The sequence below is a fragment of the Streptomyces sp. NPDC057854 genome (assembly GCF_042797055.1).
GTDB lineage: Bacteria > Actinomycetota > Actinomycetes > Streptomycetales > Streptomycetaceae > Streptomyces.
Genome location: NZ_JBHVMF010000009.1, coordinates 1 through 219,646 on the forward strand (window position 1 = coordinate 1; position 219,646 = coordinate 219,646).

Here is a 219,646-nt window from a genome sequence, read left to right on the forward strand (position 1 = left end):
TTACGGCAGGCCAGCGGCGCCGGGCGGGGTTCGGCAGGATGGGTCTCCCGCCCGCCGGATGCCGCCGACGACGTTCGGCCGGAGGTCTGCTCGCCTGGCGACGACCCGGTGAGAGGAGTCCGTCAGCACGCAGGAGGGCGGCACCCTCTGCGGGGTACCGCCCTCCGGACGGGTCACGAGGAGGCCGTGGCGGCCTGACTCTGAGCGGAGGCGGAGGCGCCGCCGGGGCAGGCGCCTGGGCCGGGGGCATGAGGTACGCCACGATGTACATGCCGAGGCCGGCGCCCCGATCCCCGGCGACACCACCGGCCCCCAGCTGCGCGAGTACGCCGACGAAGTCGAACGCGTCCGCATTGCTGTACTGGGTCACGGCACTTCGCACCGTGGGCGTGGCCGCCTACCTCGAAACCTGCCCCCGACGACACGGGGCAGGCGCGGCCGGCCTCCGCGCAACAGCCACCGCCGGGCGCCGGACTGCATCGGCCGCCTCCCGCCTCCAGGACGGCCTGAAGCCCCGGACCACCCCCGGCCGCTACCTAGTGACCCTTCCCCGTGCCGTCGGCTCGGGCTTCTGCCGCCCGATGCGCCGCGCGCGCCCCGGAACGGCAGCGCCGGCCGTCCGCCGCGGCGAAGCCGAAGGGGGTTCAGGGCGCCGTGCCGCCCCTCTGGCGGCCCATCAGGAACTGCGCACCGGACACCGGGCTCGTACGGTCACGGTGGGGCGGCGTACAGGACCGCCGGCCCCCGCTGGGCGGCCGCCGGTCTCTTCTCCGCCCCTCCCGAAGGGACCGGCGCCCCCGGCCTACGGTCACAGGGTGCGCAGGACCGCGAGGACCTTGCCGAGGATGACGGCGTCGTCGCCCGGGATGGGCTCGTAGGCGGGTTGTGGGGCATGAGCCAACGTGGCCGTTCTCGGGGCGCAGGCGCTTGGCGGTGGCTTCGGCGTCGAGCATCGCGGCGGCGATGTCGCCGTGGTCGGCGCTGTCGGCCTGCCTGACGACGACGGTGTCCCCGCTGTGGATGGCGGCGTCGGTCATGCTGTCGCCGACGACCTGAAACCGACGGGTTCGCCGAATCTCGCAGGGCTTCGCACGGGAATTGGCGGTAGTTGTGCCCTTATTGCACCCAGCCCGGCTCGGGTTCAGGCGTTTCGTTCCCTTCGCCAACGGCCCCCGCGTTACCCGAGACGGCTACAACGCGACGGGCGGCGAGATGACCAGCGAACCTACCGTCGGTCGCTTTGGCCCCTTGATCCACCAAAGAAGCCTTCAGACGCGTGCGTGCCAGCCGTTCAGCGGAGCACGCTGCTTTGGCTCGCCGCCAGGACAGGGGGCTCCGGGGATGGCGTAGGGGCGGGGGGGTCGCGGTAGGGTGCCGTCACGGTACAGCGGGCTTATTGTCCCTGTATGGGTGATGTGCGGTGTGGCTGGTGCGGTGCCTGGCTGCCGGGGCCGGCGGGCCATGGGCGCCGTTACTGCAGGCCGGCGCACCGGCAGGCGGCCTGGCGGGCCCGGCGCCGGTGGCGGGAGGCTGCTCCTGAGCGGAGCAGGGTGGCCGCGGCGGGTGAAATTCTGCTGTCGCAGGTGAAGGGCCTCGCCCAGGTCCCGGGATCACCGCCCTCACCGGGATGGCACTGCGCCGCGGTCGCCCGCATCCCCGACCTGGCCGGGGAGCTGGTCCGGGCGGCGGTCGTCGCGGATCGGCGGGCTGGGGCCAGCTGGGCTGAGATCGGTGCGGGGCTGGGTATCAGTGCCGAGGCGGCCCGCGCCCGCTTCGGGCGCACGCGCGGTGCGGCCGGGTCCGGCCGGAGCGGGCGGTAGGCCATGCGTCGGCCCACAGCTGCCAGCCCCCGCGTTGGCTCCGGCACGGCACTGCCGGATTCCGTGCTCGCCGACGTGATGCGCGACACCGGCGCCTCGGTGGGGCTGCTCTACCTGCTGCCGCCGGCCGAGCGGGTCCTGCGGCTGGTCCTGGCGGGCGGGGTGTCGGGGCAGATCGCTGCCCCGTGGGCCCGCATCCCGCTGGACGCCGCCATCCCGGTGGCGGACGCCGTGCGGGAGCGCTCCTTGGTCTGGCTGGGCAGTCAGGAGGACGTCGCCCGCCGCTACCCGCGGCTCGGCATCGTCCTGCCGTATGACTTCATGCTCGCTGCGGCCCCGATCATCGGCGACGGCACGGTGTGGGGCGGCGTCGTGTTGCTGTAGCCCGTCTGGCATCCGCCGCAGCTCAGCACGGGCGAAGAGGAATCGATCAGCACCTGTTGCCGGCGTGCGGCAGCGATCCTGCACCGGGCCGCCGACAGCGGCCGGCCGCTGCAGCCTCCTGGCGAGCCGCGCCTGCTCCCGGCGCGACCTCCTCGTGAAGCCGACCCCGTGCAGGCCGCCGCGGCCCTGGGCTTCACCGCGCGCCTGCCCGTGGGCTGCTGTGCCCTGGATCTGGACGGTCGGCTCACCTTCATCAACCCGGCCGGGACCGATCTGGTCGGCGCCCCCGCGGGCTCCCTGCTCGGCAACCGTCCCTGGGAAGTCCTGCCGTGGCTGCGCGATCCGGTGTTCGAGGACCGCTACCGGGCGGCGGTGGTCAGCCGTCAGCCCACCTCCTTCACCGCCCGCCGGCGTCCCGACACCTGGCTGCTCTTCCAACTCTACCCGGACGACAGCGGCATCAGTGTCCACATCACCCCGGCCGACACACGCCCGGCGTCCACCGCGCCGCGGCTGCCGCCGACGCCGTCGGCCGAGCCCATCGGGGCGACGGCGCTGTACCACCTGACGCATCTGGCCACCGCGCTGGCCGAGGCCGCCGGCGTGCACGAGGTGGTGGACCTGGCCGCCGACCAGATCGTGCCCGCCTTCGGCCCCAAGGCCCTGGCCCTGCTGACCGTGAAGGAAGGACGCCTGCACATCACCGGCTACCGCGGCTACAGCCCCGAGCTGATGGCCCGCTTCGACGCCGCCCCCCTGACCTCCGACACCCCGGCCGTCCGTGCCATCACCACCGGCACGCCCGCCTTCTTCCCCACGTTCGCCGACCTCAAGAAGGCGTACCCGCCGGCCGTGCACCAGGACGACATGGCCTCCTGGGCCTTCCTCCCGCTGATCGTCTCCGGCCGCCCGGTCGGCTCCCTCGTCCTCGCCTACGACGAGCCGCGTATCTTCCCGCCTGCCGAGCGCGCCCTGCTGACATCCCTGGCCGGATTGATCGCCCAGGCGCTCGACCGCGCTCGTCTCTACGACGCCAAGCACGCGCTCGCCCATGGTCTGCAGACCGGCCTGCTGCCCCGCTCCCTGCCGCAGATCCCCGGCCTGGAAGCGGCCGCACGTTACCGGCCCGCCGGGCACGGCATCGACATCGGCGGCGACTTCTACGACCTGATCCCCTGCACCAACGCCACCGCCGCCGTGGCTATCGGCGATGTCCAGGGGCACGATCCCAGCGCAGCGGCCCTCATGGGCCAGGTCCGCACCGCCGTACGCGCCCACGCCACCACCGGCTCCTCACCCGGCGACGTCCTCGCCCGCACCAACCGCCTCCTGTGCGACCTCGACACCGGCCTGTTCGCCAGCTGCCTCATCGCCCACCTCGACCTGCCCCATCACCGTGTGCGCCTGGCCACCGCCGGACACCCGCCGGCCCTGCTCCGCCACCCTCCGCCTGCCGCCCGGCCTGCTGCTGGGCATCGAGCCCGACGCCGACTACCCCACCACCGAGATCCCGCTCCCGCCCGGATCCGTCCTCGCCCTGTACACCGACGGGCTCGTCGAAGCCCCCGGTAACGACATCGACGAGGCGACCGCCGCCCTCGCCACCCACCTGGCAGCGGCACAGGCCGACAGCGTGGAGGCCCTCGCCGACACCCTCCTCGACCACGCCGAACGCACCGCACCCCGCCACGACGACATCGCCCTGCTCCTCCTCCGGTCACGGGAGTGAAGCAACCCGGCGAAGCCATGCGGGGGCGAGGAAGGGCCCAGGTGTGCCACCCGTGGGGCTGTTCGGCGGCTGGCTGACGGCAGCGAGGCCGACAACCAGCGGCTACGGCACCCTCACGCTCGTGGCGAGCTGCCTGCGCATCTCGTAGAGGACGTCGGGGCTGCCGATAAGGACCACCTGCTCCAGCAGCCGGTCGAGCCGGGCATCGTCCCCCGCGCCCACCGCGTCCACGATGCCCGCTATGACCTCGCGCGCCCCGGGCGGCAGCGCCTGTTCGCTCACCGCGTCGCAGCCTCCGCCTCGGCGGGCTGGGTCTCCGGGGTGTCTTCGCGGTGCAGGAAGGCGCCCAGGAGGTCACCGACCGGGTGGTCGGCCTCGGACGGGTGACGCAGGGCCACGGTGGGGTCGATGGTGTAGCGGTTGCGTCGTCCCACTCGGGTGCGGCTCAGATAGCCGGCCGCTTCCAGGTCGGCGACGATGATCTGCACCGCGCGTTCGGTGATCCCGATGCCGGTAGCGATGTCGCGCAACCGTACCTCGGGGTCGCGGGCGATCCGCAGCAGCACCCGTGCGTGGTTGGTGAGGAAGGTCCACTGGTCGCCGCGTGCCGATGAGCTGCTCATGGCCTCCATCCTACGAACTCCACTTCGCATATCCACCCCATCAGCGAACAATTTTTAGCGAAAAAGTTTTCGCGTAACTGTTGACGGGTCTCGGTGCCGCAGGTGACGCTTGAGGGGATTCCTCCCGTTAAGGAAGGCGGGCCGTAGCCATGACCCGACTGCTCTCCCACCCCGTACGCGGCCACGGCCACCGCCCTGCTCAAACGGGTCTGGTCCAGCCGGTGGCGGCGGTGCTGACCGATCGCATCGACGATGTCGCGGTGGCCGAGGCGGCCGCGCGGATGGCGCTGGTCCGCCGGGTGCCGCTGCTGCTGATTGCCGTGGTGCCCCCGCACGTCGGCCGTTCCCCTCTCGGCCCGGCGGCCTGCCCGTCGGTGCGGGCGGTTCTGGCCCGGGTCATGCCCAAAGTCGGCCCCCACGCCACCGGCTGCATCCCCGAGGTGTTCCACCTGCCGGCGGGCAACGGATCACGGCTCGCGGCGGCCAAGCAGCTGCTGGCCCTGGCCGGCCGCCACCCGGGCTCCGGACGTGGTGGCCTCGCGTCGCGGCCCGCACGGGCTGGACGCGCACGCCCTGATCGAGGCCGCAGCCCTGCGCGGCGGCCCGTTCGTCCATGCGATCGCCCCTGCGGCCTGGGTGCCGCTGCGATCGCCCTCGACGTGATCGCCTCCTCAGCGTGACCTGCCGTCCGGCCCCTTGAGAGGAAACGTTTAGCGATGAATGACCTGTCGTTCGCCGTCCCGCTGTGGGTGTGGGCCGCGGTCACCGTCGGCATCTGCGTGATGCTCGCCGTCGACCTGATCGCCCACCGCGACAACCACGTCATCGGCTTCAAGGAAGCCGCGATCTGGAGTGGCATCTGGATCGCCATCGGCCTGGGCTTCGGCTTGATCCTGCTGGCGTGGCAGGGCGGGGAGGTGTCCTCCACCTACTACGCCGGCTACCTGATCGAAAAGGCCCTGTCGATCGACAACGTCTTCGTCTTCGCGCTGGTCTTCTCGTTCTTCGCCGTCCCCGACGCCTACCAGCACAAGGTCCTGTTCTGGGGCGTGCTGGGCGCCCTCGCGGCCCGGCTGGTGTTCATCTTCGTCGGCGCCGAACTGCTCCAGGTGTTCTTCTGGACCGCCTACCTCTTCGGCGCGTTCCTGATCTGGACCGGCTGGAAGATGGCCGTCTCCAAAGACGAAGAGGTCCACCCCGACCGCAACCCCATCGTCCGCCTCGTCAAGAAGCTCATCCCCACCGATCCGAAGTTCCACGGCGACAAGTTCTTCATCCGCCGCAACGGCAAGCGGATCGCGACGCTGCTGTTCGTGGTCCTGGTCGCCGTCGAAGCCACCGACCTGATCTTCGCGATCGACTCCGTCGCCGCCGTCCTGGCGATCACCACCAACACCTTCCTGGTGTGGACCGCCAACGCCTTCGCCGTCCTCGGCCTCAGGAGCCTGTACTTCTGCCTCGCCGGACTCCTGCGCCGCTTCCAGTACCTGCACTACGGGCTGGCGGTCCTGCTCGTCTTCGCCGGCGTCAAGCTCATCCTGTCCGAGACCCCCGTCGGCAAGCTCCCCATCCCCCTCACCCTCGGCGTCATCGTCGCAACGATCACCGTCTCCATCGGCTGGTCCCTGATCGCCACCCGAGGCCAGACCGCGCACAGCGAGGAGCAGCCAGCCGGGACCAACGAGGGCGACTCCCGCGGAAGCGGCCAGCCGACCGTCGAACCCACTCGCCAGCAGCCCGCTGCCTATAGCATCCCGCGTGCCAAGGACTCACCTTGACCACGCCCCAGACACTCCAGCCGACAGTCCCCTTCCCTGCCCCGCCGGAGGCGCCGTCTACCACTCCTCCCTGCACGCCGGAGGCCCCGTTTCGGCGCGGTTTACCGGCTCCCGCGCCATACCAGGCCGTGGCCTGCTCATGCCGCCGACCTCGCCGCACGCACTGGGCACCGGGCTCTCGCCGCAGCGGTCCTGCGTAGCACCGGCTTCAGCATCAAAGCCCTGCTGCGCCACGTCCGCTCCCGCCAGAGCCAGGTCTAGACCAACGCCATCGTCAGCCCGCATTCAGGGCACCGCGCGCGCCAGCCCTGCTCAGGCCGCTACTCTCCGGTCGTGGCCGCCCGGATCGCCCCCTAACGGATCGCGCCCGCCGACGGCATCCAGCACCGAGGTCGCCGTCGGCCCGGTCCTGGACCGGATACGCCTCACCCTTTGCACGATACCTGCGGTGATCAGCCCCCGCCCCGCTCGCCACCCCCGCGCCGGGTCCGTTCCTGCGCGGCACCCGGCCCGGTGACTCCGAGGAGGTCGGTGAGGGCTGCTCGACTCCTTCGGCATTGGCGGCACGGCTCCGAAGCCTCGCCGCCGTTCGAAGCCGCGGCGCGAGAAGGCCGATGGCACGGCACCGACCTGCACCTGCTCCGTGTCTTCATCTGGGCGGCGCTGCGCGTGCAGACCTGCCACCGGCTGACACGATCACTCACCGGTACGCCGTCGACCAGCGCCGAGACGGCTGGATAGCGCCGTACTGCCGTGCTTTCCGCATGTCCCGGTCGCGAGCCTGTCCTGCTGGGAAGAGTCACCGGGCTTACCTGCGTCGTCGTGCGGCCCAGCGGGCGGTGGCGGGCAGGGAGAGTGCCGCCATGGCGAAGAGAGCGGCCAGGGTGCTCCAGCCGGCGGTGCCGTGGGGAAGGACGAACGCGGTCAGCAGGCCGGGGCCGAGGGCCTGGCTGACGGAGATCCCGGTCTGGTAGATGCCCTGATAGGTGCCTTGTGCGCGTTCGGGGGCCAGGTCGTAGGACAGGGCCCAGCTGCCCGCTTGCGAGGTGACCTCGCCGAGGGTCAGCACGACGACGGCGCCCACGAGGACCGCGGCGGCCGTGCCTGGAGCGCGGTCGGCCGCACTCGCGATCGCGATGCAGGCGGCCCCGACGAGCAATCCGCCGCGGCGGAAGGCCCGCGCGGCCTGGACCGTTCCCGTGATGCCGCGGGCGGCCCAGACCTGCAGGGCGATGACCAGGGCGGTGTTGACGACGAGAAGCCAGCCGACCATGGCCTGCGGTGCGCTGGTGCGGGTGAGGAGCCACAGAGGCAGGGCTACTTCGAGGACGACGTAGAGAGTGTTGACGATTGCGTTGAGTGCGGTGACGGCGAGGTAGGGCACGTCGCGAAGCGGGTGGGGCGTGTGCCGCTCGGCTACGGGTGCGGAGGTGTCCTGCCGGGAGGCCGCCGTCCCGGCTGTCCGGGGTGTCTGACCCGGCGCCTGGGGCTGGGGGGCGGGAATCGTGTGCAGGGGGACCAGCGCGAGGAGGAACGCGACGGAGCTCAGGAAGATCGCTCCCCGGTATGCCACGTCGGTGTCGAAGGCGAGGACGGCCGAGCCGAGGGCGGCGCCCGCTCCGATGCCCACGTTGTTGACCGCCCGCAGCAGTGCCAGAGCACGGGTGCGCCGGCCGGGCGGAAGAACATGGGCGTGCAGGGCGCCGCGTGCGGCGGCGTTGGCGCGGTTGCCGGCCGTGGCCAGGCAGGCCAGGACGAGGAAGAGAAGGAGGGACCCCGCGACGGCGTACAGGGCGATCGCAGCTGCTTGCAGGAGGTGCAGGAAGACCAGGACCTTCCTCGCGTTCCAGCGGTCGCAGGCGCGCCCGGCGGGCAGGGCGGCGGGGATCGCGCACAGTCCCGCCACCGTCAGCACCATTCCGACCTGCTCGACGGAGTAGCCCAGTCCCCGGGTGAACCACAGGGTGCTGACGGTCAGGAAGAGCCCGTTGCCGACGGCGTTGACGAGAAGCAGCGCGGCGAGCCCCCGGACGGCCGGGTCGCTGCCCAGTCGGAGAGGCGGGGCGGGAGGAGCCGGTTTCGGCGCCGGGGTGGTGCTGGTGTTCATGACCCCAAGCACACCGTCGGCCCGGCTCACGCGGAATGGATTTACCCTGAGGCTTAATGATTCGTTTTCGTCTGGACCTGTCTGACCTGGCAGCGACCTCCTTCGCCTACTCCCCCCTGCAGGAGGCCGTCCTCAGCCTTCGGATGTGGACCGGTCACGCGCGGCGCTTCCCCGCCCTGCGCGACACCTTCGCGGGCCTGCGGCCCGTCTTCGACCGCCTCGACCACACCCTGCTGACCTCGCTGGTGGCGCGCCGCCGCTACTGGGTGCCCGATTTCCTCACCCCCCGGCCGCACACCTCGGCGCCGGACATCCGTCGCGAGCTCGACGTGCTGCGGGCCACCGACCCGGCTGTGGTGCGGCCCGGGCTGGAGCAGACGTTCCTGCCGCTGGGCGAGCCGGTCCCGGCCCGACTGGCCGACGCGTGGGACGACCCGTCCCGCTTGCTCGCCGACATCGCCGACGCCCTGGAGGAGTACTGGGAGCAGTGTCTGCGCCCCCTCTGGTGGCCCCGCGCCAGGGCGGTGCTGGAAGCCGACATCGCCTACCGCGCCCGCGTCCTGGTCGAAGGCGGCGCAGACGCCCTGTTCACCGGAATCAGCTCACAGTTGTCCTGGGCAGAGGGCATGGTCACCGTCGAACCCAACGGCCCCCGGTCCTCTGCGCCCACCGACATCCCGATCGACGGCCGCCGGCTGCTGTTCACCCCCAGCTGCTTCGCGGACGGCGTCTCCACCATGCTCAGCTCCCAGGCCTTGCCGCACATCGTCTACGGCACACGCGGCCTGGCCACCCTCGCCGAACACCCCGAAGCACCTGCTGCCTCCCAGGCGCTGGAACGGCTTCTGGGCGCCCCCCGCGCCCGCCTGCTGACCCTCCTGGCCGAACCCGCCTCCACCACCGAACTCGCCCACCGCCTCGGCGTCACCCCAGCCGCCGTCAGCCAGCACCTGTCCATCCTCACAGCAGCCCACCTCCTGGAACGAACCCGTCACGGGCGCCACGTCCGCTACCGGCACAGCGCGCTCGGTGCCGCCCTGTGCGCAACCCACCTCGCCCGAGAACGATTTACGCGACGACATGCCCACTATTGGCAGTAATGAATTATTTAAGGGTGGTACTTATACATTAAGGCTTCTGATCTCTTCTGCTTCGGGAGCTCGTGTTGAGACCGCAACCACGCCCGTTCGTCCTGGGCGCCACCGCTGTACTGACCCTTGCAGGCATCTGCCCTTCTGCTGCAACAGCCGAGGTGCCGGACGCGGCACCGGGCACGTCCGTGGTGACGGTCCGGACTGGCGGGGACCGCAGCGGTGACGCGTCCGTCGCGCCATTGGCCGGGGTGCGGCTGGCCCTGTACGCGGGGGAGAACGACCCCGACCCAATCGCGGAGGACTGGGCGCGGTGCACCTCGGATGCCGACGGTGACTGCAGCTTCACCGTGCCCTCCACCGCAAGCGGCCAGATCAACGAGGGCGAACGCTTCTGGGTGGGGCAGGAGCCCGACGGAGTACCGCCGGGGTGGTTCGTGAATCCCTCGCTGCGCACGGGCAAGGGCAGTGGAAGCGGATCGGTCGAGTCGGACTACCGCTTCCGCACCCCGGCTCTGGAGGAGGGCAACACCTACTCCTCGCTGTCGGACTTCATGCGCAGCACCGCTTGGTCGGCCGTGCCGTATGTCGCTTCGACCGGCGTGTGGCAGCAGTCTCGGGTGAACCCCGGACTGCCGGCGGCCTGTGGTCTGGACGTCGCTGTGGTGCTGGACCTGTCAGCCTCGGTGGGCAGTGCACTGCCTCAGCTGAAGGCGGCCACCGACCAGCTGACGGACACGCTGACCGGAACGCCCTCGCGGCTCGCCCTGTTCTCCTTCGACCGCAACTCGCCCAGCACCGGAACCGCCAACCATCCCGACCTCGTTCCGGTCTCGACCAGGGACGGCGCGGACGCCTTCAAGGACCTCTACGCGGACTGGGGGCTGGGGTCCGGCACGAACTGGGACCAGGGCCTGAACGCCGTGGCGCAGGCCGGACCGGTCTACGACCTGGTGATCGTTCTCACTGACGGCAACCCGACCCGCTTCAGCAAGCCGTACTCGGGCGACGGCACCAACACCCACTTCGCCGATGTGGAGGGCGGGATCTTCGCCGCGAACGCGGTCAAGGCCAAGGGCTCCAGAGTCGTTGCCGTCGGCGTCGGCAACGGTGTGGAGGGCATCTCCGGGATCAACCTCAAGGCGATCTCGGGCCAGGAAGCGTTCGACCCCGCCGACCCCGCCCCCGAAACGGCCGACTACTACCAGACGACCGACTTCGCCGCGGCGGGCGAGGCTCTGCGCGACATGGCGCTCACCCAGTGCGAAGGAACGTTGTCGGTCATCAAGCAGCTCGTTCCCGGGGAAACCGAGGGCGAGGACGTCACCGGCGCCGCGCCGGCGGGGGCGGGCTGGCAGTTCGGCGCCACAACCACCACACCCGGCGTCGGAGGACTGCCCGACACGCAGACCACGGTGGACGACGGCACCGGCGGCGTCGTGTTCACACCCACCTTCCCCACCGGGGCGGCAGACGCGGACATCACTGTCACCGAGACACAGCAGCCCGGCTACGAACTGGTCACCCAGAGCGCCAAGAACGCCGTCTGCACCAACCTCGACAACGGCCAGCCCGTCGAGGTCACCAACACCGGCACAGCCTCCGCACCCGCCTTCACCGTGGACGTACCACGCCTAGCGGCGGTCAGCTGCGTCGTCCACAACCGACCTACGCCTGACCCGACGCCGACACCCACAGACCCCACCCCCACACCGACCGATCCCACCCCGACACCCACAGACCCCACCCCCACACCGACCGATCCCACCCCCACACCCACAGACCCCACCCCGACCGACCCGCCAGGGGGCTATGGAGACGACGGGGGCCCTGGGGATGAAGGTGGGTACGGCGAAGAGCTCGCGCATGCCGGGAACAGCAGCGGGCCCTTGATGCTGGCCACTGCGGCGATGACAGCCGCAGGGACGGGCCTGATCGGGTGGCGGCTTCGCCGGCGCGACAGCTCGATGCTCCGCTCTCACCAGAACACCGAACCTTCTCCGAGCTGATCAAGCAGGAAGGCAGTGGGGTCGACGGCACGGTGAAGCCTCCGGTAGGTGGGTTCTCGACCAAGGGAACCGTCTCCACCAGAGGCTTCACGCGCTTGTCCACCCATCGGGTATCGACGTTTCGAGTTCCCCGCCTTCCTGCCTTACGCAGCGCCTGCGGCGGCACCGCCGCCCGATCGGCTCCCGATGGCGGCGTCTGAGCATCGGCCGTCGGTCCCTGACCACCTTCGTCCATCCGCACATGGGACACACCTGTGCCCGACTCGCGGCCGGATCCGACATCAGTATCACTAGCGCCTGCTGACAGGTCTCCGAGACGGCCGAGTTCGAGGTTGCTCTCGCCCCCGGCCTTCGCCAACGCGGTGCGGATCGCGCCCCCGAAGGCGTACCTGATCCTGGACGGCATGCTCCTGCCGATCGACCACATCGCCGCGGACCGGCCGTCCTACTCCGGCGCGCCACGGAACGGCAGCACGGGCGGTCCGCCGCGACGAAGCCGGACAGGGTTTCAGGGGGCGTTTGCCGTCCTTCTGGCGGCCCAGCAGGAACTGCGTCCCGGACACCTTCTCGTACGGTCGCGGTGGGGCGGCGCACAGGACCGCCGACCCCCCGCTGGGCGGCCGCCAGCCCCTCTTCGCCTCTCCCGAAGGGACCGGCGCCCCCGGCCTACGGTCACAGGGTGCGCAGGACGGCGACGACCTTGCCGAGGATAACAGCGTCGTCGCCAGGGATCGGCTCGTGGGCGGGGTTGTGGGGCATGGGCCAGACGTGGCCGTTGGCGCGGCGCAGGCGCTTGACGGTGGCTTCCCTGTCGAGCATCGCGGCGACGATGTCGTCGTGGTCGGCGCTGTCGGCCTGCCTGACGACGACGGTGTCCCCGCGGTGGATGGCGGCGTCGGTCATGCTGCCGCCGGCGACCTACACTGCGAGCAGCCTTTCCCCGCACGTCAGTCGGCGCGGAACGGGCAGGTTGTTGAGTATCGCCTCTAGTCCGGAGCCATTCGCGATGCGGGGTCCCAGGTCGTCTGCGGCCCCATGATCCGGACCAGCAGGTCGTCCAGGCTGACCAGGCCGGTGAGTTCGCCGTCGGCGTCGCGGACGAGGGCGAGGGAGACGCGGCGCCGGCGCAGGTGCTCGATGGCGTCGGAGACCGTGTCGGTGCCGGCCAGTTCCGGTACGGGGCGGGCGAGGGCCGCGGCGGTCAGGTCCCGGCCGCGGGTGCGGGCAACGAGGGCGTCGCGGGCGTGGACCGAGCCGAGGATCCGGTCGCCGTCGCGGACGAGGAGCCGGGAGCGGTCGGCCTCGGACGCCTGGGCGAGGACGGCGTCGAGCCCTGCGCCCGCCTCGACGGCGACGATGTCGGCGGCCGGGGTCTGGAGTTCGGCGACCGGGGTCTGGGGCTCGGTGAGGGAGCGGGTGATGAGCTGGGAGTCGGTCCTGTTGATCAGGCCGAGGCGTTCGGACTCCTCCACGAGGTGGGTCAGCTGCTCGCGGTTGTGGACGGCGGCCAGCTCGTCCCGGGGCTGGACGCGGCACATGCGTACGAGCGCGTTGCTGACCTTGTTGAGGACCCAGATCAGCGGGCGTACGGCCTTGACCAGGGCCCGGAACGGCGGGGTGAGCAGCATGGCGGAGCGTTCGGGGCGGGCGATGGCCCAGGACTTGGGGCCCATCTCGCCGAGGACCATGTGGAGGAAGACGACGACGATCATGGCGACGGCGAAGGCGATGCCGTAGCTGAGCGCCTCCGGCAGGCCGAGCTTGACGAGCAGGGGGGCGAGTTCGTGTGAGATGGCGGGTTTGGAGATGGCGCCGAGGCCGAGGGTGCACAGGGTGATACCGAGCTGGGCACCGGCGAGCATGAGAGACAGCTCCCGCATGCCGGCGAGGGCGGCCTTGGCGCCGCGCTGCCCGTCGGCGACCGCCTTCTCGATGCGGTGGCGCTTGGCGGCGACGAGCGCGAACTCGGCGGCGACGAAGAATCCGCTGCCGACGAGGAGCAGGACGGTGATGAACAGGGCCATGGGGAAGCTCATGCCTGGGCCTCCTCGGCCGGGGCGGTCTGCGGAAGGCGTTCGATCCGGACGCGTCCGGGGACGTGACGGTCAAGGCTGAGGACGTCGATGCGGACGGCGTCGACGGTGAGGTGGTCCCCGATGGTCGGGAAGCGGCCGAGGCGGTCGATGATCAGGCCCGCGACGGTGTCGTAGTCATCGTCCTCGGGCAGGGCGATGCCGGTGGCGTCCTCGATCTCGTCGAGGCGGCGGCCCGCGTCGACGCGCCAGCCGTTCCCGTCCGGGACGGCGAGCGCGACGACCGTGTCGCTCTCGTCGGCGATGTCGCCGACCAGTTCCTCGGCGATGTCCTCGTACGTGACGACGCCGGCGACGCCGCCGTGCTCGTCAAGGACGACGGCGAACTCGTCGTCTGCCTCCCGCATCCGGGCCACCGCCTGCGGCAGCGGCAGGGTGTCGGGCAGCAGCAGCGGCGCCCGGTCGGCCTCGCCTGCGGTGAGGGTGTCGAACCGTTCGGCGGGCAGCCGGGCGAGGTCGCGGACGCCGAGGACGCCGGCGACGTCGTCGGGGTGGTCGCCTAGGACGGGGTAGTTGGAGTGCCTGTGCCGCGCGATGAGTTCGACGGCCTCGGTGAGGGTGGCGTTCTTGCGGACGAAGACGGCGTCGGCGCGCGGCACCATCACCTCGTCCAGGGTCCGCTCGGAGAACTCCAGGGCGTGGTCCAGGAGCTCGGCGGTGTCGGCGGGGAGCTGTCCCTGCTCGTGGGACTCGCCGATGAGGTGGCTAAGTTCCTCCAGGGTGGCACCGTGGTGCAGCTCCTCGACGGGCTCGATGCCGGCCTTGCGCAGCAGTCTGTTCGCCGTTCCGTCGAAGACCCGGACGACCGGCCCGACGACCTTCAGGTAGAGGAGGGTGGAGGAGGCGAGGGACTTGGCGAGCCGTTCGGGGACGGCGAGTGCCAGGTTCTTCGGTGCGAGTTCGCCCAGGACCATCTGGAGCACGGTCGCGATCACGAAGGCGAGGACGACGGAGATCGCCGACACCGCGCCGTCCGACAGGCCCGTCCCGTCCAGCGCGGGCTTGAGCAGGGCGGAGACGGACGGCTCGGCGAGGAAGCCGACGACCAGGCCGGTGACGGTGATGCCGAGCTGGGCGCCGGACAGCATGAAGGAGAGGCGTTCGAGGACCTTCAGCGCGCGGGCCGCCCGCTTGTCGCCAGCCTCGGCCTCGCGGGCGAGGGCGATCCGGTCGGCGGCGACGTAGCAGAACTCCTGGGCCACGAAGTAGCCCGTACCGGCGGTCAGCACGAGGACGGCGAGCAGGCCGAGAGCGGCGTTCATCGGCGGCCGCACCCCTTCGAGCAGGTGGGGTGCGTCGTTCTGGCGGACAAGCGGGGGCTCCTTCGTGGGCTGTGATCACGGGCGATCGGTTCGAGTATCGGCGGGTACGCCACGGGCGGCGCGGCCTCACCACGCCAGGGCCGGAAGGGCCGGGGGCCCGGGGAGGTCACACGGTGGCGGGTCCCACCAGTTCCTCCAGGACGTCTTCCATCGTCACGTAGCCGAGGACGGTGCCGGATTCGCCGGTGACGGCGGCGAGGTGGCTGCCGGCGGCGCGCAGGGCGGTGAGGGCGTCGTCCAGCGGGGTGTCGATCCGTACCCGCGTGACGGCATGGAGGGCGGAACGCGGGAAGGGCTTGTCGCGGTCGGCGACGCCGAGGGTGTCCTTGATGTGGAGGTAGCCAAGGACGGCGCCGGCGGGGCCGGTGACCGGGAAGCGGGAGTAGCCGGCGCGGGCCGCGGTCCGCTCCAGTTCCGCCGGGGTGATCCGGTGGTGCACGGTGACCATCCGCGTGGCGGGGACGAGGATCTCGCCGACCGGGCGGGTGCCGAGTTCCAGGGCGTCGCGCGGCCGCTCGCCGTCGGCGGGCGAGAGCAGTCCGGCGGCGCTGGTGTCCTGGACCATGCGGGCGAGCTGGTCGTCGGTGTAGACGGCCGAGACCTCGTCCTTCGGTTCGACCCGCAGCAGGCGCAGGAGCGCGTTGGCGAAGGAGTTGATGCCGAAGACGACCGGCTTGAGGGCGCGGGTGAGGGCGACCAGCGGCGGTCCGAGGAGCAGGGCGGTCTTCACCGGGGCGGCCAGGGCGATGTTCTTGGGGACCATCTCGCCGATCAGCATGTGCGCGTACGTCGCCAGGGTCAGGGCGATGACGAAGGCGATCGGGTGCACGAGGCCGTGCGGCACGTGGGACGCCTCGAAGGCGGGCTCCAGGAGGTGGGCGATGGCGGGCTCGGCGACCGCGCCCAGGACCAGCGAGGACACGGTGATGCCGAGCTGGGCGGTGGCCAGGAGCGCGGAGATGTGCTCCAGGCCCCACAGGGTCATACGGGCGCGCCGGTCCCCCTCGCGGGCGAGCGGCTCGATCTGGCTGCGGCGGACGGAGATCATCGAGAACTCGCCGCCGCGAAGAAGGCGTTCGTCATGAGGGTGAGGAAGCCGATGGTGAGCTGGAGCGCGGTCATCGGGCCGCTCCGGCGTGCTCGGGCGCCGCGGCGGGGGCGGGCTCGGTGAGGTGGACGCGGTCCGCGCGGTGGTGCTCGACGTCGAGGACGTCGAGCCGCCAGCCGTCGAGCAGGACGGCGTCGCCCTGGGCGGGGATGCGGCCGAGGCTGGTGGCGATGAGGCCGGCGACCGTCTCGTACGGGCCTTCCGGCGCGCGCAGCCCTATCCGGGCCAGCTGGTCGATGCGTACCCCGCCGTCCGCCTCCCAGGTGGCCCGGCCGTCGTCGGTGGGCGGGGCGGGCAGCAGGTCGGGGACCTCGACGGGGTCGTGCTCGTCCCGCACCTCGCCCACGACCTCTTCCACGATGTCCTCGACGGTCGCGACGCCGGCCGTGCCGCCGTACTCGTCGATGACGACGGCCATGCCCCGGTGGGCCCTCAGGCGCTCCAGGAGCCGGTCGGCGGGCAGCGTCTCGGGGACGAGCAGCGGCGGGGTGGTCAGGGCGGTGACGGGGGTGGCGGCCCGCTCCTCGGGCGGCAGGGCGAGGACGTCGCGGATGTGGACGGTGCCGATGACGTCGTCGTGGTTCAGCCGGTAGACCGGGAAGCAGGACAGTCCGGTGGCGTAGGTGAGGTTGGCGGCGTCGGCGGCCGTCGCCCGCGCGTCCAGGGCGCGGACGTCCACGCGCGGGGTCATGACGTTCTCGGCCGTCAGCTCGCTCAGGTGGAGCGTCCGCACGAACAGCTCGGCGGAGTCCGCCTCGATGGCGCCCTCCGCCGCGCTGTGCCGGGCGAGAGAGGCCAGCTCGGCGGGGGTCCGTACGGTGTGCAGTTCGTCGGCCGGCTCCAGGCCGGAGCGGCGCACGAACCGGTTCGCGGTGCCGTTCAGGTGCCGGATGAAGGGGCCGAAGGCGGCGGTGAAGCCGCGCTGCGGGTTGGCGACGACCTTGGCGACGGCCAGCGGCCGGGAGATCGCCCAGTTCTTGGGCACAAGCTCACCGATGACCATGAGGACGACGGTGGAGAGCGCCACCCCGAGGACGGTGGCGACGGAAGGGGCCGCGGCGCCGAGGCCGATCGCCTCCAGCGGGTCGCGCAGCAGCGCGGCCAGGGACGGCTCGGCGAGCATGCCGATCACCAGGGAGGTGACAGTGATGCCGAGCTGGGCGCCGGACAGCTGCACGGTCAGCCCGCGCACGGCACGCAGCGCGCCCTCGGCACCGCGTTCACCGGCCTCGGCGGCCCGCTCCAGCTCACCGCGCTCGACGGTGGTCAGTGAGAACTCGGCCGCGACGAAGACGGCACACGCAAGGGTGAGCGCGAGCGCGAGCAGGAGAAGGAGCACCTCGGTCACCGTGCCACCCCCGCTCCCCGGCTCGACACGTCAGGGCAGGCAGTGGCACGGCTCGTACTGGGAGGCTCACCCATTGCGGGTCGCTCACTCCTTCTCGTCCTGGGCGGGATCAGGGCTGCTGAGAGACGGTCTTCTACATCACTGTAAAGCCGAGGCAATCTCCGATCGACAGCCTCCCCCGTGGGACGCTGGTCTGTCAGCTGTGGGGAAGACGGCGATGGCTGGAGCTGTTCACACGGCCACCAGGCCGACTGGATAGCTGTCGTACCGGATGCTGCTCACGGGGCGTAGGCGTCCCGCTTCGTGTCGCAGGATCCCGCGCAGCAAGAAGCATGCGTAGGCGCGCGGTGCCTGTGAAGGAGGGCCTCCCTGTGGGGAGGCCCTCCTTGTTGCCCGTGCGGGCAGCTGTCAGGCCATCAGTTCTTGTTCTTCTTGTCCCACAGGACAGGGAGGACAGCGGGTGATGCCAGGCAGTACACCGTCACCGCGGCCATGATCAGCCAGGTGGCGGGTGCGGTGGCGCAGCGGGACAGGGTGTCCGTTGCGCCGGCCGCGGTGGTGGCTCCGGTCAGCGCGATCAGGCCCCACAGGAGCACCCAGTAGAACAGTGCGGCTTTGGTCCTGTCTTTCATGGTGGGTGGCCGGGTGGTGTCCCGGTGTGCGACCAGTTCGGGCAGGACGACGGGGGACAGTGCGCAGTAGACCAGGGTCACCGCGGTCCATGCCCAGGCAGTCGGCTGGCTGTAGACCGTGCCGAGGGCCTGGAACAGGCTGTCACCCGTATGGGCCGCGCCTCGTCCCGCGCCGAAGACCGGGATGCCCGTGAGCAGGAGCGCCACAGCGATCCGGTTGGCGGGGCGGGTGCCCCGCTTGGGGGCGGGCCTGTCCGGGGCGACTGTCATCGGGCGCACCGGGCGGTGCGGTGGCGGAAGAAGCCGTAGGCGGTGCCTGCGTAGGCGCCGTAGATGCCGCCGGTGGTTCCCCAGATGTCTGCTCGGTCCGATCCTCGGAATCCGTAGGGCCACACGCCCCAGCTGCCCGCCATCATGGAGCCGAACATACCGGCGCCGGCTCCGTACATGCCACATCGGAACGAAGCGCGGACGCGGGGCTTGGTCCAGCGGTAGGCGCTGCGGGCCTTGCCCCAGGACCAGCGGCCGAATCGCGAGCCGTTGGTGCGCGTCCAGCTCCAGGCGCTGCGGCCCCATCCCCAGGCGGTGCGGCCCCAGGAGGCGCAGCGGCTCCAGCAGGCGCGGCCGGCGGTCCACAGGCCTCGGGCGGCGACGCCGATCCATTCGCCGTCGAGGTCGAACTTGTTGATGGGGTCGCCGCCTGCGTACTCGTAGGCGTTGTGGCTGCCGCCGTAGACGGGGTCGCGGGACAGGAAGCGGCCGGTGTCGGGGTTGTAGAGGCGGACGCCCATGAGGATGAGACCGGTGGGGGTCTCGGCCGAGCGGAGCTTGCCGCCGAGCCAGCCGTAGCGGGCCGGGGTCATGCTGGGCCGGGGCTTGCCGTACTCGTCGGTGTCGAGTGCGGTGGGCGCCTTGCTGGTGTCCAACGGCAGGTTGAGGCTGACGTCGCCGTGGATGTTGGTCAGTTGCAGTGCCGTCTCGCCGGTGGCGGAGGTGAAGGCGCCCAGGTCGCCTTCGGGAGAGCTGACGTTGCGGGTGATCTCGTTGGTGGTGGTGTTCTCGACGGTCCAGCGGGGGCTGTCACCGTCGTTGTCGTAGTGGTTGATCTTGTTGTCGGTCGTGGTCCAGGTGGTGCCGCTGCCCGTCTCGACCTTGACCTGGCGCAGCCGGTGGGCGGCGTCGAGCTGCCAGGTCTGCCGGTTGGTGCCGGCGGTCTGCTGGTAGACGAGGTCGTTGGCGTAGTAGCCGATCGTGGTGCCGGGCAGGGCGGTGGTGCGGCCGAAGGCGTCGTAGACGTAGCCGGTGTCGACGAGGCGGTCGGCGCTGTCGTAGGTGTGGGTGGTGGTGGTGCCTCCGGTGGTGGGGCAGTCGGCGCCGGGAGTGCCGGTGGCGGTGGTCAGGGTCTTGCGGTTGGAGCGGGCGTCGAAGGTGTAGGCGCGCCGGGTGCAGATGGTGTCGGCGGTGTCCTCGACGGTGACCAGGCGGCCGGTGGCGTCGTAGCGGTTGTTCTGGGAGGCCCAGCCGGCGTGGGTGGTGACCTGTCCGTGGATGGACTTGGTCACGGAGTCCGAGTAGACGATCGCGCTGTCGCTGTCACGGGTGTAGATGCGGTCGGTCGGAGAGCCGGTGGCGTCTTCGGTGATCTTGAGGGTGTAGCCGCCGGGCAGCTTCTGGCTGGCCACGCCGCCGTTCGCGTCGTAGGTGGCGGTGAAGGCACCGGCGACGGAGTCGGTCAGGGTGGTGGTCAGGCCGCGGGGTTCGGCGGTGTGGTCGTAGGTGTAGGTGGTGGTGGAGGGGACGGTGTCGGCGACCGTCAGCGGCCGGTTGAGGATGTCGTAGGTGGTGGTGGTCGTGCCGCCGTCGGCGTCGGTGTAGCTGATCTGCCGGCCGAGCTTGTCGAACGCCTTGGTGATGGTGCCGGCGGTCGGCGAGACGGTCTTGACGGCGTTGCCGGTGGCGGGGTCGTACTCGGTGGTGGTCTCGGGGACCGCCTGGCCGATGCCGCCGGTGGTCTTGACGTTCACGATCCGGCCCGCGGCGTCGTGGGTGGTCGTGGTGGTGCGGGTGCTGCCGTTGGCGGTCTCGATGACCTTGGCTTCGGCGCCCCACCAGTTGTACTCGGTGGTGGTGGTGGGCACCTGGGCGGGGTTGGTGCCGCCGCCGGTGATGGCTCCGGCGGGACCGGTGGAGCAGAGCTGGTCGGCCCATTCGGGGCGGCCCTGGCAGGTGCCGGTGCCGGTGGCGGACCAGTAGGTCGTCACGCGGGTCGCGGCGTCGGTGCCGGTGGCGCCGGGCATGAGCTGCTTGGTGACGCGGCCCTGGTCGTCGTACTGGGTCTCGGTGGTCAGAGCCAGGCCGGCGGGGTCCTGGATCGTCTTGGACGGCAGGCCCTTGGCCCAGTCGTAGACGGTCTGGGTGATGCGGGTCTCGCCGTGGATGCCGGGGTACTCGCGTACTTCGGCGCCCGTGGTGACCTTGGTGATCTGGTCCTTGACCTTGGCGGTGCCGTCGGTGGGGCGGCCGGCGTCGTACTCGTTGACCGTCCGGGTGCGGGCGGTCACCGAGGTTCCGGCCGCGACCAGGGTGGTGGTGCCGGACTTGAGGTCGGCGGTGAGGTCGATCCGGCGCAGCGGGCCGAACTCCTCCTGCTTGCGGGTGCCGGTGTCGTTGTAGAGGTGGCGGGTGGTGAGCAGGTCGGCTCGGCCGGCGCTCGTGAGCTGGGCGATGCCGAGGTCGGCCTGGGCGGCGCGGTCGTCCGCGGTCAGGCCGAGGGCGATGGCTCGGTTGCCGGGCGTCAGTTCACGCACGGTGTTGCCGAAGCGGTCGTACTCGGTGGTGGAGATGTGCCCGCCGGGCATGGCGGTGTTGACCTGGCGGCCGGAGACACCGAGGTACTTGACCTCGGCGCGCTTGTAGTCGGCCGCGGTCAGCGAGCCGCCGGTGTGCGAGGCTGGGACGGCGTCGGCGGGGAAGACGGCGGTGGCGTCGGTCGGTACCTCGGTCTGGCCCCATGCCTTGACGTCGTTGGCGCCGAGCTTGTGGGGCGCGGTGGTGCCGGTGAGCGGTACATCGTAGACGATGCTGGTGGCGGCTTCACCCTCGATGGTGTCGACGGTGCCCTGCTTGAGCCCCGGCCGGGTGGCCTTGAGGAGCATGCCCGCACCGGCGGTGGCGGCGTTGCCGGCCTGGCCGTAGGTGAAGGTCCACGGCAGGTTGCCGGGAGGGGTGAGCTTGGTGACGCGACCGGCGGTGTCGTACTCGTACTCGGTCTTCAGTGCGGGGGTGATCTGCGGGTTCCAGGTCTGGCGCAGACGGCCGGCGGTGTCGTAGGCGTACGTCTGGACGGTCTTGGCCGTGGCCGCGGCGGCGCCGGGCTCGGTGGACCACAGACGGACTTCCTTGACCTGGCCGGCGAAGTCACCGAAGACGGTGGCCGTGGCGGTGGTCGCGGAGGCGTAGACGAACTCCAGGGCGCGGCAGCCCTTGGTGGACGGGGTCGCGGTGCACGTGGCGGTGGTGGCCGCCGAGGTGGGCGCGATGACGCGCTTGGGTCGTGCCAGGGCCTTGCCGTCGACGGTGACCGTCTCGGAGACGACGGTGGTGGCGGAGTTGTTCAGGCCGTTGAGCAGCGTGCTGGAGACCTGCCACGTCGTGGCGCCGCCGGCGGGCTTGGTGAACTCGGTGACGGTTCCCTCGGTGTCGGACAGGGTGAAGGAGCCGGTGACGCTGCCGGTGAGGGTCAGGCCCTCGGCGCCGGGCTCGGCGATCCAGCCGTTCTTCGCCGCGTTCGCGGTGAAGGACAGCTCCTCGCCCTCGCTGCCGACGACCACGACGGCCGTGTCGGAGATCTTGCGCAGGTGGGAGAAGTCGGACTCGGTCAGCTCGGCGATCGTGCCGGAGACCCACTCCTTGCCGAAGATCGCGGCCTGGCCCTCCTGCTTGGCGCCCTTGTCCGGGGTGCGGGAGGAGGCGGTACGCGACACGGACAGGCCGAAGGCCGAGGCCTCGGTCGCCGAGAGCGTGTAGTCACCGGTCAGCAGGTTGACCGTGCCGGGGCCGACCTCCGTGGTCGCGGCGCCGTTGGCGTTGCGGTCGACGATGACCGACAGCGGCGCGGTCGAGCCGGAGGCGGCGTTCGGGCCGGTGAAGTCGGCTTTGATCTGGACGGTGCCGTCGGGGTTGACGGTGTCGGTGGTGTTCCACACCAGCGGGGCGTTCTTCCCGCCGAGCATCGGGACGGGCCACGCGGTCAGCGGCGCACCGCCGGAGGTGACGTCGCCGGCCGGGATCTGCACCCACGCGTCGGCTTCGGAACGCCGCCAGGAGAAGGTGACGCTGTTGTACTTCGCGCCGTCCGCGTCCGCCACCAGCGACAGGCGGCGGGCGGTGCGCTCGCCCTCGTTCGGCTGGACGAAGCCGCCGGGGCCGGCGTGGAAGGTGTAGTCGACCGCCTCGGACTTGTTGTCCGCCTTGTCGACCGTGCGGACCTGCAGCGTGTGCGTGCCGTCCTTCGGCGGGGTCACCGAGATCGGCTTGGCACCGGCGGTGCCGCCGGTGGGCACCTTGGTCCAGGTCACGCCGTCGAGGGACCACTCCAGCCAGTTGTGGTCGCCGGCGGGCGGGGTGACGTTGAACGTACCCGCCTGGCCGGCGCCCTTGACCCACGTGTTCAGCGGGTAGTCGGTGGAGGTGATGCCGGTGGGGGCGGAGGGGGCGGTGATGTCGACCGTGAAGGTCTTCTCCGCGGACCAGCCGAGGTTGTAGTGCGTGCCGTCGTACGGCGAGGTGCGGAAGCGGTAGGTCTTGCCGTTGGCCAGCACCCCGGCCGGGACCGTCACCGAGGCCGGCTGCCCGGAGGGCACGAACGCCGACCGCAGCACGTCACCGACCTGCGTATTGGTGGCGTTGTCGAAGATCTGGAACGCGCCTTGGACCTTGTCGCCGTTCACGTCGACGAAGGTGTCGCGCAGGGTCGGGGTGAGGGTGTTGACGACGTAGGCGCCGCCGTAGGAGAAGTAGGGGGCGCCGGCCTCCTGCTTCGTGCCGGTGCGGGGACGGTAGTTGTACGTGACCGTCAGCTTGGGCGGGTTGGAGGCGGCGTTGGCGGAGTTGACCCGCTTCCACTGCTTGATGTTCGTCTCGTCGGTGGCCCGCAGGCCCATGCCCGCGTGGCTCCACTTGTTGTTCGCCCAGTGCTGCACCAGGTTGGTGACGTCGGCGGTGATCCAGCCGTCCGCGGTGCAGGACGTGTTGCCCTTGGTCTGGGTGGAGGTGGCCATCTTGGTGACCATCGCGGGCTGGTTCGTCCAGCGGGATGAGGTGGAGGCGTTGTTGGCCGTCCACACCTCCCAGGGCTGGGCGGTGCACTCGGGCGCGTTTCCCGAGTGGAAGTTCCACAGCGACAGCGAGGCGCTGGAGATCATCGCGTCCGAGACCGGGGCGGTGTTCCACGTGATGAAGGAACGCGCGATACGGAAGGTGCCGTCGGTGTTCTTGGTGCCGGGGTTGCCGAGGTCGAGCTCGGTGTCCGCGGACCAGTCGACCGTCTCGCCCTGCTGGACGTAGGTGTCGAAGATGCTGCTCAGGCTGGATGTCGAGGGGTCGACCGTCACGGGGTACTTCGTGGCCGGGTCCGCCAGGAACTCCGCGTCCGGGGTGATAACCAGGTCGACGCCACCCTTGGTCTTGACGACCTTCATGGCGACCTTGGCCCGGCGGGTGTGCTCCCCGGAGGACTTGTCGACGGTGGCGTCCCACATGACGGGCGCCGGCATCGTGGCCGTCTTCTTCGACTTCTTGTCCGTGAACAGAACGCTGCCGTCGGCCTGCGGGGTGACCTTCAGCCCCTTGGTCTTCAGCGGCAGGGTGTAGGAGAAGCCAGCTGCCGGCTTCTCCTTGACCTCGACGAACTGCTCGAAACCGGTACGGGTGGCCTCCACGACGACATCGGCGCCGGGAACCGCATTCACGTACGTGGCGCGGGTGCCGTCGATCTCGGGGGTCGGCAGACCGCCGCGCCACTGGAGGGTGATCTGCTCGTCACCCTGGCCCAAGGTCACCAGGTCGGTGGCGGGCGCGGCCTGAGCCGCCTTCAGGGAAGCGGCCCTGGTGCCGGACTTGCCCGCGAGCCGCAGGCCCTGCGGGTGCGCCTTGGAGGCGATCGAGCCGTCGGGCTGGGCGGCCAGCGCGACGTCGACGTCACGCCACTCACCGGAGACGGCGTCGAGGAAGCGGATGGGGCCGCCCGCGATCTCGGTCTTAAGGGAGCCGTCCTTGTTCACCCACGTGGTGGACGTCTCGGTCCTCTCCGACAGCACCTCGACGGGCTTGCCCGACAGGCGGGCGGCCACGCGAGCTGAGGCCACGTCCATCGCCTGGGTGGCGAAGACCTTCTCCGGCACTACGGGGGTCGGCGGGGGTGGCGGCGCGGCGGTAGCGGCCGCGCTGGCGCCGTCGAGCAGGGTCACTGCCATGACCAGGGCCAGCGAGCTCGCCAGGTAGGCCTGGGTCCGTCTCGCCTGGCCGGGCCGGCTCCACCGGCTCAGTGGTCGTATGTGAACCGTCATGGTTCCTCGGTCTCCTGAGAATTCCGTTTCACATCACAGCTGTGATGCAGCGGTCAAGATATCCATCTTGAAAACACCCATAGAGACCACATCGGACCAAGATCGACAAGAACCGCCCCCATGATTGCGTGACGTCTATCACACCCTTCTATTCGTCCACACGAAGCCACGAAGGACCCTTCTGAGCGAATGCCTCAAACAGGGCTACACCCTCGCCCACCTGCATAGATGCCATCACAGGCCATGCCCTACGCCCCCGTGGACTCAGCCGCGACCACCAGGTCGGAGGTCGCTCTCCCGTCAGAAGGGAAAATTACCATCAGTAAAGCAACCGCAAAGCGTTCGCAAAGCAGCTATGCGCAATGTTCATGAGCAATACATCAGAATGAACTGGCTCACGGCTCCGGGGTGTTGATCGCTCCTCCGCCGGCGCTGGACCGGGCAGACCGGCCTCCGCGCGGCAGGTGCCGGGTAGCGAACGGGATCCTGCGAAAGCTCCCGGCCGGGCTGCCCAACGGCGCCCGGAGCCGACTATTCCGCGTCGGTCTTGGATGTCGTTGTGCAGAGCTCCCGCTCAGGCGCTCTCGCGGCGGCGGCTTCGCCTCCTCGGCGCCGTACCTGGCCAGGTGGGCGCCACCGAGTGGCCGCAGCCTCGACGAAGGAGGCGTCCGGGAAGCCAAGGGCCTTTTACCAGCCGGTGGCGGCCGTCATCTCGCCGCCGGGCCGCTGGTAGTACCTCCAGGCGGTATAAACCTTCCGCTCGCCGACTCGCTCCGTGGAGGCGTACGCCCGGCGACACCGCGGGCTCTCGCGCCCTTGCGTTTCCAGGTCCTGACCACGATGCCCGGCGAGCGCCCCTCCTTGGTCCCCGGTGTCGGGCAGCACGCGTTCAACCGGTCGTACTGGTACGACGCGGCCGGGGGCGGCGCGGCGCCTGCGGTCATCAGGAGTAAGGCGGCGAGGGCGGTTGCTGCGGGATTCAGGATCCGTTTCGCGATCGGCCAGCCGTCCGGTTGCTGTGCCGAAGACGCCCTGCGGCGTGCATCACACGCGCGGGTGAGGCGGCGGTCGGACGGGGCCGTAGGCGGAGCGGCAGACGTCGGCGGCGCCCATGGGGGCCTGGATTCCCCGGGCGGCGGCGCACAGCTCGCGCGGCGGCGGACGGCTGCTGGCGGCGCGCCACCGGTTAGGGCGTCTTCGATGTCGTCTCTCTGACCCGGGCCGCACTCCGGGGCCGCGGGTCGGGCTTCGGCCTGCTCTTCGATGCCTTCCGCGGCGAGGCCTTCCTCGGCGCGGGCTTGACGGCGGCGCGGGGCTCCGGGGCGGCGGACGGCGGTGCTGGGGCGGTGCGGGCCGGCCAGCGGGGTGCCGGCGGGGGCGGGGAGGTTCCCGCATCGGCTGCGACAAGTTCCTCCCGGGCGGAGGCTCGAGTGGGCGTGGGCATGGTGGGGAGGGAGACGGTGGCCGGTCGTCGGCGGGGGCGACGGCGACAGGCTGGGCCGCGGGTGAGGGTGGCGCAGAGGCAGGGGACGGCGACGCAGCCAGTGGTGACGCGGCGGTCAGCACGAGGACGACAGTGGTGGTGCGGCGGTTCATGGCGGCACCCCCCCTCAGGCGGAGTCGGCGGGTTGACGACGCGGGCCGGGGCCACGCGGACGAGCGACCGCGCGGGCGACGGGGAGACGACCCCGCACGGGGGAATCCGGGGGGATCGGAGCCAGGGAACAGCTGCGAGGGTGCTTTCCTGAGCAGACGACAGTTCCGCCGTCCCACGGGCAGCCTACTTACACAGCGGCCCCGGCGAACGGGTCCCGGGGCGACGGGCGGGGCTAGAAAGTAAAGACCCGGCCGGTGGCGAGGATCAGATCGCACTCGGATTCGTACGTCTGCTGCCAGTGGACTTCGCGGCCCTCGTAGGTGCCGTGCGCGGTGGCGTGGACCTTGGTGAACTTGGCGGCGAGGTTGTCAAGGACCTCGTCAAGGCCGCAGGAGGGGGAGGACATCGGCGGCGCCAAGGAACGATGGGCGGCATACGGCCGCTCCACCTTCCGGAAGAGACCTCATCACCGCACTCACCACCACGGGCCGGATGCCGATACGAGCGGACAACGCTTTCTGGTGAGGACCGTGGTGAAGCGCCCACGGCCCTCAAGCCGCCCCGGCCGGTTCCCGCCCGTCCTGCGGAAACCGGCCGGCAGCCGGGGCCCACCGGCTGGTGGGCACCTGCGCGCTCGGCGAGTTGTCGGCTGACTACGGCTGCTGGGCGTTCTGGGCGTCGGCGGCCGCGCGCTGGGTGCGGAAGTTCTCCCGGTAGGCCTCGAACACCGAGGGGGTGTGCGTGGTGGTGCCGACAGTGGAGTCGTCCCACTTCAGCAGGGCCTCGTCGTTTCCGATGAGGGCGGACTTGGTGTAGGTGTGGCTGCCGGTGAAGACGATCTTCTGGTCGGGGACGCCCTTGTAGGCCCCTTCGATGATCATGTACTTGGTGTGGCTGGTCGTCCCCACCGCCTTGTCCTTGTCCTTGTACAGCTGGTGCAGGGCGACGCCGTTGTAGGTTCCCTCGGTGTTCTTCAGCCAGGCCAGGGACTCGGTGTCGGCCGCGCCGTAGACGAGGTCGACGTAGCAGCCGGCCCTGTCCAGCTCGTACAGCTTCTTGGCGATCGCGGGCCGGTTCATGCCGCCCTGGGCGATGCGGATGACGGTGCGCCCGTTGAGGCCGATGCCGGGGCTGTTGCCGTGGCAGACGGGGTGGCCGGGGACGGGGTTGTCCACGGTGTTGAGAATGTTGAGGATGACGTCGTCGGGGGTCCCGTTGGTGCCGGAGGTCTGGCGCGGGAAGAAGTAGGCCTTGGCCCGGCCCGCCTGCTTGTCCATCAGGACATCGGGGACGCGCTTGGTCGAATCGCCCTCTGCTTCGACCTGCTTGGCGAAGTACGCGCTGTAGCCGTCATAGAGCTCCGCGTTGCCGGCCACCGTCAGGGCGTCGTTCCAGAGGGTCATGCTGTCGGCCGCGCCCAGGTTGCCGGAGGACTGCACGACCACGTTGTCCACCGGCACACTGCCGCGGCCCTTGGTCTTGGAGAACAGGAAGAACTTGTTGTGGTTAACCCCGTGCCAACCGAGGTACGGGTCGACGTTCCAGGCGGCAGGCCGGGCCGCCAGGCACGCCTGCTCCTTGTCGCAGACGCGAACCCACGAGTGGCCCTCGTCGCCTTCGGGCCTGGCCGCGAGCTTCTGGAGCTCGACGTAGGACGTGTTCCACGTCCCCGTCCCGACATACTCCTCGTCGAGGAGGACTTGGACGTTCACGCCACGGTTGTGCGCTGCCACTAGGCGCTCGGCCACAGGCTTCGAGGAGTTGGCCGGAGGCGTCTTCTCCGGATCGGCCGTCGCCATGAAGATGTACAGCGAGATCTTGATGTCCGAGCCGGGCACAGCACCGTCGATAAGTCCGATGAGATGATTGAAGATAGCGTTCTGCTGCGCCGGATCGGTAGGGTTGTTGAACACCGCACCAGTCGTCACGGTCGGCGCCGGAACGGTCTCGGCAGAGGCCAGCGGCCCCGGCACCCCGGCGATCAGTGCAGCCGCCGCGACGGCCATAGACATAGAAGTACGTATACGCATATGAAGATCCTTACGGGCAACGCTGACTGCGGCACGACGCGGTCAAGACACGGCTGAGGGCAGCCCAACCACCACGTCCAGGGACGAAGATCGGCGGGGGCCGGAGGAAGGGTAACTGCTCAGATGCTCAGCGTGTGCACCCAGCCGTTCCACGGAGCCGATGAGCAAGCACCACCGCTCACGCCCGTAATCGACAACCCCCACGGCCGCGTTGCCGCCGCCCACCACGACGCCGAGGACTCGGGGCCGGCCCTGGTGCACGGGGTGGAGCCGGCTGGGATCAGGCCCAGGTGACGCCGAGGCCGGTGAGCGCGGTGCGCTGGGCTTCGTTGAGTGTGTCGCGGCGCTGTTTGGTGTTGGCGTACCAGATGCCGAGCTTGTGCTCGTGGGGTTCGCCGTCGATGAGGAGGGTTTCGGTGTGGCTCCGGGCGGGGGTGGCGCCGGTGCCTTCGCGGGCGGTGAACTGGGCGAGTGCGGCCAGGCCGCGGCGGAAGCCCGCCGGCATCTTCCCTGCCCCCTTCCCTGCCGTGGCGGGGGCTGGTGCGGGGGGCGGGGTGATGCCGAGGGTGGTCAGGCGGGTGCGCTGTTCGTCGGTGAGGTCGGGCCAGGCGCGGTGCTGGCGGGTGATCCAGGTGCCGAGGTCGTCGCCGTCGTAGACGACGCCGGGGGCGATGTCGGGCAGGCGGCCGTCGGGGTCGTCGGCGGCGAGGCGGGCGAGGACGCGGTGGTGGCGCTGCCAGTCCAGCGGCCAGGGGCAGTTCCAGTCCGGGTCGATCTCCGCGAGCTGCGCGGCGCGGGTCGTGGCGCGGTCGGGGTCTTTGCCGAGGGCGCCGGGGCGGCGGAGGTTGGCGATCAGTTGGCCGATCGCGAGCGTGTCCTGGTCGGTCTCGCCCCACTGTGCGTCCTGGCGGGGGGCGAGGTGGCCGTGGGCGCGGTGGTAGGAGCGCAGGGCGGCCAGCTTGGTCTCCCATGCCTCGTCGCCGGGTTCCCAGACCATGCCTTCGGCGTCGAGCTGTTCCTTGCGGTGGGGTTCCAGGGTGCCGGCGCGGAGGTTCTTGCGCTGCTGGTGGACCCAGCGGCCCAGCGGGAAGTCCTTCGGCCCGGATGCGGTGGCGATCGTGGTGACGGTGTCGTAGGGGACCGTGTGCAGGCCCTCGATGTTCTGGGCGCGCCAGCGGCGCAGGGCCTGGTAGCCCTCCAGCCAGACCAGGGACTCGGGGCGGTACACGCGGGTGCGCAGGAACGCCGCGATCGTCGCCGGGTCGCGGGGGGTGGCGAAGTGCAGCAAAGGGGACTCGGGCGCGGTCTGCGCGGCGCCGTCGAGGTCGTCCTGCTCCTGGCCGTCGCGAGCGCCGTCTTCGCCTGCTGGGGCGGTGGTGGGGATGATGCGGCCGTCCTCGTCGCGGTGGACGTGGGTGGTGCGGTGGTGTTCGCGGCGGGTGAGGGCGCGGGAGGCGATGTCGGCGACGAGGTGCTCGGAGTGGGAGCGCAGCCCGTTGAGGACGGCGACAAGGGGGGCGTAGGAGGCGGAGGCGATCATGTCCGTGGGGTCTTCGCCGGGCTGGAGGAAGACGGGGACGATGATCCGGGCGGTCTTCGTGGTGCCGTCGGGATTGGGGCGCAGGGCGCGGCCGATGTTCTGGACGATCTCGACCTGGGAGCCGCGGGTGTCGGCGAAGCAGACCGCCTGGACGCCGCGCTCGCCCGTGATGTCGACGCCCTCCCCGAGGACGCGGACACTCGCGAGGAAGGCGCGGTGGACGCGGCGGGAGTGCTTGTCGATGCCGTTGGCGAACTGCTCGATCGTCCGGCGGCGCTCGGTGACCGTGTGGTCGCCGCACAGCCACGCCGACCACACGCGGTCCGGGGGGACGTGGCGGCCGGGGTCGAGGTCGTAGAGACGCGCGTTGATCGACGAGACCGGCATCTGCTCCGCCGCGGCGAGAGCGTCGAGGGTCGGCTCGTTGGCGTACAGCTCGGCGGCGGTCTTGGGGAGTTTCGCGGCGAACGCCGCGGCTTCCTCCACCCGGTGGTGGAACGTCATGACCGTCTTGAGGTTGTGGCGGGCGGCGTGCTCCAGCAGCGCGGTCTGGAGCAGGGCGAGGCGGCGGCCGCGCGGCGCTTCCGCAAAGGGGGCGGGACGCGGGTCGGGGTCGGGGTCGCGGATCTCCAGCACGTCGATCTCGAAGCCAGCGAGGATCTCCCGGGTGATCGCCTCCGACAGCCCGAGTTCGTGGATCCACTCGCCGTAGACGCCGTCCGGGTCATCGGTCATGGAGACGATCGGCGTCTCTTCGCCGTCGGCGCCGGGGCGGGGGGCGGCGAGGATCCGGGGGGTGGCGGTCATGTAGAGGCGGAAGGCGGCGGGGATGCGGGTGTTGTCGTGGATCGCGGCCCAGGGACGGGCGGCGTCACCGACGGTGCTGTGGGCCTCGTCGACGATGGCCAGGTCGAAGCCGTCCAGGCGCTGCCCGTACATCCGCTCCCCGCCCGCCAGCGCCATCTCCAGCGGGCCGCGGATCTTCGCCCGGCCGGTAATGTCCCACGGGTCCTCGCGGTCGACGAGGGAGGCGTACGTCGCGAACACCACCACCGGACCGCTGCCGGCCCACAGCGCCAGCTGGATCGGGTTCGTCGTGACCCGCACCCCAAGGGCTTCGAGGACCTCGTCGCCGTGCAGAGAGCAGACCGCGACCATGGGAGCGGTGTGGCCCACGCGGCGCCACGCCTGCACGGTCTGGGCGAGGAGGTCGAGGGTGGGGACCATGACCAGGATCCGGCCGTTCGGGAAGAAGGTGCGGGCTGCGGCAGCGGCGGTGATGGTCTTTCCGGAGCCTGTCGCCGACACGTACGTCGCCCGCTCACCAGCCGGGCCGGGGGTCCTGGTGTCAGGCCAGCCGAGCCACGCCTGGATCGCGTCCAGACCGGCCTTCTGATGCTCCCGCAGCTGGATCGTCGTGCTCACAAGACCTCTTCCTCCCTTGATGACGGCTGACGTGCCTGGACACCTGGCTGGCCAAGTCTGGTCAGCCAGGTACTCGGCGGCCGGTCAGTAGAACCAGACGACCAGGCGTACATTCTCGGCTCCGTGGACTTCGCTGAGGACGCGCATGACGTTCCAGACCCGGCCCCAGTCCGTGTCGGTCCCCGCGGCTGATGCGCGGGTTCGCGCGCCTGTGGCGTCGGTCTCCTGCCAGTCCGTGGTCTCCAGCTCGGCCCAGGTCAGCCAGGTGGTCCCGTAGATGTCGTGAGGGCCGCCGCAGCCGGTGAACATGCGTCGCAGCCCGGCCGACGCATCGTCCGGGAAGCCACGGTCCTGGGCCAGGGGGCGGAAGCCGAAGGTGTTTCGGATTCCGAAGAGACAGGCCAGGCCGTCGTAGGCGTTGCCCCTGTTGAGGAGGAAGAGATCGATACCGGCCTCCCATACGGAGTCCTCGTCGTCAGGGCCCCACAGGCGCGCCCCGGGCCGGCATTCGATCATTCCGCTGACATCGGTCGACATGAGGAGATCCTGCCTGCGCTGGCCGGGAGCAGGCACTCCCCTTTCCACGGCTCACGCCCGCTCCAGCCGCGCGGACGAATCAAGCGTCGCTGTCCTTGCATTGCACCGGCTGACCGAAACTCAAGGGCGGCCGACGCTGCCGTTGTGTACCCCCTGATGACGCTCTTTGAAATCGGCCACCCTCTGCTCAGGGGTGACCCCACACCTGCTCGCGATTCCCCAGTCTGGAGTGACATGACCTCCGTGGGGCAGGGGGCCGGTTTGTTCCTCGGCCGATGGTCAGGGCTGGTTCGCGATCTGTCGGCCGAGCTGTTCGAGGAAGTCCTGCAAGCTGGTCGCGGCGACCTCGAAGTCGTCAGCCCAGGAGGCCGTGGTGGACTTCCAGACTTGTCCGCTGTCTCCGATCGCGAACAGATGGCCCCCGCCGTCGCTGGCGAAGACCAGTGCGATCGATTCGCCGTCGATCGGAGCGGGGCCGTACTCGCGGAAGTGTTCCGCCACCGTTGCTGGTGAGTGGATGAAGTACCCGTTGTCGACGTCGGGCAGGGAAGCCTCGCTGATCACCCAGTAGAGCGTGGTCAGGTCGGATGGGATCGGCGTCAGGTCCACGAGCGCGTCCGTCGCCTGGTGGCTGTCGTCGGTTGCGAGCATCACGGCGTTGTGGCCGGGCGGGAAGCCGTGCGTCGGGAGGAAGGACCGCATCAGCTTCGTCAGCGCCGCGTCGACCTGTTCCCGCCAGGACCGGACCCACTCCGCGTCAAGCCGCTCACCAGGCACGTTTCCCCCTCGAATACGCGTGGGACCCGCCGGCGCGAGCCCGGAAGAACATATCGGAGGGGTCAGCATGGAGTGCGATGGGAACCGCGCTTTCCGATCCGCGGCTCCTGGACCGGCCAAACCTGCTCAGGCGATCTCCCCACTCATCGTGTGATCTTGCCCGGCGTGTCGAACTGGGATCGGAGTGTCGTGGAGAGCCTGCGTGCGCAAGTTCGGCCTGGTCGGGGGCCTGGATGCTCACGCGGGAGGAAGACGTGGATGCTCACGCACTGCGTCGTCAGGGTTGGACGATCTCAGCGATCGCACGTCATCTGGGACGTGACCGCAAGACGATCCGCGCCTATCTGAACGGCGATCAGGCCCCTGGCCGACGACGGCAGAGCCCGGACGCCTTCGTGCCCTTCCTGCAGTACTGCCGGCAGCGGCTCGCCGATGATCCGCATCTGTGGGCCTCGACCCTGTTCGACGAGGTCAGGGACTTGGGCTATGAAGGCGGCTACTCGACCTTCACCCGTGCGCTTCGCCGCTACCAGGTCCGGCCGCACTGCGAGCCGTGTCACGCCGCGACGGGCCGGAACGTCGCGGTGATCGCGCATCCGCCGGGCGAGGAGATCCAGTTCGACTGGCTGGAGCTTCCGGACGCGCCCGAGTCGTGGGGAGTGGGCGAGCACGCTCACCTGCTGGTCGGGGCGCTCGCGCATTCGGGCCGGTGGCGGGCGGTGCTGGCGGAGTCCGAGGACTTCCCGCACCTGGTCCAGGCCCTCGATCAGGTGGTCCGCAAGCTGGGCGGGACCGCGAGGCGGTGGCGCTTCGACCGGATGGCCACTGTCTGTTACCCCTCCAGTGGGCAGGTCACCGCGTCTTTCGCTGCTGTCGCGAAGTACTACGGCGTCGGAGTCGACATTTGCCCGCCTCGTCGCGGCAACCGCAAGGGTGTCGTCGAGAAGGCCAACCACGCGGCAGCCCAACGCTGGTGGCGCACGGTTCCCGACGCGCTGACCGTCGTCCAAGCCCAGTCCGGCATCGACAAGCTCGCCGTCCGCATGGATGAACGCCGCCGGTCGGTGGACGGGATCAAGGTCACCGTCGGTGAACTCGCTGCCGCTGAAATGCTGCTCGACGTCCCGGTCCGGCCGTTCCCGGCCGAGCTGCAGGTCGAGCGGACCGTGAGCCCGCAGTGCCTCGTTTCCTTCGACGGGAATCTGTATTCCGTCCCGCCGGGACTCGCCGGCGCTCAGGTCAGGGTCATGCACCGGCTCGGTGAGAGCCACTTCGACATCGCCACCGCCGGGCGGGCCGTGGTTGCCCGCCACCGCCGGGCGCCGCGCGGCGCCGGCCAGACAGTGCGGGACGCCGGACACGTCGTCGCACTCGAACGCGAGGTCCTCGCCTCCTTCTCGGACCGGGCTCCCTGCAAGAACAAGGTCCGCCGGCCTCCTTCCGAGGCCGCGCGGGCGGAAGCCGAGCGGCTGCGAGGCCAGCAGGCCGCCGCTGGTGATCCAGCCGAACGGGTCGTGATCGACCTGTCCCACTATGCCGCCGTGGCCGACCGGCTGCGGACCGTTCCCTCACCGAAGGAGGAGAACACGGAGTGAGTACGTCCCCGATGCAGATGAGCGAAGCACGCCGCTTCCAGCAGCTGCGAGGCCACCTGTCCTACCTCAAGCTCAACGACGCCGCCGAAGCACTCAACCGGGTGCTCGACCAGGCCCGCGCCGAACGGATGTCGCTGACCGCCGCACTGGAACGACTTCTGGAGATCGAGGTCGAGGCCACCGAAGCCCGTCGGCTCGCCGCCCGCCTCCGGTTCGCCTGCCTGCCCGAACCCTGGACGCTGAACGACTTCGACTTCGCCGCCCAGCCCGGTGTCGACGAGAAACTCATCCGCGACCTGGCCACCCTGCGCTTCCTCGACGACGCCTCCAACGTCCTGTTCGTGGGGCCTCCCGGCGTCGGCAAGACCATGCTGTCCGTCGCCCTCGGCCGGGCCGCGGTCGACGCCGGACACCGCGTCTACTTCACCACCGCCGCCGAGCTCGCGGCCAAGTGCCACAAGGCCGCCCTCGAAGGACGCTGGAAGACCTGCATGCGCTTCTTCGCAGGTCCGAAGCTTTTGATCATCGACGAGCTCGGCTATCTGCCGCTTCCCGAGGACGGTGCCTCCGCACTGTTCCAGGTGATCAACCAGAGGTATCTGAAGTCGAGCACGATCCTGACGACCAACGTCGGCATCGCCGACTGGGCCGGAGCCTTCGGTGACGCCACCGTCGCCGCTGCCATGCTCGACCGGCTCCTGCACCGGGCGGCCGTCGCCGGCATCGACGGCCCTTCCTACCGGCTCCGCAATCACCAGACCCAGGCCGACACCATCCGCAAGGGAGTGAACGCCCGTGTCTCCTGACAGTGCTACCTCCCTCGGCCCCCGATCCACCAACTGCCCTATCTGCGAGGGAGAGTTCGTGCCGCACCCTCGGCAGATCTATTGCTCTCCCCGCTGCAAATCCGCAGCCCACCGACTCCCGCCCGCACCCCCGGCAGCCCACACCTGCCCCGTCTGCCAGGGCATCTTCACCGCCCACCCCCGCCTGCGGCAGATCTACTGCTCGCCCAACTGCCGCCGCGATGCGGAGAAGCAGCGCAACCAGGAACGCGACGAACTGCGGGCCATCCGGCTCGGCGAACAGCAGCCCCGGCAGACTGCGACAACCACAGCCGGTTCCGCTCGGCAGGAGCAGGCCCTGACCCCCACCGCCGTCCGGAACTGCCCGCACTGCGATCAGCCCGTCACCATCGTCGCCCTGCTGGCCACCCCGGAAGCGGCCCGTCCCACCATCGCCAGCAGGGTTCCCGAGATCACCTCCCTGCGGCGGACTCCGTGAGCACCGCGGGCAACGACTTCGCCTGACCGTCACCGATCAACAGGGCCCGGCGACCTTCGGTCGCCGGGCCCTCACACGCGCTCTTCGCTCCCCAGATTCCCCACTCACTTCAAACTGCACCGAAGTGGAGGGAAGAGCGGCCCTGGCCGATTTCAGAGATCCTCATCACCCCGGTCACAGGTCGAACTCGATGTGCTCCACGCCCAGCATGCGGACTTCCTCCAGGCTCGCCGCCCGGGTGCCGTGCTGCTGGAAGTACACGTCCTTCAGTGCGTCCGCGACGGCCTGCCGCATCTGCCGCTCGCCACCGCGTTCCTGGGCGTCGAAGAGACGGCCGGCGTGGTGCGGGGGCAGGGCGAGGGTGAGATGGCGTTCCCGGGCCTCGTCGGTGGTGCCGGCGGGGGCGGCGTAGCCGAGTTGGGCTCGGACGTCGATCATCACGCCCTGGCTCGTCGCGGCTGCCTGCTTCGCTTTCTGTCGTACCTTCGGCTGCCACCGTTTGCGGACTTCGCCTGCCATGCGGCCGGCGAGGTCGGGGCGGGGCTTTTTGATCTGGTCCTTCACGTACCGCTCGACGGTGCGCTGGGAGATGCCGAGGAGCTGGGCGACGGCCTTGGTGCTCTTGAGCTGCTTGACGAGGAACCGCATCTGGGCGCCCGCGGACTTGGGGGGCTGGCGGGTGAACGCCTTCTGGAGCATCTGGTCCAGGGCCTGGCCGACCGATCTGGTGACCATGGGTCTACTCCCCCGTGTCCGGGCCGGCGGTGGTGCCGGACTTGATGTAGCGGGCCAGGTTCAGCAGCGGGTTGTGGGTCTGTTCGCGCAGGTGCTCGGCCCACATTGGTGTTTGGGTGCCCTCGTGTTTCACCATGCCCGGTGACACGCCGATGCGGAAGCTGCCCGGGATCGTCTTGCCCTCGGTCGTGTAGGGGAGGACGTCGAGGGGGGACGGGCCGGTGGCGGCGTAGACGGCGCAGTCGGACAGGACGGCGATGGGGTAGGCGCCGGTCGCGGCGGCGAGAGCGAGCATCTTGCGGTGCATGCCGGTGCGGGCGCGGGAAATGACGGCGGCGCGGATGTCGGGGCGCCAGGTCGGGCGGGCGAGCGCGGGCCAGGGCTGGCCCGGACGCCAGCCGCCGCCGCGGGCCTTCTCCTGGAGCTTGCCGATCCCTCCCTTGACCGTGTTCTTGATGGCGCCGAGGACGATCGCGGCCTCCGGGTCGCGGGTCTTGCAGCCGTCCATCGCGGTCAGGAACTCGGCCGGCGTCGTCTTCTCCGGGACTCCGAGGTCGGCCATGGTGGCGATGTAGGCGTCGCGCAGGCGCTGGTACCAGCCGTCGAGGTAGCGGCCGGCGTCCGGGCGCAGCCACGCCTCCAGCGGCTGGACCTGGTATCCGAGCTCGACGGCGTAGGCGACGGTCGGGGTCGCGTACCAGGCGGGGCCAGCAGGCCTCTCGCCGGTGGGGGTGAACGGGCTCGGGAGGAGGTCGCCGCGCAGGTCGACCCACTGCTTGCCGACCATGACGCGGGAGAGGTCGATGTGGGAGAGGTCGACCAGCCACGAACCGGGCACCGCCGGGTCGAAGGCGGGGTTGACGGTGTGGACGGGCGGCGTGGCCAGGCCGACGGGCAGGCCGTTGGCGGCGGCGGCGAAGGCCATGTTGACGTCGATGCCGACCAGGTGCGGCAGCAGGCACTCCTCGTCAGTGAGCTCGCGTGCCCAGTCGTATGCCTCTTCGAAGAGGCGCTCGTCGGGGCCGCGGACGTGGAAGCGGGGCAGGTTCGCGAGGACGGGGTGGCCGTCGACCGCCTCGCACGGTGCCGGGTCGAGCGGCTCCTTGCCGAGTGAGCCGGGATTGTGGGTACTGTGCCGGCGGCCGGCGGCGTCCGGTGCGGAGGCGCGGGTCGGCGGGTGCAGCGCGGTCATGAGCTCCAGGCCGGTGACAGCCGTCGAGCCGCGCGGGGTCAGGACGCGGGAGGCGTACAGGCCCAGCGTCCGGGCCAGTTCCGCCGGAGGGAGGTCGGCGGCGTGGCCCCAGGAGCGGGCGTCGAGCGCCTCCCAGGACGGGATGCACAGCTGGATACAGGCCCGACGGCCGCCCTGCGCGGGACGGTAGATCCTCGCCCACGGGCCGAAACCCCGGCGGGTCAGCTGCCACTCGGCCGCGGCCAGTTCCTTCAGGACCGGGTGCCCGGCAGGAAGCCGGCCCGCCACGCGCTCGTCGTCGGACAGCCGGGCCGGCAGGCCGAAGGACTCCAGCGCCGCCGGAGTCAGAGCGAGCAGCGGGTCGGCGTCGCGGCCCCAGGGATCCAGCCGCGGGGCACCCAGACGCGCCTCGGTCAGCGTCCACTCCACCAGAGCCGGCAGAGACCGGGCGGGGACATCGAGGACCAGACCGCCGGTGCAGTACGCCGACACCCCGCCGTCGGTGTCGGTGTCGATGACGGCGAGCGGTCCGTTCGCGAACCTCGCGTCCACCGCCGCGGAGCGCGGGGCGGCAGCCGCCGCAAGGCGTCCTGTCGCGCGCGCAGTGGGACGCTTCGGCGCCGACACCGGACGCGCCTTACTCGGCCGGGGGCGGCTCGCGGGCGCAGCGGAAACCTGAGGGTCCGCGGTCGGCGGCTCCTCGACGGCCGGGGCGGGGGCGGGGTACTTCTTCGCCCAGCCCTCCAACAGCGCCAGATAAGGCCCGCGCCGGGGCGGGCGAGGCTCACTGCGGCCGGCCTCCCAGTTCTTCACCGTCTGCGGAGTCGTCTCCAGAGCACGCGCGAGCGCCGCCTGCGTGACACCGGCCGCCTCACGCAGCCGCGCCCGTTCAGCAGGCTCCGGGAACGCCGGCCCCCCGGCCAGCAACTCCTCCACCGCCCTGAACAGGGCGTCTTCCTGCAGGTCCTTCTTCACGCTCCACCTCCATGGCCACCCTATCAGTTTTTACTTTGAATTTGGGGTCAAATTTGACAACTGAGGAAGAAAAATGCAGGTCATAACATTGGATTGGCGAATCCGTTCGCCTGACCCGCCAGCAGGGACAAACTGTGGAGACTGCGGTGGGCGCCTGCCCATATCCATCTTTGGGGGCGGTGTGATCTTGCGGACTGTGGTTACGGTCGCTCCACCGGCGCAGTACCGGGCACCGCGCACCATGGGAGGGGATCGTCATGAGCCAGGGCACCGGCTGGGGATACGACATCGGCTGGGGCGTCGGCGGAGCTTGGGCGGCAGGCCGCCGCGGTGACGTCGGCTGGGGCTTCGGCCTGGAGGCCGGCGTCCGCTGACCTCCGGCGCCCTCAGGACCCGCCCCCGAGGACGTTCTCCCGGGTGGGCCTTTGTGCTGCATACGGGCGGGGGCGACGGTGCCGGTCTCCCGGTGCCCGCCAGGGCCGGGGGCACTCCCCTGTCACCTGCACAAGTCGATGCCGGGGTGGGAGTCCCCGAGAAACGGGCGTCGGCAGGGATCTCTGCGCGGCATAGTGCCGAGGGGACCACCACACCGGACCGCTTGGACCTGCCCGCTCGCCGTCGCGCCACGCAAGGCTGATCGCCGCCCTGACCACGCTGATCGGCCTCGCGGAAGCTGCCGGAGCGGTGTACCGGCCCATCGCCGCTGCCGCGCCCGGCCAGGAGACCGTCAAGGTGGTTGCCGTGCGTCCAGGTGAGCCTCACCGCCGTCGGCCTGCTGAACCTGGCCCGCGCCGAGGACGACGCCCGGTGGCCGGCCGCAGCGGCCCGGGAGCGGGTACAGGCCCAGCGGACGTACGCGGCACGATGCGCCGTGGCCGAGGCCCAGGAACGCGCGGAAGAGGCTGACCTGCTCGGCAAGAGGGGCGTGCCGATGCCGTCGGCAGCACAGTTCGCCCCGATGGAACTGGTGAGCGCCGGCGCCGACGTCGCCGCCCGCTGGCGGGAGGATCCGCAGGAGGCGGTCGTCCTGGTTCACGAGCCCGCGGCCGACGGCGAGTTCGCGGCGGACCAGCTCCTGGAAGAGGCCCTCGACGCCGCGGTGCTGACCGGTCTGCTGGTGCTGGGGCAGGCGCGCAGCGCCCCGGATCCGAGCACGGCGGCCGAACTCCTGCTGGGCGCCGTGCCCCACTTCGCGCTCGCGGTCGCCCATTGCATCTGCCGACTTGGACTGACGGACCTCCCGGCCCGACAGCCGGGCCGAGGCAAGATCACGGGGGCCGTCACACTTCCGCCTGGCCCCCGCGCGTACGGGCCAAGAGCCTGCGGCAACGGCCCGGTGTACACCTTTGGCGCCAGGCACTGCGAGCTCACGGATCGTGCCGGCGGACTGCGACCGCAGCGACGACTGCTGCGGCGAGGGGCCAGGCCCCGTACACGATCCACGACCCGCTGATGGTCGCCGGGTAGGGGGCCGATCCGAAGGGATCGCCCATCTGCACCAGTCGTTCCCACGCGCTGCGGGGCAGTGCGTGAAGGATGGCGGATGACCAGCGGTGGCGGTCGTTGAGGAGGAACGGCAGCAGCAGAAGGATTCCGGTGAACGTCACGAGGGTGGTTGCGGTGTGCCGGATGAGGGCGCCGAGTCCCATGCCGACGAGCGCGCACACCGGAGCGAGCAGGGCGGACGCGGCGACGGCGCGGAGCGTGCCTGGGTAGCCGAGGGACAGTCCGATGCCCCGACCGGACAGGATGGCTTGTGTCACGCTGAACGAGGTTCCCGCGACGACCATGCCGTAGACGAGCATGGCCGCCGTCACGACGGCCATCTTGGCCGCTGCGACCGATCGGCGGGCCGGTACTGCTGCGAAGGTCGTGCGGATCTGCCCGGTGCTGTATTCGCCGACGACCGTAAGGGCGCCGATGCTGCCGGTGGCGAGTATCTGGACCATGCAGGCGCCGATGGTGAAGGCGTCCCGCATGGCCCAGATGGGAACGAAGAGGGCTCGGATCCCTGCGTTGTAGGTCGGCCAGTTGTTGTAGTCCGCGACGGCCGCACTCATGTTGATGGCGATGATGACCAGCGCGCTGACCCCGAACGCCCAGGAAATGGACCGCAGCGACCAGAGCTTGATCCACTCGGCGGCGAGGAGGTCCCGGAAGCGGGCGCCGGGCTCGGCGGCGCGCACGGCGGTCGAGACCGTCTGCTGCGTGGTGGCAGAGGTCATCGGGATTCTCCTGCGAGGTATTCGACGCTGTCGGCGGTGAGTTCCATGAACGCCTCCTCCAGCGAGGAGGTGCGGGTGGCCAGCTCAAGGAGCACGATGCGGTGGTGGGAGGCGAGTTCCCCGATGCGGGCCGCGCTCAGGCCGGTCACGGTGAGCCACTCCTCCGCGCCGGCGACCGAGTCGTCCGGCTGTACCGAAGCGCCTTCGGCTTCGAGCACAGCTGCCAGCCCGGTGGTGTCGGCTGTCCGCACGGTGACGCTCTGGCGGGTGCCGCGGGCCGCGAACTCCGTCACGCTCTCGTCGGCGATCAGCTTGCCCCGGCCGATGACGATCAGGTGCTCGGCGGTGTTCTGTATCTCGCTCATCAGGTGGCTGGAGACGAACACGGTGCGCCCCTCGGCGGCCAGCCGCCGGAACAGGCCGCGTACCCATCGCACGCCCTCCGGGTCCAGGCCGTTGACCGGCTCGTCGAACAGCAGCACTGGAGGGTCGCCGAGCAGAGCCGTGGCGATGCCGAGCCGCTGTTTCATGCCCAGGGAGAATCCGCCGATGCGGCGTCGGGCCGCAGGAGCTAGTCCTACCTCCTCAAGGACATGGCCCACCCGGCGCCGCGGGATGCCGTTGCTGCGGGCCAGGGCGGACAGATAGGCCACTGCGCTGCGACCGCCGTGGACGTCATGGGCGTCGAGCAGGGCACCGGCGTGGCGCAGGCCGCGCGGATGGTCCCGGAACAGGTGACCGTCGATGGTGGCGGTGCCGCTGGTGGGTTCAGTCAGGCCGAGAAGCATCCGCAGTGTGGTGCTCTTGCCGGCACCGTTGGGACCGAGGAACCCGGTGACGTGGCCGGGCCTCACGGTGAAGGTCAGGCCGTTGACGGCAGTGGCCTTGCCATATCGCTTGGTCAGTTCGTTGACTTCGATCACCCGGCCAACGGTGCCGGGGAGAGTGCCCGTCCGGCATCGGCCCGTCGGCTGCACACGCGAGATGCCCGGTATCCCGTGGGCGTACGCCCACGGGCCAATGTTCCGCCGCTGGTCAGGCGATTACGATCGCCCCATGTCCGCCAAGCCGCGTCCCCTGCTGTCCTGGCGCCTGCGGCCGGCCGCGCGGGCGGCTCTGGCCTGGTGTGGGGCGATCGCCTACCCGTTCGCGCTGTTCTTCGCGGCACGTGGCACACCTTTCGACTCCCCTGGCTTGCCCTTCGTGTCGGCCGCCGCGGTCACGGTCCTGCCTCTCGGACTGCTGCGCCGTCGTCCGCTGCCGGCCCTGACACTGATGCTTCTGGGTACGTACGTCACGGCGACGACAACTCCGTTCTTGCAGGTCGTGTATCTGCTGATTCTGGCGAACGACCTCGCCGCCGGATACGTCGTGGCCACCCGGCCTCGCCTCATCGCGGTCACCGCTGCCGTCACGACGCTCGGCGTACAGGTCGCCTTCGCCGCCCGTCTTGGGACCGGGACAGACGGCTTCGCCCGCACGGTCGCGGTCCTCGTCCTGGCCCTTGCCGCCGCCTGGATGACCGGCCATTCGCGAGCCGTGAGTCCGCCAGGCGGGGCGGGCGGGTCTGATGTCGGAGTGACGAGAGGACGGTCCCGGGGCCCGGCCCTTCGGGCGGAGCCCCGGGAATTCACTCAGGTACGACCACCGTTGTCGACGCAGCCGCCCCGGGTGATCTGCCAGGGAACGACCGCGATCTGCACCCTGTGACCTTCGGCCACGGAGAGGTTAGCGGTGTAGTGGCGCCCGCCGGGCTCCAGGAACCAGTACCACGTCATCGGCCCCTTGGCGCCCTCGAAATAGGCCATGTATTCCATTCCCATGTTGCTGTTGTTCCAGACCGATATCTTTTCTCCGTCGGCCCAGAACTTCATTCCGGCGCGCTGCTTCTTGTTCGGCGACTCGTGCAGGATCCACGAGTCCCGGCCGCCCCGGTCAGTGGCGCTCTTCCAGCTCCGATGCTGACACTTCCAGTAGAAGCCGCCCCCGCCGCGCTGTACGGCGGAGGGCTGTGCGGCCGGGTGCGCGTCCGCATGCGAATCGGCGTGCGCCGCCCCCGTCAGCAGGCCGGCGGACAGGGCGGTGGTCGCCGCCAGGACGGACATTCCCCGTGTGACTCTGATCTTTTTGAACACCTCTTGCCTTTCATCCCCGTAGAGAATGGAGCCGAGGAGGCCGCATTCCCTGATGTGGTTGCTGCGCTTCTCATCCTGAGGCCTTTCCCTGACGTTCTGGAAGGGCCAACTGATGCGGCGGAAAGGGCGATTGATACGCTGACAGCATGGACGCAGGTGATCGACCGTCCCGGCGGGGGAGACGATGACGACGGATCCGAGCACGCATCAGTTACGTCTTCTGCTCGCCCTCGCGGAGGAGCTGCACTTCGGACGGGCGGCCCGACGGATGTACATCAGCCAGCCCGCGCTCAGCCGGCAGATCCGCGCCCTGGAGGAGGCGCTGGGTGTCACTCTCGTGGAGCGGTCCACACGGCACGTCGAGCTGACCGCGGCCGGCCAGGCCCTCCTGCCCCGGATACGGGCCGTGGTGGACGCCGTCGAGGATCTGTGCGACAGCGCGTCGGCCACCGCCCACGCGGGTTCCCGCCAGGTGGCGCTGGCGTCCTACATGTCAGCCCTCCCCGCCCTGCGGATCCTCTTCGACGGGCTTCGCGAGCGGAACGGCGGTCCCGAGGTGACCTGGCAGGACGTCGACAACGTCGAGCAGTTCACGGCTCTGCGCGAGGGCCGGGTCGATGCGGTGGTGTGCTACGGCCCCGTGCCGACGGGGATCCGTACGCTCGCGCTGGGAACGGAACCACGCTTCGTGTGCCTGCCGGACAGTCACCCGCTGGCCACACGGGAGTCCGTGTCCCTCTCCGAGCTGGCCGGACTGCCCGTGATCGGCTTCTCGCCGCACGTCGACCGGGAGTGGCGCCAGTTCTGGGCCGCCGACCCGCGCCCCGACGGAACGCCCGTGCGGTACACCCACCACGCGGCGACCACCCTGGAGTCCTGCGTATCCCACGCGGGCCTCGGACACGGCATCCGCTTCATCTCCGAAAGCTGCCGGGCCCTGATGCCCAGGCCAGGTGTCCGCTACGTCGCCGTCACCGACCTTCCCCCGTGCACCGCGGTCCTCGCCTGGCCGGCGTCCCGACGGCCCACCGCCGCTCTCCGGTCCCTGCTGTCCCTGCTGCACGGCCACGCCCACGGCGGCACCTCCGGCCGCTGGTGGGAAGCCGCCTAGGTCAATTCCCGGATCATCACCCTGCCCGAGCGAAGGCCGTCGGCGCCGTGGGCGGGGTCGGCCGGGTCCCGGGAAGACCTCGGACGCGCAAAGCCGTCTCACGGATGGTGGGCAGTCTCCCCCATGACGCCAAGCCCCCGGCGCCGGGGCCCGGCGCGGAGCAGGACCCGGCCTTGAGCACGGGCGTCCCTCGCGTCGGTGCCGTCGTTCTGACGATGAACGACCGCCGCGAGGAGCTGCGCGGCGGCCAGGGCCGCCGCGCGCCCATGAGCTGACGTACCGTCGCTCGCCTCATCCGGGCTGGACGACCACCGGTCGTCTGACCCGCGGTGGCGTCAGCGCAGGCGGACGCATGCCTTCTTGCCGGTCTCCTTGATCTGCACGCAGATCTTCGTGTTGACCGGGTACTGGGGGCCGGTCCGGCCGTCCTTCCCCCACGACGTTTCCACGAACGTTGCGTCGTCCGAGAAGCGCTTGGCGCGCTTCCATCCGGTGGCGGCGGCGAGCTTGCCTCCGGGCCGCTGGTACAGCCACCGGGCGTGATACTTCCGCTTGCCGGCGGTCTCATTGGTGGAGGCGTACACCCATCCGACGCCGCGCGCCTTGGCCCCTGCCTTGTGCCAGTGCTTGACCACGATGCCCGGGTTGCACCCCAGTCCCTTGCCGCCGCTACCGCAGGCGTTCTCCCGGCCGTACTTGTACGACGCGGCCGGGGCGGGCGCGGCGCCGGCGGTCACCAGGAGCAGCGCGAGGGCGGTGGCGGCGGCGGTGTTCAGGATCCGTTTCATGATCAGGCAACCGAGTGAGACCCCTGCGGGGAGACGCCTTGCCCGCACACACCACCCGCCCGAGTGAGCCGGCACCGGCCACCGGGGGGCGCACAGGGTTCCCGGTGGCCGGTGCTGTCCCCTTGCCTGTGCGGCCTGCGGCAGCCGGGGTGTCAGGCGAGGGCGGTGGCGGGGCGGGTGAGGCGGGCGCGCAGACGATGCCGCCGGCTGGGTGCCATTCCATGGCGGTTTCGGCGGCGCGGCCGTAGTCGGGGCAGTAGGGGGCGGGGGTGATGCCGCCGCAGGTCCGCTGTGCGCATCCGCAGGTGGCGCCGTGGACGGTGTACGGGCGGGCGTGGCGGATGAGTCCGTCGGCGTGGGTGCGGGCGGCGTGGCCGCGCAGGTGGCTCGGCCACGCGAGGGTGACGCGCAGTCCGCCCGCTCCGGGGGCTGAATCGGTCGATGGCGCGGACGTGGCCAGGGATGGCGAGCGGGGGTACGCCGCTGGCGGTCAACCGGCTGACGGAGGCGTCGGCGGCGGCGAGCACGGCGAGGCTGTCGGCGTCGACGTCGCTCGTCCACCCAGTGAGCCGGTCCTCGCCTTCCGGGTCGCCGCTGAGGGTGAGCCAGGGGTCCGCGAGACGGAACCGGTGGGGCGCCTGGCCGGCGGGGCGCAGGTGCAGGGTGGCGTTCGGGACGGTGGACGGTACGGCGATCTTGTCGTGTGCGAGGAGCCAGGCGACCACGGCGGAGCGGGCGAAGGTGGGGTGGACGGTGGTGCCGCCGGCGGGGTCGAGAAAGTCGGCGTGGCGGCGGCGCCAGTGCACGACGGCGGCGCGGCCCACGCCGGCGATCCGGGCGACTTCCGCCGACAGCACCACGTCTTCGGCGGGGTCGGTGGGGGGGAAGGGCGGCGAGCGGTGAGCGGTGGCCGGCGGGGACGGTGCGCAGGGCGTGCCAGTCGACGGCGGGGCGGGTGACGGGCAGAAGCGCGACGTCCTCGGCGGAGTACAGCGGGACGGCGGTCACACCCCCCGTGCCGCTTGCAGTCGACGTCCACCGTGCCGGTGGACGTGATCCAGCCGAGCCGCACCACTTGGTCCAGGTCGGTGCAGCGGACACCGAGCCGTACGGCGGCCTGGCCGGGGCCGAGGGGAAGTGACGGTCGAGGAGCGCGGGCAGATCGCGGCGGCGGCCGAGGGCGGCGACCTGATCGGGGTGCACGTCCGTGTAGGCCGGCTCGCCGCCGAGGTGGACGAGGAGACCGGCGCGGACGAGGAGACCGGCGCGGACGAGGTGGCCGATCGCGGCCGGAGTCACGCGCGGCCGGCACCGCGGCAGCGGATTACCCGGCGCGGCGGTCAGCTCCTCCGTCGCCGCCCAGGCGCCGACCGGTCCGCGCAGCGCCGCGCGGACCGCCTCCGCGTCCACGGTGGCCACCACGGCCCGGGACCACAGGCCGGGCCCGGCATCGGCGGCCGGGGCGACACTGGGTCCCCTGCCGTCGGATCCCTCCGGCTCGCCGCACTACGCTCTGCGACATGACTCGTGCGTCGCAGCGCCGCGGCGGGCGGAAGGGCGAGAGCCACGTCGCCACGCCCGACCTGCCCTCCTAGGGAACGTGGTGCGGCGCGGGGCAAGCCGGTGCACCGCCGGTGCGACCCCAAGGCCCGTCCGCAGCGCCCCGACCGCAACCGCGCCGCGAAGAGCAAGGCCGCTATCCCGCCGCCGAAGGCGCCCCGTCGTCGTACGCCGGTCGGTACGTGCGCAAAGTACGGTGCCGGCCCCGGTCAGCGCTGCACCGTCCCGTACGCCGACGGAACGACCGCCGAGGTCGAGATCGGGCACGCCCAGCGCCGCGCCACCGTGTCCTGGACCGTGTCTGACCAATCCCGCTTGGTGCGCCCCAACCTCCCATCGGCCACGCGCGTTCATGAGGCCTCCCTACGATGGCACCATGACGATCTCCAGGCCCGAACAGCCGCTGGTACGTGTCCTGTACGACGCCTCCCGAGCCGATCTGCGGGATCCGAGCCGGCCGCGTCCGGTCCGTCTGTACGTGTGGCAGCCGGACGGGGGGCGGGCCGTGCCCACCCCGCTGGTCGCCGTGTCCCACGGCACCGGGGGGTCGGGGAGCGAGATGGGGCGCGGGGCGGTCGGGGACGACCTTGCCGCCTTCCACCCCGTCCGGCCCGCGCGCACCGACGTCCCACGTGCTGGGGCCCTGGTCGTGGCTGGGACGCCTCGACGGCCCCGGCCTTGGCCGCCAAGCCGGGGCGGTCAGTCGCCGCTCCGTGCCTTCTGACAGTATCGGCCGTCCGGCCTGGTACGACGGGCGCCAGGCGACAACGCCACGCAAGGAGACCTCGTGGGCACGTGGGGCAGCGGGAACTTCGATAACGACACCGCAGCGGACTACCTGTCGGATGTCATCGGCCGTCTCGTCACCGAAGTCGCCGAGTGGACAGCCGGCGATCCTGTCGCCATCGAGCCCGACGAGTACGGGGGCGTCGTCGTGCCGTGCAACGTGGAGCTCCTGCATCTGTTCGCTCGGTCCGGCTATGGTGCCGGCAACCTTCCACAGCCCCAGGTGGTCGAGGAGTGGAAGAACGTCTACATGGCTGTCTGGGAGAGCACCATCGACGGTCTGGAGCCCGCTCCCGGTCATAAAGAAGAACGGCGGGCCGTGCTGAACCGCACGTTCGACCAGTTGGCCGAGGCCGTCGGCGTGGTGGGGTGACCGACCGGGGGGGTGCATGCAGGGGGGGCTGGCGGTGGTGCGGGCCGTGACGCCCCGCGGTGGGGATCGCAGGTGCTCTCGGCGACGTGGTGCCACCGGTCGACGCGGGTGCTGCCCGTCGCGTCGACGGACGTTCGCCAGTCCGGCGGGACCCGGTCGAAGTCTGCTCCGCGGCATGCCGCGCCGGCGATGATCTCGTCCGGCTCCGTGGTTCGAGCGCCGGCTCGCGGCTACGGCAGTCCCAGGAGGACGGGGCGGGCGGAAGGGCTGCGCCTGTCTCAGGAAGTCGCGGGCCCGGTCCGAGCCCGTCCGTTGTCGATACTGGGGCCGCGTCGTCCGCCCCGGCACTGACGACAGGCGACCGTGAACCCGCCGATCTCCATGGGCGGCCGGACTCACACTGCTCTCCAGGGAGTTGCCGGGCTGGACGGCGTCCAGTGCCCACGCGGCGAAAAGGGTTCGCACGCCTCTCGAACGCGGCTCGTCGGCGGCTGCGTCCCTGGAAGGATCCGGGCATGCGTACCCACCAGAACCCGGCAGCCGCCTTCGATGACGACGCCCCTTTCGGCGTCCTGTACGAGCAGGCTGCCGACGAATACGGCGACCTCGTCGAGGAGACGCGCTCCCTGATCGAGTACGGGGTGCGTGATCCCCGGGACTCCGTGGAGATGGCGTGCGCCGCCGCCGAGACCGCAGGGGCCGCCGTGACCGCGCTGTCGCATCCGTGGTCCCTCTACACCCCGCGCGACGCCGCGACGGTCGCCTCCGCCCTCTTCGTCCAGATCCAGCACACCGCCGACGCCCTGGCCGAGCTCGGCCGGGCGGTCGGCCGGATCGCCGAGCGCGGCGAGGCCGAGGTGCCCGCCCCGGCCGCTCCGGGCGAGCGGGCGAACCTTGCCGACGCCCTGGCCGCACTGCGGACGGTCTCCGAGCAGCTGCACGCCCTGGCAGACCAGCACGCCTCCCCCACCGTACGCGCCCTGCACGCCGCGCCCGGGTCCGCTCCGGTGCCGGCCGACGCCCACGAGACCGTGGCGGCCGTGGCGGGGCTGCTCACCGAGCAGTACGGGCAGGCGGTGACGCTGAAGCGGGCCCACGAGGACGGTGACTTCGAGGAGCGCGGCGACGGGTTCGGGTGTGGCTGCGGCATCACGATCCGGGTCGGGGACGAACGGTACGACGTTCAGCGCGGCGACTCGGAGTGGTGGCTGATCAGGGGATCGGACTGCCGAGAGCTGTCCGACGGCACCGTGGTCTGCGACAGCCACGACACGCTGAGCAGCACCTGGGAGACCGCCCACCCCCGTCAGCTCGCCGACGACGTGCTGCAGGTCATCGCCGCCGATCTCGGCCCGCGCGAGCACGTCGGCCCGCTGCGGGCGGTCGGCTCCGCCGGGTGAGGGCGGGCACGGACAGGGGCGCCACGGTTCCCCTCCCCCGGGGCGGGAAGCGACCGGTGCGGACGGACCGCTCCCCGTCGCCCTGTGCCACCACCTCCGGGCCACGTGTCGGACGACCTCGCGAGGCTAGGCAGGCGGCGGGACGGGCGCACGGGGTGGTCACCGTGCGCCCGCGGCGTTCGTTCGTCAGTCGCTCGTTCCGGCGACCTCGCCGAGGTCGACGGACCGCGATCCACATGCCGCACGTGTCGGCCGGGCGCGCTTCCGGCTCGATCGCGAGCAGCGGCCGAAGCCGCTGGACAACCCTGAGCACCGACGTCGGCCAAACCCTGAACAGCGGCGCGAGCCGCGTGGTGCCGTTCGTGCGGGCGTGAACCGCCACCGGCAACGCCTCAGTGGGCGGCGAGGCGTTCCAGGAGGGCGGCGCCGCGGGCCAGGAGCGCCTGCTCCTCGTCGGTGAGTTCGGCCTCGATGGCCCGCGCGAGCCAGCCGGCCCGGCGGCCGCGCTCCGCTTCGAGCGCGACCCGGCCCGCCTCCGACAGTTCGATCAGCGACTTGCGGCCGTCCGTCGGGTGGGCCCGGCGCGTGACCAGGTTCTGCTCCATGAGGAGCCCGACCGCCCGGGCCATCGACTGGGGGCGGACGCGCTGGTCGGCGGCGAGGTCGCTGGTGGTCATGGCGCCGTTGCGGTCGAGCGCGCCGAGCACGGCGGCCTGGCCCAGCGGGATGCGGTCCTCGTGCTTGACGCGTCGGGTGAGCTTGCCCATCGCGGTGCGCAGTTCGACGGCGATGGCGGCGGCTTCCGGGGTGGGCATAGGGCACTTTAACCCGCCGCCGGAACGGGCCAGGACCGGCGGGCACCGTGCTGCGCAGCCGTACTGCACAGCAAAACTGCGCAGCATTGCTGTAAGGTTTCGGTGCCGGGCGGGCGCCGCCGTCGTCGCAGCATGGCCCCGGCACACGACCACGGGAAGGACCTCGCATGTCCGTACAGGAAGCAGGCACCACCGGCACCAACCCCGGCACCGCCGCCGGGACCACCATCGAGACCGTCACCGCCCGCCGGATCATCGACAGCCGCGGCAACCCCACCGTCGAGGTCGACGTCGTCCTCGCGGACGGTTCGCTGGGGCGGGCGGCCGTCCCCTCCGGCGCCTCCACCGGCGTCCGGGAGGCCGTGGAGCTGCGCGACGGAGACCCCGGGCGCTGGCACGGCAAGGGTGTCGACCGTGCGGTGGCCCACGTCAGCGGGGAGATCGCGGCGGCGGTACGTGGCCGCGACGCCGCGGACCAGGCCGGGCTCGACGCGGCGCTGATCGCCCTCGACGGCACCCCCACGAAGTCGCGGCTCGGCGCCAACGCCGTCCTCGGTGTCTCCCTCGCCGCCGCCAAGGCCGCCGCGGCGGCCCACCGGCTGCCCCTCTACCGCTACCTCGGCGGGGACGGCGCGCACCTGCTGCCGCTGCCGATGATGAACATCGTCAACGGCGGCGCCCACGCCGACAACCCGCTGGACTTCCAGGAGTTCATGATCGCGCCGGTGGGCGCGGAGACCTTCGCCGAAGCCGTCCGCATGGGCAGCGAGGTCTTCCACACCCTGCGCCGCGACCTGCTGGCCGCCGGGCACTCCACCGGCGTCGGTGACGAGGGCGGCTTCGCGCCCGCGCTGCGTACCGCTGAAGAAGCACTCGACTTCGTGATGGCCGCCATCGAGCGCACCGGCTACCGGCCCGGCGCCGACATCGGCTTGATCATGGACCCGGCGTCCTCCGAGTTCTTCCGCGACGGGGTGTACGACTACGCCGGCGAGGGAGTGCGCCGTACGCCCTCCGAGAACGCCGACTACCTGGCCAAGCTGATCGACGCCTACCCCATCCTCTCCATCGAGGACCCGATGGCGGAGGACGACCTGGACGGCTGGCGCGAACTGACCGCCCGCGTCGGCGACCGCTGCCAGCTCACCGGGGACGACGTCTTCTGCACCAACACCGCCCTGCTGCGCGAAGGCATCCGCACCGGCGTCGGCAACTCCATCCTGGTCAAGGTCAACCAGATCGGCACCCTGACGGAGGCGCTCGCCTCCGTGACCACCGCGCACGAGGCCGGCTGGACGGCCGTCATGTCGCACCGCTCGGGCGAGACGGAGGACACCACGATCGCGGACCTCGCGGTGGCGACCGGCTGCGGGCAGATCAAGACCGGCTCCCTCTCCCGCTCCGACCGCACCGCCAAGTACAACCAGCTGATCCGCATCGAGGAGGAACTCGGCGACGCGGCACGCTACGCGGGCCGCACCGCACTGCGCCGCGCCTGACGACGGACCCGGACGTTCACGAAGGGGCCCCGGCAACGGCTGCGGGCCCCTTCGCCCTGTCCACCCCCGGCGGCCCTGACGTACCGACCCGCAATCTTGCTGACCGGGGCATAGGACGGACCTCTCCTGCCCTCTCGTACGCCACCTCCAGGAACCCTGAACCACTTCCCGGGCTGCCTGTTCCGCGCAATCGCCACGTCCTCCGTCAGGCCGCACTCGTAGCAGCCGCATATCGTCGCGGTCAGGTACAGGTAACGGCCCGGACGGGCCAGAAACCACTGGTAACCCCGCAACGCCGTCTGCGTGTCACCAGGCAACAGGCCCTTGTCCAGGCAGCGGATCTCGGCATGGTGAATCGCGGTCACCGTGCGGCTGGAGAGCCCGTCGATACGGGCCGGGGCAGGAACGGCAAGGGGTGCGTGCCTGGAACTCCGCAGGTCAGGCGGCGAGGACCCGGTGGTATCGGGTGTAGGTCTCGAAGACCTCGGCGACCTCGAAACCGAGCCGGGTCAGTACGGCGCTGCTCTTGCCGTTTCCGTGGGTGACGCCCGCGAACACATCGGTGGCGCCCAGTACGGCGGCTCCGTACTCGATCAGCGCACGGCAGGCCGCGGTGGCGTACCCGTGTCCTGTCGCCTCGTGGTCGAGCCAGTATCCGAAGCCGTACTTGGGCGGGTTGACGGCCACAAGGTCGACACGGCCGATCAGGGCGCCGCGAAGAAGCACGCCGCAGCGGAGGGACGGGCCCGGGTCGCTGAGCAGCTCGGCATGTGCCGTCGCGTAGTCCGATGCGGCCAGCGCCTCGTAATCGCCGTACTGGGTGAGGTGTTCACGATTTCGGACGATGAGCGCGTGGTATTCATCGGCGCGCCCGGCAGTGAGCGCACACAACGTCAATTCGGGCACAGCTGTCGCAAGTTCGGTGAAGACACGTGTGTGGTGACGGCTGTCCGCGGCCATACCAGCTGACACTACGACGATGGGCCGGGGCCCCGCCACGGCATTGACGCTGCTGGCGAATCGGGGACGAGCGTGACGTCGGCTTCATGACCCGTTGTGGTCGTGAAGGCCGACGTTGCGTTTGGGGAGGGTGTCGGTGTCGCTGCACGCGAGGAAAATCGGCGGGGTGCCTGAGGAGACGGCCCGGGTGGCACGGGCCGCGTTCCCGAAGGACAGCCTGGCCATGCGGAACCGGGATGAGCTGGGCGAGCTGTTCACTGACGAGGACTTCGCCGACCTCTATCCACGCAGAGGGAAGCCGGCGTGGTCGCCGGGCCGACTGGCGCTGGTGTCGGCCATGCAGTTCGCCGAGGGTCTGTCGGACGGACCGGCAGGCCGCAGACGCGGTGTGCGGGCGGCTGGACTGGAAGTACGTGCTGGGGCCGGAGCTGGCCGATGCAGGTTTCGACCACTCGGTGCTCACCGAGTTCAGGGACCGACTGATCGCGGGAGGCGTCGGGATCGAGCTCCTGGACCGGGTCCTTGGTGCCGCCGCGGAGCGCGGCCTGCTCAAGGCGGGCGGGCGTGTTCGCGCGGACTCAACGATCGTGCTGTCCACGGCCCGGCAGATCAATGGACTGGTGCGGCTCGGTGAGACCCTGCGGGCCGCGTTGAACAGCGTGGCTGCCCGCGAGCCGGAGTGGCTGGCCGGCCGGGTTCCGTCCGACTGGTTCAGCCGGTATGCAATCCGGTTCGAGGACACCCGCCTGCCCAAGGGGAAGGCGAAGCAGACGGAGCTGATCGAGCAGATCGGGGCCGACGGGCTGAGGCTGCGTGCGGCCCTGCACGCCCCCGATGCCCCTGCGTCCCTGAGGCTGCTCGACCGGGTCCAGACGCTGCGGCAGATGTGGATCCAGCAGTACTTCGTCGACGACGGGCAGGTCCGCCGCCGCGAGCTCAAGGACGCCCGCCGGGCGTGGAGCGACTGGTGACGCTACGACACCGACGTCCAGGGGAGCGTGAAAAGCGCGGCATCTTCTGGGACGACTACAAGGTCCATCTCACCGAGACCTGCGAGCCGGACAGCCCGAACCTGATCACGCACGTTGCCACCACTGACTCCTCCGTCCAGGACGTGCGTCTGATCGCCCCGATCCACGCTCACCTTGCCGAGCGGCGCCTCCTGCCCGAGCGGCACCTGGTTGACGCCGGCTGCGCGACCGCTCGCGAGGTGGTCACCGCCCGCCGGGATCACAGGGTCGATCTGGTGGGCCCAATCCTCGCTTCCACCAGCTGGCAGACCAAGGACGGCGGCGGCTTCTCCCAGGCCGACTTCACCGTCGACTGGGAGACCCGCCGGGTGACCTGCCCCAACGGCACTACCACCAGCCACTGGCGGGAAGACCGCTCTCAGCAAGGGGCGGCCGTGGTCCGGGCACGGTTCCCATCGGCGGCCTGCCGTCCCTGCGAGGCCCGAGAGCAGTGCACTCGCTCCAACAGCAAGTCGGACACGGGGCGCCGGATCACCCTCCGCCCGCAGGCGGAGCAGGAGGTGATTCAGCAGGCGCGGGCTCAGGAAGACACCCCGGAGTGGAAGGAGCTGTACGCGCACCGGGCCGGTGTCGCAGTCACGATCTCCCAGGGAGTGCGCGCCTTCGGCCCTGCGGCGATGCCCGTGTCACGGCCTGGCGAAGGCCCGGCTGCAGCACCAGCTCACCGCCACCGCGATGAACTTCCACCGCCTCAACGCCTGGTGGACCGACACCCCACGCGCTCGCACGCGCACATCACACCTGGCAGCCCTCCGGCCTACCGAGTAAGCGCCACATACCGCGCAAGTCATTCGGCACGATCGACTGGACTGGCTGCCTGTCGGCCGGACATGGTCACTTCCTCGTCGCGCAATGCCCACATGGGTACGGCCCGGGCGGGCCCGTCGGTCACCCGCAGTTGGTGAGGGCGGTACTCGTCATTCGCGTCCTGGACAGCGAATCCGGCAGACGCCAGGATCGCGGCCATCGCGTGCATCATCGCGGCCGCGATCTCGCTGGAGTGGCGCAGCAGCGGATCGTCCAGCAGCCGAAGGCGGAAGGCACGATTCGTGCACTCCCGCAGGCGTGGGCTGATCACCCAGCCCACATACACGCCGCCGGCCGCGTCGGCCCCCTCGTCGACTTCCACCTCCGCGCCACTGGCCAGAACGCGATCCAGCCCGGGTGTGAGCACAGGAAGACCAGCAGCGGCCAGCTCATTGCGCACCCGCGACGCGAGCGCCTCCAGGCGCTCCGACTCTTCAGCACTCACCCTCTCGAACATCCGCTCAACTTACCTATCCCCCGGGGCTGGGCGAAGACGCCTGCCCCGGGACGGAGGGGAGTCTGCGGACAGGATCAACCAACGGTGTCCGGCATTCGCGGGGGGGCCGGGGGCGGGAAGCGACTGAACGGCGCCGGCGCTCCCCACCTCCCTCGCAGAGCGCCTCATGAGAGGACCGTGTGTCTCTACTCGTTGTGCAGGACCCTGGCGATGGTCAGCCGTGCCGCCGAGCGGGCCGGCAGCAGCGCGCCGAGGACGGCTATCGCCACGCCCGCGAGGGCCAGCGCCGCCAGCTGGGGCAGGTGGTAGACGTCCTTCATGGACTCCGGGAAGACGATGAAGCCCACGTGGTCCAGCAGCAGCCGGTGGGCGGCGATGCCGAGCGGGATGCCGGCGAGGCCGGCGACCAGGCCGGGGCCGGCCACCGAGGTCACCGTCATGAGGACGACCTGGCGGGGTGTCATGCCGATCGACTTGAGCATGCCGAGGTCGCGTCGGCGCTCGCGGGTGTTCAGCAGCACGGTGTTGAAGACGCCGAGTGCGGCGACGGCGGAGATCAGCACGGTGAAGACCGTGGAGAAGCCGACGACGGTGGTGGTGGCCGCGTTGCCCGGGCTCTTCAGCTCGGGGTGCAGGCCGGGGTCGATGGCGGCGACGGCCGTCCGGGCCGCTTGCGCGTCGGCGGCGGGGGCGAGGCGGACGACGTACTCGATCGCCTCGGCCTGGGGGGCGAGTGCGTCCCGCGCCTGCCAGGTGGCCTCCATCGCCTGGGCGTTGCCCTGGGCCAGCATGCCGACGAAGGTGACGTGCAGCTGTCGCCCCTCCAGGTGGAGCGTGGTCCGGTCACCGACCGCGAAGCCGTGCTGGGCCAGGAAGACCGGGCCGGCCGCCACCTCCCCCGGTGCGTTCGGCCGGCGTCCCCGGACGATCGGTTCGGCCGAGTCGCCCCGGTCCCCGCGGTAGAAGTCGACGAAGACGGTGCCGCCCGCACCGGCCAGGCCCGCTTTGGTGAACGTACGCGCGGTCACCGTCGCCACCCCGGGCACCACCCGCAGGCGCCGCTCGATCTCGGCGTCCCCGAGCACCGGTGGCGTCCGGCCGCCGGCCTCGGAGCCCACCTGCACGTGGAGGGTGCCGCCCTCCCCCTTGCCGCTCTCGCCGTACGCGAGCATGGTGCCGGTCAGACCGGTGGTGAGGGTGACCGTGGTGACGCCGAGGGCGATGGCCGCCATGGTCAGCAGAGCGCGGCCGGGGCGGGCGAACGGCTGGCCCATGCCCAGGCTGAGCGCGCGCGGCAGCCGGGAGCCGCTGAGGCGGCGCTGCACCCGCAGGTCGCGCCGGGTGCTGGGGGCGCTGCCGGCGGAGATCGCCCGGGCGGCGGGCAGCCGGTGCGCGCGCAGGGCGGGGACGAGCGCGGTGAGGAGGACGAGTGCGGGGAGGCCGAGCAGGCAGACCACGGGGAGCCAGGGGCTGGTGTCGAGCGACGCGGTGCCGGTCTCGATGCCGGAGAAGGCGATGCGGAGGACCGGCTGGGTGATCAGGGTGCCTGCGAGGGTGCCGAGCACCGTGCCGCCTGCGGTCGGCACGGACAGCATCGTCAGGTAGACGGCGACCACCTGGTTCGGGGTGTAGCCGAGGGCCTTGAGGATGCCGATGTGCCGGTGGCCCGAGACGACCGCGCCGCTGACCACGTTGCCGACGATGAGTACCGACACCAGCAGGCCGAGCACGCCGAACAGCGTCATGAAGGGCAGATAGCCTTCGGCCTGTGCGGAGAAGGCCCGCTCGAGCGTGAAGTGGGTCTGTGTGCCGGTCACCGCGTCGGCGGGCAGGCCGGCCGTGACGCGGTCCACGTCGTCCCGCAGCTGCGCCTCGGAGCCGGTGGCCGTGAACCGGTAGAGCATCTGGGCGGAGGCCGGGTGCAGGGCCTTGGCCTGCTCGGGGGTGACCCACGCGTTCGCGGACTTGCTCATGGAGGCGGCGAAGCCGACCACGGTGAGCGCCGGCGCACCGGGCGACCGCAGCTCCTGGCCCAGCCACGCGGGGTTGGGTCCCCCGCCGGCCGGCCAGTTCAGGACGAGTTCACCGGGGGCGGTGGCCCATCGGCCCGCCAGCAGGTGCAGCCGGTCCACCGGGCCCGCGGGGTCGGCCCGGCCCACCACGGTGAGGGCCCCCGGGCCCATCCAGAGCCAGTCCTCGGTGACCGTCACGACCGCCTGGGCGAACGGCCCGGCGGCGGCCTCGACACCGGGCCGGCGGGCGGTCGCGCCCAGCCGGTCGTGCGCAACCTTGGCTGCGTCGAAGGCGACCACCGCGTGCGCGCCGCGCTGCTGGGCGAAGGCCCGCTCGAAGGGGCCGGAGGCGGCGCTCAGCAGGGACAGGGCGAGCAGGACCGTCACCGAGGAGCAGAGGACGACGAGGCCGATCACGAAGGTCTGCACCCGCCGGCGCTTCACCGCGGCGCGCGAGGCGCTCCACACGGCGCTCATCCGAGCCGCTCCAGGGTGCTCTCGCGGGCGACGCGGCCGTCGGCGACCTCGACCAGGCGGCTCGCGCAGCGGGTGGCGAGCTGCGGGTCGTGGGTGACGATCAGCAGGGTCTGGCCGATCTGGTTGAGGTCGATCAGCAGGTCCATCACCTGTTCGCCCGACCGGCTGTCCAGCGCGCCGGTCGGCTCGTCGGCCAGCAGGAGCGCCGGCCGGTTCATCAAGGCCCGCGCCACGGCTACCCGTTGGCGCTCGCCGCCGCTCAGTGCGGCCGGGTAGGTGTTCCTGCGGTCCGCGACGCCGAGCTCGTCCAGGAGTTCCAGGGCGCGGCGGCGGGCCTGCCGGGCGGAGGTGCCGGTGAGCTGGGCGGCCAGGGCGACGTTGTCGAGGGCGGGCAGGTCGTCGATCAGGTTGAAGAACTGGAAGATCATGCCGACCTGGCGGCGCCGGAACAGCGCGAGCCCGGTTTCGTTCAGCCGCCCGAGGTCCTCGCCGTTGACCCGCACGGTGCCCGCGGTCGGGCGGTCGAGGCCGGCCACCATGTTGAGCAGGGTGGACTTGCCGCAGCCGGACGGGCCCATCACCGCGACCGCCTCACCGGCGCGGATCTCCAGGTCCAGCCCGTCCAGCGCCTTGGTGTCGCCGTACTCCTTGTGCACGTCGTCCAGTTGGACGACGACCTGCCCCGCTCGATCGTGATCTGTGGTCATGGCCCGAATGTAGGAGCGGCCGGGCGACCGGATCGTCCCTCACGGGATGTAACTGTCCGGCGAGACCGTCGGGCAGGTCATTCCACGGATGTACGGCGACCGTCCCGCAGGACGAGGCAGCCGCCCGGGCCGGCTGCGATGCTTGCGGCATGGGGGATTCCGACTCTTCGGCGGCGGGCTGGCTGGTCATCGCGCTGTCCGCGGCGCTTGCCGCGGTCGTCGTGCTCGCCGGCGCACTCGTCCGGACGCGGCGCCGCCACCGGGCGGCCCTGGAGGAACGCGGCTGGCTGCTGGAGCGGGAGCGGGAGGGCGCCGCCACCGCGGCGGTCGACGCCGAACGGGCCAGGATCGCGGCCGAACTGCATGACATCGTCAGCCACAACGTCAGCCTGATGGTCGTCCAGGCGAGCGCGGCCCGCGAGGTGCTGTCCACGATGCCCGACGAGGCGGCGGCCGCGATGGGCGCCGTCGAAGCGGCCGGCCGGGACGCGATGACGGAGCTGCGCCATCTGCTCGGCCTGCTCGCCCCCGCCCAGAACGGCGAGGACGGACCGTACGCCGGGGATGCCGGGCCCGCCCTCGCCCCGCAGCCGAGCCTCAGCCGGCTCAGCGCGCTGATCGACCGGATCTCCTTCGCCGGCCTGCCGGTCGAGGTGCGGATCTCCGGGGAACCGCGTCCGTTGCCGGTCGGGATCGACGTCACGGCGTACCGGATCATCCAGGAGGCACTGACCAATGCGCTCAAACACGGCGACGGAGCGAAGGCGGAGGTGACCGTGAGGTACGCGGAACGCTGGTTGCGGGTCGAGGTCCTGAACAGCGGGCGGAGCGTGCTGCTGGAGGACGGGTACGCGGCAGGGGGCGCAGACGGCCCGTCCGCGGCAGGTGACTGGCCCACGGCAGACGGCCGGTCCACGGCAGGTGGCGGCCGGCCGGGGCGGGCGAGTGGTGCGGGCCGCGGCCTGGTCGGTCTGCGCGAGCGCGTGGCGGTGTACGGCGGTGATCTGGACGCCCGGCGCCGGCTCGGCGGCGGGTACCGTGTCCGTGCCCGGATCCCGCTGGACCGGCCGTGACGGCCTCCACCGTGCCGGCTTCCGGCGAACCGGACCTGCGGGTGGTCATCGCCGACGACCAGGAGCTGGTCCGCACGGGATTCCGGCTGATCCTCACCGCCCGTGGCATCGACGTGGTCGGCGAGGCGTCGGACGGCGCCGAGGCGGTCGAGCTGGTCGGCAGGCTGCGGCCGGACGTCGCTCTGCTGGACATCCGGATGCCCGGCATGGACGGCCTGGAGGCCGCCCGCCGCATCCTCGACCAGGCCCCGGAATGCCGGGTGATCATGCTGACGACCTTCGACCTCGACAAGTACGTCTACGCCGCGCTCACCGCCGGCGCCAGCGGCTTCCTGCTCAAGGACGTGACGGCGGCGCACCTGGCCGCCGCGGTACGCCTGGTGAACACCGGCGACGCCCTGCTCGCCCCGTCGATCACCCGCAGACTGGTCGAGCGTTTCGCCCCGGGTGCAGACCCCGTCCCTGCGGGATCCGGCAGCCGGGCGTCCGTACCACCGGCCGCCCCTCGTGATCTCGCTCCTCTCACACCGCGCGAGCTGGAGGTGCTGACCCTGATGGGCCGCGGTCTCTCCAACGCCGAGCTCGCCGCGGAACTGGTCCTGAGCGAAGCCACCGTGAAGACCCACGTCGCCCGGATCTTCGCCAAGCTCTCCCTGCGCGACCGGGCCCAGGCGGTCGTACTCGCCTACGAGACAGGACTGGTCCTGCCAGGGGACCCCAACGGCTGAAGCACACGCCACGGGGAGCCTCGACGCCCGGTCCATCGCCCCGACGCTACTCCGCACCGCTCCCCGATGGCAGGACTGTCGCAGAGGTACTCGATCCTCTGGTGGCGGTGGGGCCGCAGCGGCTCGGAATGCAGCAAGAGGGGGTGAAGGCGCCCATCGACTTCTCCCGACACGGCGAGGCGGCGGGGAGGTGTCTCCCCGCCGCCGTGGTCGGCGCGGTGGCGGGTCAGCAGCGGTTGGGGACGCCGCCGGTGCTGTCGCCGCTGAGCGCGATCGCCGTGACGTAGCCGTTCTGCTTGGGCCAGGTCCGGTCGATGAGCACCCACTTGCTGCTCGTGTACCCGGCGAGGGTCACGGTCTGGCCGTAGGTCCAGCAGATCGCGCTGTAGGTGTTGCCGGGGGACACGTAGCTGAGGATCTCGCTGCTGGTGTTCGGCTCGGCGCGGACGTTGGCCTGCAGCCAGGCGTGGACCTGGGTGTTCAGGACCTGCGGCGGTGCCGCAGGGGCCGCCGCCCTCTCCGGCTCGGCAGCGTGGGCGGTGGTCCCGGTCAGGGCGAGCAGGGCGGCCGCTCCGGCGACGGCGGCCGTCGCTGTCCATCGGGTGCGCATGGCTTTCCTTTCCGTTGTCGTGGAACGGGAACGCGCACCGGCATCCTCATCGCCACGGCCGGTCCCCGGAAGCCGATTCCTGGTCACTCCCCCACGTACGGGGCGGCCTTGACGCGCGACGGCAGGTCTGCACGGGTACGGCTCCGGGCGGCGCGCCTGACCGCGCCGTGGCGACACACCTGACGGGCCGTCACCCTCGATGCCCCGCGCACACCCTTTCCGCACCGCGCGGGCGCCGATCCGGCCGATCGGGCACGACTACGCGTCATGCTGCGCCCCTGTCGGTCGCCGCGCGGTGGCCGGACTTCGGCCCTGTCGCGCGTCCGGTCGGCCGTGCGGCCCTTCACGGTCGCCGAGTACTCGCGTACGTCGTCCCGGTGACCGGCGGCTGCCGGCCGGCAGGAGCCTGGACCTGGCCCGGTACGGCACGCGGCGCGCCGCGACCATCCCGGCGGGGGCCGCGTCAGGGCCCGCTGTGTCGGCGTCCTTGGCTCGCGGCGTGGTGGCGGGCCGGACCAGACGTGAGCAGCGCGATCGGTGACCGCTCGCTCCCGCCCGCTCGGCCAGGCAGCTCGGGGAGAAGCCTGTCAGCGGGCGGGCAGACGGTGCAGGACGAGCTCGCCGAGCGTGCCGTCGACCACTGCGCAGGTCATGAACGTGCGGTGGGGCTGTCGTCTGCGGTCCGTCGGCGATCCCGGGTTCAGAAGGCGGAGGCCACCGGGTGCCTCCGAGTCCCAGGGGATGTGGCTGTGGCCGAAGACCAGGACGTCGACATCCGGGTAGAGCGCGGCGCAGCGCGCCTCACGGCCCCGCGCCGGCCCCGTCTCATGGACGACGCCAAACCGCAGACCGCCCAGCTCGACGCGGGCCACCTCCGGCAGCCGCGCGCGCAGTTCCGCGCCGTCGTTGTTGCCGTACACGCCGATCAGGCGTGGCGCGCGGCGCTCCAGGAGGTCGAGGGTGGCCGTATCGACCCAGTCCCCGGCGTGGATGACGACATCGGCACGGTCCACCTCACGCAGCAGTTCGTCGGGGAGCCGTATGGCACGGAGGGGTACGTGGGTGTCCGAGACCAGCAGGAGCCGGACGGGGCGGTGGACCGGCGTCCCGTCCACGCCTCAGTCCTCGTTCGCTTCCTCGGAGCCGGCCTCCTCGTCCGTCCTCTCGCCCTCCGCCTGTGACGGTGTCGTACGGGGCGCCTCGGCGGCTTCGGACGAGGGCGGTACGTCCGTCGTCCCGGGCTCGCGTTCGCCCTCGGCCTGGGACGGTGTCTGCTCGCTCATGGGTGGTCCTTCGTGTCGGTCGGGGCGGTGGCGGCGGGTCCTGGTGACCGGGCCTGGCGGCTCGCCGTCCCGCGACCGCGACTACCCGGGTCACCTCGCCCCATTCCTCGGGCAGGCGGCGAGCCGCGTGCCCCTGGGGCGTGAGGCCTGTCAGCGGACGGGGGTGCGGGCGGCCTGGTCTGCGGTCGTCCGTCGTCCGCGCCGTCGCAGCATGAGGATGCCGAGGCCGGCGCCCACGCCCATGAGCACCAGCCCGCGCACCCAGACTCCCGCCTCGATCTGTGTCGCCAGGACGACGCACGACAGGGCGCCGAGCACGGGTACGGCCGTGGGGGCGCGGAAGTGGTCGGCGGGGGCGGAGCGGTCACGCCGCAGGACCAGGGCCGCGGTGTTCACGAGGAAGAAGACGACCAGCAGGAGCAGCACCAGGGTGCCCGCCAGGACGTCGACCTCGCCGGTCGCGGCGAGGAACGCGGAGACGATGGTCGTCGCCGCGATGGCGGCCCAGGGAGTGCGCCGGTTCGGGAGGACGCGGGTGAGGAACGCGGGCAGGAGGCCCTCCCTGGCCATCCCGTACGCCAGCCGGGACGTCATGATGCCGGTGAGGAGGGCACCGTTCGCCACCGCGACCAGCGCGATGAACGCGAACAGCCGCGGCGGTACCGCTCCGGCCGCCCGCACCACTTCCAGGAGGGGGCCGTCGGACGTGGCCAGGGTGGCGGTGGGCACGGCGGCGGCGGCCGCCGCGCCGACGGCGGCGTACACGAGGCCCGCGGTGGCGAGGGCTCCGAAGAGGGCCCGCGGGTAGGAGCGTGCCGGGTCGAGGGTCTCCTCGGCGACGTTCACGGACGTCTCGAAGCCGACGAACGAGTAGTAGGCGAGTACGGCTCCCGCCAGCACGGCCGCCGTGGGCGAGGCGGACTCCGTCCCGAGCTGCGTCAGCCTGCCCACGTCGCCGTCGCCCCGCAGGACGATCCACACGCCGAGTCCCACGATGAGCAGCAGGCCGCTGGTCTCGATCAGGGTGGCGAGCGTGTTCAGCCGGGTGGACTCGCGGATGCCGCGGGCGTTCAGCAGCGCCAGCAGGACGAGGAAGAGGACCGCGACCAGGACCACCGGCACGGTCACGAGGGCGGCGAGGTAGTCGCCGGCGAAACCCCGGGCGAGCGCCGCGACCGACACGATGCCCGCGGCCAGCATGCAGTATCCGGCGAAGAACCCCACGGCGGGGCCGTACGCGCGCGTGGCGTAGTGGGAGGCGCCGCCGGCTCTCGGGTACTTCGTCGCCAGCTCGGCGTACGACGCGGCGGTCAGGAGCGCCAGGAGCAGCGCGCATGTGAGCGGTACCCACACGGCGCCGCCCGACTTGGCGGCGACCTCCCCGATCAGTACGTACACGCCCGCGCCGAGGACGTCGCCGAGGATGAAGAAGTACAGCAGGCGTGTGGTGAGGACCTGGCGGAGCGGCTGAGGCGCGCCGCCGGTGTCTCGGGGGCGGGAAGGCATGGGGTCTCGTCTGTTCTGTCGTCGGGGCGGGGACGTCTGTCGTCTCCCTCGGGACAGAGGGCTTCTGACCGCGCAGGACGGGGGCAAACGGGACTTTCGGCAGAGTGTCGGCTTTGGAGGCGCCCCGTGCGCGTCACCGCGCCTGCGCCGGCCCCTGTCTTCCGGATTCGTGACGCGGAAGGCGTTTGGGCGGGGGGTTCGCGGTCAGCCGGGTTCTCGAACGCGGTCCGCTCCCCGGAAGGATTCCGTCGTGCCGGTCATGCTGGTTCTGGTCCTGCTGCTCGGTGTGGGTGTGTCGATGGCGTGGTGGAGCGTCGCCCCCGTGCCGCGGGGTGCGCGCCGTGGGCCTCGGTGAGGCCGGGAGCCGTCCCGTCCCGTTTCACGGGCGGAGGAACGGTCATGCGAACGGGGACCGTTTCCCTACGCATGTGCAGGAGGCTCACATGGACGGCTGGCGCGCGGACGCGGCCTGCCTGGAGGTCGATCCCGATCTGTTCTTCCCGGTGGGGACCGGGGCTCCGGCCCTCGCCCAGGCGGAGGAGGCCAAGAAGGTCTGCCGGCGGTGTCCGGTGCGGGAGCCGTGCCTGGCCGAGGCCCTGGCGCAGGCGCATCCGCCGTCGGGCGTGTGGGGCGGTCTGACGGAGGGCGAGCGGAGTGCGCGGAAGCGCCGGGTCAGACGCCAGGCGGACCACCGGCGGTGACCGGCCCCCGGGCCCCGGCCCTCCGGGACGCTACGGCTGGAGGGGGAGGCGGGCGCGGACGCGCTTTCCTTCCGGGGCGGGCTCCACCGTGACGCCGCCGCAGATGGCGACGACGATCTCGACGCCGTGCTGGCCGATCCGGAGCGGGTCGTGCCCGCGCTGCACGGGGACGGCGGCCTCCTGGTCGAACACCGAGATGTCCAGGGCCTCCGGGCCCAGCTCCAAGAGCAGCCGGCAGGGACCGGACGTGTGCCGGACCGCGTTGGTGACCAGCTCGCTGACCACCAGCTGCGCGAGCTCCACCCGCTCCTCCCCGACCGGCCCCGGCAGCACATCCGAGGCGGCCGCCAGGAACTCGGCCGTGAAGGCACGGGCGGCGGCCATCGCTCCCACCCGGGCGGCCTCGTCGTAGACGACTCCCGCCGACAGCAGGGGCTCCGGGGTCGGGCGGTCCGCGGCGATCGTGTCCGTCATCGCGCTGGTACTCCCCTCGTCCTTGGGCCGTCGGCCGGGCTCCTCGTACCCGCCTTTCCCCTCTTCGCGGTTCCCACACCGACCGCAACGCGGATCACACCCGCCGACAGCGTGTCAGGGGGACCCGTGCCAGTCGAGACAGAGTACGAGGACGGCGTCCGGTACGCCACGGGGAGCCGCGCGGAGGGCGCGGACCACGGCCCGGGGGACGTCCGCGCCCTCCTGGGTGCCGTCGCCGGTGAGGGCGCGGGCGACGGGGCCGTCCGGCGCCTCGTGGCCGTCGCCGGAAGGGGGCTCCGGGGTGCCGTGGGCGACGAAGACGAGCCGGTCGCCGCGGCGCAGGCGCAGGCGCTGGGGGGTGTAGACGGTGTCCTCGAACATGCCGAGGGGCAGTTGGCGGTCGAGGTCGATGCGTGCGGTGCCGGTGGAGCGGACGCGCCAGAGCGCCGGGGAGCCCGCGTCCACCGCCTCGGCCTCGCCGGTGGTCAGGTCGAGCCGGAGCAGCAGGGCGGCGAGCGGGTGCTTCCCGCGGAACTGTCCGTAGAGGGCCTGGTCGGTGAGGCTGGCCTGGGTGACCAGGTCGAGTCCGGCGCGCCGGGCGTTGCGGAGCGCCGTCAGGGCGAGGGTGGTCGCCAGGGCTGCGGGGGTGCCGGGGCCGGCGCCGTCGGCGACGACGACCACCAGGTCCCGTTCGGTGGCGCTCCAGTCCAGGAGGTGTCCGCCGGAGGTGTAGGCGGGCTCCCAGTGGGCGTGGAGGTCGAAGGCGGGGCCCGTGCAGGCCCGGCCCGGCAGGGTGTCCCACTGCATCTCCCCGTCGACGCTGAGGGCGTGCGTCCTGCGGGTGCGACGGTACAGGTCGGTGTGGCGGTCGGCGACGCGCAGCGCGTGGCCGAGGGTCTCGGCGACGCGGGCGAGGCTCGCGGTGGTGTGCGGGCCGGAGCGGTCGGCGGGCAGGGTGACGACGAGGACGCCGTACCGGTCGCCGCGGACCGTGACGGGGAGGTAAATGGTCGCCGTGGGCCCGACATCACGGAAAAGATATGGTTGCTGGGTGCGGAAGACGCGGCCGGCGGGACCCGAGTCCAAGGGGGCGTGCGGCGTTCCCGCAGGTGCCTGGACGGGCGCCACGGGGCGCAGGGTCGTGAATCCGTAGTCGACGAGCAGCAGGTCGGCGGAGGTCGCGGCGTACAGGTCCGCGAGACTGGTACGGAGGGAGTCCAGGAGGAGGTGTGGTGCCGCCCCGCGCAGTGCGCTTTCCACTGTCACGTGTCGATCCACCGGACCCGTACCGCCTTCTGGAGAGATGTGGAGATGACCGGTCCGCCGCACGGCCGATGTCGTCGGCCCCGGACGTCCGAGGAGTGTCGGCAGACATGACAAGCAACCCCGCCCCGTCGCCGGGGGAGCCGCAGCGGACGGCCGAGGCCGCCCGGGAGCTCATCGAGCTGCTGGAGGTGCTGTGGGAGCGCGGCCGGGACATGGTGTCGTCGACACCCGTCTCGGCGAGTCAGCTGCGCGTGCTGTACAGCCTGGACCGCGAGGAGGGCATCAGCCTGCGCACCCTGGGTGACCTGCTGGGTTCCGCGCCGCCCTCGGTGAGCCGCATGTGCGACCGGCTGGAGGCGCTGGGCTTCGTGCAGCGGCTGCCCAGCCCCGTGAGCCGGCGGCAGCTGGAACTGCACCTGACCGTGCACGGGAAGGCGTACCTGCGGGACCTCAGGGCCCAGCGCGAGGAGGCCCTGCTGGCGGTCATCGCCGGCATGTCGCCGACGAGCCGCAAGGCGCTGCTGCGGGGGCTCACCGGCTTCCAGGAGGCCCTGGACGGGAACGGACCGGCCGCCACGTCATCCTCCCGGACGCCGCTGAAGGACGTCAGTTCGGCCTGATCGCCGTGGACCGCCCGCGCCTGCCGGGCCGCACGCCCCACGTCGTCATCGCCACCTCATCGCCACCCCTCCGGCCGTCCTCGACGGCGTTCTTCCGGTCAGCCCGCCTGATGTTGCCTCAAGGATACAGTTGCCGCACGGCAATTGATCACGCGGTGCCGTGCCAGTCGAGGCAGACGACCAGGGCGTCGTCCTCCAGCGGGCCGCCGCCGTGGTGGGCGGCGAGCTCCCGGAGCACCGCCTGCGGCACCTGAGCGGGCGGCAGCAGACGCGTCCCCCGCAGCGCGCGGGCCAGCGCCCGGTCGCCGTAGCTCTCCCCCGCGGGCGACACGGCCGCGTACACGCCGTCGCTGCCGAACAGCAGCCGGTCGCCCGGCCGCACGGCGAACCGCTCGGGGACGTACACGCTGTCCTCGAACATGCCGAGCGGCAGCTGCGCCTCGAACGCGACGGACTCCACCGTCTGCCCCCGCTGCCGCCACAGCCGGGGCGAGCCCGCGTCCACGGCCTCCGCCTCGCCCGTGGCCAGGTCGAAGGAGAGCAGCAGCACCGACACGAAGGCCTCGCCCCGGTAGTGGGCGTACACGGCCTGGTCCGCCAGGGCGGCCTGGTCGGCCAGGGAGAGACCGGCGCGGCGCGCGTTGCGGAGCGCGTTGATCGCGAGGTTCGTCAGCAGGGCCGCCTCGATGCCCTCGCCCATGCCGTTGGTGACCGTCAGGGTCAGCCGGCCGCCCGAGACCGACCAGTCGTAGTTGTCGCCGAAGATGGCGTACGCGGGCTCCAGATGGGCCGCCAGGGCGAACTCGGGGCGGGCGCACGCACGGCCGGGCAGCAGCTGCCACTGCATCTCGGCCGCGAGCGTGAGCCGCGTCGCCCGCCGCGCCAGGACGTACAGGTCCGTGTCGCGCTCGGCCACCAGGATCTCGTGGCCGAGCGCCTCGCAGACCTGGGCGAGCCCGGGAAGCAGCGGCCTGAGGTCCGCCTCCGGGGGCAGCTCGGCCGTCAGGACGCCCAGCCGGTCCCCGCGGACGGTGACGGGCAGGTGGAGGCGCAGCTCCCCCGGCTCCCGGACCACGTGCGGCTCCTGGGAACCGAAGGCGCGCCCCTGGGGACTGTCGTGGATCGGCACCGACGGCTCCGCCCCGGAGTCCTGCCCGACGAGCTGGAGGGTCCGCACGCCGTAGTCGGCCAGGCGGAGCTCCACCCGCCGCACCCCGCAGCGCTCCCTCAGGGCGTCCTCGACCACCCCGACGAGCCGGTGCGGAGCGGCCCGGCGGAGCGCCTGCTCGATCTCGGCGATCTCGTGCACGGTCCTCCTCTAGCGCGCGCCGGCGGCCGCGGCCAGCGCGTCCGCCACGCCGTCGTGCGGCGGGATCGTCATCGTCACGCCGGTGATCTCCAGGATGCGGCGCACGGCCGGCGTCGGCGCGGCGAGGTACAGGTCGCCGCCGGTCTCGCGGGCCCGGTTGACCGCCCTGATCAGTATGTTCAGCCCGGAGGAGTCCATGAAGGCGAGGGCGGACAGGTCGAGGACGAGACGGAGCCGCCCCCGGCGGAACTGCTCCGTGAGCAGCTCCTCCAGCCGGCCGGCCGTCTCCATGTCGAGCTCGCCCTCCACGGACAGCACCGCCGTGCGGTCGTCGCGGGTCTCGACGTCGACTTTCAGGTTCGGTTCTCGCTCGGACATCTTCCCTGCTTTCCATGGGGGTCGGGGCAGTGGGGGTCGAGGCAGGCAGTCAGGGTCTGGGCAGTGGGGGCTGTTCGCGGGGTGATGGGGGGACGGGTCAGGACACCTGGACACCGACCACGCACGTGTCGTCGTCCGTGTCCGACTTGCTGCGCGCCAGCAGCTGGTCGAGCCGGCGTTCGAGGCTGTCGGACGGCTGCCGGGCGGCGGTGAGCAGCTGGGCGACGGATTCCTCGACGGCGGTGTCCCGCCGCTCGACGAGCCCGTCGGTGTACATGAGCACCGTGTCGCCCGGTTCGAGCCGCAGCTCCGCCTCCTCGTACTCGGCCTCCGCGAGGGCCCCCAGCAGGAGCCCGCGCAGCAGCGGCAGGTCGTCCGCGTCCTCGCCGCGGACCAGCACCGGCGGGAGGTGGCCCGCGCGGGCCCAGCGCAGCGTGCGGGCGGCGGGGTCGTAGATGCCGCAGACGGCGGTGGCCGTGACCTGGGCGGTGAGGTGGTGGGCGACGCTGTTGAGCCAGGACAGCAGCTGCCCGGGGCCCGCGCCGGTGACGGCGAGGCCGCGCAGGGCGTTGCGCAGCACCACCATGCCGGTGGCCGCCTCCACGCCGTGGCCGGCGACGTCCCCGACGCAGAGGAGCACCTTCTTGGACGGCAGCACGACCGCGTCGTACCAGTCGCCGCCGACCAGGGACTCGGTCTCGGCCGGGCGGTAGCGCACCGCGACGTCGATGCCCGGGGCGTCGAGCGGCGGCTTGGCCGGCGGCATGATGGCGTGCTGGAGCTGGAGGGTGAGCCGGTTGCGCTCCTCGGCCGCCTCCTCCGTCGCCACCAGCCGGTCGCGGGTGGCGGTGAGGGCGACCTCGGTCCAGTGCTGCGCGGAGATGTCCTGGAAGGCGCCGCGGACGGCCTCGAGTCCTCCGTCGCCGCCCACGGCGGGTTCGGCGGTCACCCGGATGTGCCGGGTGACGCCGTCGTGGCGGAGCATGCGGAAGGCGGTGGAGCCCACCCGCCGCTGGTCGAGCACCTGCTGGAGGAAGCGGCGGATGGTGCCCGCGTCGTCGGGGTGCGCGTGGGCGGCGAGGTCGCGCAGGGCGACCGGCGGCTCCGTCGGCCGGCGGCCGAACAGCTCGTACAGCTCGCCGTGCCAGGTGATCTCCCCCGTGAGGAGGTCCTCCTCGAAGGCGCCGACGCGGCCGAGGCGCTGGGCGTGCTGGAGGAGGCTGGCCAGGCGTGCCGACTCGTCCTCGACGCGCCAGATGAGCAGGACGCTCGCGCCGAACCGGCTGATGCTGAGGTCGGCGGGGAAGGCGAGCGGCACCTGGTCCACCAGGGCGGTGAGCCGGACCCGGCGGGCGCGGAACGGCTCCCCCGTGGCGTAGACCCGCTCGATCCGCTCGAAGAGCTCGCCGCCGCCCGCGGTCGCCGGATACGCCTCCAGGAGCAGGGCCCCGTCGACGGAGCCGCGGGGCCGTCCGGCCGGGTCCTGGAAGTGCGCGTTGGCGTGCCGGATGCGGAAGTCGACCAGCTTCCCCTCCTCGTCCAGGTGCGGGGTGAGGACGAGGGCGGGGTCGTAGAGCCCGTCCGCGAGTCCGGCCAGCGCCGCCGCCCCGTCCCCGCCGGGCACCGGGAGGCCGTCGGGGACGGCGAAGCCCGCCGGGGACGCCTCGGGCAGCGCCTCCAGGGTGTGGGCGCAGAGCTCGGCGAGGGCCTCGATCTGGCGCTCCACGGCCTGCGGCAGGGGGTCGAGCGGGCGGGCCCAGCAGATCTCCAGGACGCCGTGGATCCGGCCGCCGGTCCCGGCGGGGACGACGACCCGGCCGCCGTCGGGGTGATGGGCGCGGCCGATGGAAGGGATGCCCGCGGCCGCCAGCGAGGCGTACCGGACGGTGCCGCGCCCGACGAGCGCCTGGCGGGCCGCGGTGGTCACCCCCGGCGGCACGTAGTGCCAGCGGGCCGCCTCGTCCGCGCCGAAGCCGGCGTGGCCGCGGAGGCGGAGCGAGGTGTCGGGGCCGGTGGTCCAGATCGCGACGGCGACGGCGCCCAGGGGTTCGAGGGCGTGCCGGAGCAGCGACTCGGCGACGGCCTGGGTGTCGCCGGCGCTGAGCGCCGCGCTCTCCGCCGTACGCAGCCGCAGGGCGACCGAGGCGGCGGGGGCGGTGGGCTGGTCGGTGGCGGACGGGCGGGCGGCGGCCTCGGCGGTCGCGGCGGGTTCGCCGACGGCCGTCCGCACGAACTCCTCCGCCGCCTCGGCCATCCGGTCCCGGGACGCCTGGTTGATGATGTCCGCCGCCAGTTCGAGACGGGAGACCCCGGCCCGGTCGGCGAGCTCCGCGAGCTGCCGGGCGGCCTGGGCGGGGCCGCAGCCCAGGCGCTCGACGATGACCCCCTTGGCGAGTTCGATCAGGGCGCGGCCCTCTGCCGCCGCCTGCGCGGCACGGACTTCGCTGCGCAGGCGTTCCACCGTGGCGGCCAGCCGTCCGTCGACGGACGCGTCGTCGACGGAGGCGTCATCGACGGTCGTATCGACTGCGGTCGTGTCGACGGCGGTCGTGTCCGGGACGACGGAGGTGTCGGGGACGGCGGGCGGGTCGGGGACGGCGGCGGACGCCTCAACGACGGCCGACGTCTCGGCGGCGGCCGACGTCTCGGCGGCGGCCGGGGCCGGGCGGGGGATGCGGGGCGGTCCCGCGGGGGCGGTCACGAGGCGGCCCCGCGGTCGAGCCAGCGGCTGACGCAGGCGATGAGCTCGTCGGCGTCGACGGGCTTGGTGACGTAGTCGCTGGCTCCGGAGGCGAGGCTCTTCTCCCGGTCGCCGGGCATGGCCTTCGCGGTGACGGCGATCACCGGCAGGTCCGCGTACTGCGGCAGCTCCCGGATCCGCGCGGTCGCCGTGTACCCGTCCATCTCCGGCATCATCACGTCCATCAGGACGAGGGAGACGGCCGGGTTCGCCTGGAGCGTCTCGATCCCCTTCCGCCCGTTCTCGGCGTGCAGCACGGTCATGCCGTGCAGCTCCAGGATGCCGCTGAGGGCGTACAGGTTGCGCGCGTCGTCGTCGACGGCGAGGACCGTTTTGCCGCGCAGGGTGGTGTCGATGGTCTGGGGGGCGGGCGCCGCGTGGTCGCCGCGTACCAGGGGGACCACGTCGCCGGGCTGCTCCGCGGACAGGTGGAGGGCGATCCGCTCGCGCAGCTCGTCGAGGCTGGAGAGGAGTTCCAGCGGGCGACGGCGGGCGAGGTCCTGGAGGGCGCGCTCCTCTTCGGCGGGGAGCCTGCGGTTGTTGTGGGCGAGGACGGGGACGGTGCGCAGCGCTTCGTCGCCGTCCATGGCGTCCAGGAAGCGCAGGGCGTCGCCGTCCGCCATGTCGACGTCGAGGACGACGCAGTGGAACGGCTGGGCGGCGAGCGCGGAGGCGGCCTCCTGCGGGCCGGCGACGGCGATCAGTTCGATGCCGTCCCGGCCCGTGGGCCCGCCGTCGGCGGCGAGCTGGCCGACCGCGTTCTCGGCGACGACGGCGAGGAGCCCGCGCGGGCGCTCCTCGATCACGAGGAGGCGCCGGGCCGGCCGGGTGGCCGCGGCGCCGGGCGGCGCCGTGAGCGCGCCGCCGCGGGCCGGGGCCGGGACGGCGGGCGCCGCCGAGGGGTCCGCGGGCAGGGCGGCCGGCTCGGGCTGTTCGGTGAAGTCCGTGCGGCTGACGGGGAGGTAGAGGGTGAAGGTGCTGCCCTCGCCGGGCACGCTCGTGACGGTGAGGGCGCCGCCGAGCAGGTGCGCGATCTCGCGGCTGATGGACAGGCCGAGGCCGGTTCCGCCGTACTTGCGGTTGGTCGTCCCGTCGGCCTGCTGGAAGGCGCCGAAGATGGCCTCCAGGTTCTCCGGGGCGATGCCGATGCCGGTGTCGGTGACGCGGAAGGCGACGACGGGGCCGCCGCGGAGCGCGGACGGGGGCAGCTCGTCGTCCGCGCCGCCGCGGAGCGCGAACGCGGGCAGCTCGTCGTCCGAGGCCGGTTCGATGCGCAGTTCGACGCGGCCGTGCTCGGTGAACTTGACGGCGTTCGACAGGAGGTTGCGCAGCACCTGCCGGAGCCGGGTGTCGTCGGTGACGAGGTCGTCGGGGACGCCGGACGCCGTGGAGACCGCGAAGGCGAGGCTCTTCTGCGAGGTGAGGGGGCGGAACGTGGCCTCGACGTAGTCGAGGAGCTTGCGCAGCGGCACGCGCTCCGGGTTGAGGTCCATCTTCCCGGCCTCGACCTTCGACAGGTCGAGGATGTCGTTGATCAGCTGGAGCAGGTCGGATCCGGCGGAGTGGATGATGCCGGCGTACTCGACCTGCTTGGCGGTGAGGTTGCGGGTGGGGTTCTGGGCCAGCAGCTGGGCCAGGATCAGCAGGCTGTTAAGCGGGGTGCGCAGTTCGTGGCTCATGTTGGCCAGGAACTCCGACTTGTACGTGGAGGCCAGCGCGAGCTGCTGGGCGCGGTCCTCCAGCTCCTGCCGGGCCTGCTCGATCTGGAGGTTCTTGGCCTCGATGTCGCGGTTCTGCGTGGCGAGCAGGGCCGCCTTCTCCTCCAGTTCGGCGTTGGAGCGCTGGAGTTCCTCCTGCCGCACCTGGAGTTCCTCGGTGCGCGAGCGGAGTTCGCCGGCGAGGCGCTGGGACTCGTCGAGGAGTTCGTCGGTGCGGGCGTTGGCGACGATGGTGTTCAGGTTGACGCCGACGGTCTCCATGAGCTGTTCCAGGAAGTCCCGGTGCACGGAGGTGAACGGGGTGAAGGACATCAGCTCGATGACGCCGAGCACCTGCTCCTCGACGACGACCGGCAGCACCACGAGGCTGCCCCGGGACGTGCTGCCGAGGCCCGAGGAGATGGTGGCGTAGTCGGCGGGGACGTCGTCGGCGGCGATGGTGCGGCGGCTGCGGGCGGCCTGTCCGACGAGCGACTCGCCCAGCCGGAAACGGACCCGGTGCTGGTCGCCGGCGGGGCGTCCGTAGGAGCCGACGAGGCCCAGCTCGACGCCGTCGGCGCCCTCCTCGGCGAGGTAGAAGGCGCCGTACTGGGCGCCCACGAGCGGGGTGAGCTCGTCCATGACGAGTTCGGCGACGGCGGCCAGGTCGCGGTGGCCCTGCATCAGCGCGGACATCCGGGCCAGGCTGGACTTGAGCCAGTCCTGCTCCTGGTTGGCGCGGGTCGTCTCGCGCAGCGAGCCGACCATGGCGTTGATGTTGTCCTTGAGCTCGGCGACCTCGCCCGACGCCTCGACGGTGATCGAGCGGGTCAGGTCGCCCTCGGCGACGGCGCTCGCGACCTCGGCGATGGCGCGAACCTGGCGGGTGAGGTTGCCGGCCAGCTCGTTGACGTTCTCGGTCAGCCGCTTCCAGGTGCCGGAGACGCCCTCGACCTCGGCCTGGCCGCCGAGCCGGCCCTCGCTGCCGACCTCGCGGGCCACGCGGGTCACCTCGGCCGCGAACGAGGACAGCTGGTCGACCATCGTGTTGATGGTCGTCTTCAGCTCCAGGATCTCGCCGCGGGCGTCGACGTCGATCTTCTTGGACAGGTCGCCGTTGGCGACGGCGGTCGTGACCTGGGCGATGTTCCGGACCTGTCCGGTCAGGTTGTTCGCCATGGAGTTGACGTTGTCGGTGAGGTCCTTCCAGGTGCCGGCGACGTTCGGCACCCGGGCCTGGCCGCCGAGCCGGCCCTCGGTGCCGACCTCGCGGGCGACGCGGGTCACCTCGTCGGCGAAGGCCGACAGGGTGTCCACCATGGTGTTGATGGTGTCGGCGAGGGCGGCGACCTCGCCCTTGGCCTCCACGGTGATGCGGCGGGAGAGGTCGCCGCGGGCCACGGCGGTGGCGACCTGGGCGATCGAACGCACCTGCCCGGTGAGGTTGGACGCCATCACGTTGACGTTGTCGGTGAGGTCCTTCCAGGTGCCCGAGGCGCCCCGGACGGTGGCCTGGCCGCCGAGGTTGCCCTCGGTGCCGACCTCACGGGCGACGCGGGTCACCTCGTCGGCGAAGGCCGACAGCTGGTCCACCATCGTGTTGATGGTCGTCTTCAGCTCCAGGATCTCGCCCCGGGCGTCCACGTCGACCTTCTTGGTCAGGTCGCCGCCGGCGACGGCGGTGGCGACGTGCGCGATCGCCCGCACCTGCGCGGTGAGGTTCCCGGCCATCGAGTTGACGGAGTCGGTCAGGTCGCGCCAGGTGCCGGAGACGCCCTTCACGTCGGCCTGTCCGCCGAGGATGCCCTCCGTGCCCACGTCACGGGCCATGCGCGTGACCTCGTCGGCGAAGGCCGACAGCTGGTCCACCATCGTGTTGATGGTGTTCTTCAGTTCCAGGATCTCGCCGCGCGCGTCCACGTCGATCTTCTGGGAGAGGTCGCCCTTGGCGACGGCGGTCGCCACGTGAGCGATGTCACGCACCTGGGTGGTGAGGTTCCCGGCCATCGCGTTGACCGAGTCGGTCAGGTCGGCCCAGGTGCCGGAGACGCCGGGTACGGCGGCCTGCCCGCCGAGCGTCCCCTCCGTGCCGACCTCGCGCGCCACCCGTGTCACCTCGGAGGTGAACAGGGACAGCTGGTCGACCATCCCGTTGAACACCTGGGAGATCTCGCCCATCAGCCCGTCCGCCTCGTCCGGCAGACGCGTGCCGAAGTCACCGTCCCGTACGGCCGTGAGCCCGGCCAGCAGCTGACGGAGCTCGGGCTCGCCCACCGCGGCCGGCCCGGGGTGCTCCCGGCGGCCGGAGGAGCCCTTGATCGTCGTCTCAGACATGCCCCATCCTCGTTCCCCACCACGCTTGCGTATGCGGATCGTCCGGCCCGCCGCGCGCCGGACGTCCGCTCCCCCGAGACGGCTCCGGCTGCCACGATCGTTGCCGTACGGCAATCATGACGACACTACCCTTCCGTGATCCACGGGAGGAGCCCGGTGCCGGATCATCCGGCCGGAACCCGCCCCCTCCCCCGGCGCCCGATCGGCAGGCATGGGACGCCGGAACCCGGGTACACGGGCGTCGAACCGGGCGGTCCCCCGCCCCGACGACGAGGGGAGCAGTACGTGCTGATGGCCCACCCCGCGGTCCTGCGCAATCTGATCGAGGAGTACGAGACGCTCAAGGTGCTCCAGGCCGGAAACGGCGGCGAGGAGGTACGGCGCCGCATGGACGACCTCGCCTACACGCTGTGCGTCTCCACCGGTACGCGTGACGTGGACGCGGCGCTGATCGCGGCCCGCCACCGCCTGCCGGGCGCACGCCCCGAGGACGACTCGCTGCTGAGCGTCTGAGCGGGGGCCGCGCGCGGGGGGCTGCGCCCGGTGCCTCCGACGACGGAGGCGCGGTACGGAGCACCCCCACACACGGCCGGGCCCGGCGTCCCTCCTGACGGAGGCGCCGGGCTCGGTCATGCCCGGGGCCGGCCGCCTTCCGCCGGTACCGGCGGCTCTGGGCGTGACCGCGCCCGTACGGGACAGACGGCGTCCATGGTGACGTTACTGCTCGTCCTGTGCCCCGCCCTCGCCGCGCTCGCCACCGGCCTCGCGGCCGTCCTGGTCTCCCCGTGGTGGTGGTGCGCGGCCGGACCCGCCCTGCTGCTCGCCGCGGTCGCGTCGTACGACGTCGCCCAGCGGCGCCACTCGATCCTGCGCGTCTATCCGCTCCTCGGGCACCTGCGGTTCGCGATGGAGTCGATCCGCCCCGAGATCCAGCAGTACTTCGTCGAGGGGAACGTCGACGGCGTGCCCTTCGACCGGGACACCCGGTCCATCGTGTACGCGCGGGCGAAGGGGACGGACGCCGAGGACCCGTTCGGCACCGAGCTGGAGCTGGAGCGGACCGGCAGCACGTACCTGGTCCCCTCCATGGCGCCCTGCCCGGTGCCGGACGAGCCGCCCCGGGTCCGGATCGGCGGCCCGGACTGCGCCCGCCCCTACGACATGGCCCTGCTCAACGTGTCGGCGATGAGCTTCGGCTCCCTGTCGGCGCGGGCCGTCCGCGCCCTGAACGAGGGCGCCCGGCGCGGCGGGTTCGCCCACGACACCGGCGAGGGCGGGATATCGGAGCACCACCTCGCCCCTGGCGGCGACCTCGTCTGGGAGATCGGGACCGGGTACTTCGGCTGCCGCACCGACGACGGCGGCTTCGACCCGCGCCGCTTCGCCGAGAAGGCCGCTCTCGACCAGGTCGCCTGCGTCCTGCTGAAGATCAGCCAGGGCGCGAAGCCCGGCATCGGGGGCGTCCTGCCGGGCTCCAAGGTCGACCGGGAGATCGCCGCCGTCCGCGGCGTCCCCGAGGGCCGTACGGTGATCTCCCCGCCGTACCACCGCGTCTACCGGACGCCCCGGGAGCTGGTGCGCTTCCTCGGCCGCATGCGGGAGCTCTCCGGCGGCAAGCCGGTCGGCTTCAAGCTGTGCGTGGGCGCGCGCCGCGACGTCCTCGCCGTCTGCAAGGCGATGCTGGAGGAAGACCTCACGCCGGACTTCATCGTCGTCGACGGGGCGGAGGGCGGTACGGGCGCCGCACCGCTGGAGTTCGCCGACTCCGTCGGCCTGCCGCTCACCGAGGGCCTGACGACGGTGCACCAGGCGCTCGTCGGCACGGGGCTGCGCGACCGCGTCCGGATCGGCGCCTCCGGCAAGATCGCCACCGGCAGCGACATCGTCACGCGGCTGATCCAGGGCGCCGACTTCACGAACTCGGCCCGGGCCATGATGTTCGCCCTCGGATGCATCCAGGCCCAGCGCTGCCACACCAACACCTGCCCCGTCGGGGTCGCCACCCAGGACCCCCGGCTAGCCCGCGCCCTCGACGTCCGGGACAAGGCGGAACGGGTCCGGCGCTTCCAGGAGGCGACCGTCCGGAGCGCCCTCGCGCTCATGGCCGCCATGGGCGCCGGCAGCCCCCGGGACCTGGGGCCGGGCATGCTGCTGCACCGGGTCGGCCCGGCCGCCGTGCGCTCCCACGCCGAGCTGTACGAACCGCTCGGCGCCGGCGCGCTGCTCTCTCCTGCATCGGTTCCGGAGACGTGGGCAGGCGACTGGAAAGCGGCTCATCCGGACCGGTTCACCCTCCGGTGAACCGGCCGACGTCTTCGGAGAAGGGAACCCCATGCCTCGTACCGTTGCCCAGGTGATCGTCGACGGGCTCGCGGACCTCGGTGTCGGCCGGGTGTTCGGCGTGGTCGGCGACGCGCTCAACCCGCTGACCGACGCCATCCGGACCACGGAGGGCATCGACTGGACCGGCTTCCGCCACGAGGAGGCGGCGGCCTTCGCCGCCGGCGCGCGCGCCCAGCTCTCCGGAGAGCTGGCCGTGTGCATGGGCACGGTGGGGCCCGGCTCCGTGCACCTGCTGAACGGACTGTACGACGCGGCCAAGAGCGGGGCGCCGGTGCTGGCGATCTGCGGGCAGGTGCCGCTGTCGGAGGTGGGCGGGGACTACTTCCAGGAGGTCGACAACGACCTCCTCTTCCGGGACGTGGCCGTGTTCCGGGCCACCGTGACGTCCCCGTCCCAGATGCCCCGGCTGCTGGAGTCCGCGGTGCGGGCCGCGGTGACCGGGCGGGGCGTGGCGGTGCTGACCGTGCCCGGGGACCTCGGCGACCAGGAGGTGGAGGAGGACCGGCCGACCCGGTTCGCGCTGCCGCGCCCGGCCGTGACGCGTCCCGACGACCCGGCGCTCGCGGAGGCCGCCGAGGCGATCGGCCGGGGCTCGCGGGTCACGCTGCTCGTGGGGCGCGGGGCCCGGGAGGCCCGCGCGGAGGTGCTGCGGGCCGCCGAGCTGCTGTCGGCGCCGATGGTGCTGACCCTGAAGGGCAAGGAGGGCTTCGAGGACGAGAACCCGTACGAGGTCGGCCAGACCGGTCTCATCGGCAATCCGGCCGCGGCCCACGCCATGGACTCCTGCGACACGCTCGTCATGCTCGGGACGGACTTCCCCTACCGGGACTGGTACCCGGAGGACTGCCGGGTAGTGCAGATCGACACCCGCGAGGAGCGCCTCGGGCGCCGCGTCCCGGTGGACGTCGGGCTCGCCGGGGACGTGGGCGCGACGCTGCGGGCCCTGCTGCCGCTGCTGACGCCGGTCCGGTCGCGCTCCCACCTCGGCGAGGCCCGCGAGCGGTACGCGGACTGGCAGAAGTCCCAGGCGGGCCTCGCCGACCCCGCCCACGACAAGCGGCTGCTGGGGCGGGTGCGGGCCGTCTTCGACAACCGGGAGGCGGACATCCGCCCCGAGGCGCTGGCGGCGGCCGTCGACCGCCACGCCGCCGACGACGCGATCTTCACCTCCGACACCGGGATGGCCACCGTGTGGCTCTCGCGGCTCGTACGGATGCGCGGCACCCGGCGGCTGATCGGCTCGTACAACCTCGGCTCCATGGCCAACGCCATGCCGCAGGCCATCGGGGCGCAGCTGTGGGCGCCGGACCGGCAGGTGGTGGCCTTCTGCGGGGACGGCGGGCTCGGCATGCTGCTCGGCGACCTGATGACGATCCGCTCCGAACGGCTGCCGGTGAAGCTCGTCGTCTTCGACAACCGCCGCCTCGGCATGGTCAAGCTGGAGCAGGAACAGGCGGGGCTGCCCGAGTTCGGGACGGTACTGGACAACCCCGACTTCGCCGCGGTGGCCGAGGCGCTCGGACTGACCGGCATGCGCGTCACCGCACCGGGCGACCTGGACGAGGCCGTCCGCACGGCACTCGCCCATCCCGGACCTGTCCTCCTCGACGTCCTGACCAACCCGGCGGAGGTGGCCGTGCCGGCGAAGCCGACGGTGTCGCAGGGCTGGGGCTTCGCCATCGCCAAGATCAAGGAGAACCTTCCGTCCGTCGCGCGCTGAGCGGTGACGTGCCGGATGCCCGTGGGGTGGGCGTGTTCCTGCCTTCCAATTCCGGCCCGTGGGCAAGCCCGCTCGCTCACCTCCGGGTTCACGGTCCCTCTCACCAGGGGGTGCGTCCCGCTGACCACCGCGCAGAGGCCAGGACGCCCCTCTGCCCAGGTCTACCAGGACCAGGATGACGGCCGGCCGGTCCGTCGGGTGCTCCCGCGGTTGAGTCGCGATCACCGACGCTTGCCATGACGGCGAGGCGCTCCTCGGGGTGCTGCCAGTGGCCCTCGGGCCCCTGTCAGACCCTTCGGCAATGATCGGGCCATGCTGCAAGCAAGAGATGCACACGGCAGACGCGTGGGGAACCCGACGCCGTCAGCCTTGAGCCGGATGGTCGCGAACCTCGGCCGGGGCAACGCCTTCGTCATCGTCGAGTGCGTCGACGATGCGACGGAAGGCGACTGGTACGTACAAGTATGGCTGAGGGACGACAACACCTACCAGCTCGAATACCGCGACGGGAGCCCGGCCGAGCACTATCAGACCCGGACGGTCTCCCAGGAGAAGGTGATCACCGCGTTGAGCGGCTGGACAGAGCGGCGCCCGGAGTGGAAGGACGCTTTTCTGTGGAACAACATCGGTGCCTTCTTCACCGACGCGACCTGACCCGCCGCCCGCAGGGCCGGGGGCCCGGCCGTCAGGGCCCGCGAGGAGGTGACCAGCCCGACCTTCGTCAGCAGGGCTGCGGGCCGGTCGCGTACCTACGAGGCGTACCAGCCGTCCTCATCGGCCCGCGCGCGACGGCCCAGGGCACCGCGAACGGAACGTGCCCGCCGACGATCACGCAGGGGGCTCCGTCCGATGCCCTGGGCTTGTCGCGGCGTGGTTCAGTACCAGAGCTGGTGAGCCGTGTCGTTGCAGGGGAACGTGCGCACGCCCTGTTCGCTGTCGTCGAGGCACTGACGCGTGGCCCGGTTCGTGAGGATGACGTTCGGGCCGCTCTTGACGGCGAGCCACTGCTGGTGGTGCGACTGGTGATCGCACGGCACGGTCTTCAGGCTCCCGGCCCAGTCTCCCTCGTCCACGAGGCAGTCGACCGTCACGAGGCTTTCCAGCGCCACGTACGCGTTGTCGACGCGGTGCACCAACCACTTCTGGTAGGCGTCGCCGTTGCAGCCGAAGGTGCGCAGGCCCGCCTCGTGACTGTCGTCCAGGCAGAGGTCGGTCTGCACGTTCCGGTAGGTCTGGAGAGGAGCCGCCGTGGCGGAGGCGGTCTCCCGAGGAGCGGCAGGCGCCGACGCTGCGGTGGTCAGCGTGTACGCGGCCGTGACGAGTACGGCGCACGCCAGAGTACGAATTCCCATGGGACAGACGGTAGGGAGCGGGCCGGCAGGCCCGTGCCGTACGCGCGAGGCACCACTCCGATGGGCGCAATGATCACCTTGTCACGATGAAGCGCCATCCGCCCGCCCCAGAGACCACCCACGTTGCTCGGCGTTCTCCTTTACAAGACCTGTACCACCACAGCGCTGTCCCGCCTCGGCGCCGTGGCGCTCAGCGTGGGAGCCGGCTCGCAGGCGAGCGCGGCAGGAATCCGACCGAGCCTTCGTCCAGCGGAACCCGTGGCGCCCGGGCGTGCCGCCGGTCGGCCCGCCGTCCTGCGAGGCGGCCTCGCGCCCGTACCGCCCCCGCAGCGTGCGCGGGGCTGGTTGTTCGGTGCGGTGACAGGGGCCTGCTGAACAACGGCGCCGTCGCTGAACTGGTGTCGCGGGGCACCCACCGCCCCGCTCGTATCGCAGCGAGCACCCGCTCGCGCACCTTCGAGAAAGGCACGCATCCCATGCGAATGTTCACGCGCATCGCCTGCGCGGCGGCCACGGTCGCCTTGGGCGCCGGAATCATGACGGCGCCGGCGGCTACGGCCGACACCGCCACGGCGCGCGGCACCGGAGCCGGATACTCCGCGCAGGCCGGCACCTTCCACCTGTACAAGGACTCCTGGTACGAGGGCGGTTGGGAGGGCCTGACCGGGAGCGACCTGAACCTGTCCAACAACTCGTGGGACACGGGCGGCACCGTCAACGACGAGACCACGTCGGTCAAGAACATGACGAACAAGTACGTCGACCTGTGGCGGCACGTCGACGGTTACGGCACCTGCCACGGCGCCCGCACGACGTCCTACCCCGGCACCGAGGACCCGAACCTGGGCAACGACGCCATCGGCAACGACCAGCTGACGTGCGTCAAGTTCCGCTGACCGGGCGGTCGGCCGTCTGACGGCCGCCAAGGGGCCGCGCACCGGGCGCGGCCCCTTCCGCCGCCGGGATCCGGTCCAGCCCTCCAGAGAGGTCCAGGTGCTCATGCTTCTCCGCCGAACCGCGTCCGCGCTGCTCGTCCTCCTCGCGGGGACAGCCGGCTGCCTGCCCGCGACCGGGCACCGGTCTGCGCCGTCGGTCCCACCCTCCGCGCAGGTGGTGGCGGGGCCGCCCGCCGGTGACGAGGCGCGCCGGCTCCGGCTCCCCTACGACGCCTACGAACTCTCGACGAACGACACCTTTCTCATCGAGTCGGCCGTGGACGTCCTGATGCGCGCGTGCATGCGCCGGCACGGCCTGGACTGGACGCTGCTGCCACGGGCCGACGACGCCGAACCGCCCAACCGGCGCCGCTACGGGCTGATCGAATCCGCCATCGCCGAGCGCTACGGATACCATCTGCCTCCCGAACCGCCCGGCACGGCCCGGCGCCAGGCCGCCGACCGGAACCGCGCGGCAACCCTGAGCCCGCACGAGCACCGGATCGCGTACGGGGAGAGTGGCGACAGCGGCGGCTGCTGGAAGGGAGCCTACGACCGGCTGCGCGAAGGACTCCTCCGCTCCGACCATGGGCTCCTCAACCGACTCACCCTGGAGTCGTTCGACGCCTCCCTCGAGCATGTCGCCGTACGACGCGCGTTCGACAGCTGGAGCTCCTGCATGCGTCGCGCCGGATTCGACCACGCGAGACCCCTCGCCGCGGCAGGGGATCCCCGCTGGGCGCGCACCCCCCGGCCCGGGCCGCTGGAGCTCCGTACTGCCATGGCCGACGTGCGCTGCAAGCAGCAGACCGGCCTCGTCACCACCTGGGCGGCCGTCGAGACGCGCCTGCAGACCGGCTTCGTCCGCGCGCACGCGAAGGAATTCGAGGCGCTGAAGGCCGCCAAGGAGCAGTGGCTGGCAAACGCCCGACGGGTACTCGCATGAGCGACGGGCACGCCCTCCCTCCGACGGGCGACGGCACTCCGAGGCACCCGCGGCCCATCCAGACGAGCGAACGCGCCGTCCCCCGTGCTCTCCCGGCCCCGCGGCGGGCCGTCAGTTCGGGGCGGTGGGGCCGCGGTAGGGAAGGGTCTGGCTGTAGACGACGCTCGTGGTGGTGCTGCCGAAGCCGGCGAGTTCGTCCATGAGGGTTTCCAGGTGCTCCATGGAGGTCGCGGCCACCTTCAGGGTGTAGCAGTCGTCGCCGGTGGTGCGCAGGCACTCCAGGATCTCGCGGCGTTCGGCGAGGAGGCTGCGCAGGGGCTGGTGGCGGTTGCCGGGGTATTTGAGGCGGACGACGGCGAGGACGGGGTAGCCCACCTTGGCCAGGTCGATGTCGGCGCGGTAGCCGGTGATGATGCCCGATGCCTCCAGGTTGCGGACGCGTTCGGTGGTCGCCGAGGGGCTGAGGTTCACGCGGCGGCCCAGCTCGCTCAGGGAGATGCGGGCCTCCCGCTGCAGCTGTTCGATGATCGCTCAGTCGACGTGGTCGAGATTCCCTGCCATGCAGCGAAAGTACCAGGAGAATCACGGCAGGATGGGCGCTACGCAGGGAGGTTTCGGTTCCGTGTGCGGTGATCGCCGGGATAGCGTCGAGGCATGCAACTGGGTGTCAACGTACCGAATTTTGGACCCGGGACCGATCCCGGCGTCCTGCGTGCATGGGCACGGCTCGCGGAAGACCTCGGCCTCGGCGTCCTCATGGTGTCGGACCACGTGGCGGTCACCCCTGATGTGGCCGAGCGGTACCCGGAGCCGTTCTACGAGCCGTTCACCACGCTGTCGTGGCTGGCGGGTCTCACCAGCACGGTGCGCCTGGGCACGACCGTGCTCGTCCTGCCGTACCGGCATCCCCTGCTGGTGGCGCGCATGGCCGCCAACCTCCACGAGCTCAGCGGCGGCCGTTTCGTCCTCGGGGTGGGTGTCGGCTGGGCCCGGCAGGAGTTCGAGGCGCTGGGCGTGCCGTTCACGGCACGCGGCCGGCTGACCGACGAAGGGCTCGGCGTCCTGCGCGAGGCCAGGGACGCGGGGCGGGCGGAGGGCGGCGTTCCTGTCTGGGTCGGCGGCCACAGCGAGGCGGCCCTGCGGCGTGCCGTGAAGTTCGGTGACGCCTGGCACCCGCTGCGGCTCCCCCTCCCCCAGATGCGCGCGATCCTGCGGCGGCACACGGCCCTGCCGGGGTTCGCCCCTCGGATCGCCCTGCGCGTCACCGACGCCCCGGTCGACGCCCCCGACCGGCCCGCCGGCACCGGCACGCTGGAGCAGATCGCCGGCGACCTCCACGAACTGCGCCTGCTCGGCGCCCACACTGTCGTACTCGACCCCTACCACGGCGACCCCGAAGAGACCCGTCGGCCCGACGCGGCATGGCAGGCGCTGACCGCCGTGGCCACCCACTGGAAGAAGACCGCATCATGATCACCTCAGCCGACGAGGCCCTTCTGAGGCGCGCCATCGGCCTCGCCGCGCGTGCCGTCACTCTGGGCGACGCACCGTACGGCTCCCTCCTCGCCGGGCCCGACGGCACCGTCCTCGCCGAAGCCCACAACACCGTCCGCCGGGACGACGACATCACCGCGCACCCCGAACTCAAACTCGCCCGCTGGGCAGCCCGCGAACTCGACCCGGAAACGGCCGCCCGCACCACCCTCTACACCAGCTGCCAGCCGTGCGGCATGTGCGACGGCGGCATCATCCGCTCCGGCATCGGCCGCGTCGTCTACGCCCTGTCGACCGAGCAGCTGATCGCGCTCAACCCGCCGTCGGGAGCCTGGCCGACGGTCCCCCACGACGGCCCCGCCCTCCATGAAGAAGCTCACGCCCCCGTAGCGGCCTACTACGGCGGCGGGCGAGCGTGATGGCCAGGTGTTCAGCCGGCGGCGGAAGGGGTCGACTGCCAGTGAGCGATGGCCGGCTTCAGGTACTCCACCAGCTCGGGGAGCTGCGGGGCCAGGGTGAGTGCGGCGATGACGCGCAGCATGCCCAGGGCGTTGGCGAAGGCGAGGACGTCCTCGTCGAGCGGCCTCAGGCCGTTGCGCTCCGCACCGCGGTTGTAGGCGGCTTCGTGTTCGGGGCCGAGCGCGGCCAGGTCCCACTCGACGGGGCCGAGGGTGACCAGCTCGAAGTCCGCGTAGAGGTCGCCGTCCACCGCGTGGAAGATGTTGGCGGGCGGGGAGTCGCCGTGGACGGGCTGGAGTTCGACGCCGGGGAAACGGGCCTCGAAGGCGCTGCGTGAGCGTACGAGGGGTTCGAGCGTCTTCCACTCGCGGCGGGCCCGTTCGAGATCGGCCGGGCCGATCAGGTCGGGATGCCCGCCGAGCCGGTTGAGGCTGTCCGCGATGAAGTCGGGGTCGGCCGTGGACAGGAACCGCAGCTCGCCCGGGTACGCGCGCAGTGCCGCGTGCAGACGGGCGACGCTCTCGGCGTTCGCCACGTAGTCGGGTTCCTTGTCCCGGTTCTCCTCGACGAACGGCCAGAACGTCATCGAGAAGCCGTCACGCTGCACGGGTTCGCGCGGTACGAGAGGGCTGGGCGCGATCACGGGGACGCCCTGGTCGGCCAGCCACTGCGTCACGTCCAGCTCGTCCTGCTGGCGGCGCGCGAGGGCGGCCAGGTCGTCGGTGGAGGGCAGGACGGTGGGAATCCGGGCCACGACCGGTGCGGGGGCCAGGTGAACGACGACCGAGAAGACGTCGTGGAGCACCACGGGCTCGGCGACTGTCAGGCCGAGTCCACGCGCGGCGGCTACGGCTGCCTCGACGGCGGCGGACGTGCGGGCGGCGCGCTGTTGTGGTGTCAGGAAGGTGGTCATGGGGGTCATGGGTCCCTCGTTTCACCGTAGGTGGGGTGCGGAGCGTGTGTGGTCGCGGAGCGGTTCGGGGCGGTGGAGTGGACGGGATCGGCGCCTGCGGCTGGTGCGCAGCGGCTCCGGGTGGGTGGCTGGCTGGTCGGCTTTGGAGCGTACAGCGGGCGAGGCTTCTGCGGCGGCGCACGTACAACCCCTCGCAGCCGCATCGCCGCCGGCTGAGTCGTGGCGTTCTACGCCTGTGGGTGGTGTGGCGAGCGCTTAGGGTCAGGGCTGGTCGATCTGCGCGGCGGCCTCCTCGAGGTCGGCGACGGTTCCGGACATGATCGTCCGTACGTGCCTGGTGACGTGCTGCAGCGGCCAGTCCCACCACGCGACGGCGAGGAGCCGGGCGACGTCCGCGTCGTCGTAGCGGGTGCGGACGAGGCGGGCGGGGTTGCCGCCGACGATGCCGTAGTCGGGGACGTCGCTGGTGACGACGGCGCCGGCGGCGATGATCGCGCCGTGGCCGATGCGTACGCCGGGCATGACCGTGGCGCCGTGGCCGAACCACACGTCGTTGCCGACGACGGTGTCGCCTCGGCCGGGGAGGTCGGTGATCAGGTCGAAGTGCTCCGCCCAGGAGCCGCCCATGGTGGGGAACGGGAAGGTGGAGGGGCCGTCCATGCGGTGGTTGGCGCCGTTCATGACGAAACGGGTGCCCGTCCCCAGCGCGCAGTACTTGCCGAGGACGAGGCGTTCCGGACCGTAGTGGTACAGGACGTTGCGCGTCTCGAACGCGGTCGGGTCGTCCGGGTCGTCGTAGTAGGTGAAGTCGCCGACCTCGATGAGTGGCGACTTCACCAGGGGCTTGAGCAGCACCACGCGCGGGTGCTCGGGCATCGGGTGGAGCACGGTGGGATCGGCGGGATGGGGCTGCATCGCGGAGGTGGTCCTCTCTGGGGAGCCTATAGCGACAACCGTCGCGTTAAGATGCTGACACGGTTCCACCCCCTTGATCAACCGGATACGGACTGCCGATGACAGACCCCCTGGCCACGACGCCGGACCGTCGCCCCGGCGGTCGCACGGCCCGCGTCCGCGCCCAGGTGCTCGACGCGGTGCGCGCCGAGCTCGCGGAGAGCGGTCACGAAGGACTCACCATGGAGGGGGTCGCCGCACGGGCCGGGGTGCACCGTGCCACGGTCTACCGACGTTGGCGCGATGTCGGCGGGCTGCTCGCCGACGTCATCGCCGCCGCCGGCGAGAGGGACTGGCAGCCGCCGGACACCGGCTCGCTGCTCGGCGACCTGGCGGCCCTCAACGAGGAGATCCAGGAGTCCCTGGTCGTCCGGCCGTCGTTCGCCGTCGCCCTGATGGCCGCCTCGTTCCACTCCGACCAGGCCGCACGAGCCCAGACCCGGCTGTGGGCGGACCGGTACGCCCAGTGCGAGGTCCTTGTCGAGCGCGCCGTCGAACGCGGTGAGCTCCCCGCACGGCGCACGGACGCGCGGAGCCTGCTGATCGCCGCCACGGCGCCGCTGTACCACCAGCTGGTACTCCTGCGCGCCGACCCGGACCCGCTCCTCCCGAAACGGGCCGCGGAGGCAGCGGTACTGGCGGCTGCGGCCGGTGCCTTCTCCGTACACGGGGAAGAGGAGAACGGCTGATCGGGAAGGCGGGGAGCAGCTGACGTGCACCATCACGTCGTGCCGCCCCTGGAGCGGCACAGGGGCGCGGCAGGGAGGGACCGGCAGAGGCTGTGTCGTGCGGCCTGTCTGGCACATGTCCGGGGCGCCGTCGGCAGGACCGGCTGGTAGCGCACGAAGTCGGCTTGGAGCAGAGCCCGGACCGACGGGCGGGATCCCGTCAGGCCGGGGTGCCGAGCGGCGGGTGGTCGAGTACGCGGGGCTTGTACTCGACCATCTGGATGCCGCTGTCAAAGGTGCGGTGGTCGGTCATCTCGAGGGCGACGTCCGGATAGCCGTCGTAGATGCGCTCCTCCCCCGTGGCGCCGGTGATCACCGGGAACATCACGACCCGGAAGCGGTCGACGAGCCCGGCTCGCAGCAGGGAGCGGGACAGGCTGAGACTGCCGATCGTGCTGAGGAGACCCGATCCGCTCGCCTTCATCGCACGGACCGCTTCGACGGCGTCGTCGCGGACGAGCGTGGCGTTGGCCCACGTCAGCGGCTCCGGGAGCGAGGAGGAGAACACCACCTTCGGGGCCTGGGTGAGCTCGTCGACGGATGCCTCTTCCTCGGGCCTGAACTCGTCCTGGCCGGCCGGGACCTCGCCCGCGGCGAAGCCCGACATCAGACGGTAGGTGTTCGCTCCCATCAGGTAGGTGGGCTTGGGCTGCTCACCGAGCCATGCGAGGTACTCCGGGCCTTCGAGGCCCCAGAAGCCGGGCCACCCTTCTCCCGACGCGTAGCCGTCGAGGGAGGTGATGAAATCGACGAGAAGTTCCGACATGGCAGTGTCCTTCCTGGGTTGTCACCAGCTTGGACCCGTCGGGAGCCGAAAACTCATCGGCCGCGCCGCCGATCGTGGACGTCGTTTGCCGATCGCCGAGACGCCGGCGGGTGCGGCGAGCACGGCGAGCTCCTACGGACCGACGCCGACCTGTTCCGGCGAAGCCGAGCCGGGCACCCAGCGTCGCGCCGGCCGGATCGCTGGGGACACCCGAGCTTGCCGTCCGGGACTGGCAGCGGTCGAAACGGGGGCGGGGCGCAGCGGGGACGGTCACGCACGCCGAGGCGCCCGGGCGTGACCTCGCCATGCCGTACGGTCGCCGGGTCAGCGGGGGGCGAGAGGGTAGGAGCGACTGTTGCCCAGGCAGTAGGGCCGGGCGTCCCCCGCGCAGCCTCCCACCTGGTCGAGCCACCACACCGTGCTGCCGTTGTGGGACCAGGGAACTGCTGGAACCGACCCTGACGGCCTGGCGGGCCGAGCGAAGAGGAAGGGCCTGGACATCGGGCGGCCGCCGAACACGATCTGCGCCGGTTCATGGACGCCATCCTCTACGTCGACCGGACCGGGATCACCTGGCGGTATCTGCCTCACGGCTTCGCCCCGTGGGAGACGGTTTACGGTTACTTCGCCGCCTGGCAGTAGGACGAGGTCTTCGACCAGGTCAACGGTCTCCTGCGGCGACTGGTCCGGGAGGCCGAAGGCCGCGATGCCGCCGGCGGCATCCACCTGCTCTCGGACATCACCGAAGGCGCCCCGCATCACCCAAGCCTGGGCCGACACCGGCTACTGCACCAAGGTCATCGAGCACCGCGCCCGCCTGGGCATCGACGTCGAAGTCACCCGCCGCGAACCCACTCAGAAGGGCTTCAAGGTGATTCCGCGACGCTGGGTCGTCGAGCGGACCTTCGGCTGGCTCATGCACCACCGCTGCCTGGCCCGCGACGACGAGACCCCCCCCCAGCGCTCCGAAGCCGTGATCAAGCAGGCGATGGTCGACCTGATAAGCCGCCGGCTGACCAGGGAATCCACGCCCAACTGGCGCTATACCTGAACCCCGCGTGCGTCAATGGAACGGGTGGGACCGCTGGCTCGGACCGGGAGGGTCAAAGCTCACCCCGTTCTCGTCGAGTGCGTTGAACACCGTCACGCGACCCGTCTCGAAGGCGAAGCTGATGTCGACGTTTCCCTGAGCGACGTCCTCGCGCATCCATTCGAGCAGTTCGACCCCCCTGAGTGGCAGCCCCCGCAGAGCCTGCAGCTCGGGAAGAGGTTCGGCGCGCCACTGCAAGTCGAAGCCGGGCCACCGGACTGGATGGGTGGGGTCGATCAGGTTCCACGTCAGGGAGAGATCGCCCAGCTTATGATGGTTGATCTCGACCTGCTGGCCATCGAATTCGAACAGCACCGGGCAGTCGCAGAACCACTCGGCATCCCTCAGGTCCCAGACCATCCAGACTCTCGTGAGCGTCCGGCCAGCAAGACCACGCAGACGATGCCCATGTTCCCGCACAACGTCACCACGGCCGTCCAGCCATGCCGGCCGGTAGCCCTCGATGCCGAAATCGAACATGACGTCATCTTGCCAGAGGCGTCCTTCCTCGGATCAGATCGGCCCCGAGCTGCGATCAAGCGTCTACTTCTCAAACAGCCCTCCGGGAAAAAGCTGCCGCCTGCAGGCCATGAGGGCCGTCGCAGGCGTCACGCGATGCTCAGCATCGCCCCGCCCCAGCACGCCACCGCTGACAGTCACACCCGACCGAAGCGCGGTCCTTTCAGAATTCAGCGGCCTGTGGGACCGATGCCTCGGCAGACGTCGGTCCCACGGGCGGGCCGGCTACTCGATGCACGTGCCGGAAGCGCATCGGCGGAGGCCGTACCGAGCGGTGCTCGTGCTGGTCCGCTCACGGGTTGTGGAACACGACCTCGGGGTGGGTCGTCGACGGGCCGTCGAGGAGGGGCTGCGGCGTGCCCTTCAGGTGGAGGTCGAAGAAGGCCGCCACGTACTCCCGCGTCACCTTGAGCGCCCGGTCCGCCGGGAGCGGGGCACGCGGTACGCCGAAGTGGTCGAGGAACACGGGCGCGTCGGAGAAGGTGAAGTGGTCGGAGCCGGCGACGGTGAGCCAGCGCTTCCAGCCGTCGAACCGGTCCCAGGCGGCATCCCAGGTGTGGTCCGTGCCGCCCGGACGGTGCATCTCGTCGTCCGTACCCAGCAGCATGAACGGGCGCCCGCCCAGGGCCTGTTGCGGCAGCTCACCGTAGAACGCCCCGTCCATGTTCACCCCCGCGCGCAGCCGTCCGTCGGCCGCCATCGCCGTCGCCGCGCTCGCGCCGCCGATGGAGTGACCGGCCATGCCCACCCGCTTGCGGTCGATGGTCGTCCGTGCGTACGCCCACGCCGCATGGCGCCCCGTCAACTGGTCGAGCAGGAACGACACGTCCTGTGCGCGGCCCGACGTGACCTTGCTCTCCGGCTCCTGGCCCTCGCTGATGGGTCCGCACGCCTCGCAGCCGAGCAGGCGGCCGTCAGGGGTCCGGATGCCCAGGGACTCGTACGCGTGATCCACCGAGGCCACGACGTAGCCCCGGCTCGCCAGGTCCTCGGCGAGGGCGGTGAGGGTGTAGCGCGAGACGGTGAAGCCCGGTGAGAGCACGACGAGCGGGTACCGGCCGGGGGCGGGCCGGGCGTCGGCACGGGAGTACGTGCGCATCGCGCCGAGTTCCGCGGCGGGGATCGCGTCGCTGAGCCCGTAGCCGTCCAGCATGGCCTGGACCTCGTCGGTGCTCGCGTACGGCACGGACCGGTCCGTACCGGGGCGGGCGGCCGGGTAGTGGAGGGTGACCATCAGTTCCCGGCCGTCGGCGTCCGCGACCCAGGGGTCCGGGCGGGAGCGGTCGACGAGGTGGAGCACGGAACGGCCCACGGCCCAGCGTCCGGTCGGGCGCGGCAGCTCCGGCCCGGTCATGGCCGGCCGCGGGGAGTCCCCGTACGGGGCGGACCCGGGCAGCGGGGAGAACGCGGAGACCGCGGCGAGCGGGCCGGACGCTGCGGCGGGCGCGGCGGGTTTCAGGGCTTCGGAGGCGGCGACGGCCGGTCCCGCGAGGAGCAGCGGCGAAGACAGCGACAGGGCGAGTACGGCGGCTGCGGCCGCCCGCATGAGGTGAGCCATGCCGTGAAGCATGCCCGCCGGGGGCCTGCCGCGCGTCAGCCCTCGGTCGCATGAGGACTCGGCCCCGAGGATGGCTTCACATCAACATCCGGTCGTACGTGCCGAGTTGGAATGGGTCTCTCGCGTGCGCGGGTGCGGTCCCCGTTGAGGCGTGGGTCATGGCTTGGGGGTCCAGGGAGTCCTGGGAGGTTCGGGGCCGTCCAAGGCGTCGCGGAGCTTGTCCTTGAATGTTCTGGCGGGTGCCTGCTGCTCTTCTCGCGCGTGAACCAGGCGGGCCGTGGTCACGCGTATGTGGCACTCGCGGTGGTGCTGTTTCAGCCAGACCAGCCAGGCGCCGTCCGGGGCGAGGAACGCGCGGCGGGCCGGGGTGTCGCCGCGCCGGCTGTGTCTGGCCAGGACGTCCGGCAGGTAGTGGAGTGCGGCGTCCTCGGCGACCGCCCGCACGTGCTCCTCCGTGCCGCTGACCGGGTGCGTGGCCGCCAGGAGCCAGCGGTGCAGTCTCAGCTCAACGCCGTCCGCCCGTCTGGTCGTTCGGGTGTCCTCCTCGATGAGGACGTACCAGTCGTCATCCATGCCGGGAGCCTAGCCCTCGCCACGTGCCTGATTCAGTACCTGCGGGCGGGCGTTCTCGCCGGCGGTCCGGGCGGCGGCCGGACCGCGGTCCCGCGCAGGATCGCAGCCCGGCATGGAAGCCATGGCCAGGGGGCGCTCCGTTCAGGTGAGTGTCCGGCGCAGTGCGTTCTTGTCGGGCTTGAGCATGCTGCTGAGGGGGATGGCCTGCACGATGTGGAACTCGTCGGGGACGTGGAGACCGCTCTTGTGGGCGGCGACGAAGCGGCGGAGCGCGTCGGCGTCGGGGCTGTGGGCGGGGGCGGGCACGACGGCGGCGTGGACGCGTTCGTACGTCTCGTGCGCACGCGAGCCGAAGACGGCACAGGCGGCGACGGCGGGGTGGGCCAGCAGCGCCTCCTCGATCTCGCTGGGGTAGACCTGCGCGCCGTCGACGGTGATCGTGTCGTCGCCGCGGTCGGCGAGGAACAGGTAGCCGTCGTCGTCGAGGTATCCGATGTCGCCGGTGCGCACCCAGCCGTCGTCCAGGACGCGGGCGGTCAGCTCGGGTTGCTTCCAGTAGCCGTTCATGGCGCTGTACGTGCGCGCGTGGATCTCGCCTTCGCGGCCAGCCGGGAGGACGCCGCCGTGCCGGTCGACGATGCGCAGTTCGACGCCGGGCATGGCGCGGCCGACGGTGATCTGCCCGTGCCGGCCGACGCGGTCGTGTTCCTCGGGGCGCACCTCGGTGAGTCCGAGCGTCTCGTTCTGCCCGTACCAGCTCTGCAGCACCTTGCCGAAGACGCCTTCGGCCTGCCGCAGCCGGGCCGCCGACGCCGGGCTGCCTCCGTAGGCGACCTGCCGGACGCTCGACGTGTCGGTGGTGGCCAGCGCGGGATGGTCGAGGAGCTGGTGCAGGAGGGGCGGGAGGAGGAACAGACGGGTGATCCGCTCGCGTTCGATCGCCGCGAGGACTTCGGCGGGGTCGAACGCGGGCTGCAGGACGACGGAGCCGCCCTGGAGGAGCGCCAGGTCGGCCCAGAGGCCGGCGAAGTGGGTCAGCGGCGTGCAGGCCAGGTAGCGGGGCGGAGCGTCCGTGTCGGAGGACAGGTGGTCGAGGGTGCGGCGATACGGGCCGTGTTTCATCTGCAGGCTCTTGGGCAGTCCGGTCGTGGTGCCGCCCGTGTGACGGATGCACCAGTCGTCGTCGGCGCCGACCGGCACGGGCGGCAGGGTGATGGTCTCCGGCGGTTGCTGTCGCTCGGTCGCCGCCGCGCAGATGTCGTCGAGGAGTGGGTACGGATGCGGGGGCTGGTGCTGGGGCTGGGGCTGGCGCTGGTACGGGTGCGAGTGCGGGGTCGGGGGCGGGCCGAGTGTCGCGAGGCTCGGCACACGGAGCAGCGGCGCCAGCCCGTCCAGGTCGGCGTACCGCGTGGGGTCGACCAGCAGCAGCTCGGTGTCGGCGAGGTGCACCAGGTGGGCCAGGACGTCCGGGGCGAGCCCGGCGTACAGGGGGGTCACCCGCGCGCCGGCCAGGTTGGCCGCGTAGCGCGCGATGAGCGCCTCGGGGGTGTTGCCGGTGAGCAGCGAGACGGTCTGCCCGTGCCGGATGCCGCGTGCGATCAGCTCCCGGGCGAGCCGGTGGACGCTGTCGTGCAGCTCGCCCGCGGTGATCCGCCGCCGGTCCGGGCAGAGGAGCGCGGGCTGGTCGGGACGGCGTGCCAGAGAGCTGAGGATGGCGTGGGTGTACGGGACGAAGGGCGGGTCGGCGGCCGGTCGGGGCGGCCGGAGGTCGGACATCTCTGTCTCCTGGGGTCGGCGGGCGACGTGCGTCGGCGGACTGGCCGTGGGGCGCTGCGGGGGCGTCACGGAACCAGGGCGGCCGGCCTGAGATGCCGTTCGAGGGGCGTGAGGTACGGCAGGTCGTCGAGGGGCTGGTCGGTGAAGAAGCGATCCATCAACTGGGATGTCGCGTCCGGGCGTTCGAGATGGCAGAGGTGGTCGGCGCCCCGGATGAGGGTGAAGACGCTTCCGGCGATGGTGTCGGCGACCTCGCGTCCGAGGTCGGGAACGGTGAGGCTGTCGTGTTCGCCGGTGAAGACCAGGGCCGGAACGTCCCGGATGCCGCCGGGCCGCATCCCCGGCCAGTCGATGACACGGCGGGTGGAGGCCAGGTGCCGGGGGATGTCGGCGTGGGTGACCGACCCCATCGTACGGGCGAGGACGCGGGTGACGACGGCGCGCTTGTGGACGTCCCGCTCGCCGGGGGACAGCAAGGCCGCGATGCTCATCCGGGCGTAGGCGGCGGAGTCGCCGGACTCGAGGGCGTCGGCCATCTCCCGCAGCGCGGTGCGCTGCTCCGGCGGGTACACGGGTGCGGCGCCCGCGAGGACCAGGCGGGCGACGCGCTCGGGGTGTTCCTGGGCCAGGCTGTAGGCGATCGGGACGGCGTAGGAGGCCCCGAAGAGGTTCACCCGGCTCAGGCCGAGCCGGTCCAGCAGGTGCGTCAGCGCACCGGTGAGGAAGTCGAAGCCGTACGAGGCGGGCAGTACGTCGGCCGCTCCCGATCCCGGCAGGTCCACGCTGACGACGGTCGCCGCAGCGGCCCAGCGCGCTTCGAGCCTCTGGTAGGCGTACATGTCCTGGAAGGCGCCGCCGAGCACGACGACGGGTTCGGTGGCGGGGGTGGCGTTCTCGACGATCCGGCACCGGTAGCCGAAGCCGTCGAAGGTCAGGTGGCGGACGTTCTCGGTACTCATGCCGGGTCAACCCGGCCCCGTCGGCAAAGGTCACGCGTCCGGCGATCATGTGACCGGTGCCGCCCGCCTCCGCCTCGCGTACGACAGCCGGGTCGGCGTCCTGCCGCTGAGGACGGATGTACGCCTTGAAGTCGCCGCCCGCGTCTCCGCCCGCGTGCTCCGCACGGTCGCGCGGCGGCGGCTGGGCGGTGGGGAGGTCCCGGCTCCTTCCGTGGTCGCGTGCACGCTCAACAGCTCGTGGACGCTCGGACATCTTTCGAAGACTGGAGGATATTCAGCATCTCGTTCGATCTTCCTAGTGTGGATGTCGACGGGGGGGCGGAACCCCTCCCCCATCCCCACAACCATCGCCACTTCACCAGGGAGTTCACCATGCGCGCTGTCATCCAGAAGTCCTTCGGCGGCCCCGAGGTCCTCGAACTCGCCGAGAGGGACAAGCCCGCCCCGCTCGGCGGCGAGGTCCTGGTCCGCGTCCACGCGAGCGGCGTCAACCCGGTCGACGTGGCCGTGCGTTCCGGTGCGTACCCGCTCCTGGGCGAGCCGCCGTTCGGCGTCGGCTGGGACATCTCCGGTGTCGTCGAGGAAGCCGGACCCGGTGCGCGTTTCAGGCCCGGGGACGAGGTCTTCGGCATGCCGTTCTTCCCGCGTGCCGCCACCGGGTACGCCGACTACGTGGCGGTGCCGTCGCGACAGGTGGCCCGCAAGCCCGCGTCGCTCGACCACGTGCAGGCCGCTGCCGTTCCGCTCGCCGCCCTCACCGCGTGGCAGGGGCTGGTCGACGCGGCCCAGGTCGCCGAGGGGCAGCGGGTGCTGATCCACCGGGCGGCCGGTGGCGTCGGCCACTTCGCGGTGCAGATCGCCAAGGCGCGCGGCGCGCACGTCATCGCCCTGACGAGCGCCGCCAACCACGACTTCGTCCGCGGACTCGGGGCGGACGAGGTCATCGACTACCGCACCACCGACTACACAGAAGCGGCCACGGACGTCGACGTCGTCTTCGACTCCAGCTCCGAGGGCGAGCGCGCGCTCGACGTCCTGAAGCCCGGCGGCACCCTGGTCAGCATCATGGAGCACTGGAACACCGAGCTCGCCGCCCGCGTCGAGAAGGAGGGGCGCCGGTTCGCCGGGGTCTCGGTCGAACCGGACTACGCCTCCCTGGAGGCGATCGCGGCCCTGGCCGACGCCGGCCGCATCCGCCCGCACGTCTCGGCGACGCTTCCGCTCGAACAGGCCGCGGAGGCCCATGAGCTGGTCGGTTCGGGACGCACCCGCGGCAAGGTCGTCCTCACGGTGGCCTGAGCGGGGCGGGCTAGAGTGCGAGAAGGGCCCGGGAGGACCGCCGAGAGCCGCGGAGAAGGGCGGGGATGGGCGCGGAAGGGCGGAGAGAGGGGCGGGAGTTGGACATCCTCACCGAGGTGCTTGCCTCGATGCGTACCGGCCGACCGGTATCCGTCCGCACCACCGGACGGGCACCGTTCGGACTGCGGCTTCCCCCGGTGGCCGGCGCGGGGTTCCATGTGGTGCTGTCGGGTACGTGCTGGCTCGTCCCGCTGCACCCCCTGGAGGAAGCGGCGCAGCAGGCGCCGCTTCCGCTCGGCCCCGGTGACGTGGTCTTCCTGCGGGACGGACGCGGTCACATCCTGGCCGACCACCCCGACACCCCCGCCGAGGTCGAACGGGCCTCCCAGTTCAGCCCCGGCTCGCCGCTCGGCACGGTCACCGTCGGCGGCGACGGCGCCCTGACCAACCTGCTGTGCGGGAACTACCACCTCGACAGGAGCCGGCCCCATCCCCTCGTACGGCAGCTCCCGGAGATCATCCATCTGCCCGCGAACCCTGACCGGCACCCCGAACTGGCCTCTGCTGTCCAGCTGTTGCGTGCGGAGCTGGAACTGCCGCGGCCGGGCTCCGGCGGCATCGTGCCCGCGCTGATCGACTCGCTGCTCCTGTACATCCTGCGCGCCTGGCTGGAGGAACGTCCGGCCGCCGGGGCGAAGGGCTGGGCCGCCGCGCTCGGTGACGCGGCGGTCGCGCCTGCCCTGGCCGCGATCCACAGGAAACCCGGCTCGCCCTGGACCGTGGAATCGCTGGCCACCCGCGCGGGCCTGTCCCGGGCCGCCTTCGCCCGCCGGTTCAGCGACCTGGTCGGCGAACCGCCCATGGCGTACGTGACGCGCTGGCGCATGACGACCGCCGCACGGCTGCTGCGGGAGTCCGAGGACCCCCTCGCGACGGTCGCCGCGCACACCGGTTACGCGTCCGAGTACGCCTTCGCCAAGGCGTTCAAGCGCGCGTACGGACAGGCCCCGGGCCGCTACCGGCGTGAGGTGCGTTCGGCTGCCTGACCGGAGCCCGCCACCGGGGATCGCCGGAGGCACGGGCCATCGCGGTGAGTGACCTGCCGGCGGGGTGCGGAGGCCACCTCAGCACGAGCGCCCCGCTCGCGCACGCTGCTGTGCCGCCGTCCTACGGCCGCGGCGGTACGGGCGGGGCGGGAAGGTCGAGGACGCGGGCGAGGGCGGCGGTGACGGGAGCGCAGTGACGGGGCAGGTGCCTGGACGTCCAGTCGGCGGCCAGGGACAGGAAGTCGGCGAGGTCGTGCTCGGCGCGGACGAGGAGGTCGCGGAGTTCGGCGACCGGCAGCTCGACCGCCGGGCTGTCGGTCTGGTCGGCGTTGACGGTGAGCCGGACGGTGTCGCCACATCGCTCCGCGACCGGTGAGACGGGGTCGTGGCCGAACCCGAGGAAGCCGCCGCTGTCGGCGAACCGGTGCCAGTCGCGCCAGTCCTCCAGCCCGTCGCAGCAGCCGGGGAGGAAGGTGACTCCGGTGGACGTGTCGGTGACTTGTAGACCGCCGGGCGCGAAGAGGGGGTCGAGGGTGAGCAGTCCGTGAAGGAACGCGTCGAGAGCGTCGCCCGAACCGGGAGGGTGGGTGCTGTCGACGGCGGACTCGTTGCTGGCGGCGATGCGCATCACCGCCGTCCCGACCTCAGCGGGTGAGAGTTCGCCGTGGAGAGGCATGTAGCCGGAGGCTTCGACCTGTACGACGGGCCAGAGGTCGAAGCCGTCAGGGGTGCACATCTCCAGGACGGGCTGCATCGTGATCACCCGGTGGAGTGTTCCGCATTCCCGGCCCGGACCGCCTCCGTATTCCTCGATGGTCGCCAGCGGGGCAGCTGTGGTGAGCTTCCCGACGGGGCGGCGCCGGATCCGTCAGCTGCGGCGCCCTTCCGTCGCGCGGGCCTCCCGCAACGCAGCGGGCTCCCTCCGGCCGGTTCGGTGGGCACGCCGATTCGGCAATCCGGGTGCGTGCGGCGGCTGGGAGCCGGAGAATCCCGGGGCATGAACACCGCCCCTCGCCTCCGGCGCTTCGGCCCGGAGTTCGTCGCCGACCAGCGCAGTCGTTAGGGCAAGCGCCCGCCAGAGAACCGGATGCTCTTCTACGACCTGGCCGTGCTGGACGAGTACGAGCCCTGGCGCGCCTGGCTGGACGATCAGCTCGACTCGGCCGCCTTCCTCAGGCGGAGGCCTCCGTCTTCGCCGCCCACCTTTGGCGGGACCAGAACTTCTGGCCCGACGTCATCGAGCCCGCCGCTGGCGCGGCGCTGCCGCGTCGCGGTTTCGGCGTGGAGTTCGAACGGCGTTGGGGATCGCTGACACCGGACTGGACCGTCGTCGACGACAAGGGCACGCCGGTCGCGTTGGTCGAAGTGCTCACCCACAGCCCTCAGCAGGGGACGACCGCGCGGATCAGAGCGTGGCACGGTCTCGTCGAGCGCCTGCGTGCAGTTCGACTTCGGCGACACGTTCATCCACCATCCCGTCGAGGTCGACCCGTTCGACCCGCCGCGCTGGACCATGCCACCCGAGCCGGCCGGCGTCCTGTGGGTGGGCAACGAATTCCCCTTCACCGCCACCTGGCGCCCGAACCCCACCGCAGCGACTCCCGCACCGCCCGAACTCGATCCGGGGCCTTCTGCGGGATGAGGTCCGGTCGTGACCGGACCTGCGGGGGATCAGTCGCGATCGAGGGGCGGCAGTGACGCGCAGAGGCGGTCGGGGAGTTCCGGCAGGGTCTTGTGGATCCCGGCGCAGCCCGCGTCGCCGTTCATGGCGACCGGCAGCCAGCCCGAGGGCTTGGCCCGGTAGAACCAGCGCTGGGAGAGACCGGCGGAGGAGCATCCGTCGCCGGGGTCCCCGCAGACCGGTCCCATGCGGGTCGAGAGGTCCAGCACCAGCCACGTGTCGTCGCAGCCGCGTTCCTCCCAGCTCGTGTGCCGGGGGATGTCCGTGTCGTTGACCGCCTGCTGGTACGAGGCCGGGGTGCAACGCGGCGGCGTGGGGTCGCAGCCGTTCTCACCGCACCGCCGCAGGGCGGGAGGGGCGGCGCCGGCGGGGGTGTACACGTCCATGCTGTTCACCATGACCTTGCGGGAGCCGAGGGGTTCGCCCAGCTTCACCGTCGCCTTGACCCGCCGCGTACCGGTGCAGCCGGAGCGCTGGTCCAGCGCAGGGGTCTCGTACGTCACCGACACGTACACCGTGCCGTGCGCGATGGTGTCGAGCTCGCCGCGCACGTCGCGGACGCAGGCGCGGGTGCCGTCGGGTACTTCGGCGTCGACGACCAGGGAGCGGCCGCCGTCGGCGGTACGGACGCCGTCGACACGTATGGGAGCGGCGAGCGTCCAGGTGGCGGCGGTGGCCGCCTCTGTTGTCTCCGTTTCGGTGCTGGCGGTCTTGGAGCCGCAGCCGGCAAGAACCGCCAGGGCCGCGCTGAGCACGACCGCCACCCCTGTCCCCCGCTGCCTCATCCCACGCCCCCCGTCAGCCGAGGATTCGCAGCCTAGCGTGCTCCTGGACGCCCCCTCACCGTCTCCTCCCGATCCGCCTGCCAGGCCGGTCCATGGTGCTGTGAACGTCCTCCTGAGTCGGGAAGTCACCGGATCGGCGCCTGGCCGCCGTGTCGGCATCCTGAGGGCTGCGCCCAGGAAGGACACGGCTCAGGCGTTCCGCGCGGACGTGCCCAGGTGGGCGGTCAGAGCTCGCCGCGGCGTGCGAGCTGCTTGGTCGCGTTCTCACGGACGATCTCGTTCTCGTCGTCGCGCAAGTCCTGGAGAATGTCACGGGACCTGACGCCCGGGATGGCGCCGAGAGCCCAGATCGCCTTCACCGCGAGTGCCCGGTGTTCGTCCCACCCCAGGTGCTCGGGTACCCAGCGCGTCGCCAGGGCCAGGGTCGGCAGCGTCTCGGGCGAGCGGAGTTCGCCCAGCATGGACACGATGTCCTCGTGTTCCCGGTGCCATTCGGCAGGGAGCAGCTCGATCAGCGGATCCCGGAAATCCTCGACCGAGGCGTCGGCGGAGGCGTGGACGATGAACGCCATCTCCACGTCGTCCGCGTCGCGCCGCTCCATGGCGTCCCGGAGCAGCCGCGGCGCCAGGACTCCGCCGTCGGACTCACCGAAGTGCGCGAGCACCTCGCAAGCAGGCTCTGTGACCGCCATCAGGCACACCGGCGCCCGGCAGCTGCGCCCAGGGCCGTGATGTATCGCGAGGCGTCGGGTCATGTCATGAGGCGAGCAAGGGGCCGAGTTCGGCGGCCCACTGCGGGTAGAGCGCGACCTTCTCCTCGTGCAGGGCGAGGATGTCGCGGGCCAGGGTGGGCGTCATGTCGTCGGACAGGTCCGGGCCGATGGCGATCCTTTCCAGGTAGGGCATGATCTGCGGGTCACCGGCCAGGTGCACCGGATCGTGCATGTACCGCCGCAGGGCCGGCAGGTCGGCGATGCCGACGCAGCAGGCGTGGGTGAAGCCGTCGGAGTCGCTGAGTATCCGGCCCACCGTGGAGAAGGACACCGACTCGACGGAGGCCGTCCGCCGTATCACCGCGAGCACGTGCTCGCGGTCCTCCTCGGTCGCGGTCTCCTTGAACGCAAAACGCAGCATGTGAACGATCACGGGCTTGCCGCCTTCCTGATGGAATTGAACCCATTAGTTAAGAAAACTGATCCAGTTGGTTCAGAAGATACACTGAACCCATGGGTTCAGAAGTGTCAACTGGGGTCGTGCGTACGGCTCGTGGGATGGCCGAGCGGCGGCAGGCGATCCTGGACGGCGCGTTCACGGTCTTCGCGCGGCGAGGGTACGCCCAGGCGTGCGTGAAGGAGATCGCCCAGGAGGCGGGCGTGGCCAAGCCGACCGTGTACAACCATCTGGACGACAAGGAAAGCCTCTACCGCGAGGCCGTCGAGGCCGTCGCCGAGCGGATCGGCGCCCGCGGCGTCGCTGTCGTCGAGCGGTTGCGCGGGGCTGCCGCGGATGCCGATCCGCACGCCGCGCTCACGGCAGTGGCCCGCGAGCTGCTGGAGGTGTTCGGCGCCGCGGACGCCCTCGCCGTCAGGCAGTTGGCCTGGGCGCAGGCGGCGCAGTTCCCCGACCTGGCGACGGGGGTGCGTGAGCGTACGACCTTGCGGGTGCGCTCCGCCCTCGCCGACCGTCTGGCCCGGCTCTCCCTCGACGGCCGCCTCGGCCGGTGCGACCCGGATCTCGCCGCCGAACACTTCCTCTCGCTGGTCACCGGCTCGCTGGAGTACCGCCCCGGCCCCGGCCGCGTCCCGGAGACCGCCGCCGCCGATGCCGACGCAGCCGTGGGCGTCTTCCTGCGTGCTTACGGGGGATGAGAGCCGGCACCCGGCTCGCCGTTGCCCCGGAGCTGCGTGTCAGTGCCCTGCGGCATGATGCGGAGCAGGTGACGGCAGGTCCGGCAGACGCGCGGGATTCGTCATGCCGTCCGAGCGAGGAGGTGCCCTGTGCACGGGCCGGTCACTGACGACGAACGGGCCGCCGAGGAGCGGCGGTTGCACTACGAGAGGTGGCAGTGGGGCGGGAGGCTGCCGAGCGAGAGCCTCCGCGCCGTGCGGGAAAGCAATGTCCTCGGCCTGCTCGAGTTCGACAGCGACCTGGTGCACGCCCTTGATGGCGTGGGGGCCGACGTACAGCGTTCCGTGGCGCTGCTGGCGGCGCGTCGGGCCTGTGAGGCGGCCGGTCTGACCACCGTGCCGTGGGTCGCCGGGGCGCTCGCCGCGCTGGCGGAGGGACGTCCGCTTCCGCCGCCGTTCGATGACGCCTCGCGGATGCGGGAGAGGCTGAACGCCACTCCGTTCCCGGCGGGTCCGCTGGTGCGCGGGGCGGTACCGCCCGAACGACCGCCCTACTTTCCCCCGACGCCCGCCGGATGGGCATGGATCCCGGCCTCGCGGCCGGGGGACGACGGCGCGCAGCACTACGAACTCGGGCGGATGCCGGAAGGTCCCTCGCCGGCGGTGCCCGGAGACAAGTTGTCGGCGGCACGCACGGACGTCGGACACGTTCCTGCCACCGTCACTCCAGCGGCGCTGACGCACCCCGCGCGCACGCCGCAGGTCAGGGGGCCGATCTCACAGCCGCACTTCGCTCTGCCCGCCGTCGTCGCCGCCGCCGACCCCTCCCCGCTCAAGGCGGTTCTGGACGCGGTGTGGCATGCGCTGCACACGTGCGGAGAGCACTACCCGGGGTTTCTGGAGGAGATCCGGGGGATCCTGGCCGGTCGGCCGGACGGGTGGAGAGGCGAAGCCGTCGTTCCGTCGGTGTGAGTTCCCGCGGCGACCGTGGGTGGGGTCGTAGTGGGAGCGGTGCGGTCCCCCTGTTCGCGAGGGGGTGCAGTGGGTCGCAGGCGGGGGCCGAGAGGCGTGCCGACGGCAGCCGGCGGTCGTAGCCGGGTCAACCGATCGGTTGATCCCAGGTCGAGCGGGTCGGGTGATGCCGGGCGGGGTGTGCCGGAGGCGATCGTGGGGGCATGCCGATGATTGAAGTGCGGGACCTGCGTAAGGCGTACGGGGAGCGGGCGGCCGTCGACGGTGTCTCCTTCCGCGTGGACGAGGGGGAGATCTTCGGGATCCTCGGGTCCAACGGCGCCGGCAAGACCACCACCGTCGAATGCGTCGCGGGACTGCGGACCGCCGACTCGGGTGTGGTGCGAGTGGCGGGTCTCGACCCCGTCGCCGACCACGACCGGATCACCCGGCTGCTCGGCGTCCAGCTCCAGCAGAGCGAGCTCCAGGCCAAGATCACCGTCCGGGAGGCGCTGGAGCTGTACGCCTCCTTCTACGAGCGGCCCGCCGACTGGCGCGCGCTCGCCGAGCGGCTCGGGCTCGACGCCCATCTGGACGCGCGGTTCGCGAAGTTGTCCGGCGGCCAGAAGCAGCGGCTGTTCATCGCGCTGGCGCTCGTCGGCGACCCCCGTGCCGTCGTCCTCGACGAACTCACCACCGGGCTCGACCCCCGGGCCCGCCGCGACACGTGGGCGCTCGTCGAGTCCATCCGCGCGGGAGGTGTCACCGTCCTCCTCGTCACCCACGTCATGGAGGAGGCGCAGCGGCTCTGCGACAGGATCGCGGTGATCGATCGCGGCCGGGTCACGGCCCTCGACACCCCCGCCGGGCTCATCGGGCGGTCCGCCACCGCCCGGGTGATCTCCTTCGCCGCGGACAGCCCGCTGGAGACGGCCGAACTCACCGCCCTGCCCGGCGCCGCCGACGTGACCACGCGCGACGGCCGCACCATGGTGACCGGTTCGGACGCCACCGTCGACGCCTTCGTGTCGCTGCTCGCCCGCCGCGCCGTCACCGCCCGCGGGCTCCGCATCACCGACACCACCCTCGACGACGCCTACCTCGACCTCACCTCCTGAGCGTTCCGTTCGCGACCGACCGACCGACCGCCGTCGGCTGCCCTGCGGCAGGCCGAAGTCCGCCCCGCCTCATCGCAGGCGCGCACGGCGGTCCGGTGCCGCCAGGGCGAGCCCCGCCACCACCATCGCCCCCCAGCCCGCCCGTCGCCCCGACAGGAGCCGCCCCATGGCCAGTACGCGTACCAGTCCCGGCCCCCTCCCCCGACCCCGCCCTCGCCCCCGTACCACCGCACCGGTCTCCGCCACCCGCGCCGTCCTCGTCACCGAGGCCCGCCTCTTCGCCCGCGAGCCCGGCTCCCTGTTCTGGGTGATGGTCTCCCCAACCGTGCTCCTGGTGATCCTCGGGCTCATCCCGTCCTTCCGGGAGGCCTCACCTGACCTCGGGGGCCGCCGCGTGATCGACCTCTACGTGCCCACCTCCGTCCTCTTCGCCCTGATCATGGCGGGACTCCAGGCCATGCCGCCGGTCCTCGCCGGCTACCGCGAGCGCGGCATCCTGCGCCGCATGTCCGCCACCCCGGTGCGTCCGGCCGCCCTGCTCACCGCCCAGCTCGTGCTGCACGCCGGCGCCGCGCTGGTCTCAGCGCTGCTGGTCGTCGCCGTCGGCCGGATCGCCTTCGGCGTCGCCCTGCCCGCGAACCTCCCCGGCTACCTCGGCGCGCTGCTCCTCGCCGTCGCGGGCGCGCTCGCGCTCGGCGCGACGGTCTGCGCGGTGTCCCGTACGCAGAAGATCGCCACCGCCGTCGGCACGGCCGTCTTCTTCCCGTCCATGTTCACGGCCGGCGTCTGGGTGCCCGTCCAGGCCATGCCGGATACGCTGCGGCAGATCGTGGAGTTCGCGCCGTACGGTGCCGCCTCGCAGGCGCTCGACGAGGCGGCGCGCGGCGGCTGGCCGAGCCTGCCGGCGGTCGGGGTGATGGCCTTCTGGGTGGTCGTCCTGACGGCGACCGCGATCCGCCGCTTCCGCTGGGAGTGACGGAGGGGGCGCACGGGAGCAACGGTCGGGTACGGAGAGGGGTGGGGATGGCGGGTCGGGCGGCGACGGTCGAGGAGCGGTATCGCCAGTTCTACCGCTGGGGGCCGTACGTGCTCCTCGGCGTCGCCACGGCGCTCGCCGGCGTCACCGCGAGCGAGCTGATGACCGGGGCCGAGACGGCCGTCGCCGGCGGCCTGGTCGTCGCGGTCCTCGTCCTCCAGCTGTGCCGGCACGCCCGTGAGGCGTCCGTACCGCCGTCCGGGGGCGAGGGCGCCGGCGGCGCGGGCGGGTTCGTCGCGGGCGCGCCGGGGCCCGCGTCCGTCGGCTATTTCGTGCTGCGTACGGCGCTCGCGTTCGCCCTCACCTGGCTAAATCCGTTCTTCGCCGTCTTCGCCTGTGTCGGCTACTTCGACGCGGTCGCCCTCCTGCCGCCCCGCCCGCTGTACGTGCGGTCCGGGCTGCTCGTCGTCGCCCTCACCCTGGCCGGTTCCCAGTCCGGCGGGCTCCCGCCGCAGTCCGCGCTCCAATGGGTGGCGTTCGTCGCCCTCTTCCTCCTCAACGCCGGTCTCGCCATCGGCCTGGCGCACCTCGGCGCCAAGGAGACCGAGAAGGCCGCCGAGCGCGCCGCGACCATCGCCCAACTCGCCCGCACCAACGCCCGTCTGGAACAGGCGCTCGCCGAGAACGCCGTCCTGCACGCCCAACTCGTCCTCCAGGCGCGGGAGGCCGGCGTCGCCGACGAACGGCGCAGGCTCGCCGCCGAGATCCACGACACCCTCGCGCAGGGACTCATCGGCATCATCGCCCAGTTGCAGGCCGCCGACACCGCCGACGCGGGTCAGGCGCGCGTCCATCACGAGCGGGCCGCCGCGCTCGCCCGGCACAGCCTCGGCGAGGCCCGCCGCTCCGTGCAGAACCTCTCTCCCGTCGCCCTGGAGCACGACACCCTGCCCGACGCGCTGGAGAAGACCGTCGCCGCGTGGGCCGAACGCACGGGCATAACCGCCCGGTTCACCGCGACCGGCACCGTCCACCCCCTCCACGACGAGGTCGCCGCCACCCTGCTGCGCATCGCCCAGGAGGCGCTGGCCAACGCCGAACGCCACTCCGGGGCCGGCCGGGCCGGAGTCACCCTCTCGTACATGGGCGACGAGGTCGTCCTCGACATCCGCGACGACGGACGCGGCTTCGCCCCGGACGCGCCGCCGGCCGCCGGTTCCGCTGACTTCCCCAGCCCTCCCGGCTCCCGCGGCGGCTTCGGGCTCGCCGGCATGCGGGCCCGCGCCGCCCGCCTCGCCGGGCGGGTGGAGATCGAGTCCGCCGTGGGTGAGGGCACGGCGGTCTCCGTTCGCGTACCGTTGGCCCGCCATGACTGAGATCACCGTGCTCCTCGTCGACGACCACCCCGTCGTCCGGGACGGCCTGCGCGGCATGTTCGACGCCGACCCCGGCTTCCGCGTCCTCGGCGAGGCGTCCGGGGGCGTGGAGGGCGTCGAACTCGCCCTCCGCCTCGACCCGGACGTCGTCCTCATGGACCTGCGGATGCCGGCGGGCGGCGGCGTCGACGCCATCGCCGCCCTCGCCCGGCACGGCGCCCGCGCCCGGGTCCTCGTGCTCACGACGTACGACACGGACGCCGACACCCTCCCCGCCCTCGAGGCCGGCGCGACCGGCTACCTCCTCAAGGACGCGCCCCGCGAGGAGCTGTTCGCGGCGGTGCGGGCCGCCGCCGAAGGCCGTACCGTCCTCTCCCCCGCCGTCGCTACCCGCCTCGTCACCGCCGTACGACGGCCGCCCGCGGGGCCCGTCGACGACACCCTGTCGGCCCGCGAACGCGAGATCCTCGTCCTGGTCGCCCGGGGCACCTCCAACCGCGCGATCGCCGCCGAGCTCTTCATCAGCGAGGCGACGGTGAAGACCCACCTCACGCACATCTACGCCAAGCTCGCCGTCAAGGACCGGGCGGCGGCCGTCGCCGCCGGTTACGACCGCGGGATCCTCGGGCGCGGCTGACCTGTCCTCCTGAGACGGGGGGCTGACCCAGTGCGGCCGAGGGGGCGGGTGCCGGTCCGCTGCGACCGGAACCGCGGCCCCATCGACTGCCAACGTCCGGCTCGTGAAGCCGTGTTCACCGTCGCCGCCCTGTCGCCACGTCCGTCCGTCCGCGGGCACTCCGTACGAGGGGACCAAAGCCTCCTGCCACGGACGGCCGGATACGGCCAATCGGAGAGAGGCGCTCCGGTCGGGGCGGCTCCGCACCCGCAAATCCCCTCCGTACCTGGGGTCCCGACGCTCCCGCCGGCGCCGCTGTCGCACAGGCAGCGCACGGGTGTCACACGTTCGTCACACACCTGTCGTCACCCCATCTCACTCACCGCCTCCGGCGTGGCCGGAAACCATGTGCTCCAACGCGCCGTTCCCCCACCGGCGTTGATCACCGGGCTGATGACCTCGGATACTGCGCTGGCCGACCGCGGGCGCCGTTCGCGCCGCTGGCCGGATTCGACCACTCGACCTCATCCCAAGCTCCTGGGGGAGACTTGCGCGCACCCGTGCAGAAAGCACGCGCCTTCACGATCGCCGCGGCCACCTCGGTGGCCCTCGTGGCGGGCATGACCGGCCCCGCCGTCGCGACCACCCGCACCACCTCGGCCACCTCGGCCATCCCGGCCACCTTGACCACTCCGACCACCCCGGGCGCGCCGCGTGCCTCGGGCACCTCCGCCGCGCACCCGGCCCGGATCGGCGGTGACCAGCGGATCCCGCTCGTCACCGGCGACCGGGTGGTGGTGGACGCCGAGGGCCGGATGGTGCGCTTCGAGGCCGCTCCCGGCCGCGAGCGCATACCCGTCGAGGTGCGGCGCACCGGCGACCGCACCCTCGTGGTGCCCGCCGACGCGCGGTCCCTGATCGCGGACGGCCGGCTCGACCAGCGGCTGTTCGACCTGTCCGTGCTCACCGACCCCCGGCTGCGGGCGAGCCACCGCTCCGGGCTGAAGCTGATCGTCCGGTACGACGGGAGCACCGCCTCCTCCGCTCGGGCGTCGCTCCGCGCGGCCGGCGACACCGAGGTGCGCCGCACCTTCCCGACGCTCGGCGCCGACGCCCTGCTCGCCTCCGCGGACGACCTGGCGCGGGTGTGGGAGGCGCTGACCGACCTGCGGGCGAGCGGCGCGCGGGCGACCGCCGCCGGCATCGGCACCGTGTGGCTGGACGGGGTACGGGGCGCGAGCCTCGACCGCAGCGTCCGGCAGATCGGCGCCGACCGGGCCTGGGAGTCCGGCTTCGACGGCACCGGCGTGCGGATCGCGGTCCTGGACACCGGTGTCGACAAGACGCACGAGGACCTGCGGACCCGGGTCGTCGGCGAGAAGAACTTCTCCGCGTCCCCCGACGCGGCGGACCGCGTCGGCCACGGCACGCACGTCGCCTCGATCGCCGCCGGCACCGGCGCGCGGTCGGGCGGCCGGTTCAAGGGCGTGGCGCCGGGCGCGGAGGTGATCAGCGGGAAGGTCCTCGACGACGACGGGTACGGCGACGACTCCGCCGTCCTCGCGGGCATGGAGTGGGCCGCCGCCGAGGGCGCCGACATCGTCAACCTCAGCCTCGGCAGCCCGGACACCCCCGGTGTCGACCCGCTGGAGGCCGCGGTCGGCCGGCTCTCGGCCGAGAAGGGCATCCTGTTCGCCGTCGCCGCGGGCAACGACGGCGAGGCCGGATCCTCGACGATCGGCTCGCCCGGCAGCGCCGACGCCGCACTGACCGTCGGCGCCGTCGACCACGAGGACCGGCTCGCGCCCTTCTCCAGCACCGGGCCGCGCGCCGACGACGGCGCCGTCAAGCCCGACGTGACCGCGCCCGGCGTCGCCATCACGGCCGCCGCCGCGCCCGGCAGCGCGATCGACACCCGCCCCGGCACGCCGCACCCGGCGCCCGGCTACCTCCAGATCGACGGCACCTCGATGGCCACGCCGCACGTGGCGGGCGCCGCCGCGCTGCTGAAGCAGCGGCACCCCGGCTGGACGGCCGCGGAGCTCAAGGGCGCGCTGACCGGGTCCGCCGAGGGCGGCGCCGGCCTCACCGCCTTCCAGCAGGGCACCGGCCGCGTCCAGGCCGACCGGGCGCTGGCGGCGACCGTGGTCCCCGAGCCGGTGTCGCTGAACTTCGGCACGGCCCGGTGGCCGCACGCCGACGACGAGCCGGTCACCCGGAAGGTCGGCTACCGCAACGTGGGGACGACCGACGTCACCCTCGACCTGTCGGTCTCCGGCCTGGACCCGGCCGGCAAGCCGGTGCCGGACGGCTTCTTCGCGCTCGGCGCCACCCGCGTCACCGTCCCGGCCGGCGGCTCGGCGGAGGTCGAGCTCACCGCGGACACCCGCGTGGGCTCGGTCGACGGCACCTTCACCGGGTACGTCACCGCCACCGGCGCCGGCCAGTCGGTGCGTACGGCCGCGGTGGCCGTGCGGGAGGCGGAGTCGTACGACCTCACCGTCCGCACGCTCGGCCGCGACGGCGCCGACGCCCGCGACTTCGCCAACACCCTCATCGGCGTCGCCGGGCCCGCGGCCGGCTTCCAGGCCCGGATCGACAACGAGCCCGGCAGCCACACGCTGCGCGTGCCCAAGGGGTCGTACACCCTGAGCACCGCCGTCTACGAGGACCCCTCGGACTACACCAAGGGCACCGACTGGATCGCGCAGCCCTCGCTCGACGTCTCCGGTGACACCGCGGTCACGGTCGACGCGCGCACGACGAAGCCGGTGGCCCTGACCGTGCCGGGCATCGACCGGGCGGACTACGCCGGCACCTACTACGAGCGGAACACCGAGATCGGGCGGGTCGGCAACGGCTGGGTGCTGCGCGGCCTCACCGGCTTCCGCACCGCCCACCAGGGTCCGGCCGTGACCGACGGCTCGCTGCTGCAGACCTGGGACGCGCACTTCCTCAAGGACGCCACCAGCCAGTACGCGGTCGCGTACGGCGGTAAGACGCAGACGGTGGCGACCGGCTACACCCGGCACGCGAAGCCCGAGGAGTTCGCCACCGTGAAGGTGGAGCTCGGCGCCTCCGCGCCCGGCAAGTCCGCGCTCGCGTCCCCGTACGCCCATCTGCCCGGAGCGCCCGAGGGCAACGGCTACTCCGCGCCGCAGCCGGCTCCCGGCACGCGTACCTTCCACGTCTCCACGGCCGACGGCGTCCGCTGGCTGACCCGCTTCAACCAGCTCGGCGCGCCCGACGAGTGGGGCTACCCGGCCCTGGAGGGCGGCTACGAGATGGTCGCGCCGAAGCGGTACGAGGCGGGGAGGACGTACGGCGAGCGGTTCAACGCCGGCGTCTTCGGCCCGCTCCTGGGCGAGGGCATGGGAGTCTTCCGTACGGCGCCCGACCCGGCGACGGGCGAGCAGCAGCTCGTCGGCGCGGTGCCCCTGCTGGCCGACGGCCGCGGCCACAAGGGCCTCACGCGCACGTCGAAGGTCCTGACGACGCTGTACCGCGACGGCGAGAAGGTCGCTTCGAACGAGGACCCGCTCAGCGGCACCGAGCCCTTCACCGTCGACGGCACCGAGGCCGCGTACCGCCTCGTCACCTCGGTGGAGCGGCCGGCGGAGGTCGCGGGGGCGTCCACCCGGGTCGAGACGTCGTTCGCGTTCCGGTCCGGGCAGGTCACGGAGACGACGGCGCTGCCGGTGTCCACGGTCCGCTTCGCGGCGCCGGTGGACCTGGAGACGCGCGCCCCGGGCCTGGCGTGGACGTCGGTTCCGGTGACCGTGCAGGGCTCCGCCGCCGGGGGCAACCTCAAGTCGCTTAGGGTGAGGGCGAGTTACGACGGCGGGAAGACGTGGCAGAACGTGCCTGTCGTGGCCGGCCGGATCGTCGTGAAGAACCCGGCGAAGGGCGCGGGCATCGCGCTCGCCGCAGAGGTCACCGACCGGCAGGGCAACACCTCCACGCTGACCGTCCTGAACGCGTGGATCGGCAAGTGACCAGCTGAGGCCCGGCCTGGGTCTTGTCGCGCCGGCGTCACCGCCCTGGGTGGTGACGCCGGCGCGGTGCGTGTGACGGCCGGGGGGTGGGGGACGTTGGCTGACGGAGTTCGTGCCCGCTGTCGGAGGTCCCGACGAATCGGCGACGGCGGCCCGGTGGCTTTCCCCGAAGACGGGGGCTTGCCCTGGCCGGACAGCGCCTCCACCAGCGAGGATGCCGTCATGAGCACCCCCCGGCCGATCCGCCCTCCCCGACGTACGCACGCGGCACCGGTGGCCTTCGGCGCGGGAGCGGCCATCGGGGTGCTGGGCGGGATGATCGGACTGGGTGGAGCGGAGTTCCGCCTGCCGTTGCTGATCGGGCTCTTCGGGTTCGCGGCGCTCTCGGCGGTGATCCTGAACAAGGCGATGAGCCTGGTCGTGGTCCTGGTCGCGCTGCCCGCCCGGCTCGCGGCGGTACCGGCCGCCGAGGTCGCGGCCCGCTGGCCCGTCGCCGTCAACCTCCTCGCGGGCAGCCTCCTGGGCGCCTGGGCGGGCGCGTCCTGGGCGGTGCGGATGCGTTCCACCACCCTGTACCGGGTGCTGGCCGGGCTGATGGTCCTCATGGCTGCCGCCCTCGTCCTCACCCACACCACCACCCTGGACGGCCTCGACCTGCCGCCCGCGGCACAGATCCCCGCCGGTGCCGCCGCCGGGTTCGGCATCGGCGTCGTCGCGGCGATCATGGGGGTGGCGGGAGGCGAACTGCTCATCCCGACGATCGTCTTGCTGTTCGGAGAGGACATCAAGACCGCCGGGAGCTTGTCCCTGCTGGTCTCCCTGCCCACCATGCTGGTCGCGTTCGCCCGCTACAGCCGCGACGGCAGCTTCACCGTCCTCCGGGCCAACCTCCGCTTCACCGCCACGATGGCCGCCGGCTCCGTCGCCGGGGCGATCCTCGGCGGACTGCTCCTCGGCGTCTTCCCGGACGCGGTGCTCATCCCCGCGCTCGCCGTGATCCTGCTCGTCTCCGCGCTCAAACTCGTCCGGCACGAGTGATCGGCCGTTCGGGCGCCTCCGGCTCTCATCGACACCGAGGTGACGCGAGGCCGATCTAGGTCACAGCTTGTCCTGTTTGAGCTTTAGGGTCGTCACCACGCGATGGACCACACGAGGGGACGGCACCGATGAAGCACACTGCACCCGAGGGTTACACCAGCGTCGCGCCGTGGGTGGTCACGGACGACACCGGCGCGCTGCTCGACTTCATCACCGCCGCGTTCGGCGGCGAGGAGATCGCACGGGTGCCGGTCGAGGACGGCACCATCGGCCACGGTGAGATCCGTGTCGGCGACACGGTGGTGCTGGCCTTCGACAGGCGGCCCGACTGGCCGGCGATGCCGTCGCTGCTGCGGATCTACGTTCCGGACGCGGACGCCGCCATGGCCGCGGCCGTCGCGCACGGGGCGCAGGTGATCACCGAGATCTCCGACAGCGCGTGGGGGGACCGTGGTGGCCGGGTGCGGGATCCGTTCGGCAACATCTGGTGGGTCGTGAGCCGCGTCGAGGACGTCGCACCGGACACGGCGTGGGAGCGCATGTTCGAGCCGAAGTACGCGGAGTCGATGCGCACGGCCCAGGAGACGCTGGACGCCGCGCTGAGCGGCCGGGACGCGGGTGTGGCGAGCGCTCCACGGCGCCCGACGCACTGAGCCCATCCCTGCTCGGAGAACTCGCTGCGAGCTCCTGACGGACAGGTTCCGGGCCGAGGTCGTCCCTGGCCGCCAGGAGCTGCACGTGGTCCCCCGCCCGTCGACGCGGCTCATTCCGAGTCGACGCCCTGCTGGTCGCCGCGGGCGACGGTACCCATGACCGGCGGGCGCTCCTGTCGGCGGACGGTCGTGCGAACTCCGGACCGGCCCCTCAGAGTTTGCCGCCCATGAGGAGCGTGCGATGCCCCCCGAGTGCGCGGGAGAGACCTTCGAGGAACGCGGGGCTGAAGTCGGGCCAGTCCCAGAAGGTGAAGCCGAGATGTCCGAAGGCGAAGTAGTCGTCCGACCAGGTCCACGCCGCCAGGTCACCAGGGCGCCGGCACTGCGGGCAGACGACTGCCGCGCTGCCCGTGTCGCTCCAGTCGCTGATGGCATCGCCGAAGGGCTCCCACGTACCCTCGATCTCCTCCAGCCGATCGGTGTAGAAGTCCGTCCGCCCGGCGCAATGAGGGCACACCGCGAACATGGGATCGCCCTGACCGCAGTTGAACACGGTGCGGCCGGTCTCGATCCTGAGGCCGCCGTCAGGCTCCCAGTCCTCCGGCCCCACTGCCTTGACCCACGCGGGACCGGGCGGATGCCCCGTCGGCGCCCCGAGCACGCAGTCGGTGAGCTCGGCCCGGACGATCCCCTCGCCGACCAGCCAGTCGAGTCCCCTCTCGGCCAGCGTGCGGGCGTCCGCGGGCGTGGCATCGAGGTCGACGACGGTCTGAAAGTAGTTCCCCATGAGGTCACAGTAGAAGCCGCCACTGACAGCACGTCGTCGAGTCCGCTGCCGGTTCGGGTAGCCGGCCCGGTGGAGGCGCGGTGGAGGCGCGGTGGGCTCGGGTCAGGGCAACGGTGAGGCCCACAAGCAGCCCGGCATCCGTCGCAGGGCGCGCGCTCATCCGGCGTTCTCGCCGCCACCATGGAGGAGCGGGGACGTGGCGGCCCACAGGTGCGTGGCGCCCGCCCCTGGGAGGCGCTTGAGAGACGGCCTTGAAGTCTGCACCGACCAGGTGGCCGTGCTCGTCCGCCCCTGCGTGGTCGATCTGCTCCTGGAGTGTCATCCCCCGATGGAGAGTGGTGATGACCTTGCCGCGGCGGGGACCGTACGCCCAGACACCCTCGCCGCGCCCGCTGGCGTCGAGGTGGACTGCGAAAACTGTTCACCACGACGCGCTGCACCGGCGTGCCATCACGCCGGCGACGGGCGAGAGTCGGGATGACGGGTGGCCTCTGGGACCCGCCGGTCCGAGCCGCGGTGCACGGCTCACGCCGGCGCTGCCGTCCGCAAACCCCCCTGCGCGATCTCCCGCGCCGCGGTGCGGGCCGCGCCCACGAAGGCCCTCAGCGCGCCGGTGGTGTCCCCGGCCCGCCAGACCAGTCCGTACCCGACCGGCTCCGCGTCCGCGACGGGGACGTACGCGACACCGGGTCGTGCGAAGTACGTCGCCGTGTGCGCGGCGGTGAGGAGGGCGCCCCGGCCACCCGCGACCAGCATCAGGGCCTCCTGCATCTGGGTCACGGAGGGGCCGGGGGTGATGGGCCTTCCGCTCGGGGTGCGGGTGGGGGTGTGGTGCTCCTGCCAGTAGTCGGGCAGCTCGCCCTCGACGGTGAGCAGGGGCACGTCGGCGAGATCCTCCAGGGAGAGGACGTCGCGGGAGGCGAGCGGGTGCGCGGACGGTACCGCCAGCACGCGCTCCTCGGTGAGGAGGGGCGCGCCGCCGCCCAGGTCGCCCTCCCGCACCGGGAGCTCCTGGAGCTGGATGTCGAAGGCGCCGTCGCGCAGGCGCCCGTACGGATCGCTCATCGGCACCTCGCAGATCTCCACGGCGAGACCGGGGTGACTGCCGCGCAGCGCCTCCGTCACCTTCATCACGATCTCGCCGGTGAGCGGGTTGGAGAATCCCACGTGCAGGACCGTGTCGATGCCGCGCGCGGTGGCGACGGCGCGTGCCAGCGCGGCGTCCATCGCGCGGTGGTGCGGTTCGAGGTCGTCACGCAGCCGGCGGCCGATCTCCGACAGGGTGACGCGGCGGCTGGTGCGGATGAACAGCGGTGCGCCGACGCGCCGTTCGAGGCGCTGGATGAGCTGGCTGACGCGGGCGCGGGAGAGGCCCATGCGGTCGGCGGTGCGGCCGAAATGCAGCTCGTCGGCGAGCAGCAGGAAGCACTCGACTTCGTCGCGTTCCATCGGACGGATCCCCTCGGGTGAACCGGATCGGCAGGGCAGGCCGGTCGCGTCAACGCCGGTGACGGGGCTGTTGTTCCGGGGAGCGGCGCGGGGAAGGCGACACGCACGGGGAGCACTGGTTACCCCGGACGACCCGGATCGGTAAGCCAGGCTGAATGACCGTCCACGTCTTCGCCGTTGTTCCGGCCCCGTGACCTGGCCGAAGGTGAACGAGCCGCCACCGCCCAGCGGACGGCACACCTCCCTCCCTCCTTCCCCCAGCCAGGAGTTGACCTGTCATGAGTACGGTGAGTACGACCAAGAAGGCGGCAGCCGCCGCACTCAGTGCCCGGGAATGGGGCGTGCTGCTCGTCCTGTGCGGCGCGATCTTCCTGGAAGGCATCGACGTCGCGATGCTGAACGTGGCGATGCCCGCCATCCGCGCGGACCTCGGTCTGTCCACCGGCACGCTGCAGTGGGTGATGAGCGCGTACGTGCTCGGATACGGCGGTTTCATGCTGGTCGGCGGCCGGGCGGCGGACCTCTTCGGGCGGCGCCGGATGTTCGTGTTCTGGCTCGCGGTGTTCCTGGTGTTCTCGGGGCTCGGCGGACTGGCCTCCGAGGGATGGCAGTTGATCACCGCCCGGTTCGTCACCGGTGTCGCGGCGGCCTTCATGACCCCGGCCGGGCTCTCCGTCATCACCACCGGCTTCGCGGAGGGCCCGCGCCGCAACAAGGCCCTGCTCATCTACTCCGGGACGGCAGCCGGCGGGTTCTCGATCGGCCTGGTCGTGGGCGGGCTGCTCGCGTCGGTCGACTGGCGGTGGGTGTTCTTCGCGCCGGTGGTCCTGTCGGCGCTCATCCTGATCGGCGCGCTGGCCTTCGTACCGAAGTCGCCGCGGCCCGACCGGACCGGGCAGAGCCTGGACCTGGTCGGCGGTCTGACCGTCACCGCGGCCATCCTGCTGCTGGTCCTGGGCGTGGAGCGGGTGAGCCACGCGTCTCTCGTCTCGACCGTCGTCACGCTGGGCGCGGGCCTGGCCTCCCTCGCCGCCTTCGTCGTCGTCGAACGCCGCGCGGCCACGCCCCTGGTCCGGCTCGGCATCTTCCGCAGCGCGGCCCTGCTGCGGACCAACGTCGCCGGTCTGCTCTTCGCTGCCGGGTTCTTCGGCTTCCAGTTCCTGGTCGTGCTCTACCTCCAGGAGTTGCGCGGCTGGTCCACGCTGGAGACCAGCTTCGCGATGATCGTGATCGGTGTCGACGCGATCCTCTCGCCGACCGTCGTACCCAAGCTGGTGGACCGCTTCGGCAACGCCCGCCTGATCTTCGGCGGCCTGGTCCTCGCCTCCCTCGCGTACGCGCTCTTCCTGCCGCTCGGCGCCGACTGGACGTACCTCGCGATGCTGCCGAGCCTGCTGCTGCTCGGCCTGTCCTTCGCGCTGACGTACGGGCCGCTGACGATCGTCGCGACGGAGGACGTCAAGGAGGAGGAGCAGGGGCTGGCCGGCGGGCTCCTGTACACCGCGTTCCAGTTCGGCGCGGCTCTCGGTCTCTCGGCGGCGGCCGCGGTCAACGTCGCCGCCACGGCGTCGGACACGGCCGCCGCGCGCCTGGACGGCTACCAGGCCGCGCTGTGGGTGCCGCTCGCCGCGGCTCTGGGCGCGATGCTGGTCAGCGCCTTCGGAGTGCGGCGGGGCAGGGGCACGGACGATGCTGCCGCCTCGGAGCACGACCCGTCGCCCGAACTCACCGCCGCGAAGTAGCCCGGCCGCCGCCGACCCGTGAAGGAGCACCCGCTGTGCCCACGACCAAGACCGACGCGTTCACCGACATCCAGGACACCTTCCTCGCGTACATCCGCGACATCAAGTACGCCACGATGATCACGGTCGACCGCGAGAACCGCCCGCGCGCCAGAGTCCTCCTCCCCGTCTGGGAGGTCGTCGACGGGCGCCCGGTCGGCTGGCTGGCCGCGTACAAGACCCCGGTCAAGGCGGCGCACCTGGCCCACAGCCCGTACACGACGTACTCGTACTGGAACCCCCGCCAGAACACCGTCCACGTCGACGCCCTCTCCACCTGGGCCGAGACGGACACCGACCGCCGGCACGCGTGGGACCTCTACCTCAAGGGCGGCCCGCAGGGGGTGGGTTACGACCCGGTCCACTACTGGCGAGGCGGCGCGGACGACCCGGCGTACCACGTGATCCGGATCGAACCCTGGCGGATCCAGCTGGTGCGGGGCTCGGACCTGCGCAGCACGATCTGGCAGCCGCAGCTGTAGCCAGCGGCAGGCTGACCCGGCGACTCGCCGGCGCGGCGGCGCCGGTTGTCGCGGTGGGCACGTTTACCTTGAGCAGCCGCTCAATCGCTTCGCTAGGGTGCGGCCATGGTGAACTACGTGTTGGTTGCAGGTGCGCGGCTCGGCTCATGGGCGTGGGATGAGGTCGTGCCTCATCTGCGGACGGGCGGCCACGGCGTCCACCCGCTGACGCTGTCCGGTCTCGCCGAGAAGCGAGGCGTGCCGGCCGGGCAGCAGACCCACGTTCAGGACGTCGTCGATGAGGTCGAGCGCCAGGATCTGCGTGAGGTTGTCCTGGTGGGCCACAGCTACTCGGGCATCCCCGTCGGGCAGGCGGCCGAGCGGATCGGCGACCGGCTGGCAGGCGTGGTCTTCGTCGACTCCAGCGTCCCGGCCGATGGCGAATCGTTCCTCTCCTCCTGGCCGGACGGCGGGGCGACGGTGACGGCATCGATCGCCGAGACCGAGGGCTTCTGGCCGGTCGCGCCTGCGGCCCACTTCGAGGGCCACGGTCTCTCCGACGAGCAGATTGCGCGGATCGTTCGCGGCGCGACGCCGCATCCGGGCGCCACGCTGACCGAACCAGCCGTGCTGGAACGGCCGCTCAGCGACCTGCCGGCAACGTACGTCAAGTGCACGCTCGGCGACCCCGAGCCGAGCGAGGACGTGGCGAAGCTCCTGCTCAGCGAGCGCTGGCGGCTGGTCGAGATGGACACCGGCCACTGGCCGATGTTCTCCCAGCCGCGCGAACTGGCACAGGTCCTCCTCGACACGGTCCGGGAGTGACCGCGGCCCCCGTTCGCGTCTGGCGCCAGGCGGCGGGAGAGGCGACGAGGACGATCGCCTCGTCGCGGACCGCCCACTCGCCGTCTCGCGCGCGCGGCGGGCTGGGTATCCCATGGGGGGCTGGGGGCGCGGCGAGCGACACGGACCACCTCAGACGCCCCGCCCCCGACCGCGCCCACTCGCCTCGCGCCCGTCCCGAAACGACCCATGCGACCCCTCTCACTCAAGCCGTAGGCTCCGCACATGCCGACCGAGAACCACCCGCATGACGCCGCCCAGCACTGGCAGGACTGCGCGGTTGACGTGTACGACTTCCTGGACCAGGTCCGTCTGCGGCCCGGCATGTGGCTGCGCGCCGGCTCACTCCACGATCTGCAGACCATGCTGATCGGCTACCAGGTCGCCCTCGGCGTGCACTCCATCGACGACCCCTGCGACTTCTGGCCCGGGGGAGCCTTCAGCCAGTGGGTCGGGGCACGCCGGGACGGCACCGGCTCGCTCGGCTGGGCAGCCGACATCGAACGCAGTACACCCGACGGCTCCACCCCCGTCGAAGAGTTCTTCCGCCTCCTCGACGCCTACCGGAACGAAACGGGTCGGGCATCCGCGACGAACCGCCTCCCCGGCATCGAGTACATGATCAACACCTTCGTCACCCTCTTCTGGCGAAAGCGTCTCCTCAGACAGGCGACTGATCGGCTCGAAGACCGAGGCTTCCGCGTGATCCGCCTGGAAGCCGGCCGTTGGAACACGGAGCGCGACATGCACCGCGCCATCGCCGCGGCCCTGCACTTCCCCGACTACTACGGACACAACCTGGACGCCCTCAACGACTGCCTCGGCGACGTGGCCTGCTACGGCGCGTACGACGACGCACCCGAGGGCGCCGGGCTGGTTCTCGCCTTCACCGACTACGACCGGTTCACCGCAGCCTGCCCCAAGGCCGCGCAGGACGTCCTGGACATCGTCGCCGACCAGGCCCGCCAGGCCACCGCCCTTCGCCGCCGCCTGATCGCCCTGGTCCAGAGCAACGACCCACGAATCCGCTTCGAACCCGTGGGCGCCATGCCCGTCATGTGGAACCCGGACGAGTCGTTGGACGCCAGTCGTGGCGCGTAGGGCGGGGCGGGCCATGGCGGCAGACTGCGGGCTGCCCCTGGTCGACATAGCCGAGCCCGCGGACCTGCGCAGCCACTGCTGCGAAACCGGGCCGTGAGCTCAACGAGGTCACCGTCCTGTGTCTCAGCGGCTCCCGCACCAGGATCGCCACTACGGCGTCACGGCCGACAGCCGGCTCACGGTGGTCCTCGGCAAAGCTGATGTACGCGTCTGGGGCGCCGCCGGTGATCCGACTGGTGCAGCGGCCGGCCCGATCGACGACGCCTCAAAGGGGCGAGGGCGCGCCAGTCGGCAAACCTGGGCCAGCAGGCGCCTGGGCGCTCTCGTGGCGCGCTGACGACGCAGGCCACAGGCAACCGCATTCGGTCCGCGCGGTGTTCTCCAGGCTCGGCCGAGCACAGGAGGAAGGCAGCCGTGCCGCCGGACGGACATCACGGCGCACCACCTGCGGTGGCGGCCGGCTCGGCACGGGCCCCGGCGATCGCCGCTCGCGCTGTCGTTCGAAATGAGAGGGAGGACACGTTTCTCCGTGCATCCCTCCGGGTCGCTCGCGCATCTTCTCTGCGCGAGGGCCGTACGAACGTCTCCTCGGCGACGTCAACTCCTATCGAGGGCAGAGCACTTTGATATCCACTCCACTGCGGGTACGCCGGGCCGTGACGGTCGTGGTCACGACCTCGGCTCTTCTGGCCGGAGGCTTCTCCGCGAGCCAGGCGCAGGCCGCGGCGCCGCCGGCGCCGTCCATCACCGCTCCGGGCGGGTTCGTCATGAACAACGGCACGGGTGCCGCGTTGTTCGGGAAGGGCGCGGACACCCGCCGGGCCACCGGCTCCACCACCAAGATCATGACGGCGAAGGTGGTACTCGCCCAGAAAGGCCTGAACCTCGACGCGAAGGTCACGATCCAGAAGGCGTACAGCGACTACATCGTCTCCAAGAACGCCTCCTCGGCCCGGCTCATCGTCGGCGACAAGGTGACGGTCCGGCAGCTGCTCTACGGCCTGATGCTGCCGTCGGGCTGCGACGCCGCCTATGCGCTGGCCGACAAGTTCGGCACCGGTTCGACCAGGGCGGCCCGGGTGAAGTCGTTCATCGGGAAGATGAACGACGAGGCGCGGCGCATGGGGCTGCGCAACACGCACTTCGACTCGTTCGACGGGATCAGCAACGGGACGAACTACTCGACGCCTCGCGATCTGACGAAGATCGCGAGCAGCGCGATGAAGAACAGCACGTTCCGCACCATCGTCAAGACCAAGTCCACGACGCAGAAGGTCACCACCAAGACCGGCGGTTACCGGAACATGTCCTGGACCAACACGAACAAGCTGCTGAGCACCTACAGCGGCGCGATCGGCGTGAAGACCGGCTCGGGCCAGCAGGCCAAGTACTGCCTCGTCTTCGCGGCGACCCGTGGCAGCAAGACGGTCATCGGTACGGTCCTCGCCGCACCGAGCGAGGCGAACCGCGCGTCGGACGTCAAGAAGCTGCTGGACTACGGCTTCGCGCGCTGAGTCCTCCCCTCCCCCCCTCGTCCAGGGGCATCCCCCTGCTCGGGAGGTCCTTGTTCGGGGGGGGCGGGCGGGGGCATGTCGCAGAGTGCCGGGCAGCGGGCAGCGACCGTCAGGCCGGCACGGCAGCGGCGCCCTCACCATCCCGAGGAACCGCGTATCCCGGCACGGAAGGCCAGCGGACCGTCACGACCACGGACTCCTCCTCGGCGAACCAGGAGTGGTCGACGCCCCTCCCCCACACCACGTAGTCGCCCTCGCGCTCCAAACGGACGGTGCGCCCGGGCAACTCGACCCGGAAGCACCCCCGGATGAGCACCAGCAGGGCCGTACGCTCCTCGCCCCTCGTCCATCCGGCCCGCTCGTCGCCCGCAGGATGGACGCCCCACTTGATCTCCACGGCCTCGCTGTGCCGGGGATCGGAGGCGTCCTTGAAGTGGCCCAGCAGCCATCCCCGGTCGAGAACCGCGTCCGCGCCTGCGTTGCCCACGTACACGCTGTCGGTCATGGCTCGGGAACGTACCACTGGGTCTGCCTCTGTGCCGGGATGATGCGCGAGGCCTTCAGTCTGGCGGAGCGGGTGCAGGACGGCTGCTGGCGCCGGGGCAACCCCCTTTCGCTTGCGGCCTCCTCTCGGTTCGGACGAGCGAGGAGTACGGGAAGCCGCGCCGCTGCGACGCCGGCAGCGGCGCCCCTGACCGGCCCGCGAGCACGCTTTCGCCTGTCGTACCAGCGCCGGCTGCAGCGCTCGCGCACGATGGGTTCGTCCTGGGCATGCCGGGCGCAGGGGGCGCGAGGCTCCCCCTCGTCCTGCCCCCGGCCCTGGGTGGAGCCGCCGCGAGCGGACCGAACCCGTCGACCGCCGGCGGCAGGCCGGCTCTTGAGTGCCCCGCTCCGCCCGTGGTCTCCATAGGGCCAGAAGAAGCGATGCCGACCGAGTCATCGGCGGGTTCGTGTACGCCACGGTCGTGCCGGCTCCTGAGGCCCGCGTACTCTGCGCCTTCCCCGAGGGAGAACGGGGAGCTCGCCCCATGCGCGCCGACGTCTCGTCCCCCTCCACGCGCTTATGCCGCTGGAACCAGGCAAGGCGGGTTACCGGGTAACCGGCCGTGACGAGAACGCGGCACGCGCTACCGTCGTCACCCGCATGCATCGGAAGATCACTGCTAGCGACCCCGCCCCGTTCGCCGACGAGGAGCGGAGACGCCCAAGACTTTTCGAGGAGATCAGTGATGGCACGTGCGGAGATGAGCGCGAACCGACGCCAGCGGAAGGTCCGCCGCTGGACATCTTCGCTTTCTCCTGCCGGATGGTCGCGGCCTATGGCCTGGAGAACATCACCTACGTTCCCCAGGTTCTCGCGAGATGTCTCGAGCCGCGCTCGGCCGTCCTGTTGAGCGTGGTAGGACTTCCGCACTCAGAGGTCTTCACTTCCCGGGAATCGGTGCCGTACCCGTATCCGATGGATAGGGATTCCGTCGCCCTGGAAAGGCTGTTCGACCATCATGGCGTTCCCCGCCCGCCAGAGAGCCGAAGGTGGTGGGCGATCGGCTACCTTTTCGAGTCACTTGTGGCGTTGGATCCTGCATCCGGAAAGATCTACGCATTCCCTGGAGGACAGGGTGGGTATGCCGAACTCCATCGGAATATGGATTCTCTGCTGTTTACGCTCATCGAGTTCCGCAAGCTTGAGAGGGATTACGACGAGGGAATGTCCCCGGGGGAAGTCTCAGCACGTTTCACACAGGTGGTGGGGGCCTTCGATCCCACGCCCTTCACCGATGAGGATTCGCCGTGGAACATCGCGCTTGAGGAACTGGAGCACGGGATCTGGTGAACACAGCACCCGGTGACCCGTGAAACGCGAGATATGGCATGTCGCTCAACCTGAGGGCCGGGGGACCCAAAGCGCATTCGGCGCGCTGGGCGCAGAGTTGGAGGGCGCGTCCGTCACGGCGGACCCACGCCGTTCCCGCTCAGGAACTCGTGGGCGCCGCGGAGGCGGGTGTGCAGCCTCTGCTGGGTGGCGCTGCTGTCGAGTCGTACGTCGAGCCCGCCGGGCAGGTCCGTGTCGGAGCGGCGGGCGGAGGGCAGCCGGGCCGGGTCGAGGCCGTCCCGGCGGGCAATGAGCTCGCCGAGCTCGTGACGGCTCACGGCGTCGGGACCGGCGAGGTGGAAGACGCCGGCGGCGCCGGAGCGGGTGATCTCCCACAGGGCGGCGGCCAGGTCCCTCACGTGAACGGGGCAGCGTACGTCGTCCGTGAACAGGGCTCCCTGTCGCGTGCCGGCGGCCAGCGCGTGCACCAGCCGCTCGTGCTCGGACCCGCCCTCGCCGATGATCAGCGACGTGCGGGCGACGGCCGCCCCGGGGCACAGGAGGCGTACAGCCGTCTCGGCGGTCGCCTTCGCGGCACCGTACGGGGTGAGCGGATCCGGGAGGCAGGACTCGTCGTACCAGTGGCGGCCCCTACCGGAGAAGATCGCGTCGCTGGAGACGTGCACCAGGCGGATGCCGCGTTCGGCCGTGGCCTGGGCGAGGCGGATGGCGCCCTCGGCGGTGACCTCCCAGTCCGCTCCGCCACTCGTCGCGTTGATCACCGTGCTTGGGGCCACCGTGTCCAGGACCTGCTCCAGGCGGGAGGGGGCTCGGAGGTCGAGGCGGTGCCATGCCGCGCCCTCGTGGTCGCCGGTGCGGGAGTGGAACGTGGCGGCCGGGCGGCAGCCCTCGGAGACCGCCTGGCGTACCAGCTCGGTGCCCAGGAAGCCGCTGCCACCGATGATCAGCGCAGTCATGCGACCTCACGTTACGGGCGACTGGTGCCGCCGCACGGTGCTTCGGCGGAAACCGCTGATGTCGTGACGGCGCCCGTCACGTCATCAGTGCCGGGGACGGACGGATGGGCTGGGGCTGTGGAAGCGGGCGAGAGCGCGCAAGCCCCGCTGACGCCGCTGGACCCCACACCGGATTCATCTGCGGGAACGGAACGGATATCCGAGCCGGAATCGGACAGCGTCCGGCACGGTTCCGCCAACGTCCGCCGACCTGCTGCGCTCCGGTCGCCTGATCGGCTGCACTGTTCCCCGGCCCCCTCAGATGGCGGCCGAGAACACCGCAGGAAGCGCGGTCGGGGTGGGGGGCGGATATCGCATGATGACGATCAACGTGGCAGTGCTGCTCGCGGTCATCGTGGTGATGCGGTTGCGTCGCAGGACGCAGGCCAGAAGCCGCGTCGAGGAACGCAACACCGCGCTCTTCGTCCTCGCTCTGGGCATCGTGATCGCGCCGACCCCGCTGGGGCAGGGCCTCTTCGACGTGATCAAGCATCTGGTGAGCGGCGTCTCGCAGGTCGGCGTATGAGCCCCCGGCCTCGGTCGGGCACGCGCCGCTCCCCCGCCCCGCGCCGGCGGCGTACGACTCACGCTTCCCGACGCCGACCCGCACCGCGCCGCCGCCCGGCTTCCTACCGCCGCGGGAAGGGTGTCGGTGGGGAGCAGGTCGGTCTGCTTCTCCTGGCGCTCGCCGTGGTGTGGAGCCTGGCCGTCGGAGCGCTGCGGTGGCTGGCCGCGCATCCCTGGGTGCCGTGCGTGCTGCTGGCGCTCGCGGCGGTGGCGGGCGGGGTGTGGGTTCACCGGCGCCGGGAGGCCGCCCGCTGGAACCGGGTCCGGGAGCGGGGACTGCGCTACGCGATGCCGCAGATCGACGCCCTGCACCATCGGCAGTTCGAGGAAGCGGTACGGGACCTGATGCGCCGCGACGGCTGCTCCGAGGCGGTCCGGGTCGGCGGGGCCGGCGACAACGGCGCCGACGTGAAGGCCACGGACCCCTTCGGCCGCCTGTGGGTGATCCAGTGCAAACACCGGCGGGCCGGATGGGCCGGCTCCGCGGTCGGCACCCCGGACCTGCACGTCCTCAACGGCACCGGCCGCCCCGTCCACAACGGCGATGTCGTCGTGCTGGTCACCAACGGTCGCTTCACGGACAAAGCCACCGCCTTCGCCCGCTCCCAACGACTCCACCTCGTCGATCGCCACCTGCTCGCCCAGTGGGCCGCCGGCTCCACCCCTCTGTGGGACCTCTTGGGCGCCGTCCCCTCCCCACGCCGTCCCGCCTCCGGCTCCTGATCGCCGCCGGGCCAGGATGTAGCGCCGGGGCCGCCTCTTCTACCCTCCTCCTGACCAGCGACGACCACGGGCGTGGCAGATCATGCTCGAATCCGATGCTTGAATGGACCGAACGATGTTTCTGTCCGGCGAGGAGATGTGCTGTGCCCCTGGTGTCCGTCGTGATGCCCGTGTACAACTCGGCGGCCACGCTCGGCGCGGCTGTCCGGTCCGTACTCACCCAGACCCACACCGACCTGGAGCTGCTGGTCACCGACGACCAGTCGACCGACGGCTCCATGGACCTGCTGCGCCAGTTCGCCGAGCAGGACGAGCGCGTTCTGCCGCAGCGGGCGCCCGAGCAGGGCGGCGCGGGCCGGGCCCGCAACCTGGCGATCGAACGGGCCCGCGGCGACTACATCGCCTTCCTCGACAGCGACGACATGTGGCTCCCGGAGAAGACCGAGAAGCAGCTCGCGTTCGCGGCCGAGGGCACCGCCCCCCTGACGTTCACCTCGTACTACAAGATGGACGCCGACCACGCCGGCGAGAGCGTCGACTGGGTCCCGAACGGGCGCGTGATCCGCGCGCGCGGGCACGTGGACTACCGCGCGATGCTGGTGCGGGACTACATCGGCGCCCTCACCGCCATGTACGACCGCAGGGTGCTGGGCACGCGGCTGATGCCGGAGATGCGCAAGCGCCAGGACTACGCCCTGTGGCTGTCGATCATGCGGGACGGCGCGGACGCCCGCGGCCTGGCCGAGCCGCTCGCCGTGTACCGGGCGCAGCAGGCGAACTCCCTGTCCTCCAACAAGGCGTCCTTGATCAAGTACAACTGGGAGCTGTACCGCAAGCACGAGCACCTGTCGGTCCCCCGGTCGACGCGGGCGCTCGCCGGCGCGGCGTGGCAGTCGCTGCGCAATTCCCGCATCTAGCTCCGCTCCCTCCGGGGGCGGGTACCGGCGTCCGGCGCGGGTGCCGGCGTCCGGGGTGGGTGCCGGCGTCCGGGGTGGGTGCGGGCGTCCGGGTTGGGTGCGGGCTCCTGGCCGCAATGCGATGCGATGCGGTGCCTCCGGAGCGTGGGGAAACGGTCCGGAGGCGGTTTCGGCTGGGGCGACGGTGTCCGCCGGTAACCGTCGCGGACGCCGGAGGGGATGCGTACCCGTCTCGCGTTCCCAGCCGTGGGGAGGGGCAGGCAGACAGAGGCGTCAGCCACGCCTCGATCCAGGTCCACGAGTGCCGCGGCGGCCTCTCGCGGGGCGACGCCGCGGCGTGCGCGGGATGCGTAGCCTCGGGCGTATGCACATCGTTGCGGTTCTCGCGCTCGACGGGGTGTCGGCCTTCGATCTCGCCATCCCCTGCCAGGTGTTCGCGCTCGTCTCCGGTCCCGGCGGCTTGCCTGCCTACGAAGTCCGCGTCTGTGTCGATCGGGACACGGCGGCGACGGCCGGGCCCACGGCGCCATTCCGGGTCTCCTCGTCGTACGGCTGGGAGGACGTTCTCGGCGCGGACACGGTCATCGTGCCCGGCGTTCCGGCAGAACTCACCCCGGATCCCCGTGCGTTACGGCTCCTGAGGGCGGCGGCGGAGGGCGGAGCGCGTATCGCCTCGATCTGCACCGGCGCTTTCGCGCTCGCGCACGCCGGGCTGCTCGAAGGCCGTCGGGCGACGACGCACTGGCGGTTCGCCGACGCACTGGCCGAGCGGTTCCCTGGCGTCGACGTCGATCCTTCCGTGCTGTACGTGGACGAGGGGCAGGTACTCACGTCGGCCGGGATCGCCGCAGGACTGGACCTGTGTCTGCACCTGGTACGCCGCGACCACGGTGCGGCAGTCGCGGCGAGCGCGGCGCGGATGCTGGTGATGCCACCTCAACGCACCGGCGGACAAACCCAGTTCATCGAGTACCGCACGCCCGAGATGGACTCCGCCGATCTGGGCGAGACGCTGCAGTGGATGCGCCGGAAGCTGGGCGAACCGCTATCCATCGCCGACATCGCGGCGCACGCGATGATGAGCCGGCGCAGCCTGGCGCGGCACTTCCGCGCCCAGACGGGCACCACGCCGCTGCGCTGGCTGCTCGCGCAGCGCGTCCAGCGGGCCCGAGAGCTCCTGGAGACCACGCAGTTGCCCCTCGCGCGGATCGCGGAGGCCACAGGATTCGGGGCGGCCGCCGGAGCTACCGTCGGCGGACGCTTCTGAGTCGGTCTTTCAGCTTGGTCCGGCGGTTGCTGAACAGATCCAGCAGCCTGAGCGCCATGCCGTGATCGTACGAGCGGGCCAGGTCGTGGGCCGTCATGCCGTTGATCTCTGACGCGGGATCGGCACCGTAGGCAAGGAGGATCGCAGTGAGAGCACTCCACCACCTGGTGGGCGGGTGTCCAAGGATTCTCGATTTCGAAGCCGATCACTACGACATGATGCCTGCCTGCCCCGAGATCAGCTGGACGTTTTCCGGCTCCGAACCACGGTCCTCAGCGCTACCAGACGGCGCCGATGACCTCATCAAAGGCGGGGTGCCCGGTGACTCGCGGTCAGCGGCGAACCGATTGAGGGCACGGACGAGGGATTCGACGTCAGGGTGAAGGGGCTGGGGAACATGCCGGTCGGGCCGTCGCCGAGGGCGTAGACGATCCCGGAGTCCGGGTCGAGATCCAGGGTCGTGTCCGTGAACATGCCCCCCCACGAGCCAGGCGCGGCGCTCGTCAGCAGCAGCCCTCCGTGTGCCGTACCACTGTGAACGTCGATGTGATCGTCCGCGCGCAGGCGTCAGGCAGTCCTACGGCGCTCGGCAGGTACGCGGTGCGGGAGTCGAAACGATGGTGGAGCGCCATGAAGCGGGAGCAGGAGGCGACCCGGCAAGTCCGAATGCTGCACGCCCGTCGTCTGCGGCGACGGCGACGTTCGTGATCGGATCTTCTGCCGATGCGATGGACACACGTGGCCGGGAAGCGTGATCGCGGTGTCGATGCGGAAACAGCTGCGCGTCGCAGGAGGCGTAGGGAGCAGGCAGTTGGCAGGTGTACTGCACGATCACCGCCGACAGCGGACCGACGGGGACGGCCACCGGGACGCCCTCGCCACCGACGAGCGTCCGGGCGCCTTGGGTTTACCCCGGCGCCCGGCCCAACGACGTCACCTTCCCGACGACCAGTGCGGATGGGGCAGCGATTCGGCAGGGAACCCGCACCTTCCCGCCCCGTCTGCGAGGGGGGAAGCCAGGAAGCCCCGGCTTCCCCCGGCCGTCGCCGATTCCGTTCCGCACCTCGGGGGTCAGTTGGCGTGGGCGGTGATGTCGCCGTGGGAGGTGGTGGCGTGGATGGTGAGGTCGGCGGTGGTGCCCTTGGCGTTCTGGAGGGTGTTGTGGACGCGGCCGTAGGTGGTGCCGGCGTCGAGGGTGGCGGCGGTGCCGCGGGCGGCGCCGACGGTGATGGAGCCGGAGTGGGTGGTGAGGGTGAGGGTGCCGGTGGTGGCTTCGGTGACGCGGAGGTCGCCGCGGGCGGTGGTGAGGTCGGCGGGGCCGTTGAGGCGGCCGATGGTGATGTCGCCGTCCTGGAGGGTGAGGTGGGCGGTGGCGGCCTCGTCGAGCTTGGCGGGGCCCTGGGCGCTTTCGTAGGTGACGTCTCCGAGGCGGCCGACGCCGCGGAGTTCGGCGGCGGCGGTCTTGGCGCGGACGTGGGAGCCGGCGGGGAGCTGGACGGTGATCTCGACGGCGCCGGAGGGGCCGAAGAGCTGGTTCCCGGGCTGGGGGGCGGTGATGGTGAGGATGCCGTCGGTGTAGGTGACGGTGGTGTTCTCGGCGGCCTTGGTGTCGCGGTTCTTGCCGGGGGTGGCGGGGCGGATGTCGACGGTGGTGTCGGTGCGGTCGGCGGCGATGAAGCGGAGGTGGCCGGCGGGGATGTCGACGACGGCGGTGACGGGGGTGGCGGTGGCGAAGGTCTGCATGGTGACGGCTCCTTGGGGAGTGGTGTGCGGTCGGCGTTTCCGACATGAGAAAAGCTACGTTGCTTTCCAAGGTGCGGCAAGAGTGTTGTTGCACTGGATCAGCATCTCTGCAGGTGGCTGCCGCTATTTCATTGCAATGAACTGTGGGGTGATGCAACGGCATATGCCTGAGCGTTGCAATGGTGGCACGGTGAAACGCTACTTCGGCGCAGCCGAGATCGCGGCTCGGTAACCGCGGCACCCGCACCTCGCCGGTCAGGTCCGTTGCGCCGAATCGCAGCCCGTCGCCCGTCCTCAACGCCCTGAACTCCCCACGGAATCCTCCGACCTGCGGCCAGCCGCCACTCGGAGCGTGTCTCGTTGATCGGCCGGTCAGCCGATCAGATGCACGTGTCCGATGAGTGATCACGATGCGATCTGGGACGGATCGAGCCGCTGACGTCGGCCGATGCGGCCCGCGGCCGGGGCAGGACCGATCACCGCCGAACCCTGAAGGCCCCTCGCGGGATCCGCTGGACACGCTTGGCTCGTGGCAGCGGCCGACGCCGATGCCGACAACACCTGAACGGTCTCGATGGCCTTCACCGTCTACCGCACTCACCAGCACACCTCTGGTGCCGGCCCGGGACATGGGGGCGCCGAACCGGGCCCAACCTGGCAGCCGCGCTTTCGGACGCTTCCGCTGCGGCCTGAGCACGAAAGTTCGCCTCGCCAGCGACGTCAGAGACACCCGGGCACGGCCTCTGGCCCTTCGCGTCACCGCAGCTCAGGCGAGCGACGCCCTGGCCTTCGAGACCGTCACGGCAGGCAGCCGTGTTCCGGAAGCGGACCCGGGAGACCGCGAGCCCGCCCCGATGCCCCGCTGGCGGACCGCGCGTACTCCTCGCGCGTGATCCGGAGTCACCTCCGTCGACACGGGGCCCGCACCGGCCACCTTCCGCACCCATTCTCCGGCCCGCAAGCTGCACAGGAGCGGACCGCACGGTCCCCCGCCCGCCGCCCGAAGGAGTGCACCGGGCTCGAGCGCACGGTGCAGTGCGGCTATTGGAGGCTCCAGCGGTGGGGGTGCCCGGGGTCCGCTGGGCAGGCGAAGATGTTCAGGAGGCCGTCTCGGCCGATGGTGAGGTGTGTGGGGCGGCTGTTGCGCAGGGGCTCGGACACGTCCCGCTCTTCGAGGGGCATCCAGCTGCCGTTGACGCCGTCCCACTCGTGGCTGTCGAGGGTCAGGAGCAGGGCCATCGGCGTACCGCAGGCCTCGCAGTTCATCGGGTGCGGGTCGGTGGTGCGCCAGGAGGGGAACCCGCCCACGCGGCAGCCCTGGGGAATCGACAGGTCATGGTGGTACGTGACCAGGTCCAGGTCGTCGGTCAGGCCGCGCTTCTCCGCCTTGCGTTCCTCCGCGTCCTCCCAGGCGGCGATCCTCCTCCGCAGCCTGACCGGCAGCGAGTCCACGTACGGGTACGTGGCGACCTGCTCGGGGTGCAGCACGCACGGTTCGGCGACCGCGCCTTCGAAGCCCACCAGCGCCGGCTGCGGCGGGGCTTCCAGCGGCACGGTGACCTGGTCGGAACGTCGCCACCGCACGTGCGGGGCGAGGCCATGGCGACTCGGGCCATGTGCCTCGAAGGGGCACCAGAGGACCTGGAGCAGGTCACCGCCGTCCGGGCCCGGCGGGAGGCCGGGAACGTCCCGCCGGTACAGCTGGAGCAGGCCGATCAGCGGGACCGGGTCGGTGTCGGCGATCTCCCGTCGCCGGTGCCTGCGGCCGAGTTCCTTGAGCAGGACCCGCTCCTCGTCGCTGGGGCGGTCTCGGGCCCAGGCGTCGGCGAGCACCTGGCGCCCGCGGCGGATGTCCGCGATGCGGTACCCGCTGCTGCGCTTGTGCGGCTCGGTGCAGACCGGCCACGGTTCGTCGGCCGGCCACAGGAGAGGACCGCCGACCGAGCTCACCCGCACGTCCGGGCGCCCCGGCCGCGGGTGCAGACGCGTCGTCACGCCGCGGAACTCCCCCAGCTTCGGGAAGAGCCCCTCGACGTTCACTGGGCGCGGCGGTGTCGTTCTGGCCATGGCGAAAACCCTAGGCCACGTGCCGCGGGCGTGATCGACCGCGCCCTTCCCCGCCGGGTCCGGTTGTGGTGCGCCTCCCGTCCAGTGGGTCAGAAGTCGATCGCGTCGCGGAGGAGGGGGCAGGTCATGCAGTGGCCGCCGCCGCGGCCTCGGCCGAGCTCGGCGCCGACGATGGTGATGACCTCGACACCCGCCTTGCGGAGGAGGGTGTTGGTCTGGGTGTTGCGGTCGTAGGTGAAGACGACGCCCGGTTCGAGGGCGACGGCGTTGTTGCCGCTGTCCCACTGCTGCCGTTCGGAGGCGTACGCGTCGCCGCCGGTCCCGATGACGCGGAGCTGCGGCAGACCCAGCGCCTTCGCGACGACGTCCACGAACGGGGTGGTGCCCTCGTCGGTGATCTCCACGCCGGGGGCCCTGTCGCCGGGCCGCAGGGAGAAGGTGTGCACCGCGTCCATGATCTTCGGGTAGAGGGTGACGATGTCACGGTCGGCGAAGGTGAAGACGGTGTCGAGGTGCATCGCGGAACGCAGCCGGGGCATGCCCGCGACGATGACGTGCTCGGCGGCGCCCTGCTCGAACAGGGCCCGGGCGACCTGGGTGATGGCCTGGCGCGAGGTGCGCTCGCTCATGCCCATCAGGACGACGCCGTTGCCGACCGGCATGATGTCGCCGCCCTCGAACGTGGCCTGCCCCCAGTCCCGCTCCGGGTCGCCCCACCACACGGTCGCGTCCCTGTAGTCGGGGTGGAAGGTGTAGACCGCCTTCATCAGCAGCGTCTCGCCGTGGCGGGCGGGCCAGTACAGCGGGTTCAGGGTGACCCCGCCGTACAGCCAGCAGGTGGTGTCGCGGGTGTAGAGCGTGTTGGGCAGCGGCGGCATCAGGTACTCGCGGGCGCCCACGCCTTCGCGGGCCAGGGCCACGTAGCCGGAGCGGAAGTCGTCGGGCAGGTCCGCCGTGGACAGGCCGCCGATGAGGTGTTCGGCCAGTTCGCGGGCGGCGAGGGAGTCGAGGAAGGCGCGCGTCTCGTCGACGAGCCCGAGGCCGACCTCGTTGGGGACGATCTTCCGGTCGAGCAGCCACTCCCTGGCCTCGGGGATGGCCATGGTCTCGGTGAGCAGGTTGTGCAGCTCGACGACCTCGACGCCGCGCTGGGTGAGCTTGTTGGCGAAGTCGGCGTGGTCGCGCTGGGCGTTCTCCACCCACATGACGTCGTCGAAGAGGAGGTCGTCGGAGTTGGTCGGGGTCAGCCGGCGGTGGGCGAGGCCGGGGGCGCAGACGAGGACCTTGCGCAGCCTGCCGACTTCGGAGTGGACGCCGAATGCCGGACCGGATGGGGAAGCCGATGAGGCCGGGCGGGTTCCAGGGGTGCCGGTGGTGCCAGGGGTGCCGGTGGTGTCAGGGATTTCAGGGGGCATCGTGGTGGGCCTTTCCGGGAGGGCAGGGAACCAGGGTTCTTGCGGGGCGGCGCGCGTCAGAGTTCGATCCAGCCCGCCGCCAGCGCCACGACGCCGACGACGGCGCCCGCCACCGACACCGCGCAGATGACCGCTTCCTTCGGGGAGAAGAGACGGCGGCCCTGCTCGCGGCGGGCCTTGACGAAGAGCAGGGTGGCGGGGGCGTAGAGGATGAAGGAGACAAGGACGAACGTGAGCCCCGCCGCGTACAGCAGGAACGCCGTGTAGAGGGTCGCGACGGCCGCGACGACGAGTTCGCGCCGGGTGCTCGTCCCCGCCACCCGGTGCCGGCGCGGCCGCAGCGCGATCTTGAAGGCGAACGCGGCGGCCAGGAGGAACGGGATGAGGCTGAGGGCGCTGGTCAGGTCGAGGGCGAAGTTGAAGGCGTCGTCGGAGAACGCGGTGACGACGAGCACCAGCTGGCTGAGCGAGGTGGTCAGCAGCAGGGCGGGGACGGGGACGTCGTTCGCGGTGGTGCGGCCGAGGAAGCGGGGCATGTCGTCGTCCTCGGCGGCGACGAAGAGGACCTCCGCGGCCATCAGGGTCCAGGCGAGGTAGGCGCCGAGGACGGAGACGATGAGGCCGACGCTGACGAAGACCGTGCCCCAGGTCCCGACGGCCGCCTCCAGCACGCCGGCCATGGACGGCTGCCGCAGCTCGGCGATCTCGCTCATGGGCAGGATGCCGTACGACACGATGGTGACCGAGGCGAAGACGGCGAAGACGCTGAGGAAGCCCAGGATCGTGGCCCGGCCGACGTCCTCGCGCCGCTTGGCGTGCCGGGAGTAGACGCTGGCGCCCTCGACGCCGAGGAAGACGAAGACGGTGGCGAGCATGGTGCCGCGGACCTGGTCGAAGAGGGAGCCGGCGTAGTCGGCGCCGCCCCAGTTCTCCGCGAAGACCGACGGTTCGAAGAAGAACAGCGCCAGGATGACGAAGACGACGATCGGTACGATCTTGGCGACGGTCACGATCCGGTTGATCGCCGCCGCTTCCTTGACGCCGCGCCGGATGAGCAGGAAGAAGCCCCACAGGCCCGCCGAGGAGAGCACGAGCGCGAGTGTGGTGTCGCCGTCGCCGAGGGCCGGTACGACGGCACCCGCGGTGGACATGATCAGCACCCAGTAGGTGACGTTGCCGACGCAGGCGCTGGCCCAGTAGCCGAAGGCGGAGAAGAAGCCGAGGTACTCGCCGAAACCCGCCTTGGCGTACGCGTACACCCCCGCGTCCAGATCGGGCCGGCGCACGGCGAGCGTCTGGAACACGAAGGCGAGCATCAGCATGCCGAGGCCCGCGACGGCCCAGGCGATGAGGGCTCCGGCGACGCCCGTCTCCTGGGCGAAGCGCCGCGGGAGCGAGAAGACCCCGGCGCCCACCATGGACCCGACGACCATGGCGGTGAGCGTCAGCAGGGTCAGTTTGGCCGGCGGTGCGGCACCGCCGGCGGCGGGCCCGGCACTCGTGTCGGCTTGGGTCATGGCGTACCTCTCAGACGCGCTCGGCCCGCGGCCGGCGGGGGTGAGGACCGGGTCCGGTACGCGGGACGGCGCCGGTCTCCGGTGCGCGCGGTGCGGTGCGGCGAGGTCCGCGGGGCGCTGTCAGACGCGGGTCGGCCACGGGGCGGCGCGGGTTCGGGTGCCCGGCCTCGCGCACCAGCGGACGTACCACCGGAACGACCCTCGGCGGGACGCCTCGCAGGGCACCCCGAGGCGACGGCTCACGGACCCGCCGTCCGGCGCGGGACGTCTCGTCCGCCTTCACGGTGCCCCACCTCCGGGTACGGCGAACGTCGGCTCCTCGATCGCCTCTTGGAGGCGAATCTAGGACAAATGACACCCCTCGGCCCGCCGTGTGCCGACTCTTCACCCGGGGAGCCCGCTCCGCTGGCGCGACGGACGGCGATGACCGACCGTGCCTCCGAGCCGGTCGGGGTCGTGCCCCACGGGCGAGGGCGGCGTTCGCACGACTGCCGAGACTGCGGTCTGCCGCGAGGGTGGACAGGGCGTGCCTCGCCCCCTACCCTCCGTTGCACCTAATCAATTAATTGAGCAATGAGGAGGCGCCATGCATCCGTTCCGCCAGGCCGTGGAGAACCGTGACGAGGCGGCCATCGAGGACCTGCTCGCCGACGATGTCGTCTTCACCAGCCCCGTCGCGTTCAAGCCCTACCCGGGCAAGGCCATCACCGCCGCGATCCTGCGCGGCGTACTGCGCGTCTTCGAGGACTTCACCTACGTCCGCGAGATCGCGGACCCCGGCGGCCGCGACCACGCCTTCGTCTTCACCGCCACCGTCGAAGGCAAGCAGATCCAGGGCTGCGACTTCCTGCACTTCGACGAGGACGGGAAGATCGACGACTTCACCGTCATGGTCCGTCCGCTCTCCGCCGCCCAGGCGCTCGCCGCCGCGATGGGCGCCCAGTTCGACCGCATCGCCCGCGAGGCCTCGGAGGCGGCCGAGGCGTGACAGATGCCGGCGCCGGCGTCGACATCGGGGCCGGGACCGCCGGCCTCGGCGCCTCAGAACTCCGACTACTGGAAACGGAGTTCCACCGCCACCACCCCTGCACCGCACCTCCACCCACCAACCCCCAGCCGGCATCCGGACACCCCCTCCCCGCCCGCCTGCCCCGAAAGGCACCGCCACTCCGTTTCTGAAAATGATTATCACAATGCTAGGGTCCCTCCGGCCTGGCCTCGCGCCTCGCCGTCCCCCTTCTCCCAGCACCCCGAGGGATCCACCGTGCCCCCCACCCCCCGCTCCTCCCGGATGTCCCGCCGCAGCGTGATCGCCACGCTCGCGGCCGGTGCCGGGGCCGCCGTCCTGACCGGATGCTTCACCGAGAGCGCCGGCACGAGTCGCACCAACGGTGCGAAAGGTGCGAGCGGCAAGGGCGGCCGTCGGATCCGCGTGGCGATGATGCAGCCGCCGCGTTCCGGCCTCTCCCCGCTCTCCGACGACGCGTTCAAGCTGTCCCGCTGGTCGACCGCGGAGACCCTGGTCGTCCTGGACGAGGACGGCGACCCGCAGCCCGCCCTGGCCACGGCGTGGGAGCGGAACGGGAAGCGCTGGACCTTCACCCTGCGGGACGGGGTGACGTTCCACGACGGGACGGCGTGCGACGCGAAGGCCGTCGTACGGTCCCTGGAGCGCGCCGCCACCGCCGCCCCCAAGCCGCGCATCCTGGACGGCGTGGACCTGACGGTGCGGGCGACCGGGGACCGGACCGTCACGGTGACCACCGCCGTGGAGGACCCGCTGGTCCCGCACCGGCTCTCCTCGCCGCAGCTGTCGGTCCTGGCCGCGAAGGCGTACCGGAACGGCAGGACGGTGAACCCGGTCGGCGCCGGGACCGGGCCCTTCGAGCTGGTCGCGGTCCGCGGGACGTCGTCGGCCACCCTCGACCGCTACGACGGCTACTGGGGCGGTACGGCACGGCTCGCCGGCATCGACGTCACGTTCGTGCCGGACGGGACGGCCCGCGCGGCGGCCCTGCGGAGCGGCGCGGCCGACGTCGTGGAGGCGGTCCCGGTGGCACAGGCCGCGCTCCTCGACCAGGAGCTGATCACCGAGGTGCCCATGCCCCGCACCTGCACGCTGTACCTGAACACCGCGTCCGGTCCGTTCCGCGACGCCGGGCTGCGGGCCGCCGCCCGCGAGGCGATCGACGCCCGGGCGATCGTCGACGGCGTGTACGAGAAGCGCGCCGACCTCGCCGAGGGCCTGCTCGGCCCCGCCCTCCCCTGGGCCGCCGAGCTGCGCGGCCCGACCGCCCGTCCCCGCCCGAAGCCGTCGGCCCCGGCGGGCACGCGGATCACCCTCGGAACCTTCACCGACCGTGCCGAACTCCCCGAGGTGGCCCAGCTGCTGCAGCAGCAGCTACGGAAGGCCGGCTTCGTGGTGGAGCTGGAGGTGCGGGAGTACGCCCACATCGAGGCGGACGCGCTGGACGGCGCCTTCGACGCGTTCCTCCTGTCCCGGGCCACCGTGCTGGACTCGGGCGACCCCGTGGCGTACCTCTACAGCGACTTCGCCTCCGACGGCTCCTTCAACCTCTCCCAGCTGGCCGACGCCGGCGTCGACTCCGCCCTGGACACGGCCGGCGCGACCCCGGCGGGCACCGCCCGCCGCCGGGCCGTGCTGCGGAGCGAGGCGGCCGTGCTCACCACCGACGCCGCCGTGCCCCTGCTGCACGAGCGGGTCATCCAGGGGGACGCCGAGGGCGTCACCGGCGTCGCGCACGACCCGCGCGAGCGCGCCCTCATCACGCTCGACACGGACCTGGCATGACGCGGTACCGACTGGCGGCGGTCCGGGCCGTCGCCGTGCTCGCGGTGACCGCCCTGGTCGGCCTGCTGCCCTGGCTCTCCGGCGGCGACCCGGCGCTGCGTCTGCTCCGCGCCCGGTCGGCCGAACAGGAGGCGACCGCCGAGGCGTTGGCCGCGGTCCGCGCCGACCTGGGCCTGGACGCGGGTCCGCTCGGCCTCCTCGGCCGGTGGGCGTCCGGGGCGGTCCGGGGCGACTTCGGCACGTCCTGGGTCTCCGGCGCGGAGGTGCTGCCGTCGGTCCTGTCCGGCCTGCACGTCTCGCTGGCGCTCATGGGCGCGGCCCTCGCGGTCGCCGTGCTCCTCGGTGCGGCGCTCGCGCTGCCGGTCCTGGTGCGGGGCCGCGGCTCCGGCGGCATGCTCGCCGCCGCGGTCGGCGCGCTTCCCGAATTCCTGCTGGCCACCGTCCTGTTGGTCGTGGTCGGGGTGTGGCTGCGGTGGCTGCCGACGTCCGGGTGGACCGGCCCGGCCGACATGGTGCTGCCCGCCCTCGCCCTCGGCCTCCCGGCGGGCGCGCTCCTCGGCCGGCTCGTCGCGGACGCGCTCCCCGCCGTCCTCCAGGAACGCTGGGTGGAGCTGTGGCGCGGGTCCGGCGTGTCCCGTCCGCGGACCTCGCGGGCGGTGCTGAAGCGGGTCCTGCCGCCGCTCGTCCCGCAGTTCGGCATGGTCGCCGTCGGTCTGACCGGGGGCGCCGTCGCCGTCGAGACCATCTTCGCGGTGCCGGGGCTGGGCCGGACCGCCCTCGGCGCCGCCAAGTCCCAGGACCTGCCGCTGCTCCAGTGCGCGGTGCTCGTCCTGCTGGCGCTCGGTCTGCTCGCGGGCGCCCTGTCCGCCGGGCTCCGCCGCCGGCTCCTCGGCCCGGGTCTGCGCGAGGCGGGCCTGACGCTTCCCGCGCCCCGTCCCGTACGGGTCCCGGCCGCCGTGCCCCTCGCGATCGCCGCGCTCCTCCTGGCCGCCGTCGGCTGGGGTCTGCTGCGCGATCCGTACGCCGTCGACCCGGCCCTCCGGCTGGCCTCCCCCAGCGGGGCCCATCCGCTCGGCACCGACGCCCTCGGCCGGGACGTCCTCGCCCGCCTCGGCCACGGCGCGGCGTCCACCGTGGGCACGGCCCTGGCGGTCTGCGTCTTCTCGTACGCCGCCGGCCTCGCGCTCGGCTTCCTGCCGAGCGTCGGCGCCGGGATCGCGGACGTGGCGAACGCGCTCCCTCCGGTGATCGTCGGCATCCTCACGGCCGCGGTTCTCGGCCCGGGCACCGGCGGCGCCGCGCTCGCCGTCGCCCTGATCTCCTGGCCGCCGCTCGCCGCGCACGCGTCGGCGCTGGCCGGCGAGGTGCGGGCGGCCTCCTTCCTCCAGGCCCAGCGGGCCATGGGTGCCACCCGCTGGTGGGTCCTCTCCCGCCACGTGCTGCCGTCGGTCGCCGCCCCGCTCGCCCGGCACGCGGTCCTGCGGCTGCCCGGCATCGCGCTCGCCCTGGCCTCCCTCGGCTTCCTCGGACTCGGCGCCCAGCCGCCGTCCCCCGAGTGGGGCGTCCTGCTCGACGAGTCCGCCGACTACGTGGAACGCGCTCCCCTGGCCGCCCTCGCCCCGGTCGCCGCCCTCGGCCTCCTCGCGGCGCTCGCGGTCTCGCTCTCCCACCTCACCACGTCCACCCGCCCGACCGGATCCACCCGATCGCCCGAGTCCTCCACGCCGGAGTCCCCCATGGGCCGTCGAAGGAAGGGGCACAGCCTTGCGGTCTGATCCCTCCACCGTCCTCACCGTGGACGGCCTGCGGGTGTCCTTCCCCGGCACCGGTGACGTCGTCCGCGGTGTCTCCTTCGCGCTGCGGCCCGGCGAAACCCTCGCCCTGGTCGGCGAATCCGGTGCGGGCAAGTCCCTGACCGCACGCGCCCTGCTCGGCCTGGCCCCGCGCGAGGCCCGCGTCGCCGGCACGGTTCGGCTCCACGGGCGGCCCGTGACCGCCGGCGACCTCGGCCGCCGCATCTCGCTGGTCCCCCAGGACGCCCTCTCCGCCCTGTCCCCCGTCCACCGCGTCGCCGACCAGCTCGCCCTGGCCGCCCGCTCGCTCGACCCCCGGCTCACCCGGCGCGAATCCCTCGGGAGAGCCGGTGAAGCCCTCCTCGCCGTCGGCCTCGACGGCACCCGCGCCTCCGCCTACCCGCACCAGCTCTCCGGCGGCCAGCGCCAGCGCGCCGTGATCGCGATGGCCACCCTCGGCAGCCCCGGCGTCCTCGTCGCCGACGAACCGACCACCGCCCTCGACCCCGAGGTCCGCGCGCACGTCCTCCGCCTGCTCCGGGCGACCGGCGCCGCGCTCCTCCTCGTCACCCACGACCTGGACACCGTACGGAACCACGCCGACCGCATGGCCGTGATGTACGCCGGCCGGCTCATGGAGACGGGCCCGGCCGCCGACATCCTCAAGAATCCCCGTGCCCCCTACACCACCGCCCTGGTCGGCGCGGTGCCCTCCGCCGGCACGCCCCACCGCTCCCGGCTGCCCGTCGTCGCCGGGCAGGCCCCCGCTCCCGGAACCCCCGCCCGCGGCTGCGCCTTCGCGGCCCGGTGCGCGCATGCCGAGGCCACCTGCCGGACCACCGTACCCGCCCTCGTTCCGCTCCCTGGCGACCGTGAACTCGCCTGCCCCATCCTGGAGTCCGCATGACCGCTCCGCTCCTCGACGTCCGCGACCTGGTCGTGCGGCACGGCGACCGGACGGTGGTCGACGGCGTCTCCTTCACCGTCGCCGCCGGGGAGACCGTCGGCCTGACCGGCCCGTCCGGCTCCGGGAAGTCGTCCACCGCGCAGGCGGTGCTGCGGCTGCGCCCGGCCGCCGCAGGCCGGGTCCTCTTCGAGGGCCGCGACCTGCGCACCCTCCCGGAAGCCGAGCTGCGGGCCGTCCGCCCCCGCGTCCAGCCGGTCTTCCAGGACCCCTACGGCTCGCTCTCACCGCGCCGCCGGATCCGCGACCAGCTCGCCGAACCCCTCAAGATCCACGGCCGCTGGACCGCGGCCGAAGGCCCCGACCGGGTCGCCGAACTCCTCGCCCAGGTCGGACTCGACCCCTCGCTCGGCGCGCGGCTCCCCCACGAACTGTCCGGCGGCCAGTGCCAGCGCGTCTGCATCGCCCGCGCCCTCGCCTGCGCGCCGAAGCTCCTGATCCTCGACGAACCCGTCTCCGCCCTCGACCCGTCCCTCCGCGCCGCGATCGCCAACCTGCTCCTCGACCTCCAGGAAGCGCACGGCCTCGGCTACCTCCTGATCTGCCACGACCACGCCCTGGTCCGCCACCTCAGCCACCGCGTCCTCACCCTGGACGCCGGAAAGCTCACCTCGGCGTGACGCCCGCGCACGGCACGGGCGCCGGCCGACTCTCGCCGGCCGGCGCCCGTGGCGCACGCGGTGTCAGTTGTAGACGGGGTGCTCGACGGAGACCTGCTGGCCGTCGAGCTGGATGGTGGGAAAGGCGGGCGTGTCCAGTTCCGTGTACGTGTCGGGGTGGTGGTGGAGCGCGGCCGGGGGCAGGTCGACGACCCGGAAAGAGGGGCCTTCCATGCTCTCCAGCAGGCCGATGGCTTCGCGGGCGCAGCCGTAGGAGAGGCTGAAGCCGCTGCCGCCGTGGCCGAAGTTGTGGACGATGTTGAAGCCGTACTCCTTCTCCACGCAGACGTTCTCCACGCGGTAGGGGCGCAGGCCGGCGATGACGTCGACGTCGGTGTCGGACAGTTCGACGTCCTTCAGCAGTTCGGGGGCGAAGCGCTTGCAGCGGTCGAACATGTCCTTGACGGGCTGGTAGTCCTTGCCGATGTGGGTGTCGTACTCGCTCGGTTCGACCAGGCCGCCGAGGATGAGGTGGGTTTCGCGCGGGACGATGAAGACCATGTCCTGCTGGTGCGCGGTCTTGGAGATGGCGTACGCGGTCTTGGGCCTGCTGGCCCAGCGCGAGACCGGGACCCGGACGAGGGCACCGCGCAGGGGGACCATGCAGGCGCCGGCCAGTTCCGCCGCGCCCATGCCCGTGCAGTTGACGATGGCGTCGACGTCCCAGTCCTTGCGGATCTTCGCGCTCTGCGGGACCAGCCGGTCGGTGATGCGCTTGCCGTAGGTGACGGTGACGTTGCTCTGCTGCTTGAGCTGTTCGCGCAGCCAGCGGGTGTAGATGGGGGTGTCGACCACCGGGACCTGGAGCTGGTAGCCGTCCTTGACGCCGAAGGACGCGGGGACCTTCTTCAGGTCCTCCTGGGTCATGCGGCGGAAGCCGTGGATCTCCTCCTCCTCGGACAGCTTCTCCAGCTCGCGCATCTTGGTGTGCTCGGGCCAGTCGTCCTCGATCTTGACGCCGAAGTAGAAGTTGGACGTGACCATGTGGACGCCGGCCTGCGGGGAGAGCTTGCGGAACTCCTTGTACGACTCCACCGACCAGCGCTTGGACCGCATGATCGACAGCTGGTTGCCGTGCTGGCCGCACACCGCGGGAGGGAACTCCCACAGGGCCCCGGCGATCACGGACACGGTCTTGTCGGCGGGCCGCTCGGCGACGACCTGGACGTGGTAGCGGGGCTTGCCGTTCTCGCGGACCCGGGCCAGTTCCAGGGCGGTGGTCAGACCGCTGACGCCGGCTCCGATGACCAGGACCTTCTCCACGCGCGGCGGGTGGGGCTTCTCAGCCATGGGGTGCACCTCGTCTCGGTTGAGCTCGAAGGGCTTCGGCGCCGTGCGCGGACCGGCGCACGGCGGGCGCCCGGCATGCCCTGGGCAGCGCTTCTCGCCGGCTGTCAGGGCGGACCGGGCCGCCGATGATCACCTTTGACCCGTCGCCGTACCCCTTTCGCGTCCGTGCTCACCCGAAGGGCGGGCGCGCGGGGAGCACTCCCCCCGCGCGCGGGAAGCACACCGTGCCGACGGCATCGTGGCTGCTCAGGGGCCTGTCGGGCCGGGGCGGGGGAGGAAACGTATCTGTGTGTGGCTCCGTCGCGTCTCCGGCGGAGCGGCGGCCCGGAGCGGGATCGAGACAGTGGCGCGGGAGTGGATCTGCGACGAGTTCTGGTTCGTCGCGGCGGCATACGGGGTCGCGGATGCGGACGCGGAGGAGCTGACCGCCGGCCGGGACTGGTGAACGGGGACGGGAGAGCTGCCGCCGTTCGGAGCCGCTCGTTGCTGGGCGTGGGGTGCAGGGCCGTCCTATGGCGGACGGCGATGCCGTACCGCGAGGGAGACGGCGCGGCGGCGGGCGACCGCCACAGGAGCCGTGCTTCTGGCGGTTGCGTGCCGGAGCGGCCTCGTTCGCGATGGTGCGGCGGCCAGAGGGCAGTCGTTCCGGCGGTTGCCCCGACGCGTCCGCGGGCGCCGGGGGCGGCGCGGGGCAGGTCAGGCCAGTGCTTTGACCACCTGGTCGAGTTCCAGCGGCATGACCGCGATGAGGATCTTCCCCGTGGAGGAGTCGCATTCCACGATCCGGCTCCCCGGATTGACGGACATCGCCTCCCGCACGGAGGGCGGGCGCACCCCGACCTGGCGCAGGTCGTCCGGCAGTACGGTCTCCCGCTTGCCGAAGGACGGCTTCCAGACCGGGGCGCCGGCGTCGGCACCCACCAGCAGGCGGCCTGATCTCCGTCGAGAGCCCTGCGCCGTGGCCTTCAGCATGCAGGGCACTCCGGCGGTTCGATCACTCGCGCATTCAAGCAGGCCGCGCACGCGGACAACAGTGCAGGTCGGGCCGAGGCCGACTCCGCGGTCTCCGCAGGTGCGGTCGCATCTCGGCCCGCTCTCTACCCGTCGTCTTCGTCGTGGAGCTCCTCCAGGGTGGCCGGGGCGAATGCCTCGCCGAAGCGGTAGACCTCCAGGCAGTAGTCGAAGCCGGACTCGCGGAAGAGGTCCAGCTCCTCGCTGCCGCAGTGCTTCTGGAGGCCGGTGGAGACGTGCCAGGAGGTGCCGTCGTACCAGAAGACTCCGCCCGCGTAGTGGATCGTGCGGCCCGTCGCGGGGTCGGTGAGGTTCAGCGACTCGTAGTTCTCGGGGCGGTCGCGCACCAGGGCGACGAGGGGTTCCGGGACGCCGTCGTAGAAGGACTCCTGGAGAGCGAAGTCGTCCTCCGCGTACAGGTTCAGCTCCGATTCGTGGTCGAACGTGAGCAGCAGGGCGCGGCCGTCGTCCGTGAAGTACCAGACGGCGGACTGGCCGCCGCCGTCGTTCCAGGCGAGGCGCTGCGCGCCGGGCACGCTCACGGGCGTGATGCCGACGAGGTCGTCGACGAGGGCGGCGCGGCGCCGTACTTCCGGAAGGGGGGTCGCCGCCAGGGCGTCCCAGATCTCGTTGCTCATTCCCGCAGGCTATCCGCCGCCTACGACAGGACGGTCGCGGTCGCCGGTCGCCCAGGGCCGCGGCCGGTCCTCCCGTCCTGGTCCGGAGCGGACCGCAGTCGGAGCGGTGGGGGGAGGAGTACGGCGGGCTGGGCGGCCGAGCGTGAGGTGGGGCTCGGCGAGGTGGTGGTGGGTGGATCCGTACCCGCTCCGCGCCGAAGACGTTGCTTCCCGACCCGACCGGAAGACGGCCCGTGGGTGGGTCCGGGAGGGGCTGCGCGGCCGGTGCCGGCCTGCGGGGCGCGAGGGCGCGCGAAAGACCCGCCCGGTCCGCCGACCAACAAGGTTCGCCCGTGGGGGCGTTCACACGTCTCGTCGCGGGCGCCGCCTGTGCTGTGGCCCTCCACGGGCCCCGACGGCGAGAAGACCGGCAGCGGCCAGTACCCCGCGCTGGACGACTTCCGGTGACCCAGGCGTGACGCGGGGGCCGCTTCGGCGGCCCCCGCCCGCGCGCCGGGCGCCGGAGCCCGTCAGGGGCTCGGCGGGGTCGTGCGGGGTGCGGCCCGGCGGGCCGTGGCGAGGAGGGCGGCCGCGAGGAGGGCGGCGGACGCGCCGAGGGCGGCCACGGCGGACGCCAGGCTGCCCGCGGGCTCCTTGGCCGCCAAAAGGATGAAGGGGCAGAGGAACTCGCCGAGGAAGAAGGCCGCCGTCCACAGGCCCATGCCGCGGCCCCGGTCCTCGAACGCGAGGAGGGACATGGCGCGGGTGACCAGCGCGGGCAGGAGCAGCCCGGTCCCGAGGCAGTTGACGACCGCGCCGGCGACGAGGAGCGGAAGGCCGTCGGCGAGGCCGATCAGCAGGAAGCCGGCGGCGCACAGCGCGAGCGGGACGGGCAGGCCGTGGCGGCGGTGCGGCGCGAGGCGGGTGAAGAGGACGGAGCCGAGGACGGTGGCGGCGCTGGCCACCGCGGTGACGGCGCCGATCGTGCCGGTGGAGTCGGTGCCCAGGTCGTCCAGGAGGTACGCCATCTCGACGGGGACGGTGTAGAACACGACGGCGCCGAAGACCGTGAGGAGGCAGACGCCCGCCATGCGGCGCAGGGGGAACGGCGGCTGCGGGAGGGCCGTCTCCGGGGCGGCGGCGGACGGTTGCGGCGCGCGGGGGGCCGGCAGGACGCGGGCCATGACGGGGGCGATGAGCAGGCCGACGGCGTAGAGCCAGAAGGGGGCCCGCCAGTCGGCGGCTCCGAGGGCTCCTCCGAGCACGAAGAAGAGCGTGGCGGAGGCCGAGGCGCACATGGTCTGGAGGGCCAGGTAGCGGTCGCGGAGTTCGCCGCTGTAGTAGTCGCCGATGAGGGTGGTGCAGGCGGTCATGATCGCGGCTTCGGCGATGCCCACGAGGACGCGGCTGATCAGGATGGCATGGAGGGATTCCAGCCACAGGGGTGCCGTACCGAACACCGCGTAGAGGGCTGTGGCGGCGACAAGCAGGCGTTTGCGGCCGAGCCGGTCGACGATCACCCCGGCGAAGGGGGCGAGGAGCGCGAGGGCGAGCGCGGGGACGGTGAGCACGACGGGGACCAGCGCCGCGCTTCCGGGCACGTCGGCGAAGTGGTCCTGCATGCGCGGAAGTACGGGAGCGAGGAGGACCGCTCCGAGGACGGGCAGACAGCTGCCGGCCATGAGGAGGGCCGCGGGGAGCCGCCCGGCGGCAGCGCCTGTGGATGCAGCTGAGTCGGCGGATGTGGATGCGGACGGCGGTTCGAGAGGGGCTGCGGGCATGGGGGGGCTCCAAGGCGGCGGAAGGGTTCCCGTCGGAGACGGCGCGCAGGCATGCGGGCGGGACGTGCGGACGCGGCGTACGGGCGGGGTGAAGTGCCTCGACTATGCGTGCTGCCGGGCGTGTTGCCCATCCCCCGGATCATCCGCGTTCCCGATGGGTCCGATCCACCGGATGGATGCGCGCGTACGGCCGGGGTGCGCGGGCGCCGTCACGCGTCGGTGAGGGCCACGGGGGGCTTCAGGCGGGTGTCGCGGTGATGCGGCGGCCGACCTTCGCCGCGGTCTCCCGGAGCCAGATGTGGGCGGCGTCGTGGGTGTGGACCGGGTGCCACCAGAGCGCTTCGCGGAGGGGGACGGCCTCGTAGGGCGGTTCGAGGACGCGTACGCCGCCGAGGGGGGCGAGGCGGTGGGCGAGGCGGGCCTGGACGAGGGCGATGCGGCGGGTGCCGGCGACCAGCGCGGGCAGGGCGTGGAAGCTGTCGACGGAGACCTCGACGCGCGGTTCGATGCCGAGCATGCCGAGCTGGCGGACGGCGGGGGCGTCGTAGGTGCGCTGGTAGGTGACCCAGGGCAGCCGGGCGAGGTCGTCCTGGGTGAGGCGGTCCTCGACGTCGGGGTGGTCGTCGGCGACGACGAACACCCAGCGGTCGTCGTAGAGGTCGGTGGCGGGGTATCCGCTGATGACGCCGTGGGGCATCAGCAGGCCGTCGGTGGCGCTGAGCAGGCTCTCGGTGTCGTCGACGACGGTGGCGGGGGTGCGGGTGAGGCGGAGGCGGATGCCGGGCGCCTCCTCGTGCACGGCGCGGGCGAGTTCGACGGCGAAGACGTCGACGGCGTAGTCGGAGGAGACGAGGCGGAACTCGCGGGTCTCGGTGGCCGGGTCGAAGGCGGCCTGGCTGGTGAAGAGCCGTTCGAGGACGTCGTACGCGGTGGCGGTGCGGTCGAGGAGGACCTGGCCGAGCGCGGTGAGTTCGTACTGGCTCCCCGTGCGGGAGAGCAGGTCGTCGTCGAAGTGCCGGCGCAGCCGGGCCAGGGCGGCGCTCATGGCGGGCTGGCTCAGGCCCACGCGCTGTCCGGCCCGGGTGACGTTGCGCTCTTCGAGGAGGGCCCGCAGGGCGACGACGAGGTTGAGGTCCAGGCGGGCCAGATTCATCGCGGGTGCACCGAGTCCTTCTGCGGGGGCCGAGCAGTGATTATTCATGGCGCGGATGACACGCATCCACGGAATCTATTTCCCTGATCGCGTGACGCGGGTCCAGATTAGTCGCACCGCAATCAGGAGGACATGTCGGTGAAACCTGAACCCCTTTCCGGACCCTTCTCCGGACCTTTCGCGCTCGGTACCCTCTCGGCGCCCGACGGCGCTCCGTTCCCCGCCCTCGTCGATCGTCGGGAGCGGGTCCACGACCTGCGGGTGGCGCTCGGCGTCCCGGCGCTGACGATGCGGGGCGTGCTGGAGCGGTGGCCTGAACTCCTGCCGCAGTTGAGCGTGTTGGCGGAAGGCGAAGGCGCGACCACCGCCCCGCGTCCGCTGGCCGAGTTCCGGGTGCTCGCGCCGGTGGAGCCGCGGCAGGTGTTCCAGTCGGGCGCCAACTATCGGCAGCACGTCATCGACCTGCACGTCGCGCACCGCGCCCCGGGCGACGAGCGCCCCGAGGAGGAGCGGCGCGCGGAGGCCGCCGCGATCATGGACCGGCGGGCCGCCGAGGACCTTCCGTACGTGTTCATCGGCCTGCCGAGCGCCCTCACCGGCCCGTACGACGACGTGACGCTGCCGGCATGGGCGGAGAAGCCGGACTGGGAGCTGGAGCTGGCGGCGGTGATCGGCCGGCCCGCGTACCGGGTCGCGCCGGAGGAGGCCCTGGAGTACGTCGCGGGGTACACGATCGCCAACGACCTGACCGACCGGGCCACGGTGTTCCGCCGCGACATGCCGCAGATCGGCACCGACTGGCTGCGCAGCAAGAACGCCCCCGGCTTCACCCCGCTCGGCCCGTGGATCGTGCCGGCCGAGTCCGTCGCCGACACCGGCGCCCTGCGGCTGACGCTGAAGCTCAACGGCGAGGTCATGCAGGACGAGTCCACCGAGGACATGATCTTCGGCGTCGCCCGCATGGTCGCGTACGCCTCCCAGAGCGCACGGCTCCTGCCCGGCGACCTCGTGCTCACCGGCTCGCCGGCCGGCAACGGCATGCACTGGGGCCGGCTGCTGCGCGACGGCGACGTCATGGAATCCACCATCACCGGCCTGGGCACGCAGCGCACCCGATGTGTCGCGGAGGCGCCGTGAACCCCGCCGATCCCGAGGGCTCCATCGCCCGGGCCGCCGAAGCGTGCTCCAACTGGGGCCGCTGGGGCGACGACGACCGGCTCGGCACCGTCAACTTCCTCGACGAGGGCAAGCGGCGCGAAGGCGCCGCGCTCGTCCGGCGCGGGGCCGCGTTCTCGCTGTCGCAGCGCTTCGACATGAACGGCCCGCAGAAGGGCTGGCGGCGGCGCACCAACCCCGTCCACACGATGCTGGACACCGGCACGGACGCCGCGCTCGGCAACCAGGGCTTCCCGCACGGCATCGGCGGCGCCGACGACGTGATCGCGATGCCGCTGCAGTGCTCCACCCAGTGGGACGGGCTCGGCCACATCTTCGACCACGGCAAGGCGTGGAACGGCCGGCCGGCCGAGCGGGTCGTCACCTCGGACGGCGACCTCGTCACCGGCATCGAGCACCTGGCCCCGCACGTCGCCGGCCGCGCCGTGCTCCTCGACGTCGGACGCGTCGTGGGCGACGACGGCGAGCTGCCGGACGGGTTCGCGATCACCGAGGAGCACCTGACGGCGACGGCCGAGGCGCACGGGGTCACGGTCGGGCGCGGGGACATCGTCCTCGTACGGACCGGGCAGCTCGCCCGCGTGCGGCGGGACGGGTGGGGCGACTACGCCGGCGGGCCCGCGCCCGGACTGTCGTTCACCACCGCGTCCTGGCTGCACCGCAGCGAGATCGCCGCGATCGCGACCGACACCTGGGGCTTCGAGGTGCGGCCCAACGAGTTCGACCACGCCTTCCAGCCGCTGCACCAGGTCGTCATCCCGCACATCGGCCTGCTGATCGGCGAGATGTGGGACTTCGAGGCCCTGGCGGAGGACTGCGCCGCCGACGGCGCGTACGCGTTCTGGCTCACCGCCGCGCCCCTGCCCATCACCGGCGCCGTCGGGTCCCCCGTCAACCCGGTCGCCGTCAAGTAGCCCCCGGGTCCCCACCAGTCCGAGGAACAAGGGAGTTCCCTCTATGAGCAGCACACCCCGCAGAGTCCTGGTCGTCGGCGGCGGCGCGGCCGGCAGCGCCGCGACGATCCTGCTGCGCCGCGCCGGGATCGACGTCGACCTCGTCGAGGCGAAGGACGACTGGAACGCCACCGCCGGCTCCGGCATCACCCTCCAGGGCAACGCCCTGCGCGTCCTGCGCGAACTCGGCGTCTGGGACGAGGTGAAGGCGTCCGGCTTCACCTTCGGGTCCGTCGGCATCACCGCGCCCGACGGCACCGTCCTGCACGTCCAGCGCGACCTGCGCACCGGCGGCGACGACCTGCCCGCCACCGTCGGCATGCGGCGCCCCCGCCTCCAGCAGATCCTCATCGACGCCGTGCGCGCCGGCGGCGCCACGGTCCGCCTGGGCACGACCGCCACGATCCTGGACCAGGACGCCGACGGCGTCTCGGTCCGGCTCAGTGACGGCGGCGAGCACCGCTACGACCTGGTGATCGCCGCCGACGGACTGGGCTCCGCCACCCGCGCGCAGATCGGGATCACCGACAGGCCCGAACCGACCGGCATGGCCATCTGGCGGGCCGAGGCGCCGCGTCCCGAAGCGGTCCGGCGCACCGATCTCGCCTACGGCGGCCCGGCGTTCATCGCCGGGTACTGCCCGACCGGCGACAGCACCCTGTACGCGTACGTGGTGGAGGAGAACCGCGACCGCGCGTCCCTCCCGCCCGCGTCGTACGCCGCGGAGATGGTCCGGCTCGCCTCGGCCTACGGAGGCGCGTGGCCCGAGATCACCGCGACGCTCACCGATCCGGCGAAGGTCAACTACACGTGGTTCGACCGGCTGCTCGTCGAGGGGTCCTGGCACCGGGGCCGGGTCGTCCTCGTCGGAGACGCCGCGCACTGCTGCCCGCCGACGCTCGCCCAGGGCGCCGCGCTGTCCCTGGAGGACGCCTGGGTCCTCGTACGGATGCTCACCGAAGCCGACGCGTGGGACGACGCGCTGTTCCAGGCGTACTACGAGCGCCGGATCGCGCGCGTCCGGCCGGTGGTCGAGGCGTCCGTGCAGATCGGGCGGTGGCAGCTCGACGGCGTCCGGGACGCGGACGTGCCCGGCCTGATGGCCCGCACGATGACGATGCTGCGGGAGCTGCCGTGACCCCACAGCCCGCGACCTCGCAGCCCGAGACCACGCCGCTGACCGCACAGCCCGGGACCGCGCCCACCGTGGACGTCCACGCCCACGTCCTGCTGCCCGAGGTCGACGCGCTCGTCGCCGGCCTGCCCGGGCACGCCGAGGCAAAGGCGCTCGACGCCCGCCGCAACGGGCCCGACGCGCTCGCCGTCAACGGTCCCATGGTCCGCGACCGGATCCCGGCGCTGACCGACCCCGCCGTCCGGCTCGCCCGGATGGACGCCCAGGGCGTCGACGTGCAGCTCGTCAGCCCGTCCCCTTCCCACTACCACTCCTGGGCGGACGCCGAGACGGCCGAGAAGGTCTGGCGGCTGGCCCACGAGGCGACCGCCGCGCACTGTGCCGCGGCGCCGAGCCGGCTGCGGGGGCTGGGACTCGCCCCGCTCCAGCACCCGGAGCAGACCGTCGCCGCCCTGGACCACGCCCTGGAACTGGGGCTCGCCGGGGTGGAGATCTCCAGTCACGCACCCGGCCGCGAGCTGTCCGATCCGGCGTACGAGCCGCTGTGGGCGCGCGCCGAGGAGACGGGGGCGATCGTGTTCCTGCACCCGTTCGGCTGCACGCTCGACGCGCGCCTGGACCGCTGGTACCTGTCCAACACCGTCGGCCAGCCCACCGAGAACGCCGTCGCCCTCTCGCACCTGATCTTCTCCGGCGTCCTCGACCGGCACCCCGGCCTGACGGTCGTCGCGGCCCACGGCGGCGGCTACCTGCCCACCCACATCGGGCGCAGCGACCACGCCTGGCGGGCCCGGACCGACGCGTCCGCCGGCTGCGCCGAGCTCCCCAGCAGCTACCTGAAGCGTCTGTACTTCGACTCCCTCGTCCACGACCCGGCCGTGCTGCGGGCGCTGGTGGAGGCGGCGGGCCCCGACCGGGTGCTGCTCGGCTCCGACTTCCCCTTCGACATGGGCTCCGACGACCCCGTCGGCGCGCTGCGCGCGGCGGGCCTGCCCGAGGCCGACTTCCACGCCGTGCGCGGTGCGAACGCCGCCGCGCTGCTCCCCCTCTCCCCCCGCCTGAGGAGGCATCCGTCATGAGTGCTCCCCGCCTGCTCACCCACCTGCGGCACGTCGACCTCGCCGTGCCCGACTACGACAAGCAGCTCGACTTCTACGCCGGCGTCTGGGGCCTGACCAAGGTCGCCGAGGACTCCGGCATCTCCTTCCTCGCCGCCGAGGGCAGCCCCGAACAGTACGTCGTCCGGCTGCGCAAGGCCGACGAGAAGCGCCTCGATCTCGTCTCGTACGGCGCCGCGACCCCGGCCGACGTCGACACGCTCGCCGAGCACCTGCTCGCCGGCGGCGTCCAGCTGATCTCGCGGCCCGGCACCGTCGACACCCCCGGTGGCGGCTACGGCTTCCGGTTCTTCGACGTCGACGGCCGCACGATCGAGGTCTCCGCCGACGTGGCGGTGCGCGAGCACCGGCAGATCGAGGAGAAGGAGTCGATCCCGGTCAAGCTGTCGCACGTCGTTCTCAACTCCCCCGATCTGGACCGCACTCGGGAGTGGTACGAGCGGCATCTCGGCTTCCGCCTGTCCGACACGCTCAGCTCGCCGCGCATGGGCGACGTCATGCACTTCATGCGGATCAGCAGCCAGCACCACTCGATGGCGCTGGCGAAGGGCCCGCACACCTCGCTGCACCACATCTCCTTCGAGATGCGCGGCATCGACGAGTACATGCGCGGCACGGGCCGGGTCCTGCGGGCCGGCCACACGAAGATCTGGGGGCCGGGCCGGCACATGGCCGGCGACAACACCTTCACGTACTTCCTCGACCCGCACGGCAACACCGTCGAGTACACCACCGAGCTGGAGAACCTCGACGAGGACACCTGGCACCCCCACGTCTACGACTTCTCGCGGCCCGAGGTCACCGACCAGTGGGGCACCGCCAACCCGATGAACGAGTTCGTCGCCAAGGAGTCGTTCAACGACCCCGACCGCGGCTGCTTCGTCGCCCCGCCGGTCTAGGCCCCGGCCGCCCCGTCCCCGGGAGCGCGCCGGCGGTGTCCCGCCCTGACCCGCGCCGCCGCGCTCCCGGCCCCGGCCCCGTACCCCTCACTCCCCCGTCCTCCACCAGGGAGCCGCCGCACCATGCGCTTCGCCTCATTCACCGACCGGAACCAGAACCCGCACCCGCACCTGAGCCGCGTCGCCGTCGTCGACGACGACGGCACCCTGTTCCCGCTGCCCGGGGTCACCGGGCTCACCGAGCTGATCCGCGCCGCCGGCGGCCTGCCCGGCCTGCTCGCCGCCGGGGCGGCCGCCCTGGACGGGCCGCCCGGGCCGCACGTCTCCGAGGTCCGGCTGCTCCCGCCGCTGCGGCCCGCCTCCGTCAGGGACTTCGTCACCTTCGAGGAGCACGTGGAGGGCGTGCGGCGCTCCGTGGACGGCGCCGCCGGGGTGCCCGAGCAGTGGTACGAGGCGCCCACGTTCTACTTCACCAACCCGCACGCGATCTTCGGGCCGCACGACGACGTGCCCGTGCCGCCCGGGTCGTCGGTGCTCGACTTCGAGCTCGAAGTGGCCGCCGTCATCGGCCGCGAGGGCCGCGACCTCACCCCGGAGCGGGCCCGGGACCACATCGTCGGCTACACGGTCTTCAACGACTGGTCGGCGCGGGACCTGCAGTCCGCCGAGATGAGGGTCGGACTCGGCCCGTGCAAGGGCAAGGACACCGCGACCACGCTCGGGCCGTACCTGGTGACCGCCGACGAGCTGGAGCCGTACCGCGACGCCGACGGCTTCCTGCGCCTGGGCCTCACCGCCGAGGTCAACGGCGAGCGCGTCGGCAGCGACTTGCTGTCCCACATGAGCTGGACGTTCGAGGAGATGGCCGCCTACGCCTCGCGCGGCACCCGGATCGTCGCCGGCGACGTCCTGGGCTCCGGCACCTGCGGCAACGGCGGCTGCCTCGCCGAGCTGTGGGGCCGCTCCGGCGAGCGGGTCCCGCCACCGCTGACGCCGGGCGACACCGTCACGCTCACCGTGGCCGGCATCGGGACCCTCACCAGCCGGATCGTCCCCGGAGCGGAGCCGGTCCCGCTGCCCAGGGGACGGCGCCGCGACCGGGAGCGGCCGTGAGCGGCGGGCTGCTCGCGGGGAAGGTCGTCGTCGTGACGGGCGCGGCGCGCGGCCAGGGGGCGGCCGAGGTGGCGGCGCTGGAACGCGAGGGCGCGACGGTCATCGCCACGGACGTGAACAGCGGAGAAGGCGTCCGCCGGCTCGACGTCACCCTGGCCGACGACTGGACGAACCTGGCCGACCATCTGCGCGGCACCTACGGGGTCGTCCACGGCCTGGTCAACAACGCCGGCATCACCTGGCGGGCCCGGCTGACCGAGGTCACCGCCGAGGACATGAGTCGCGTCCACGCCGTCAACGTGCACGGTCCGCTCCTGGGCATCCAGCACCTGGCGCCCCTGATGCCGCCGGGCTCGTCCGTGGTGAACGTCGGCTCCTCCGCCGCGCTGACCGCCCACTACCCGGTGGCGTACACGACGAGCAAGTGGGCCCTGCGGGGGCTGTCGAGGACCGCGGCCCTGGAGCTCGGGCCGCGCGGGATCCGGGTCAACACGATCCACCCCGGGTTCATCGAGACGGAGATGACGGCCTCGGCAGCGCCCGCCTTCCGCGAGGCGAACCTCCGTGAGACGCCCCTGGGCCGGGTGGGCACGGTCGAAGAGGTGACCCCGCTGGTGGTCTTCCTCCTCTCCGACGGCTCGTCGTTCCTCACCGGCGCGGACATCCCGGTCGACGGCGGTCTCACCGCGCACGGCGGCGTCAAGTCCGTCTCGGACGCGATGCCGTGACGCCCGTACCTCAGCGGGGAGCCGACGGTCGCGCTCCTCCCGCAGGGCTCCCCCGCCGAACGCCTCCGCGCCCTGGGTTCGCCGCGAGGAGTTCCGCCAGCAGGGTGCTGGTCGCCTGGTCGGCCGGGAGGAACGCTTCGAGCCTCAGTTCGGCGACGGTCACGTCGATCGCGGTGCCGAAGTGGGTGAGCGTGGTGATGAGCGTCAGCTCCCTGTCGTCCTCCGGACCGGGTGCCCGGAGGCGCAGGGGGACGGCGAAGCCGAGGTGGTGCGGCGACTCGCGCGGACGCGGGGGCGCCAGGGCGGTCAGGTCGGCGGCGAGGCCCCGGAGCCGGTCGTCCGGGTTGCGTACGCTCTCCGCCTGGAGGCGGTCGATGATGTGCCACGCCCATTCGTCGAGGTTGACGATGCGCGGGGCGAGGCCCTGCGGGTGGAGCAGGACCCGGGGAACGCTCACCGGTGGTGCGAGCAGGTGCGGGGCCACGTCGGCGGTGAGGACGTGGAAGGCGGTGTTGGCGGAGACCAGGTCGCCGTGACGGTCCACGACCACCGCCGGGTACGGCAGATGGCCGTGCAGGATGCGGTCGAGGGCGGTGCGGACGGGTTCGAGCCGGGGATCGTCGAGGGGGGTCCGCGGGTAGACGGGGGCGAAGCCGGCCGCCAGGAGCAGGGCGTTGCGCTCCCGGATCGGCACCTCCAGGGACTCGGCCAGCCGGATGATCATGGACCGGCCGGGGGTCGACCGGCCGCTCTCGATGAAGCTGATGTGCCGCTGGGTGGTGCCGGCTCGGGTGGCCAGTTCCAGCTGGCTCACGCGCCGCCGGGCGCGCCACTCGCGCATCGCTGCGGCGAGGCCGCCTCGGGTCGATTCGCTGCTCACGCCCCTGGTGTATCCCGGCCGGCCGCCGTTCCGCGATTCCCTGTGGGGAATTGCCGGGCGGCGGCCGGTGGCGGCACGGTCGTCGCCGCAAGCCGACCGTCACGACCGAGGGGACCCGACCCGACCATGACCGACGTCGATATCAGCACCACCTTCGACAGCACCTTCGCCGTCCAGCAGCTCACCGACCGGTACGTCGCCGTGTGGAACGAACCCGATGCGGAGCGCCGCCGCGCCGCGGTCCGCGGCCTGTGGTCCCCCGACGCCCTCCACGTGCTGCAGCCGCCCCAGGAGATGCGGGCGAACGCGGAGGGGCTGGGCTTCCGCCGTCTCGTCCTGGAGGCGCGCGGGCACGAGGCCCTGGACTTCCGGGTGACGCGCGCCTACGAGGAGTTCGTCGCGCCGGGCACGTTCGTCTTCCGGTCGCGGGGTGACGTCGACCGGCTCCACGACGTCGTCAAGTTCCGCTGGGAGATGGTGCCGAGGGACGGCGGGGAGGCCGTCGGCGTCGGGCTGGAGGTCCTGGTGCTCGGCCCCGACGGCCGCATCGTGAGCGACTACCAGTTCATCGAGGGCTGAGGGCGATGACGCTTCCCCCGAAGGTGCGCGGGTACGTGCTCGGCGCCGCCGCCGGCGCGGGTGTCGGCGCCGGCCCCCGTACCGCCGTCGCCCGCCTGTCGCTGCGTACCCACGAACCGCGCACGCCCGGGCGCGGAGAGGTCGCGGTGGCGGTCCACGCCGCCTCGCTCAGCTTCCGCGAGCTCCTGGTGCTGCGGGACGCGTACGTGCTGCCCGTGAAGCCGGATGTCGTCCCGGTCTCGGACGGTGCCGGCGAGGTCGTCGCCGTCGGGCCGGGGGTCCGGCGGGTGCGCCCGGGTGACCGTGTCACCGCCGGAGTGTTCCCGCACTGGCTGGACGGGCCGCTGGAGCCGGCGTACCTGCCGCAGCTGGGCGGTTCGCTCGACGGCATGCTGACCGAGCTGGCGGTCCTCCCCGAGGACGCGCTCGTGCACGTCCCCGACCACCTCTCCTACGCCGAGGCGGCGACGCTCCCCTGCGCCGCCGTCACCGCCTGGAACGCCCTGACCGGCGACGGCCGCGGCATCCGGCCCGGCCAGACCGTCCTGGCCACCGGCTCCGGCGGCGTCTCGCTGTTCACGATCCAGTTCGCGAGACTCCTGGGCGCCCGCGTGATCGCCACGACGGGCCGCGCGGAGAAGGAGCGGCGGCTGCGGGCCCTGGGGGCGGACCACGTCGTCAACTACCGCGAGACCCCGGACTGGTCCGGGGTCGTCCGCGAGCTGACCGGCGGGCGCGGCGTCGACCGCGTCGTCGACACCGCCGGCACGCTGGAGCAGTCGCTGCGCTCGGTCGCCGTCGACGGCCACCTCGCCTTCGTCGGATCGGTCTCCGGCGACTGGCCGCCGATCGACCCGCGCGTGCTGTTCGGCGTGGCGGCGACGGTCCGCGCCCTGGCCGTCGGCAGCCGCGCCCAGTTCGTCGCCATGAACGACGCGATCGCGGCGCATCGGCTCCGGCCGGTCGTCGACCGGGTGTTCCCGTTCGAGGAGGCGGCGGCGGCGTACGCGTACTACGCCTCGGCCCGCCCGTTCGGCAAGGTGATCATCAAGGTGAGGTAGACGGGGAGCCGGGAGGCGAGGTGGAAGGTGAGGTGGAGGTGGAACGTGAGGTGGAGGTGAGCCGGAGGGTGAGGCAGGCGGCCGAGGTGACGGACTGAGAGAGGCGCCTGTGCGGGTGATCGTTCTTGTGCGTACACTCCGCCTACACATCCGGGGGGGGGTGTTCGCCGCCCGCACGGGCCCGTCGTCCGGCGGCCGTGCGGGGTGTCGCCGACCCCTCTTTCCGGTCCTCGTCCACGTTCCCCAGGGGGGGGATCTTTTGGGTTCCGCTTTTTCCCGGCGTGCTCGGCGTGTCACCACCTGCACCGCGCTCGCCGTCTCCTCCGGCATGCTGCTGGCGTCGCCGGCCGTCGCCGACTCCGTTCCGCTGCCCGATCTGCGGCGGCCGCTGACCGAGACCTCGGCGGTGCCGGCGCTCGACGAGCCGGCGCCGGGCGGCGGCACGGCTCGTACCGCCGCGGCCACGGCCGCGGGCAAGCCGCGCTTCGACGTGACCGGTGACGGCAAGACCGACCTGGTCCACCGCACGCGGAACGGCTTCACGTTCGTGGCGCCGTCCTCGGGCGGGGCGCACGTCGAGTTCGTGACCGACGGCACGAGCACCGACTTCGACCTCGTGCCGATCGGCGACCAGAACGGCTCGGGCTCGCCCGAGCTGCTGTCGGTGTCCGCGACCGGTGCGCTCCGGCTGTACGCGGACGCCTCGACCACCTGGGGCGCGCTGCGGTGGACCGGGTACGGCTGGAACGTCTACAACAAGGTGTTCTCGCCCGGCGACGTCGACGGCGACGGCCGGGCGGACGTCATGGCCCGGCAGCACAACGGCGACCTGTACTTCTACCGGGCGACCGGGACGCTGTCGGCGCCCTTCGCCGGGCGTGTGAAGGTGGGCCCGGGCTGGGACGACTACGACCAGGTCGTGGGTCTCGGCGACAACGACGGCGACGGCAAGGGCGACCTGCTGGCCCGTACGCCGGCGGGCCAGGTGTACTTCTACGGCAGCACCGGCGACAAGTCGGCGCCGTTCAAGCCGCGGAAGGCGCTCGCCACCGGGTGGCAGGTCTACAACCAGATCGTCGCCGTCGACGACCGCAACCTCGACGGCCGCGCCGACGTGTTCGCGCGCGACCTGAACGGCACCCTGTGGGCGTACTACGGGCGCGGCAACGGGACGTTCACGGCGCGGGCGCAGACCGGCACCGCCTGGAACAAGGTGGACCAGTTCGGCGGGGCGGGCAACGTCCCGTCCCTCGGCAGGACGCTGTTCATGGCGCGGGACAAGGCCGGGACCCTGTTCTGGCACCGCGGTCTGAACAACGGCAAGCTCGCTCCCCGTGAGCAGCTGAGCTCCGACGGCGGCTGGGCGGGCGCGGACGTCACGCTGGCCTACGCGCTGGACGGCAACACGATCCCGGACCTGCTGTTCGTCCGCGACGGGTACCTGTACAACACCTCCAACAAGCACGTCTTCGGCGGTGGCTGGGGGGTCTACAACCGGCTCGTCGGCCCGGGCGACCTGTCCGGCGACGGCAAGTCGGACCTGCTCGCGCGGGACAGGTCGGGTGTCCTGTACCTGTACCAGGGCAACGGCGCCGGTACGGGCTTCGCCTCCCGCGTCCGGGTCGGCTCCGGGTGGAACGCGTACAACCAGATCCTGGGCGCGGGCGACCACACCGGCGACGGCCGTACGGACGTCGTGGCCCGCGACGACTCGGGCAACCTGTACCTGTACCGGGGTACGGGCTCCGCCAAGGCCCCGTTCGCGGGCCGGCTGCTGATCGGCGGCGGCTGGGGCGCGTACGCGAAGCTGGTGGCGCCGGGCGACATCAGCGGCGACGGGCGGGCCGACCTGCTCGGCGCGACCGCGTCGGGGGACCTGTACCGCTACCTGGGCACGGGCACCGACGCGGCCGTGAGCGCCCGCGTGAAGATCGGCTACGGCTTCCAGACGTACGGCAACCTGTACTGAGCGACGCCGCCGACGGCGGCGGGCTGAGGGGCGCCCCGCACCGGAGTTCCGGTGCGGGGCGTCGCGCGTTATTCCTTATCTTGACATACCTATCTCGACATACCTAAGATGGCGGCATGCCCGACCTCAGCCCGCCCCCGCGGAACACCGACCACCTGGCCGCCGGCCTCGTGGCGTGCCTGCCGGCGCTGGCCCGGGCCTTCGAGCGGCACCTGGACCAGGAGCCGCTTCCGTACCCCAAGCCCACCGAGGCACAGCTCGCGCTGCTGCGGCACGTCCACGACCACGACGGCGTCACCGTGCGCGAGAGCGCCGAGGCGCTGCTCATGAAGCCGAACAACGTCAGCGCGGTGGTACGGCAGCTGACCGATCAGGGCCTGCTGGAGCGCCGGCAGGACCCCGCCGACAAGCGCGTCGCGCACCTGCACCTCACGGCCACCTCCCGCCGGGAGCTCGCCGAGGTCAACCGGCTCATGGGCGCCCACGTGGCACGGGCCCTGCGCACCCTGACCGAGGGCGAACTCGACGCCCTCGGCTCCGCTCTGGGCGCGCTCGTGTCGCTCAACGAGAGCCTGCACCGCCCCGCCGCTCACTGAGCACGGACACCTCTCCTCCCTATTTCTCTTCATCTCGTTTGGCGTTTCGCGTTTCGCGTTTCCGCGGACCTGGCGCTGCCGGTCCGCGCTTTCCTCATGACGTACGAAGGACACCAAGGCACAGTCATGCCCTCCGACATCCTCTCCTCCCCGGCGTCGACGCCGGCCGCCCCGGCCTCCGCCGCCGCCCCGCCCGGCGGGCGGCGCGCCAACCCGTGGCTGACCCTGGTCGCCGTCGGTAATAGAGACTAGAGGTAAATGCTGTGGATACAGTGCGACCATGCCTGTCTCCCCTGAGTACCTGCACCTCGTCTACCCCGAGTTGGCGCCCTTCCCGGCCCTCCTGTACGGGCGAAACTCGGTCGACCACACCGGTGAGGGCTCCTCCGTCGCCGACCAACTCCACGACGGAGAGGTGCTGTGCGCAAAGCACGGTTGGCCTGTCGTCGACACCTTCCAGGATGCCGGCGTGTCTGCCAGCCGACACGGCAAGAAGGCACGGAAGGACTTCGACGCCCTGATCGAGGCCATCCAGGAGCAGCGCGGCCGGATCGTCGTGGCCTTCGAGGCCAGTCGGTACTACCGGGACCTTGAGCAGTACGTTCGCCTCCGCAAGGCGTGCCAGCAGGCGAACGTTCTCCTCTGCTACAACGAGACCGTCTACGACCTGAGCAAGCCGGTTGACCGCAAGTTGACGGCCCAAGACGCTCTCGCGGCAGAGGCGGAAGCCGACAGCATGCAGGAGCGCAACGTGCGAACCGGGCGCCGACTCGCCGAGCAGGGGAAGCCGAACGGCAAGCTGCTCTGGGGCTACCAGCGGAAGTACGACGAGAACACCGGTGCCCTCATTGGCCAGTTCCTGCACCCCGTTCACGCTCCGCTGGCACGCCAGGCGTGGGTGGACCTGGACTCCGGCAAGACTCTGCACTCCGTGGCCAAGTGGCTGCGGGAGCTGGGCGATGAGGCCGCACGCGCCAACGGCATCCCGTGGAAGGCCCACCACGTGCGCGCCATGCTTCTCAACCCTGCGTACTTGGGGAAGCGGACGTTCAAGGGCGAGATCATCAGGGATGCGCAGTGGCCGGCGATCCTCGAAGGCCCGGAGGGGGAGGCCCTGTTCTACCGGGTGAAGCAGAGGCTGGAGGATCCGTCACGGTGGCACGGCCAGGACTCGAAAGTGCGCCACCTTCTCTCGCGGATCGCCCTTTGCGGGGAGTGCGGGGACCACGCGCTACTGGTCATGGGGAAGCGCTACGCGGACAAGATCTTCGCGGTGTGCTCCGTCAAGAGTGACACGGCCCTTCGCAAGGAACGGCTGGAGGCGTACGTCGAGACCGCCGTGTTGGAGTGGCTGTCTTCGCCCGCCGCGCGGGCCGCCTTCTTCCCGGAGGACGACGGACGGGCGGCCGAAGCGGAGGAGGCCCGTGCCCGCCTGGAGAAGATGCGCGCTCAGTTGCACGAAGCCCGAGAGCTGGCCACGAAGTTCGACGAGGAGACCGGCGACTTCTTCCTGTCTGCCATGGCTCTGGCTCAGTTGGAGCGGACGCTGGTGCCGAAGATGAAGCAGGTCGAGCAGCAGGTGAAGGACCTTACTGCGGGGGTTCCTCAGACTCTCCAAGAGCTGATCCTGGGGTCGGACCCGTGGGTCACGTGGTTCGGTGATGGGGATGGAAAGCCCGGGTTGTCGCTGGAGCAGAAGCGGGAGGTGCTCAGGAAGATCGTCACCGTGCGCCTCTTCAAGGCATCGGTCCGGGGGGTCCAGAAGATCGAACCGGGACGGATCACGTTGTCGTTCGCCGGCCAGCCGGGGTTTATCGAGAGGCCCATCTCGCTGAAGGAGTACGCGCGTCAGCAGCAGGAGGCTGCTGTGGTGGCGTTGACGACGGCGGCGACTCGCTACCGGAAGGCGTCCGAAAAGCACTGAGGGGCGCGCGACGCACGTGGTGGGCTACGCGCCCCTCGGGCAGGGCCTGAAGGGCCGTCAGGGAAGGCCGAGTTGCTGAGGTCCGCTGGTCCAGCCGAGGAGGCCGGAGCCGGTGAGGTGGCCGAGGACACCTGCGAGATCGTCGCGGATCCTCTCGGGGGTGGCTTGAGGGTTGAGCAGCAGGGTGAGGAGGCCGCCTTCCCCTACGGCCGCGGCGAGTCCCACGCCTCCCGGCAGTTCCTCCAGCTCGACTCGTACGCTCGCCTGCTGCGGCGTGGTGACGCCGTTCACTCGGCCCCCCTGACGTGGTTGCGGTTCTTCTGGAACGTGGTGCGGTGGTGCGTGTGGGGCCGCGCGGTCGGCTCGGGCGGCCTGGGGCCGGTTAGCCCCAGCCGGTGTCGTTCGTGGTGACCGGGGTGGTGGCGGTCGGCGTGGGGGTGGGGGTGGGGGTGGGGGTGGTTTCGGTCGGCTCGGGGGCGGGGCGGCCCCAGCCGGTGTCGGCGGCGGCCGTGGAGGCGGTGGTGATGGTGGCGGCGCCGGCCAGGGTGGCGACGGCCAGGGCTGCTGCGGCGAGGGCCGCGCGGGTCTTGTTCCGCATGGTGCTTCCTTCGATCCGTGAGCACCCGTGCTCGATTCTTTGTACGAGCACGGCTTACTGCATGTACGCTCCCTGATTCACAGGGTTACCCGCAAGGCATATGCCTGTGCAGATATGCGCAGCTTCTGGTATGTGCAAAGATGTGGGCGGAGTCACGCCCGAGGAGGATGCGCAATGACCAGCGAGAACACGGACTACGACCTCCCGGAAGGCGCCGACGAGACATACCGCCTGGTCATCGAAGAACGTCAAGTCCCCGACGATGCCCCCGGCCTGCGGGAACTCCTCAATCTCGGACTCATCTCACCGAACCCGGTCCGCCCCGGCCGTTACACCGCACTGGATGGCCAGATCGCCATCCGGCACCTCATGGCCACCGAGCAGGCCGCCCTCCACCGCACGGCACGCCGAATGGCCAGCATCACAGCCTTGGAGCGCCTCACCAGCCAGCACGACCAGGCCCGATTCTGGGGCGGCCCCGGCAGCGAGTTCCTGCCCACCCCTGACCTGGTGAACGCACGGATTGCGGAATCCGTCTCCCGCGCCAAGAACGAGGTACTCACCGCCCAGCCCGGTTACCGCCGACGCAGGATCATCGAGGACGTGATGGACCGAGACGTCGGCCTGCTGCTGCGGGGCGTCACGATGCGGGTCCTCTACCACGCGAGCACGCGGGAGAACCCGAACGTCAAGGACTACACACGCGCCATCCAGGAGCACGGCGGGGAGATCAGGGTCTTGCACGGTCCCTTCTCGCAGATCATCATCATCGACAGCCGAGAAGCGTTCATCCGCAACGTCGCCAGCGAAGACGAGGGCGACCTCTCCGGGTGGCACGTCCGAGACCTCGCCGCCGTGACGTACATGCGAGAGGCGTATCTCACCGACTGGATGCGGGCGGAACCCTGGGGCGGCGACTCCACCCCCCAGCCCACCGGTTGGCTCACGGAGCGGCAGCGGCAGATCCTCGCCCTGATGGCGGAAGGGTTCGAGCTGAACCAGATCGGCAAGCGGCTGGGCGTGAGCCCCCGCACGGTCGCAACGGCCGTCAGCACCATGCGCGAGCGAGCAGGGGTGACCACCACGCTCCAACTCGCGGTCTGGTGGGGCCAACAGTTGGCAGCAGCGAAGGGCGGGAAGCGCTAGCGCTTCTTCTTCGGGTTGGCCGCCACGAACGCCCTCAGCATGGCCACGATCTGCTCCTGCTGCTCGGGGTCCACTTCCTCCAGCTCCGGAATGAGGAAGGCTGCCGTGGACTCGCGCCGGGTCGTGACTCCGTGGAACTGGAAGCCGGCGGCATCCTGGATGACCCGCAGGGGCAGTTCGAGGCCCATGGCGAGCGCCTTGAGTTCGGGCACCCGCGGCGGGGTCAGGGTGGGTACGTCCTTCTCCAGGCGCTCGATGTAATGCCGGCTGAGGGTGGTACCCGCCTCCGTGTCGACAACGCAGCGTTCAGCCAGCGTGCGGGTACTGAGCCCCAGCTCGTGGCGGCGATCGCGTACGACTTCGGACAGGGTCCTGAGCGCGCTCTGATCCTCGGTCATAGTGATCATCCTGCCACTCCTGGCGCGGTCTAGGGACGCGGGTGTCCATGAGTCCGGCGGGGTGCCGGACGCATATGCCCAGGTCGACCCCGCCGGATGAGTTCTGTCGTGGACAAAGTGTCCACGGAATTGCCCGCTCCCGCCAGTAGGGGTTGGCGTTTCCAGGGACCACCTCGACCCGATGGCGCACAGAAGCGCCACGATGGCGCACAGGATGGACAAGCTGTCCATGACGTGCCATGCTCATCTCGTTGGCGCACAGAAGCGCCAAACTGGAGCTCTGAAGTTCCGGATATGCCTGCCTGCTGCGAGGTGAACATGTCCTTCCCCCTGCCGAGGTACCGCCTGGCCGTCGACCCTGAGCTGGTCCGCTCGCTCATGAAGCGCACCGGGACCGGCGCCAGGCTGACCCTCCGCGACCTCGGCGAGATCGTCGGCATCCCCCACACGACCATCGGAAACGTGCTGACGGGCGACCAGGAGTCGGTCGCTGCGGAAACCGCCCAGGCGATCGCCGCCACGATCGGCGTCGACCTTCTGATCCTGTGGGAGCCCGTAGAGCGCGCTGCCGAGATGCAGCCGGCCACCGCCGTGGTCCCCGCTTTGGTCGCCGCGTGAGCCGCGCCGACGAGATGCGCGAGCGGTACCGGCAGATCCTCGGCGACGACGTCGTCGCGCACATCAAGGCTGAAGTCGCCGCCGCCCCGCCGCCGTCGCCTGAGCTGATCGCCGTCCTCCGCCGGATCTTCACCCGGCCCGCCGGCGAGGTCCCCGCGGCCGTCCCGGCGCCCGCCGCCCGCGCGGCCTGAGAAACGAATCGGGGCCGCCCCGGACCCAGCCCGGTCCGAACGCAGCCCCTCCGGACACCCGACCCATGGAATCGGAGTACCCGTGACCACCAACTCTATCGCCCGCTCGCCGCACCCGGCGCAGCCGGACGCGAGCGAACCGCTCACCTCCCCCACGAACCTCCCCGCCGGCGACCGCCGCCCGGCCCTCGTGCTCCTGCCGACGCCGCGGCCGACGACCGTCCCGGCGGTCCTGCTCGCCGCCGCCCGGATCATCGAGACCAACGGCTGGTGGCCCACGGACTGGGTCGAGGACGCGTTCGACCGCCGTCTCACCACCCCGCACGCCTCCCGCCGGATGAACATCGTCGGCGCGATCCGCTGCGCCGTCTCGGGCGACCCGCACCGCGAGTCCCAGCTCGCCGACACGGCGATCGGCTACGTGGCGCTGTCCCTCGACCCCGAGTGGACCGACGCCTACAGCCTGCGGGCCCACGTGGACGACTGGGCCCAGGAGCCCGGCCGGACGGCCGCCAACGCGGTCGCGCTGCTGGAGCACCTGGCGACGGCCCCGGAGCGTGCGGCGTGAGCGCGCGGACGTGGATGCTGGCCCGGCTGACGGGCGCGATGGTCTCGCCGAAGCGGGCCACGGAGGAGCTGGACGCGTACCGCGACGAGGTGCGCACGGAGGACGCGGCGACGATCGCGGCCCTGCGGGCGCAGGTGGCGGAGCTGCTGGTGGAGCGGCACTCGACGAACGAGGCGCTGTCCGAGGCGGCCGAGGCGCTGCGGGTGCAGCGGGACCGGATCGCCGCGCTGGAGAACGAGCCGCTGGCCTGGGCGGCCGACCTGGACGCCAAGTCCCTCGACAGCTTCCTCGGCGCGCTCGGCGCCTTCACGGAGCACGAGCCGCAGGACGAGGCCGTCGACCGGATCCACGAGCTGCTGCGGTCGTACCGCGACGCGACGCAGAACGAGGACGACCGGGAGCCGGACGTCGACGGTGCCGGCCGGACGTACGCGGAGTACTACCCGGAGGCGCGCCCGCACCCCGAGCGGCGCGAGAGCGGGGTCTACCCGCAGGGCACGCCGGTCCGCGTGCAGATGGCGCGCGCCCGCCAGGTGACGCCGTGAAGGCGCCGTCCGCGTGCCGCTGGTGCGGCATCGAGGAGCGCGCCCACTTCCAGCAGTGGACGCAGTCGGCCGGCTGGCACACCTACGAGCCGCCGACCCAGCAGCAGATCAAGGCCCGCATGACCGCCCGTCGCAACACCCCCGGGAGCGCCCAGTGAGCAACGACGACCGCACGCCCATCACCGGGCCCATCCCCATCTACGTCGAGACCACCCCCACCTCTGTCGTCCTCGACATGCAGGCCCTCACCCGCCTCGTCGTCGCCGACGTCCTCGACACCCTCCTCAAGGGCGACGACACCACCGCCTGGGACCGGCTCCACGAGCTGGCCGAGGGCCCGACGGCGACCGACGGCCGGCTGCCGTTCGAGGAGCTGGTCGACCAGCTCGCGGACGCGGCCTCGTCGCGGGTGCCGCTGTACGGCGCCCGGCCGCTGGAGCTGGCGCAGCGGCTGGCCCGCGCGGCTGGTGTGAAGCCGTTCCCCCGGCAGATGCGGAGGGCGTCGTGAGCATTCTCGACGTCTACCGCGGCCCCGCCCGCGACCTCCTCACCACCCTCGCCGGCAGCGCCGCGCCCGAGTGGCGCGTGTGCTTCAGCGAGGACGGCACCGACGAGCCGACCGGCGTCGCGCCGGTCTGCACCGACGAGGGCCACGACCCGGACGACGGCAGCGTCTACGCCTGCTGCCCCGAGCCGGTCATCGAGTGCCACTCCATGACGTTCGCCGACTACCTCGCCGCCCTCCTCAACTCGGACAGGAGCCAGAGCTGATGACCGTCACCACGATCGAGCTGACCGGCGTCGTCCTCGCCCGCCGGGACTGGCTCCTCTCGGAGATCCGTCTCCGGGGCGGCGTCTGGACGGCGATCCGCGCGGAGGAAGCGCTGCGTCGCAGCCCCTGGCCGACGTCCGGCCGGAACACCGCGCGGAAGGACCTGCGGGCGTTGGCGGCCCGCGGGGTCCTGATCGCCCACGACAACGAGATCACGAACCGCCGCACGTACACCGCGCGGGTCTTGAACCTGAGGAGCGCCGCATGACCGGGCCCGAACACTACCGCGAGGCCGAGCGCCACCTCAGCGCCGCCTCCTTCACCCACGGCCCCGGCGGCGCCCCCGTCCACCCGACGGCCGCTGCGCACCACCTGGCCGTGGCCCAGGTCCACGCGACGCTCGCGCTCGCCGCCGCCACCGCCCTGTCGGCGCCCGTCGAGGACGACCTCGCTGGGTTCAACGTCGAGGACCGCGAGGCGTGGTTCAAGGCCGCGGGCGAGAAGCCCCGCCAGGTCGGGGGCGCCCGATGACAACGACCGCGCAGGCTGGGGCCGCTCAGGCCCCGGCCGCCGGCCGCCGGGTCACCCCCACCGGCCGCCTCATCCTCCCCGCCGACGCCGACCGCGACGTCTGGCTCCGCGCCCGCCGCGCCGGCCTCGGCTCCAGCGACATCGCCGCCATCCTCGGCATCAGCCGCTACGGCAACGCCCTGTCCGTCTACCACGACAAGACCGGCGGACTCCCCATCGACGGCGACGACTCCGAACCCGCCCTGTGGGGCCGCGCGTTCGAGGACACCGTCGCCCGCGAGTGGGCCCGCCGCAACCGCAGCGTCGTCCGCCGCGTCGGCCTCGTCCAGAACGTCGACCGCCCCTGGCAGATGTGCACCCTCGACCGCCGCGTCCTGGAGTGCCCCCTCGCCGACGGCCGCGAGAAGTGCGCCGTCGAGATCAAGTGCCGCGACAAGATGAAGGCCGGACAGTTCCGGCGCGGCGTCGCCGATGACGTCCTCGTCCAGACCCTCTGGCAGGCCGACGTCTGCGGCTACGACCACGTCCACGCCGCCGTCCTCATCGGCGGCAACGACTACCGCCAGTACGTCATCCGCGTCGCCGACCACGCCGACCTCATCGCGGACCTCCGCACCGCTGGGGCCCGCGCCTGGGAGCAGATCACCACCCGCCGGCCGCCGTCCGTCCCGGGCGACGCCGACCCGGACGTCCTCCTCGACCTGTACGACCGGCTGTACGCGGACCGCGACGGCGAGATCGACATCACCCGCGACGTCGACACCCAGGACGCGGTGGCCGACTACCTCGACGCCCACGCCGACTACGCCGCCGCCGAGAAGCGGAAGAAGGCCGCGAAGGCCCGGATCCTCGCCGGTCTCGGCGGCGCGCAGGCGGCGACCGTCCTCGGCGTCCGCCACGTGTCCCTCGACGAGCAGCACCGCGAGCACTGCGACGTGAAGCGGCTCGCCGAGCGCTGGCCGGAGGCGTACGCCGACTGTGTCGAGGACCGCGTCTCCCACCGTCTGACCATCCCCCGCTCTGTCCGTGAGGAGCACGCAGCATGAGCACGATCCAGGAGCGGGCCGCGGCTGCCGCCGGCCGCGCCGCCACCGGCGCCGAGCAGCAGGGTGACGTGGCCCTGCCGACCGAGTTCGTCGAGCAGTTCCCGGCCGCCGACCCGATGGCCGACTACGAGCCGGGCGACGACGACCCGGAGATGGTCCCGGTCCACCTCGCGTGGATCCGGGTCCGTAAAGAGATCCGGGCCATCGCCAAGGGCGAGCAGTACAACGGCGGCGGCACCCGCTTCAACTTCCGTGGTGTCGACACCGTCGTGAACACCTTCGGGCCCGTGACGCTGAAGCACGGCGTCAACGTCTTCCCCATCCACGTCCAGGCGACGTACCGGGACACCACGACGTCCAAGGGCTCGAAGATGCGCGAGTGCACGGCCACCGTGACGTGGCAGATCGTCGGCCCCCGTGGCGACACCCTCACCCTCCAGACGCAGGGCGAGGCACTCGACTCGGCCGACAAGGGCACCGCCAAGGCGCAGTCCGTGGCGCTGCGAGTCCTGCTGCTCTCGGCCGGCCTGACGCCGACGCACGACAAGGACCCGGACGCGTCGTACATCGAGCGCGGCAACGAGGCCCCGGCGCGCTCGGCGGAGTCGTACCGAGACGAGATCCTCGACAAGAACACCTCCCAGGGCCGCCTCCAGCAGATCGGCTACGAGCTGGGCAACCTGCGGATGCTGAACCGGAAGGTCCAGAACGAGACCGGCGAGCTGGAAACGCTCGACAGCCTCGGGCGCCGCGTCTACGCCGAGCGCGCAGGCGGTGTCCAGTGAGCTGGCACAACGGCCGCATGTGCGGCTTCGACCTGGAAACCACGGGCGTCGACGTCGAGCAGGACCGCATCGTCACCGCCACCGTGGTCCAGTGCGGCGGCAACCAGCCGACCATGCCCGCGAACTGGCTCGCCGACCCCGGAATCGAGATCCCCGAGGGCGCCGCGCAGGTCCACGGCATCACCACCGAACAGGCCCGCGCCGAGGGCAAGCCGGCGGCCAAGGTCGTCGCCGACGTCCTCGCCGCGCTCGGGCAGGTCATCGCCTCCGGCATCCCGGTCGTCGCGATGAACGCCCGCTACGACCTCACCCTGCTGGACCGGGAGGCCGCCCGCTACGGCCTCCCGCCGCTCCCCGCCGGGCCCGTCATCGACCCGCTCGTCCTCGACAAGCAGATCGACCGCTACCGGCGCGGAAAGCGCACCCTGACCGCCCTGTGTGACCACTACGAGGTCCCGCTCGGCACCGCGCACACCTCCGACGCCGACGCCATCGCCGCATGCCGCGTCGCCTGGCGCATCGGCACCCGGCACGACCGGCTCGCCGGCATGACGCTCGCCGAGCTGCACACGGCGCAGGTCGGCTGGGCCGCCGAGCAGGCCGCCAGCCTCCAGCAGTACCTCCGCAAGTCCGACCCGGCCGCGTACTGCCCGCCGCAGTGGCCGCTCATCCCCCGCCAGCAGAACGGAGCCTGACCATGCCCGTCACCCGCCGCACTTACAACGGGCTCCAGGCCCGCTACGAACTCGCCCTGGAGCAGCGCGACGAGGCCCGCAGCAGCCTGGACGTCTCCCGCACGATCGCCGCCGAGTACGCGGAGCAGAACGACCGGCTCCGCGCCGCCCTCGCGGGCAGGAACCCCGGCGCCGTCACCGTCGCCGACCACGCCCGCCTCAAGAGCGCGTACGCCGCCCTGGAGCAGCAGCTCCTCACGCTCCAGGCCGCCAACGAGGCCATGTGCCGCGAGGCCCGCGAGAAGGCCGAGGCCACGCTGTGACGCTCACCGACACGGAACTCGACGGCCTGATCAAGGCCATCGGCCTGAAGCGGCCCCGGGGCGGCAGCTCCCTCAAGCCGATCGCCCACGGCACCGCCCGCGGCTACAAGCAGCACACCTACCGCAACGACCCGCCCTGCGACGAGTGCCGCCAGGCCGAACTCGCCCACCAGCGCGAGCGGTACGCCATCCGCAAGGGCCGCACCGGCCAGCACGCCCGAGGAGCCTCCCAGTGACCTCCACCGAGACCCCCGCGGCCGGGATGACCCGCCTCCCGGCCGCGGGCACCACCCGCCCCCTCGTCGTCGGCCTCGACCTCTCCCTCACCTCCACCGGCATCGCAGGAGAGGGCTGGACCGACCACATCCGCACCAAGACCAAGGGCGACTTCCGCCTCCACTACCTCGCCGGCCAGATCGGCGACTTCATCAAGCAGGCCGACCTGGTCGTCATGGAGGGCCCGTCGTACGGACACGCCGCGCTCGGCGGCCACGAGGACATGGCCGGGCTCCGCTGCATGGTGCGGGTGTTCTGCCACCGGCGCCGTATCCCGTACGCGGTCATCGCGCCGTCCTCGCTGAAGCTGTACGCGACCGGCTACGGCAAGGCGAACAAGGGCGAGGTACGCAGCGCGGTCGCCGACCGGTACGGCATCCACACCGAGGGCGCCGCCCGCTACGACGAGGCCGACGCCTACATCGCGATGGCCGCCGGCATGGACTGGCTCGGCTACTCGCTCGCCACCGTCCCGGAGAAGAACGCCAGCGCGTTGAAGGGCGTCACCTGGCCCCAGCAGATCCCGGCGGTAGCGGCATGAAGATCCGCCAGGACATCGCCGACATGCTGCACGCCGGCCACTCGGTCAGCCACATCGCCCGGGCTCTGGGAGCCGACGCCGGTGAGGTACGCCGTATCCGGGACCGCCTCGGCATCCCGGTGCACGGCCCCGGCCCCACGCCGAGGACGATCGAGCAGTCTTTCCGTCACCGGGCGACGCCGACCGCCGATGGTCACCTGCTCTGGCCGAGCAGCGACCTCCGCATCAAGAGCGCCGACGGCACCTCGTTCAGCGCAGCCCGGTGGGCCTTCCGCCAGCGGTACGGGCGCAGCCCGGTCGGCAAGGTGCTCCCCGGCTGCGGCACCCCGCGGTGTGTGCATCCCGACCACGTCGAGGACCAGCCCATGCGTGAAGCCCTCGCCGCCCAGCTCTCCAACATCTTCGGGAGCGCCGCATGAGCGAGACCCGTGGCATCGCCACCGCCCAGATGCCCAACTGGCGGACTCTCGCCGCCTGCGCGGACGTGGTGGACCCCGACGTCATGTTCCCCAAACCCAGCGACGCCGCTGGCACCGCACGGGCCAAGGCCGTGTGCAGCCACTGCCCTGTCCGGGACCTGTGCCTCGCCGACGCCCTGGCCGACGAGGGCGGCAAGACGAAGGACCGCCGCCACGGCGTCCTCGGCGGCCTCACCCCGGCCCAGCGGTACGGCCTCTACAACCGCCTCCGCATGCGGCAGAAGAAGCAGGCCGCCGCATGACCGGCCAGCGGGTCACCAGTGCCCTGTTCATCGACTGCGGCGAGGGCCGCGAGATCTACCGCGGCGCCTTCGCCGGACGGATCCGCTGGACCCGCATGCCGAGCGCCCGGTTCGAGTGCCTGCTCTGCCAAACCGCCGAAACCCCCGTCGTCCGGCCCGGCGAGCCCATCCCCGCGGCCGTCGCCCGGTTCATCGCCCACATCCGCACCACCCACCAGGCCGTCTGCACGGCCGCCACCGAAGGAGCACGAGCCGCATGAGCACCCCCATCCGCATCGACGCCGACGTCAAGCTCGACTCGAAGATCCTCACGGACGTCGCCGAGGCCCTGGAGCCCTACGCGTCCGCCATGTTCAAGCAGCGCGCCGGCCGGTGGATGGCCGTCGTCGAGCTGTCCCACACCGAGCGCACCGAGCCCGGCCCCGAGGAGGACAAGAACCCCTCGGTGAAGGTCCGCGTCACGCAGATCGAGGTCGCTGCCGACGCAGTCACCGAGGGACGCCTCCGCGGCCTTCAGCGCGAGATGTACCAGCGGCGCACCGACGCCGGAACCCTCGACGAGCACGCGGCCTGATGCGCCGGCCGCGCGCGTCGGGCGCCGCCGACTCCCGGTGCCCGGCGTGCGCGGCCCCGGTCCTCACCCAGTGGGTCGGCAATGTCGCCGCTCTCCGCGTCACCGCCGACCTCCGGCCGCTCACCCCCGACCAGCTCGCCGCCCTGTGGGAGCCCAACCGCCTCGCCTGGTGCCTGTACCGGGCGAGCGCCCACAGCCCGCCCCGCCTCCGCTGGCTCACCCCCAGCCACCCGCCCGACTGCCACCACCAGCACGTCATCGCACACCGCTGCACCACCGAGCCCAGCACCCTGTTCTGAGGAGACCGCACCGTGGAGAACATCCGCCACTTCCCGCACCAGGCGGACCACGACGGCCTCACCATGAACGCGCCCCGCGACCTCGAAGCCGAGGAACTCGTCATCAGCGCCGTCATGCACAGCGCCGACGCCTACCGCGAGGCCGCCGCCGTCCTCGACCGCGCCGACTTCTACAAGCCCGCACACCTCCTCATCTGGGACACCGTCAGCGGCCTCATCGCCGCCGGCACCCCGCCCCACCCCATCCTCGTCCGCGCCGAGATCGAGAAGCAGAACCGTCTCCGCGAGGTCGACAACGGCCACCTCGTCATCCGCCTCGGATCCGACGCCGTCTCGTGGACGATGGTCGGACACTTCGCCAAGCAGATCGCCGACAAGGCCCGCGAGCGCCGCTACGACGAGCACGCCACCCGCCTCAAGATGGCCGTCCAGAACGGCGCCACCGGCGACGAACTCAACGAACTGGTCGCCGAGTTCCAGCAGGCCGAGCGGATGCGCGAGGCCACCGGGCAGGGACCCGAACACCTCGTCTCCACCCTCCTCGACTGGGGCACCTTCTTCGCCACCGACTTCGGCAGCATCCAGCTGCTCCCCGGCAAGCTCATGGCCCCCGGCCAGCAGATCACCCTCGTCGGCGACGGCAAGGCCGGCAAGAGCCTCCTCATGCAGGAAATCGCCTGGCGCACCGCCACCGGCCAGTCGGTCCTCGGCGACAAGCCGCAGGACCCCGTTCGGATCCTCTACCTCGACGCCGAGAACGGTCAGGAGCAGGTACAGGAACGCCTCCTCAGCTTCGGCGCCGGGCCGCTGAGCATGGGCGAACTCCGGTACGCGTCCTTCCCGCCCGTCCGCCCCCTCGACACCGCCGGCGGCGGCGACGACCTCATGAGCATGGTCAAGGCCACCCGCGCCGAACTCGTCGTCATCGACACCGTCTCCCGGTTCATCTCCGGCCCCGAGAACGACGCCGACACCTGGCTCTCCCTCTACCGCCACACCCTCCTCCCGCTGAAGCGCGACCGCATCGGCTCCATCCGCCTCGACCACCGCGGCAAGGACTCCGAGCGCGGCGCCCGCGGCTCCTCCGCCAAGACCCAGGACGTCGACCACGTCTGGGAACTCTCCGCCCTCGGCGGCGGCACCCTCCTCATGAAGCGCACCCACACCCGCACCGGCATCGGCCCCGACCAGATCAACCTCGTCCGCCAGGCCCGCCGCGACGGCGACAACTGGGCCCACGGCGGCACCCGCCACGTCCTCATGGAGTGGGACGCCGAACCCACCGGCCACCCCGCCGTCCCCGGCACCGTCGAGCACATCATCGCCAGCCTCGACGCCGCCGGCCTCCCCGACGACGCGGGCAACCGAGTCGCCCGTCAGGCCCTCGCCGACCGCCAGATCCCCGGCTCGAACGACAAGATCGCCGAGGCCGTCCGCCGCCGCAAGGCCCGGTCCAAGAAGTCCGATTTCGACGTTTCCGGAAACCGTTCCGGGGACCGTTCCGACGGACGTTTCCCGGAAACGTTTCCCGGAACACACCCCGGAACGGAAGAAACCGCAGGTCAAACGTTTCCCGGAACGGTCGCGGAAACACCCGGAACGCCCCCCGTTCCCCACGTTCCCCCCTCGAAGAGGGGGAACGGGGAGGGAACACCGGACCAGCAAGACCCCGAAACCCCCTCCTGCACCGTCTGCGGAGACCCCCTCCACGGCTACCGCCTCGAACGCGGATACACCACCTGCCTCCAACACGACGCCGCCTGAACCCACCCAGGAGCACCCCATGGGCTACTACCACTCCACCTACTTCGCCTACGGCCTCCGCATCCCCACCGAGGCCCACCCCTGGCACGAGGCCGACCGCATCGACACCGTCCTCGCCACCGTCAAGGACCGCTGCCCCAACGTCAGCCACCTCCAGGCCGGCGACTACGACCGCGACATGCTCTTCCTCGTCACCCAGGCCAACGAGATCCCCCTCGGCCAGTACGGCCGCGCCACCCTCGCCACCGCCGAGCAGCGCGCCAACTGGGACACCCAGCTCGCCAACGCCATCCACGCCCTCGGCTACGCCCAGCACCCCGACCTCGAAGCCCCGGGCTGGATCTGCATCCCCGACCTGAGCTGACCCGCGCGGGCACTCGGTTCCCCCGGACCTCGCGCACAGGACACCCACCACCCCAAGGAGCACCCCATGCACCGCGCCATCCTCACCACCCGCCTCAACACCGTCCTCCTCGCCGAAGCCGTCGCCGCCGAGCTGGACGTCCCCGTCGCGGACGGCCGCGCCGCGGTCCAGGCCGTGTTCGACGTCATCGCCCGCGCCGTCGCCGGCGGCCACCCGGTCGCGATCACGAACTTCGGCACCTTCCTGCCGATCGCGCAGCCGACCCGGATGCGGCGGAATCCGCAGAACGGGGTGTTCGTGGAGGTGCCGGCGCACCAGGACGTCAGGTTCCGGGTGTCGCCGGGGCTGCGGATGACGGTCCGGGCGGCGGATCCGGCCCGGGCGACGATCCGGAAGGCGCCGAAGACGATCCGGACCGCGGCGGACAGCGAGGCCGCGGCGTGATCACGTTCGTCGACATCTTCTGCGGCGCCGGCGGCAGCAGCACCGGCCTCGTCGCCGCCGGCATGGAACTCCGCCTCGCCGCGAACCACTGGCAGCGCGCCATCGAGACCCACGCCGCGAACCACCCCACCGCCGACCACCTCTGCGCCGACGTCAACAACTACGACATGCGGCGCCTCCCGAAGGCCGACGTCCTGTGGGCCTCCCCGATCTGCACCGAGATCAGCCCCGCCGGCGGACGCAAGCGCACCCGCGGCCAGCTCGAACTCCTGGAGCACGGCTCCGTCCCGGACGCCGCCTGGGAGCGCACCCGGGCGACCGCGTACGACGTCCTCCGGTACGTCGAGGTCCACCGGCCCCGCGTCGTCATGTGGGAGAACGTCCCCGAGTTCGTCACCGACTGGGAGCTGTTCGACTGGTGGTGGGGCGGCTTCGACCTCCTCGGCTACGAGGGCAAGGTCGTCTCGGCGTCGTCCGCGCACCTCTCCGGTGTCGACAACGACGCCGCCGCCCAATGGCGGAACCGCGCGTACGGGGTCCTGGTCCGCAAGGGCACCCCCATGCCGGACCTGGAGGTCCGCCCGGAAGCCATCTGCCCCGAGTGCGGGCCCGTCCAGGCCCGGCAGGTGTGGCGGAACCCGAACCGGCGCCGCGCCGGGAAGTGGGGCGTCCAGTACGACTACCGCTGCCCCAACCGGCAGTGCGGCCACCTCATCCTGGAGCCGATCGTCCGCCCGGTCGCCGACATCATCGACTGGTCCCTGCCCGGACGCCGGATCGGCGACGGCCGCCCGGACCGGAAGACGTTCGCCCCGTACGCCGCCTCCACCCGGGCGCGCGTCGAGGCCGGCCTCGCCGCGTACGGCACGGACCCGCACGTGGCCGTCCTGCGCCGCAACGGCACGGCGGTCCCCGTCACCGGGCCGATCCCGGGCCTGTCCGCGCAGGGCCGCCACCACGCGCTGATCGTGCCGAACGGCCGCAAGGGCGCCGTCCGTACGACGGCCGAGCCGGTGACCACGATCGCGACAAAGCCTCACCACTCCCTCGTCCGGCCGGCGGCGACGGTCGACGACTGCACCCTTCGGATGCTCACCCCTCGCGAACTGATGTCGGCGCAGCGGTTCGGCACCGACTACGTCGTCCACGGCAACCAGGCCGAGCAGATCATGCAGGCCGGCAACGCCGTCTCGGTGAACGCAGCGCAGTGGCTCGGCGCCCGCGTCCTGACCGCCCTCGCCTGAACGCACAGCAGGGCCGCCCGCAGGGATATTGCGGGCGGCCCCACCACCACCATACCGACCATCAAGGAGCACCCCATGACCGACCCGACCGGCGACCAGTTCACCGAGGCCGCCATCCGCCGCGGCGCCTACCTCGACGCCGCCGCCGAGGCCGACGATGCCGCCAAGCTGTTCCCCGACAACCTGGAGTGCGCCCCCACGATCGGCGCGCTCCAGGGCCTCGCCCAGCGGCTCCGGCGCCTCGCCCAGCACCACACCACCGCCGAACAGCCCGCCGGCCTCACCTGGGAGGCGCGCGCCGACCACGCCGTCCGGCTCTACGCCCGCACGGCGATCGAGCTGGAGGACGCCCGGGCCGAGAACGCCCGGCTCCGAGCCCGGATCGCCGAGCAGGAGCAGCCGGCCGCCGCGCCCCAGGCCGTCACCGTCGAGCACGTCGAGACCGCCCTCCGCGGCTGGCTCGCCCACTTTGAGTACGACCTCCACAAGGCCACCGAGTGCGGCGAGGACGACAGGGCCGACACGTACCCGGACGAGGCCGCGGACTTCTTCGCCCGCCTGCTGGCCGCCGCCGGCCTGCCCGCCTGACCTGACCGCCACGGGGCCGTCCTCCGGGACGGCCCCCACCACCAGGAGCCCACCATGACCTTCGAGTACCGCGACGCTTATGGCCGCGTCCTCACCGCCGACCACGGCCTGGACGACGACGACAACCCCATGGCCGTCTTGTGGGCGCGCGGAGAGTTCGGCGCCAGCCTCCCCGTCCGCATCCCCGCCGACCGTGTGGAGGAGGTGGTGGCCGGGATCCGGGACGCCGCCCGCACCGCCGCCATTGTCGAGGCTGAGCGGGTCTGTGCCCTGCCCAACTGGGCCGACTGCTCCTGCAACCACCTCACCGGCTGCGAGCACCCCCGACCCAGCCGTACCGCCGCCCGCCAGACCACCGGACAGGACGACACCCAGCCGGACCCGGCCGTCGTCGACCGGTTCATCCAGCACATGGCCACCCAGCACCCGGCCGCCACGCACTGCTGCACGAACTGCGACGGCATCGACCCGGACACCTGCCTCACCAACCCGCACCGAGCCCCCGCTGTCGGGCAGCCGGCCGAAGCACACGACACCGAGCCCGCACGCGTGCGCATCATCAACCACCCCGGCGTCCTCGCCACCGCCGACACGGAGATCGCCGCTCTCCTCGATGCTCACGCCGCCGAGGTGCGCGCCACCGTCCTCCGCGAAGCCGCCGACGCCATCGACGCGGAAGCCGCCACCGGCAACCTCAACGCGCCTGAGTACGGATCCCACGAGAACGTCCTCGACGCGTCCGCCCTGCTCCGCCGCATGGCCGAGGAGACCAGCCGATGACCCAGACCGCCCTCGCCGCCGTCGCCCTGGCCCTTGCCGCCGGCTACCTCACCGGCCGCATCCGCCCCGGACACCGCGCCTCCGACTGGGCCCACTGGCTCACCTACCGCCAGAACCCCGTCACCCGTCGGGAATGGCGCTGGTGGGCCGCGCAGGCCGTGTTCGCCGTTGAGATCGCCGCGCTCCTCGCCACCCACCCCCGGCGCACCCTGCACAACTGGCGCCACCGCAACGACCCGCCACCGCCACGCAGCCCCGCGCCCCGGATCACCCGGATCGGAGACCAGCCGTGACCCTGCTCCTCGCCGTCCTCCTCGTCGCCCTGGCCGTCCTCGCCGCCGCCGTCCTCCTCGGCCACCCCGCCGCCCGACACCACACCCGCCGCCAGCGCTGGCGGCACTGGGCGCACCGCACCGGGATCCTCTACCCCCCCCGTACTGCATGGCGCCGTACGGCACCCGCCGCCACCGGGCGCAGCTCGCCGCCGGCCTTCCCCTCCAGCGGCCGAGCATCCGCGCCCGCGCCCGGATCGTCGCCTCCCACGCCCGCCGCGGCCTCCGCGCCGAGTGCCCGGCGCAGTGCGGCGAAGCCCACACCCACCGACGGCCCTGCGCCCTCGCACCCACCCGGAGCACCCGATGATCGAACCCGGCCAGACCTACCGATCCGCCGACCCCCGCGAAACGATCCGGATCCGGATCACCCGCTACACCCCCGGCTCCGCCCGTGCCCACGTAGTCGACGCCGTCACCGGCAAGCGCCCCCGCCAGATGCTCGTCAGCTACCTCCACGACAGCCCCACCACGAAGGCCGGCCGCCCGCGGCGCACCGGCTACATCCTCGAAGGCCCGGAGACGAGCCGATGAACCAGCCCACACCGCACCCCAGCGAGCACTACTGGGTGCTCGACGGCCCCGACCGAACCTGGGAGAAGTGCGCGCACCCCGGCTGCGACGCCCGCCGCCACCGCCCGCTCCGCGACACCGACGCCACCACCTGCCCCCGCACGCCCGACGGCGAGCACCAGTGGCAGCCGCTCTCCTTCGTCTTCGAGACCCAGCTCCTCGACACCGCCGGCCGGGTCCGGGTGCGCCAGCCCGACCTGGACAAGGGACGCGTGTACGCCGTGTGCATGCCGTGCCGCTCGCACACCTACGTCGAGACCGCGTGGGTCGGCTACTTCCTCGGCTACCCGTTCATGGAGGAAGAGCAGGAGCACTACGACGGGGCCGACGAGGAGGACAAGACCTGATGACCCGCACCATGGCCGTCCGCAAGCAGCGCGCCGCCGACCGTGCCAGCCGGCGCGCCACCCTCCGCATCCTGTTCAACCGCCTCGACCGGCTCACCGACGCCGAGGCCGCCGTCCTCCGCGAGTACGTCGAGGCCGAGATGACCGAGGTCGATCAGCTGCGGGAGACCGGCCGCGGGCAGGACCGCGCGTTGAAGAAGCTGCACGAGCGCCTGGCGGCGGCCGAGGAGACGATCCGCGAGGTCGAGCGGGACCGTGACGACGCGCGCGAGGAGCTGGCCGCCATCAGGGCGTACGACCGCGCGCTCAGCGAGGCCCTCGGACCCGCGCGGCCGTCCACCTTCGCCGTCGGCGGCACGGTCTGCGGGACCTGCCGCGCCTGGATCCCGGAGCGGACGAGCCTCCCCCACGCCTGCCCGCCACCGGCCACCGTCGTCGTAGAGCTGCTCCGCGACGAGACCGGCCAGCCGATCTGCACCTGCACCCACAATCAGCGCTGCCCCGCGTGCCTCGGCGCCACCGGGCATCAGCCGACCGCCACGAAGGAGAAATGACCATGGCCACCATCTCCGTCCACGCCGTCATGCTTGCCTGCGACGGCTGCAACACCCGTCTCCGCCACGGCGAACAGTTCCCCAGCGTCACGGACGCCCGAGGTGCCGCCTACGGAGACGGATGGCGCTTCCCTCCCCAGCTGAGCAAGCGCACCGGCCAGCCGCTCACCAGCAGTGCATCTGACGTGTGCCCCGAGTGCCAGCCGGGTTGGAAGCCCCAGGTTCTCCACGGCGGCGGGCGCGGATACCAGCGGCAGGACGGCTCGGTCCGTCCGGAGTAGAACTCGACCACTCGCGAAAGGGGCTGACCATGCCCACGATCACCCGCTACTTCATCTCCTGCCACGGCTGCGGAACCCAGACCATCGGTGCCGGGCACGACAACCAGTTCGAGGCCCGCGTGGCCGCGTACAGCGCAGGCTGGCGCTTCCCCGCCCGCATCAAGGCCGACGGCGAGGCGAGCAAGGAAACCGACGACGTGTGCCCCACCTGCATCACCGACTGGAAAGCCCGCCCCGCCGTCAGTCGCTGGGCCAACCGCCGCTGAGCATGAGCGAGGGGCGCGCCCACGACCTCCCCAGGACCCAGGCACGCCCCACCGGTGCGATCACCGTACCCCCAGCACACCCCACGGAGCGCACCATGAACCGCACCACCACCCAGAACCTCCAGCACATCCTCGACCGCTGGGACGACCTCGCCGAACTCCTCGACACCCAGGACGCCAGCGCATGGCCCCCCGCCCGCCCCGGCGTCGAGTACCTCCGCGCCCTCGACCACCAGGACGCCGCCGAAGCTGGCGGCTACCGCACCCTCGCCGAAGCCCTCGCGCACGCGCTCCACCACCCGCAGAAACTGCGCACGATCCGGCACCCGTCCGGCCAGCTCTACTACCAGTGCGCGCACTGCGACCACGTCGGCGACGGCTACACCCACCCCGTCCGCGAAGACCGCGACCCCGCCCAGCTCGGCGACCGCCCCGTCCCGATCCGCCTGCACGTCGCCGACGCCCGCCGCGCCATCACCATCGCCCTCGTCACCCTCGCCACCGACCTCGCCAGCGCCGACGCCGTCGACCCCACCGACTGGTACGGCCAGGACCCCGCCCGGAAGACGACGCCGACCGCGGCCCGCTGGCTCCTCGCCCGCCTCCCCCACGCCACCCCGGCCGAGGCCGCCCGCATTGCGTCGTACGCCCGCGAGGCCGCGGCCCGCCTCGACCGCGTCCTCGGCACCAGCCGCACGTCGGCGCCGATGCCCGGCCGGCCCTGCCCATGGTGCGGCGGCGAGCTGGTGCTGCACGCGGAGGCCGGCACGCTGGTGGCGATCACGTGCTCGACGGGGCTGGTCAACTGCGCGGCGCCGGCCCCGTTCGACATCGACGAGCGGGCGCGCGTGTGGAAGACGCCTGAGCAGCTCGCCGCGCTGCAGCGGGCCCTCGACGCCGCGGCGCAGGCCAAGGCGGAGGCGGAGCGGCGCGCGGGACGGGCGGCGGCGCGGCGGGCGCAGCGCGCGGCAGCCCGGGACCGGGCGGCGGCGGCCTAGTCGGTGGGCAGCCGGCGGGTGTCTGCGACGGTCTCCGGTGGCCCCACCGGAACGGTGAGAAGTGGCTCCGCCAAGCGTTCGACCGGCGGGCCGGTGGGTGGCCCGCGCACAAGCGCAGCCAGCGAGAAGAGGCCGTCAGGGGTCCGGGTGAGTCGTCGGCTACCCGTTCGAGAGGTGGGGCCACTTCCTGCCGTTCGCCTGGGTCCAACGGAAGCCGTTCAAGACACGGCGGGCGAGGTCGGCGGCGAGCTGGCCCGCGGCGCGCCCCTCCTCGCTGTCGTCCTCGAAGTGCAGCAGCAGATCTACGAGCTGGCGCGCCTCATCGAGCGTGAGCAGCGGCACGCGGTCGGCCGAGGAGAAGGTGCCGGTAATCGGCTCATCGGTGTCCACGGCTCGTGAACGGCGGCGGAGGACAGACGGTAACGGCCGGCTCGGCCAGACATCGGCGCCGCCGCCGCGCCACTCGACCGGCGGCCACGACCCGGCGACGAGCCAGCCGGCGCGCCTGAGGAGCCCGGCGACGTGGCCGAGCGAGTACGCGGTTCCGGCGAGCTGTCCGTCGATCCGGACCCGGCGTCCGCCCTGCTCATCGGGCGGATCCACCACCACGTGTGGCTGCTGCTGGGTCATGCTGTCCACCCTGGATCCGGACGGGTCCGGCCGCATCCGGACGGGTCCGGACAGTCGAGTGTGACCTGTCGCACCCTCGTCCTGGGCCTGCGGACCAGACCGCCCCGGCCGGCCGTCGCTACGTTGCCCGTACCCGCCCCCGGCTGAAGGGACCCCGTCATGCCCCAGCAGCGCACCGGCCTCGGCCGCCTCCTCCGGACGCTCCACACCACCTACCCGCACTGGCTGCTGTCCGGCGCCGCCGGCCGCCACGGCCTGATCGTCCGGGACACGGCGACGCCCACCGTCTGGTCCCGCACGTCCTACTGCGGGAGCATCGCCGACGCGACCCTGCGCGCCGCCATCAGCGGCGGCTACGTGCTGCTCGGCTCCCCCGAGCCGGTGCCGGAGTACGACCACGGCCGCGGCCCCTGGCGGTACGAGGACGGCCGGCTCGGGCGGCCGATCGCCCTGGCCGTGGCCGCCCGGCGGATGACCCTCGGCAAGCTGCCGAACTGACGGAGGCAGACGACTGCCCCCGCCGGACGGATCCGGGCGGGGGCCGAGGTGTAGGCGGGTGCGGCTACGACCGTCACTCCTCTGCGGCTGCCCGCTTGGCCTCGGCGTGACGCTGCATGATCTGGCGGATCTGCTCGCGTGACCACTCCGTGCGGCGTGCCACTTCGGCCTGGGCCCCGCGCTCCTCGTTCCCGTCCAGCAGGGCCACCACTTCGGCGGTGAGTTCGGCGCGCGCCTTGTCGAGTGCTGCCTCGGCACGCCGGTAGCGCCGGGCGGCTGCGTCAAGGGCGGTGGTGTCCATGGCGGACATCATGCCACGCGATCAGGCAAGCAGATAGGCCAAGTCACTTGACAATCGTCAAGGCGATTGGCCAAGCTAGTTGACGTAGGAAGGAGCCCGAGATGCCCGCTCGACGCGAGTGCTGTGACCACTGCATGTGGTACGGGCCCGTGAACAAGGACGGCGGGATGCGTAAGCACCGCCCGGCCACCCGCGACGACAAGTGGGGCCGCCCCAACAAGGTCCAGGACATGACGGCCGGCCACTGCCCCGGCAGCAACAAGGCTTACGCCCGCTTCGGCAACGACGCGCAGGCGACCAAAGACGCCCAGACCTCCGAACAGGAGAAGCCCGTGAACGCCACCATGACGACCTGCGCCAGCCACCACGTGCCGGACAAGCGAGGCGCCCACACCGTCGAGCTGCCCGTACCCCGCTGCGAGAGCGGCGTGACCTACGGAGTGTGGGACGAGCTGGCCGGAGGCTTCATCTACGCCGGCGACTGCGCCACGGAGGTCGCGAACTGGGCGGCCGAGGCCCTCGCCGGCGACGCGGACAACGAGTTCTTCATCAAGGCCATCTGCCGCGACCACGAGGACGAGCCGCACGACAGCTGCACCAACTGCCTCGCCTGAACCGCAAGCGGCCCCGGCCGGAGTTCGCACCTCCAGACCGGGGCCAGCCCACCCCTGACTCAACCAGGAGAAGGCCATGCCCGAGCGTAACGGCGCCACCAGCGCGCCCACCAGCCACCTCACCCAGCCCGACGAAGCCCTCCGCCAGGTCCACGCCCAGGCCCTCCACAACCTGATCGGCACCATCGCCACCCTGATCGCCGACTACCTCACCGAGACCCGACCGGCCGACCGCATCATCGAGGCATCCCGCAAGTGCCTCGCCTCCAGCTACGCCACCGACCGCACCGGCCACGACCCCGAGCACGCCACCGAGGTCGTCTCCGCACTCCTCCGGCTGCTCCCGGCCCCGCGCCACGCCGAGACCCGCGGCGAGTACGCCCTCCGGATCCGCGCGATCGTCCGGAGGGCGCACGTCTGATGGACACCCCCACCTACGAGCCGCCGGCCGAGCCCGACCGCACCCCGCGGCCGAACCCGATCCTCGCCGAGCCCGCCACCCCGGCCGCCTGCGCCCGCGACTACGAGGCCGCCGCCGCCATCCGCGCCACCATCGACAAGCAGCAGAGGGCCTGATGCGCACCCGCACCATCACCGAGACCCGCAAGGTCCCCCACACCATCGACGGCCGCACCGTCCTCGTCGACGAGCCGTACACCATCCGCGTCCCCGTCCCCCCGCGCGACTGGGACCGCGCCGTCCGCACCGGACTCCTCGCCGTCGCCGGCATCGTCGGCGCGGCGGCCGTCGCCTGGTCCACCGTCAGCATCGGCGCGCTCCTCCAGGCCGACGTTCCCGCCGGCGCCGCGTACGCCGCCGCCGCCACGTTCGACCTGCTCTGGATCGGCTGCATGGCCCTGGAGTGGCTGTCCCGCTACGACCCCGCCCGCGCCGCCGCGCCCCGCCGCGCCGGGTGGGTCGCGCTCGCCGTCGCCATGGTCGCGATCACCGCGCACGGCCACGCGGCAGGGTCGTTCACCATCGGGCTGATCGGCTCGGCCGTCTCGGCCGGCGCGAAGACGCTGTGGTGGCTGACGCTGCGCTCCTTCACCCACCGGCTGAACTCCCGGACGCAGCAGTGGGTGGACGCTCAGCGGGCCGAGGCCGAGGGCCAGCTGGCGCTCATCCCGGTGCGCCGCGAGCTGGCGCGCGCCCGGGGCCTGGTCGCGGCGGAGGAGACCGCGCGCCGCACCCCGGACGCCGATCCGGACCTGGTGGACGACGACGAGGACGGCCCGGACGCCGACGTCGTCACCATGCCGACCATGCCCGTCACCACGAAGGACGCCGTACAGCTCGCCTGGGAGCACGGGATCCGGGACCCGCATGCCGTGCAGCGGTACGTCAGCGAGGTGCAGGGCCGAGCCGCGCCCCCCGACACGGTCAGCCGCTACCTCCGCGCCTTGAAGGGCAGCCCCGCAGCGAAGAAGGGCGCCTGAGATGAGCGACCGCCCCGTCACCCCGTCCCACATCGTCCCCGGCGGCGCCCCGCTGCCCGGCCACCCGCCGGGCCCCGGCGACCTCCCGCCCTGGCGCACCCCGCCCGCCCCAGCGCCGCCCGCCGAACCGCCCAGCTCGATCGAGGTCCACGTCCGGCTCCTGCCCGACGACGAGGAACAGCCCGAGCCGACCCGCCGCGAGCGCGCCTGGACCTACATCACCGGCATCGCACCCCCCTGGAAGATCGCCGTCGCGCTCCTGGCCGCCATGGTCCCGATCCCCGGCGTCGGCTACAGCCTCGCCAGCGTCTGGGCCTACACCGTCGGCGAGACCCGCACCGAGGTCGGCGCCCCCTGGGCCTACGCCCTCGCGATCGTCCCCCTGCTGCTCGCTGCCCGCGGCCTCTACCGCACCGGCGCCCTGCGCTACCTCGCCGCCGCCGCCATCGCCTTCGTCGGCCTGGTCTTCGGCGCGCTCGACCCCTACGACCTCGTCACGATCACCACCGGAGTCACCCGATGAACGCCCCCCTCACGCTCGCCGGCCTCGCGCTCACGGCCGTGATCCTCTGGGCCAACCTCCGCCCCTGGTGGACCAGCAACCGCGACCCGAAACTCCTCGCCCCGTTCGGGAAGGGCGCAGCGCTCGGCGTCGTCGGCGCGATGTGCGCCGGCGGACTCCTCGGCATGCTCGCCGGATGCGCGCCCCAGGTCGGCAGCACCGCCGGCTCGAAGGCCGTCGGGGCCGTGACCGGCACGCAGTCGAGCACCGCCCTTACCCGCGGGTCCCTGTCCGGCAGCCTCACCGAAGAGGGCGCCGTCGTCGTGTTCCTGATCGCGGTCGGCGTCGTCTTCGCCTGGCGGAAGGCCGGGAAGGACGACAAGAAGCGGATGGCCGGCGGCGTGTTCTGCGGCGCGTCCCTGTGCGCGACCGCCGGCGTCGCAGGCGCGCTCCAGTTCCTGCCCGGACTCGTCAACCAGACCGGCGACGCCGTGCGGGCCGCCGTCGAGAGCGCGGGGATCCTGTGATCCGCCGCATCGCCGCCGGGAGCGCGATCGTCGCCCGCCACCGCTCGGAGGCGCTGGCCGCGTGGGTCGCCGCCGGCCGCCGGGCCGACCTCTCCGGCTGGGCCGCCGCACTCGGCCCGGTCGCCCGCCTGGTTGCCCTTGCGGCCGTCGCGTACGGGGCGCTCGCTGTGCTGCGGTCGATGCCCTGGCTCATGTGGCTGCTCACCGCCTGGTGGGTGCGCGCCGCCTGGCGCGCCACCGCCCCGGCCGACGGCGCCGACGAGGAGCCGGCCGTCGCCGAGGAGCAGCCCCCGGCCGCCGACCCGGCCGAGGCCGCCGTGGCGCTCCTCCGGGAAGTCCTCGGCGGGCACCCGGCGGTGCACCTGTCGACGGTCCTCGCGCACCTCCAGCAGCACGGCCAGTGCGAGGGCTGGAGGGTGGCCGATCTGCGGACCCGTCTGGAGGCTCTGGGCATCCCCGTCGACCCCAAGGTGAAGGTGGGCGGGGTGCCGACCCGGGGGGTCCGCGCGGCCGACCTGGACCGCCTCTTCCCCACCGAGGAGACGGCCCCGCCTCCCGCGCAGGTAGACGCGGCCTGACCTGCACTTTCTCCCTGCCCTCTCCCACCGTCTCCCGGGCATCTCCCGGGCCGTCTCCCCTCAGGAGGACCCTTGTACGACGACGACATGACCACTGCCGACGTGTTCACCGCTGCCGAGCTGGCGGAGATGGACCGCGATGACGAGTACCGCCTGGACGCCGCCGACGAGGCGCGCTGGGCCGCCGAGGACGCGGCTGCCGAGTAGGCGCCGAGCCCGCATCCGCGAAAGCCCCCCGCGCCCGGGACCGAGGGCGGGGGCTTTCGTGATTCTCGGACTTCTCCCCGCACACCCACTTGCAAAGTGTGGGTCTAAGCCTGTAATGTAGGTGTTGTCGGAAGGGGCGAGCACCCCGGAAGACGCAGCAGATTCCCAACTCAAAAGAGGTAGCCGTGACAGACGGAACCCTGTCTCTCGCCGAGAGACTGAACATCGTCTACCAGCGCTTGAACGCGCTGCCACCGGCAACGGGAGCGAGGGACGCCCTCCGCCAACTCTCCGAGACGCTGGAAAGCGTGGAGGACGACTACAGCGGAGTCCCGAAGAACCCGAACCCCGGACTCGCCTTCGACGGCCGGATGTACCCGCCCCGCGCGGACTACATCACCGAAGAGGACGACGGCAGGCTGATCGCAGTCACCAGAGGCAACGTGATCTACGCGGAGCCCGACGGAACGCTGAGGATCACAAACAAGCGCACCGGCGAGGAGGTCTACAGGCGAGCAGGAGGCCGCTAGACCAACCGCCCGCCCCGGAGCCACCGGGGCGGGCACCCACCTCTCCCACGGCTTCCCCAGACCCCGGAGCGACCCAGTGATCAACGACCTGATCGTCCTCTACACCGAGCGGCTCGACGCCTGCCGCGACTTCTACAGCGGACTCGGCCTCACCCTCGTACGCGAACGGCACGGCACCGGCCCCGAGCACTACGCCGCCACGCTCGCGCACGGCGCCGTCCTGGAGCTGTACCCGGCCAACCGAAGGCCGGCCACCGGCTACCTCCGGCTCGGCCTGACCGCGCCGGCCCGCGCCGCCGACACCCCGGCCGGCCGCCAGACGCTGACCGACCCGGACGGGCGCACCGTCGTCCTGACCACCCTGGAGGAGAACACCATGCCCACCGAGCAGACCGCCCGCGCCGCCATCGCCCGCATCCTCGGCGCCGACGCCCACACCACCGCCATCGCGTTCCCCGCCGGGAACCTGTCCCTCGTCATCACGATCGGAGACCACACGATCACCATCGACGGCCACGACACCAGCGGCTGGGGCTGGACCATCGGGCCCGGCACCGACGACGGCTTCACCGGCCACGAGAACGTGGCCGACACCCTGGAGACCGCCCTGACCCAGGCCCGCGAGCAGCTCGGCACCTGACACACCAACGGCCGACGGGGCCCAGTCCGAAGACCGCCACCCGGAGGGTGGTGAGCAAGCCCCGTCGGCCAGCAGATTCCCCAAGAGGAGAACCACCGCCATGGTAGCCACCAGCGCCCCCGCACCCCCGCCCGGGCGGACCAGCGTGACCTTCGCCGAGATCGCCGCGCACTACGGCAAGAGCCCCCGGTACGTCGCCGAGAACCCGCGCTGGGGCCGACACCCCGACTGGCCGGCACCCACCGGCAAGCGCGGGCGCAGCCTGGAGTTCGCCCCGGCCGCCGTGGCCTCGTTCGTCGACGAGCACCACACCCGCGACACCGTGCAGCTCGCCCCCGACCGGCTGTACACCGTCGCGGAGATCGCTGAGGCTACCGGCCTGCGTCCCGACTCCATCCGCGCGGACATCAGCCGGGGCCGGTGGCCCGCGCCCGACACCGAAGGCGAGGGACAGCCCAGCCTGTGGACGGGCTCGACCGTGGCCGAGCACCTGGCCAACAGGCGGGCGTACCGGCGCGCGACGTAGCGGAGAGCGCGCGGTTATGCACCTAGTTGCAAAACCGTGGCGCGTGTCGCATCATGGACGGCAGTCCGGCGTGCCCGGATTCAGAACGGAACGCACGAAGGCCCTGACCACCCACCCGGTCGGGGCCTTCGGCATGAACGGCCTCAGATGCTCGCGAGGATCGCTGCCCGACGGTCCTGGTACTCCGCCTCCGAGATCGCGCCCGCGACCCGCAGCTGATCCAGCGTCGCCAGCCGCGACGCCACGTCCGGCGCACCAGCAGGCGCCTGCACCGCAGCGGGCGCAGCCGCGGCCGGCGGCGCGGAGATGACCATCCGCAGCCGCGACGACAGCGCTTCACCGTGCTGCTTCGGCACGCTCTTGATGTCCGCCCGGTTCCCCGACGCGTACACCGACAGCGTGCCCATCAGCATGCCGGCCGACCACTGCACCGAGCTGATGTTGCCGAGGGGGAAGTCCTCCAGGGCCTGCGACATGATCCCGTGCTTCAGGAACAGCAGCCGGCGGTCCGTGAGCGCCACCAGGCCGACGCCCCCGCCGTACGCGCCGGTCGCGAGCATGTCGACCATCTCGCCCTCCCACAGCACCGTCGGCAGATGCTGGATCTCCCGCTTCGCGCCGATCGCCGGCTTCACCTTCTGAGCAGCCGCCTCGATGTCCGGCCGGTCACTGAACTTGCCCATTCCCACCCCTTCTTCTGGTGGTCCGGATCGTATCCGCCCGCCCTGTCTCCCTGGAGGTGAATCGTGGCGAACGCCCAGCGCCCGCGGCCTGTGACCGAGGAGGACGAACAGGCCGTACGGGACCTTCATGCGCAGGGCCTCGGCCGGAACGAGATCGCGAGGCGCCTCGACCGCGGCACCCGCACCATCTCGGTCATCGCCGCCCGCCTGAACCTGGAGTTCGAGTGCACGCGGACCGAGAAAGCCACCCAGCACCGCAAAGCGCAGCTCGCCGAGAAGCGGGCGATCCTCGCCGACGCCTTGCTGGACGACGCGCTCCGCCTCACCGAGCGGCTGTGGGAGCCCGCGAAGGTCTTCAACATCGGCGGCAAGGACAACAAGTACACCGAGCAGGACGTGCCCGAGCCGCCGGCGGCCGACAAGCGGGCGCTCATGGCCGCCGCCACGGCCGCCGCCGCCCAGTCCCTCCGCCTCGTCCCGCCCGAGACCGACACCCAGGGCCTCGCCGCCGTGGACGCCTGGCTCCGGGGCATGATGGGCGGCGGCGAGGCCCCGGCGGAGTAGACCGGAAGGGGGCCGCGCCATGTACTCCGCCCTCGCCGGGAAACAGCTCCGCTCGACGATGCTCGCCACGGCGCGCGGGAACCTCTGGGAAGGCGCCGTCCGCTCCTCCAAGACGATCTCGTCGATCCTGGTCTGGCTGCGGTACGTCCGCACCGGTCCCGCCGGCCCGCTGCTCATGGCCGGGAAGACCGAGCGCACGCTGAAGCGGAACATCATCGACGTGATCGTGGCGATGGTCGGCTCGGCACGCTGCGTCTACAAGGCCGGCGCGGGTGAGCTGATCCTCTTCGGCCGCACGATCTACACCGCCGGCGCGAACGACGAGCGGGCCGCCGAGAAGATCAAGGGCTTGACCCTGGCGGGCGCGTACCTCGACGAGGTGACGACGTTCCCGGAGTCGTTCTTCGCGATGCTCGGCACCCGCCTGTCAGTACCCGGCGCCCAGTGGTTCGGGACGACCAACCCGGAAGGCCCGAACCACTGGCTGAAGAAGAAGTACCTGGACCGCGCCCGGCTCCACCTCCAGCGCGACGGCCAGCTCGCCGAGTCAGCCGACCCAGCGGCGATCGACCTGCATCGCTTCAGCTTCAGCCTCGACGACAACCCGTTCCTCCCGGCCCCGTACGTGGAGGCGCTGAAGCTGGAGTACACCGGCCTGTTCTACCGCCGGTACGTGCTCGGCGAGTGGTGCCTGGCCGAGGGCGTCGTCTACGACATGTTCGACGAGAAGCGGCACGTCGTCGACCTGCTCCCGGAGATGGCGCACTGGATGTGCGTCGGCCTGGACTACGGCACGATCAACCCCTTCGCCGCGCTCCTCGTCGGCGTCGGCGTCGACGAGCGGCTCTACGTCGCCAGCGAGTTCCGGCACGACTCCCGGCTCGCGCGCCGCCAGCTGACGGACGCCGAGTACAGCGAGGGCCTGCGGGGCTGGCTCGCCTCGTACGAGCACCGAGGCGGCACGGGGGTCGCCCCGCAGTGGGTGTTCGTCGACCCGAGCGCCGCGTCGTTCATGACCCAGCTCTGGTCTGACGGGATGCCGGGCGTCGCGAAGGCCGACAACGCGGTCCGCGACGGCATCCGGTCGGTGTCCGTGGCCTTGGGCCAGAACCTGCTGTCCGTGCACCGCTCGTGCGCGGGGCTGCTGGAGGAACTGCCGGCGTACGCGTGGGACGAGAAGGCCGCGAAGAAGGGCGAGGACGCCCCGATGAAGGTCAACGACCACAGCGTGGATGCGCTGCGGTATGCGCTGCATTCGACGGTGCACCAGTGGCGGCACCTGACCCGCACGAACCTGGAGGTAGCGGCGTGACCACCATCGAACTGCCTGTGCGCGTGCGGGTGGGCGACGCACCGGAGGCCGAACTCGGCAGCATCACCGTCACAGGGAACGGCAGCACCGTCGACCAAGCCGCCCTCCGCGCCGAGCTGGTCCGCTTCTACCGCGCGCTCGCGGACGAGATCGAAACCATGCAGGAGGTGCCCGGTGCCGCTGCCTGAGAAGAACACCCCCTGGCCGCCGGTCAGCCCCATCATCGCCTCCGACCTGGAGGACTGGGCCGCCTGGTACGCCGCCAGCCCCGACCTGCTCACTTACCGCTACCGCACCCGCCGCCTCTCCGGCCGCCGGTACGGGCTGCCGGACTCACGCCCGTCGCAGTACCGCGGCGGCATCGTCGGCACTCTCGCCCGCTGGTTCTGGGGCGAGCCCATCCCCGCCGGCGAGAAGCGCTCCAACCTCCACCTGCCGCTCGCCCGCGACCTCGCGCGCACCTCCGCGGACCTGCTCTTCTCCGAGCCGCCGACCCTGGTCACGAAGAACAAGACGACGATGAAGCGCCTGGAGGACATGCTCTTCAAGGAGGGGCTGCTCCGGACGCTCATCGCGCAGGCCGAGATGACCGCCGCCCTCGGCGGTGGCTACCTGCGAGCCATGTGGGACCTCGACATGAGCCCGACCCCGTGGGCCACGGTCGTCCGGGCCGACGGCGCCGCACCCCGCTTCTACGGCGGCCGGCTGCGCCAGGTGACGTTCTGGAGGGTCATCGCCGTCGAAGGGCAGAAGGTCGTCCGGCACCTGGAGCACCACGAGCCGAACCTGATCCTTCACGGCGTGTACGAGGGCAGCGAGGACAACCTCGGCGGTCCCGTCGACCTGGGCGCCTACCCGGACACCCAGGGGCTGGAGCCGGTCATCCACCTGCCGATGCTGAAGGGCCGTCTGGCCTGCGTGTACATCCCGAACTCGATGACGGCTCCGGACTGGCACGACGTGCCCGGCGCCGCCGGTCTGGGCACGTCGGACTACCAGGGCGCCGAGACGTTCCTCAGCGCCATCGACGAGACGTACACCAGCTGGATGCGGGACGTCCGGCTCGCCCGCTCACGGATCATCGTCCCGGCCGGCTACCTCCAGTCGAACGGTGTCGGTGAGGGCGTGTCGTGGGTGGACCGCGAGGTCTACGCCCCGATGAACATCCCGCCCACCGGCGACCAGGGCATCACCCTGAACCAGTTCGCCATCCGGCACGAGGAGCACCGAGCGACGATCGAAGACCTCGTCTCCCGCTGCATCCGGAACGCCGGGTACGACGGCGGCACGTTCGGCGAGAGCGAGGGCGGGCTGAGGACCGCGACGGAGGTCAAGGCGGACACGGCGCGCAGCATGTCCACCCGGGCCCGGAAGTCGGAGCTGGAGTCCGTCGGCCTCTCCGAGTTCGTGGAGACCCTGCTGATCCTGGAGAACTCCGCGCTCTTCCCGGACGCCCCGCGGGTCGAGGTCGAGCGTCCCGAGGTCCGGTTCGCGGACTCCGTCCAGGACGACGTGAAGACGCTCGCCGAGTCGGCAGACCTGCTGCGCCGCGCCGAGGCTGCGTCCACCGAGACCTTGGTGGCGCTCGTCAACCCCGGTATGCCGCTGGAGCAGCAGGCCGAAGAGGTCGCCCGGATCAAGGCCGAGTCCGGCCGCGACACGGCAGATCCGACGCTCACCGGCGCCGAGTAACACGGCCCCGGCCGGGCGGTGAGGAGGTCGCACGATGCCCGTCTCCCCCGCCATGGCCGAAGACCTCGCCGCGGCCATCGCCACCCTGTACGCGGACGCCGAACTCGCCTTGCTGGAGAAGCTTCGGGCCGCCCTCATGGAGGGCATCGACAGCCCCCTGTGGGCGGAGATCAAGCTCCGCTCGATCGGCGACCTCCGGGCCGCCGTCGAGGACGTCACCACCGCCCTCCAGCAGGACGCGGACGGCGCCGTCGGCCGCGCCCTCGCCGAGGCGTACGGACGCGGCAGGCAGGCCGCCGTCGCCGAGCTGGGCGCGCTCGACATCGGCCGCGAGCTACAAGCCCGCGCAGTGCTCCCTGGCGCGCCGGCCGTGGACCGGCTCGCGGCGTCGTACGCGCAGGACACCCGCCCGCTGTACGTGCGGATCACCCGTGCCGTCCTCGACGTCTACCGGTCGGTCGTCGCCCGCGCGTCCTCGTCCACGCTGCTCGGCAGCCTGACCCGACGGCAGGCGACGCAGCGGGCGCTCGATCAGTTCGCGCAGCGCGGGGTCACCGGGTTCGTGGACTCGGCGGGCCGGTCGTGGGAGCTGGCGGCGTACGCGGAGATGGCCGTCCGGTCGGTGACCGCGCGTGCCGCGGTCGAGGGACACATCGACGCGCTCGCGGAGCTGGGCGTCGGGCTGGTCATCGTGTCTGACGCGCCGCTGGAGTGCCCGCTGTGTGCGCCGTGGGAGGGCGAAGTGCTGTCCCTGGGGCCGGAGCGGGGGCCGCGGACGGTGCGGGCGGAGAAGGCGATCCAGCCGGCGGGGCTGCGCGCGGCACTCCGGCCGCCGGAGACGGTCGCGGTGCACGTGGCCGGCAGCCTCACCGAGGCTAGGGCGGAGGGCCTGTTCCATCCGAACTGCCGGCACTCCCTGTCCGCCTACTTGCCCGGGGTGACGACTCGGCCGCCGCATCAAGCAACACCGGGGACGACGTACAAGGACACCCAGCGGCAGCGGGAGATCGAGCGGAACATCCGGGCGTGGAAACGGCGTCAGGCTGCGGCGACGACGGACGCGGACCGACAGCGCGCGGGGGTGTTCGTGCGGCGGTGGCAGGCGCAGGCGCGCGCGAACGTGGCCGCGCACCCGCACCTTCGCCGGAAGCCCGCCCGGGAGCAAATCGGGCAGGCCCACTGAACTACCGGCGGTTGTCCAGCCGCTGGTCAACGTAGCCGCTCGGCGCCGGAAGCTCCGGCTTGCGCTTCACCTCGGAGATCGCGGCATACGCCTGCGCGAGCTGGAGAGCACGCTCCCCAAGCCCCTTGTTCGCCGCCTCCTTTACGGCGATCAGGAGTGCGGTCTTGGCCTCGCTCGCGAGCTGCTGCTCGCTCGTGTTGTCGGTCATGCCTCGACGGTAACCCCCGCCTCCGACATCACTCCCCCTGTCTTCCCTCCGCCTGGAGCGGAGGGAGCACCACGGCCCGCCTGGAGCGGGCCACCACACCACCCCTTCCTCAGGTCGGCCAGGCGCCGACCCATCCCCTACGCGCCCCAGGAGGGCACGACCATGCCGAAGCGCACCCACGCCCGACACCGGCTCCGCCTCGACGGCGGCGGCTGGGCCCACCCCTACCCCACCGGCCCGTTCGACGCGTACCTGTACGCGGACGGCGGGGACGACGGCGGATCCACTGCCAGATCCGACACGGACACGTCCGGCGGACAGGCCGCTGACCAGGGCGGACAGCAGTCCGGACAGACGGACAGCATCGGATCCGGCGACGGACAGCGCTCCGGACAGCAGTCCACCGTCACCGGCGGCGACGACCAGGCCGCGGCCGTGAAGCGGCTGGAGAAGGAACTCGCGGACGCCCGCAAGGAAGCCGCGAAGGACCGCACCACCGCGAAGCAGCAGGCCGCCGACGAGGCCGTCAAGGCGCTCACGGAGAAGCTGGGCAAGGCCCTCGGCCTCGTCAAGGACGACGTGCCGCCGGACCCCGCCGCGCTCGCCAAGGCGATCGAGCAGAAGGACGCCGCGCTCACCGAGCACGCCGCCCAGCTCCGCGCCAAGGACGTCGAACTCGCCGTCTGGGCCCGCGCCGAGAAGGCCGGCGCCAAGGCGGGCGCGCTCCTCGACTCCCGCTCCTTCGCCCGCACGCTCGCCGACCTCGACCCGGCCGCGAAGGGCTTCACCACAGCCCTCGACGACGCCATCAAAGCCGCCGTGAAGGAGAACCCCAGCTTCGCCGTCCAGCCGGCCGCGACCCGCTCCGGCGGCGACCTGTCCGGCGGCACCGGCGAGACCGGCGCCAAGAAGCGCTCCGGGTCCCTGTCCGGCGCCGTCTCGCACCACTACCAGACCTGACCCCACCTGAGGAGACCCTCATGCCCATCACCCTTGCCCAGGCGCAGGTGAACACGCAGACCGACGTGGACTACGCGGTCATCGACAACCTCCGCCGGTACTCCTGGCTGCTCGACCAGATCGTCTTCGACGACACGGTCAACCCGGGCACCGGCGGCGGCACGCTGACCTACGGCTTCACCCGACTCACGGCCGCCCGCGCCGCCGCGTTCCGCGCGCTGAACGCGGAGTACACCGCCGGGCAGGCCACCCGCGCCCGCTCGACCGTCGACCTCAAGCCCCTCGGCGGCAAGTTCGACATCGACCGCGTCCTCGCCCGCCTCGGCGCCGCGCAGACCAACGAGATCACGTTCCAGATGCAGCAGCTCCTCACCGCGACCCGGACGAAGTTCCAGGATGAGCTGATCAACGGCGATGTCGCGGTCGACGCGAACGGGTTCGACGGCCTGGACAAGGCCCTGACCGGATCCAACACCGAGTACCTCCCCGCCAACGAGGGCGTGACGGCCGGCTACCTCGACTGGACCCGAGGCACCATCGACACCCAGGCCGAGGCCATGGCGCAGCTCGACGTCGTCGACGACTGGCTGTCCCGCATCGTCCCGTCGCACACCGGCGGCGGCGACCAGGGCGAGCCCGGCGCGCTGCCCCCGGGCGTCAAGGGCATCCTCGGCAACACGCGCTCGATCACCCGCCTGCGGGCGCTCGCCCGCTGGGCCGGCATCTACACGCAGGAGCGCGACGACCTCGGCCGCGTCCTGGAGCGGTACGGGCCGTGGGTGCTGGTCGACCTCGGCGACAACGCGCTCGGCACCGCCCCGATCATCCCGATCGAGACCCGCGACGCCGACGGCGCCGGGGCGGGCGGCAACATCACCGGTCTGACGGACCTCTACGCCGCCTCCTTCGGCCTGGACTCCCTGCACGGCGCGTCCGTCGCGGGGGTGCCGCTGGTGCAGACGTGGATGCCCGACTTCGAGCACGCGGGCGCGGTCAAGTCCGGCGAGATCGAGATGGGCCCGGTCGCCATGGTGCTGCGCAACACGAAGGCGTGCGGCGTCCTGCGGAACCTCAAGGTCCAGTAGCCCGGAAGGGAGCAGCACCCCATGACCACGTACCACGTGACCTCTCCCGACCCCGGGTTCAGCGGCGAGTCCTGCGGCGTCCTCTTCGACGAGGGCGCCGCGGTCGTCTCCGACGAGGACAAGGCCGGCCGCCAGGCGATCGAGTACTTCCGGCGGCGCGGCTACGGCCTCACCCCGGCGGCCGACGCCACCGAGCCCGGCCCGCAGGACGGCGGCCTCGGCGAGGGCGGCAAGGCGTTCGACCCGGCGGCGCACGACGCCGCCGAGGTCATCGAGTACCTCAACGACCTCGACCACCAGGCCGACCCGGAGCAGGCCGCCGAGTTCGCCCGCGTCATCGACGCCGAGCGCACGGGGAAGGCCCGCAAGACCGTGCTCGCGCTCGCCGAGGAGGACTGACCCATGCCGCTCACCGCCTCCATGTCGGTGGCCGCAGACGCCACCCTCACCAGCGCCCTGGACCTGGCCACCGCGTCCGCGCCGGTCACCGTCCGGGCCGCCACCACGTGGCAGTCCGGCACCGGCGCCGGACAGGCCGACCGCGCCTGGTCCGACCGCCGCACGCTCGCCGCGTCCGCGACCGAAGACCTCGACCTCGCCGGCGTCCTGCTGGACGCGTTCGGGGCCACGGTCACCTTCGCCCGGATCAAGGGCCTGTACATCCGGGCCGCCGCCACCAACGTCAACAACGTGATCGTCGGGGCCGCGACCGCGAACGCGTGGGCCGCGCTCCTCGGCGCCACCGGCACGCTGACGCTGCGCCCCGGCGCCGCGATCGGCCTGACCACCGGCGCCGCCGACGCCGCCACCTACGCGGTCACGGCCGGCACCGGCGACCTGCTGAAGGTCGCCAACAGCGGCGCCGGGACGGCGGTCTCGTACGACATCGTCATCATCGGCGCCAGCGCCTGAGGGAGGTGGTCGCCATGGCTCGTGTCTACGCGACCGCCGCCCAGTACGAGGCGTACACCGGCGCGCCGGGGCCGGCCGACATCGACGCCCGGCTCCGGCGCGCCAGCGCGTTCCTCGACGCGCACGTCTTCCGGTACTGCCGCTACGACGTCGACGGCGCCGGGCTGCCCTCCGCCCTGCCGGTGGCCGCAGCGTTCGCCGACGCGGCGTGCGCACAGGCGGAGTGGGGCATCGACGTCGGCGACACCACGGGGGCCGCCGGCGTCGGCTGGGGAAAGGTGGAGATCGGCTCGGTGCGGCTGGAGCGGTCCCTCACCTCAACGTCCGGGGCCGACGCCCCGGGCCGCCAGGTGGCCCCGGCCGTCTGGGATGCGCTGCAGGCGCCGGACATCACGCCCGAACTGCTGCTGCTCGGGGTGGTGGTCGCGTGCTGACGATCCCCGCCTGGGCGCTCATCCACCGCGTCCAGGTGGAGAGGTACCTCGGGACCGGACCGTCCGGCCCGGCGTACGGACCGGCCGTCGAAGTGCGCTGCCTGGTGGAGGACAAGACCAGGCTCGTCCGGTCGCCGTCCGGCGACGAGATGGTATCCACGACCACCTTCTACTCGATGCCCGGCACCGTCGCCCCGCCGAAGTCCCGCGTGCTGCTGCCGTCCGGCCGCCGTACGAATGCCATCGCCTGCTACGACCGGGACGGCGGCCAGCTCGGCACCCCCAACCACACGGAGGTGCAGCTCGAATGAGCCCGCAGCATGCCCGCATGTCGTGGCAGGGCGACCGGCTGTGGACCCAGCGCGGTCGGCGGGTTGCCTCCCGGGGTCTGGAGCGCGCTCTGGAGCACGCCCTGGGAGTTTCCAACTCCAGGGTGCCGCTGGACGAGGGCACCCTGGAACGCTCCGGCCGGGTCAACATGATCCGCGAACTGGAGGGCGTGATCACCTACGACACCGTGTACGCGGTCCGCCAGCACGAAGAACTCAGCTGGAAGCACCTGCCGGGCCGCCAGGCGAAGTACCTGGAGTCGGCCATGAACGATGGGCGGGACGTGATGCTCCGGCTGATGGCCGTCTCGCTGCGGGACTGGCTCCGCGGCTGACCCCCGACCACCGACAGCCCGCCGGCGAGCGGGCCCTCACCCATGCCCTGGAGGTGACCGGTGGCCTACACCCGAGACCTTCTCGGCGGGGCCGCGCTGCTGCTCGCGGCAGCGGGGCTCGGCGTCTACCGGCCTGGCGGCGTCTACGGCCCCGACGAGGCCATCACCGCCATCGGCTACGGCACCCGGCCCGAGGCCCCCGACCGGATCCTGTGGCTCAACCCCTACACCGTCGAGGACTCGGACCTGACGGACGCGGTGACCGGCCTCCAGGTCTGGATCCGGACCGGCCCCGACCCGCTCGACACCGCCGACCTCGCCGACGGCGTGTTCGCCGCCCTCCACAACCGGCAGGGCTTCTACCTCGGCACCACCCACGTGGCGCTCGCCTGGCGCCAGTCCCAGGCGCTCCTCGGCCAAGACCCTCACGGGCGCCAGGAGATGACCGCGAACTACTACCTCCGGGCCACGCGGCCCGCCCCGCATCTGATCGACTGAGGAGGACCGCGTCATGTCGACGCCGACCGAGACCGCGCTCGCCCGCAGGTGGCGCATGGACATCAACATGGGCACCGACGAGGCCCCCGACTGGCAGCTGTGCCCCGGGATCACCGAGTTCCAGCCCCAGTTCCCGCCGAACATCGAGAACAGCTCCAGCTACGACTCCAGCGGCTGGGCGGAGAACACCAAGACCGCCCAGGAGTGGTCCGTCGAGACCACGTTCAACCGCAAGTCCAGCCCCGACTCCACCACGTACAGCCCCGTCCACGAGAAGCTGCGCCTGGCCTCGTTCGCCTACGGCGCCGCCTCCAAGGTCGGCGTCCGCTGGTACGACCGCAACGGCCTGCCCGAGGCGTACTCCGGCAAGGCGCTGGTCACCTGGGAGCCGCAGGGCGGCGAGTACACCGCCCTCGACCAGGTGCAGGTCACCCTCACCGGCGACGGCGTCCTCAGCCTCATCGCGAACCCGGTGACCCCCTGATGGCCGGCTTCAGGGTCCTGGAGGAGTTCCTCGGCGACTCCCTCGACCTCCCCGTGAAGTGCAAGGACGGCCAGGTCCGCACCTTCCACATCGAGGGCCCGTCCGCCGAGGACGGCCTCAAGGTAGAGAAGCTGATGGAGACCGGCATCAAGCTGGCCGCCGACCCGGAGGCCGTCCCGGACGCCACCGCTCTCGACGACCTCGCCGAGCTCAACCTCTACCGGGCCGCGCTCGGCGCCACGTACGACGACGCCCTCGCGCAGCTCGACTGGTCCCGATTCCGCCACGTGGCGCTCACCGCCGTCCTGTGGATCAGCCAGGGCCTCGACGCCGCCGAGCAGTTCTGGAACACCGGCGGCGACCCTTCTCAGGCGGGCCCGGCGAACAGGGAGCAGCGCCGGGCCTCATCCCGTGCGGCGAAATCGACCCCGTCACGGGCCTCGCGGAGTGGTACGAGCACCCCGCCGGCTACCGCCCGCGGCCGGAAGGCCACCCGGACCTGACGTGGGGCGCGCTGCTGGAGCAGTGGGCGCTCATCGAGGCCGACCTCCACGAGGTGTACGGCCTCGACCTCTCGACGCCCGGCCTGCTTCAGCAGCGCTCCTGGCGGTGGCTCCGCGTCCGGATCCTCGGCCTGCTGTCCACGGAGTGCCGGATCCAGCGGCACTTCGCACCACCTGAACCCAAGACACCGAAGGGGGTGCGATAGCCCATGGCGCTCACGGTCGGCGAGCTGGTCGGCATCATCCGCGCAGACGACTCCGGCTGGCGCTCCGGGCTCGCCGCCGCCCGCCTGCGCCTGCGCGGCCTCACCACCGACGCCGAGGGCCAGCTCCGAGACCTCCGCGGGCGGTTCATCTCCGAGGGCGAGGCCGCCGGCCGCGGGCTGGCGGACGGCATCCGGCACTACTCCGGCGTGGCCGTCAACGCGCTGAAGAAGATCGGGCCCGCCGCCGCCAAGGTCGGCATCGGCATCCCGGCGGTCGCCGCGCTCACCACCGCCATCGGCGGCCTGGCCGCCGGCGCGGTCGCGGCGGGGCTGGCGGTCGGCGCGTTCCAGCTCGCGATCAAGCCGCAGATGGCGCAGATGAAGGACGCGTCCGCTGCGGCTGACGCGCTGGCCAAGGCCGAGGAGGACGAAGCCCGCAAGGCCCAGCTCGCCGCCAAGCTGAAGGCGGAGGGGAGCGACCTGGCCGGGAAGGCCGCGAAGGCGTACACCACCGCCCGGCTGAAGACCCGCGACGCCGAGCTGGCCTACATGCGGCAGACCGCGGGCCTGCCGAAGGCGACCAGGGACGCGGCTCTCGCCCAGGCCAAGCTCAAGGCCGCACACGAGGACTGGTCCGCGTCCCTCTCCAGCACGACGATGCCCGTCTTCACCAAGGGCCTGAACATCCTGCGCGAGCTGCTGCCGACCCTCACCCCGTTCGTGAAGGCCGCGGCCGGCGCGCTGGACGACATGCTGACCAAGGTCGCCAAGGGCATCAAGTCGGCGCGCTTCAAGGAGTGGGCGGCCGACATGGCCGAGGCGTCCGGCCCGGCGCTGTCCAACTTCATCACGGTGCTCGGCAACCTCGGCCGGGGCTTCATGGGCCTGATGCAGGCGTTCCTGCCCACCTCGAAGGGCGTGACCGGCGGCCTGGTCGGCATGACCGACGCCTTCGCCGACTGGGCGCAGGGCCTCAAGGGCAGCGAGGGGTTCGAGAAGTTCCTCGACATCGCCCGCGAGGGCGGCGGCGCGCTCGGCCAGCTCGCGCTCGCGGCCGGCAACCTGCTGGTCGCGCTCGGCCCGCTGATCGGGGTGACGGCCGAGATCGCGCTGGCCATCGCCAGCATCATCAACAGCCTGCCGCCGGACGTCCTCGCTGGCCTCGCGGCCGGCGTCACCGCAGTCGCGCTCGCGTTCAAGGCGTACCAGCTGTACGCCCGGCTCGCGGCGCTCGCGTCCCTGATGCTGGAGTCGCGGCTGTGGATGCAGATCGGCCTGTGGTTGGCCGCGGCCCGTACGGCAGTCGCGTCGATGCTCGCCATGGCCCGCGCGGCCATCGTGCACGCGGCCACGGTCGCGGCGGCCTGGCTCGGCGCCGCGCTCCGGGCGGTCGGACAGTTCGCCCTGGCGGTCGCCCGGGCGGCCCTCGCGGTCGTCGGGCAGATGGCCATGATGGCGGCCCGCGCGGTCGCCTGGGCCGCGACGATGGCGGCACAGTGGCTGATCGCCATGGGCCCGATCGGCTGGGTCATCATGGCGGTCGCCGGCCTGGTGGCGCTGATCATCGCGTACTGGGACGAGATCAAGGCCGCGACGAAGGTGGCGTGGGAGTGGATTTCCCGCACCGTCACCGACATCGGCAAGGCGATCGTCAACTGGTTCATGTCCTGGCCCATCTGGCCCGCGATCGCGAAGAAGTGGCAGGAGGTCAAGGCCGGCACCAAGGCCATGTGGGACGGCCTGACGAACTGGATCCGGCAGCTCCCCGGCCGGATCCTCGGCTACTTCGCCAGCTGGACCATCGCCACCACGATCTCCCGGCACTGGCAGCGCGCGAAGGAAGGCGCAGTCCGCCAGGGCCGCGCGCTCCTCGACTGGATGCGGAACCTCCCCCGGGAGATCGGGCGCGCCGTCGGCAACCTCGGCTCGCTCCTCGTCGGCGCGGGCATGGACGTCGTCCGCGGCCTGTGGAACGGCATCAAGTCGATGGGCTCCTGGCTGAAGTCGCAGGTCAGCGGCTGGGTGCGGTCCGTCATCCCTGGGCAGATCGCCGACAGCCTCGGCATCCACAGCCCGTCCCGGGTCACCGCCAAGCAAGGCGAGTGGATCGCCCGCGGCCTGGTGGTCGGCATGACCGGCAGCCTGGGCCAGATCCGGTCGACGGCGCAGCGGATGGCGAACATCATCATCGACGCCACCGAGGTGACCCTGAAGCCTCTCCTGAAGCGGAAGCCCCGCAAGGAGAAGAAGGAGGTCAAGGGCACCAAGGCGCAGCGGGAGCGGATCCGCGAGCAGAACAGGGAGATCGACCAGCAGAACCGCGAGATCGACCGGCAGAACCGGAAGATCGACGAGCAGAACCGGAAGATCAAGGAACAGAACAAGCTCCTGCTGCAGCGGTCGAAGGACAACCGCGACAAGGCCATGCGGATCCTCAACATCGGCACCGCCAGGCTCACCACGCTCGCCAAGCGCGAGGAGAAGGTAGCCGCGAGGCTGAAGGACGCGACGGCCAAGCTCAACGACCTGATCAAGGCGCGGAACAAGCTTGCCGAGGACGTGAAGAAGGGCGTCCTGGACGCCGCGAACATCACGAACGACCAGGGCGAGGGCGGCACCACCGCCGCCAGCATCCTCGCCAACCTCCAGGTCAACCTCGCCAAGGCGAAGAAGTTCGCCGAGGACCTGGAAAAGCTCCGCAAGAAGGGCGTCAGGGCCGACCTGATCGCCCAGATCGCGCAGGCCGGCGTGGAGCAGGGCAGCGCCGCTGCTGCTGCGCTGGCGTCCGCTTCCTCGGGCCAGATCAAGCAGATCAACGACACCCAGGCCCAGTTGGTCAAGGCCGCCACCCAGGCGGGCAACACCGCTGGCGACGCCATGTACGGCGCCGGCATCCGCGCTGCGCAGGGCCTGGTGGAGGGCCTGAAGAAGGAACAGGCCGCGATCGAGGAGCAGATGGTGCGGATCGCCGTCGCCATGCAGAAGGCCATCAAGCGGGCCCTCGGGATCAAGTCGCCGTCGCGGGTGATGGCCGCGGTCGGCCGCTTCATCCCCGCGGGCCTGGTGCGGGGCATCGAGTCCGGCCGGTCGGCGGTCGACGCCTCGATGTCCAGCCTCGTCACGGCGCCGACGCCCACCGTCGCGGCCGGCGCGTATGCGGGCGCGGGCGGCCCGGGCGGCTCCGGGGCCCGCCGGGAGCCGGTACAGATCGTCATCAGCTCCGACGGGCGCCGGCACTCCGACTTCCTCGTGGAAGAGCTGCGGAAGTCGATCCAGGCACGCGGAGGCGACGTGCAACTCGTACTCGGACAAAGGAGGTAGACCGTGGCGTTTCCCGAGGACCCGCTCGGCGTGCGAGTGGGTCTCCAGGCCGGCGGCGTCTGGACGGACGTCACGGCGGACGTCTACACGCGTGACCCGATCAACATCGCCCGCGGCAAGCCGGACGGATCCGCCGTGGCGGATCCGTCCCGCTGCACCCTCACCCTCAACAACGCGGGCGGCAAGTACAGCCCCCGGAACCCGCTCAGCCCCTACTTCGGCGCCATCGGCCGCAACACGCCGCTGCGCGTCTCCGTCCCCGGTGCCACCCGTCACCTCTTCCTCCCCGACGGCTTCGGACGCGCCGTCACCCCCGACCACGCCGCCCTCGACATCACCTCCGACATCGACATCCGCGCCGACTTCGACCCGACGCAGTGGCTCGACGTTGGCGCTGGCTACGAGATCGCGATGAAGTGGGACACCGTGGGCCAGCGGGCCTGGCGCTTCATGATCACCGGCGAGGGGCAGATCCTCATCGGCTGGTCCACCACCGGCTCCAACATCATGGAGGCCCGCTCCTCGCGTCTCACCGTGCCCCGGCGCCGGTACTGCGTGCGCGCCACCCTCGACGTCAACAACGGCCTCGGCGGGTGGACAGCGACCTTCTACATGGCCGAGACGATGGCCGGCCCGTGGGTCGAGATCGGCCAGACGGTGACCACCTCGGGGACGACCAGCATCTTCGCCTCCACGGCCGCCCTGGAGGTGGGCGACGCCGCCAACCTGGTCTTCACCCGCATGGAGCGGCGGATCTACTCGGTCGAGGTCCGTTCCGGCATCAACGGGACCGTCGTCGCCAACCCCGACTTCACCGCCCAGACGCCGGGCACCACCGGCTTCACGGACGGAGCAGGCAGGGTCTGGACCATCGACAACGGCGGCATCATCAGCGATCGCCAGTACCGGTTCTTCGGCGAGGTGTCGTCCTGGCCGCCCCAGTGGGCGCCGTCCGGCGAGGACATGTGGACCAGCGTCGAGGCCGCGGGCGTCCTGCGGCGCCTCCAGCAGGGCCGCAAGGCGCTGCCGTCCACGCTGCGCCGCCGCGTCCCCTCCTACCTGCCGCTCGCCTACTGGCCGTGCGAGGACTCCACCGGCGCCACACACGCAGCGAGCGCCCTCGTCGGCGGCAGCCCCCTGGCCGTCTCGGGGTGGGACATGGCCCAGGACGACACCCTCGGCGGCTCCTCCCCTCTGCCCTCGCTCTCGCCAGGCGCCACGATGCGGGGATCGGTGCCTGTGCCGTCCGTGGCGACGAACCAGTGGGCCCTGTGCATGCCGTACCGGATGGACGGCACCGCGCCTGCCGCCGAGCAGGAAGTGCTGTCCTGGACCACCACCGGCACCGTCCGCCGCTGGCGCATCACCATGGGCGCCACCGGCACTCACGTCTACGGCTACGACTCGGCCGGGGCGCTCGCGGTAGACCACCCGATCGCCACCGGCGTGAACCTGTTCACCGGCTGGTGGCGGCTGGAGTTCGCCGCCGCGCAGTCCGGCGGGAACATCGCCTACGAGATCCGCTGGACGAACATCGGGAGCGGCGCCGCATCGGTCCCCGGGACCGTCGCCGGCGTGGTCGGCCGAGTCACCCAGGTCGACACCTCGTTCGGCCCGGCGCTCCCCACCTTCCACGTCGGCCACATCACCGTGTGGGGCACGGACAGCATCTCCAGCGCGTACCACTCCGCGGACCACGGCTTCACCGCCGAGGCCGCCACAGATCGGCTCGTCCGGCTCGCGCGCGAGGCGCAGAACGGCCGGATCGGCGTGTTCAGCGCCATCGGCCAGCCCTCCACCCCCATGGGCCAGCAGCGGCCCGACACCCTCATCGCCCTCATGCAGCAGTGCGCGGACTCGGACCTCGGCATGCTCACCGAAGACCGCGCGTCCACCAGGCTCACCTACCGGGCACGCAGCACGCTGTACAACCAGCCGGTACGGATGACCCTCGACTACTCCGCCGGCGACCTCGCGCCACCGCTGGAGCCCGTGGACGACGACCAGGCCACCCGCAACGACATCACGGTGAACCGCATCAGCGGCTCCTCCAGCCGCGCCGTGCTGGAAACGGGCCCCATGTCGGTCGAGGCGCCGCCGAACGGTGTCGGCCTGTACGACACCACGTCGGACCTGTCCCTCGCTACCGACGACCAGCCCCAGCACATCGCGGGGTGGCTGCTCCACCTGGGCACCTGGGACGAGTCCCGCGTGCCTGTCGTCCACCTCGCGCTGCACCGCACACCCCACCTGATCGAGGCGTTCCTCGCGCTGGAACTCGGCGACCGCATCCAGATCACGAACACCCCGCCGTGGCTGCCGCCAGGGCCGATCGACCTGATCGTCCAGGGCATCAGCGAGACCCCCGGCATCCGCACCTGGACGGCCACCCTCACCTGCGTGCCCGCAGGCCCGTGGACGGTCGCAGTCACCGACGATCCGGTGCGCGCCCGGCCCGGAACGGACGGCACCACCCTCGGCACGGCCGTGACCCAGGCAGCCACCTCGATGTCGTTCGTGTCCAGCCCCGGCCCGGCCTGGACCACCACCGGCCCCTTCCCCATCGACGCGCTGATCGGCGGCGAGCAGATCCGCATCACCGGCATCACGGGGACCGGCCTCACCCAGACCGCGACCGTCGTCCGGTCCGTCAACGGCATCTCGAAGCCCCACGCGGCGGGGGCACCGATCCAGGTCCTCCAACCCGCCACCGTCGCCCTCTAGGAGGCCCCACGTGCCCTACTACGCCTTCCTGGCAGGCGAAACCCTGACCGCTGCCAAGCTCAACACCCGCCTGATCGAGGAGGTCATGGAGTGGACCCCCCTGGCCAACCTCGGCACCTTCGCCACCGGCATGACGCCGAACGCCGCCAAGGTCCCCCGCATGCGCATCCTGCGGATCCTGGGCACCGAGGTCTGGGAGTACGAGGGCCGGATCAACACGGCCGGCGGCACGCTCGTGAACACCACCCAGACCCTCTTCACCTTCAACTCGCCGTACCGGCCGTCCGTCGAGCACGGCACTGCCGCCTACGCCGCCAGCAGCGCGCATTTCCCGGTGCGCCTCGGCCTGATGACGTCGGGGGCGCTCACCGCCTCCGTCCCGACGGGCGGCGCGTCGCCGACCACCGTGTGGCTCGACAACGTGCGCTTCACCAACCCCCTCTGACCTGCCGTTCCACCGCCTGCCCTGTGCCGTCTGGCCGGGGCTTTTCTGCTTCCTGGAGGCCCGCATGTCCCATCCGACCCCGGCCGTTGGCCGGATCGTGCACTTCGTCAGCTACGGCACACCGGGCGGCGAGTACACCTCGCAGTGCCGCGCCGCGATCATTACGGCCGTACACGGACCGTTCCTCGTAGACCTCGCCGTCCTGAACCCCGAGGGCATGTTCTTCAACCGCGAGGTGACCCACGGAGAGCCGCGCGCCGACGGTTCGTACGAGGGCGGCTCCTGGCACTGGCCGGAGCGTGTGTGATGGCCGTACCGATCACCCCCGACGAGTGGATCGCCGCCCTCCGCGCGGAGGGCGTCACCGACATCGTCGAGATGAAGGGCTGGCGCACCCACAACCGCAACGGCCGCGGCGCCTGGGGCGACGTCCACGCCAGCATGGTCCACCACACCGCCGGAGAGGGCCCTGGCCTTGCGGCCTGGTGCTACAACGGCAACGCCGACCTCCCCGGCCCGCTGTGCCACGACTTCCTCGCCCGCTCCGGCACCCTCTACCTCGTCGGCAACGGCCGCGCGAACCACGCCGGGAAGGTCGCGCGCAACGCGTACGAGGCCGTCCTGAACGAGCGCGGCGAGCACCCGGCGCCGGGCCCGGACGAGATCGATGGCAACGCCGTCAGCTACGGCCTGGAGGTCGAGAACAGCGGCGAGCCCGGCCGGGACTGGACGGCGAAGCAGTACGACGTCGCCGTCCGCGTCCAGGCCGCCCGCTGCCGGTTCCACGGCTGGTCCGCCGACTCGGTGTGGGCCCACAAGGAAGCCACGACGAGAAAGCCGGCCGACCCCCGGCTCGACATGGACGACTTCCGCGCCGACGTCGCCGAGCGGCTGCGGCACCCGGCGTCCTGGAACCCCGGCGACAAGCCCGCCCCGCCCCCACCTCCGGCCACGCCGAGGCCCACCCCCGAGAAGGAGCCCATCGTGGCCCTGACCCGAGACGACATCACCCGCGTCGCGCTCAGGATCCTGGAGTACCGCAACCCGGCCGCCGACGAGAAGTCGAAGAAGGCCGGGCGCCGCATCCCCGACTTCTACGGCTACGTCGTGCGGACGTACGAGGCCGTCGTCGCGCTCGGCGCGAAGGTCGACCGTCTGAACACCCTGCTCGCCGCCCAGAAGGAGAAGTGACCATGTCCGACGCCGCCAAGCGCACCGCCCGCACCGTCCTTCAGACCGCCCTCGGCTTCGCCGTCGCCCTCCCCGCGATCGTCAGCGCCTCCGGGATCCCCGAGGCCCTGCCCTGGGTCGCCGGCGGCCTCGCCGTCGCGGGCGGCTTCGCCCGCACCATGGCCCTGCCCGGGGTGCAGGCGCTGCTCCCGTCCTGGCTCCGTACCGCCGAGCCGGAGCCCCGCCGGTGACGCCGGCGGAGTCGGGGCAGGTGCTCCTCGAACTGGAGCGGCTGCGGGGCACGCTGGACGCCGGCTTCGCGCGGGTGGACGGCTCGCTCGCGCTGCTGGTGCAGCGGTCGGACCAGACCGACAAGCAGCTCGCCGACCACGAGGCGCGTCTCGACGCGTTGGAAAAGAACAGGTGGCCGCTGGCCTCGATCGCCGCGCTGACCGCCGTCGCTGGTGCGGGGCTCGCGTTCTGGGAGCTGGCCGGCCGCTGAAAACACATCGCCCCCTCCAGCGCCTCATGCGCAGGAGGGGGCAGTTTTCTCATGCCTGGGGCGGCTGCTGATTCAATTCGACAGGCACTTCACAATAGACAAACCAAGGCTTCTGCCCTTTTGCGCGGCACTCGATCTTCATCCGCACCTTTTGAAAGAGGTACTCCTGACGCCAACGCTCCTCCGCGTCTGCATCGTTCCACCAGAAGGGCGGCCTGGTTCTACGCATATCCAGCCGCTTGAGGTCATCCCGCTCAAGGGCAAACGAGGGTGTCGTCCGACCGGGCTCAGCTACGTCGTCGATACCTGGGGTGAACTGGTAGGGCCCCCAGATTTGCCCGGCTACATCAGCGGCCGTCGGCGGCGGAGCCGTCCGTGGAGTGCGATCAACCTCGTCGTCGCGAATGGTGACGACAACACTTTCCAAGCGGTCCAATCCGATGGGGCCGGTTAGCTTGAGACGGAACCAAGCACGATCACCTAGCGGCGGCCGAATCACTTTCACCTCCAATTCTGGGGTGAGTTCCCTGTGCCATCGTTCGCGCTCGATACCTGCCAGAGCCTCCGCCGTATCGCTGGCCCGGCTTGTGGCCGCCCACGACGCCAGGGCTGCGAGAAGCGCGCCTCCCGCCACCACGACATTGGCGTCATCGACCTCAAGCCAGTCCGCCCGTATCGTGACAACGGCGGCCAGCACCAGAAGCACCGCGGCAGCAATCGGCCATACGCGCCTGATCGTCTTCCTCGACATGGCTGGATGCTACGGCTAGGTCAGGCGGCGTCGTACCCGTGCTTCGCCAGCACCAGGGCCCGCCAGTGCCGCCACTGCGCGTCCCACCGCGCATGCTGCTCCTCGGCCCAGCCGCCCGGCTGGGTCGGTCGGCCGTACTCCTCTTGGAGCCGCAGCAGCGCCGCGTGCGCGTCCTCGGGGGTCTCGCCGGTCACGTTCTCGTCAGCCACAGCCGGGATCGTACGCGGCCGGTCTGCCGGGACGGCGCCCGGGCACGCCGACTCAGTCGAGCAGGCCGAGTTCCGTGTCCGGCCGGCAGATCGCGCACGCCGTGGGGCCGCCGCCGGCGAGCACGCGGAGTGCCTCCTCGCGGGTCAGAGGCCGGGTGTGGCTGCTGGTCATCCGGCAGTCGCCAGTGTGCACGGAGTCCGGCACGGGCCTGCCCCCGGCGCGCAGGAAGGACAGCACGAACGGGGCCGGCTGCCGTGGCGGGCGAGCGGTGGCCGCGGCCCGCTGCTGCTCTTGGCGGGAGATCTCGGCGCGGACCCGGTGGAGCTGTAGCTCCAGCCACGTCTCCAGGGTCTGGAGGCGCGGCAGATCCGGCGGCAAGTCGTTCACGTGTTCGATTCTAAGAGGGTGAGGCAGACGACTCCACCCCGACCCCCTACGCTCCCCTCCCATGACGATCAAGACCGTGGCGCTGGACATCGGCGAGACCCTGACCCGAGACGATCGATACTGGGCCGCCTGGGCCGACTGGCTCGACGTCCCCCGGCACACCCTCTCCGCCCTCGTCGGCGCCGTCGTCACCCAGGGCCGCGACAACGCCGACGCCCTCCGGCTCGTCCGCCCCGGCATCGACCTCGCCGCCGAGTACGCCGCCCGCGAGGCCGCCGGCCGCGGCGAGCACCTGGACGAGACCGACCTGTACCCCGACGTCCGCCCCGCCCTCGCCCGGCTGCGCGCGCTCGGCGTCCGGGTGGTGATCGCGGGCAACCAGACCGTGAAGGCGGGCGAGCTGCTGCGCGCCCTGGACCTGCCGGCGGACCTGGTGGTGGCGTCCGCCGAGTGGGGCGTCGCAAAGCCGGAGCCTGGCTTCTTCGCCCGTGTGATCGAGGCCGCGGAGGCCAAGCCGCACGAGACGCTCTACGTGGGCGACCACCCAGCGAACGACGTCTTCCCCGCCCGGGCGGCCGGACTGCGCACGGCACACCTGCGCCGCGGCCCCTGGGGGCACTACTGGGCGACCGACCCCGACGTCCGCGCGGCGGCCGACTGGAGCATCGGCTCGCTCGACGAACTCGCGGGCGTCGTCAACGAGTAGGTGACGAACCGGCACTTCACGGGGCGGCGCGCCGGTACCGTCAGAGCATGTCCGCCGACAGCCCGCGCGAGGTCGGCGAGCGCATCGCCGCACGCCGCCGCGCACGCCGCCTCACCCAGACCCAGCTCGCCTCCGCCTCCGACGTCTCGTACGCGATGGTCCGCGCCATCGAGCGCGGAGCCCGCCGCCCCAGCGACGACGTCCTCGAAGCGATCGCCGGCGCGCTCGCGGTCGACGCCTCCCAGCTCCGCACCGGCCACGTCGGCACCAAGCGCCGCGTCCACCAGGCGCTGCCCGAGCTGTCCGCCACGATCACCGGCTACGACATCCCCCAGGGCCCGCCCGGCCGGACACCTGACGAACTCGCCGCGGCCGTGTCCACGGCTGTGCAGCACCGCCTGTCTGCCCAGTACGGTCAGCTCGCCGCGACGATCCCGGCCGTGCTGGCCGACGCGATCCGCTACGTCCACACCGCCCCGGCCGCCGAGCACCCGGCCGCGGCCCGGATGCTCGCCTCCGCCGCGAGGAGCGCGGACGCCATCGCGTTCAAGTTCGGCGCCCGCGACCTGTCCGCCCGCCTCATCGACCTGATGCGCTGGGCCGCCGACCGCTCCACCGACCCCCTCGTCCAGGCCGTCACCGCCTACGTCCGCACCGAGGTCTTCTTCGCCGCCCGCGCGCACGCCGTCGGCCTCACCGCCCTGGAGCAGGCCCTCGACACAGGACCCGCCCCCGACGTCCGCTCGGCCGCCGCCGCCCGCGGCGCACTCCACATGCGGGCCGCCGTCATCGCCGGCCGCGACGGCAACGCGGACGCCGCCGACCTCCACCTCACGCACGCCCGCCAGCTCGCCGCCGCCCTTCCCGAGGGCACCTACCTGGGCACCGCCTTCGGCCCGGACTCCGTCCGCGCGCACGAGATCGCCGTCGCCGTGAGCCTCGGCCCGGAGCACGTCGACCGCGCCCTCGCCGTCGCCACCGCCTGGAAGCCGAGCAGCGCCATGTCGGCCGAGCGGCGCAGCGGCGTCTACATCGAACTCGCCCGCGCGCAGACCTGGGCCGGCCTCCACCGGGACACCTGGGAGAGCCTGTGCGTCGCCCGCGCCGCAGCCCCGCAGCACACCCGCGAACACCCCTGGGCCCGCGAGGCCGCCGCCGACCTCCGCCGACACCACCGCGCCGACGCCGAGGCCGTCACCCGCTTCGCGGAGTGGGTCGGCGCCGTCTGACCGACTGCTACAAGCTGTAGCAGTTGCGCCACCCGCGGCGCTGCACCATCTCCCTGCCCACCACACCACGGACAGGGAGGAGGCACCCGCCATGGCACTCGTACTCGTCGACGGCCAGGTCAGCATCGCCCGGCTCCACGGCCGCGCCTGCTGGCACTGCGGCGCCGTCACCACCACACTCGCCCCGGCCGGGACCGTCGTCCTGGCCGGCAGCCCCGACCTCTGGGACATCGTCTCCTGCGGCTGCTCCCCGATCCCGGCGCAGCGCACCGAGGAGGCCCGGTGACGGCCCCGGCACCCGCGCGGAACTGCACGTACTGCCTCCGGCCCGAGGCGGACGCATGCGTGCGGGTCCAGGGCGACGGCACCCACGTGTACGGCCACCGCCGTTGCGCGCTGGAGCGCGGCGTGCGCCCCCTCTACGTCTTCACCAACGAGGGGGGCGACCGCCGATGACCACTGCTCTCCGGCACCTGCTCTGGCGGATCAAGCCGGACCCGGCCCGGCAGGCCCCCATCCGGTACGTGCAGTGCCGCGACTGCGAAGAGCGCTCGCCCGTCGAGGGCTCCCAGGCCGAGGGCGACCTCTGGGCCATGGACCACGCCGGACGCACGGGCCACCGGCGCTACCGCGAGTTCGCGGCGACCGACCTCGTCGCCGAGCCCCTGCGGGGCCCCCGATGACCGCCCCCGCCCCGCCAGCCGCCCGCTGCCCGGCCTCAGGCGACCGGCCGACGCCCCGGATCGTGCTCCGGACCGGACAGCGGATCGTCCGCGGACCGCTCCGGATCACGGCGGACGGCATCGCGTATCCGGATCCGCGCCCGGACGACCGCGACGCCGAGGGCATCCTGTGGCCGCGGATCGCCGGCGAGGAGACCGGAGCGCCGCTGTACGCCGACATCAACCCGCGCAAGCAGCGGGCCGCCATGGAGGACCCGCAGCGGCTGCTGTGTCAGGTCGGCATGGGCCCGGCCACCGTGACCCCCGACGGGGTGCTGTGGATCGTCCCGCGCCCCACGGGCAGCCCGACGGATCCGGTCCGGACTGGCTGGCCGACGGGCCGGACGTCGGAACCGCCCGTGTGCGCCGCGCACGCGCCGCTGGCGGCCCGCTGGTGCCCCCGGCTCCGGCTCGGCGGGCACGCGGCTCTCCTGGTCCGCCGGGCGCCGCTCGTCGCCGTCGAGGGCACCCTCTACCGGCCGACCGGCGACGGCCGGGTGGAGGCCCGACAGCGGGCCGTGTTCGACCTGGACGAGCACGACGGCCACCAAGAGGGCGTCGACGCGCGATTCCTGCTCGGCGAGTACCTCGTCCGCCAGTTGGAGGACGTCACACCGGTCGACCTCCGGGACCCGGAGCTGTACCGGGACGCCGTGCCGTGCGACGCCGGCCACTGATGTCCCGCCCGCGGGTGTGCGCCTCCGGGCGCTGCCGATCGCTCGCGGGCGGGCTACTCCACGAGGTTGGCGAGCGGCATGTCGAGGGCCTGGGCGATCTGGAGCAGCAGGCTGAGACTCGGGTCGGACGTGCCGTACTCGATGCGGTGGATCGTCTTGTGGTCGACGCCGCAACGGTCCGCGAGGGCGAGCTGGGAGAGGTTCGCGTGCTCGCGGGCGGCGCGGATCCGGGCACCGATCGCCTGTCGGCGGCTCAGCACCCATGCAGGCAGGTCGGAGGGCATCCCTCCAACTTCCGATGATCATGGACCCACGTCTTTACCTGACCAGGTAAAAAGTTCGATCATGAAATGCCGGGGGTACGGCCGCTTCATACCCCTCATGCAGGAATGAGCTCAGCACCATGCACGACATCCGCTGCAAGAACTGCGGCGCGGCAGCATCGGCCGACGGCTCCCCCATCATGCTCGTCAACCTCGTGGACGGCGAGCCGGTCTACGCCTGCACGGAGCACGCTGCCGACCTCGCCGCCCCGCCGGGGGACCTCGCCGTTGCCCTGGCTCAACTCATGGACGTCTTCCGGCGCTTCTACGACGCCTGACCCTGCCCCTCCGCCGCAGTCGACATCCTTTACCTCTATTCGTTGTTACCGGTCGCCTTCGGCCTCTTCATGGTCGGTCTCGACGGCTCGGTCGTCGCCATCGCCAATCCCGCGATCGGCCGGGACCTGGGCGCCTCCACCGCCGACCTGCAGTGGGTCACCAACTCCTACCTGCTGGCCCTCGCGGCGGCGCTGATCCTCGGCGGCAAGCTCGGTGACCGGTTCGGGCGCCGTACCGTCTACCTGACCGGCGTCGTCGGCTTCACCGCCGCGTCCGTGGCCATCGGCCTCGCCGGGTCCATCGAGGGCGTCATCGCCTTCCGCGCGGTGCAGGGCTTCTTCGGCGCCCTGCTCATGCCGAACACCCTGGGGCTGCTGCGTGCGGTGTTCCCGCCGAAGAAGTTCGGCATGGCGGTCGGCATCTGGGCGATGGTCTCGTCGGTGTCCACGGCGCTCGGCCCGATCGTCGGCGGCCTGCTCGTCGAGCACGTCACCTGGGAGTACGTCTTCTACATCAACGCGCCCATCGGCGTCGTCGCGTTCGCCTTCAGCGCCTCCGTCCTGCCGCAGAGCAAGAACACGGCCGCCGCGCAGGAGCGGTTCGACGTCCTCGGCGTCGTCCTGCTGGCGCTCGGCCTGCTCGCCGTCGTCTTCGGCGTGGTGAAGGGCGAGACCTGGGGCTGGACCTCGGCCGGGACGCTGAGCGCGATCGGCGCGGGCCTGGTGATCCTGCTGGTCTTCGGCGTCGTCGAGACCCGTGTCGCGTCGCCGCTGCTGCCCATGCGCCTGTTCCGCAGCCCGGCGCTGACCATCGGCACGGTCATCACCGCGCTCAACTTCTTCGTCCTGCTCGGCGTGATCTTCTTCGTCATGCTCTACCTGCAGAGCGTCCGCGGTTTCGGCCCCGTCGAGGCCGGCGTACGCACCCTGCCGCTCAGCCTCGCGTCGGTCGTGGCGTCCCCGCTGGGGGCGGCGCTCACGGACCGGTTCGGCCCGCGGCTCACCATGCCGCTGGGCATGGCCCTCCAGGCGGTCGCCTGCTTCCTGATGCTCGGCTGGAGCCCCGACTCCGCCTACGCGGCGATGTGGCCGCCGTTCATCGCGCTCGGCCTCGGCGTCGGCATGGTGATGGCGTCCTCCTCCGAGGCCATCGTCGGCAACGCCCCGGTCCAGGACGGTGGTGTGGCCGGCGGCCTCCAGGCCACCGCCCTCCAGATCGGCGGCGCCCTCGGCACCTCCGTGCTCGTCTCCCTCATCAGCAGCCGCGTCGGCTCCACGCTGACCGGTGAACTCACCGCCGCCGGAGTCCCCGCCGCGGCGGCGGCCGGACTGCACGAGGCGAAGGACGCCGTCGCCATGGGCATCGCCCCCGTCTCCGACCAGATGCCCGCGCAGCTCAGGGCGGCCGTCACCGAAGGCAGTCACCTGGCCTTCATGAACGGCGTGCACACGGCGGTCCTCGTCGCCGGCCTGCTGTGCGTCGCCGGCGCGGTGCTGGCCGCGCTCGGGGTGCGGCGGGCGGCCTCGGGGACGGAGGGGCGGGACGACTGACGGTTGCCGGTCGTCGATCGTCGGTCGTCGGCTGACGGCTGACGGCTGACGGCTGACGGCTGACGGCTGACGGCTGACGGCTGACGGCTGACGGTCAGGGCTCGTTCTTCACGGCTGACAGCTCGTGGTGGGTGGCGGGGTGGGGCTTTCCGGCCGCCCCGCCACCGTGCGTACCGCTGCGAGCCGACGGGCTTCGGCCATGACCTCCGCGTCGATCTCCCGCACGCTGCCGCCGTACTCGAGGATGCCGTACTCGTCATCCAGCTCGGCCAGCCGTCGCGTCAGGGCCAACCCATGTCCGTACCGGCGATGGATCCGGAAGGTGAGCTCCCAGGGCTTCAGCTCGTCCGCGAGCAGCTGCCGCACGAGCGCACGTACGGCGGCTTCCTGACCGGCCGTACTGTCGGCCGGCTGGAGGGCGAGGCCCAGCTCGTCCAGCGCCGGGGGCAGCAGGTCGTGGACGTCGTAGTCGGCCTCGGCGCGGGTGCAGGCGGCGAGGATGCGCAGGGCGGGGGTGTCGAGTCCGGCCACGAGCGCGTCGCACGCGGCATCGACGACCTCGCTCGCCCTCGCCTCGCCCACGTTCCAGAGGGCGGCACGGTCGTGGAGGGCGAGGGCGGCTGCTTCGGTCGGCGTCACCCGGCCATGATGACGCCCGGGGCCTGTCCGGGGCGAGGACGTTTTCGGGGCCACGGTCGAGGTCGCTGCCGGCACCGGGGGCACGCGCGGCGAAGGTCGAGCAGCGAGCCCGGCGCGACCGGCGGGACAGGCCGCTCGGTCGCCCCTGCCGTCACGCGTCGACGTACTGGGCGGCGTACTCCTCGCTCGGCGGGACGACCGTGATCACGTCGATCAGCACGCCGTCGGGAGCGGCGAGGATGAAGTGGCGCTGGCCGAACTCCTCCGTGCGGAGCGGCAGAACCTCGCGCAGGCCCGCCTCCGTGACGAGCCGCCGGTGCTCGGCGTCGACGTCGTCCACCTCGAAGTTGAGCAGCAGGCCGCCCTGGAGTGCGGCCCGGCGGGTCGCGGGGACGGAGGGGTGGGCGGGGTCGAGAAGGGCCAGCTCGTACTGCGGGGCGTCGGGGCGGCGCAGGCTGACGTACCAGTCGGCCTCGAAGGTGACGTCGAAGCCGAGGTGACGGGTGTAGAAGTCGCGGGAGGCCGCGACGTCCCGGGTGGCGAGCACCGGGTAGAAGCCGGTGAGCCTGTTCTCGGGGGTGGCGGTCTGGACGTCGTTCGTCATGGTGAGCTCCTCTGCAGCCCTCGCGCCCCGTTCACATACCCAGGGTATGTGAATCTCGGCGTCAGCACACCCTCGGTACGCGAAACGGGAAGGGTCACTTCGACAGCAAGGCCGGACTCTTCCGGGCCGTCGTCGGCGAGGTGCAGCAGGAACTGGGCGAGCGGGTCGAGGCCGAGGCGGAGCGGCACGAGGACCTGTGGGAGCAGCTACGGGCGGGCTGCCGGGCCTTCCTCGCGGCGGGTACCGACCCTGCCGTACGGCGGATCCTGCTGGTCGACGCGCCGACCGTGCTGGGCTGGGACGAGTGGCGGGCCATGGACGAGGAGTCGTCGGCCCGGCACCTCGCGGAGGCGCTGGCGGCGCTCGTCGACGCCGGGGTGATCGCCGATCAGCCGGTGGAGCCGCTTGCGCGACTGCTGTCGGGGGCGATGAACGAGGCAGCGCTCTGGATCGCGCGGGGCGGAGACCCGCGGGCAGGGGAGCAGGCACTCGACCGACTCCTGGCCGGGCTGCGCACGCCGGACTGACCTGCCTGCGCCCTGGGCCCGCCCGGCCGGCGTTCAGGACGCTTCGGGTCGGTGGTCGGCGTCGTACGCGTCGCGGTTGCGGCCGATCTCGGTCTGGTGCTCCTGCACCCAGTGGACGAGCCCGGCGACAGCGTCGCTCAATGACCGCCCCAGGGGCGTGAGTTCGTACTCGACGCGCGGCGGCACCTGACGGTAGGGCGTGCGCTTCACCAGGCCGTCGCGGGTCAGCGCGCGCAGGGTCTGGCTCAGCATGCGCTCGGAGACCCCGGCGATCCGGCTGTGCAGCGCCGTGAAGCGGAGGGGCCCGTCGGCGAGCGTGGTGACGACCAGCACCGTCCACTTGTCTCCGACCCGGGCGAGGAGGTCCCGCACGAGGACGATGGTGGACGCGCACTCGGGCGTGACGCCGGCGGCCTCCAGTTGCGAGCGCAGCGCCGATCCCATGGTCCTGCCTGTTCCCTTCGGGTGCGTGACTGACTTCGAAGTGCGTAAGCGGGAGATCTCGTCCGCGGCCACCGCACCCGCGTTACATACGGATCGTAACCACCGGCGGCCGCCGGCCGACCCGCCGCTCTGCTGATCCGCCTGAACCGTTGCGAGGAAACATGCCCGGGAGACCCGCTGTGCTCGACCCGACCGCCGACCACGGTGCGGTGCCCGCCGCCGTACGCCATGACACGTTCACCGTGGAGACCCGCCTCACCACCGCCCCGGGCACGGTCTTCAGCGCCTTCGCCGATACGCCGGTGCGGCGCCGCTGGTTCCGGCTGCCGGGCCGCGAGGTGTCGTACGACCACGCCTTCGCGGTCACCGGCGGCGAGACCGTCACGAGCGTCTTCTCGGTGCCGGGCGCCGCGCCGGAACGGCTCGCCTACACCTCCCGGTACGTCGACATCGTGCCGGACGCGCGCATCGTCTACACCTACACGGCGGCCGTGGACGACGTTCCCCGCTGGACCTCCCTGGTCACCGTGGAACTGCACCCGGAACCCGACGGCACCCTCCTGCGATGGACCGAACAGGCCGCCTTCCTCACCCCCTCCGACCGTCCGGCAGACGACCTCCCTCACCTGCGCGGGGCAACCCGCCTGCGACTGAACGGCCTTGCCGTGGCGATGGCGACCGCGCGGTGAGAATCTGGACGGAACACCCTTCCCGGACGGACGTCGAGGCCGCCGTCCACCGCTACTTCGACCTGCTCCGAGCCGGGAGAATCCCCGAGGCGGAGCAGCTCATCGATCACCATGCGATGCGCCATGTGTTCAAGGCCCTCTGGACCGGGTCCGTCGAAGCAAGCGCAGAGGGAAAGGAGGCCGACGGAAGTCCTGCTGCCGACGCGTGGGAGCAGGATCTGTCCTGGCTGGCGGAACTCCGTCCCGCGGACTTCCACTGGGGCGACACCGGCAGCAGCGTCTACGTCGAGATCACCTACCGCGCGCAGCTCATCGAGGTGGCGCTGAGCTTCTGGGTGAAGCCCGTCGACACCGGCTGGGTCCTCACGGGCCCGGCCACCCTCTGGTAGGGCAGATGAGAGGGCGCGGTGTGAAGTGGCTCCACCTCGCTGCCCGTACGGCGAAAGGGAGGGCAGAGTATGAACCGAAAACTGTCCGGACTGGCATGCACACTGATCCTGGCCGCATCGGCGAGTGGGACCGGCTGCGCCGCCCAGTACTCCCCCTGCCCGGGGGCCGGCCAGCGGCCAGAGGGACTCAGCCCGAGCGAATTGGTCGGCACCTATCAAAGCTCGGTCGGACGCTTGGCCCTCGACAGCGTCGGGACGTTCACCGCCGTCGGGTGGCCCGCAGATCTCGACGGAGCCACCGGCGAGACGCGGGGCAGAACCGGAAGCGGAACGTGGAAGTTGGCTGCCGTCAACGACGCCGACTGGCCCCTCTCCTTCAGCTTCCACAAGATCAGCGGCTACTGGGACAGCGATGTCAACGGTGGGTCCTACGGAGACGGTCTCTACGTCAGCGGCAGTCGCGAGAACCCCCACCTCTACAGATACGTCGGCGACCCCGACAGCTGCGAACTCGACACCTTCACGCGCACCAGCTGAGCCGCGTTCCCCGCCAGCCGCCACCGTTGCACCTGAACGTCGTTGGCACGTGACGTGGTACGTCGGCAGCGGACCCCCGATACTGGCTGAGTGACCGCGACCACGCCGACGGCCCCCGGACCGCTCACCCGCGAAGCGCCTGCGCACCGGCACGGCGCGCGGCCACGGGTCGCTGCGTCATCACGAGCATCGAGCCTCACGGACCACACCCGGCACAGCCACCAGCCGCGACACAACCGCGGGGAGGTGACGCGCCCTTCTCGCGCAGGCCCCTGGAGCGCGCGCCCCCCGTCAGCGGCCGAGCTGCTCGCGCACATGGGTCAACGCGGCCTCCAACGTGTCGGCCACCTCCTCGTGGCCGGAGAAGCCCTCGTCGGTGCCCGGGTCGACGGTCCAGCCCCACCCGCTGGAATCGTGGCCGTCGACGGTGGCGGTGTGCTCCCCGGCCGTGATCCGGATGGCCAGGTTCCCGCCGGGGAACGAGGTGACGTCGGCATGGGCGTCGGCGCCGAGAATCCGGGTGATGGCGTCGCGGGCGTTCTGCTCGGTGGTCACGGTGGCTCCTCCAGGGTCGTCAGCACGACGGTACGGCTGCCGGGGCCGGTCGGCATCCGCCGCAGGGGCGGCGGGACGACGGGGCGGCGGGGCTGTCACTGCCTCGGGGGGCGGTGCCAAAGGCGGCCGCTAGGGTGATCTGCCCCTGGATCGGCGGATCGGTGCGACGGTCGACGGCGCCGTGCCGCGACTCAGCGACGAGGACGACTCCGCCCGGCGGCGCGTACGCCTCACCTCGGGCGAGACCGCGTGGGCGTACCTGGACGCGCGGGCGCTGCGCGCGGCGGCCCGCATCGTGATCGTCGGCGACAGTGTCGCCTATGGGCGCTGCGATCCGCAGGGCGGCTGGGCGGCGCAGCTGGCGGCGGCCCACATCGCGGCGAACGGGACCCGGCACCGGGCCTTCAACCTGGCGGTCGCCGGCAGCACCCTGACCGACGTCGACGAGCAGACCCCGTCACTGCCGGCTCGCCGCCTCCCCGACACGCTCGTCGGCGCCGCCGGAATCAACGATGCGGACCTGGTGCGAGGACCAGTACGTCGACTTCCTCGGCATGTGGGAGCCGCTGCGGGACCGGCCCGACCTGTTCGGCAAGGCGACTGAATAGATCGTTCGTTTTAGCTTGTGGATCTCGCGAGCACCGTGCTAGCTTGCCGCTTGTTAGAACGTTCTTTTTAGTCGCGGTGCCGCACAGCCCGCGAGCTACGGAGAGGGACATGGACATGAAGTGGAAGCACAAGCACGTCAAGGTCAACGGCCTGGACCTGGCGTACGTCGAAGCGGGCGAAGGGCCGCTCGCCCTCATGCTGCACGGTTTCGACACGCCGAAGTTGTACCGGTACCTGATGCCGGCGCTCGCCGACGCGGGGTACCGCGCCGTCGTGCCCACCATGCGGGGGTTCGCGCCGTCCCAGGTGCCGCCCGACGGGAGCATGCGGCTGCCCGACCTGATCGCCGACGCCAACGGCCTGCACGAGGCGCTCGGCGGCGGTTCCGACGCGGTGCTGATCGGGCACGACTGGGGCGGGTTCACCACCTGGGGCGCCGCCGCTGCCGCGCCCGAGCGGTGGGCCAAGGTGGTCGTCAACGACGTTCCGCCGCTGCGGTTCTACGACCGTGGCGCCGCCGATCCCGAGCGGATCGAACGGTACGTCCACTTCTACTTCTTCCAGATGGCCATAGCCGACCAGCTGGTCGCCGCCGACAACCTGGCGTACCTGGACTGGCTCTGGAACCACTGGACGGGAACGGTCGCCGGCTACGACTCCACCGAGGACCGCAAGGCGATGAAGGAGGGACTGAACACGCCGGAGCGGCTGCACCTGGGTCTGGAGCTGTACCGGCAGAACTTCCCGGCGGCGACGTTCGGCACGCCCGACTGGGAGATGGTCCGCGTGCTGGAGAAGCTGCCGTCCCAGCCCACCCTGTACCTCCACGGGAGCGAGGACCCGGTCGTCGACAAGGCGACGCTCGCCGACCTCCTCGAGCTGCTGCCGGAGGGCTCGGACGGCGCCATGATCGAAGGCGCCGGCCACTTCCTCCTCACCGAGAAGCCGGAGGAGGTCAACGAGCGCATCCTCGCCTTCCTGGCGGCCCGCTGATCCACCGTCGCGGGGCGGCGGCCGGTCGGCTGCCGCGCCGCGGCGGGGCGTCAGAGCCCGTCGGCCCACCCGAAGGTGAGGTTGTACGCGCGCTGGAGCGCGTGCCGGCCGTGGTCCCCGTCGACGTAGGTCCAGACGAGCGCGGCACAGAACCAGACAGCGAACATGCCGCCGACGACGGCCACTGCGACCGTCTTGCCGAACCAGCCGAGCAGCACCAGGGCGACCGCCACGATCGCCGCGCCGACATGGGCCATCCCGGAGTCCAGCACCGCGGTCCTGCGCGCCTCTCGCGCCGCGGCTCGCTGCGCGGCGAGCCGCGCGTCCCGAACGGCCTGCGGTTCGTTCTCGTCGAAGTACATCTCCCACCCTCTCCCCCACCCGGCCGCCCAGGGCGCCCAGAGCGCCGATCATACGCAGCGGGGTCAGAGGCCCCCCTTCTCTTCCCCCTCAGACCGCCAGCGGCACCGGGACCGCCTCCGCCCGCCCGTACCCGAGCACGCGCCTGAGGACTTGACGGAAGGCGGCGATGTCCTCATCGGGTGCCTCGATGACGGCCTCGATCTCACCGTCGTCCAGGCGCAGGCTCTCCAGCGACTCCGGATCGAGCACGATGCGCAGGACGTTGCCCTTCAACACGGCCTCGCGCACGCAGCCGTACGCGGTCCCCTGGTCGGCGGTGACCAGGCAGTGCGTGTCCATGCCCAGGGCGGCCTCCTGCGCGTCGGGCTCGGCCGCGTCCGCCATGAACATCAGGATGAAGCCGCTGCCGTCCTCGTCCTCCGCGAGCGCGGCCTCGATGAAGCCGCCCTCGGGGTCGATCTCGGTGCAGGCGATGCGTGCGGTGAAGCGGAAGGTCATGGCGGTGTTCTATCAGCGCGCTCAGGCGTTGTCGTAGCCGCGTGGTAGTCATGTGCCATGAGCCAGTTCCGCGACTTCAATCTCAAGCTGCTCGTCATCGAGGAGCTCATGTACGGCCCCGCGCCCGTCCTGCCGGTCTTCAGCCTGTCCGCGAAGCTGGCGGAGCGCGGGATCGACGACCCCGTTGACTACGTGCTGGAGAACGGCCTCCACGAGGAGGTGCTGCCGGAGGCGCGGGCGCATTTCGAGGCGCTGGAGATACCGGCCGAGCTGCTGGCCGGCGTCGAGGAGCTGTGCTTCGACGCCGGGGCGGACGTCTTCCGGCACTGCGCTCCCGCCTGGGACGGCGAGGACGACCTGTTCGACGTGCGGTCGCTCGACGACCTCGCACTGCTGCCGAACCTGCGGGAGGTCACCTTCGCCGAGGACGGCGTCCTGGCCGTGCCGGACGCCGCCGAGATCTTCGCCGCGCGCGGCATCGACGCCGACTTCGACTGACGACACACGCGCATCGGCGCCTTCGGCCGTCAGCCGTGCGTGCGGCGGAGGGCGAGGAGGGTGACGTCGTCGGAGCGGTGGGGGCCGTCGAGGCGGGCGATCAGCTCGTCCGCGTACGACTGGAGCGTGGTGTGGTCATGGAGGGCCGGGTGGGTGTGCAGGAGCTGCTCGGCGGTGGTGAGCAGCCGGGCGGTGTCCTCGTCGGGGTCGGTGTCGCGGCGTTCGACGAGGCCGTCGGAGTAGAGCAGCACGATGTCGCCGTCGGCGAGGGGGGTTTCGGCGGCGGCGTACGGGACGTCGGGCAGGACGCCGAGGGTGAGTCCGGGGCCGCCGGGCGGGGCGGGCAGCAGGGTGGCGCGGCCGTCGCGGAGGAGGACGGGCAGGGGGTGGCCGGCGCAGGTCCAGCGCAGGACGCCGCGCTCGGGGTGGTAGCGGGCGATGACCGCCGTGGCGGTTGACTCGGCGCCGTCGTCGCAGGCCATGTCGTTGAGCCAGTGGGTGAGTTGTTCGACGGGGGCGTCGGTGTAGGCCAGCCCGGCGAGGGCGTACCGGAGTTTGGCCATGAGGGTGACCGCGTCGAGGCCGTGGCCGCGGGCGTCGCCGAGGGCGAGGAGGAGGCGGCCGCCGGGCAGCCGGCGGGCCTTGTACCAGTCACCGCCGACGCCGGAGCGGGTGGAGTCGGGCCGGTAGACGACGGCGGTGTCGATGCCGGAGGAGGCGAGTCCGCCCGGCGAGCGGGGGACGACGGCCTCGCGCAGCGCGTCCGCGACGTCGGCCAGCGCCTCGGCGCGGGCGCGCTGGCGGCGGGCTTCCGCACGCGCCGCGTCGGCGCGGGCGCGGCGGCGGGTGTCGTCCGTGATGTCGACGAGGACGGCGCGGACCGCCCAGACGGGCCCTTTGCGGGGACGGACCGGTTCGGCGACGACGCGGATGACGCGTTCGTACGGCCCGGGGAGCGTGACCGCGCACTCGGAGCGGCGCTTGTGGAAGAAGATGTCGTAGAGGAGACGGTAGAGCTCGGTGAGGCTGGCGGGGGCGAGGAGGTCCGCGAGGTCGAGGAGGTCGGCCGGGACGGGTGTGTGCGGGGCGAGGCCGAGGACGTGCCGGAAGCCCAGCGAGGGGGTGACCGTCGCGTCGGCGATGTTCCACTCGGCCCAGCAGGTGCGGACGAGTTTCTGGGCGGCGAGGGCCATGCGGACGGGGTGGCCCGGTTCCCAGGTGACGAGGAGGTGGTCGCCGCAGGGGGCCACGACGACGTCGTTGCTGATCCGGGCCGGCGGCCCGTCGGGGCGGGGGATGAACCACTCCACGATCTCGGGCCCCTGCGGCGCCCGCTCGTGGTGGGCGTCGGCGAGCATGCGGGGCAGGCCGGTGCCCTGGAGGAGGGGGAAGCGGTCGAAGAGACGGACGGGGCCGCTCCAGCGGGGTACGGACGCGGCGGGGACATGGGCGCGGGCGTACGAGACGGCCCGGGTGTTCTGCGTGAGGTACAGGAAGTCGGTGATCCGGCCGCCGTCGTCCGTCTGGGGTGCGACGAGGAGCGCCGCCATGGGCAGCGCGTCAAGGAGGTCCTGTACGGGGGCGGGCACGGGCTCCGGCGCCGTGGCGGGCGGGGCGGCGGGGGCGCGCGGCGCCGGGCGGTGGGTGCGCGCGTACGTCTCGATGCGGTGGCGCTGGGCGGCCAGCAGCTCGCGCAGGGCCTGGTGGTCGAGGGCCGATCGAGGGTCCTGTCCGGTGGGGGCGTGCTCCATGGGGCGGGACCTTTCGGTGGCGCGGGGGCGGCAAAGAGGGTGGTGCGGGGCGGCGGCGGAGTGGCACCTCAGGGGAGCGGAATCTCCGGGGTTACCGGCGCCGGAACTGGCGCAGGGACTGGCGCCGAGGTCTGGCGACTGCGTCCGGCCGGGGTCTGACGGCCGCGTTTCACGCCCCCGATGCGGCGGAGTACGGCTCCGTTCCCCGAGGACTCC

231 protein-coding genes and 6 pseudogenes are annotated in these 219,646 nt (G+C 72.0%); 153 read left to right on the forward strand and 84 right to left on the reverse strand.

Going from position 1 to position 219,646, the window contains the following annotated elements:
- Nucleotides 1–808: 808 nt before the first annotated feature.
- A pseudogene (locus ACFVQZ_RS14740) lies at nt 809–1,055 on the reverse strand (LexA family protein); the annotation flags it as partial.
- An 828-nt stretch (nt 1,056–1,883) separates the two neighbouring features.
- On the opposite strand from ACFVQZ_RS14740, the gene ACFVQZ_RS14745 reads away from it, so the two are divergent.
- Together ACFVQZ_RS14745 and ACFVQZ_RS14750 are read left to right on the forward strand one after the other, a co-directional pair.
- Nucleotides 1,884–2,204 carry a hypothetical protein gene (locus ACFVQZ_RS14745; protein WP_383622271.1) on the forward strand — a complete coding sequence of 107 codons (321 nt, stop codon included), beginning with the start codon at nt 1,884–1,886 and terminating at the stop codon, nt 2,202–2,204.
- Between the two features lie 210 nt (nt 2,205–2,414).
- Nucleotides 2,415–3,933, forward strand: a pseudogene (locus ACFVQZ_RS14750) (SpoIIE family protein phosphatase).
- 102 nt (nt 3,934–4,035) lie between these two features.
- Here the strand turns inward: ACFVQZ_RS14750 and ACFVQZ_RS14755 are convergent.
- Entirely contained in the window at nt 4,036–4,215 is a 180-nt protein-coding gene (locus ACFVQZ_RS14755) for a hypothetical protein (protein ID WP_383622274.1), read from the reverse strand.
- The gene (locus tag ACFVQZ_RS14760; protein WP_383622277.1) at nt 4,212–4,556 is read right to left on the reverse strand and encodes a helix-turn-helix transcriptional regulator; all 345 of its coding nucleotides are present in this window, start codon (nt 4,554–4,556) and stop codon (nt 4,212–4,214) included. The genes ACFVQZ_RS14755 and ACFVQZ_RS14760 overlap by 4 nt, the downstream gene beginning before the upstream one ends.
- A 149-nt stretch (nt 4,557–4,705) precedes the next feature.
- On the opposite strand from ACFVQZ_RS14760, the gene ACFVQZ_RS14765 reads away from it, so the two are divergent.
- Nucleotides 4,706–5,236, forward strand: coding sequence for a universal stress protein (locus ACFVQZ_RS14765; RefSeq protein ID WP_383622280.1), 531 nt, complete (start codon nt 4,706–4,708; stop codon nt 5,234–5,236).
- Between the two features lie 36 nt (nt 5,237–5,272).
- Nucleotides 5,273–6,334, forward strand: coding sequence for a TerC family protein (locus ACFVQZ_RS14770; protein WP_383622282.1), 1,062 nt, complete (start codon nt 5,273–5,275; stop codon nt 6,332–6,334).
- A gap of 808 nt (nt 6,335–7,142) precedes the next feature.
- On the opposite strand, the gene ACFVQZ_RS14775 is transcribed toward ACFVQZ_RS14770, so the two are convergent.
- Nucleotides 7,143–8,441, reverse strand: a complete 1,299-nt coding sequence (locus ACFVQZ_RS14775) for an MFS transporter (RefSeq protein ID WP_383622285.1) — start codon at nt 8,439–8,441, stop codon at nt 7,143–7,145.
- Between the two features lie 56 nt (nt 8,442–8,497).
- Between ACFVQZ_RS14775 and ACFVQZ_RS14780 the strand changes: the two genes are divergently transcribed.
- Nucleotides 8,498–9,541, forward strand: a complete 1,044-nt coding sequence (locus ACFVQZ_RS14780) for an ArsR/SmtB family transcription factor (RefSeq protein ID WP_383622288.1) — start codon at nt 8,498–8,500, stop codon at nt 9,539–9,541.
- A 242-nt stretch (nt 9,542–9,783) separates the two neighbouring features.
- Entirely contained in the window at nt 9,784–11,541 is a 1,758-nt protein-coding gene (locus tag ACFVQZ_RS14785) for a vWA domain-containing protein (protein ID WP_383622291.1), read from the forward strand.
- 672 nt (nt 11,542–12,213) lie between these two features.
- On the opposite strand, the pseudogene ACFVQZ_RS14790 reads toward ACFVQZ_RS14785, so the two are convergent.
- From ACFVQZ_RS14790 to ACFVQZ_RS14845, 12 genes and pseudogenes are all read right to left on the reverse strand, one after another.
- A pseudogene (locus tag ACFVQZ_RS14790) lies at nt 12,214–12,447 on the reverse strand (LexA family protein); the annotation flags it as partial.
- An 80-nt stretch (nt 12,448–12,527) separates the two neighbouring features.
- Complete coding sequence (locus ACFVQZ_RS14795) at nt 12,528–13,577, reverse strand: hemolysin family protein (protein ID WP_383622294.1); 1,050 nt, start codon at nt 13,575–13,577, stop codon at nt 12,528–12,530.
- Entirely contained in the window at nt 13,574–14,896 is a 1,323-nt protein-coding gene (locus tag ACFVQZ_RS14800) for a hemolysin family protein (protein WP_383622296.1), read from the reverse strand. Before ACFVQZ_RS14800 ends, ACFVQZ_RS14795 begins: the two co-directional genes overlap by 4 nt.
- A 166-nt stretch (nt 14,897–15,062) precedes the next feature.
- A pseudogene (locus ACFVQZ_RS14805) lies at nt 15,063–16,078 on the reverse strand (hemolysin family protein).
- Nucleotides 16,075–17,412, reverse strand: coding sequence for a hemolysin family protein (locus ACFVQZ_RS14810; RefSeq protein WP_383622299.1), 1,338 nt, complete (start codon nt 17,410–17,412; stop codon nt 16,075–16,077). Before ACFVQZ_RS14810 ends, ACFVQZ_RS14805 begins: the two are co-directional and overlap by 4 nt.
- Before the next feature lie 416 nt (nt 17,413–17,828).
- Nucleotides 17,829–18,314 carry a hypothetical protein gene (locus ACFVQZ_RS14815; protein ID WP_383622301.1) on the reverse strand — a complete coding sequence of 162 codons (486 nt, stop codon included), beginning with the start codon at nt 18,312–18,314 and terminating at the stop codon, nt 17,829–17,831.
- Nucleotides 18,311–24,517 carry a DNRLRE domain-containing protein gene (locus ACFVQZ_RS14820; protein WP_383622971.1) on the reverse strand — a complete coding sequence of 2,069 codons (6,207 nt, stop codon included), beginning with the start codon at nt 24,515–24,517 and terminating at the stop codon, nt 18,311–18,313. Before ACFVQZ_RS14820 ends, ACFVQZ_RS14815 begins: the two co-directional genes overlap by 4 nt.
- Before the next feature lie 1,922 nt (nt 24,518–26,439).
- Nucleotides 26,440–26,655: a hypothetical protein gene (locus ACFVQZ_RS14825; protein ID WP_383622304.1), complete on the reverse strand. Its 216-nt coding sequence runs from the start codon at nt 26,653–26,655 to the stop codon at nt 26,440–26,442.
- Between the two features lie 205 nt (nt 26,656–26,860).
- Nucleotides 26,861–28,045: a phospholipase D-like domain-containing protein gene (locus tag ACFVQZ_RS14830; RefSeq protein WP_383622307.1), complete on the reverse strand. Its 1,185-nt coding sequence runs from the start codon at nt 28,043–28,045 to the stop codon at nt 26,861–26,863.
- Nucleotides 28,046–28,517: 472 nt separating this feature from the next.
- Nucleotides 28,518–31,202, reverse strand: coding sequence for a Helicase associated domain protein (locus tag ACFVQZ_RS14835; protein ID WP_383622310.1), 2,685 nt, complete (start codon nt 31,200–31,202; stop codon nt 28,518–28,520).
- 84 nt (nt 31,203–31,286) lie between these two features.
- Nucleotides 31,287–31,739, reverse strand: a complete 453-nt coding sequence (locus ACFVQZ_RS14840; RefSeq protein ID WP_383622313.1) for a hypothetical protein — start codon at nt 31,737–31,739, stop codon at nt 31,287–31,289.
- A gap of 279 nt (nt 31,740–32,018) precedes the next feature.
- Nucleotides 32,019–32,516, reverse strand: coding sequence for a hypothetical protein (locus ACFVQZ_RS14845; RefSeq protein WP_383622316.1), 498 nt, complete (start codon nt 32,514–32,516; stop codon nt 32,019–32,021).
- A gap of 254 nt (nt 32,517–32,770) precedes the next feature.
- Between ACFVQZ_RS14845 and ACFVQZ_RS14850 the strand changes: the two genes are divergently transcribed.
- The 3 genes from ACFVQZ_RS14850 to ACFVQZ_RS14860 are packed head-to-tail and all read left to right on the forward strand — an operon-like array spanning nt 32,771 to nt 35,395.
- The gene (locus tag ACFVQZ_RS14850) at nt 32,771–34,111 is read left to right on the forward strand and encodes an IS21 family transposase (RefSeq protein ID WP_383622319.1); all 1,341 of its coding nucleotides are present in this window, start codon (nt 32,771–32,773) and stop codon (nt 34,109–34,111) included.
- Nucleotides 34,108–34,917: an IS21-like element helper ATPase IstB gene (istB, locus tag ACFVQZ_RS14855; protein ID WP_356691367.1), complete on the forward strand. Its 810-nt coding sequence runs from the start codon at nt 34,108–34,110 to the stop codon at nt 34,915–34,917. The genes ACFVQZ_RS14850 and istB overlap by 4 nt, the downstream gene beginning before the upstream one ends.
- 58 nt (nt 34,918–34,975) lie before the next feature.
- Nucleotides 34,976–35,395: a hypothetical protein gene (locus ACFVQZ_RS14860; protein WP_383622323.1), complete on the forward strand. Its 420-nt coding sequence runs from the start codon at nt 34,976–34,978 to the stop codon at nt 35,393–35,395.
- Between the two features lie 174 nt (nt 35,396–35,569).
- Here the strand turns inward: ACFVQZ_RS14860 and tpg are convergent, their stop codons facing one another.
- Both tpg and tap read right to left on the reverse strand, forming a co-directional pair.
- Complete coding sequence (gene tpg / locus ACFVQZ_RS14865; RefSeq protein ID WP_383622326.1) at nt 35,570–36,130, reverse strand: telomere-protecting terminal protein Tpg; 561 nt, start codon at nt 36,128–36,130, stop codon at nt 35,570–35,572.
- A 4-nt stretch (nt 36,131–36,134) separates the two neighbouring features.
- Nucleotides 36,135–38,297, reverse strand: coding sequence for a telomere-associated protein Tap (tap, locus tag ACFVQZ_RS14870; protein WP_383622329.1), 2,163 nt, complete (start codon nt 38,295–38,297; stop codon nt 36,135–36,137).
- A 751-nt stretch (nt 38,298–39,048) separates the two neighbouring features.
- On the opposite strand from tap, the gene ACFVQZ_RS14875 reads away from it, so the two are divergent.
- Complete coding sequence (locus ACFVQZ_RS14875) at nt 39,049–39,750, forward strand: hypothetical protein (protein WP_383622332.1); 702 nt, start codon at nt 39,049–39,051, stop codon at nt 39,748–39,750.
- Here ACFVQZ_RS14875 and ACFVQZ_RS14880 read toward each other — a convergent pair.
- Nucleotides 39,665–40,522, reverse strand: a complete 858-nt coding sequence (locus ACFVQZ_RS14880; protein ID WP_383622335.1) for an ABC transporter permease — start codon at nt 40,520–40,522, stop codon at nt 39,665–39,667. The two genes, ACFVQZ_RS14875 and ACFVQZ_RS14880, sit on opposite strands and share 86 nt — an antisense overlap.
- Entirely contained in the window at nt 40,519–41,445 is a 927-nt protein-coding gene (locus ACFVQZ_RS14885) for an ABC transporter ATP-binding protein (protein ID WP_383622337.1), read from the reverse strand. The genes ACFVQZ_RS14880 and ACFVQZ_RS14885 overlap by 4 nt, the downstream gene beginning before the upstream one ends.
- A gap of 133 nt (nt 41,446–41,578) precedes the next feature.
- On the opposite strand from ACFVQZ_RS14885, the gene ACFVQZ_RS14890 reads away from it, so the two are divergent.
- Complete coding sequence (locus tag ACFVQZ_RS14890; protein WP_383622340.1) at nt 41,579–42,232, forward strand: hypothetical protein; 654 nt, start codon at nt 41,579–41,581, stop codon at nt 42,230–42,232.
- Here the strand turns inward: ACFVQZ_RS14890 and ACFVQZ_RS14895 are convergent.
- Nucleotides 42,157–42,861, reverse strand: coding sequence for a hypothetical protein (locus tag ACFVQZ_RS14895; RefSeq protein WP_383622343.1), 705 nt, complete (start codon nt 42,859–42,861; stop codon nt 42,157–42,159). The two genes, ACFVQZ_RS14890 and ACFVQZ_RS14895, sit on opposite strands and share 76 nt — an antisense overlap.
- Here ACFVQZ_RS14895 and ACFVQZ_RS14900 point away from each other — a divergent pair.
- Nucleotides 42,842–43,768 carry a LysR substrate-binding domain-containing protein gene (locus tag ACFVQZ_RS14900; RefSeq protein WP_383622346.1) on the forward strand — a complete coding sequence of 309 codons (927 nt, stop codon included), beginning with the start codon at nt 42,842–42,844 and terminating at the stop codon, nt 43,766–43,768. The genes ACFVQZ_RS14895 and ACFVQZ_RS14900 overlap by 20 nt on opposite strands.
- Nucleotides 43,769–44,103: 335 nt before the next feature.
- On the opposite strand, the gene ACFVQZ_RS14905 is transcribed toward ACFVQZ_RS14900, so the two are convergent.
- Both ACFVQZ_RS14905 and ACFVQZ_RS14910 read right to left on the reverse strand, forming a co-directional pair.
- A complete protein-coding gene (locus tag ACFVQZ_RS14905) occupies nt 44,104–44,556 on the reverse strand; it encodes a hypothetical protein (RefSeq protein WP_030496638.1) in 453 nt (150 codons plus the stop codon).
- A 152-nt stretch (nt 44,557–44,708) separates the two neighbouring features.
- Entirely contained in the window at nt 44,709–45,413 is a 705-nt protein-coding gene (locus ACFVQZ_RS14910; RefSeq protein WP_383622349.1) for a hypothetical protein, read from the reverse strand.
- Nucleotides 45,414–45,693: 280 nt separating this feature from the next.
- On the opposite strand from ACFVQZ_RS14910, the gene ACFVQZ_RS14915 reads away from it, so the two are divergent.
- The 3 genes from ACFVQZ_RS14915 to ACFVQZ_RS14925 all read left to right on the forward strand — a co-directional run bounded on the left by ACFVQZ_RS14915 (nt 45,694) and on the right by ACFVQZ_RS14925 (nt 48,675).
- Nucleotides 45,694–46,080: a hypothetical protein gene (locus ACFVQZ_RS14915; RefSeq protein ID WP_383622352.1), complete on the forward strand. Its 387-nt coding sequence runs from the start codon at nt 45,694–45,696 to the stop codon at nt 46,078–46,080.
- Nucleotides 46,081–46,903: 823 nt separating this feature from the next.
- On the forward strand, nt 46,904–47,275 hold the full coding sequence (locus ACFVQZ_RS14920) for a DUF4259 domain-containing protein (RefSeq protein WP_383622355.1): 372 nt from the start codon (nt 46,904–46,906) through the stop codon (nt 47,273–47,275).
- A gap of 515 nt (nt 47,276–47,790) precedes the next feature.
- On the forward strand, nt 47,791–48,675 hold the full coding sequence (locus ACFVQZ_RS14925; protein WP_383622357.1) for a hypothetical protein: 885 nt from the start codon (nt 47,791–47,793) through the stop codon (nt 48,673–48,675).
- A gap of 392 nt (nt 48,676–49,067) precedes the next feature.
- On the opposite strand, the gene ACFVQZ_RS14930 is transcribed toward ACFVQZ_RS14925, so the two are convergent.
- On the reverse strand, nt 49,068–49,490 hold the full coding sequence (locus ACFVQZ_RS14930; RefSeq protein WP_030496645.1) for a MarR family transcriptional regulator: 423 nt from the start codon (nt 49,488–49,490) through the stop codon (nt 49,068–49,070).
- Nucleotides 49,491–49,657: 167 nt separating this feature from the next.
- On the opposite strand from ACFVQZ_RS14930, the gene eno reads away from it, so the two are divergent.
- Nucleotides 49,658–50,989 (forward strand): phosphopyruvate hydratase, encoded by a 1,332-nt coding sequence (eno, locus tag ACFVQZ_RS14935; protein ID WP_383622360.1) that lies wholly within the window; start codon nt 49,658–49,660, stop codon nt 50,987–50,989.
- A gap of 438 nt (nt 50,990–51,427) precedes the next feature.
- On the opposite strand, the gene ACFVQZ_RS14940 is transcribed toward eno, so the two are convergent.
- Nucleotides 51,428–51,949, reverse strand: coding sequence for a GNAT family N-acetyltransferase (locus ACFVQZ_RS14940; RefSeq protein WP_383622363.1), 522 nt, complete (start codon nt 51,947–51,949; stop codon nt 51,428–51,430).
- Between the two features lie 136 nt (nt 51,950–52,085).
- Here ACFVQZ_RS14940 and ACFVQZ_RS14945 point away from each other — a divergent pair.
- A pseudogene (locus ACFVQZ_RS14945) lies at nt 52,086–53,748 on the forward strand (IS1182 family transposase).
- Nucleotides 53,749–53,767: 19 nt separating this feature from the next.
- Here the strand turns inward: ACFVQZ_RS14945 and ACFVQZ_RS14950 are convergent.
- The 3 genes from ACFVQZ_RS14950 to ACFVQZ_RS14960 form a co-directional block, all read right to left on the reverse strand.
- A complete protein-coding gene (locus ACFVQZ_RS14950; RefSeq protein ID WP_383622366.1) occupies nt 53,768–54,244 on the reverse strand; it encodes a hypothetical protein in 477 nt (158 codons plus the stop codon).
- Between the two features lie 185 nt (nt 54,245–54,429).
- Nucleotides 54,430–56,733 carry an ABC transporter permease gene (locus tag ACFVQZ_RS14955; protein WP_383622369.1) on the reverse strand — a complete coding sequence of 768 codons (2,304 nt, stop codon included), beginning with the start codon at nt 56,731–56,733 and terminating at the stop codon, nt 54,430–54,432.
- Nucleotides 56,730–57,440 carry an ABC transporter ATP-binding protein gene (locus ACFVQZ_RS14960; protein ID WP_383622372.1) on the reverse strand — a complete coding sequence of 237 codons (711 nt, stop codon included), beginning with the start codon at nt 57,438–57,440 and terminating at the stop codon, nt 56,730–56,732. The genes ACFVQZ_RS14955 and ACFVQZ_RS14960 overlap by 4 nt, the downstream gene beginning before the upstream one ends.
- A 149-nt stretch (nt 57,441–57,589) precedes the next feature.
- On the opposite strand from ACFVQZ_RS14960, the gene ACFVQZ_RS14965 reads away from it, so the two are divergent.
- Entirely contained in the window at nt 57,590–58,513 is a 924-nt protein-coding gene (locus ACFVQZ_RS14965; RefSeq protein ID WP_383622375.1) for a sensor histidine kinase, read from the forward strand.
- Complete coding sequence (locus ACFVQZ_RS14970) at nt 58,510–59,241, forward strand: response regulator (protein WP_383622378.1); 732 nt, start codon at nt 58,510–58,512, stop codon at nt 59,239–59,241. The genes ACFVQZ_RS14965 and ACFVQZ_RS14970 overlap by 4 nt, the downstream gene beginning before the upstream one ends.
- Nucleotides 59,242–59,467: 226 nt before the next feature.
- Here the strand turns inward: ACFVQZ_RS14970 and ACFVQZ_RS14975 are convergent, their stop codons facing one another.
- The 4 genes from ACFVQZ_RS14975 to ACFVQZ_RS14990 form a co-directional block, all read right to left on the reverse strand.
- A complete protein-coding gene (locus ACFVQZ_RS14975) occupies nt 59,468–59,851 on the reverse strand; it encodes an SH3 domain-containing protein (protein ID WP_030496654.1) in 384 nt (127 codons plus the stop codon).
- Nucleotides 59,852–60,438: 587 nt separating this feature from the next.
- Nucleotides 60,439–60,966 (reverse strand): metallophosphoesterase family protein, encoded by a 528-nt coding sequence (locus ACFVQZ_RS14980; protein WP_383622382.1) that lies wholly within the window; start codon nt 60,964–60,966, stop codon nt 60,439–60,441.
- A gap of 3 nt (nt 60,967–60,969) precedes the next feature.
- The gene (locus ACFVQZ_RS14985; protein WP_383622385.1) at nt 60,970–61,134 is read right to left on the reverse strand and encodes a hypothetical protein; all 165 of its coding nucleotides are present in this window, start codon (nt 61,132–61,134) and stop codon (nt 60,970–60,972) included.
- Nucleotides 61,135–61,284: 150 nt separating this feature from the next.
- A complete protein-coding gene (locus tag ACFVQZ_RS14990) occupies nt 61,285–62,640 on the reverse strand; it encodes an APC family permease (protein WP_051788120.1) in 1,356 nt (451 codons plus the stop codon).
- A 443-nt stretch (nt 62,641–63,083) separates the two neighbouring features.
- On the opposite strand from ACFVQZ_RS14990, the gene ACFVQZ_RS14995 reads away from it, so the two are divergent.
- Nucleotides 63,084–63,341, forward strand: coding sequence for a WhiB family transcriptional regulator (locus ACFVQZ_RS14995; protein WP_030496657.1), 258 nt, complete (start codon nt 63,084–63,086; stop codon nt 63,339–63,341).
- A gap of 30 nt (nt 63,342–63,371) precedes the next feature.
- Here ACFVQZ_RS14995 and ACFVQZ_RS15000 read toward each other — a convergent pair whose 3' ends face one another.
- Nucleotides 63,372–63,815 carry an ATP-binding protein gene (locus ACFVQZ_RS15000; protein WP_383622389.1) on the reverse strand — a complete coding sequence of 148 codons (444 nt, stop codon included), beginning with the start codon at nt 63,813–63,815 and terminating at the stop codon, nt 63,372–63,374.
- Nucleotides 63,816–63,929: 114 nt separating this feature from the next.
- The gene (locus tag ACFVQZ_RS15005) at nt 63,930–65,081 is read right to left on the reverse strand and encodes a SpoIIE family protein phosphatase (RefSeq protein ID WP_321193223.1); all 1,152 of its coding nucleotides are present in this window, start codon (nt 65,079–65,081) and stop codon (nt 63,930–63,932) included.
- Between the two features lie 107 nt (nt 65,082–65,188).
- On the opposite strand from ACFVQZ_RS15005, the gene ACFVQZ_RS15010 reads away from it, so the two are divergent.
- Complete coding sequence (locus ACFVQZ_RS15010) at nt 65,189–65,701, forward strand: MarR family transcriptional regulator (RefSeq protein WP_030496659.1); 513 nt, start codon at nt 65,189–65,191, stop codon at nt 65,699–65,701.
- A 148-nt stretch (nt 65,702–65,849) separates the two neighbouring features.
- Here ACFVQZ_RS15010 and ACFVQZ_RS15015 read toward each other — a convergent pair whose 3' ends face one another.
- The 4 genes from ACFVQZ_RS15015 to ACFVQZ_RS15030 form a co-directional block, all read right to left on the reverse strand.
- The gene (locus tag ACFVQZ_RS15015; protein WP_030496660.1) at nt 65,850–67,010 is read right to left on the reverse strand and encodes a PP2C family protein-serine/threonine phosphatase; all 1,161 of its coding nucleotides are present in this window, start codon (nt 67,008–67,010) and stop codon (nt 65,850–65,852) included.
- Nucleotides 67,011–67,019: 9 nt separating this feature from the next.
- The gene (locus tag ACFVQZ_RS15020) at nt 67,020–67,388 is read right to left on the reverse strand and encodes an STAS domain-containing protein (protein WP_030496661.1); all 369 of its coding nucleotides are present in this window, start codon (nt 67,386–67,388) and stop codon (nt 67,020–67,022) included.
- Nucleotides 67,389–67,485: 97 nt separating this feature from the next.
- Nucleotides 67,486–70,089, reverse strand: coding sequence for a SpoIIE family protein phosphatase (locus ACFVQZ_RS15025; protein WP_383622394.1), 2,604 nt, complete (start codon nt 70,087–70,089; stop codon nt 67,486–67,488).
- Nucleotides 70,086–74,159 (reverse strand): HAMP domain-containing protein, encoded by a 4,074-nt coding sequence (locus ACFVQZ_RS15030; RefSeq protein WP_383622397.1) that lies wholly within the window; start codon nt 74,157–74,159, stop codon nt 70,086–70,088. Before ACFVQZ_RS15030 ends, ACFVQZ_RS15025 begins: the two co-directional genes overlap by 4 nt.
- A gap of 285 nt (nt 74,160–74,444) precedes the next feature.
- Between ACFVQZ_RS15030 and ACFVQZ_RS15035 the strand changes: the two genes are divergently transcribed.
- The 4 genes from ACFVQZ_RS15035 to ACFVQZ_RS15050 all read left to right on the forward strand — a co-directional run bounded on the left by ACFVQZ_RS15035 (nt 74,445) and on the right by ACFVQZ_RS15050 (nt 78,876).
- Nucleotides 74,445–74,672: a DUF5133 domain-containing protein gene (locus ACFVQZ_RS15035; RefSeq protein WP_030496664.1), complete on the forward strand. Its 228-nt coding sequence runs from the start codon at nt 74,445–74,447 to the stop codon at nt 74,670–74,672.
- Between the two features lie 195 nt (nt 74,673–74,867).
- Nucleotides 74,868–76,460 (forward strand): FMN-binding glutamate synthase family protein, encoded by a 1,593-nt coding sequence (locus ACFVQZ_RS15040; protein ID WP_383622401.1) that lies wholly within the window; start codon nt 74,868–74,870, stop codon nt 76,458–76,460.
- 31 nt (nt 76,461–76,491) lie between these two features.
- The gene (locus tag ACFVQZ_RS15045; protein WP_383622404.1) at nt 76,492–78,222 is read left to right on the forward strand and encodes a thiamine pyrophosphate-dependent enzyme; all 1,731 of its coding nucleotides are present in this window, start codon (nt 76,492–76,494) and stop codon (nt 78,220–78,222) included.
- Between the two features lie 378 nt (nt 78,223–78,600).
- Entirely contained in the window at nt 78,601–78,876 is a 276-nt protein-coding gene (locus ACFVQZ_RS15050; protein ID WP_383622407.1) for a hypothetical protein, read from the forward strand.
- Between the two features lie 221 nt (nt 78,877–79,097).
- Here ACFVQZ_RS15050 and ACFVQZ_RS15055 read toward each other — a convergent pair whose 3' ends face one another.
- The gene (locus tag ACFVQZ_RS15055; protein WP_383622410.1) at nt 79,098–79,574 is read right to left on the reverse strand and encodes a hypothetical protein; all 477 of its coding nucleotides are present in this window, start codon (nt 79,572–79,574) and stop codon (nt 79,098–79,100) included.
- Nucleotides 79,575–80,050: 476 nt separating this feature from the next.
- On the opposite strand from ACFVQZ_RS15055, the gene ACFVQZ_RS15060 reads away from it, so the two are divergent.
- Together ACFVQZ_RS15060 and ACFVQZ_RS15065 are read left to right on the forward strand one after the other, a co-directional pair.
- The gene (locus ACFVQZ_RS15060; RefSeq protein ID WP_383622413.1) at nt 80,051–80,470 is read left to right on the forward strand and encodes a hypothetical protein; all 420 of its coding nucleotides are present in this window, start codon (nt 80,051–80,053) and stop codon (nt 80,468–80,470) included.
- A gap of 103 nt (nt 80,471–80,573) precedes the next feature.
- Nucleotides 80,574–81,455 (forward strand): hypothetical protein, encoded by an 882-nt coding sequence (locus ACFVQZ_RS15065; protein WP_383622416.1) that lies wholly within the window; start codon nt 80,574–80,576, stop codon nt 81,453–81,455.
- 111 nt (nt 81,456–81,566) lie between these two features.
- Here the strand turns inward: ACFVQZ_RS15065 and ACFVQZ_RS15070 are convergent, their stop codons facing one another.
- The gene (locus tag ACFVQZ_RS15070) at nt 81,567–81,983 is read right to left on the reverse strand and encodes an Lrp/AsnC family transcriptional regulator (RefSeq protein WP_383622974.1); all 417 of its coding nucleotides are present in this window, start codon (nt 81,981–81,983) and stop codon (nt 81,567–81,569) included.
- 126 nt (nt 81,984–82,109) lie between these two features.
- On the opposite strand from ACFVQZ_RS15070, the gene ACFVQZ_RS15075 reads away from it, so the two are divergent.
- Together ACFVQZ_RS15075 and ACFVQZ_RS15080 are read left to right on the forward strand one after the other, a co-directional pair.
- Nucleotides 82,110–82,928, forward strand: coding sequence for an LLM class flavin-dependent oxidoreductase (locus ACFVQZ_RS15075; protein WP_383622419.1), 819 nt, complete (start codon nt 82,110–82,112; stop codon nt 82,926–82,928).
- Nucleotides 82,925–83,368: a nucleoside deaminase gene (locus ACFVQZ_RS15080; protein ID WP_030496669.1), complete on the forward strand. Its 444-nt coding sequence runs from the start codon at nt 82,925–82,927 to the stop codon at nt 83,366–83,368. Before ACFVQZ_RS15075 ends, ACFVQZ_RS15080 begins: the two co-directional genes overlap by 4 nt.
- An 11-nt stretch (nt 83,369–83,379) precedes the next feature.
- Here ACFVQZ_RS15080 and ACFVQZ_RS15085 read toward each other — a convergent pair whose 3' ends face one another.
- Both ACFVQZ_RS15085 and ACFVQZ_RS15090 read right to left on the reverse strand, forming a co-directional pair.
- Nucleotides 83,380–84,321 carry an aminoglycoside phosphotransferase family protein gene (locus tag ACFVQZ_RS15085; protein WP_383622977.1) on the reverse strand — a complete coding sequence of 314 codons (942 nt, stop codon included), beginning with the start codon at nt 84,319–84,321 and terminating at the stop codon, nt 83,380–83,382.
- Nucleotides 84,322–84,582: 261 nt separating this feature from the next.
- Nucleotides 84,583–85,236 carry a CatB-related O-acetyltransferase gene (locus tag ACFVQZ_RS15090; protein WP_030496671.1) on the reverse strand — a complete coding sequence of 218 codons (654 nt, stop codon included), beginning with the start codon at nt 85,234–85,236 and terminating at the stop codon, nt 84,583–84,585.
- Between the two features lie 98 nt (nt 85,237–85,334).
- Between ACFVQZ_RS15090 and ACFVQZ_RS15095 the strand changes: the two genes are divergently transcribed.
- The gene (locus ACFVQZ_RS15095; RefSeq protein ID WP_030496672.1) at nt 85,335–85,964 is read left to right on the forward strand and encodes a TetR/AcrR family transcriptional regulator; all 630 of its coding nucleotides are present in this window, start codon (nt 85,335–85,337) and stop codon (nt 85,962–85,964) included.
- A 199-nt stretch (nt 85,965–86,163) separates the two neighbouring features.
- Here the strand turns inward: ACFVQZ_RS15095 and ACFVQZ_RS15100 are convergent, their stop codons facing one another.
- Nucleotides 86,164–86,769 (reverse strand): dihydrofolate reductase family protein, encoded by a 606-nt coding sequence (locus ACFVQZ_RS15100; RefSeq protein WP_030496673.1) that lies wholly within the window; start codon nt 86,767–86,769, stop codon nt 86,164–86,166.
- 443 nt (nt 86,770–87,212) lie between these two features.
- On the opposite strand from ACFVQZ_RS15100, the pseudogene ACFVQZ_RS15105 reads away from it, so the two are divergent.
- Nucleotides 87,213–87,820: pseudogene (locus tag ACFVQZ_RS15105) on the forward strand (transposase).
- A gap of 12 nt (nt 87,821–87,832) precedes the next feature.
- Here ACFVQZ_RS15105 and ACFVQZ_RS15110 read toward each other — a convergent pair.
- From ACFVQZ_RS15110 to ACFVQZ_RS15130, 5 genes are all read right to left on the reverse strand, one after another.
- Entirely contained in the window at nt 87,833–88,339 is a 507-nt protein-coding gene (locus ACFVQZ_RS15110) for a hypothetical protein (protein WP_030496674.1), read from the reverse strand.
- Nucleotides 88,340–88,670: 331 nt separating this feature from the next.
- On the reverse strand, nt 88,671–89,936 hold the full coding sequence (locus ACFVQZ_RS15115) for an alpha/beta hydrolase family protein (protein WP_383622425.1): 1,266 nt from the start codon (nt 89,934–89,936) through the stop codon (nt 88,671–88,673).
- 156 nt (nt 89,937–90,092) lie between these two features.
- Nucleotides 90,093–90,509, reverse strand: a complete 417-nt coding sequence (locus tag ACFVQZ_RS15120) for a hypothetical protein (RefSeq protein ID WP_383622428.1) — start codon at nt 90,507–90,509, stop codon at nt 90,093–90,095.
- Between the two features lie 141 nt (nt 90,510–90,650).
- Nucleotides 90,651–92,285 carry an AMP-binding protein gene (locus ACFVQZ_RS15125; protein WP_383622430.1) on the reverse strand — a complete coding sequence of 545 codons (1,635 nt, stop codon included), beginning with the start codon at nt 92,283–92,285 and terminating at the stop codon, nt 90,651–90,653.
- A 65-nt stretch (nt 92,286–92,350) separates the two neighbouring features.
- Complete coding sequence (locus ACFVQZ_RS15130) at nt 92,351–93,244, reverse strand: alpha/beta fold hydrolase (protein WP_383622432.1); 894 nt, start codon at nt 93,242–93,244, stop codon at nt 92,351–92,353.
- Nucleotides 93,245–93,616: 372 nt separating this feature from the next.
- Between ACFVQZ_RS15130 and ACFVQZ_RS15135 the strand changes: the two genes are divergently transcribed.
- A complete protein-coding gene (locus ACFVQZ_RS15135) occupies nt 93,617–94,543 on the forward strand; it encodes an NADP-dependent oxidoreductase (protein WP_383622435.1) in 927 nt (308 codons plus the stop codon).
- A gap of 98 nt (nt 94,544–94,641) precedes the next feature.
- On the forward strand, nt 94,642–95,589 hold the full coding sequence (locus ACFVQZ_RS15140; RefSeq protein ID WP_383622438.1) for an AraC family transcriptional regulator: 948 nt from the start codon (nt 94,642–94,644) through the stop codon (nt 95,587–95,589).
- A gap of 121 nt (nt 95,590–95,710) precedes the next feature.
- On the opposite strand, the gene ACFVQZ_RS15145 is transcribed toward ACFVQZ_RS15140, so the two are convergent.
- On the reverse strand, nt 95,711–96,343 hold the full coding sequence (locus tag ACFVQZ_RS15145; protein ID WP_383622980.1) for a hypothetical protein: 633 nt from the start codon (nt 96,341–96,343) through the stop codon (nt 95,711–95,713).
- 684 nt (nt 96,344–97,027) lie between these two features.
- Between ACFVQZ_RS15145 and ACFVQZ_RS15150 the strand changes: the two genes are divergently transcribed.
- Entirely contained in the window at nt 97,028–97,231 is a 204-nt protein-coding gene (locus ACFVQZ_RS15150) for a hypothetical protein (RefSeq protein WP_383622440.1), read from the forward strand.
- A 29-nt stretch (nt 97,232–97,260) separates the two neighbouring features.
- On the opposite strand, the gene ACFVQZ_RS15155 is transcribed toward ACFVQZ_RS15150, so the two are convergent.
- From ACFVQZ_RS15155 to ACFVQZ_RS15165, 3 genes are all read right to left on the reverse strand, one after another.
- Nucleotides 97,261–98,025: a hypothetical protein gene (locus ACFVQZ_RS15155; RefSeq protein WP_383622443.1), complete on the reverse strand. Its 765-nt coding sequence runs from the start codon at nt 98,023–98,025 to the stop codon at nt 97,261–97,263.
- Between the two features lie 254 nt (nt 98,026–98,279).
- On the reverse strand, nt 98,280–98,747 hold the full coding sequence (locus tag ACFVQZ_RS15160; RefSeq protein WP_383622446.1) for a HEAT repeat domain-containing protein: 468 nt from the start codon (nt 98,745–98,747) through the stop codon (nt 98,280–98,282).
- A 64-nt stretch (nt 98,748–98,811) separates the two neighbouring features.
- Nucleotides 98,812–99,189 carry a Dabb family protein gene (locus ACFVQZ_RS15165; RefSeq protein WP_383622449.1) on the reverse strand — a complete coding sequence of 126 codons (378 nt, stop codon included), beginning with the start codon at nt 99,187–99,189 and terminating at the stop codon, nt 98,812–98,814.
- Nucleotides 99,190–99,308: 119 nt separating this feature from the next.
- Between ACFVQZ_RS15165 and ACFVQZ_RS15170 the strand changes: the two genes are divergently transcribed.
- The 9 genes from ACFVQZ_RS15170 to ACFVQZ_RS15210 all read left to right on the forward strand — a co-directional run bounded on the left by ACFVQZ_RS15170 (nt 99,309) and on the right by ACFVQZ_RS15210 (nt 110,625).
- Nucleotides 99,309–99,923 carry a TetR/AcrR family transcriptional regulator gene (locus tag ACFVQZ_RS15170; protein WP_383622452.1) on the forward strand — a complete coding sequence of 205 codons (615 nt, stop codon included), beginning with the start codon at nt 99,309–99,311 and terminating at the stop codon, nt 99,921–99,923.
- 129 nt (nt 99,924–100,052) lie between these two features.
- Nucleotides 100,053–100,874 (forward strand): hypothetical protein, encoded by an 822-nt coding sequence (locus tag ACFVQZ_RS15175; protein ID WP_383622455.1) that lies wholly within the window; start codon nt 100,053–100,055, stop codon nt 100,872–100,874.
- 203 nt (nt 100,875–101,077) lie between these two features.
- A complete protein-coding gene (locus ACFVQZ_RS15180; RefSeq protein ID WP_383622458.1) occupies nt 101,078–101,971 on the forward strand; it encodes an ABC transporter ATP-binding protein in 894 nt (297 codons plus the stop codon).
- Between the two features lie 166 nt (nt 101,972–102,137).
- Nucleotides 102,138–102,947 (forward strand): ABC transporter permease, encoded by an 810-nt coding sequence (locus ACFVQZ_RS15185; RefSeq protein ID WP_383622461.1) that lies wholly within the window; start codon nt 102,138–102,140, stop codon nt 102,945–102,947.
- Nucleotides 102,948–102,994: 47 nt separating this feature from the next.
- A complete protein-coding gene (locus tag ACFVQZ_RS15190) occupies nt 102,995–104,323 on the forward strand; it encodes a sensor histidine kinase (protein ID WP_383622464.1) in 1,329 nt (442 codons plus the stop codon).
- Nucleotides 104,316–104,960, forward strand: a complete 645-nt coding sequence (locus tag ACFVQZ_RS15195; protein ID WP_383622467.1) for a response regulator — start codon at nt 104,316–104,318, stop codon at nt 104,958–104,960. Before ACFVQZ_RS15190 ends, ACFVQZ_RS15195 begins: the two co-directional genes overlap by 8 nt.
- Before the next feature lie 539 nt (nt 104,961–105,499).
- Nucleotides 105,500–108,934, forward strand: coding sequence for a S8 family serine peptidase (locus ACFVQZ_RS15200; RefSeq protein ID WP_383622470.1), 3,435 nt, complete (start codon nt 105,500–105,502; stop codon nt 108,932–108,934).
- 222 nt (nt 108,935–109,156) lie between these two features.
- Nucleotides 109,157–109,972 carry a sulfite exporter TauE/SafE family protein gene (locus ACFVQZ_RS15205; RefSeq protein WP_383622473.1) on the forward strand — a complete coding sequence of 272 codons (816 nt, stop codon included), beginning with the start codon at nt 109,157–109,159 and terminating at the stop codon, nt 109,970–109,972.
- A 128-nt stretch (nt 109,973–110,100) separates the two neighbouring features.
- On the forward strand, nt 110,101–110,625 hold the full coding sequence (locus tag ACFVQZ_RS15210) for a VOC family protein (RefSeq protein ID WP_383622476.1): 525 nt from the start codon (nt 110,101–110,103) through the stop codon (nt 110,623–110,625).
- 211 nt (nt 110,626–110,836) lie between these two features.
- Here the strand turns inward: ACFVQZ_RS15210 and ACFVQZ_RS15215 are convergent, their stop codons facing one another.
- Together ACFVQZ_RS15215 and ACFVQZ_RS15220 are read right to left on the reverse strand one after the other, a co-directional pair.
- Complete coding sequence (locus tag ACFVQZ_RS15215; RefSeq protein ID WP_383622479.1) at nt 110,837–111,412, reverse strand: hypothetical protein; 576 nt, start codon at nt 111,410–111,412, stop codon at nt 110,837–110,839.
- Nucleotides 111,413–111,937: 525 nt separating this feature from the next.
- Nucleotides 111,938–112,861, reverse strand: coding sequence for a LysR family transcriptional regulator (locus tag ACFVQZ_RS15220; protein WP_383622482.1), 924 nt, complete (start codon nt 112,859–112,861; stop codon nt 111,938–111,940).
- A gap of 278 nt (nt 112,862–113,139) precedes the next feature.
- Between ACFVQZ_RS15220 and ACFVQZ_RS15225 the strand changes: the two genes are divergently transcribed.
- The 5 genes from ACFVQZ_RS15225 (at nt 113,140) to ACFVQZ_RS15245 (ending at nt 118,561) form a co-directional block, all read left to right on the forward strand.
- Entirely contained in the window at nt 113,140–114,603 is a 1,464-nt protein-coding gene (locus ACFVQZ_RS15225; RefSeq protein WP_383622485.1) for an MFS transporter, read from the forward strand.
- 35 nt (nt 114,604–114,638) lie between these two features.
- Entirely contained in the window at nt 114,639–115,124 is a 486-nt protein-coding gene (locus ACFVQZ_RS15230) for a pyridoxamine 5'-phosphate oxidase family protein (protein WP_383622488.1), read from the forward strand.
- Between the two features lie 105 nt (nt 115,125–115,229).
- Nucleotides 115,230–115,928: an alpha/beta fold hydrolase gene (locus tag ACFVQZ_RS15235; RefSeq protein WP_383622491.1), complete on the forward strand. Its 699-nt coding sequence runs from the start codon at nt 115,230–115,232 to the stop codon at nt 115,926–115,928.
- Nucleotides 115,929–116,171: 243 nt separating this feature from the next.
- Nucleotides 116,172–117,047, forward strand: a complete 876-nt coding sequence (locus ACFVQZ_RS15240) for a barstar family protein (RefSeq protein WP_321193484.1) — start codon at nt 116,172–116,174, stop codon at nt 117,045–117,047.
- Between the two features lie 656 nt (nt 117,048–117,703).
- Nucleotides 117,704–118,561 carry a hypothetical protein gene (locus tag ACFVQZ_RS15245; protein ID WP_321193483.1) on the forward strand — a complete coding sequence of 286 codons (858 nt, stop codon included), beginning with the start codon at nt 117,704–117,706 and terminating at the stop codon, nt 118,559–118,561.
- 109 nt (nt 118,562–118,670) lie between these two features.
- Here ACFVQZ_RS15245 and ACFVQZ_RS15250 read toward each other — a convergent pair whose 3' ends face one another.
- Nucleotides 118,671–119,066, reverse strand: a complete 396-nt coding sequence (locus ACFVQZ_RS15250; protein WP_383622496.1) for a signal peptidase I — start codon at nt 119,064–119,066, stop codon at nt 118,671–118,673.
- 639 nt (nt 119,067–119,705) lie between these two features.
- Here ACFVQZ_RS15250 and ACFVQZ_RS15255 point away from each other — a divergent pair.
- Nucleotides 119,706–120,395 carry an SUKH-4 family immunity protein gene (locus ACFVQZ_RS15255; protein ID WP_383622499.1) on the forward strand — a complete coding sequence of 230 codons (690 nt, stop codon included), beginning with the start codon at nt 119,706–119,708 and terminating at the stop codon, nt 120,393–120,395.
- A gap of 113 nt (nt 120,396–120,508) precedes the next feature.
- Here ACFVQZ_RS15255 and ACFVQZ_RS15260 read toward each other — a convergent pair whose 3' ends face one another.
- Nucleotides 120,509–121,351: an SDR family oxidoreductase gene (locus ACFVQZ_RS15260; protein WP_383622502.1), complete on the reverse strand. Its 843-nt coding sequence runs from the start codon at nt 121,349–121,351 to the stop codon at nt 120,509–120,511.
- Between the two features lie 355 nt (nt 121,352–121,706).
- Here ACFVQZ_RS15260 and ACFVQZ_RS15265 point away from each other — a divergent pair, with 355 nt between their 5' ends.
- The 4 genes from ACFVQZ_RS15265 to ACFVQZ_RS15280 all read left to right on the forward strand — a co-directional run bounded on the left by ACFVQZ_RS15265 (nt 121,707) and on the right by ACFVQZ_RS15280 (nt 124,864).
- Nucleotides 121,707–121,916: a hypothetical protein gene (locus ACFVQZ_RS15265; RefSeq protein WP_383622505.1), complete on the forward strand. Its 210-nt coding sequence runs from the start codon at nt 121,707–121,709 to the stop codon at nt 121,914–121,916.
- Between the two features lie 164 nt (nt 121,917–122,080).
- Complete coding sequence (locus ACFVQZ_RS15270; protein ID WP_383622508.1) at nt 122,081–122,680, forward strand: restriction endonuclease; 600 nt, start codon at nt 122,081–122,083, stop codon at nt 122,678–122,680.
- A 143-nt stretch (nt 122,681–122,823) separates the two neighbouring features.
- Complete coding sequence (locus tag ACFVQZ_RS15275) at nt 122,824–123,597, forward strand: glycosyltransferase family 2 protein (protein ID WP_030498219.1); 774 nt, start codon at nt 122,824–122,826, stop codon at nt 123,595–123,597.
- Between the two features lie 364 nt (nt 123,598–123,961).
- The gene (locus ACFVQZ_RS15280) at nt 123,962–124,864 is read left to right on the forward strand and encodes a GlxA family transcriptional regulator (protein WP_383622512.1); all 903 of its coding nucleotides are present in this window, start codon (nt 123,962–123,964) and stop codon (nt 124,862–124,864) included.
- A 1,071-nt stretch (nt 124,865–125,935) separates the two neighbouring features.
- Here the strand turns inward: ACFVQZ_RS15280 and ACFVQZ_RS15285 are convergent.
- The 4 genes from ACFVQZ_RS15285 to ACFVQZ_RS15300 form a co-directional block, all read right to left on the reverse strand.
- Nucleotides 125,936–126,607, reverse strand: coding sequence for a DUF4097 family beta strand repeat-containing protein (locus tag ACFVQZ_RS15285; protein ID WP_383622515.1), 672 nt, complete (start codon nt 126,605–126,607; stop codon nt 125,936–125,938).
- Between the two features lie 1,041 nt (nt 126,608–127,648).
- Entirely contained in the window at nt 127,649–128,674 is a 1,026-nt protein-coding gene (locus ACFVQZ_RS15290) for a hypothetical protein (protein ID WP_383622518.1), read from the reverse strand.
- An 89-nt stretch (nt 128,675–128,763) separates the two neighbouring features.
- Entirely contained in the window at nt 128,764–130,089 is a 1,326-nt protein-coding gene (locus ACFVQZ_RS15295; RefSeq protein WP_383622520.1) for an arginine deiminase, read from the reverse strand.
- Between the two features lie 56 nt (nt 130,090–130,145).
- Complete coding sequence (locus tag ACFVQZ_RS15300) at nt 130,146–131,606, reverse strand: basic amino acid/polyamine antiporter (protein ID WP_383622523.1); 1,461 nt, start codon at nt 131,604–131,606, stop codon at nt 130,146–130,148.
- A gap of 586 nt (nt 131,607–132,192) precedes the next feature.
- Between ACFVQZ_RS15300 and ACFVQZ_RS15305 the strand changes: the two genes are divergently transcribed.
- The 5 genes from ACFVQZ_RS15305 to ACFVQZ_RS15325 all read left to right on the forward strand — a co-directional run bounded on the left by ACFVQZ_RS15305 (nt 132,193) and on the right by ACFVQZ_RS15325 (nt 137,795).
- A complete protein-coding gene (locus ACFVQZ_RS15305) occupies nt 132,193–132,594 on the forward strand; it encodes a nuclear transport factor 2 family protein (protein ID WP_030496144.1) in 402 nt (133 codons plus the stop codon).
- A 303-nt stretch (nt 132,595–132,897) separates the two neighbouring features.
- Nucleotides 132,898–134,418, forward strand: coding sequence for an ABC transporter substrate-binding protein (locus ACFVQZ_RS15310; RefSeq protein WP_030496143.1), 1,521 nt, complete (start codon nt 132,898–132,900; stop codon nt 134,416–134,418).
- Nucleotides 134,415–136,193 (forward strand): ABC transporter permease subunit, encoded by a 1,779-nt coding sequence (locus ACFVQZ_RS15315; protein ID WP_030496142.1) that lies wholly within the window; start codon nt 134,415–134,417, stop codon nt 136,191–136,193. The genes ACFVQZ_RS15310 and ACFVQZ_RS15315 overlap by 4 nt, the downstream gene beginning before the upstream one ends.
- Nucleotides 136,183–137,118 (forward strand): ABC transporter ATP-binding protein, encoded by a 936-nt coding sequence (locus tag ACFVQZ_RS15320; protein WP_383622528.1) that lies wholly within the window; start codon nt 136,183–136,185, stop codon nt 137,116–137,118. Before ACFVQZ_RS15315 ends, ACFVQZ_RS15320 begins: the two co-directional genes overlap by 11 nt.
- The gene (locus tag ACFVQZ_RS15325) at nt 137,115–137,795 is read left to right on the forward strand and encodes a dipeptide/oligopeptide/nickel ABC transporter ATP-binding protein (RefSeq protein ID WP_030496140.1); all 681 of its coding nucleotides are present in this window, start codon (nt 137,115–137,117) and stop codon (nt 137,793–137,795) included. Before ACFVQZ_RS15320 ends, ACFVQZ_RS15325 begins: the two co-directional genes overlap by 4 nt.
- A gap of 63 nt (nt 137,796–137,858) precedes the next feature.
- On the opposite strand, the gene ACFVQZ_RS15330 is transcribed toward ACFVQZ_RS15325, so the two are convergent.
- Entirely contained in the window at nt 137,859–139,124 is a 1,266-nt protein-coding gene (locus tag ACFVQZ_RS15330) for an FAD-dependent oxidoreductase (protein ID WP_383622532.1), read from the reverse strand.
- Between the two features lie 289 nt (nt 139,125–139,413).
- On the opposite strand from ACFVQZ_RS15330, the gene ACFVQZ_RS15335 reads away from it, so the two are divergent.
- Nucleotides 139,414–139,569 (forward strand): DUF5713 family protein, encoded by a 156-nt coding sequence (locus tag ACFVQZ_RS15335; protein ID WP_321193042.1) that lies wholly within the window; start codon nt 139,414–139,416, stop codon nt 139,567–139,569.
- 251 nt (nt 139,570–139,820) lie between these two features.
- On the opposite strand, the gene ACFVQZ_RS15340 is transcribed toward ACFVQZ_RS15335, so the two are convergent.
- The 4 genes from ACFVQZ_RS15340 to ACFVQZ_RS15355 all read right to left on the reverse strand — a co-directional run bounded on the left by ACFVQZ_RS15340 (nt 139,821) and on the right by ACFVQZ_RS15355 (nt 143,686).
- Nucleotides 139,821–140,096 (reverse strand): hypothetical protein, encoded by a 276-nt coding sequence (locus ACFVQZ_RS15340; protein WP_383622535.1) that lies wholly within the window; start codon nt 140,094–140,096, stop codon nt 139,821–139,823.
- 125 nt (nt 140,097–140,221) lie between these two features.
- Nucleotides 140,222–140,773: a hypothetical protein gene (locus ACFVQZ_RS15345; RefSeq protein WP_383622538.1), complete on the reverse strand. Its 552-nt coding sequence runs from the start codon at nt 140,771–140,773 to the stop codon at nt 140,222–140,224.
- Nucleotides 140,774–141,282: 509 nt separating this feature from the next.
- On the reverse strand, nt 141,283–142,533 hold the full coding sequence (locus ACFVQZ_RS15350; protein WP_383622541.1) for an MFS transporter: 1,251 nt from the start codon (nt 142,531–142,533) through the stop codon (nt 141,283–141,285).
- Nucleotides 142,534–142,771: 238 nt separating this feature from the next.
- Entirely contained in the window at nt 142,772–143,686 is a 915-nt protein-coding gene (locus ACFVQZ_RS15355; protein WP_030496134.1) for a LysR family transcriptional regulator, read from the reverse strand.
- A 132-nt stretch (nt 143,687–143,818) separates the two neighbouring features.
- Between ACFVQZ_RS15355 and ACFVQZ_RS15360 the strand changes: the two genes are divergently transcribed.
- The 7 genes from ACFVQZ_RS15360 to ACFVQZ_RS15390 all read left to right on the forward strand — a co-directional run bounded on the left by ACFVQZ_RS15360 (nt 143,819) and on the right by ACFVQZ_RS15390 (nt 150,808).
- Nucleotides 143,819–144,823 carry a fumarylacetoacetate hydrolase family protein gene (locus ACFVQZ_RS15360; protein WP_030496133.1) on the forward strand — a complete coding sequence of 335 codons (1,005 nt, stop codon included), beginning with the start codon at nt 143,819–143,821 and terminating at the stop codon, nt 144,821–144,823.
- The gene (locus ACFVQZ_RS15365; protein WP_383622546.1) at nt 144,802–145,776 is read left to right on the forward strand and encodes a cyclase family protein; all 975 of its coding nucleotides are present in this window, start codon (nt 144,802–144,804) and stop codon (nt 145,774–145,776) included. Before ACFVQZ_RS15360 ends, ACFVQZ_RS15365 begins: the two co-directional genes overlap by 22 nt.
- Nucleotides 145,777–145,819: 43 nt before the next feature.
- On the forward strand, nt 145,820–146,953 hold the full coding sequence (locus tag ACFVQZ_RS15370; RefSeq protein WP_383622549.1) for an FAD-dependent oxidoreductase: 1,134 nt from the start codon (nt 145,820–145,822) through the stop codon (nt 146,951–146,953).
- A 38-nt stretch (nt 146,954–146,991) separates the two neighbouring features.
- The gene (locus tag ACFVQZ_RS15375) at nt 146,992–148,029 is read left to right on the forward strand and encodes an amidohydrolase family protein (protein WP_383622983.1); all 1,038 of its coding nucleotides are present in this window, start codon (nt 146,992–146,994) and stop codon (nt 148,027–148,029) included.
- Nucleotides 148,026–148,967, forward strand: a complete 942-nt coding sequence (locus tag ACFVQZ_RS15380; protein WP_383622552.1) for a VOC family protein — start codon at nt 148,026–148,028, stop codon at nt 148,965–148,967. Before ACFVQZ_RS15375 ends, ACFVQZ_RS15380 begins: the two co-directional genes overlap by 4 nt.
- A 123-nt stretch (nt 148,968–149,090) precedes the next feature.
- Complete coding sequence (locus ACFVQZ_RS15385) at nt 149,091–150,080, forward strand: fumarylacetoacetate hydrolase family protein (RefSeq protein ID WP_383622555.1); 990 nt, start codon at nt 149,091–149,093, stop codon at nt 150,078–150,080.
- Nucleotides 150,077–150,808, forward strand: coding sequence for an SDR family NAD(P)-dependent oxidoreductase (locus tag ACFVQZ_RS15390; RefSeq protein ID WP_383622558.1), 732 nt, complete (start codon nt 150,077–150,079; stop codon nt 150,806–150,808). Before ACFVQZ_RS15385 ends, ACFVQZ_RS15390 begins: the two co-directional genes overlap by 4 nt.
- A gap of 10 nt (nt 150,809–150,818) precedes the next feature.
- Here the strand turns inward: ACFVQZ_RS15390 and ACFVQZ_RS15395 are convergent, their stop codons facing one another.
- Nucleotides 150,819–151,649, reverse strand: a complete 831-nt coding sequence (locus ACFVQZ_RS15395) for a helix-turn-helix domain-containing protein (protein WP_383622986.1) — start codon at nt 151,647–151,649, stop codon at nt 150,819–150,821.
- Nucleotides 151,650–151,814: 165 nt separating this feature from the next.
- Between ACFVQZ_RS15395 and ACFVQZ_RS15400 the strand changes: the two genes are divergently transcribed.
- The 5 genes from ACFVQZ_RS15400 (at nt 151,815) to ACFVQZ_RS15420 (ending at nt 157,817) form a co-directional block, all read left to right on the forward strand.
- On the forward strand, nt 151,815–152,267 hold the full coding sequence (locus ACFVQZ_RS15400; protein WP_383622561.1) for a hypothetical protein: 453 nt from the start codon (nt 151,815–151,817) through the stop codon (nt 152,265–152,267).
- A 5-nt stretch (nt 152,268–152,272) separates the two neighbouring features.
- A complete protein-coding gene (locus tag ACFVQZ_RS15405; RefSeq protein ID WP_383622564.1) occupies nt 152,273–153,328 on the forward strand; it encodes an NAD(P)-dependent alcohol dehydrogenase in 1,056 nt (351 codons plus the stop codon).
- 259 nt (nt 153,329–153,587) lie between these two features.
- Nucleotides 153,588–155,297: an FG-GAP repeat domain-containing protein gene (locus tag ACFVQZ_RS15410; protein ID WP_383622567.1), complete on the forward strand. Its 1,710-nt coding sequence runs from the start codon at nt 153,588–153,590 to the stop codon at nt 155,295–155,297.
- Nucleotides 155,298–155,413: 116 nt separating this feature from the next.
- Nucleotides 155,414–155,893: a MarR family transcriptional regulator gene (locus ACFVQZ_RS15415; protein ID WP_030496123.1), complete on the forward strand. Its 480-nt coding sequence runs from the start codon at nt 155,414–155,416 to the stop codon at nt 155,891–155,893.
- Between the two features lie 280 nt (nt 155,894–156,173).
- Nucleotides 156,174–157,817, forward strand: coding sequence for a recombinase family protein (locus ACFVQZ_RS15420; RefSeq protein WP_383622571.1), 1,644 nt, complete (start codon nt 156,174–156,176; stop codon nt 157,815–157,817).
- 57 nt (nt 157,818–157,874) lie between these two features.
- Here ACFVQZ_RS15420 and ACFVQZ_RS15425 read toward each other — a convergent pair whose 3' ends face one another.
- Complete coding sequence (locus ACFVQZ_RS15425) at nt 157,875–158,108, reverse strand: hypothetical protein (RefSeq protein WP_383622574.1); 234 nt, start codon at nt 158,106–158,108, stop codon at nt 157,875–157,877.
- Nucleotides 158,109–158,199: 91 nt separating this feature from the next.
- Nucleotides 158,200–158,415, reverse strand: coding sequence for a hypothetical protein (locus tag ACFVQZ_RS15430; protein ID WP_383622577.1), 216 nt, complete (start codon nt 158,413–158,415; stop codon nt 158,200–158,202).
- A 174-nt stretch (nt 158,416–158,589) separates the two neighbouring features.
- On the opposite strand from ACFVQZ_RS15430, the gene ACFVQZ_RS15435 reads away from it, so the two are divergent.
- A complete protein-coding gene (locus tag ACFVQZ_RS15435; protein WP_383622580.1) occupies nt 158,590–159,561 on the forward strand; it encodes a LuxR C-terminal-related transcriptional regulator in 972 nt (323 codons plus the stop codon).
- Here ACFVQZ_RS15435 and ACFVQZ_RS15440 read toward each other — a convergent pair.
- A complete protein-coding gene (locus ACFVQZ_RS15440) occupies nt 159,558–159,959 on the reverse strand; it encodes a helix-turn-helix domain-containing protein (RefSeq protein ID WP_383622583.1) in 402 nt (133 codons plus the stop codon). The two genes, ACFVQZ_RS15435 and ACFVQZ_RS15440, sit on opposite strands and share 4 nt — an antisense overlap.
- A gap of 318 nt (nt 159,960–160,277) precedes the next feature.
- Between ACFVQZ_RS15440 and ACFVQZ_RS15445 the strand changes: the two genes are divergently transcribed.
- The 33 genes from ACFVQZ_RS15445 to ACFVQZ_RS15605 all read left to right on the forward strand — a co-directional run bounded on the left by ACFVQZ_RS15445 (nt 160,278) and on the right by ACFVQZ_RS15605 (nt 176,958).
- On the forward strand, nt 160,278–160,577 hold the full coding sequence (locus ACFVQZ_RS15445) for a helix-turn-helix domain-containing protein (protein ID WP_383622586.1): 300 nt from the start codon (nt 160,278–160,280) through the stop codon (nt 160,575–160,577).
- Nucleotides 160,574–160,768 carry a hypothetical protein gene (locus tag ACFVQZ_RS15450; RefSeq protein WP_383622589.1) on the forward strand — a complete coding sequence of 65 codons (195 nt, stop codon included), beginning with the start codon at nt 160,574–160,576 and terminating at the stop codon, nt 160,766–160,768. Before ACFVQZ_RS15445 ends, ACFVQZ_RS15450 begins: the two co-directional genes overlap by 4 nt.
- A gap of 82 nt (nt 160,769–160,850) precedes the next feature.
- Complete coding sequence (locus tag ACFVQZ_RS15455; RefSeq protein ID WP_383622592.1) at nt 160,851–161,336, forward strand: hypothetical protein; 486 nt, start codon at nt 160,851–160,853, stop codon at nt 161,334–161,336.
- The gene (locus tag ACFVQZ_RS15460; RefSeq protein ID WP_383622595.1) at nt 161,333–161,881 is read left to right on the forward strand and encodes a hypothetical protein; all 549 of its coding nucleotides are present in this window, start codon (nt 161,333–161,335) and stop codon (nt 161,879–161,881) included. The genes ACFVQZ_RS15455 and ACFVQZ_RS15460 overlap by 4 nt, the downstream gene beginning before the upstream one ends.
- Nucleotides 161,878–162,039: a hypothetical protein gene (locus tag ACFVQZ_RS15465; protein ID WP_383622598.1), complete on the forward strand. Its 162-nt coding sequence runs from the start codon at nt 161,878–161,880 to the stop codon at nt 162,037–162,039. The genes ACFVQZ_RS15460 and ACFVQZ_RS15465 overlap by 4 nt, the downstream gene beginning before the upstream one ends.
- The gene (locus ACFVQZ_RS15470) at nt 162,036–162,389 is read left to right on the forward strand and encodes a hypothetical protein (protein ID WP_383622601.1); all 354 of its coding nucleotides are present in this window, start codon (nt 162,036–162,038) and stop codon (nt 162,387–162,389) included. The genes ACFVQZ_RS15465 and ACFVQZ_RS15470 overlap by 4 nt, the downstream gene beginning before the upstream one ends.
- The gene (locus ACFVQZ_RS15475; protein WP_383622604.1) at nt 162,386–162,652 is read left to right on the forward strand and encodes a hypothetical protein; all 267 of its coding nucleotides are present in this window, start codon (nt 162,386–162,388) and stop codon (nt 162,650–162,652) included. Before ACFVQZ_RS15470 ends, ACFVQZ_RS15475 begins: the two co-directional genes overlap by 4 nt.
- Complete coding sequence (locus ACFVQZ_RS15480; protein WP_383622607.1) at nt 162,652–162,921, forward strand: hypothetical protein; 270 nt, start codon at nt 162,652–162,654, stop codon at nt 162,919–162,921. The genes ACFVQZ_RS15475 and ACFVQZ_RS15480 overlap by 1 nt, the downstream gene beginning before the upstream one ends.
- Nucleotides 162,918–163,184 carry a hypothetical protein gene (locus ACFVQZ_RS15485; RefSeq protein ID WP_383622610.1) on the forward strand — a complete coding sequence of 89 codons (267 nt, stop codon included), beginning with the start codon at nt 162,918–162,920 and terminating at the stop codon, nt 163,182–163,184. The genes ACFVQZ_RS15480 and ACFVQZ_RS15485 overlap by 4 nt, the downstream gene beginning before the upstream one ends.
- Complete coding sequence (locus tag ACFVQZ_RS15490; protein WP_383622613.1) at nt 163,181–164,230, forward strand: YqaJ viral recombinase family protein; 1,050 nt, start codon at nt 163,181–163,183, stop codon at nt 164,228–164,230. The genes ACFVQZ_RS15485 and ACFVQZ_RS15490 overlap by 4 nt, the downstream gene beginning before the upstream one ends.
- Entirely contained in the window at nt 164,227–165,015 is a 789-nt protein-coding gene (locus tag ACFVQZ_RS15495; RefSeq protein WP_383622616.1) for an ERF family protein, read from the forward strand. The genes ACFVQZ_RS15490 and ACFVQZ_RS15495 overlap by 4 nt, the downstream gene beginning before the upstream one ends.
- Nucleotides 165,012–165,710: a 3'-5' exonuclease gene (locus tag ACFVQZ_RS15500; RefSeq protein ID WP_383622619.1), complete on the forward strand. Its 699-nt coding sequence runs from the start codon at nt 165,012–165,014 to the stop codon at nt 165,708–165,710. The genes ACFVQZ_RS15495 and ACFVQZ_RS15500 overlap by 4 nt, the downstream gene beginning before the upstream one ends.
- Before the next feature lie 2 nt (nt 165,711–165,712).
- Nucleotides 165,713–166,012, forward strand: a complete 300-nt coding sequence (locus ACFVQZ_RS15505; RefSeq protein ID WP_383622621.1) for a hypothetical protein — start codon at nt 165,713–165,715, stop codon at nt 166,010–166,012.
- Nucleotides 166,009–166,248, forward strand: a complete 240-nt coding sequence (locus ACFVQZ_RS15510; protein WP_383622624.1) for a hypothetical protein — start codon at nt 166,009–166,011, stop codon at nt 166,246–166,248. The genes ACFVQZ_RS15505 and ACFVQZ_RS15510 overlap by 4 nt, the downstream gene beginning before the upstream one ends.
- Nucleotides 166,245–166,829, forward strand: coding sequence for a hypothetical protein (locus tag ACFVQZ_RS15515; protein WP_383622626.1), 585 nt, complete (start codon nt 166,245–166,247; stop codon nt 166,827–166,829). The genes ACFVQZ_RS15510 and ACFVQZ_RS15515 overlap by 4 nt, the downstream gene beginning before the upstream one ends.
- The gene (locus ACFVQZ_RS15520; RefSeq protein ID WP_383622629.1) at nt 166,826–167,248 is read left to right on the forward strand and encodes a hypothetical protein; all 423 of its coding nucleotides are present in this window, start codon (nt 166,826–166,828) and stop codon (nt 167,246–167,248) included. The genes ACFVQZ_RS15515 and ACFVQZ_RS15520 overlap by 4 nt, the downstream gene beginning before the upstream one ends.
- Complete coding sequence (locus ACFVQZ_RS15525) at nt 167,245–167,550, forward strand: WhiB family transcriptional regulator (RefSeq protein WP_383622632.1); 306 nt, start codon at nt 167,245–167,247, stop codon at nt 167,548–167,550. Before ACFVQZ_RS15520 ends, ACFVQZ_RS15525 begins: the two co-directional genes overlap by 4 nt.
- Complete coding sequence (locus ACFVQZ_RS15530; RefSeq protein ID WP_383622635.1) at nt 167,547–167,810, forward strand: hypothetical protein; 264 nt, start codon at nt 167,547–167,549, stop codon at nt 167,808–167,810. The genes ACFVQZ_RS15525 and ACFVQZ_RS15530 overlap by 4 nt, the downstream gene beginning before the upstream one ends.
- Nucleotides 167,807–168,124: a hypothetical protein gene (locus tag ACFVQZ_RS15535; protein WP_383622638.1), complete on the forward strand. Its 318-nt coding sequence runs from the start codon at nt 167,807–167,809 to the stop codon at nt 168,122–168,124. Before ACFVQZ_RS15530 ends, ACFVQZ_RS15535 begins: the two co-directional genes overlap by 4 nt.
- A complete protein-coding gene (locus ACFVQZ_RS15540) occupies nt 168,124–168,423 on the forward strand; it encodes a hypothetical protein (protein WP_383622641.1) in 300 nt (99 codons plus the stop codon). The genes ACFVQZ_RS15535 and ACFVQZ_RS15540 overlap by 1 nt, the downstream gene beginning before the upstream one ends.
- 12 nt (nt 168,424–168,435) lie before the next feature.
- Nucleotides 168,436–170,187, forward strand: coding sequence for an AAA family ATPase (locus ACFVQZ_RS15545; RefSeq protein WP_383622643.1), 1,752 nt, complete (start codon nt 168,436–168,438; stop codon nt 170,185–170,187).
- Nucleotides 170,188–170,206: 19 nt separating this feature from the next.
- Nucleotides 170,207–170,551, forward strand: coding sequence for a hypothetical protein (locus ACFVQZ_RS15550; protein ID WP_383622646.1), 345 nt, complete (start codon nt 170,207–170,209; stop codon nt 170,549–170,551).
- A gap of 66 nt (nt 170,552–170,617) precedes the next feature.
- Nucleotides 170,618–170,995 (forward strand): HU family DNA-binding protein, encoded by a 378-nt coding sequence (locus ACFVQZ_RS15555; protein WP_383622649.1) that lies wholly within the window; start codon nt 170,618–170,620, stop codon nt 170,993–170,995.
- Entirely contained in the window at nt 170,992–172,239 is a 1,248-nt protein-coding gene (locus tag ACFVQZ_RS15560; RefSeq protein ID WP_383622652.1) for a DNA cytosine methyltransferase, read from the forward strand. Before ACFVQZ_RS15555 ends, ACFVQZ_RS15560 begins: the two co-directional genes overlap by 4 nt.
- A 75-nt stretch (nt 172,240–172,314) precedes the next feature.
- A complete protein-coding gene (locus tag ACFVQZ_RS15565) occupies nt 172,315–172,827 on the forward strand; it encodes a hypothetical protein (protein ID WP_383622655.1) in 513 nt (170 codons plus the stop codon).
- Between the two features lie 54 nt (nt 172,828–172,881).
- Nucleotides 172,882–173,607: a hypothetical protein gene (locus tag ACFVQZ_RS15570; RefSeq protein WP_383622658.1), complete on the forward strand. Its 726-nt coding sequence runs from the start codon at nt 172,882–172,884 to the stop codon at nt 173,605–173,607.
- Nucleotides 173,604–173,900 carry a hypothetical protein gene (locus tag ACFVQZ_RS15575; protein WP_383622661.1) on the forward strand — a complete coding sequence of 99 codons (297 nt, stop codon included), beginning with the start codon at nt 173,604–173,606 and terminating at the stop codon, nt 173,898–173,900. Before ACFVQZ_RS15570 ends, ACFVQZ_RS15575 begins: the two co-directional genes overlap by 4 nt.
- A gap of 148 nt (nt 173,901–174,048) precedes the next feature.
- A complete protein-coding gene (locus ACFVQZ_RS15580; RefSeq protein WP_383622664.1) occupies nt 174,049–174,249 on the forward strand; it encodes a hypothetical protein in 201 nt (66 codons plus the stop codon).
- The gene (locus tag ACFVQZ_RS15585) at nt 174,246–174,473 is read left to right on the forward strand and encodes a hypothetical protein (RefSeq protein ID WP_383622667.1); all 228 of its coding nucleotides are present in this window, start codon (nt 174,246–174,248) and stop codon (nt 174,471–174,473) included. Before ACFVQZ_RS15580 ends, ACFVQZ_RS15585 begins: the two co-directional genes overlap by 4 nt.
- A complete protein-coding gene (locus tag ACFVQZ_RS15590; RefSeq protein ID WP_383622669.1) occupies nt 174,470–174,859 on the forward strand; it encodes a hypothetical protein in 390 nt (129 codons plus the stop codon). The genes ACFVQZ_RS15585 and ACFVQZ_RS15590 overlap by 4 nt, the downstream gene beginning before the upstream one ends.
- Entirely contained in the window at nt 174,859–175,413 is a 555-nt protein-coding gene (locus ACFVQZ_RS15595) for a hypothetical protein (protein WP_383622672.1), read from the forward strand. The genes ACFVQZ_RS15590 and ACFVQZ_RS15595 overlap by 1 nt, the downstream gene beginning before the upstream one ends.
- Before the next feature lie 310 nt (nt 175,414–175,723).
- Nucleotides 175,724–175,960 (forward strand): hypothetical protein, encoded by a 237-nt coding sequence (locus ACFVQZ_RS15600; protein WP_383622675.1) that lies wholly within the window; start codon nt 175,724–175,726, stop codon nt 175,958–175,960.
- 95 nt (nt 175,961–176,055) lie between these two features.
- On the forward strand, nt 176,056–176,958 hold the full coding sequence (locus ACFVQZ_RS15605) for a hypothetical protein (RefSeq protein ID WP_383622677.1): 903 nt from the start codon (nt 176,056–176,058) through the stop codon (nt 176,956–176,958).
- A gap of 159 nt (nt 176,959–177,117) precedes the next feature.
- Here ACFVQZ_RS15605 and ACFVQZ_RS15610 read toward each other — a convergent pair whose 3' ends face one another.
- Nucleotides 177,118–177,588: a hypothetical protein gene (locus ACFVQZ_RS15610; RefSeq protein ID WP_383622680.1), complete on the reverse strand. Its 471-nt coding sequence runs from the start codon at nt 177,586–177,588 to the stop codon at nt 177,118–177,120.
- A gap of 159 nt (nt 177,589–177,747) precedes the next feature.
- On the opposite strand from ACFVQZ_RS15610, the gene ACFVQZ_RS15615 reads away from it, so the two are divergent.
- The gene (locus ACFVQZ_RS15615; protein ID WP_383622683.1) at nt 177,748–178,086 is read left to right on the forward strand and encodes a hypothetical protein; all 339 of its coding nucleotides are present in this window, start codon (nt 177,748–177,750) and stop codon (nt 178,084–178,086) included.
- A gap of 73 nt (nt 178,087–178,159) precedes the next feature.
- Here the strand turns inward: ACFVQZ_RS15615 and ACFVQZ_RS15620 are convergent, their stop codons facing one another.
- The gene (locus tag ACFVQZ_RS15620) at nt 178,160–178,387 is read right to left on the reverse strand and encodes a hypothetical protein (protein WP_383622686.1); all 228 of its coding nucleotides are present in this window, start codon (nt 178,385–178,387) and stop codon (nt 178,160–178,162) included.
- A gap of 101 nt (nt 178,388–178,488) precedes the next feature.
- Between ACFVQZ_RS15620 and ACFVQZ_RS15625 the strand changes: the two genes are divergently transcribed.
- The 10 genes from ACFVQZ_RS15625 to ACFVQZ_RS15670 all read left to right on the forward strand — a co-directional run bounded on the left by ACFVQZ_RS15625 (nt 178,489) and on the right by ACFVQZ_RS15670 (nt 183,950).
- Nucleotides 178,489–179,001, forward strand: coding sequence for a hypothetical protein (locus ACFVQZ_RS15625; protein ID WP_383622689.1), 513 nt, complete (start codon nt 178,489–178,491; stop codon nt 178,999–179,001).
- Between the two features lie 76 nt (nt 179,002–179,077).
- Nucleotides 179,078–179,422 carry a hypothetical protein gene (locus ACFVQZ_RS15630; RefSeq protein ID WP_383622691.1) on the forward strand — a complete coding sequence of 115 codons (345 nt, stop codon included), beginning with the start codon at nt 179,078–179,080 and terminating at the stop codon, nt 179,420–179,422.
- A complete protein-coding gene (locus ACFVQZ_RS15635) occupies nt 179,422–179,577 on the forward strand; it encodes a hypothetical protein (RefSeq protein ID WP_383622694.1) in 156 nt (51 codons plus the stop codon). Before ACFVQZ_RS15630 ends, ACFVQZ_RS15635 begins: the two co-directional genes overlap by 1 nt.
- Nucleotides 179,577–180,440 carry a protein transporter Sec31 gene (locus tag ACFVQZ_RS15640; RefSeq protein WP_383622697.1) on the forward strand — a complete coding sequence of 288 codons (864 nt, stop codon included), beginning with the start codon at nt 179,577–179,579 and terminating at the stop codon, nt 180,438–180,440. The genes ACFVQZ_RS15635 and ACFVQZ_RS15640 overlap by 1 nt, the downstream gene beginning before the upstream one ends.
- A gap of 1 nt (nt 180,441) precedes the next feature.
- Nucleotides 180,442–180,963 carry a hypothetical protein gene (locus ACFVQZ_RS15645; protein WP_383622699.1) on the forward strand — a complete coding sequence of 174 codons (522 nt, stop codon included), beginning with the start codon at nt 180,442–180,444 and terminating at the stop codon, nt 180,961–180,963.
- Nucleotides 180,960–181,469, forward strand: coding sequence for a hypothetical protein (locus ACFVQZ_RS15650; RefSeq protein WP_383622702.1), 510 nt, complete (start codon nt 180,960–180,962; stop codon nt 181,467–181,469). The genes ACFVQZ_RS15645 and ACFVQZ_RS15650 overlap by 4 nt, the downstream gene beginning before the upstream one ends.
- A complete protein-coding gene (locus ACFVQZ_RS15655) occupies nt 181,466–182,047 on the forward strand; it encodes a hypothetical protein (RefSeq protein WP_383622705.1) in 582 nt (193 codons plus the stop codon). Before ACFVQZ_RS15650 ends, ACFVQZ_RS15655 begins: the two co-directional genes overlap by 4 nt.
- A gap of 392 nt (nt 182,048–182,439) precedes the next feature.
- Nucleotides 182,440–182,784 (forward strand): hypothetical protein, encoded by a 345-nt coding sequence (locus ACFVQZ_RS15660; protein ID WP_383622708.1) that lies wholly within the window; start codon nt 182,440–182,442, stop codon nt 182,782–182,784.
- Between the two features lie 76 nt (nt 182,785–182,860).
- Nucleotides 182,861–183,424, forward strand: a complete 564-nt coding sequence (locus ACFVQZ_RS15665; protein ID WP_383622711.1) for a glyoxalase/bleomycin resistance/dioxygenase family protein — start codon at nt 182,861–182,863, stop codon at nt 183,422–183,424.
- Between the two features lie 100 nt (nt 183,425–183,524).
- A complete protein-coding gene (locus ACFVQZ_RS15670) occupies nt 183,525–183,950 on the forward strand; it encodes a helix-turn-helix transcriptional regulator (protein WP_383622714.1) in 426 nt (141 codons plus the stop codon).
- A 143-nt stretch (nt 183,951–184,093) separates the two neighbouring features.
- Here the strand turns inward: ACFVQZ_RS15670 and ACFVQZ_RS15675 are convergent, their stop codons facing one another.
- Nucleotides 184,094–184,633 (reverse strand): PH domain-containing protein, encoded by a 540-nt coding sequence (locus ACFVQZ_RS15675; RefSeq protein ID WP_383622716.1) that lies wholly within the window; start codon nt 184,631–184,633, stop codon nt 184,094–184,096.
- Nucleotides 184,634–184,696: 63 nt separating this feature from the next.
- Here ACFVQZ_RS15675 and ACFVQZ_RS15680 point away from each other — a divergent pair, with 63 nt between their 5' ends.
- Genes ACFVQZ_RS15680 through ACFVQZ_RS15700 form a run of 5 tightly spaced genes read left to right on the forward strand, consistent with a single transcriptional unit; the run spans nt 184,697 to nt 189,384 of the window.
- Nucleotides 184,697–185,197: a helix-turn-helix domain-containing protein gene (locus ACFVQZ_RS15680; protein WP_383622719.1), complete on the forward strand. Its 501-nt coding sequence runs from the start codon at nt 184,697–184,699 to the stop codon at nt 185,195–185,197.
- Between the two features lie 19 nt (nt 185,198–185,216).
- Nucleotides 185,217–186,509, forward strand: a complete 1,293-nt coding sequence (locus ACFVQZ_RS15685; protein ID WP_383622722.1) for a PBSX family phage terminase large subunit — start codon at nt 185,217–185,219, stop codon at nt 186,507–186,509.
- On the forward strand, nt 186,506–186,697 hold the full coding sequence (locus tag ACFVQZ_RS15690; RefSeq protein WP_383622725.1) for a hypothetical protein: 192 nt from the start codon (nt 186,506–186,508) through the stop codon (nt 186,695–186,697). Before ACFVQZ_RS15685 ends, ACFVQZ_RS15690 begins: the two co-directional genes overlap by 4 nt.
- Complete coding sequence (locus tag ACFVQZ_RS15695; protein WP_383622728.1) at nt 186,684–188,201, forward strand: capsid protein; 1,518 nt, start codon at nt 186,684–186,686, stop codon at nt 188,199–188,201. Before ACFVQZ_RS15690 ends, ACFVQZ_RS15695 begins: the two co-directional genes overlap by 14 nt.
- A gap of 34 nt (nt 188,202–188,235) precedes the next feature.
- Nucleotides 188,236–189,384, forward strand: coding sequence for a phage minor capsid protein (locus ACFVQZ_RS15700; protein ID WP_383622731.1), 1,149 nt, complete (start codon nt 188,236–188,238; stop codon nt 189,382–189,384).
- 1 nt (nt 189,385) lies between these two features.
- On the opposite strand, the gene ACFVQZ_RS15705 is transcribed toward ACFVQZ_RS15700, so the two are convergent.
- The gene (locus ACFVQZ_RS15705) at nt 189,386–189,592 is read right to left on the reverse strand and encodes a hypothetical protein (protein WP_383622734.1); all 207 of its coding nucleotides are present in this window, start codon (nt 189,590–189,592) and stop codon (nt 189,386–189,388) included.
- Nucleotides 189,593–189,754: 162 nt separating this feature from the next.
- On the opposite strand from ACFVQZ_RS15705, the gene ACFVQZ_RS15710 reads away from it, so the two are divergent.
- The 17 genes from ACFVQZ_RS15710 to ACFVQZ_RS15790 all read left to right on the forward strand — a co-directional run bounded on the left by ACFVQZ_RS15710 (nt 189,755) and on the right by ACFVQZ_RS15790 (nt 203,500).
- Nucleotides 189,755–190,552 (forward strand): hypothetical protein, encoded by a 798-nt coding sequence (locus ACFVQZ_RS15710; RefSeq protein WP_383622737.1) that lies wholly within the window; start codon nt 189,755–189,757, stop codon nt 190,550–190,552.
- A gap of 20 nt (nt 190,553–190,572) precedes the next feature.
- The gene (locus ACFVQZ_RS15715; RefSeq protein ID WP_383622740.1) at nt 190,573–191,637 is read left to right on the forward strand and encodes a major capsid protein; all 1,065 of its coding nucleotides are present in this window, start codon (nt 190,573–190,575) and stop codon (nt 191,635–191,637) included.
- A 21-nt stretch (nt 191,638–191,658) separates the two neighbouring features.
- A complete protein-coding gene (locus ACFVQZ_RS15720; protein ID WP_383622742.1) occupies nt 191,659–192,036 on the forward strand; it encodes a hypothetical protein in 378 nt (125 codons plus the stop codon).
- Nucleotides 192,037–192,039: 3 nt separating this feature from the next.
- Complete coding sequence (locus ACFVQZ_RS15725; RefSeq protein WP_383622745.1) at nt 192,040–192,549, forward strand: hypothetical protein; 510 nt, start codon at nt 192,040–192,042, stop codon at nt 192,547–192,549.
- A gap of 14 nt (nt 192,550–192,563) precedes the next feature.
- Nucleotides 192,564–192,983 (forward strand): hypothetical protein, encoded by a 420-nt coding sequence (locus ACFVQZ_RS15730; RefSeq protein ID WP_383622748.1) that lies wholly within the window; start codon nt 192,564–192,566, stop codon nt 192,981–192,983.
- A complete protein-coding gene (locus tag ACFVQZ_RS15735; protein ID WP_383622750.1) occupies nt 192,977–193,294 on the forward strand; it encodes a hypothetical protein in 318 nt (105 codons plus the stop codon). Before ACFVQZ_RS15730 ends, ACFVQZ_RS15735 begins: the two co-directional genes overlap by 7 nt.
- Nucleotides 193,291–193,647: a hypothetical protein gene (locus tag ACFVQZ_RS15740; protein WP_383622753.1), complete on the forward strand. Its 357-nt coding sequence runs from the start codon at nt 193,291–193,293 to the stop codon at nt 193,645–193,647. Before ACFVQZ_RS15735 ends, ACFVQZ_RS15740 begins: the two co-directional genes overlap by 4 nt.
- Nucleotides 193,648–193,707: 60 nt before the next feature.
- Complete coding sequence (locus tag ACFVQZ_RS15745) at nt 193,708–194,145, forward strand: minor capsid protein (protein ID WP_383622756.1); 438 nt, start codon at nt 193,708–193,710, stop codon at nt 194,143–194,145.
- Nucleotides 194,146–194,158: 13 nt separating this feature from the next.
- Nucleotides 194,159–194,629: a phage tail tube protein gene (locus ACFVQZ_RS15750; RefSeq protein ID WP_383622759.1), complete on the forward strand. Its 471-nt coding sequence runs from the start codon at nt 194,159–194,161 to the stop codon at nt 194,627–194,629.
- A complete protein-coding gene (locus ACFVQZ_RS15755; RefSeq protein ID WP_383622762.1) occupies nt 194,629–195,132 on the forward strand; it encodes a hypothetical protein in 504 nt (167 codons plus the stop codon). Before ACFVQZ_RS15750 ends, ACFVQZ_RS15755 begins: the two co-directional genes overlap by 1 nt.
- Nucleotides 195,133–195,341: 209 nt before the next feature.
- Nucleotides 195,342–198,659 carry a hypothetical protein gene (locus ACFVQZ_RS15760; RefSeq protein ID WP_383622765.1) on the forward strand — a complete coding sequence of 1,106 codons (3,318 nt, stop codon included), beginning with the start codon at nt 195,342–195,344 and terminating at the stop codon, nt 198,657–198,659.
- Between the two features lie 3 nt (nt 198,660–198,662).
- Nucleotides 198,663–201,383 (forward strand): hypothetical protein, encoded by a 2,721-nt coding sequence (locus ACFVQZ_RS15765; RefSeq protein WP_383622768.1) that lies wholly within the window; start codon nt 198,663–198,665, stop codon nt 201,381–201,383.
- Nucleotides 201,384–201,393: 10 nt separating this feature from the next.
- A complete protein-coding gene (locus tag ACFVQZ_RS15770) occupies nt 201,394–201,828 on the forward strand; it encodes a hypothetical protein (protein ID WP_383622771.1) in 435 nt (144 codons plus the stop codon).
- 64 nt (nt 201,829–201,892) lie between these two features.
- Nucleotides 201,893–202,135, forward strand: a complete 243-nt coding sequence (locus ACFVQZ_RS15775) for a hypothetical protein (protein WP_383622774.1) — start codon at nt 201,893–201,895, stop codon at nt 202,133–202,135.
- A complete protein-coding gene (locus ACFVQZ_RS15780; RefSeq protein WP_383622777.1) occupies nt 202,135–203,019 on the forward strand; it encodes an N-acetylmuramoyl-L-alanine amidase in 885 nt (294 codons plus the stop codon). The genes ACFVQZ_RS15775 and ACFVQZ_RS15780 overlap by 1 nt, the downstream gene beginning before the upstream one ends.
- A gap of 2 nt (nt 203,020–203,021) precedes the next feature.
- Nucleotides 203,022–203,249, forward strand: coding sequence for a hypothetical protein (locus ACFVQZ_RS15785; RefSeq protein WP_383622780.1), 228 nt, complete (start codon nt 203,022–203,024; stop codon nt 203,247–203,249).
- Nucleotides 203,246–203,500: a hypothetical protein gene (locus tag ACFVQZ_RS15790; RefSeq protein WP_383622782.1), complete on the forward strand. Its 255-nt coding sequence runs from the start codon at nt 203,246–203,248 to the stop codon at nt 203,498–203,500. Before ACFVQZ_RS15785 ends, ACFVQZ_RS15790 begins: the two co-directional genes overlap by 4 nt.
- Nucleotides 203,501–203,549: 49 nt before the next feature.
- On the opposite strand, the gene ACFVQZ_RS15795 is transcribed toward ACFVQZ_RS15790, so the two are convergent.
- The 3 genes from ACFVQZ_RS15795 to ACFVQZ_RS15805 are packed head-to-tail and all read right to left on the reverse strand — an operon-like array spanning nt 203,550 to nt 204,848.
- Complete coding sequence (locus tag ACFVQZ_RS15795; RefSeq protein WP_383622785.1) at nt 203,550–204,251, reverse strand: hypothetical protein; 702 nt, start codon at nt 204,249–204,251, stop codon at nt 203,550–203,552.
- A gap of 20 nt (nt 204,252–204,271) precedes the next feature.
- Nucleotides 204,272–204,460: a hypothetical protein gene (locus tag ACFVQZ_RS15800; protein ID WP_383622788.1), complete on the reverse strand. Its 189-nt coding sequence runs from the start codon at nt 204,458–204,460 to the stop codon at nt 204,272–204,274.
- A 52-nt stretch (nt 204,461–204,512) separates the two neighbouring features.
- Entirely contained in the window at nt 204,513–204,848 is a 336-nt protein-coding gene (locus ACFVQZ_RS15805; RefSeq protein ID WP_383622791.1) for a DUF6233 domain-containing protein, read from the reverse strand.
- A gap of 61 nt (nt 204,849–204,909) precedes the next feature.
- Between ACFVQZ_RS15805 and ACFVQZ_RS15810 the strand changes: the two genes are divergently transcribed.
- From ACFVQZ_RS15810 to ACFVQZ_RS15835, 6 genes are all read left to right on the forward strand, one after another.
- Complete coding sequence (locus tag ACFVQZ_RS15810) at nt 204,910–205,554, forward strand: HAD family hydrolase (protein WP_383622794.1); 645 nt, start codon at nt 204,910–204,912, stop codon at nt 205,552–205,554.
- Nucleotides 205,555–205,601: 47 nt separating this feature from the next.
- On the forward strand, nt 205,602–206,783 hold the full coding sequence (locus tag ACFVQZ_RS15815; RefSeq protein WP_383622797.1) for a helix-turn-helix domain-containing protein: 1,182 nt from the start codon (nt 205,602–205,604) through the stop codon (nt 206,781–206,783).
- Between the two features lie 91 nt (nt 206,784–206,874).
- Nucleotides 206,875–207,069 carry a hypothetical protein gene (locus tag ACFVQZ_RS15820; RefSeq protein ID WP_383622800.1) on the forward strand — a complete coding sequence of 65 codons (195 nt, stop codon included), beginning with the start codon at nt 206,875–206,877 and terminating at the stop codon, nt 207,067–207,069.
- Nucleotides 207,066–207,239 (forward strand): hypothetical protein, encoded by a 174-nt coding sequence (locus tag ACFVQZ_RS15825; protein ID WP_383622803.1) that lies wholly within the window; start codon nt 207,066–207,068, stop codon nt 207,237–207,239. The genes ACFVQZ_RS15820 and ACFVQZ_RS15825 overlap by 4 nt, the downstream gene beginning before the upstream one ends.
- Nucleotides 207,236–207,466, forward strand: coding sequence for a hypothetical protein (locus ACFVQZ_RS15830; protein WP_383622806.1), 231 nt, complete (start codon nt 207,236–207,238; stop codon nt 207,464–207,466). Before ACFVQZ_RS15825 ends, ACFVQZ_RS15830 begins: the two co-directional genes overlap by 4 nt.
- Entirely contained in the window at nt 207,463–208,182 is a 720-nt protein-coding gene (locus ACFVQZ_RS15835; protein ID WP_383622809.1) for a hypothetical protein, read from the forward strand. Before ACFVQZ_RS15830 ends, ACFVQZ_RS15835 begins: the two co-directional genes overlap by 4 nt.
- A gap of 53 nt (nt 208,183–208,235) precedes the next feature.
- Here ACFVQZ_RS15835 and ACFVQZ_RS15840 read toward each other — a convergent pair whose 3' ends face one another.
- The gene (locus ACFVQZ_RS15840) at nt 208,236–208,466 is read right to left on the reverse strand and encodes a helix-turn-helix domain-containing protein (protein WP_383622812.1); all 231 of its coding nucleotides are present in this window, start codon (nt 208,464–208,466) and stop codon (nt 208,236–208,238) included.
- A 119-nt stretch (nt 208,467–208,585) separates the two neighbouring features.
- Here ACFVQZ_RS15840 and ACFVQZ_RS15845 point away from each other — a divergent pair, with 119 nt between their 5' ends.
- Together ACFVQZ_RS15845 and ACFVQZ_RS15850 are read left to right on the forward strand one after the other, a co-directional pair.
- The gene (locus ACFVQZ_RS15845; RefSeq protein WP_383622815.1) at nt 208,586–208,783 is read left to right on the forward strand and encodes a hypothetical protein; all 198 of its coding nucleotides are present in this window, start codon (nt 208,586–208,588) and stop codon (nt 208,781–208,783) included.
- A 24-nt stretch (nt 208,784–208,807) separates the two neighbouring features.
- Entirely contained in the window at nt 208,808–210,334 is a 1,527-nt protein-coding gene (locus tag ACFVQZ_RS15850) for an MFS transporter (protein ID WP_383622989.1), read from the forward strand.
- 108 nt (nt 210,335–210,442) lie between these two features.
- Here ACFVQZ_RS15850 and ACFVQZ_RS15855 read toward each other — a convergent pair whose 3' ends face one another.
- Both ACFVQZ_RS15855 and ACFVQZ_RS15860 read right to left on the reverse strand, forming a co-directional pair.
- Nucleotides 210,443–210,973: a hypothetical protein gene (locus tag ACFVQZ_RS15855; protein ID WP_383622818.1), complete on the reverse strand. Its 531-nt coding sequence runs from the start codon at nt 210,971–210,973 to the stop codon at nt 210,443–210,445.
- Between the two features lie 151 nt (nt 210,974–211,124).
- The gene (locus ACFVQZ_RS15860; RefSeq protein ID WP_030496120.1) at nt 211,125–211,577 is read right to left on the reverse strand and encodes a VOC family protein; all 453 of its coding nucleotides are present in this window, start codon (nt 211,575–211,577) and stop codon (nt 211,125–211,127) included.
- A gap of 140 nt (nt 211,578–211,717) precedes the next feature.
- On the opposite strand from ACFVQZ_RS15860, the gene ACFVQZ_RS15865 reads away from it, so the two are divergent.
- Nucleotides 211,718–212,104 (forward strand): hypothetical protein, encoded by a 387-nt coding sequence (locus tag ACFVQZ_RS15865; protein ID WP_383622821.1) that lies wholly within the window; start codon nt 211,718–211,720, stop codon nt 212,102–212,104.
- A gap of 33 nt (nt 212,105–212,137) precedes the next feature.
- On the opposite strand, the gene ACFVQZ_RS15870 is transcribed toward ACFVQZ_RS15865, so the two are convergent.
- A complete protein-coding gene (locus ACFVQZ_RS15870) occupies nt 212,138–212,548 on the reverse strand; it encodes a helix-turn-helix domain-containing protein (protein ID WP_081959286.1) in 411 nt (136 codons plus the stop codon).
- Between the two features lie 161 nt (nt 212,549–212,709).
- On the opposite strand from ACFVQZ_RS15870, the gene ACFVQZ_RS15875 reads away from it, so the two are divergent.
- From ACFVQZ_RS15875 to ACFVQZ_RS15885, 3 genes are all read left to right on the forward strand, one after another.
- Nucleotides 212,710–213,237: an SRPBCC domain-containing protein gene (locus ACFVQZ_RS15875; RefSeq protein WP_383622825.1), complete on the forward strand. Its 528-nt coding sequence runs from the start codon at nt 212,710–212,712 to the stop codon at nt 213,235–213,237.
- On the forward strand, nt 213,234–213,626 hold the full coding sequence (locus ACFVQZ_RS15880; RefSeq protein ID WP_383622828.1) for a hypothetical protein: 393 nt from the start codon (nt 213,234–213,236) through the stop codon (nt 213,624–213,626). Before ACFVQZ_RS15875 ends, ACFVQZ_RS15880 begins: the two co-directional genes overlap by 4 nt.
- 234 nt (nt 213,627–213,860) lie before the next feature.
- Complete coding sequence (locus ACFVQZ_RS15885) at nt 213,861–214,163, forward strand: hypothetical protein (protein WP_321193037.1); 303 nt, start codon at nt 213,861–213,863, stop codon at nt 214,161–214,163.
- Between the two features lie 291 nt (nt 214,164–214,454).
- Here the strand turns inward: ACFVQZ_RS15885 and ACFVQZ_RS15890 are convergent, their stop codons facing one another.
- Complete coding sequence (locus ACFVQZ_RS15890) at nt 214,455–214,718, reverse strand: hypothetical protein (RefSeq protein ID WP_051788038.1); 264 nt, start codon at nt 214,716–214,718, stop codon at nt 214,455–214,457.
- 181 nt (nt 214,719–214,899) lie between these two features.
- On the opposite strand from ACFVQZ_RS15890, the gene ACFVQZ_RS15895 reads away from it, so the two are divergent.
- Together ACFVQZ_RS15895 and ACFVQZ_RS15900 are read left to right on the forward strand one after the other, a co-directional pair.
- On the forward strand, nt 214,900–215,322 hold the full coding sequence (locus ACFVQZ_RS15895) for a hypothetical protein (protein ID WP_383622831.1): 423 nt from the start codon (nt 214,900–214,902) through the stop codon (nt 215,320–215,322).
- A gap of 113 nt (nt 215,323–215,435) precedes the next feature.
- Nucleotides 215,436–216,320, forward strand: coding sequence for an alpha/beta fold hydrolase (locus tag ACFVQZ_RS15900; RefSeq protein WP_383622834.1), 885 nt, complete (start codon nt 215,436–215,438; stop codon nt 216,318–216,320).
- 50 nt (nt 216,321–216,370) lie between these two features.
- On the opposite strand, the gene ACFVQZ_RS15905 is transcribed toward ACFVQZ_RS15900, so the two are convergent.
- On the reverse strand, nt 216,371–216,682 hold the full coding sequence (locus ACFVQZ_RS15905; RefSeq protein WP_383622837.1) for a hypothetical protein: 312 nt from the start codon (nt 216,680–216,682) through the stop codon (nt 216,371–216,373).
- An 88-nt stretch (nt 216,683–216,770) separates the two neighbouring features.
- On the reverse strand, nt 216,771–217,181 hold the full coding sequence (locus ACFVQZ_RS15910) for an Imm10 family immunity protein (protein ID WP_030496112.1): 411 nt from the start codon (nt 217,179–217,181) through the stop codon (nt 216,771–216,773).
- 57 nt (nt 217,182–217,238) lie between these two features.
- Between ACFVQZ_RS15910 and ACFVQZ_RS15915 the strand changes: the two genes are divergently transcribed.
- Nucleotides 217,239–217,679, forward strand: coding sequence for a DUF6892 domain-containing protein (locus ACFVQZ_RS15915; protein WP_030496111.1), 441 nt, complete (start codon nt 217,239–217,241; stop codon nt 217,677–217,679).
- Between the two features lie 29 nt (nt 217,680–217,708).
- On the opposite strand, the gene ACFVQZ_RS15920 is transcribed toward ACFVQZ_RS15915, so the two are convergent.
- Entirely contained in the window at nt 217,709–219,430 is a 1,722-nt protein-coding gene (locus ACFVQZ_RS15920) for a PP2C family protein-serine/threonine phosphatase (protein WP_030496110.1), read from the reverse strand.
- Nucleotides 219,431–219,646: the final 216 nt, after the last annotated feature.

Bases quoted from the DNA above. Each gene is read 5' to 3' on its own strand.
- ACFVQZ_RS15360 (WP_030496133.1), top strand. From the start codon at position 143,819: ATGTCGGTGAAACCTGAACCCCTTTCCGGACCCTTCTCCGGACCTTTC.
- ACFVQZ_RS15685 (WP_383622722.1), top strand. From the start codon at position 185,217: ATGTACTCCGCCCTCGCCGGGAAACAGCTCCGCTCGACGATGCTCGCC.
- ACFVQZ_RS15290 (WP_383622518.1), bottom strand. From the start codon at position 128,674: ATGGCCAGAACGACACCGCCGCGCCCAGTGAACGTCGAGGGGCTCTTC.
- ACFVQZ_RS15215 (WP_383622479.1), bottom strand. From the start codon at position 111,412: ATGGGGAACTACTTTCAGACCGTCGTCGACCTCGATGCCACGCCCGCG.
- ACFVQZ_RS14950 (WP_383622366.1), bottom strand. From the start codon at position 54,244: ATGTTCGAGAGGGTGAGTGCTGAAGAGTCGGAGCGCCTGGAGGCGCTC.
- ACFVQZ_RS15650 (WP_383622702.1), top strand. From the start codon at position 180,960: ATGAACGCCCCCCTCACGCTCGCCGGCCTCGCGCTCACGGCCGTGATC.
- ACFVQZ_RS15630 (WP_383622691.1), top strand. From the start codon at position 179,078: ATGCCCGAGCGTAACGGCGCCACCAGCGCGCCCACCAGCCACCTCACC.
- ACFVQZ_RS15635 (WP_383622694.1), top strand. From the start codon at position 179,422: ATGGACACCCCCACCTACGAGCCGCCGGCCGAGCCCGACCGCACCCCG.
- ACFVQZ_RS14760 (WP_383622277.1), bottom strand. From the start codon at position 4,556: ATGAGCAGCTCATCGGCACGCGGCGACCAGTGGACCTTCCTCACCAAC.
- ACFVQZ_RS14995 (WP_030496657.1), top strand. From the start codon at position 63,084: ATGGACGGCTGGCGCGCGGACGCGGCCTGCCTGGAGGTCGATCCCGAT.
- ACFVQZ_RS15640 (WP_383622697.1), top strand. From the start codon at position 179,577: ATGCGCACCCGCACCATCACCGAGACCCGCAAGGTCCCCCACACCATC.
- ACFVQZ_RS15405 (WP_383622564.1), top strand. From the start codon at position 152,273: ATGACGCTTCCCCCGAAGGTGCGCGGGTACGTGCTCGGCGCCGCCGCC.
- ACFVQZ_RS15445 (WP_383622586.1), top strand. From the start codon at position 160,278: ATGTCCTTCCCCCTGCCGAGGTACCGCCTGGCCGTCGACCCTGAGCTG.
- ACFVQZ_RS15835 (WP_383622809.1), top strand. From the start codon at position 207,463: ATGACCGCCCCCGCCCCGCCAGCCGCCCGCTGCCCGGCCTCAGGCGAC.
- ACFVQZ_RS15555 (WP_383622649.1), top strand. From the start codon at position 170,618: ATGCACCGCGCCATCCTCACCACCCGCCTCAACACCGTCCTCCTCGCC.
- ACFVQZ_RS15010 (WP_030496659.1), top strand. From the start codon at position 65,189: ATGACAAGCAACCCCGCCCCGTCGCCGGGGGAGCCGCAGCGGACGGCC.
- ACFVQZ_RS15775 (WP_383622774.1), top strand. From the start codon at position 201,893: ATGTCCCATCCGACCCCGGCCGTTGGCCGGATCGTGCACTTCGTCAGC.
- ACFVQZ_RS15590 (WP_383622669.1), top strand. From the start codon at position 174,470: ATGAACCAGCCCACACCGCACCCCAGCGAGCACTACTGGGTGCTCGAC.
- ACFVQZ_RS15875 (WP_383622825.1), top strand. From the start codon at position 212,710: ATGCCCGGGAGACCCGCTGTGCTCGACCCGACCGCCGACCACGGTGCG.
- ACFVQZ_RS15845 (WP_383622815.1), top strand. From the start codon at position 208,586: ATGCACGACATCCGCTGCAAGAACTGCGGCGCGGCAGCATCGGCCGAC.
- ACFVQZ_RS15485 (WP_383622610.1), top strand. From the start codon at position 162,918: ATGACCGGGCCCGAACACTACCGCGAGGCCGAGCGCCACCTCAGCGCC.
- ACFVQZ_RS15420 (WP_383622571.1), top strand. From the start codon at position 156,174: ATGCCTGTCTCCCCTGAGTACCTGCACCTCGTCTACCCCGAGTTGGCG.
- ACFVQZ_RS15395 (WP_383622986.1), bottom strand. From the start codon at position 151,649: ATGCGCGAGTGGCGCGCCCGGCGGCGCGTGAGCCAGCTGGAACTGGCC.
- ACFVQZ_RS15185 (WP_383622461.1), top strand. From the start codon at position 102,138: ATGGCCAGTACGCGTACCAGTCCCGGCCCCCTCCCCCGACCCCGCCCT.
- ACFVQZ_RS15260 (WP_383622502.1), bottom strand. From the start codon at position 121,351: ATGACTGCGCTGATCATCGGTGGCAGCGGCTTCCTGGGCACCGAGCTG.
- ACFVQZ_RS15110 (WP_030496674.1), bottom strand. From the start codon at position 88,339: ATGTTCGATTTCGGCATCGAGGGCTACCGGCCGGCATGGCTGGACGGC.
- ACFVQZ_RS15440 (WP_383622583.1), bottom strand. From the start codon at position 159,959: ATGACCGAGGATCAGAGCGCGCTCAGGACCCTGTCCGAAGTCGTACGC.
- ACFVQZ_RS14800 (WP_383622296.1), bottom strand. From the start codon at position 14,896: ATGAACGCCGCTCTCGGCCTGCTCGCCGTCCTCGTGCTGACCGCCGGT.
- ACFVQZ_RS15605 (WP_383622677.1), top strand. From the start codon at position 176,056: ATGAACCGCACCACCACCCAGAACCTCCAGCACATCCTCGACCGCTGG.
- ACFVQZ_RS14880 (WP_383622335.1), bottom strand. From the start codon at position 40,522: ATGACCTCTGCCACCACGCAGCAGACGGTCTCGACCGCCGTGCGCGCC.
- ACFVQZ_RS15525 (WP_383622632.1), top strand. From the start codon at position 167,245: ATGAGCGAGACCCGTGGCATCGCCACCGCCCAGATGCCCAACTGGCGG.
- ACFVQZ_RS14990 (WP_051788120.1), bottom strand. From the start codon at position 62,640: ATGCCTTCCCGCCCCCGAGACACCGGCGGCGCGCCTCAGCCGCTCCGC.
- ACFVQZ_RS15065 (WP_383622416.1), top strand. From the start codon at position 80,574: ATGCTTCTCCGCCGAACCGCGTCCGCGCTGCTCGTCCTCCTCGCGGGG.
- ACFVQZ_RS15130 (WP_383622432.1), bottom strand. From the start codon at position 93,244: ATGAGTACCGAGAACGTCCGCCACCTGACCTTCGACGGCTTCGGCTAC.
- ACFVQZ_RS15325 (WP_030496140.1), top strand. From the start codon at position 137,115: ATGACCGCTCCGCTCCTCGACGTCCGCGACCTGGTCGTGCGGCACGGC.
- ACFVQZ_RS15915 (WP_030496111.1), top strand. From the start codon at position 217,239: ATGAGCCAGTTCCGCGACTTCAATCTCAAGCTGCTCGTCATCGAGGAG.
- ACFVQZ_RS14930 (WP_030496645.1), bottom strand. From the start codon at position 49,490: ATGCCCACCCCGGAAGCCGCCGCCATCGCCGTCGAACTGCGCACCGCG.
- ACFVQZ_RS15585 (WP_383622667.1), top strand. From the start codon at position 174,246: ATGATCGAACCCGGCCAGACCTACCGATCCGCCGACCCCCGCGAAACG.
- ACFVQZ_RS15330 (WP_383622532.1), bottom strand. From the start codon at position 139,124: ATGGCTGAGAAGCCCCACCCGCCGCGCGTGGAGAAGGTCCTGGTCATC.
- ACFVQZ_RS15180 (WP_383622458.1), top strand. From the start codon at position 101,078: ATGCCGATGATTGAAGTGCGGGACCTGCGTAAGGCGTACGGGGAGCGG.
- ACFVQZ_RS15540 (WP_383622641.1), top strand. From the start codon at position 168,124: ATGCGCCGGCCGCGCGCGTCGGGCGCCGCCGACTCCCGGTGCCCGGCG.
- ACFVQZ_RS15095 (WP_030496672.1), top strand. From the start codon at position 85,335: ATGACAGACCCCCTGGCCACGACGCCGGACCGTCGCCCCGGCGGTCGC.
- ACFVQZ_RS15125 (WP_383622430.1), bottom strand. From the start codon at position 92,285: ATGTCCGACCTCCGGCCGCCCCGACCGGCCGCCGACCCGCCCTTCGTC.
- ACFVQZ_RS15305 (WP_030496144.1), top strand. From the start codon at position 132,193: ATGCATCCGTTCCGCCAGGCCGTGGAGAACCGTGACGAGGCGGCCATC.
- ACFVQZ_RS15820 (WP_383622800.1), top strand. From the start codon at position 206,875: ATGGCACTCGTACTCGTCGACGGCCAGGTCAGCATCGCCCGGCTCCAC.
- ACFVQZ_RS15625 (WP_383622689.1), top strand. From the start codon at position 178,489: ATGCCCGCTCGACGCGAGTGCTGTGACCACTGCATGTGGTACGGGCCC.
- ACFVQZ_RS15785 (WP_383622780.1), top strand. From the start codon at position 203,022: ATGTCCGACGCCGCCAAGCGCACCGCCCGCACCGTCCTTCAGACCGCC.
- ACFVQZ_RS15340 (WP_383622535.1), bottom strand. From the start codon at position 140,096: ATGCTGAAGGCCACGGCGCAGGGCTCTCGACGGAGATCAGGCCGCCTG.
- ACFVQZ_RS15760 (WP_383622765.1), top strand. From the start codon at position 195,342: ATGGCGCTCACGGTCGGCGAGCTGGTCGGCATCATCCGCGCAGACGAC.
- ACFVQZ_RS15430 (WP_383622577.1), bottom strand. From the start codon at position 158,415: ATGCGGAACAAGACCCGCGCGGCCCTCGCCGCAGCAGCCCTGGCCGTC.
- ACFVQZ_RS15055 (WP_383622410.1), bottom strand. From the start codon at position 79,574: ATGGGAATTCGTACTCTGGCGTGCGCCGTACTCGTCACGGCCGCGTAC.
- ACFVQZ_RS14780 (WP_383622288.1), top strand. From the start codon at position 8,498: ATGATTCGTTTTCGTCTGGACCTGTCTGACCTGGCAGCGACCTCCTTC.
- ACFVQZ_RS15900 (WP_383622834.1), top strand. From the start codon at position 215,436: ATGGACATGAAGTGGAAGCACAAGCACGTCAAGGTCAACGGCCTGGAC.
- ACFVQZ_RS14795 (WP_383622294.1), bottom strand. From the start codon at position 13,577: ATGAGCTTCCCCATGGCCCTGTTCATCACCGTCCTGCTCCTCGTCGGC.
- ACFVQZ_RS15780 (WP_383622777.1), top strand. From the start codon at position 202,135: ATGGCCGTACCGATCACCCCCGACGAGTGGATCGCCGCCCTCCGCGCG.
- ACFVQZ_RS15740 (WP_383622753.1), top strand. From the start codon at position 193,291: ATGAGCCCGCAGCATGCCCGCATGTCGTGGCAGGGCGACCGGCTGTGG.
- ACFVQZ_RS15615 (WP_383622683.1), top strand. From the start codon at position 177,748: ATGCCCCAGCAGCGCACCGGCCTCGGCCGCCTCCTCCGGACGCTCCAC.
- ACFVQZ_RS15535 (WP_383622638.1), top strand. From the start codon at position 167,807: ATGAGCACCCCCATCCGCATCGACGCCGACGTCAAGCTCGACTCGAAG.
- ACFVQZ_RS14765 (WP_383622280.1), top strand. From the start codon at position 4,706: ATGACCCGACTGCTCTCCCACCCCGTACGCGGCCACGGCCACCGCCCT.
- ACFVQZ_RS15045 (WP_383622404.1), top strand. From the start codon at position 76,492: ATGCCTCGTACCGTTGCCCAGGTGATCGTCGACGGGCTCGCGGACCTC.
- ACFVQZ_RS15310 (WP_030496143.1), top strand. From the start codon at position 132,898: ATGTCCCGCCGCAGCGTGATCGCCACGCTCGCGGCCGGTGCCGGGGCC.
- ACFVQZ_RS14890 (WP_383622340.1), top strand. From the start codon at position 41,579: ATGTCCGCCAAGCCGCGTCCCCTGCTGTCCTGGCGCCTGCGGCCGGCC.
- ACFVQZ_RS15090 (WP_030496671.1), bottom strand. From the start codon at position 85,236: ATGCAGCCCCATCCCGCCGATCCCACCGTGCTCCACCCGATGCCCGAG.
- ACFVQZ_RS15795 (WP_383622785.1), bottom strand. From the start codon at position 204,251: ATGTCGAGGAAGACGATCAGGCGCGTATGGCCGATTGCTGCCGCGGTG.
- ACFVQZ_RS15365 (WP_383622546.1), top strand. From the start codon at position 144,802: ATGTGTCGCGGAGGCGCCGTGAACCCCGCCGATCCCGAGGGCTCCATC.
- ACFVQZ_RS15565 (WP_383622655.1), top strand. From the start codon at position 172,315: ATGACCGACCCGACCGGCGACCAGTTCACCGAGGCCGCCATCCGCCGC.
- ACFVQZ_RS15060 (WP_383622413.1), top strand. From the start codon at position 80,051: ATGCGAATGTTCACGCGCATCGCCTGCGCGGCGGCCACGGTCGCCTTG.
- ACFVQZ_RS15550 (WP_383622646.1), top strand. From the start codon at position 170,207: ATGGGCTACTACCACTCCACCTACTTCGCCTACGGCCTCCGCATCCCC.
- ACFVQZ_RS15115 (WP_383622425.1), bottom strand. From the start codon at position 89,936: ATGGCTCACCTCATGCGGGCGGCCGCAGCCGCCGTACTCGCCCTGTCG.
- ACFVQZ_RS15415 (WP_030496123.1), top strand. From the start codon at position 155,414: ATGCCCGACCTCAGCCCGCCCCCGCGGAACACCGACCACCTGGCCGCC.
- ACFVQZ_RS15860 (WP_030496120.1), bottom strand. From the start codon at position 211,577: ATGACGAACGACGTCCAGACCGCCACCCCCGAGAACAGGCTCACCGGC.
- ACFVQZ_RS15280 (WP_383622512.1), top strand. From the start codon at position 123,962: ATGCACATCGTTGCGGTTCTCGCGCTCGACGGGGTGTCGGCCTTCGAT.
- ACFVQZ_RS15620 (WP_383622686.1), bottom strand. From the start codon at position 178,387: ATGGACACCACCGCCCTTGACGCAGCCGCCCGGCGCTACCGGCGTGCC.
- ACFVQZ_RS15530 (WP_383622635.1), top strand. From the start codon at position 167,547: ATGACCGGCCAGCGGGTCACCAGTGCCCTGTTCATCGACTGCGGCGAG.
- ACFVQZ_RS15135 (WP_383622435.1), top strand. From the start codon at position 93,617: ATGCGCGCTGTCATCCAGAAGTCCTTCGGCGGCCCCGAGGTCCTCGAA.
- ACFVQZ_RS15720 (WP_383622742.1), top strand. From the start codon at position 191,659: ATGACCACGTACCACGTGACCTCTCCCGACCCCGGGTTCAGCGGCGAG.
- ACFVQZ_RS15750 (WP_383622759.1), top strand. From the start codon at position 194,159: ATGTCGACGCCGACCGAGACCGCGCTCGCCCGCAGGTGGCGCATGGAC.
- ACFVQZ_RS15165 (WP_383622449.1), bottom strand. From the start codon at position 99,189: ATGCTGCGTTTTGCGTTCAAGGAGACCGCGACCGAGGAGGACCGCGAG.
- ACFVQZ_RS15570 (WP_383622658.1), top strand. From the start codon at position 172,882: ATGACCTTCGAGTACCGCGACGCTTATGGCCGCGTCCTCACCGCCGAC.
- ACFVQZ_RS15705 (WP_383622734.1), bottom strand. From the start codon at position 189,592: ATGACCGACAACACGAGCGAGCAGCAGCTCGCGAGCGAGGCCAAGACC.
- ACFVQZ_RS15355 (WP_030496134.1), bottom strand. From the start codon at position 143,686: ATGAATCTGGCCCGCCTGGACCTCAACCTCGTCGTCGCCCTGCGGGCC.
- ACFVQZ_RS15295 (WP_383622520.1), bottom strand. From the start codon at position 130,089: ATGCCCCCTGAAATCCCTGACACCACCGGCACCCCTGGCACCACCGGC.
- ACFVQZ_RS15400 (WP_383622561.1), top strand. From the start codon at position 151,815: ATGACCGACGTCGATATCAGCACCACCTTCGACAGCACCTTCGCCGTC.
- ACFVQZ_RS15220 (WP_383622482.1), bottom strand. From the start codon at position 112,861: ATGGAACGCGACGAAGTCGAGTGCTTCCTGCTGCTCGCCGACGAGCTG.
- ACFVQZ_RS15870 (WP_081959286.1), bottom strand. From the start codon at position 212,548: ATGGGATCGGCGCTGCGCTCGCAACTGGAGGCCGCCGGCGTCACGCCC.
- ACFVQZ_RS15370 (WP_383622549.1), top strand. From the start codon at position 145,820: ATGAGCAGCACACCCCGCAGAGTCCTGGTCGTCGGCGGCGGCGCGGCC.
- ACFVQZ_RS15350 (WP_383622541.1), bottom strand. From the start codon at position 142,533: ATGCCCGCAGCCCCTCTCGAACCGCCGTCCGCATCCACATCCGCCGAC.
- ACFVQZ_RS15815 (WP_383622797.1), top strand. From the start codon at position 205,602: ATGTCCGCCGACAGCCCGCGCGAGGTCGGCGAGCGCATCGCCGCACGC.
- ACFVQZ_RS14985 (WP_383622385.1), bottom strand. From the start codon at position 61,134: ATGAGCGAGCAGACACCGTCCCAGGCCGAGGGCGAACGCGAGCCCGGG.
- ACFVQZ_RS15715 (WP_383622740.1), top strand. From the start codon at position 190,573: ATGCCCATCACCCTTGCCCAGGCGCAGGTGAACACGCAGACCGACGTG.
- ACFVQZ_RS15050 (WP_383622407.1), top strand. From the start codon at position 78,601: ATGGTCGCGAACCTCGGCCGGGGCAACGCCTTCGTCATCGTCGAGTGC.
- eno (WP_383622360.1), top strand. From the start codon at position 49,658: ATGTCCGTACAGGAAGCAGGCACCACCGGCACCAACCCCGGCACCGCC.
- ACFVQZ_RS15595 (WP_383622672.1), top strand. From the start codon at position 174,859: ATGACCCGCACCATGGCCGTCCGCAAGCAGCGCGCCGCCGACCGTGCC.
- ACFVQZ_RS15700 (WP_383622731.1), top strand. From the start codon at position 188,236: ATGCCCGTCTCCCCCGCCATGGCCGAAGACCTCGCCGCGGCCATCGCC.
- ACFVQZ_RS15085 (WP_383622977.1), bottom strand. From the start codon at position 84,321: ATGACCACCTTCCTGACACCACAACAGCGCGCCGCCCGCACGTCCGCC.
- ACFVQZ_RS15610 (WP_383622680.1), bottom strand. From the start codon at position 177,588: ATGACCCAGCAGCAGCCACACGTGGTGGTGGATCCGCCCGATGAGCAG.
- ACFVQZ_RS15495 (WP_383622616.1), top strand. From the start codon at position 164,227: ATGAGCACGATCCAGGAGCGGGCCGCGGCTGCCGCCGGCCGCGCCGCC.
- ACFVQZ_RS15435 (WP_383622580.1), top strand. From the start codon at position 158,590: ATGACCAGCGAGAACACGGACTACGACCTCCCGGAAGGCGCCGACGAG.
- ACFVQZ_RS15285 (WP_383622515.1), bottom strand. From the start codon at position 126,607: ATGCAGACCTTCGCCACCGCCACCCCCGTCACCGCCGTCGTCGACATC.
- ACFVQZ_RS15670 (WP_383622714.1), top strand. From the start codon at position 183,525: ATGGTAGCCACCAGCGCCCCCGCACCCCCGCCCGGGCGGACCAGCGTG.
- ACFVQZ_RS15300 (WP_383622523.1), bottom strand. From the start codon at position 131,606: ATGACCCAAGCCGACACGAGTGCCGGGCCCGCCGCCGGCGGTGCCGCA.
- ACFVQZ_RS15520 (WP_383622629.1), top strand. From the start codon at position 166,826: ATGAAGATCCGCCAGGACATCGCCGACATGCTGCACGCCGGCCACTCG.
- ACFVQZ_RS15255 (WP_383622499.1), top strand. From the start codon at position 119,706: ATGCATCGGAAGATCACTGCTAGCGACCCCGCCCCGTTCGCCGACGAG.
- ACFVQZ_RS14815 (WP_383622301.1), bottom strand. From the start codon at position 18,314: ATGACAGTCGCCCCGGACAGGCCCGCCCCCAAGCGGGGCACCCGCCCC.
- ACFVQZ_RS15315 (WP_030496142.1), top strand. From the start codon at position 134,415: ATGACGCGGTACCGACTGGCGGCGGTCCGGGCCGTCGCCGTGCTCGCG.
- ACFVQZ_RS15920 (WP_030496110.1), bottom strand. From the start codon at position 219,430: ATGGAGCACGCCCCCACCGGACAGGACCCTCGATCGGCCCTCGACCAC.
- ACFVQZ_RS15725 (WP_383622745.1), top strand. From the start codon at position 192,040: ATGCCGCTCACCGCCTCCATGTCGGTGGCCGCAGACGCCACCCTCACC.
- ACFVQZ_RS15840 (WP_383622812.1), bottom strand. From the start codon at position 208,466: ATGCCCTCCGACCTGCCTGCATGGGTGCTGAGCCGCCGACAGGCGATC.
- ACFVQZ_RS15905 (WP_383622837.1), bottom strand. From the start codon at position 216,682: ATGTACTTCGACGAGAACGAACCGCAGGCCGTTCGGGACGCGCGGCTC.
- ACFVQZ_RS15080 (WP_030496669.1), top strand. From the start codon at position 82,925: ATGATCACCTCAGCCGACGAGGCCCTTCTGAGGCGCGCCATCGGCCTC.
- ACFVQZ_RS15040 (WP_383622401.1), top strand. From the start codon at position 74,868: ATGGTGACGTTACTGCTCGTCCTGTGCCCCGCCCTCGCCGCGCTCGCC.
- ACFVQZ_RS15205 (WP_383622473.1), top strand. From the start codon at position 109,157: ATGAGCACCCCCCGGCCGATCCGCCCTCCCCGACGTACGCACGCGGCA.
- ACFVQZ_RS15020 (WP_030496661.1), bottom strand. From the start codon at position 67,388: ATGTCCGAGCGAGAACCGAACCTGAAAGTCGACGTCGAGACCCGCGAC.
- ACFVQZ_RS14965 (WP_383622375.1), top strand. From the start codon at position 57,590: ATGGGGGATTCCGACTCTTCGGCGGCGGGCTGGCTGGTCATCGCGCTG.
- ACFVQZ_RS14960 (WP_383622372.1), bottom strand. From the start codon at position 57,440: ATGACCACAGATCACGATCGAGCGGGGCAGGTCGTCGTCCAACTGGAC.
- ACFVQZ_RS15730 (WP_383622748.1), top strand. From the start codon at position 192,564: ATGGCTCGTGTCTACGCGACCGCCGCCCAGTACGAGGCGTACACCGGC.
- ACFVQZ_RS15190 (WP_383622464.1), top strand. From the start codon at position 102,995: ATGGCGGGTCGGGCGGCGACGGTCGAGGAGCGGTATCGCCAGTTCTAC.
- ACFVQZ_RS14770 (WP_383622282.1), top strand. From the start codon at position 5,273: ATGAATGACCTGTCGTTCGCCGTCCCGCTGTGGGTGTGGGCCGCGGTC.
- ACFVQZ_RS14975 (WP_030496654.1), bottom strand. From the start codon at position 59,851: ATGCGCACCCGATGGACAGCGACGGCCGCCGTCGCCGGAGCGGCCGCC.
- ACFVQZ_RS15575 (WP_383622661.1), top strand. From the start codon at position 173,604: ATGACCCAGACCGCCCTCGCCGCCGTCGCCCTGGCCCTTGCCGCCGGC.
- ACFVQZ_RS15480 (WP_383622607.1), top strand. From the start codon at position 162,652: ATGACCGTCACCACGATCGAGCTGACCGGCGTCGTCCTCGCCCGCCGG.
- ACFVQZ_RS15120 (WP_383622428.1), bottom strand. From the start codon at position 90,509: ATGGATGACGACTGGTACGTCCTCATCGAGGAGGACACCCGAACGACC.
- ACFVQZ_RS14905 (WP_030496638.1), bottom strand. From the start codon at position 44,556: ATGAAACGGATCCTGAACACCGCCGCCGCCACCGCCCTCGCGCTGCTC.
- ACFVQZ_RS15235 (WP_383622491.1), top strand. From the start codon at position 115,230: ATGGTGAACTACGTGTTGGTTGCAGGTGCGCGGCTCGGCTCATGGGCG.
- tpg (WP_383622326.1), bottom strand. From the start codon at position 36,130: ATGGTCACCAGATCGGTCGGCCAGGCCCTGGACCAGATGCTCCAGAAG.
- ACFVQZ_RS15075 (WP_383622419.1), top strand. From the start codon at position 82,110: ATGCAACTGGGTGTCAACGTACCGAATTTTGGACCCGGGACCGATCCC.
- ACFVQZ_RS15910 (WP_030496112.1), bottom strand. From the start codon at position 217,181: ATGACCTTCCGCTTCACCGCACGCATCGCCTGCACCGAGATCGACCCC.
- ACFVQZ_RS15600 (WP_383622675.1), top strand. From the start codon at position 175,724: ATGCCCACGATCACCCGCTACTTCATCTCCTGCCACGGCTGCGGAACC.
- ACFVQZ_RS15580 (WP_383622664.1), top strand. From the start codon at position 174,049: ATGGCGCCGTACGGCACCCGCCGCCACCGGGCGCAGCTCGCCGCCGGC.
- ACFVQZ_RS14775 (WP_383622285.1), bottom strand. From the start codon at position 8,441: ATGAACACCAGCACCACCCCGGCGCCGAAACCGGCTCCTCCCGCCCCG.
- ACFVQZ_RS15830 (WP_383622806.1), top strand. From the start codon at position 207,236: ATGACCACTGCTCTCCGGCACCTGCTCTGGCGGATCAAGCCGGACCCG.
- ACFVQZ_RS15265 (WP_383622505.1), top strand. From the start codon at position 121,707: ATGATGACGATCAACGTGGCAGTGCTGCTCGCGGTCATCGTGGTGATG.
- ACFVQZ_RS15505 (WP_383622621.1), top strand. From the start codon at position 165,713: ATGCCCGTCACCCGCCGCACTTACAACGGGCTCCAGGCCCGCTACGAA.
- ACFVQZ_RS15000 (WP_383622389.1), bottom strand. From the start codon at position 63,815: ATGACGGACACGATCGCCGCGGACCGCCCGACCCCGGAGCCCCTGCTG.
- ACFVQZ_RS15240 (WP_321193484.1), top strand. From the start codon at position 116,172: ATGCCGACCGAGAACCACCCGCATGACGCCGCCCAGCACTGGCAGGAC.
- ACFVQZ_RS15675 (WP_383622716.1), bottom strand. From the start codon at position 184,633: ATGGGCAAGTTCAGTGACCGGCCGGACATCGAGGCGGCTGCTCAGAAG.
- ACFVQZ_RS15710 (WP_383622737.1), top strand. From the start codon at position 189,755: ATGCCGAAGCGCACCCACGCCCGACACCGGCTCCGCCTCGACGGCGGC.
- ACFVQZ_RS15645 (WP_383622699.1), top strand. From the start codon at position 180,442: ATGAGCGACCGCCCCGTCACCCCGTCCCACATCGTCCCCGGCGGCGCC.
- ACFVQZ_RS14925 (WP_383622357.1), top strand. From the start codon at position 47,791: ATGCGTACCCACCAGAACCCGGCAGCCGCCTTCGATGACGACGCCCCT.
- ACFVQZ_RS15380 (WP_383622552.1), top strand. From the start codon at position 148,026: ATGAGTGCTCCCCGCCTGCTCACCCACCTGCGGCACGTCGACCTCGCC.
- ACFVQZ_RS15345 (WP_383622538.1), bottom strand. From the start codon at position 140,773: ATGAGCAACGAGATCTGGGACGCCCTGGCGGCGACCCCCCTTCCGGAA.
- ACFVQZ_RS14940 (WP_383622363.1), bottom strand. From the start codon at position 51,949: ATGGCCGCGGACAGCCGTCACCACACACGTGTCTTCACCGAACTTGCG.
- ACFVQZ_RS15755 (WP_383622762.1), top strand. From the start codon at position 194,629: ATGGCCGGCTTCAGGGTCCTGGAGGAGTTCCTCGGCGACTCCCTCGAC.
- ACFVQZ_RS15490 (WP_383622613.1), top strand. From the start codon at position 163,181: ATGACAACGACCGCGCAGGCTGGGGCCGCTCAGGCCCCGGCCGCCGGC.
- ACFVQZ_RS15250 (WP_383622496.1), bottom strand. From the start codon at position 119,066: ATGACCGACAGCGTGTACGTGGGCAACGCAGGCGCGGACGCGGTTCTC.
- ACFVQZ_RS15030 (WP_383622397.1), bottom strand. From the start codon at position 74,159: ATGTCTGAGACGACGATCAAGGGCTCCTCCGGCCGCCGGGAGCACCCC.
- ACFVQZ_RS14840 (WP_383622313.1), bottom strand. From the start codon at position 31,739: ATGTCGACCGATGTCAGCGGAATGATCGAATGCCGGCCCGGGGCGCGC.
- ACFVQZ_RS14900 (WP_383622346.1), top strand. From the start codon at position 42,842: ATGACGACGGATCCGAGCACGCATCAGTTACGTCTTCTGCTCGCCCTC.
- ACFVQZ_RS15225 (WP_383622485.1), top strand. From the start codon at position 113,140: ATGAGTACGGTGAGTACGACCAAGAAGGCGGCAGCCGCCGCACTCAGT.
- ACFVQZ_RS15100 (WP_030496673.1), bottom strand. From the start codon at position 86,769: ATGTCGGAACTTCTCGTCGATTTCATCACCTCCCTCGACGGCTACGCG.
- ACFVQZ_RS15195 (WP_383622467.1), top strand. From the start codon at position 104,316: ATGACTGAGATCACCGTGCTCCTCGTCGACGACCACCCCGTCGTCCGG.
- ACFVQZ_RS15145 (WP_383622980.1), bottom strand. From the start codon at position 96,343: ATGCAGCCCGTCCTGGAGATGTGCACCCCTGACGGCTTCGACCTCTGG.
- ACFVQZ_RS14955 (WP_383622369.1), bottom strand. From the start codon at position 56,733: ATGAGCGCCGTGTGGAGCGCCTCGCGCGCCGCGGTGAAGCGCCGGCGG.
- ACFVQZ_RS15385 (WP_383622555.1), top strand. From the start codon at position 149,091: ATGCGCTTCGCCTCATTCACCGACCGGAACCAGAACCCGCACCCGCAC.
- ACFVQZ_RS15160 (WP_383622446.1), bottom strand. From the start codon at position 98,747: ATGGCGGTCACAGAGCCTGCTTGCGAGGTGCTCGCGCACTTCGGTGAG.
- ACFVQZ_RS15810 (WP_383622794.1), top strand. From the start codon at position 204,910: ATGACGATCAAGACCGTGGCGCTGGACATCGGCGAGACCCTGACCCGA.
- ACFVQZ_RS15210 (WP_383622476.1), top strand. From the start codon at position 110,101: ATGAAGCACACTGCACCCGAGGGTTACACCAGCGTCGCGCCGTGGGTG.
- ACFVQZ_RS14820 (WP_383622971.1), bottom strand. From the start codon at position 24,517: ATGGCAGTGACCCTGCTCGACGGCGCCAGCGCGGCCGCTACCGCCGCG.